Genomic DNA, 230,686 nt, shown 5'->3' on the forward strand with positions numbered 1-230,686 from the left:
GTTTACATCCGCTCGCTGGCCGCTGGCGGGGCGCACGGGCTGGCATTGGAGCTGGTGCGCGAGGTGCGTGAACTCCCACTGGCAGTGCTGGAGGCGGCCCATGAGACCGACTTTCCGCTGATCGTCTTTGGGCAGGAGGTCAACTTTGCGGAACTGACCCGCGCCGCCCACGCCCGGATTCTCAGGCCGCCCGCCGCTGTCAGCCCGCCCTCGCTGGCCCCCCTGACCGACGCCCTGAACGAGACGGGCCGCGCCGCCGATTTCGTGGCCTCGCATCTGGGCGCAGTGCTGGCATTGCCACCGCGCCCGCGCCTGACCCTGCTGGACACCCTGACCGCACTCCTGGCCTGCAATTTCAATGTGGCCGAATCCGCCCGCAGCTTGGGCGTGCGCCGTCAGACGGTCTATTACCGCCTGGAACAGTTGCGGGCCATGCTGGGCGATCTGGATGACCCCCGGCGGCAACTGGGGCTGCTGCTGGCGCTGGAACTATCCAGAGGTTCCTGAGAACGCCGTCTTTTGGACACCCTGTCTCTTGAGTCGGGTACGGCGAAAGGAGGACAATAGCCCCAGCATCCCGCTCCACAACTCTTGCCCGGAGGTTCGTCCATGACCAGTACCGAAGAGCGCCCATCCGTCTCTGAACCCGTCGCCTCTGCCCACGACATCGCCCAGGAAATAGCCCAGCAAAACCGTGACTACACCATGTTCTCGTGGTCCGTGCAGGGCGGGCCGCTGCCCCCCGTGATGACCGGGGGCAAAGGCAGTCACTTTTTTGACGGCGATGGCAACAACTGGCTAGATTTTTCCAGCCAGTTGATCAACCTGAACATCGGCCACCAGCACCCGCGTATGCTGGAAGCCATCAAAAAGCAGGTGGATACCATGTGCTTCGCTGGGCCGTCCTTCGCCACCGAGCCGCGCGGCAAGCTAGGGCAAAAGCTGGCCGAGGTCACCGGGCTGGCCAAGACCTTCTTCACCCTGGGCGGCAGCGAGGCCAACGAGAACGCCATCAAGATCGCCCGGCTGGTGACAGGTCGCGATAAGATCATCACCCGTTACCGCAGTTACCACGGCGCGACGATGGGCAGCATGACCGCTTCCGGCGATCCGCGTCGCTGGCCGGTGGAGCCGGGAGTGCCAGGCGTAGTGCGCGCCTTTGACCCGTACTGCTACCGCTGTCCTTTCGGAAAGACGCCGGATTCGTGTGGCCGCGAATGCGTGTCGCACATCGACGAGATCATTCAGATGGAAGGGCCGGACAGCATCGCCGCGATTCTGGTCGAGGGCATCACGGGCAGCAACGGCCTGCTGGTGCCGCCCGACGACTACTATCTCAAACTGCGCGCCCTGTGCGACAAGTACGGCATCCTGCTGATCACCGACGAAGTGATGAGCGGCTTCGGGCGCACCGGCAAATGGCTGGCGACGCAGCACTACGGCATCAAGCCCGACATCGTGACCTGCGCCAAGGGCCTGACGAGCGGATATATGCCGCTGGGCGCGTGCATCGTGAGTCAGCCCATCGCCGACTACTTCGACACGCACATGCTGTGGGGCGGCCTGACCTACAGCGGACACCCGGTCTGCTGCGCCGCCGCCGTGGAGAATCTGGCGATCTATGAGGACGAGGGCCTGTTTGAAAACGCGCTGGAATTGGGCGCGTACCTGGGACAGCGCCTGGAGGCCATGAAGGCCAGATACGCCTGCGTGGGCGACGTGCGCTACAAGGGCCTGTTCAGCGTTCTGGAGCTGGTCAAGGACAAGGCGATGAAGGAGCCGCTGGCCCCGTTTGGCGGCACTTCGGCGGAAATGGGCCAACTGGCCGCGCACCTGCGGAGCAAGCACGTCTATGCTTACAGCCGCTTCAATTTCCTTTGGGTCTGCCCGCCGCTGGTGGTCACGAAAGAAGAGCTGGACGCCGGACTGGACGTGTATGAGGAGGCGCTGGCGTTGGTGGATGCGACGTTGGCTGGGGCTGTGGCGGCGGATTAAATAAGTTCGCTCCGCTCACCACCCCCCAGCCGCTATACGGCGGCCCCCCATAAAGAGGGGCTAGAAAAGAAAAAAGCTCCCGATCTTCTTGCTCCCTCCCTCTTTATGGGGGACTGGCACAGCTACGAAGTAGAGGGTTGGGGAGGGGGTCAATCGCAGACGCCCGCTCAGCGTTGCCTGAATGACACGGAGGTACATCCATGACCGCTACAACTGAAAAAACCACCACCCTCACTCACTGGATCAACAACGCGCCCGCTGAAGGCAAATCGGGCCGCACTTCCCCCGTTTACAACCCGGCCACCGGACAGATTCAGGCGCAGCTTCCCCTCGCCAGCGCCGCCGAGATTGACGCCGTGGTGCAGATCGCCACCGCCGCCGCCCTGAAGTGGCGGACCAGTTCCCTCAGCGTGCGCTCCAGCGTGATGTTCAAGTTCCGCGAGCTGCTCTCGGCGCGGCGGGATGACCTCGCCCGCATCATCACCCGCGAACACGGCAAGGTGCATTCCGACGCGCTGGGCGAGATCGCGCGTGGGCTGGAGAACGTGGAATACGCCTGTGGCATTCCCACCCTGCTGCGCGGCGGCTATTCCGAACAGGTCAGCACGGGTGTGGACGTGTACAGCATCCAGCAACCGCTGGGCGTGGTGGCGGGCATCACGCCGTTTAACTTTCCGGCAATGGTGCCGCTGTGGATGCTGGGAAACGCGCTGGCCTGCGGCAATGCCTTTATCCTCAAACCCAGCGAGAAAGACCCCTCCAGCGCCAACTTCATGGCCGAACTGCTGAAGGAGGCCGGATTGCCCGACGGCGTGCTGAGCGTCGTCCACGGCGACAAGGAGGCGGTGGACGCTATTCTGGAACACCCCGGAATTGCCGCCGTGAGCTTCGTGGGCAGCACGCCGATTGCCAAATACATTTACGAGAAGGGAACCGCCGCTGGCAAACGCGTGCAGGCGCTGGGCGGCGCGAAAAACCACATGCTGGTGCTGCCCGATGCCGATATCGGTATGGCCGCCGACGCCGCCGTATCTGCCGCTTATGGCTCGGCGGGCGAGCGCTGCATGGCGATCAGCGTGGTGGTGGCAGTAGGCGACTCGGGCGACAAACTGATCAGCGCCATTCAGGAGCGCCTCCCCGCCCTCAAGATCGGCCCCGGCGACGTGGAAGGCAACGAGATGGGGCCGCTGATTACCCGCGAACACCGGGACCGGGTGGCCGGATACATCGGCTCTGCACAGGAACAGGGCGCGAAAGTCGTGGTAGATGGGCGCGAGATGGAGTTCGATGGGGATGGCTTCTTCCTGGGTGTTTCCCTGCTGGACGACGTAAAACCCGGCATGGACGCCTACGACGATGAAATCTTCGGCCCGGTGCTGTGCGTGGTGCGGGCAGACAGTTACGCGGAAGGCTTGAAGCTGATCAATGACAACGAGTACGGCAACGGCACCGCCATTTTCACCCGCGACGGTGGCGCGGCCCGTCAATTCCAGTTTGATGTCGAAGTGGGGATGGTGGGCGTGAATGTACCGGTGCCTGTTCCCGTCGCGTATTACAGCTTCGGCGGCTGGAAGGCCAGCCTGTTCGGCGACACGCACATGTATGGCCCCGAAGGCATCAAATTCTTCACCCGGAGCAAGGTGATCACCTCGCGCTGGCCCGATCCGGCGGGAAGCAAGGTGGATCTGGGGTTCCCTCAAACCCGCTAGGAGACGGTATTTTTCGCCAGCAGCCGCGCCTCCACTAGTGCCGACAGCGCCCGCACTGGGGCCTGTGGATCGGTGGCGAAGTAGCGGGGGCTGGGGTGGGGGCAATTTACGGTGGGCAGGGGACGGCTCAGTTTGGACGACACGAACTGCCAGCCGCCCTGCGCCTTGCCGCCCACCAAGACCACCACCCGAAGCGCGGGCAGCAGCGTCAGCAATTCCAGCGTGGCGGGCGTCGCGGCTTTGACCTGCGCCGCTGTCGGCGTCACCACCCCTCCCGCGCTGAGTTGCCACGGCAGGATATTCCACAGCAGACAGCGTCCACGGCCAATTCCGGCCAGCTTCAGCAGGCAGCTCAGGTTCTCGGCAGTGCGGTCCGGGTTGTCGGGGGAGGCGAAACCGGTCTGGGCGACTTTCGGCCCCGGCGATTCCAGCAACAACAGGATGTCGGTGTGGATGCCGCCGCTCTCGGGGTCAAAATCGGGCAGGTCCAGCCGCCCACCCAACGCCTTGCTTTCCCTGAGCCGTGCCGCAAAGGCCGTCAGGGGCGCAATGTGAGGCTCTTGCAGCCGGGCGCGGCGAGCGGCGAGAACGCTCGGATCGGCCAGGGATTGCGTATGCACCGGCCAAGTTTAGCTTTGGCGCGGTGCATCGGCACTCCAAATCCCTTCAGCCTGAGCAGAGAGATGTGGAGGGGCAGTTTATTCAGTCTGCCGCGCTGGCCTCACTTGCCCCCGCCGCGTGCAGTGTGATCGGCGTCCCGTTGACCGCTGCATTCCCGGTCAATGCGTCTACCCGGCGGGAGTCGGTCAGGTCATTCAGGCTGACGCCTGCGTGTTCGGTGGCCACGCCCAGGCGCACCCCCGCCCGCGAGTGGCCGAAGCCGTGTGGCAGGGAGGCCACGCCGGGCATCAGCGTATCGGTTAGTTCCAGCGGGACCGTGACCGCACCCACGCGGGAGCGAACCTCCACGTCCTGCCCGTCCACGAATCCGGCGGCATCTAAGGGGTTGAGTTGCAGGGTGCAGCGCCCCGGCCCGCGCATCAGGCGCGGCGTGTTGTGCATCCACGAATTGTTGCTGCGAAGCTGCCGCCGCCCAATCAGCACCAGCGGGGGAGGCGTGATTTCCAGCGCCGCTTCCAGCCGGGGCAAATCCGCCAGCATTGGCGCAGGGGCGAGGTTGACGCGGCCAGAGGCGGTCAGCAGCCGTTCGGGGAAGCAGGGTTGCAGTGGGCCGTAATCCACGCCATGTGGGTTGGCCTTCAGCTCCTCCAGACTGGTGTTGTAAGGGCCATGACGCAGGCCCAGATTCAACTTCTCTTCCGGCGTGCTGCCTGCCTTGCCGGTCAAACGCTCTGTCAGGCCCATGAAGATCTGGTAGTCGAAACGCTGGTCCCCCGCAATCGGGAAGACGGGCAGCGAGTACCGCGCCGTGTTCTGCACCGCCAGCAGGTGAAAGGTGATGTCGTAATGGGCCACTTCAAGACCGAAGGCGGGCGGCAGGATGATGTGGGCGTGCCGGGTGGTTTCATTCAAATAGGGGTCAATGCTGACCATGAACTCCAGCCCCGAGAGTGCTTTGTCCAGCGCCGCGCCGTCTGCGGTGGACAGCACCGGATTGCCCGCCACCGTCACCAGCGCACGAATCTGGCCATCGCCAGGGGTGGTCATTTCTTCGGCCATCGTCACGTTGGGCAGTTCACCATCGAATTCGGGCAGACCCCGCACGCGCGACGTGAAGCGCCCATGGTAGACCGCACCCTTCTTCGCCCGCTGAAGCAGATCGTAGGCGGGTTTGGTGAACATCGCGCCGCCCTCCGAATCCAGATGCCCGGTCACGGCGTTCAGGACGTTGACCAGCCACTGAGACAGCCCGCCGAATTCCTGAATGCTCAGGCCGATGCGTCCGTAGGCCACGGCGCGCTCGGCGCTGGCAAAATCGCGGGCCAGCGTGCGGATGGTGTCGGCGGAAACGCCAGTCAGCCCTTCCACACGTTCGGGCGTGAAGGACTGGGCCGCGTCCCGCACATCGTTCAACCCGTCGGAGAAATCGGCCAGATGTCCCAATTTCTTTAAGCCTTCAGCAAAAATCACGTTTAGCAGCGCCAGCAGCAGATAGGCGTCGGTGCCGGGGCGGATGAAATGGAATTCGGTGGCGTGGTCCGCGCTCTCGGTGCGGCGGGGGTCCAGCAGCACCACGCGCCCGCCACGCTCGCGGATGGCCTTCAACCGTCCGCGCACGTCCGGCGCGGTCATGATGCTGCCGTTGCTGGCCAGGGGATTTGCGCCCATCATCAGCATGAAATCGGTGCGGTCGATGTCGGGAATGGGCATTAAAAAGGGGTGGCCGAACATCTCCGCGCCCGCGAAATGGTGGGGCAATTGATCGATGCTGGTGGCCGTGAAGCGGTTGCGGCTGCCGATGGCCCGCACCAGCCCACCCGCCGAGAGCAGGGTGCCGCTATTGTGGACGCTGGGATTGCCCTGAAAGGTGGCCACCGCGTCCGCGCCGTGCTTCTCGCGCACCGCTTGAAGCTGGGCCGCCACGTAATCCAGCGCCTCCTCCCAACCCATCTCGTGCCAGGTGTCGCCGTCGCGCCGCATGGGGCGCTTGAGGCGGTCCGGGTCCGCGTGCAAATCGGGCAACGCTGTTCCCTTGGGGCAGATGTGGCCCTTGCTCAGCGGATCGTTGACGTCACCGCGCAGATCGGTCACTTTGCCGCCCTGTACGGTGATTTGCAGGCCGCAGATGGCCTCGCACAGGTTGCAGGCGCGGAAATAGACGCCGTCGGCGGGCAGGGGAGCAACGGCAGGAGCGGTGTGCTGAGTCATGGGACGAACCTCCAGAAAGGGTTTTGAGTTGGGGCAGTCTGGCACATGGGCCGCGTCTGGACGGTGGATTGCCCTGCCTCTCCGACGGTTTTTGCAACCAAAAGGAAGCGGTGGGCCAGACATTCAGCTCCGGTCCCACCGCCCTGCCTGCCTTTACGTTCAGCCCTCGGTCAGCCAGATGTAGCGCGCCAGCAGCGCCGCCGCGACTGCGTACAGAATTGGGCTGACTTCCCTGGCCTTGCCGCTCAGCAGCTTGATGGCGCAGTAGCTGATGACGCCCAGGCTGACGCCGTTGGCGATGGAAAAGGTCAGCGGCATGACGATGATGGTCAGGAAGGCCGGCAGGCTGTCGGCGATGTCGTCCCAGTCGATGTGCCTCACGCCGTCCATCATCAGTGCGCCCACCAGGATCAGTGCAGGGGCGGTGGCTGCGCCAGGAATGGCGGAGGCCAGTGGCCACAGAAACATGCTCAGCAGGAACAGCACGGCCACCGTGACGGCGGTCAGGCCAGTGCGTCCGCCTTCACCGATCCCGGCGGCGGATTCCACATAGGCGGTGGTGGTGGAGGTGCCCATGAACGCGCCGAACATGGCGGCGATGCCGTCCATCGAGAACAGGCGGCGGGCGCGCGGCATGTTGCCCTGGGCGTCAATGTACCCGGCGCGTTGCGACAGTCCGGTCAGCGTGCCGGTGGCGTCAAAGAAATCCACGAAGAAGAAAGTGAAGACCACGCTCAGCAGGCCCAGGCCCAGCGCCCCCGCGATGTCCATCTGGCCCACCAGTCCGCTGGGCCAGATCGGCGTGCCGAAAATGCCCAGGAAGCTGCCGTCAAAGCCGGGAAAGGAACGCAACGCGCCTTCCGGTCCACCCGCGTACACGGCGGCCCCGGTCACGATTCCCAGCACAGTGGTGGCCAGGATGCCGTACAGAATCGCGCCTGTGATCTTGCGGGCCATCAGTGCGGCGGTCAGGATCACGCCGATGGAGGCCAGCCAGACCGTGGGCGAGGCCAGCGAACCCATGCCCACCAGCGTGGCCGGGTTGGCGATCACGATGCCTGCGTTCTTGAGACCCAGGAAGGCCAGAAATGCCCCGATGCCCCCGGTAATGGCGTATTTCAGCGAGTTGGGAATGGCCTGTACGATGGCCTGCCGCGCCCCCAGCACGCTGAGCAGTACGAACAGCACCCCGCTGATGAACACCGCGCCCAGTGCCGTCTGCCACGCCACGCCCATGCCCTGCACCACCGTGAATGCGAAGAATGCGTTCAGGCCCATCCCTGGTGCCTGCGCGAAGGGGTACTTGGCGATCAGGCCCATGACCGCCGAGCCGAAAGCCGCCGCAATCGCCGTGGTCATCAGCAGTTGCACGAAGGCGTTGGGAATGTTGATGGCCGTGGACAGCACCTGCGGGTTGACGAACAGGATGTAACTCATGGTCAGGAAGGTGGTCAGGCCCGCGCGCATTTCCTGCGTGACACTTGAATTCTGGGCGGTGATGCCAAAGTAACGGTCCAGACCCGACAGCGGGACGAGCGGTGCGGGGCGTGAAGCGGCGGGATCAGACATAGGGTCTCCTTCGCTCTTTTCGCTGATCGAAAAGAGCCGTGCGGTGGGATGCGTTGTGGTTTGGATCAGTGGATTACGACACCAGTTCTGGTGGTTGTTGTTGTGCGAACCTGGAATTCTTCAACCCTGTGCGGGCAAAAATCTCATCACCGCCCACCCAGACATGGGCCACGTCCGCCTGGGTACCGTTGGCGAACAGTGCGGCCAGCGTCTCGGACGGGCTGCTGGTGTGGTTCAGGATGGCGTCTAACGTGCTGCCTTCCGGCGGGCGCAGCCACACCGCGTCGAACGCCTTGCCCACGCCGAAATCCCCGATCTGATCTTGCATGTCCAGCGCCTGCGCCCCAGCCCGCGTGGACAGGTACAGCAGGTGCGCGGGGGTCAGCGGCACGCCGTCCTCTCCCAGAAGTTGTTGCATGAAATACGCCTGTAAGCCCTCCTTGAGCATCGAGAAGCCGGTGCCGCCGCCCACATCCGTTCCCAGCGAGACGTGAACCCCGGCATTCAGGTGCCGCTTCAGGGGAAACAACCCGCTGCCCAGCGCCGAGTTGCTGCATGGGCAATGTGCGGCAGTGCAGTGGTGCGCGGCCATCTGGCCCAGCTCGCGGTCCATGGTATGGACGCTGTGCGCCAGCACGCTGCGGCGACCCAGCAGCCCGGCGCGGTCATAGGTGTCCAGATAATCCAGGCTGCCGGGGAACAGCTCCTTAACTGTCTGGACCTCGCGCACGTTCTCATTGATGTGGGAGGTGAAATGCACGTCTGGAAACTCGTTCATCAGCGCGGCACAGGCCTCCAGAATACCCTCGCTGGCCGACAGGCTGAAACGCGGCGTCACGGCATAGCGGGCGCGGCCCACGCCATGCCAGCGCTCGATCAGCGCCTTGCCCTCGCTGTAGGCCAGTTCGGGCGTGGTGTGCAGTTCGTCGCGCAACATGCGGTCACTGACCACCAGTCCGGCCACGGTTCGCAGCCCTGTCCCCGCCGCTTCCTCAAAGAACAGGTCCATCGCGCTCTTGTAATGCGAGCCGAACACCAGCGCGGTGGTGGTGCCGTTGCAGCGCAGACCGTGCAGAAAATCCTTTGCTACGGCGCGGGCGTAGGTGTCGCTGCTCAGCCGTGCCTCTTCCGGCAGTGTCACATGGTCCAGCCAGTCCAGCAGCGGCATTCCCAGCCCGCCGATGATGCGAACCTGCGGGTAGTGGACGTGCGTATCGATGAAACCCGGCAGCAACACGCCGCCGCGCAGGTCCGTGATGGTGGCCTCTGGATATTCGGCGCGCAGCGTGGCAAAGTCGCCGCTGGCCGTGATCTGGCCGCCGTCCACCAGCAGGCCACCGTCTTCCTGAACGTGCAGGGCGTCGGCGTCCATGAACGGGTTGGAGGGCGTGTGCATGAAGGCGGCCCGGTAAAGGGTGGGGGACAGGATGGGCGTCATGTGGGCCTCAGGGTGGGGGAGAGGGCAGGGGGTTGCGCGTGTGCGGCACGCTGGCTTTCGAGCAGCATGACGAGCTGTGCGGCCACGCTGATGGCGATCACGGTGGGCATCTTGTCGGAAATCCCCGGCAGGCCGATGGGGGTGGTGATGCGGGCGAGGTCCGCGTCGCTGTGGCCCTCGCGCCGCAGTTGCTCCTGAAAGCGGATCCACTTGACCGCCGAGCCGATCAGCCCGATGGAAGCCAGGTCTGCCCGCCGCAGCGCCGCGTCGCACAGGGCGGCGTCCTCAGCGTGGTCATGGGTCAGGATCAGGATGTGCGCGCCGGGCGGCAGTTCGTGCAACGTCATTTCAGGAATGGGGGAGTGATGAACCTCCACCCGCGCCTCGCCGCCCATCAGTGGGGCAAGCCGCTCTGGGGTCAGTTGCGCCGCCCGCGAATCCACCAGATGCAGATTCAGTGGCAGCCGCGAGAGGATCAAACCCAGCTCCAGACCCACATGTCCGATGCCGAAAATGGCAATGTGGGGACGCACGGTTGCCAGCGGTTCCAGCAGCAGCGTGACCTCGCCACCGCAGCACTGGCGCCCATACTCGTTGGTGGCCTTATCGGTTAGTCGCAGCGTGAGCAGTTCCGGCGTGTTTGCCGACACTTTCAGCATCGCCCGCGCCCGTTCCACAGCGGTGGCTTCCAGATTGCCGCCGCCCACGCTGTCCCAGCTTTCCTGCACGCTGACCACCATCTTGGCTCCCGCCTCGCGCGGCGCGTGGCCCCGCACAGCGGCGACGGTGACCAGCACGCCGGGAATGGCCTGCTCTTGCAGGTGTTGGAGGGCGGAAAGCCAGTTCATGAAACCAGTTGCGGGCAGAAGAGGGGAGAAGCCCTGACGACTGCGGCCAGATCAATCATCCGCCGCCACCACGTCCCCTGGCTGGACTGCGCCCTGCACCTGCCGCGCTTCCTCCAGCGCCCAGAACACCGCTTCCGGGGTGGCGGGACTGCTCAGGAACTGTTCGCGTCCGCCGGGGCCGAAAGCCGCAGCCGCCTGACGCAATGCCTCGCGGGCGCTGATGCCCAGCATCAGGGGCGGTTCGCCCACAGCCTTGGAGCCGTAGACTACGCCGTCTTCGGTGGCCCGTTCCATCAGCGCGACATTAAAGACCTCGGGCATCTCGCTGAAGCTGGGGAGCTTGTAAGTGCTGGCGGCCTGGGTGCTGAGGCGGCCCCGGTTCGGGCCATCCGACTCGTCCCAGCGCAATTCTTCCAGGGTCAGCCAGCCTGCGCCCTGCACGTAGCCGCCCTCCACCTGCCCGATGTCGATCAGTGGTGAGAGGCTGTCGCCCACATCCTGCAAGATGTCCACGCGGCAGGTGCGGTACAGGCCCGAGAAGCCGTCCACCTCGACCTCGGTGATGGCCGCGCCATAAGAGAAGTACTTGAAGGGTTCGCCGTGCATCGCCACGCGGTCCCAGTGCAGGCCGGGGGTGCGGTAGAAGCCTGCCGCCCACAACTGAGTTCGCAGATGGTAGGCGTCGTGGACCAGCGTCTTGAAGTCGATGCCCTTGTCGGGGTGGCCCAGCGGAAAGACCAGACCCCCCTCGAAGCGCACGTCCTTGGGATGCACGCCCAGCGCGCCAGCGGCGACATCTGATAGCCGCTCCTTGATCTGCTCGCAGGCGTTCTTGATCGCGCCGCCGTTCAGGTCTGCCCCACTGCTGGCGGCGGTGGCGCTGGTGTTCGGGACCTTGTCGGTACGGGTGGGGGCCAGCCGCACCCAGTTCACCGGCACGCCCAGCGCCGTGGCAGCCACCTGAATCATCTTGGTGTGCAGGCCCTGACCCATCTCGGTGCCGCCGTGGTTGATCAGCACGCTGCCGTCCTTGTACACATGAACCAGCGCGCCTGCCTGGTTGTAGGCGGTGAAGTTGAAGGAGATGCCAAATTTGACCGGGGTGATCGCCAGACCGCGTTTGGTGTGCGGGTGCGCGTCGTTAAAGGCGCTGACCTCCTGATGACGGGCCTCAAAGTCGCCGCTGACCATCAGTTGCGCCCACAGGTCTTCCAGACGCTCGGCGTGGCGCACCGGCTGACCGTAGGGGGTGGCCTCGCCGGGCCGGTAGAAGTTGAGTCGGCGCAGCTCGTGCGCCTCAAGGCCCAGCAGCGGCGCGCAGCGGCCCAGGATGTCCTCGATGACCAGCATGCCCTGCGGCCCGCCGAAGCCCCGGAAGGCGGTCTGGGAAGTCTTGTTCGTCCTGGCAATCCGCCCGTGAACCTCCACATGCGGGATGTAATACGCGTTGTCGATGTGGCACAGCGCCCGCGCCATCACAGGTTCGGACAGGTCCAGGCTCCAGCCGCCGTCGCTGGTTAAAGTGGCCGAAAGGGCGCGCAATGTGCCACCCTCGTCGAAAGCCACCTTCCATCTGGCGTGGAAGGGGTGGCGCTTGCCAGTCATGGTGAGGTCCTGCGTACGGTTCAGGCGCAACCGAACCGGGCGGCCCGTCAGGACGCTGCCCAGCGCGGCAATGGCGGCGAAGCCGTGCGGCTGCATCTCCTTGCCGCCGAAGCCGCCGCCCATCCGCAGGCACTGCACGGTCACCTGAGAGGCTTCCAGGCCCAGCACGTGTGCCGTGATCTCCTGCGTTTCGCTGGGGTGCTGGGTGCTGGACTGGATGAAGATCTGCCCGGCCTCGTCCACGTAGGCCAGCGCTGCGTTGGTTTCCAGATAGAAGTGTTCCTGGCCGCCGAACTCGAACTCGCCCTCGAAGGTGTGGGCCGCGCCCTCAAAGCCGATGTGGGTGTCGCCGCGCCGCAGGGTGGACTGCGCGCCCTGGAAGGACTCGGCGGCAATGGCGTCGTGGATGCTGATCAGCGAGGGAAGCGGTTCGTACTCTACCTCTACCGCCAGTGCGCCCAGCCGCGCCGAGTCAATGCTGTCGCCCAGCACCCAGGCCACCGCGTGACCGTGGAACATCACCTCAGTGGGGAACAGGGCTTCGTCGCCCTTGACCCCAGCGTCGTTGGCACCGGGAACGTCGGCGGCGGTCAGCACGCGCACCACACCGCCCACGTTCAGGGCCTGCGACACGTCCATGCGCGTTACCCTGGCGTGGGCATGTGGGGCCTGCACGGGCCATGCGTGCAGCAGATTAGATAGGCGCACGCCCAGATCATCGGTGTACAGCGCGTGTCCGGTAACGTGCAACGAGGCACTCTCGTGCGGAACGGCGTCGCCGACTGCGCCGCCAAGCGGGCGTTCATGCAGGCTGGTCATGGGTTTACCTCCGGTGACGTGGCGTTCTGTGCTGCGGGGAGACGGAGCAACCGACTAGCCACGGACCACTTCCGACTTCTCGTGGAAGAACTTCAGCAGCGCCTGCTCCAGCATGGCGGCGCGGTATTTGGCGCTGGCACGGTGATCGGACAGCGGCGTTCCTTCCTGGCCCATCAGTCGGGCGGCCTCGCGGACGTTGCCTTCGGTCCAGGGCTTGCCCGTCAGGGCTGCCTCTGCCTTCAGGGCGCGGATAGGGGTGGCCGCTACGCCGCCCAGGCCGATGCGGATGCGCCCTACCGTGTTGCCGTCCAGTTCCATCGCAATGCCCACCGCCACGCTGGAGATATCGTCGAAGCGGCGCTTGGCGTACTTGTAAAAGCCGGTGATGGGCGCGAGTGGCAGCGGAATCTTCACCGCGCGGATCAGCTCGCCGTCCTTCAACTTGGTCTGGCGGTAGCCCTCGAAGAACTCAGCCAGCGGAACCTCACGCTCGCCTTCACGCGAGGCCAGCACGAGCGAGGCGTCCAGCGCCAGCAGCGTGGGCGGGCTGTCACCGATAGGCGAGGCGGTGCCGATGTTGCCGCCCAGTGTGGCGCTGTTGCGAATCAGGCGGCTGGCGAACTGCGGGAACCACTCGGCCATCAGCGGGATACGCCCGTCCAGGCGGCGCTCGATCTCCGTCAGATTCAGGCCCGCGCCGATGCGGACATGATCGTCGTGCCACTCCAATTCACGCAGCTCGGCCAGCCCGTCCACTGCGATGGTGACGCCTGCCCGCGCGTGGCGGATGTTGACCTCCACGCCCCAGTCGGTGCCGCCTGCCAACAGTGTGGCTCCCGGATATTTGGCCAGCAGTTCCAGCGCCCCCGGCAGATCAGCGGGACGGTGAAAGTCGCCGTCGGGGCCGGAGAGGTGCAGGGGCTGGGGAGCCGGGGCTGGGCGGGTTCGTAAGGTGCCCAGCGTGTCGTCTGCGGGCGGCGTGCCCAGCGCGTGGGCGGCGTCCTGAATGGGGCGGTAGCCGGTGCAGCGGCACAGGTTCCCGCTCAGTGCGTGGATATCGAAACCGTTGGGCGCGTGGAGTTCGCCGTCCTTACGCTCTGGACGGTAATACTCGGCGGCCATGCTGACCACGAAACCGGGGGTGCAGTACCCGCACTGCGAGCCGCCGCGAACGGCCATCTCGTGCTGGACAGGATGCAGGTGACCCGGCGAGCCGATGCCCTCGGCGGTGATGACCTCCTGACCGTTCATGGCCGGGAGCATGACCAGACAGGCGTTGACACTTTCCAGTCGTGTGCCGCCGCGTCCGTCCGGGCGGGAAACCAGCACCGCGCAGGCCCCGCATTCGCCCTCGGCGCAGCCTTCCTTGCAACCGGTCAGGCCGCCGTCGCGCAGCCAGTTCAGCAGCGTCGTATGGGGCCGCGCGCCCTGCACCTCGCGGGGTTGACCGTTGACCGTGAGCGTAAAACTGTCCATGCTTTCTCCTTCCGCCGTCAAAAACGACAAGCCCGGCGTTCCACTGCACCCAGATTCCCACATGGGAATTCGGATGCATGGTTCACGCCGGTGACGAAAAGGGCGGGTCGCTGGTTATCCATGCAGAACAGCAACCTGATTTGATGTCATTTGATTCTACGCCTAAGTATCTGGTTTGCCTAGCCCCTTTTCGGGTGGATTGGACTGGGTCCAAAATGAAAGCCAGCGGGCGGTCACATCGGTTTCATAGGCTTCATCGGTTCCATCTTTGCCATCGGTTCCATTTCGCTCTGAACCGCGTCGTCGGTCACGATTTCAAGGCCAAGATGCTGGGCGTCTTCCACATCCGGCGCTTCGTGCAGGGAGTGAAGCTGGCCATCCTCGATCTGAAAATAGACCGATCCGTCCCCAGTATGAATCTCCACCACCGCGCCGCTTTCGGTCTGGAAGAGGGTGGGGGCAATGGTCCACTCGCCCGTCGTGACGCCGCTGCTCTGGCGCTGGCCGTCGCTGCCGACGCGAATGATGGTCTGATCGCCCTGATTTTCCAGCATGATGGTCTGCCCGCCCTTCAATTTCGCCTGATATGCCATGCCCGACATTAGCGGGCGGCGCAAGCTGCCTGGGTCAAAGTTGCATTCAGAGCCGTTAAGCCTGTACCTGTGCGGCGCGGCTTTCATACGGCACAATGGCCCAACCAACAATCGCCCATCAACACTCGGAGGAATTTTCATGACAACCCATGACACCGACATCATCGTGATCGGCGCGGGGCTGGCCGGACTGGTGGCCGCCGCCGAGGCTGCCGACGCCGGAAAGCGCGTGCTGCTGCTGGATCAGGAAGGCGAGCAGAATCTGGGCGGGCAGGCGTTCTGGTCCTTTGGTGGGCTTTTTTTAATTGATACGCCAGAGCAGCGCCGCCTGAAAATCCGTGACAGCCACGAACTGGCGTGGCGCGACTGGCGGAATACGGCGGGATTTGACCGCCCCGAGGACCACTGGCCCCGCAAATGGGCCGAGGCTTACGTGGACTTTGCCGCTGGGGAAAAGTACGGCTGGCTAGCTTCGCAGGGCATGAAGTTCTTTCCCGGCGTGGGCTGGGCCGAGCGCGGCGGGCAGGGCGCAAGTGGCCCCGGCAACAGCGTGCCGCGCTTCCACATCACCTGGGGCACCGGGCCGGGGGTGGTAGAACCGTTTGAACGCCGGGTGCGCGAGCATGTTGCCACTGGCAGGATTGCCTTCAAATTCCGTCATCGTGTGCGCGGCCTGAACATCACGGACGGTGTGGTGCATGGGGTTCACGGCGACATTCTGGAACCCTCCGACGTATTGCGTGGAGAGGACAGTTCACGCGTGGTGGTGGACGATTTTGACCTGAATGCTGGGGCCGTCATCCTTACGTCTGGCGGCATCGGGGGCAATCAGGAACTGGTGCGGAAGAACTGGCCTACAGAGCGCCTCGGCCCCGCGCCCGAGTTCATGATTTCCGGCGTGCCGAAGCATGTGGACGGCGCAGCGCAGGGGATGGCCGAGGCGGCTGGCGCGCACCTGATCAACCGGGACCGCATGTGGCACTACACCGAGGGCATCCGCAATTGGAATCCCATCTGGCCCATGCACGGCATTCGCATCCTGCCCGGTCCCAGCAGCCTGTGGCTCGCGCCAGACGGCACCCGGCTGCCGTACCCCAATTACCCCGGTTTTGACACCCTCGGCACGCTGCAACACATCACCACGCATGGCTACCCCTATACGTGGTTTGTACTGAACCGCGCCATCATCAAGAAGGAATTCACCCTTTCAGGCAGCGAACAGAATCTCGATCTGACGGACCGCGATCTCCGTAAGGTGGCCGGGCGGCTGGGCAAGAATGTCGCGCCCTCCGTGCAGGCGTTCATGGACAGCGGCGCGGATTTCGTGGTGCGCGACAGCCTGCCCGAACTGGTACGCGGCATGAATGAATCCATCGGCAACAGCGCCGTGGATTACGAGACGGTGGCGCGCGAGGTGGCGGACCGGGACCTCCAGATCGCCAATCCTTTCGGCAAGGACCCGCAACTGGCAGTGGTACGCGGCGCGCGGGCCTTCATCAACGAACGCCTGATTCGTATCGTCAAACCTGCGCCGCTGCTGGACCCGGCCTCGGGGCCGCTGATCGCCGTCAAGCTCAACATTCTGACCCGCAAAACGCTGGGTGGTCTGGAAACAGATTTGCAGGCGCGGTTGCTGCGGCCTGATGGTCAGCCGATGCCAGGGCTGTACGCTGCCGGGGAAGTCGCGGGCTTTGGCGGCGGCGGGATGCACGGCTACCGCTCGCTGGAGGGCACCTTCCTGGGGGGTTGCCTCTTCAGCGGGCGGGTGGCGGGGCGCTGCGCGGCGGGAGCGGTGGGGTAGATGGCCCTATCACACTGCCAGTAAGGGCAACCATATAAACTGGTCACCTGACCAGATGGAGGTCAAGCATGACGACGCAGCGCCGCAAGCCCCCCCGTAGCCCGCATCAGGCCGAATGGCGGCTGGAGGAAGCCAAGGCCAGGTTCTCCCAGGTGGTTCAGCAGGCCGAGGCAGGCACACCTCAACTGATCACCCGCCGGGGCAAAGACGCCGTGGTGGTGGTCAGCGTGGAGAAGTGGGCCGCGCTGACTGGGGAAGCGCCCAAGGCGATTGAGCTGTTCAGGAACGCACCCCGATTCGAGGATTTTGAGCTGGACCTGGATCGGGGGGAAGAAGTTTTCCCAGATCGGGAGCTGGACCTTGGGTGATACAGCGTTCCTCTTCGACACAAACGTCATCAGTGACGCCACCAAACCCAGGCCCGCTCCGGGTCTGAACAGATTTCTGGAGCAGGTTGAACTGCTCAACATTTTCGTCAGCGTAGTAAGTCTGGGGGAGATCCGGCGCGGCATCGAGGTTGCCGATGACCCAGCCAAGCGGGCGGCCCTGATGGTCTGGCTGCAACAGGATGTTCTGAACAGGCATGCGGGGCGCATTCTTCCCATTTCCGGGGGCGTGATGGAAACCTGGGCTTTGATGATCGCGGCCACTGGACGCAAGCCAGGGCAATTGCCCGTGTTTGATGGCCTGATCGCCGCCACCGCCCTGCACCATCGCCTGACTGTGGTGACCCGCAACACTGCCGACTTTGCCGCTTTCGGTGTGCCGCTGTTCAATCCTTTCAGCGAGGAGTTGCGTTAGGCCGTCCAGTCTTCCCGGCCTGTAAAGCCCTGCCCAAGCGCCGCCCATCTGCCACGCCTGCCGCCCCGCTACCCTGACGCCCATGACCCCCTACCGCGCAATCATTCTTGATCTGGACGGCACGCTGGTGGACAGCAACGACGCCCGCGCCTGGGTGCATGCTTTCACAGGTGAGGGTTTTTCCGTGTCTTTCGCACAGGTTCGCCCCCTGATCGGCATGGGCGGCGATCAACTGGTGCCGCGCCTGACCGGAGTGCAGCCGGAAAGCGAGCACTATGAGCGACTTTCAGAGGCCTGGAAGGACCACTTTCAGCGCGGCGAGTTGCCCACCGTCCGGGCGCAACTGGGGGCGCGCAAGCTGGTGGAGGAACTACGGCGGCGCGGTCTGGACCTGATCATCGGCACCTCGGGCGACGAGACGGTGGTGGAAGCCCTGTTGATGCGCGCGGATGTGGCCGATCTGGTGCCCCAGCGCACCACCGCCTCGGACGTGGAGGACTCCAAGCCTGCCCCGGACATCGTGAAGGTGGCGCTGAACAAGCTGGGGCGGCAGCCGGGCGAGGTGCTGATGCTGGGCGATACGCCCTACGACATAGAAAGTGCGGGCAGGAGCGGCGTGGACACCGTGGCCCTGCGCTGCGGCGGGGATGAGCGACTGGACGGAGCGGTCAGGATCTACAACGATCCGCTGGATTTGCTGGCCCATCTGGACGAGTTGCCGCTGGGCTGAGCTGGAACGGGGCGACTGCACGCTACCCCGGTCCTGCTGACCGGTTTCATCCTGCGTGTTGTATGAGAGGATTACACTCCGCCCCATGAGTGCGCCTGCCGTCCTGCCCACCTTGCAGCCCGCCTCACCCCTGGCCGCGCCGATCACCACCCTGACCTACGTGACCCTGGGGATTGGCCTGGCGGTCTTCGCACTGGTCACCGGTCTGACGTTCTATTTTATCTGGCGCTACAAACACCGGGGCGCGGACGGCGAACCCCCACAGATCTTTGGCAACGCCCGCGACGAGATCATCTGGATGGGGATGGCGGCGGGCATTCTGGTCTTTCTGTTCGTCCTGACTTGGATCACCATGAACCGTATCGATCCGCAGGCCGGGCAGGACGGCACCCCGGATCTGATCGTGACCGGCCACCAGTGGTTCTGGGAGGCCGACTATCCGCGCGCTACCAATCCGGCGGGCATGGGCGTGGTCAGTACCGCCAGCGAGATTCACATTCCCACCGGCAGAAAACTGCTGCTGGAGGTGGGCAGCGCCGACGTGATCCACGACTTCTGGGTGCCGCAACTGGCCCGCAAGATGGACGCCATTCCGGGCCAGGGCAACCGGCTGTGGATTCAGGCCGACAAACCCGGCACCTACCTAGGAGCCTGCTCTGAATTCTGCGGGGCGCAGCACGCCTGGATGCGTTTCAAGGTGATCGCTCAAACGCCGCAGGACTTTCAGGCGTGGCTGGCAAGGCAGGCCCAGCAGGCGGCCCCACCGCCCCCCAACCAGACCGATATAGAGGACGGCGCGGGGCTGTTCGTGCGTCAGGGCTGCGGCGAGTGCCATACGCTGCGCGGCATCGGCGCACGCGGCCATGCCAGTCAGGGGAGTGTCGGCCCCGATCTGACCCACTTCGCCTCGCGCGGCATCATCGCCGGGGGCGTGCTGGACAACACACCGGAGAACTTGCGGCGCTGGTTGAAGAACCCGCAGGCTGTCAAGCCCGGCGTCCGCATGCCCAATTACCGCCTGAACGACGCCCAATTGCGGCAATTGACCGCCTACCTGGAGACGTTGCAATGACCACCGCACCTGTACCTGTTGAGACCGCGTCTGCCCCGTTGAGCCGCCCACGCAACCTCACCCGCTGGCTGTCCACCACCGATCACAAGGACATCGGGATGATGTATCTGGCGCTGGGGGCGCTGTTTTTCCTGATCGGCGGGGTGGAGGTGCTGATCATGCGCCTGCAACTCGCGCGGCCCGGCAACACGCTGCTGGAGGCCACCACCTACAACGAGTTCTTTACCCTGCACGGCACCACCATGATCTTTCTGGCGGTGATGCCGATGCTGCTGGGCTTCTCCAACTACCTGCTGCCGCTGCAAATCGGCGCGAAGGACATGGCCTTTCCGCGCCTGAACGCCTTCGGCTTCTGGCTGACCGCGTTTGGCGGCATCGTCCTGTACCTGAGCCTGCTGGAAGGCCCGCCCGACGCGGGTTGGTTCGCCTACGCGCCGCTGTCCGAGCGCCCCTTCAGCTCCAGCCTGGGCACCGACTTCTGGGCCGCCGCGCTGCTGATGATGGGCATGGGAACTACGTTGACGGCGCTGAACATCATCATTACCACCGCGCGTTACCGCGCCGTGGGCATGGGCCTGTGGAAGATGCCGCTGTTCTCGTGGATGGTCTTCGTCAACAGCTTCATCATTGCCTTTGCCCTGCCCTCGCTGAGTGCGGCTTTAATCATGCTGGAGGTAGACAGAGCTTTAGGCGGACGCTTCTTTCAGGGTGGCGGAAGTCCGGTGCTGTGGCAACACTATTTCTGGCTGTTCGGCCACCCAGAGGTCTACATCATGGTGCTTCCGGCCTGGGGCATCATCAGCGAGGTCATCCCGGTCTTCTCGCGCAAGCCGATCTTCGGCTACGAATTCGTGGCCGGGTCCACGGTGGCGATTGCCGTGCTGAGTTTTGCGGTGTACGCCCACCACATGTTCGCGGTGGGCTTCGCACGTCCAGTGAATCTGGCCTTCGCCGCCAGCACCATGCTGATTGCCATTCCCACCGGAATTAAAGTGACCAACTGGGTGGCGACGCTGTGGAAGGGCAGCATCCGCATGACCGTACCGATGATGTACGCCATCGCCTTTATCGTGCAGTTCACCTTCGGCGGCATCACCGGGGTCAGCTTCGCGGTGCTGCCCATTGACTGGCAACTGACCGACAGTTACTACGTGGTGGCGCATTTTCATTACGTGTTGATGGGCGGCACACTGTTCGCGCTGCTGTCGGGCCTGCACTTCTACTTTCCCAAGATGACCGGACGGATGCTCAGCGAGGGCTTCGGCAAGCCTGCTTTCTGGATGATCACGCTGGGCTTCAACGGCGTCTTTCTGGTGCAGCACGCGCTGGGCATGATGGGGATGCCCCGCCGCGTCTACACCTACCCCGACTTGCCTGGCTGGGGAGCGCTGAACATGTTCTCCACGGTCAGCGCCTTCGTGCTGGGGCTGGGACTGGTGCTGACCCTGATCAACATCGTGATCAGTTGGCGGATAGGCCGCGTGGCGGGCGACAACCCCTGGCAAGCCTGGACGCTGGAATGGGCCACCACCAGCCCGCCGCCCAAGGGGAATTTCGTGCGCCTGCCGCCAATCAAATCCAGCCGCCCGCTGTGGGATCTGGCGCACCCGGAAGACCCGGATCACCAGCGCCCGACGCGCCATGACCAGCAGGGCAAGGGCCACATTCGCCTGGAGGAGAAGGACCATGAGCAGTAAGCCGTCCTCCATCCCACTGATTCCCAGCGTGTCGCAATCCCTGGATGTGTCGGCCCTGCCGCTGCCGCCCGAACATATGGACGCCAGTCCCCGCAGCAACGGCTTCTGGGGCATGGCGGTGTTTCTGGTGACGGACACGGTCATTTTCCTGCTGCTGCTGGTGGCGAACATCTACCTGCGGCGCTACTCGCAGGGGCCAGCACAGGGCGCGTTGGACCCCGGCACGACGATCTGGTTCAGCCTGGGGTTGTGGGCTTCTAGCGGCGCGCTGGTGCTGGCCGACTCCTTCAGGAAGCAGGCGAAAGTCTCTGGCCTTCTGTATCTGCTCACCGCCGCGCTGGGCTTCGTCTTTTTGTACGGTCAGGCGCAGGAATACCTCAAATTGAACGCGCAGGGCGCGACGGTGGACGCCGATCTGTTCTTCACGGGCTTCTACACCCTGACCGGGTTGCACGGTTTGCATGTTGCCTTCGGTGCGCTGGCCCTGCTGGTGACGGGCGTGCTGCGCTTCCGGGGTCTGCTGGATGGGCGGCGCGAGGGCTTCACGGCGGCGTTGGGCCTGTACTGGCATTTTGTGGACGCGGTGTGGGTGGTGCTGTTTTTGCTGCTGTACGTGTGGGGGGGGCCATGAGGCGGGTATGTCTGATCGGCGCGTTGGTTGCCGTCCTCAGCGCCGCGCTGTTCTACGCCTCCGGCATGGGCATGCGCCCTGGCAGTTTCAGCCTGCATATGGGCGCACATCTGCTTCTCTCGCTGGGGGCCGCGCCTCTGCTGATTCTGGCGTTTCCGATGTGGCGTCCGCACATCAGCGGACCACTGGCGTTTCTGGCCCTCAACGTCGTGACGTATGGCGTCCATCTTCCCGCCGTCTACACACGGCTGATGACCCCTGGCGGAATGCTGATTGAAAGCCTGCTGTTTCTGGGCGCGGGCCTGCTGTTCTGGGCGCGGGTGGCGCGGGGCGGGTTGGGCGCGGCATTGCTGCTGCTGGCCCAGATGGCCGCCTGTGCGCTGCTGGGCGCGGCCATTACCTTCAGCCGCGACGCCTACGCCATGACCCTTCCCGACGACACCGCGCTGGGCGGCGTGCTGATGTGGGTGGTGGGCGGCTTTGTGGTGATGGCGGCGGCGTTCTACCACTTCATGCTGGTGTTGAAAACTGCGGAGACGAGAAATGAACAGACTGTCTAAGTTGCTGGCCCCGCTGCTGCGCGTGCTGGGCTTTCCGATGTACTGGCTGCTGCGCCGACTGGGCTACCTGCCACTTGAACCGGAACCCGCATTCATCCCCGCTCCAGACCGCCAACCGCTGCCTGACGATGTGCTGCTGCCTCCCGGCTGGACGCGCCCGCGTGAAATGGCCGAGGCCAACCCAACGCTCGCGCCCGTGCTGCTGGCTTTTGGGCTGGCGGGGACGGCGCTGGGGCTGCTGGTTTCCGCATGGGGAATTATTGGGCTGGGCGTGGTGGTGGCTTTTCTGGGCGGCGGAATGTGGGCCTGGGACAGCTTTCAGGCCACGGTTCAGCCCGCTGGCCCGCAGGAGGAAACATGAGCGACACGCACGCCAGTTCTGACACGGCAGGTCAGGACGACACGCAGGAACCCTCCCGCCGCAAGCTGCTCATTGGCCTCAGCCTGGGATCTGGGGTGCTGGCCGCCGCCGCAGCGGGCTATCCGATAGCGAAGGCTGTGCTTGATCCCGCTTTTCAGAAGGGGGGCCGGGGCGACTGGCAGACGGTGGGCCAATTGACCGACTTTCCCCTTTGGAAAACGGTGCTGGTCACATTCATCCGGCCCGGCGCGCGCAGTTTCGGCGGCGATATTAAGAAAGACACCGCTTACCTGACCCGGCGGCCCGGCGACTGGCTGGCGCTGCACAACGTCTGTATGCATCTGGGTTGCCCAGTGCGCCATCAGGAGGGGTCCGGGCTGTACTTCTGCCCCTGTCACGGCGGGGTTTACAACGCGGAGGGCATCAACGTGGCCGGGCCGCCGCGCATTCCGCTGCAGCGGATAGGGGTGCGCGTGGAAGGTCAGGACGTGCAACTCCAGAGCGCCGCCATGCCGTTGCCCACGCTGACGTGGCCGGGCGGTGACTCGTGAGCAACCCGGCGCAGTCTCAGCAAAAGAAGGGAGACGAGGCGAACGACACGCCGCCCGCCGTCACTGAGAAGAAGTACGGTTTATTTCTCGGTTGGATTGAAGACCGCACCGGACTGATCAGCCGCCTGAACACCGTGGCGGGCCACCGGGTGCCGAAGCGCAGCAAATGGGCTTTCGTGTTCGGCAGCGCCACCCTGTTCGCTTTCATCCTGCAAGTGGTCACGGGCATCACGCTGGCGATGTTCTTTGAGCCGTCCAGCGCCACGGCGTACCAGAGTCTCCAGCGCATCTCCACCCCAGGCACCGCCGAGGCGATGGTGCGCGGGCTGCACTATTTCGGCGCGTCATTGATGGTGGTGATGATGGGCATTCACCTGATCCGCGTGTACCTCTCGGCGGCCTATAAATACCCGCGCGAGATGCAGTGGATCAGCGGCGTGGTGCTGCTGCTGCTGGTGCTGGCGATGGCCTTTACCGGCCAGACGCTGCGCTGGGACCAGACCGCTGTCTGGAGCGTGGTGGTGGGCGCGGAGCAGGCGTCACGCGCCCCGATTGTCGGCCCGATCCTGGCCCGCTTCCTGATGGCGGGTGACACGCTGAATGCAGGCACACTGTCGCGGCTGTACGCCTTGCACACCTACTGGTTTCCGGCGCTGCTGTTCGGCCTGATCGGGCTGCACGTGTTTCTGGTGCTGCGAAACGGCATCAGCGAGCCACCCGTACCGGGGCGCAGGGTTGATCCGCGCACCTACAAGCAGGAATATCAGGCCCGCGTCAAAAAGGATGGCGTGCCGTTCTGGCCGGACGCCGCGTGGCGCGACACCGTGTTCGGCAGTGCCCTGATCATTCTGGTGTCGTTCCTGGCCTGGAGGTTCGGCGCACCCGCCCTGACCACGCCGCCAGACCCCAGCATCGTCAACGCCGATCCCAAGCCCGACTGGTACCTGATCTGGTATTTCTCGATCCTGGCACTGTGGCCCTACGGCATCACCAATCTGATGATCATTCTCGCGCCGCTGCTGGCAATTGTCGGGCTGATCGCGCTGCCGCTGGTCAGTAACAAGGGGGAACGCGCGCCCAGCCGCCGCCCCTGGGCCATCGGCATCGTGGTTGTGGCGGTGGGGATGATCTTCAGCCTGACGCTGCTGGGTTACCGCGAGCCGTGGCTGCCACGTTTCGGGACGCCGCCGCTGACCGCGCAGCAGGTGAACAGCACCGATCCCAGTGTGGTGCGAGGCGCGGCACTGTTCCATGACCAGTCGTGCATCCTGTGCCACAAGATCTCCGGGCAGGGCGGGATTCGCGGCCCCAACCTCAGCCAGATCGGGGAGCGGCTGACCAAAGACCAGATCACCTGGCGTATCCAGAACGGCGCGGCCAGCATGCCCTCGTATGCTGGGGTGCTAACCACAGACCAGTTGCGTGATCTGGTGAATTTTCTGGCGTCGCGTCAGTGACTGGACGGCCCTGAGCAGACCTTGCCGACGGCCAGCCCACTGCCGCGTCACTTCACATGGGCGTCATCTGGCGGACGCACCATCGCCCCATGAGTGGCATTTCGGTGACGGGGGTTCCGGCTGAAGTCCAGATGGACGCTGTGACGCTGCAGAGGGTTAAAACAGCCCGCCTGACCGCCCTGGACGCCTGGCGCGGCCTGACCGTGCTGCTGATGCTGCTGGTCAACAACGTCGCGCTGGGTGGGCGCACGCCGTACCAACTGGTCCACGCGCCCTTCGGCGGGCTGACCCTGACCGATCTGGTCTTCCCGTGGTTCCTGCTGTGCGCCGGGGCGGCCTTGCCGTTCTCGCTGTCGGCCATGACCCGCAGTGGCGTCGTCGGCTGGCTGCGGGTGCGCCGCTTGTTGACCCGCGCGGTGCTGCTTTATCTGGCCGGTGCCTTCCTGACCAGCGTGACCATCCGCGCCCCCACGCTGGGGCTGGGCGTGCTGCAACTGATCGCCCTGGCAACGCTGTGCGCGGCGCTGCTGGGCGGTCTGCGCGGATGGTGGCAGGCTGGGATTGCCGCCGCGCTGCTGCTGGGCTACGCCGCCTTTCTGACCCTGACCCCGCACGCGGCGGGCGTGGGTCTCATTTCTGAGACACAGAACCCGGTGCAGACGGTCAACGATGTGGTGCTGACTCCTCTGGGGTTGCGCGGCCTGATCTCGGTGATTCCCACCACGGCGCTGGTGCTGCTGGGCGCGCTGGCGGCCCGGCCCCTGCAACAACGTGACAGCCGCGCGCCGCTCAAGCTGCTGGGGCTGGGGGTGGCCCTCAGCGTCATCGGTTTTGGCTGGGCGGCCAGCGGGCACATCCCTTTCAGCAAGGCACTGTGGACACCGCCGTACATCCTGTATAGCGCGGGGCTGGGCATTCTGGGGATGCTGGCCTTCTGGCTGATCGCCGATTCGGGGCGTGTGCGCTTTGGGCGCAGGCTCCTGGCCCCGCTGACCATTCCGGGGCGCAACGCGCTGGCCGGGTACATGCTGCCCATCCTGATCAAGTTCTGGATCTTGCTGGAGTGGCAGGTGAACTGGACGGGGAAAAGCCAGAGCATCATCGCTTCGCTGCTGGAGCTGAGCCGCACGCATCTGGGCGGGTTTGCGGGCGGGCTGGTCTACACGCTGGGCTATGTGCTGGCCGTGTGGCTGGGGCTGGCCTGGATGGCGCGGCGGGGGCTGATCTGGAAGCTGTGAACGCTGACCCGCCTGATCTTTCTAGCCTGCCCACGCGTCTCCCCACCGCTCAAAGGACCCAATATGATGCGCCAACGACACATGACCCTGCTGCTGTGCAGCCTGCTCGGATCGGCGCTGGCCGCCCCGGAAAACCACACCCCGGCAAACCTGACTTACGGCGGCACAAATTTCAATACCCTGGCCGCCGACTCGTACAAACTCGCGGGCCTCAACGGCAAATTCACCGACTGGCTGGACGAGGCGTACCTGAAAGCGGGCCTGCCGCTGAAGGCTGGAGCGGCAAAAGACCAGACGCTGGGGGCCGCGCTGGACATCCGCAAGGCTGAGCTGAAGGCCGCGAGGGGCGACGCCCGCGACAGACTGGCGCGTGAAACCGCCGTCTGGGCACACGCCTTGATCAAGAAGGTGGTGCCGAGGTTCAGTCTGGAACGCGGCTTCGAGTTTGCCAGCCTCGCTACGAACGGCGAGCGCCAGTGCCTGCTCCAGAGCGTGGTGATTGCCGGACTTCTGGAGCGTGCCGGGCTGGACGCCGGGCTGGTGATGGTCTGGAAGAGTCAGGAGGGCCAGGAGAGCAACCTGGGCCATGTGACCAGCGTGCTGCGGCTGCCGGGCGGCGCGGGAGATCTGGAGGTGGATGCCAGCGAACCCACACCCACCGCACGTCACGGCGGCGTGCTGGCCTGGGCCGCTGGAGACTACCGCTTCCTAAACGCCCGCTTTGGCCCCGGAGACGTGATCACGTCCTCTACCCGTGCGGACGGCAAGGGAATGATCAAGCCCACCGATCTGTCCTTCCTGAGCCTGAATTACGTGCGTTCCCAGTTCGACTACTACCGGGGTGAGCGGGCCATCGGCGGCCTGCTGGGCACCGGCACGGGCAAGGCCACTGCCGACGGCTTGAAGCTGAGCGAGAAGTGGCTGAAGGCCGCGCTGGCCGAGGAGCCGAACAATGCGCTGGCCGCAGGCGTGCTGGGGAACGTCTGGCGCAAGGAGAGCCGCAACCCAGAAGCGCGGGCGCAGTACCTGAAAGCGGCCAAACTGTACGCTGCGCAGGGCCACACCCCTGCCGGAATGGCCGCCAACCTGAAATGGGCTTCGACTCAGGCCAGTGTGGGCCATTCCGCGCAGGTCTTCACCCCTGCCCTTCGACTCTTCGCGCTCCTGAGCGCCGCCTACAGGTGATTCCTTGACCCGCATCCTGCCCCGACGAATCGTTCTCGGTCTGCTGCTGGCCGGGACCGTTCACCAGGCCGCCGCTTTCGCCGCCGCCCCTTCCGTCCATCCTTCGACGCTGGTCCGAAAAGCAGCCCAGATGCCCGGCCAGATTCAGCCTGTTGCGCCCGGCACCCGCCCCGCGCCGCCGCTGCCCACGCTGACGCTGACGCCACCCATCGCGCAGGTCTACCGCGTCGAGTACCTGAGCAATGGCTTTATCGAGGCCGCGCACGCCATCGTGACGGTGACCCCTGCTGAGCGCGGCGCGCTTCGCCCGATGGCTGCCGAGGTGGTGCGCCGCGTGCTGGCCGCCCGTCCCAGCCTGAGCGAGGTGGACCTGAGCATGTACGACCGGGGCAGTTACGCGGGTTTTGGCGGCCCCCTGCCTGTGCTGACGGCCAGCGTGCCCCGGAACAGGCTCGACGACTTTCTGGCCTGGACGGCGCAGGAGCAGGCGGGGAGCGTGGCCAGTTACGAGCGGGTCTGGGTCAACCCCGGCAACCTGCCCGCCTACCGTGAGCCGGATCAGGTGCTGGAAACCACGCCGAAGCTTCAGACGGATCAAGCGGCACCTGCCCGTCAGGCGCGGCAGAACGTGCGGGATATCCGGCGAACCACCGCGCAGATCGTGGGCGGTCTGCATGACGGGCTGCTGTACCGGGGCAGGCGTGGTGGCGGGCGCATCGCCGCCCTGACCTTCGACGACGCGCCTCACCCGATGTTCGAGCCGTTGCTGCTGGACCTGCTGCGCCGCAGCGGCGATCACGCCACTTTCTTCGTGATCGGGCGCAACGCCCGCGCCTACCCGTATTTTGTCCGCGATATGGCCGCAGCGGGCCACGAGGTAGGCAACCACACCTACCACCACGTTCGCCTGCCGCCCCTGCCGCTCGCCGAGGCGTCCCAGGAAATGCAGTGGGACAACGACGTGATCAGGGAATTGACAGGCAAGCCTGCCCGCTATTTCCGTCCCCCCGGCGGCGACTACACCCCGCAGACGCTGGAAGCCGCACGCAGTCTGGGCCTGACCACCGTGTTCTGGACCGATGATCCTGGCGACTTCGCCAACCCCGGCGACGCGCGGCTGGAGGCCAGATTAAAACGCAACCTGCGACCCGGCGGCATCGTGCTGCTGCACGACAACGCCCCGCAAATGCTGGACGTGCTGCGCGAATTTCTGCGGGTGGCCCGCCAGGAACGGGTGCATCTGACGACGGTGGGCCGCCTGCCCAAGTAGGGCGGCGCGGAGTCCCAGCCCCCACCCTGCTGGACCAGCCCCCATGCCATTAGAAAGATCAAGAACCTTGCACCGAGCCGCAATCTTTTTTAAATGTTTCATCTGAGTGCGAAAAAGTTGGGGGTACGCTCCTGGTGTTGACCTGGCATGGACCGGACACGGGTATCAGGCACGGACCTCGCTGCTCGTGAAAACGCAGATCATGACAACGCAGCGCGGTCCGAAAACACAGCGGATCAGCATACGAGACATGGAGGAATGATCATGGCGAACGTCAGCGATTTTGTGGACCGACAAAACCCGCTGGACACCGCCCGCCACTTCTGGACGATGGCCGGGGCCGTTCGGAATCTGGGCTGGCCGGGTGTGGCTGCGGGCGCGATTTCGGCGGTGGATATTGCTTTGCACGATCTGAAGGCGCGGCTTCTGGACGTGTCTCTTGTTCAGATGCTCGGCGGCGTACGCGAGAACGTGCTGGCCTACGGCAGCGGCGGCTTCACCAGTTACAGCGTGCAGGAGCTGGAAAAGCAGCTCAGCGGCTGGGCGCAGCAGGGCTTGAAGGCCGTCAAGATGAAATCGGCAGCCGCCCCGAAGACGATCTGAACCGCGTGAAAGCCGCCCACGCCGCCATCGGGAACGACGTGGCCCTGTTCGTGGATGCCAACGGCGCGTACAGCCGCAAGCAGGCGCTGGGATTCGCCGGGAAATTTGCCGATCTGAACGTGTCGTGGTTTGAAGAACCCGTCTCCAGCGACGATTTAGCGGGTCTGAGGCTTTTGCGGGACCGTGGCCCCGGCGGCATGCAGATCGCGGCGGGCGAGTACGGCTACACGCCCACCTACTTTCACCACATGCTGGCGGCGGGGGCGGTGGACACCCTCCAGGCCGATGGCACGCGCTGCGGCGGTGCATCCGGCTTTGGTTTAGCGGCGGCCCAGGCGCAGGGCGCAAATATTCCACTCAGCGCCCACACTGCCCCAGCCTTGCACGCCTCCCTGGCCTCCGCGCTGCCGAATGTGGTCAACGTGGAGTATTTCTTTGACCACATTCGCATTGAGGACATGTTTTTTGACGGCGTTCCCAAACTCAGGGATGGCTACCTCTACCCAGACCGCAGCCAGCCGGGTCTTGGCCTGACATTCAAGACGGCGGACGCCCAACCCTATTTACAGACCGAATGGAGGTCATCATGACCAGAAGTAAGAAACCGAGAATCGTCGTCGTCACGGGCGCAAGTGCTGGAGCGGGCCGCGCCGTGGCTGTTGCCTTCGGCAAGCGCGGCGACACCGTGGCTTTAATCGCACGCGGCAGGGCTGGACTGGAAGGCGCGAAGATAGAAGTGGAATCGGCAGGCGGCAAGGCCCTCGTCGTGCCGTGTGACGTCGCCAACGCCGACGCGGTGGAGGCCGCAGCCGAGCGCATTGAAACCGAACTCGGCCCGATAGACGTGTGGGTGAATGTCGCCATGACTGGAGTGTTCAGCTATGTCAAGGATATGAAGCCGGAAGAGTACAGGCGCGTCACGGACGTGAATTACCTGGGTTTCGTGTACGGCACGCTGTCGGCCCTCAAGCGGATGCTGCCGCGCGATTCGGGGCGCATTATTCAGTTCGGCTCGGCGCTGGCGTACCGGGGCATTCCCCTCCAGAGCGCCTACTGCGGCAGCAAGCACGCCATCCAGGGCTTCTGCGATTCGCTGCGGGCCGAACTCCTGAGCGAGAACAGCAAGGTCACCGTCAGCATGGTGCAGATGCCCGCCATCAATACGCCGCAGTTTGACTGGCTCAGAACCCGGATGCCCCGCAAGGCGCAGCCCGTCCCACCGATCTACCAGCCGGAGATTCCCGCCGCCGCCATCCTGTATGCCGCCGACACCGGACGTCGCGAGTTGCTGGTGGGCTTTCCCACCTGGGTGGCCGTGTGGGGCAACAATTTCCTGCCCGCCGTGGGCGACTGGTATCTGGCGAAAACCTGCATCAACGGCCAGATGACCGATCAGGTCCAGCCGAAGGACGCCCCCGACAATATGTTTCACCCGCTGGACGACGAGAAGGACTGGGGTATGCACGGGCGTTTTGATGACCGCGCCAGAACCATGAGTTGGGAGTTGCCGCTGGACGAACACCGAACTCTGTTCGCGGGGGCGCTGGCCGTGGTTGCTGCGGGCATCTGGGGGATGAGCCATGCGCTCCGCCGATAAGCTGGCCACCGTTTCTACCCTGGCGGCGCTGGCCTCGCTGGCGGTCATCAGCGCCCGGCAGTTTGATCTGATTCATCACTTGCCGGAGCTGCCGGGCAAGGTGTTTCAATCCAACAGGCTGACCACCTCCGAGGACAGCAAGGTGCTGGGTCTGCCGGACGGGCCGCTGGGCATTGGCAGCTACGCGCTGACGCTGCTTCTGGTCTCGCGCGGCAGTTCGCTGGCGAAATACAAGGTGGGCCTTGACCTGCTGTACGCCGTCTCGCGTTCGGGTGGCACGTACCTGAAGCAAAAGGAACTGTGCGGCTGGTGTCTGGTGGCCGTGGGCGCAAGCGCGGTGAGTACGGCGGCGCTATGGGGGTCCAATGAATAGGCTGGAGAAACGCGCCCAAAACGACGTGAAGGTCATCCTGCGCGATGTGAACCACGGACGCTTTGAAAAGAGCATGTCCGGCGTCACCGCTGCCAGCGCCCTGCTGGTCTGCGCGGAGGTCTATTACGAGCATTACAAGGGCAGTTTCGGCAACCGCGTGATGTGGTCTCCGATCATCGTCACGCCGCCGCTGGTGATTGCCGGAATCGCGGGGATTTTCAGTGTGAAGGCGGCCAAAACGGCTCTGCCCGCTGCCTCGCTGCTGTACATGCTGACCGGGGCGGTGGGCCTGGTGATGCACATTCGCGGGGTGTCCCGCAAGCCGGGCGGCTGGAAATTCGCGGCTTACAACGTGGTCATGGGGCCGCCCGTGATCGCCCCCGGCCTGTTTGCGATGGTGGGCGGCATGGGCCTGCTGGCCTCTCTGGTGCGGCGTGAGGGTGCGGATGACGACTAAATCGCGCCCCCAGACTTCTGCCACACAGACCAACCCATTTCGCTCGGCAGATCACCTGCCCAAGCAGCGCGGTGGACAGGCCCCAGATCCCAATTATCTGCCGCGCCAGCAGGCCGGAATCACACCGCAGATGCATGGGCGCTACCCCGATTTGACACCCTCTCGCAGGAGAACGCCTGGGACGAGGTGACGCGCAAGGTGGTGCTGGAACGGCTGGAACCTTACGGTGATCCGAAGTTCTTTACGCCGCAGGAATGGCGCACCCTGTCCGCCTTCTCGGACGTGTTGCTGGCCCAGCACACCGCGCCGAAAGTGGACGTGCTGGCGCATGTGGACGCCAAATTGCACGCGGCGAACGGTGGCGGCGTCAACGGCTATCAATTTGATGACCTTCCCAGCGAGCAGGACACCTTGCGGCGGGCGGCGGCGGGACTGGACGAGACGGCGCGGGAACGCGGGGCAGCGGAGTATGCCGAAGCCCCGCCAGAGCTGAAAGCCGCCATCCTCAGCGATTTTATGGACGGCAAACTTTCGGGCGGCGCGTGGCACGGAATGAATGTCAAACGGGCATTCCAGGTCATCACGGGCGACTTGCTGGAGGGCTATTACAGTCACCCGTGGGCCTGGAACGAGGTGGGCTTCGGTGGCCCGGCCTATCCGCGCGGCTACATGCGTCTGGGCATGGCGCTGGACGAGGACGGCGATCAGCGCGAACCCTGGGAGAAGCCAGAAACGCGCGATATCAACGCGGAGTTGCTGCGCGATAACGAGCAACATCTGGGCAGCAAGGTCAAGGCGGACAAGCCGATAGATCTTGACTGGCTCAAAACGGAGGCGGCACGCGCCGCTGCCATTTCCGCCGAACTCGCCGCCAATCCGCGCCAGTTCCGGGCCAACAGCTATAAGCGGCTGCTCAAAGGGGCCATCCAACCCAAGGAAAACGATAGTTTCCGCCTGCTGCACGTTCACAAACGGGCCGTGCCGCAGGAGAAGATGCGGCGCTACACCGATGACGATGAGGTTGACCTGCTGATCGTCGGCGCGGGCGCGGGCGGTGGGGTGCTGGCGCAGCGGATGGCCCGCGTGGGCTGGCGGGTGGTGGTGCTGGAGGGCGGCCCCTTCTGGGACCCGGATGCTGACTGGGTCAGCGACGAGGCCGCCTCTCACCACATCTACTGGAATGGCAAACGCATCATCGGCGGCGCTGATCCGGTGGCGATGGGCAAGAACAACAGTGGTCACGGCGTCGGCGGCAGCATGGTGCATTACGCGGGCTATGTACCGCGTTTTCACCCGTCCGACTTCATGACGCAGTCGCTGGACGGGGTTGGGGCCGACTGGCCGATCAGTTACTGGGACGTGGCCCGCCATTACGAGGCGTGCGAGGTGGAGCTGCCCGCCGCCGGACAGGACTGGCCCTGGGGCCACGTTCACCGCTACACCCATAGCCCACACCCGGTCAGCGGCGCGGCGGAGCGGCTGATCGTTGGGGCGGATAAATTCGGGATGAACCTGAAAATCGGCCCGGTGGGGATTGCCAATGGCACCTTCGGCAACCGCCCGCACTGCATTTACCGGGGCTTTTGCCTCCAGGGCTGCAAGGTGAACGCCAAGGGCAGCCCGCTGGTGACGCACATTCCCGACGCGATTAACCACGGCGCGGAAATCCGGGCCAACAGCACGGTGCTGAGGGTGCTGATGGACGGGGCGCGGGCGACGGGCGTGGAATACGTCAGGGACGGCCAGATTCGCCGTCAGCGGGCAAAGAAAGTCGCGGTGGCGGGCTACGCGATTGAGTCGCCGCGCCTGCTCCTCAACAGCGCCCAGAAGGATTGGGATGACGGCGTGGGCAACCGTCACGATCAGGTGGGCCGTTACGTGATGGTGCAGGGTGCGCCCGTGGTGATGGGCCGTTTTCCCGAAATGCTGCGGACGTACAAGGCCCCGCCGCCCGAAATCAGCACCGAGCAGTTTTACGAGACTGACGACCAGCGCGGTTTCAAGCGGGGGTTTTCGATCCAGACCACCGGGCCGCTGCCCATCGGCTTCGCGCACAACATTCTGGGCGAGGGCCACTGGGGCGACGCGCTGCGCGAGTACGGGCGCGACTACAACCACTGGGCCAGCCTGGGCGGCCTGTGCGAACTGCTGCCGAACGCCGACAACCGCGTGACGCTGGCGGACGTGACGGATCACAACGGCCTGCCCGTCGCCCGCTTTGACCACTCCTTGCACGACAACGATAAGAAGAACATCGCCTATGCCATGCGCTTCATCAAGGGGCTACTCCAGCAATCCGGGGCGCAGGACATCATCGCCGTGGAGCGCTTTGCCCACCTGATCGGCGGCAACCGCATGGGCTTCTCGCCGGAGGACAGCGTGGTCAGCAGCGATCACAAGGTCTGGGGAACGGAGAACCTGTTCGTGACGGACGGCAGCGCCTGTCCGACGCAGGGCAGCGCCAATCCCGCGCTGACCATCATGGCCCTGAGTTCACGGCTGGGCGAACGTTTCAGCCGGGGTCAGGTGCCGGACGGGCAGCCGCAGCGAGTCAAGCAGCGGGCGGAGTTGTTCGGGCCGGTGAAGTAACAACGCCTCTTTAGTGGCCTCCTCACTCCTGCTGCTCTCATCACGTTCCTGCCTCACAAAGATGGAGGAGCGAGAAGCCGTGTTTTCAACTCTCTCAAAGGAGCTATTCCCATGTCCCATTCCTCCACTTCCGATATCGGCAAACTTGTCTGGGCCATCCCGGAAGGCTGGATTCCCGGCTGGAGCAACGGCCCCGAACCGGAACTGCTATCGCATGAGGCGGCATGCATCCTGAACCCGAATGACCGCGATGCACACATTGAAATCACCATCTACTTCGAGGACCGCGATCCCGTCGGGCCGTACAAGTTGACGGTGGGAGCGCGGCGCACGCTGCACCAGCGCTTCAACACGCTGACAGACCCGGAGCCGATTCCGCTCAGCGTGGCCTACGCATCGGTGATCCGCTCGGATACGCCAATCATCGTGCAGCACACCCGGCTGGATTCGCGGCAGGCCGAGAACGCGCTGCTCAGCACCATCGCCTACACGGAGTAACGCATGACCCCCAGCTCTCCACCTCTCAGCCCGATCCACCCTGATCCCTACGCCCCTGAGGCCCCTGGAAGTCCCGGCCTGAAACCCAAATGGACCAGCAGCGCCAAGGACGCCGTGACCGGGGCGCTGGGCGGCGGACGGGTGCGGGCTGCCGTCGGCTACGGCGTGGTCAACGAGGTCTACTGGCCCTCAAGCGGTGAGCCGCAGGTGCGTGACCTGACCTTTATCGTCAAAACCGCAGGCGGCTGGGTGGACGTGAAGCGCGACTGCACCTATACCCTGACGCCCTGTAAGACTGGCCCGCTGATCGGGGTCATGCATGTCCACGCGGATGATCCGGCGTTCAAACTTCGTCTGGAAATCATGCCGTCCATTGAGAACGACTCTCTGCTGATCAACTACTCGCTGGAAGGTGGCGGCACTTTGTACGCGCTGCTGGCCCCGCATCTGGCCGATTCTGGCGCGGACAATACGGCCTGGGTGCAAGGCGGCATGCTGTATGCCACGCGAGGGGACGCGGCGCTGGCGATGTCGTGCAGCGGCGGCTACGGTGGCATGAGCGCGGGCTTCGTGGGGGTCAGCGACGGCTGGCAGGACTTCGCGCAGCACGGCCAGATGACCTGGCAGTACGCGCGGGCCGAGGGCGGCAATGTGGCCCTGATGGGCGAGTTGAAGTCGGCAAGTGGCACGCTGGCGCTGGCCTTCGCACGGCATGCGGCAGGGGCGGCCATCCATGCGCGCGGCAGTCTTCAGCGTCCCTATGCTCAGCAACGCGCCGAGTTTCTGGAAAACTGGAGGCACTGGACGGGCCGCCTTCAGCTTCCGGCAGGCAGCGACGAGGAACGTGACCGCGCCCGCCTGAGCGCCCAGGTGATCCGTGTCCACGAGGGCAGCGATTTTTCCGGGGCCATCATCGCCAGCCTGAGCGTGCCGTTCGGGCAGGCGCACAGCGATCTGGGCGGCTACCACCTGGTCTGGCCGCGCGACATGGTGGAGGCGGCCACCGGACTGCTGGCGGTGGGGCAGCCGAACGACACCCTCCGCAGCCTGAATTACCTGCTGGCGGCGCAGTCCCCAGACGGCCACTGGCCGCAGAACCTGTATCCCAACGGTGAGCCGTTTTGGTCTGGCGATCAACTGGATGAAACCGCCTTCGTGCTGTTGCTGATGGGCAAGCTGCGCGAGGAGGGGCTGGATTCGGCCTTCCGGCAGGAGGCGCTGGAATGGGCGGCACGGCGGGCCGCAGGCTACATCGCCCGTCACGGCCCGCTCAGTCAGGAAGACCGCTGGGAGGAAAACAGCGGCGTCACGGCCTACACCCTGGGGATCATGATCGCCGCGCTGGTGGCTGCCGTGCCGTGGCTGGAGCCAGAGCAGGCCGATTACGCGCTGGCCCTGGCCGACGACTGGAACGCCCGTTTAGAAGGGTGGTGCTACGTGACGGGTGACGACGCCCCGCTGGCCGAGAAATATGGCGTGCCGGGCTATTACATCCGAATCGCGCCGCAGGCCGGACAGAATCCGGGGCGGCAGACCGTGGAAATCGGCAACACGGGCGGCCTGACGGTGCAGGCGGGCGGGCTGGTCAGTCTCGATTTTGGCTATCTGGTGCGCGTGGGCCTGCGCCGCGCCGACGATCCGCGTATCCGTGACACCCTGAAAGTGGTGGACGGCGAACTGCGCTACGACTCGCCCGTCGGCCCGCTGTATTACCGCTATCAGCACGACGGCTACGGCAATACGGCGGACGGCGGCCCGTATCTGGGCCAGGGCATTGGGCGTCCTTGGCCGCTACTGGCCGGGGAGCGGGCGCATCTGGCGCTGCTGGCGGGCGAGTCGCCAGACGCGTACATCGGGGCCATGCTGCATTCCAGCGGTCCCGGCGGCCTTTTTCCCGAACAGGTCTGGGATGCGCCGCCCATCCGTGCGTTTCAGCCGGGCAAACCGGCAGGCAGCGCCATGCCCCTCGTTTGGGCGCACGCCGAGTACCTGAAGCTGCTGTGGGCGCGCGAACACGGTCAGGCTTACGAGGCACTGGCGGCGGTGAAGGAGCGCTATCTGGAAGGTGGACCGCCTCCGAAAATCCGTTTCTGGCGCACCGACTCACTGTCATTCGAGCTGCCTGCCGGGTTGTCCCTGTGGATCGAGGACACCCGCCCATTTACCTTGAGCTTTGGCTTCGGCGCGGCGGCGGTCTGGGAGGGAGTGCAGGAGTGTGAGGCGCAGGCAGGCGTTTTCGGGTTGTGGCGTGTGGAGTTCCTGGCGCAGGAACTGTCAGGTCACTCGGCGCTGAATTTCACCCGGCGCTACGGCGATGATTGGGAAGGTAAAGATCACCGTGTAAAGCTGGGAGACTGACCTTGACGGGTCACTTCAGGGTTTTTGTCGGGTCAGAAAAAGCAACGCAGCGTTGGAGCTTCTGCTCTAACGCTGCGTTCCAGAATGTCGTCTTTAGCCCTTCATCCCGGTCAGAACGATGCCCTCGATGATCTGCTTCTGGAAGATGGCGAACACGATCAGCACCGGAATCACCGCCAGACTGCTGGCCGCCATGATCAGCCCCCACTGCGTTCCCGCCTCCCCGTTAAACAGCGCGGTGCCCACTGGCAGCGTGCGGAACTCCGGTCTCTGGATCACGATCAGCGGCCACAGGAACGCGTTCCAGTTGCCCAGAAAGGTGAAGATGGCCAGACTGGCCAGCGCCGGGCGAACCAGCGGCAAAGCGATCCGCCAGAAGATTCCGAACTCGCTCATGCCGTCGATGCGCGCCGCTTCCAGCAGGTCATCGGGCAGCGTCTCAAAGAACTGCCGCATCAGAAAGACCCCGAACGCACTCATCAGGCCGGGGAACATGATCGCAAAGTAGGCTCCCGGCACACTCCCGGTCAGGTGGATGTCGCTGACCCCCACGAACCACGGGATAACCAGCATCTCGGTGGGGATCATCAGCGTGGACAGGATCAGGATGAAGATGAGGTTCTTGCCGGGAAAGTCGAACTTGGCCAGGGTGTAGCCCACCATCGAGTCGAAGAACAGCACGGTGGCGGTGGTGACCCCGGCCACCAGCAGGCTGTTGCCGAACCACTGGATGAACTTGGTTTCCAGCAGGACCTGGCGGTAGTTGTCCAGGGTGGGCGATTCGGGCAGAAAGCTCAGGTTGAACAGTTCCTGAAAGCTCTTGAGGCTGGTCAGGAGCATCCACATGAAGGGAAACAGCGTGACCACGATGCCCACGGTCAGCACGAGGTAGGCCAGCAGCATCGGCGTGTTGAGGCGGCGCTGCGGGCGAGGATCGCCCGCCGTTTCACGGGTGTCAGGTTTGTCCAGTGTCGTGGTCATACAAACTCCGATTGGAAGGTGTTGGAAACACCTGAAAATCTGAGCGAAGCGAGTAGGAGACAAACGGGTTCCGGGCGTGGAGTTAACGAACCGGAGCTGTCCCGGTTTGTTAACGAAACAGACGGAATCCGTATCATAGGTCATACCGCCGGGTCAGGAAGCGCAGTTGGAACAGGGTGATGGCCAGGATGATCAGGAACAGCACCACCGTGATGGCCGAGGCATACCCCATCTGGAAGCGTCCGAACGCGATCTGATAGATGTACAGCGCCACCGTCATGGTGCTGCCCAGCGGTCCCCCCTGATCGGTGAAGTTCAGGTTGACCACCTGCGTGAACAGTTGCAGGTAAGAAATGGTCCCGGTCACCACGCTGAACACGATGGTGGGATTGAGCAGCGGCCAGGTGATCTTCCAGAACGCCTGGGTGCCGTTCGCACCGTCGATCTCGGCAGCCTCGTAATAACTGCGGGGAATGGCCGACAACCCGGCCAGGAACAGCACGATCTGAAAGCCCAGGTTCTGCCACACCACCAGCGCCGCCGTGGTGGCCAGCGCCTGATCCGGGGAGTTGAGAAAGTTCTGCGGGGTGATGTGCAGCCAGATCAAAAAGGTGTTGACCGGACCGAATTGCGGGCTGAACAGCCACTGCCAGACCCACGCGGCGGCCACGATGGGGGTGACGTAGGGGGCGAAGTACAGCGCCCGGAACAGCCCGCGCAACGCGATGATCTTGTTCAGGAGCAGGGCCACGATCAGTCCCAGCGCGATTTGCGCTGGGACGCCGATGACGGTGTACAGCGCGGTGTTCCGCAGCGCTTGACCGAACTTCTCGTCGGCGAACAACCGCTGATAGTTCTCGGTGCCGACGAAGGGCTGGGTGTCTTTGAGGATGTTCCAGTCGAACAGGCTCAGCCGCAGGGCAGAGAGGGTGGGCAGGAAGCGCACGATCAGGTAGAAGATCAGGGGGACCAGCAGGAAGGTGTAGGCCGTGCGGGTCTGGTGCCGCCGCATCGAACCGCCCCGCCGGGGTGGGGGCGGCCTGCCCACGCCGCCCATCAGGCGTGGAGACGCCTTCATCTGTGCTGACAGTGGCCCGTGACTGGCCCGCTTGACATCATCAAAATACAAAACATATGTGCCCCCTCAGGACCAGATGCGTTCAGGACTGTCTTGGCACGAGATTGTACGGCGTCACGGAAGGCTTTTTGCGCTGTGCAGGACCGGGATGTGGTCCCGGCAGAGCTGATACAGACTCTGATTAAAGGGTGTCGAAAACACCCGTAATCTGAGCGGAGCGAGTAGGAGAAAAACGGATGCCGGACGTGGGATGTAGGAATCGGCACTGTCCCGATTTCTTCACGAAACAAACGGAATCCGTATGAGGCGTCCCCTTCTGGACTGCTTACGCGAAACGGTCAATCACCTGAACTCCAAGGGCGTTAAACGAGTCCATCCCCGTCAGTGCATCGATAGATTCTTCGAGCGTCAGCCGCGCGCCGATCAGGCGGTCCGGGCGTAGCAGGCCGCTTTCGATCATGCCCAGCATCTCGGGATAGGCGTGGGCGGCCATGCCGTGGCTGCCATAGATTTCCAGCTCTTTTGAGATGATGGCGTCCATCGGCAGCGGCGGGCGGCTGTGTTCGGCTACCAGCAGGCCCACCTGCACATGCCGTCCCTGGGTGCGCAGACACAGGATGGAATCGGTGCAGGTCTGCGCGTGTCCCAGCGCGTCCAGCGACAGGTGTGCGCCGCCGCCCGTGACCTCGCGGATGGCTGTCACCACGTCCACTTCCCGGCTGTTGAGGGTCACTTTCGCCCCCAGTTCCGCCGCCCGATCCAGCTTGTCTGCGCCGATGTCCACCGCGATTACCCGTGCGCCCAGTGCGCGGGCAATCATGATGGCGGACAGGCCCACGCCGCCGCAGCCGTGAACCGCCACCCACTCACCACCGCGCACCCGCCCCTGCTGCACCACCGCGCGAAAGGAGGTGGCGAAGCGGCACCCTAGACTGGCTGCCGTCACGAAGTCCAGACCGTCGGGGAGGCGCACCAGATTCTGCTCGGCGTAGCGCAGGGCCACGTACTCGGCAAACGATCCCCAGGCCGTGAAGCCCGGCTGAAACTGGTCGCGGCAGACCTGCTGCTGCCCGCTTTGACATTCCGGGCAACGCCCACAGCCCGAGACGAAGGGCAGCGTCACCCGGTCCCCCTCACGCCAGCGGGTGATGCCCGCCCCCACCGCCACCACGGTTCCGGCGATCTCGTGGCCAGGAACGTGGGGCAGCGCGATATCGGGGTCATGGCCCATCCAGCCGTGCCAGTCGCTGCGGCACACGCCCGACGCCTCCACGCGCAGCACCACGCCGTCCGCTTCCGGCATGGGGTCCGGGACAGTCTGGAGTTCGGGACGAGTGCCAAATTGCTCGTAGACGACGGCTTTCACGCCCTGAACTCTTTCATGATGCAGACTCTTGCATAATTATGGGCCGCCCATCACCACTTCAGCGCTCCTTTCCAGCCCCGCGTCCGCACCCGCTTTGCCGCGCGGACGGTGGCCTCGCGATAGGCGGCATTCAACTGTGCCGGGTCACGCTCCAGCAGTTTGGCGTCCAGTCGGGCGTCTGCTACGCCTTCCAGCCCTGTCGGGGTGCGCGGGTCCGCCTTCCCCTCGCCGCTGAAGGTGCGGGCCAGCCCCTCGGCCAGCCATCGGGGGATTCCGGCAGGCTGGGCCGTGTGGAACGCCTCGTGCCGGATGGTGGTGGGCAGCAGACCACGCGCCGCCAGCGCCGAGAGCCGTTGCGTGCGGATGACCGCGCCCTGGGTGGAGGCCGCAATATTGACTGGTTCCCCGGTGAGGGCCTGGAAGTCTGCCGCATTGCCTGCTGCCTCAATCCGTACCTTTGCAGGAGGTGAAAGACCCAGCGCCTTCAAGTCTCGCGCCGCCGCATCCCAGGCTTTGAAGACGGCCCCGAGGTGCTGACGGTCACGCGGATCCACGTAGGTGACGGTCAGCGGGCCGTGCTGGGCCTGAAAGGCGTGGGCGGCAGGGGAGAAGAGGGTCAGGCAGAGAAGGGCCACGCCAACTTGCAGACGGCCTGCTGCACCCTTCACCCCTCTGCTTTGCAGCGCCCTGTTTTCAATGACAGGAGGCAATCGGAAGATTCCAGCTCTTCTGTCACTGCCCCCGGTCCCGCACCGTGAACGTCGTCGCCGGGGCGTAGCCTTCCACGTCCGGGTCATACATCAGGAAGGCGTGGGTGGGCAACGCCGTGAAGGTGCCGGGGGTCTGGGCGCGCAGCAGGTAGGTCATCTTCTGCGCGCCCTTCAGGTAGTCGGCGTACAGATCCACGCGGTCATCCAGCAGGTCACGGCCCGCGTACCAGTAGTTCCAGTTGCCCCAGTCGTACTCGTCGGGGTCTTGCAAGCCCGCAATCGCCAGACTGCGTTCATCCAGCGCCTTCATGCCTGCCGGGATGGGATCGCTGACCACCATGTATCGGGCGGCCTGACCCACCGGCTGCACGCTGAGGGTCACCAGAATCAGATCGCCCACCGTGACGGGCTGCATCTGCCCGCCTTTCAGCAGCGTGACGCGGCGGTAAGTATATTTGTTATTTTTGGCATCCCAGACGGGTTCCAGGCGCTGATACTGGCGGCTCAGGCGGAAGCCCTTGCTGGCGTCGCCCTTCAGTTCGGCGGGTTCGCGGCTGTAGTTCAGTTGGGTGCTGAAGGTCAACCCGGCGGGTGCGCCCGTCAGCGTGACCGTGTGCGCCCCGGCTTTCAGGGTGCTGGCATCAATTTTAAGAGTAGCTGCCTCCTGCCCGCTGAGGGTGGCCTGCCCGGCAGCTTTGCCGTCCAGCAGGGCACTCACGTCGCCGCTCATGGCTTTCGGGGGCTTGAGGGCCAGCGCGGCGACGATCACGCTGGTGGTGTCCTGGGTGGACAGCCATTTCGGGCCGCGCCGATTGGACAGCAACCACTGTGAGACGCCGGGAATCAGGGCGCTGTTCGGCTCCAGCGTGGCGACGGCCTCCAGCGCGGTGGCCGTGACCTGCACGCTGTTGTCGTCCCAGTAGTCGTACCAGAAATCGCCGCCGTTCCGTTTCGGCGTTTCCCAGTGCAGCAGTGCGCCTTCATTGGTGCCGATCCGTCTGGCCTTGAGGCGGTCCAGCACATCGTGGGCGGCCTGGGTCTGGCCCGTTTTATTCAATGCCAGCGCGGTTTCCGCCAGCGCATAGGGCTCCAGATCCTTGCGGCGGGCGAAGGCCGCCAGTTGCGTCTTGTCCACCTTCCCGGCGTCGGCCAGGGCACGGTAAGCGCTGGCACGTTCGGCCTGTCGTCCCTTCGGATTGGGAACATTTTTGGCAAGGTACTGCAACCCGTTGTACAGCATGTCGTTGTTGACCTTTGCGCCCAGTTTCTTGGCCCGCAGCAGGCCCTCCACCACATAGGCGCTCATTTCCAGGGTGCTGTCGTCGTACTGCCAGAAGTTCCAGCCGCCGTCCTCGTGCTGGAACAGTTCCAGCCGGGCCAGCCCCGCGCTCACGATGTCGGGCAGATTCTCCGACACGCTCTGCGGCAGAGCGGCGCTGCCCAGATTTTCCTTCGCCAGCAGCGCGGGCAGGAAACGGCTCATGGTCTGCTCGGTGCAGCCGTAGGGGTAGCCCACCAGATACTCCAGCGCGGGCGACACGGCGGACAGCAGCGACGGTGTGAGACTCAGGCTCAGGTCCAACGTTTTCAGGTTGGCATCTGCCGGAATATTGAGTTTGATGCTGGGCTGGCTGGCACTGCCCACCGCCGTCTGCGTGACCTCGTACCCTCTGGCTTTCACAGGCAGGGGGAGTTTGAGGGCGTCATTGCCGGAAGCTGTGCGGGCGGTGAAGGTCACGTCTGACGTGCCCACGTTGCCTGCCCGCACCTGCATATCCGTGCGGACGCGCCCATTGGCGGCCACGTTCAGCGGCGTGCCGCCCGGTTTCAGAACCGCGCCACCCAGCGGGGTCAGGCCATTCAAGACTGCGCTGGCCGTGCCCGTCACTGCTTTATTCAGCGTGTTGTTCACGATGCCGGACAGCGTGACCGTGTCGCCGCGCACCAGGAATGTCGGCAGGCTCAGGCGGGCGATCACGTCCTTGGTGGTCATGGTGGTGGCGACTGCTTGCCCGAAGCGCGGGGTCTTCGTCTGGGCGCGGGCCGTGGCCACCCAGGTGGTCAGGTTATCGGGGAATTTGACCGTCACCTCGGCGTGGCCCTGCGCGTCGGTCAGGAGGTTGGGCACCCACAGAATGGTGTCCTTGAAATCCTGGCGCGGCGTGACTGGATCGGCGCTGGCCGAGTCGGCAGTCTTGCTCTGCTTGTCCTGCGCGAAGGAGGGGGCGGATTCTATCTGTCTGGGCGCGGAGGCCACCGTGCCCACCTGCGAGAAGTAGAAGTTGAGGCTGGAATTGGTCCCCACCGCGTTGCTGCGCGGCGCGTCAAAGACCTGGGCAATCGGCGTGCTGTTGTCGCGCTGCACCAGATAGATGGCCCCATCCACTATGCCCAGCGCCACCTCTCCTGCCACACCCTTGCCGTCCGCTGTCTGCACGTCCACGCTGAATTTTCCCGTGTCGCCGGGAGCGTAGCGGGCTTTTGCCGGCGTGACCTTGACTGTCAGGGCCGCGCCCACACGGGGAACTTTCACGCGGGCGTCGTTGCTGTAAAACTGGCCGTCCGACAGGGTAGACGCTGCCACGTAAATGTTGGGGGCCATGTCCGCCGTGACCGGAAAACGATAGGTCAGCACCGCGCCCGTGCCGCGCAGGACGGTAGAACTACGTAACCTGTCGCCCTCAAGCGTCACCAGCACCGGAGCGCCGGGTTTGGGGTTGCCCACCAGCACGGTGGCGGTGTCGCCGGGAGCATAGTTCTTGCGGTCCAGTTGCACGGTCAGATCGCGGTAGTTCCAGCCGTAGTCCTCGCCGGGCTTCAGCACCCAGACAAAGTTTTCAAAGGTACTCGCGCGGCCCTGCGCGTCTTTCACGGTGGCCCGCACCAGATACCCGCCGCCGCGCGCGGTAGACAGCGTGGTGCTGGCTGTGCCCGCCGCGTTCGTCTGCACCTGGGAGCGGGCCAGGCGCGTCTCGCTCAGCACCCAGGTCTTCTTCTTCCTGTCGTAGTCGTAGCTCTGGCGAATCAGGTCCAGGGTCACGGGTGCGGCGCGGCCCACATCCTTCAGATCACGGGTGTCCAGCGACACGCGGATGGGCTTACCCGCGTCATAGACGTAGCCGTCGGTGCTGGCCTCCACGTTCAGGCTGGCGGGAAAGGCGATCACCTGCGTCTGGGCGCTGACCGTGCGGCGCGACTCGTCCTCCACCTCAGCCTCAATGCGGTAGCTGATCGGCTGGCCGTCCGGGTCACGCGCCAGCGGCAGCGTCAAGTCAAGGTCTCCGTTGGCGTTCAGGCGCGTCTCCTCCTGAATCACCAGATCGGAGCCGTAGTCCTGGCCCTCGTCACCGGGTGGCAGATAATCGCTGTCGAAGCCGGGCGGATAGTACGGCGCGCGGGTGACGTTGTAATTGACCCTGGCCCCGCTCACGTTGCCCCCGAACAGGTAACGGGCCGAAATGCGGACGCTGACCTTCTCGCCCTGCACGGCGCGTTTGCGGTCCGGCGCAAGGGTAACGGCGTATTCGGGCTTCTGGTAAGCCTCCACCTGAAAGCTGCCGCCGATGTCGCTCTGGCTGTCGCCATCGGCCTTGTCGGGTTTCAGCGAGAAATAGTATTCGCCCAGTTTGGCCCCCACGGGCAGATCCAGCCCGGCGTTCAGCGATCCCAGCGCGTTGGTGGTCAGCGTCTTGCGGTACACCTCGTCGTTGTCGGGGGACTGGATGGTTACCCGCACCGACGTATTCGCCAGCGGTGTCAGTTTGTCGGCCTGCCGCAGCACCGCCTTGAAATCCACATGCTGGCCGGGGCGGTAGATCGGGCGGTCCGTATAGACGTACCCACGCACCAGCGGGGCCGCGTAGCTGTTCCATTCCGCCCCGCTGATGGCCCAGTCGTTGCCGTAGCGGGCCAGAAAGGTTTCCCCGTCGGCACTGGCCTTTTTCGCAAAGCGGGCCACGCCGTCGGGATTCGCTAAAACTGGAGCAGCCCCGCCCAGCGCCCACACCCGCGCCGCCCGCGTCTGGCCGCTTTCACGGTCCGCCGTGTAGGTCAGCGCCTGCCCCGCGTCGCGTTTGACCACCAGACCCAGGTTGCTGACCAGCACCACCGCGCCCAGACTGCCTGTTCCCACCACGTAAACGCCGCTGGGCAGCTTGCCAAAGTCCAGGCTCTGGTCCCGTTTCTTCAGCTTGACGGTGCGGATCGGCGCGCTCCGGCCCACGGCACCCAGTTTGGGTTCGTGTGGATCGGGCGAGGCGGCGAACAGGGCCGCCGGGTCCAGCACCTTGCTGAGGGTGAACACGGTCCCGGCAGGCGCATACACTTCCACGCTGACCGGCTGGCTGCCCCGGAACACGCCGCCGTAAATGGAAACCTCGCGCTGGGCGGGGGCCAGCCCCACCAGCAGCAGGCCGGATAACAATGCGCCGCGCGTCCACCGTCGTTTCATGTCTGCCCCTTTCGCAAGCCCTGCTTGCCGTTCCTGCGTCTGACCGAGAGTGCTGGGCTTCAAATCCTGCCTGATCAGATTGTGTCACTTCTTGCCTTGCCCGTGCGGATTTCGCCTACGGTAGCTGCTCCCGGAGTGCCCGGCATCATCCGAAAGGCTGGGCAGGGGAGAATGCCTCAGCCCCCGGCGTCCCCCAGCTCCAGCACGGCCCGCGCCGTCATTTCGTCCACGATCAGGCGGCGCATCAATGTTCCGGCCAGGGCGGCGTGCAGCGCGGCGGCCTTGCCCAGTCCGCTGACCACGCACAGCGACTCGTTCGCCCCCCGGATCATGGTCAGGGGCGGGCCGCTGGCACGGGCGTTCAGGGACAGGTCCGCGTCGCTGCCGTCGGCGCGGTAGAAGACGGTGGCGATGTCTCCCACTGCGCCCTCCTGCTCAAGCGCGGCCAGATCGCCAGCGTCCAGATAGCCCGCGCTGTACACGTGGCTGGGGGTGGAGGCGTCCACGCTGCCCACCGAGTAGATCAGCAACTCCGCCCGCCCCTGCAACTCCAGCACGTGCCGGACGCTGCGTTCGCGCCACATGGCCCGCTTGGTGGCCGGATCGTCAAAAAAGGTGGGAACCGGGAACAGTTGCGCCCCCGCCGAGAAGTTGCGTGCAAAGCGCAGGATCGTATCGGTCACGAAGCCGCTCATGAAGTCGGCGGCGCTGGCCGAGCCATTCAGTTGCACGAAGGTCAGCCCCGGCACCGGATGCGGAATCAGCGCGTGGCCCACGGCATTCATGGTGTTGCCCCAGGCCAGCCCCACCGTCATGCCGGGGCGCAGCAACTCGCCCAGCGCGGCGGCGGCGGCGGCGGCCACGCGCTCCAGCCACAGCGTTTCCGGGCTGCCCTGCGGCACGCCCACCACCTGCGCGTGCAAGAAGGGATAACGCGCGTGCAGACGGGCTTCCAGCGTCTGTGCCTGCCCTTCGGGGTCATGGATGCGGATTTCCACCAGACCGCTGCGCCGCGCGTGAGACAGCAGACGCGACACCTTGGGCCGCGACAGCCCCAACTCACCAGCAATCGCGTCGGTGGTCAGGCCCTGCACGTAATACAGCCGCGCCACCAGGACGGCCTGCACGTCCTGACTGGCGGCGGGTGGCCTGACGTTGGGTGGCCGGGGGGAAAGGGGAGGACGTGCCATGCGTGAAGATCAGCATACGGCGGGAACAGGGAACGGGCGGGTTGGCCTCCTCTAAACTGCCATATCAGTTCATCTTCCTGACCTGTCCAGCTTTTCAGCTTGCCGAACCAATGAACATGTGTTCAAATAGGATGAACAAACGTGCGGAGCGATTCCCATTCCTCTTCTCCGCCCAAAAGGAAGTGCTATGACGCGTGACGACAATATTGCGGCGGCCACCCGGCCACACACCTGGGACATGCTGGTGATCGGCGGCGGCGCATCCGGCCTGGGCGCGGCGGTAGAGGCGGCCACGCGCGGCTACAGCGTGCTGCTGCTGGAATCCCACGACTACGCCAAGGGAACGTCCAGCCGCAGCACCAAGCTGGTCCACGGCGGCGTGCGCTATCTGGCCCAGGGCAATGTGTCGCTGGTGCGCGAGGCCCTGCACGAGCGCGGCCTGCTCAAGCGCAACGCCCCGCATCTGGTGCGTGATCTGGGCTTCGTGATCGCCGCCTACAAATGGTGGTCCGCACCGTTCTACGGCATCGGCCTCAAGATGTACGACCTGCTGGCGGGCAAGCTGAACTTGCAAAATAGCCGCTATATCGGCAAGGCCGAGGCGCTGAAACGTGCGCCCACCCTGAAGAAAGACGGTCTGGGCGGTGGCATCCTGTACTTCGACGGACAGTTCGACGATTCCCGGCTGGCGATCACGCTGTTGCGGACGCTGGAGGACCACGGCGGCGTGGCGGTCAACCACGCGCCCGTGACGGGTCTGCTGATGGACGGCGGCAAAGTCGTGGGCGCACGCTGGCGCGACGACGAGACCGGTCAGACCCATGAGGCCCGTGCCAGAGTCGTCGTGAACGCCACCGGTGTCTTTGTGGACGATCTGCGCCGCATGGAAGACCCGGCGGTGAAGTCGATGCTCTCGCCCAGCCAGGGGGTGCATGTGGTGGTGGACCGCTGCTTTCTGCCCGGCGACAGCGCCCTGATGGTCCCGCGCACCGACGATGGCCGCGTGCTGTTCGCCGTGCCGTGGCATGACCATGTGGTGATCGGGACCACCGATACCCCCGTGCCCGATGTGTCCTGGGAGCCGCGCGCCCTGCCCGAGGAAGTGGATTTCATCCTCAAGACGGCGGCGCAGTACCTGGACCCCGCGCCCACCCGTGCCGACGTGCGCAGCGTCTACGCTGGGCTGCGCCCGCTGGTCAAGGCCGCCGAGGGCACCGATACCAAGGCCCTGTCGCGCGATCACGTCATCCGCATCTCGGCAGGGGGGATGCTCACCCTGACCGGGGGCAAGTGGACCACTTACCGTCGCATGGGCGCGGACGCCGTGACCCGCGCTGCCCAACTGGTGGGTCTGCCGGAGCGCATGAGCCTGACCGAGGGCCTCAGCCTGCACGGGGCCACCCACGACGATCTGCCTGAACCCTGGAAGGTCTACGGCACCGATGCCGAGCGGATCAAGGCATTGCCCGGCGCAGACGTGAAGCTGCACCCCGAACTGCCTTACATGGAGGCAGAAGTGCGCTGGGCCACGCAGCGGGAGCAGGCCCGCACCGTGGAAGACGTTCTCTCCCGCCGCACCCGCGCCCTGCTCCTGAATGCCCGCGCCAGTGCCGACGCCGCGCCGCGCGTGGCCGCGATCATGGCCGAGGAACTGGGCCAGGATGCGGCTTGGCAGGCTGTACAGGTGGCGGCTTACCGGGAGCTGGCGGCGGGCTACATGCTGCCCGGTGGCGTCGTGTCTGCGGATGCGGCGGGCCGGGGAAAGATGGAAACCCGCCCGGCCTGAGCGCAGATTCAGATGGAACAGGAAGGTGGAGCCGCACGGAATTTGGAGTTCGGGCGGCTTCTTCGGTGTTGATATGAGAGTTTATCGGGTGATTGGGGTGGTGTGGACAGGACGTTCCATTTCATCTACAGCAAATGACGGAATAGTTGCGTCGAGAAGTCAAATTCGGCCCACTCTCAGAGTGGCATCAGACTGACGGAATCTTTTTGGGAGCGCGCTTCTTTTCTGTCAAATGCTCTAAATCATGCTGCTGGGGGGGTGAAGCCCCACTGGCGCAGACAGGGCGAAGGCATGCCAGAATGCCCCGGTGTCTATTCTGGCCATCATTTTAATCGCCCTGGTTGCTCTGGAACACTTCTACATCCTGATGCTGGAAATGTTTCTGTGGCAAAGGGAGCAAACCCGGCGCATCTTTGGTGTCAGCGCCGCGCTTGCCGATCAGACCGTCGCGATGGCGGCCAATCAGGGGCTTTATAACGGCTTTCTGGCGGCAGGGCTGACCTGGGGACTGCTTACCCAGCGCACAGATGTGATGGTCTTTTTTCTCGCCTGCGTGGTGGTTGCTGGACTGTATGGGGCAATGACCGTCAGTCCACGCATTGCGCTGGTGCAGGCTTTTCCGGCGGGTCTCGGTCTGCTGGCCCTCTGGCTGTCGTGATTGGGCCTCCACTCGCCGGACCAGCAAACTTTGTGTGAAGTCAATCCTCGAACTTCCGGTTTCCTCTTTCTGGCCTTACGGGAGAGGAGGTAGGAACGTAGCAACGGAAGAGTGAGTGGTCCACCGGCAGGCGGTGACCTGAATTAAGAATCCATCTCAACGCCCCATCAAGCTATCCGCCCGCTAAACTGACCTCCACCCCAGGAGGTTTTCCCTTGTTCCAGCCCCAATTTGAAGCCCTGCCCCTGCCCGAACTGCGCGCCCTGCAACTGGGCCGCCTTCAGGACATTGTGGCCCGGCAGTACGAACACGTCCCTGCCTACCGCGAAAAGTTTGACGCGGCAGGCGTGAAGCCCGGTGATCTGAGAACGCTGGAAGACCTGATCCGCTTTCCGTTTACCCGCAAGGTGGACCTGCGTGACAACTACCCGCTGGGCCTGTGCGCCGTGCCCCGTGACACCCTGCGCCGCCTGCACGCCAGCAGCGGCACCGGGGGCAAGCCGACGGTGGTGGGCTACGACGCCCACGATCTGGACATCTTCGCCGAGGTGGTGGCCCGCAGCCTGTACGCGGCGGGGGCGCGGCCCGGCATGGTGTTCCACAACGCCTACGGCTATGGCCTGTTCACGGGCGGACTGGGGCTGGACGGCGGCGCGCGGCGGCTGGGCCTGTGTACCGTGCCCGTCTCTGGCGGCGGCACCGAGCGGCAGGTGGGGCTGATTCAGGACCTTGCGCCCGAAGTGATCGCCTGCACCCCCAGTTACGCCCTGGTGCTGGCCGAGGCGCTGGAACGCCAGGGCATTGCGCCAGAAGACAATTCCCTGAAATACGCCGTGCTGGGCGCGGAACCCTGGGCCGAGAAGACCCGCGCCGAGGTCCAGAAACGACTGGGCGTGACCGCCACCAATATCTACGGCCTCTCCGAGATCATCGGCCCAGGGGTGAGCAACGAGGACGCCGCCGAGCAGAGCGGCAGTTACATCTGGGAGGACCACTTTTACCCCGAAATCGTGGACCCTGACACCGGGGAAGCGCTGCCGGACGGTGAATGGGGTGTGCTGGTCCTGAGCAGCATCAGCCGCAGCGCGCTGCCGATCCTGCGCTACTGGACCGGGGACATCACGCGCCTGCTGCCCGGCGAGAACACCACAGGCCGAACCATGCGGCGCATGGACATTATCCGGGGGCGCAGCGACGATCTGATCATCCTGCGTGGCGTCAACGTCTACCCCACGCAACTGGAGGCCGTGCTGGTCAGTCTGGGGCAGGTCAGCCCGCATTATCACGTCACCCTGACCCGCACTGGCCCGATGGACGAACTGACCTTACAGGTGGAGGCCGAGAGCGAGGCCGTCACCCTGCGTGACGAGATCGTGCGCCTGATCAAGACCCAGGTGGGCGTCAGCGTGCGCTGCGAACTGTGCGTGCCGGGCAGCCTGGCCCGCAGCGAGGGCGGCAAACTGCGCCGCGTGACGGACCTGCGCGGCGAGCGCTAGGACTGTTCTGAGCCGTCCATTGATCCGCCCCGTGCGGCCCACCGACGAGGCGCGGCTGGGAGAAATCGCGTACCAGACAGGTTTTTTTGGAGCCAGCGCCGAAATATACTTCCCGGACCCGCAGCTTTTCGCAGACCTATGGGTGCGGGTCTATTTCCGGCTGCCGGATTCAGTGGGGTACGTGGCCCAGGTGGGCGGAGATGTGATCGGCTACATTGTCGGCTCATTGAACGAGGCCGCGTACCGAAGGGCGCTGGGGCGCGTAGTGGCGCACACGGTGTTGCCCGGCGTTCTGACCCGGCGCTATACCCGCCCTCTTGCCGCCCTGCCGTATCTGGTCCGCACGTTGCGTTACCCGTCGCCGCACGCCTCTGAAACTGACTTTCCAGCGCATCTGCATCTGAATCTGCTGTCTGAGTCGCGCGGGCTGGGGCTGGGGCGCGGACTGCTTCAGCGCTATCTGGAGCGGTTGCGGGAACTGGGCGTGCCCGGCGTGCAACTGTCCACTACCGACGAGAACGAGGCGGCGCTGGGCCTGTATAGAACAGCGGGCTTCACCGTCGCCGCATCGGAGCAGACCGAATTGTGGACGCCGTGGCTGGGCCATCCGGCGCGGCAGATGAGCCTGACCTGTGATCTGAGAATCCAGCCTGGAAGCGAAAGCAACGGCAAAGGCTAGAACACCGCGCCGGATGCGGAGGACGTGAACTGTCAGCCTCCCAGATCAGGGCGTGATCGCCTGCGCCGACAGTTGTGCCATACGGCCAGCGCTGTCAGGGTCCGGTGATGGCATCCGCGCTAGAGGCTGCCAAGAACCCTATGCAAAAAGCGGCTTGAGATTGTGACAAATCTGCGAGTCAAGTTGAATGAATCGATGGGGCGTCGTCAATATGCGCAACAGACGCCAGCAATGGCCATCGGGATCACGGACAGGGTATGGAGCGTGTTGCGTCTGCTCGGCACCGTGGTCCTGCCGAACCCATGTCGGTCATATTCCAGCTTTCTACCAATTGGATGATTGGGAGCAGTGTCCAGAGAACGACGGTTCCAACTTCGACGGGGACGAGGGCGGTGAGGACGATCAGGACACGAGGATCAAAGCTAAAATAAGGGCGGATGAGGTCAAACAGGTCATCCTGTGGACGTCAGCTCTGGGTGGGTTTCATTGCAGAAAACACTGTACCGGAGCCAGTTTTTTCTGTCTACCTGCGGCTTTTGTACCTTAGAGAACAAGTTCGGCTGACCACTTGACATTCTCACCGTAAAGTGCACAATGGAAAATGTAACCGCTTACAAAACCAGAATGACTTCAGGCTGCTCGCTCTTTACTGCTGGTTGTGAGACACGAATCTTTTTCATTGGCCACTTTGTAACCGGTTACAGTACATGTCGATTCTTCCCCCATCGCCCATTTCTCGCTTCCACTGCGCAAAGGAGCCAAGCTGACGGTATGCTTCCATCCCGGCCCACCATCGACGACATCGCCCGCGAATCTGGTGTCAGCACCGGGACGGTCAGCCGGGTGCTGAACGGGCATGCCACGGTTGCCAGTCGCACCCGTGAGCGTGTACAGGAGGTGATTGCCCGCCTCGGTTACACCCCCGATCCCGCCGCCCGTCATCTGAGTTGGCGCACTGGGCAGACGCTGGGCATCTCCTTTGATCACGATGATCCGGTGCTGCATCCCTACAGCGTGCTGTTTCGCCGCGCGCTGGAAAGTCTGACGGCCTATCAGGGGGTGCAGCTTCTCGATCTGCGCGCAGACCTGACCCGGTTGGCGCGGCTGCCCAGCGCCGTACTGGTCATGCACGCCATTGACGGCGATCCGCGTCTGGGCTTTCTGCGGGATGCTGGAGTGCCCGCCGTGCTGATCGGCCACCAGCCTGGGTCTTTCTGGGTGGCCCCAGATGATGTGGGCGGCGCAGAGTTAGCCACCCGGCAACTGACCGGGGCCGGACACCGCCAGTTGGCCTTTTTGGGCCAGGGGCCAAGCCAGGTGGCCCAGGACCGCGAGCGCGGCTTTCTGCGGGCGGCGGCGGCGGTGGGCGCACAGACCGTCAGCCTGCCCAGTGATTTCACGGTGCTGGGCGGCTACCGCGCCATGCGCCGGGCCTGGGAGGGCGGCGTGCGGTTTACTGGCCTGTTCGCCCAGAGCGACGAGAGCGCCGCCGCCGCCGTGGCCGCGTTGGAAGATCTGGGCGTAGACGTGCCGGGGCAGGTCAGCGTGGTGGGATTTGACGGCCTACCCGAACTACCGCTCCCCATCCGCCTGACCACAGTGGCGCAGAACATCCCCAAGATCGCGTCCACCGCGCTGACGCTGGTGCAGGAGGCCATCTCGGGCCTGCCCCCGCGCGGTGAATTTATTGAAGTCGAACTGATTCGCGGCGCAACCGTTGCGCCTTTCCCTGGAGGGAAGCCATGAAAAAAACACTGTTTGTCAGCCTCGCCGTCCTCGTTGCCGCCGCCGGTGCGGCCTCAGCGCAGACCACCATCAAGATCAACGGCTACGGCGGGCAGGACCCGGCCATCGTGGGCGATCTGATCAACCGCTTCGTGAAGCCTGCGCTCGCCAAAGACAAGATCACGGTGGTCTACCAGCCGCTTCAGGGCGACTACAACCAGCAACTGACCACGCTGCTGGCGGCGAACAACGCGGGCGACGTGTTCTATGTGCCGGGCGAGACGCTGGACGGTTACGTCGCCACCGGCAAGCTGCTGCCGCTGAACGGCGTCGTCAACACCACGCCGTTTATCAAGAGTCTGAATGACGCCTTTACCCGTAACGGCAAGACCTACGCCGTCGCCAAGGATTTCAATACCCTGACGCTGGTGTACAATAAGGACATCTTCGACGAGGCCAAGGTGGCCTACCCCAACGACAACGAAACCTGGACGAGCTTTCAGAACAAGCTGGCGGCGGTGAAAAAAGCGCTGGGCAACGACTACTACGGCGCGTGCCTGACCCCTGATTACGCCCGCATGGGGCAGTATGCCTTCGCGGCAGGCTGGCAGCCCTTTGACGCCAAGGGCAAGACCAACCTGCTGGATCCGGCCTTCGTGTCCGCCTTCAACTACTTCACCGGACTGGGCAAGAACAAGGTGGGCGTGCAGCCTTCGGAGCTGTCGCAGGACTGGTCTGGTGGGTGCCTGGCGTCGGGCAAGGTGGCCGTGGCCATCGAAGGCAACTGGATCGTGGGCTTCTTGAAGGACAACGCGCCCAACCTGAAATACGGCTCGGCGCTGATCCCCAAGAACGACAAGACCGGCAAGCGCGGCAACTTCGTGTTCACCGTGGGCTGGGCCATTAACTCGGGCACCAAGAACAAGGCGGCGGCGGCCAAGGTGCTGAACATCCTGACCAGTCCGAACGTGCAGCAGTACGTGCTGGAGCAGGGCCTGGCGATTCCCAGCCGCACGTCGCTGCAAAGCAATGCCTTCTTTAAGAAAGCCACTGCTGGCGCGGAAAACAGCAAGGCCGTCTTTCAGGGTGCGTCTTCGGGCACCGTGCGGCCCTACTACTTCGGGACCCAGGGGCCGGACTGGATCAAACCGATCAACACTGCGCTGGCCGCCGTGCTGAGCGGACAGAAGTCCAGTGCGGACGCCCTGAAGCAGGCGCAGCAGGACATGAATACCCTGCAAAACCGCTGAGCAGTTGAACTGAGCAGAAGTTGATTTAGGGGTTTCGGAGGTGGGCGGCGCTGTCATTTGGCCGCCCACGGCCCCCATCGTTTTCCCGCCGGAGGGCCGCCATGCTCAAGAAGGGACAGACCTCAGCCGCCTACCTGTTTCTCGCGCCGTTTCTGATCACCATCGGGATTTTCTTCTTCTACGCCTTCGCGCGGGCCATCTATTACTCGCTGACCGATTTCAACCTGTTCAACACGCCCAAACTGATCGGTATCAAGCCGTACACCGACGTGCTGGCCGATCCCCTGTTCCAGCGCGCACTCGCCAACAGTCTGGTCTTTGCGGTCATCACCACCACCCTCCAGACCGTCGGCGCGCTGCTGATGGCGGTGGCGCTGAACAACAAAATTCGTGGGATGGCCTTCTTCCGTTCGGCGTGGTACATGCCCAGCATCACGTCCAGCGTGGTCATCACCCTGATTTTCCTGTGGCTGTTCCAGCGCCGGGGCGTCGCCAACTACGCGATTACCCAGTGGCAGGCCTTCTTGCCCTACACCCTGACATTGATCGGCGTGCTGATCGCCGCGCAGGTGGTGCAGGTGCTGTGGGAACGCTCGCGCGGGTTGCCCGCCGGGTGGTTTGATCCGGCGCTGGCCGTCATCAGTTTGCTGATCGCCGTGGCCGTGACGGCCATCCTGAGCTGGACGGGCGTGCTGTCGGTGCGGGACGTGGCCCCCTACGATTTCCAGTACTTCTCGGACCGCTGGATTAGCCTTGGCGGGGTGCAGATTCTGAGCATTCCCATGCTGGTGATCATCATCCAGAACACCTTCACCACCATCCCCACCCTGATGCTGTTCTTTCTGGCAGGGTTGCAGAACATTCCTGGCACGCTGTACGAGGCCGCCGACATCGACGGCGCGACGCCCGCGCAGAAGCTGCTGAACGTGACGGTGCCGATGCTGCGGCCCGTGACCTTTTACGTGATCACCGTGGGCCTGATCGGCACCATGAAGATGTTCGATCAGGTGGCCGTGATCGGCAGCGCCGCGCCGCAAAGCACCCTGATCACGCTGGCGTATTACGTGTATACCAACACCTTTAAGGCCGGGGCCGCGCCGGTCAACATGGCCGCCGCCGCCGCCATCGTGCTGGCCGCCATCATTCTGGTGATGGTGTTCCTGCAACGCCGCTTCATCAGCTCGGATGCGGTATGAGATGGCCCGCGGCTGTTTCGTCGCCAAACGGTTCAATCGGAGGTGAGTTGAGATGACAGCAACCCTCTCTGAAGTCCGCAAGAACGCCGCTGATCTGGACCGCTGGCTGGCCCGTCGGCGCTGGGCGCGTGCGGGGTGGCTGTACGCCTTCATGCTGGTCATGAGTATCTTTTTCCTGGGGCCGTTTCTCATGGGCCTGCTCAGCAGCATGAAGGACAACCCCAACGAGTACCCGCCCCGTCTGGTCATTCCGCAACTGACGGCGCAGTACATCGGGCGCGCTTACAACCTGGGCGTGCAGGGCGCGGGCAGCGGCTGGAACGGCGGCCTGGAGCCGGGCCGCACCGTGACCTTTGACGTCAGTGTGCGCTCCCCGGCAGACGCGCCTCAGGGGCCGCCCACGACGGCGCTCTTTCCGTATCAACCCACCAGCCTGGTGGCGATTGCGCGGCAGGCGCAGGCCACCGAGTACGCCACCGTCAAGACCGTGGAAACCGGCCAGGTGGGCGAGGTTCGCAGCTACCGCATCACCGTGGATTACCCCGCGTTGACGGCGCAGCAGGGCGAGGTGGTTCAGGCCAAGCTGGCGACGCCCGACGCCAACCTGAACGCCAAGCTGCCAAGTGGCCAGACCGTGCCCGTCACGCTGGACACGCCCGCCGCGCAGGACAAGCAGTATTCGCTGAATGCCACGCAGGCTGTTGAGCTGGTCAAGGCGGGGGATAAGTATTACCTGCGCGGCCCGGTCTTCGAGCGCACGCCGCTGCAAATCGACGTACAGCGCGGCCAGACCATCACCTCCAGCACGCTGCCACCCAGCGACAGGCAGAACTTCGGGCGCTCGTTTGCCTACCGCAACATCACCCCCGGCGTGCTGGGCTACACCTTCAACAACTACCGCCGCGCCTTTACCGAGACCACCAGCCCGCAAACCGGGCGCAGCCTGTTCTTCTCTTGGGTGTTAAACACTTTCCTGTACGCCTTCCTGCGCGTCAGCGCCGCCACCGTCTTCTGCTCGCTGGCCGGGTACGCCCTGGCCCGCATGGATTTTCCAGGCAAGAACCTGATCTTTATCGTCGGCGTGTTGTTTGTGCAGATGGTGCCCGATCAGGTCAATCTGGTCAGCAACTATGTGCTGCTGCAAGACCTGGGCCTGCTGAACATCTGGGGCCTGTGGTTTAACGGCCTGGTGGCGGCAGGCGGCGTCTTTCTGATGAAGCAATTCTTCGAAGGCATGCCCAAGGAGCTGGAGGAATCGGCGGCTATTGACGGCGCGGGGCCACTGACTACCTTTTTTCGTGTGATGCTGCCGCAAGCCGGGCCAGCGCTGATCGCCCTCGCCATCACGCAGTTTCAGGGGGCGTGGAACGACTTTTTCTGGCCACTGGTGATTCTGCGCCAGAACACCGATTACCTGCTGACCGTGGGTCTGGTCAATTTCCGTCAGCTCTATGGAGGACAGGGCGACTACGGCCTGATCCTGGCCGGAGCGGTCCTGAGCGCCATCCCCGTGATTGTCATCTTTGTGATCTTCCAGCGCTATTTCGTGGACACTGGAGCCGACAGCGCAGTCAAGGGGTAGCGCAGTCGAGGAGTGAGGGAGCAGTGCCACGTCTAAAGGTCTGAACGCTGAAGGCTCCGTTGCCCCCAACCATGATCTGCGCCATTCTCTCAGGTCTCAGTGAGATGCAGGAGCGCAGTGACGGATGGGGGAAGGGGCCATCAAGCAGCCCCGTAGCGGTTCTGTTCAAGCCAGCATCACCGCCCAACCATCAATACGCTGGACCTCCCATGCCAACCATCATCTTCTGGGGTTATACAGGTTTCGTTTGTAACGCGGTAGAGATCGGGGAAGCTCCAATCTCTACACTCCACGCCCGGAACCTGTCTTTCTCTCTCGCTCTGCTTCGCAGCTTTGCAAATCCGTTCGGATTACAGGTATTTTTAACACCTTTTCGTCGGAGTCCGTAGTAGACCTTTAGACGGTTTAAATGTTTGACCTCCTCTCACCCGCAAGGAGCTGCCATGCTGCTTACCCGCACCGTCCTCAAAGAAAATGACTTGTATCTCGTTGGAGACGCGCACTACGCCGTGGCTGAAGGCGAGAGCGGGCTGTACCGCCGCGACACGCGTTTCCTGTCGCGCTACCAGTGGCAACTGGATGGTCAGACCCCACAGACGCTGATGCAGCACGAGCGTTTTCCCTTTTGGTTGCATTCGCAGAGCGCCAATGCCAACGTGGGTTACACCATGCGCGTGGGCCTGAGCCGCGATCTGCTGGTCACAGCCACCGAGCTGCGCGATACCCTGCGCGTCACGCGCTATGCCGGAGCCGAGCCGCACACGTTGACGCTGGAGCTGTCTGCCGATTTTCTGGACATGTTCGAGGTCCGTGGCTGGCCGTATCCCTCTGCTGAGCGGGACATTCGCACGGAAGTCACCGGGGACGGCGTGACCTTCGCCTACACCGCGCAGGACGGCCTGGAACACCGCGCTGTGGTGCAGACCTCGCCCGCCGCTACGTGGAACGGTCAGCGCCTGAGTTGGACACTGATGGAGGAGGAAACCGAGATCGTGGTCAGCGTTTTCCCGCTGCTGGCCGATGAACAGCCGATGCCGGGCCAACCGGAGGAGCTGGCCGCCGAGTACGGCGCGATCCAGGCAGGCATCGGGCGAGATGTGCAGTTGTCCGATCCAAGGGACGCCCGCGTGCTGGCCCAGAGCATCAAAGACCTCCGCAGCCTGAGCTTCCAGACCGAGCAGGGCGCGTTTCCAGCGGCGGGGTTGCCGTGGTTCGTGGCTCCCTTTGGCCGCGACAGCATGATCATTGCGCTGATGGTCAAGGATCATCTGCCCCAACTGGCGCTGACGGTGGCGCGCTATCTGGCCGCGCATCAGGGCGTCAACTACAACTCAGTGACGCTGGAGCAGCCCGGCAAAATCCTGCACGAATTGCGCGTGGGCGAGCTGACGCGCACGGGCCGCACGCCGCACCGCCCGTATTACGCCACTGCCGACGCGACGCCGCTGTTCGTGTGGCTGGTGGGCGAACTGAGCGCCGCGCACCCCGATCTGGCCCGCGAACTGCGCCCGCATTGGGAAGCGGCCCTGAAGTGGTGCCTGACCGACGGCGATCCCGATCAGGACGGCTTCATTGAGTACACCCCCGATTCCGAACCCGGCGGTATTACCAACGCCGTGTGGAAGGACAGCGGCGACAGTACGTTTACTGGGGGTGATGTGGATGTCAGTGGGCATGTGGCCGTGGTGGAGGTTCAGGGCTACGCTTACGCGGCATATCTGGCGGCGGCGCGGATGTACCGCCTGCTGGGTGAAGATGCCCTGGGCTCCGAATGGGAGGCACGCGCTTTGAATCTGCGCGAGCGCTTCCAGACCGCCTTCTGGTGGCCCGAACGCGGCTATTACGTTCACGGCCTGAATGGTGACAAGCAGCCGCTGCGTGTGCTGGTCAGCAACCCGGCGCATACGCTGTGGACGGGGATCATTCCGCCGGAATTCGCGGCGCAGGTGGCAAAGACAGCGCTGAGTGAGGAACTGTGGAGTGGCTGGGGCATTCGCACGCTGGGCACAGGGGAAATCCGGTATAACCCGGTCAGCTACCACAATGGGAGTGTCTGGCCGCATGACACCGCCGCCGCCGCGCTGGGGATGCACCGTTATGGTCTGAACGCCGAAGCGACGCAGGTGGCCCGCGCTCTGTTTGATGCTGCTCGTGCCGCCCCCGATGCCCGATTGAGCGAGCTGTTCGCCGGATTCGTGCGCCAGGACGGCACGCCCCCGGTCCCGTATCCTGCCGCCTGCCACCCACAAGGCTGGGACGCCGCCATTCCACTGGCCCTGGGCCACCTGCTGACGGTGGATATTCCCAGCTCCGAGAGTACGCTGACTTGAGGTTGGCCCTGGAATGACCGGAATCGGCAATACACTTTTACCCCGCTTAGGGCTTGCGCTGACATAGATTTCTCCGCACCCAGACGGTAAAATAAAAATTGAGACTATATAGCTCGATTTCGTCTCCACCACAGTTGAGGCCGTCGCCGCAATATTCGCACTCTCCACCGCTGGACCAAAAAGCACTTCAGCGATCAAAAGAAGTGTTGCCACCAGAAAGTCACTAATGCCATGCTCATCGCGCTGCTGCTGGCACGCTTGATCTACAAACAGGCGCATCCATCGGTCTGGTGGAGTGACCTCAAGGCAGACCGCCCCAGTCTGCCGTCCTACACACAAGCAGTCATGCGGGCCAACAGTCTGCTGGCCGTCTTGGAGAAGGTTTGTAGACCGTCCAGACCGTGTGCTGAGGTGGTGATCGACTCGATGCCATTGCCCATTTGCCTTCCCAATCGGACGTGCCGCTGCTACTTTCCAAGAGCGAGATGGGGCTATGGCACACAAGGAAAGTTCTTTGGGTATAAGCTCCACGCGTGGGTTCTGGAAGATGGTGAGGTCGCGCAATATCTGATCAGACCAGCCCATTTGCACGACACCACCGTGAGCTACGAACTGAATCGGCGCCATCCCCGACTTTGACGGACCAAAAATCGTGGGGGACAAGGGGTACTGCTGCGTAGGCTACATCTACCCGCCCAAGAGCAACTCCCGGTATGACACGGGATGGCGGCCAGACCGCCATCCAACACTCTGCAAACGTATTGAAACGGTGTTTTCACAGTGGGTTGCGGAGGGCATCCGGTCTGTTCAGACCAAAACGCTGGCTTCATTGCGGCTGCGCGTCGTCCTGGCCGTCATCGCCCACAATCTGACTAAGCCCTAAACGGGGTTTTTCGTCGAAAGTGTCTGGAACAATAGTTCAGACAAGATTTCTGAAAGATTTGCATTAAAGTGGATGGCTCATATCCAGCAGTTTCGGAGAGTCGAACTGAGGTTTGGGGCATCAGGTCTGTGGGGTCTGGAGGCTAGGGAACATGACCTGCCGCGTTTTCTGCCGAACACTGTGTGCTGAGCAGCCACCCCTACAGGTTGCACAGGACTGCTGGAGAACGTGTCTGGAACGTGCCCTCAGCACACCTGGACCACCCGCAGCCCCTTCAATGCCCCCAGCTTCTTGATCCGGTCCGCCATGTGCCCCACGCCCACGGCGCAGTGATGCGCTGGCCCCTGGGCATTCCAAGCTTCCACGAAACCCCGCGCGCCCAGGGGAAAACGGTAGCGGCTGTTGGTGTTGCCAATTTCAAGAATTGGGCCGGGCACCGACTCGCCCTCGGCCACCAGCAGTTTCAGGCTGCCGCCGTCCTCTACCACTGAGAGCAGGGTCACGGGGCCGTGCTGCACGGACATTTCTACGCTCAGGCCGCTGCCCACTTTGCCGTGGTAGACCGCCAGCGGGCGCACCTTCGTTTTGCCCTGCGCGATCCCGACATGGCCGGGGCCGTCATGTCCCATCAGCACCACGTCCTCCGCGAAGTCCAGCGCGTAGAACTCGGTGAAGGAACCGCCCGCGCCGAAGGCGTCCATGATCTTCATGGCCTGCGCGTTCTTGACCTCGTATTCCCCGGCCACTGGAATGCCGCGCGCGGTCAGCAGCGAGCAGCCCAGAATCACCGAACCCATCACGTCCTCGTTGTCGCTGCCAGGGGTTCCCTCGGCGTAGTAGGCCAGCGAGGTCAGGCCATGCTTTTCGACAAACTGGTCCAGAGCCACGCTGGTGCGGGCGGCGCGGGCCAGTTCTTCGGGGGCGCAGTCAGGTTGAACTTCAAATTCCCGCTGAAAATCCTGAACGCGCTCTGCTGTCTCCACCTCTCCAACCTCTTTACGGAGAGCCGCCAGCTCGTCCAGCTCCACGATCTGAATATGGGTGCCGAAGGCGATGGCCTGCAAGGTCAGATCGCTGTAGATGTCGAGCATGCCGTTGTAATAGCGGCCCATCACGCCAAGGCGGCCATGTTCCATGACGTGTGCCACACGCGCTGCTTCCAGCCAGCCATCCACTTCCTGCCAGACATGCGGATCACCGTCCAGCACGCCCGTCACCTGATGGAACGGGATGCCCGCGCGGGCAAAGACGTTGGCGATTTCTGGCACCGGGCAGGCGGCGCAATAGGCCAGCCATTCGCCGGTCATTTTCGTTCTGTCGCCCAGCGCGTTGAAACTCGCGTAGTCGATGGCTGCCGTGGGTTGCAAATTCAGGATGACCACGGGAACCCCGGCGCGTTGTACTGCGGGCAACACCGTGGACGACAGCGCGTAGGTGGTGGCGTACAGAAAAATGATGTCCACATCGGCCTGCCGGAGCTGATGCCCAGCCTCTCTAGCCCTAACTGGCGAGTCGATCAGGCCCAGGTTGACGACTTCCACGCCGGGGCGCTCCAGCCGCGCGGCCACCTGTGCCACGTAGCCTCTCAGGCGGTCCTCCAGTCCCGGAAACTGTGGCCAGTAGGTGTCCAGCCCGATGCCGAACAGGCCGATTTTGAATGAATGGTGGGGCATAAAACCTCGCTGGTGTTGATGGAAAGGCCGCCCAGTCCAGTGGTGGACGTGGGCGGCGCAGGCAGATCTTCAGATCAGAAATCGAACTTGTCGATGTTCGCCTTGTCGAAGGTGTAGGGCGGCCCCAGCACAACCTCGCCGTCCTTGCCCACGGTGTACTTGCCCAGCTTGCCTGCCATGAACGTTTCGCCCGGCTTGCCGGTGATCATGCCGCTGGCGAGCGAAGCCGCCGCGTAGGTGGCGAGGTACCCCACGTCGCCGGGATTCCACAGTTGGAAGGCCGTCACTGTGCCGTCCTTGACGAAGGCGCGCATCTGGTTGGGCGTGCCCAGGCCGGTCAGGGCCACCTTGCCCTTATTGGGGCTGGTGGACAGATAACGCGCCCCCGCCGAGATGCCCACGGTGGTGGGCGAGATCACGCCTTTCAGGTTGGGATACGCCTGGATCAGCCCCTGCATTTCGGTGAAGGACTTCTGATCATCGTCGTTGCCATAGGCGATCTTGACCAGCTTCATGTCCTTGTATTTGGGCAGTTTCAGCTCTTCTTGCATCCACTTGATCCAGGTGTTCTGGTTGGTGGCGTTGGGCGTGGCGCTCAGGATGGCAATGTCGCCCTTGTAGCCGATGAGCTTGCCCACCAGTTGCACCTGCGCGCGGCCAATGCCCTCGGAGTTGGCCTGGTTGATGAAGAGGGTACGCCCTGAGACGGCGGTGTCCGAGTCCATCGTGACGATCTTGACCCCGGCCTGCTTGGCGCGGTTCAGGTACGGCAGGAGCGCATTGGCGTCGTTGGCTGCCAGCACCAGCGCGTCCTGCCGCTGCGCGATGGCGGTGTTGATGTAGCTGACCTGGCTGCTGGCCCCGGCGTCGGATGGCCCCACCACCTTGGCCGTGGCCCCGATTTCCTTGGCCGCGTCCAGGCCGCCCTGCGTCTCGATGACGTTGTAGGGGTTGTTGATGTTCTTGGGCAGAAGCGTAATCTTCAGGCCCTTCTTGATCGTGGTGGGAGCCTGGGCGAACGACAGGGTGGACAGGCCGAGGGCCAGGGCGGACAACAGCAGAATGCTCTTTTTCATAACGAACCTCCGAGGGGAGAGAGAAGGGGGCGGGTGAAGGGGTTTCTGGACGGAAGGCCCTACTGGATCACGGAGTCGCCCTTGATTCGGCGGCGTTGTTGGTAGGTGCGGAAATGGGTCAGAAGGTTGGGCACCAGCACCGAGCCGATCAGCAGCAGCCCAGTCACGATGGTCAGGATTTCGTTGGACACGTCCAAGATGGTCAGCGCGCCATTGATGATACCGATAAGAAACACGGCGGCCACCGTTCCCACCACGCTGCCGCGCCCGCCGAAGATGCTGACCCCGCCCAGCAACACGGCGGCGATCACGCTCAGCTCGAAGCCGCTGGCATTGTCGGCGCGGGCGCTGGAAAAACGGAAGGTGTAGACCGCCGAGGCCAGAGCGGCCATCAATCCCGACAGCACGAACAGCGAGAGCTTGACCCGCTCCACCTGAAGTCCCGAAAACCGCGCGGCGATCTGGTTGGCCCCAATCGCATACAGCGAGCGGCCAAACGGCGTGGCGTGCAACACGACAATGGTCAGGATCGCCAGCACCGCGAACAGTGCCATCGGTAGTGGAATCAGCGTGCCGGGGACGTTGCCGAAGCCCAGGTTGGTGTAGAAAGCCGGGAAGTCCGCAATCGCCTTATCGCCCAGCAGCACGTAGGCCAGCCCCCGGTACAGCGCCAGCGTGCCAATCGTGACCGCCAGCGACGGCAGCCCCAGCCGCGTGACCAGCAGGCCGTTGAACAGCCCGGCCAGTCCCCCAGTAATAAACGCCGCCAGAATTGCCAGCGGCATCGGCACCCCGGCAGCGAAGAGCACGCCGATCACCGCGCTGCACAGACCCAGGATCGACGCCACTGACAGATCGATCTCGCCCACGATGATCAGCAGGGTCATGGCCAGCGACATCAGCGCCACCTCGCTGAAATTGGCGGTCAAGAAGGAGAGGTTGGAACCAGTGAGGAAATCGGGCGACAGCAGGCCGCCGATCAGCAGCGCTGCGCCGACGAGGATGATTAAGGAGAACTCCCAGCCCAGCAAACCTCTGAAGCGGTTCACGATTTGCGCTCCTCTTGCAGGCGTTTAGCGGCGCGGCGCGACACCAGCATGTCGATGCTGATGGCGGCCAGCAGCAGTGCACCCTGAATGGCCTGTTGATAAAACCCAGGAGCGCGCAGCGTAACCAGGGCGCTGCCCATCACGCCCAGCAGTAGTGCGCCCAGGCCCGCGCCCAGCAGCGTGCCCACTCCGCCGTTGATGCTGACGCCGCCCACCACCGCCGCAGCGATAACCTGCAACTCCAGCCCCGTTCCGGCGGTGGCGTCCACCGTGCCGAAGCGCGCCAGATATAGCACGCCCGCCAGCCCGGCAATCGCCCCACTGAGGACAAACCCGGTCATGGTGCGCCGCGTGACGTTGATCCCGGCCAGCACGGCGGCCTCACTGTTGGAGCCAACGGCGTAGTATTCGCGCCCGCCCCGGTAAGAGCGCAGGTAGAACGCGAAGCCGATCAGCACCGCCGCCGCCAGCAGCACCAGATTGGGAATGCCCAGCACGCTGCCGGTGCCGAAGCCCAGGAAGCCCGGCGGCAGGTTGGAAGCATTGATCTGCCCGCCGTGAACCACCGCGTAGGTAATGCCCCGAAACACATACAGCGTCCCCAGCGTGGCGACGAGCGCCGGAACCTTGCCGTAGGCGACGAGCAGGCCGTTGATGCAGCCCAGCACTGCGCCCAGCCCCAGCCCAAACAGCAGGGCCAGCGCCACGGGCATTCCCGGATTGGCAACGAATAGCGAGCCGGTCAGGAAGGCGCTGAGGCCCACGGTGCTGCTCACGCTCAAGTCCACATGCTTCATCAGCAGCACCAGGGTCTGTCCCACCACCAGCAGGGCGATGATAGAGACGTTCAGCAGCAAGTCGCGCACGCTGCCGAAGCTGAGGAACAGCGGATTGATGGCGGCGGTTCCCAGCGTAACCACCAGCAACAGCCCCACCAGACTGACCTCGCGGGCCATTAAAAGCCGACTTAGCCAACTGGGAGAGCTTGAGCTGGGGGCGGGCGCGGAACGTTCGGTCATGCCGCGTCCCCTCGACTGCTCCCGGACCGCTGTCCTGTCGCCAGGTACATCACGGCCTCTTCATTGGCCTGTGCGCGGCTCAGTTCGCCCACCAGAGCGCCCTCGCGCATGACCAGGATGCGGTCTGCCATGCCCAGCACTTCGGGGAGGTCACTGGAAATCATCAGCACGGCCAGACCCGACGCCGCCAGCTCGGCCAGTGTCTTATGCACCTCGGCCTTCGCGCCCACGTCCACGCCGCGCGTCGGTTCATCCACGATCAGCACGCTGGGATTGGTGGACAGCCACTTTGCCAGCACCACTTTCTGCTGGTTGCCGCCCGACAGGCTGCTGACCGGATCGCTCAGGCGGTGTGCCTTGAGCTGGAGTTTGCTCGTCCAGTTCTGCGCGTTCTCGGCCTCGGCCTTGCGGTTCATCAGCAGGCCGCCTGTGAGGCGGTTGAGAATGGCGAGGTTGGCATTGCGCTCGATGCTCAGGTCCATCACCAGGCCCTGCTGGCGGCGGTCTTCGGGCACCAGACCCAGCCCGGCGCGCATGGCGGCGAGGGTGCTGTTGGGCACAATAATCGCGTCTCCGATGCGAACCTCTCCCCCACTGCGCGGATCAATGCCGAAGATGGCGCGGGCCACCTCGGAGCGCCCGGCCCCCACCAGCCCGGCCAGCGCGACGATCTCACCCCGCCGCACCTCGAAGGAAATGTCGGAGAACATCTTCGGCTGGCTCAGGTTGCGGACGGACAGCGCCACCTCGCCCAGAGTCATCTCACCGCGCGGGTACAGGTCACCCAGTTCACGTCCCACCATCTGCTTGACCACCAGATCGGTGTCGTAGTCGCTGATCGGCCCGGTGCTGACCCAGGTTCCGTCGCGCATGACGGTCACGCGCTGGCACTCGCTAAACACTTCTTCCAGCCGGTGCGTGATGAACAGCACCGCCGCGCCGCGTCCCCGCAGAGCGCGTACCACCCGGAACAGACGATCCGTCTCCGAAAGTGTGAGCGCCGCCGTCGGCTCATCCATGATCAGTACGTTGGCGTTCAGAGACAGCGCCTTGGCAATCTCGACGAGTTGCTGATCGGCGATGCTCAGACCGCGCACAGGCCGCGAGGGATCAAGGGCCACGCCCAGTTCTCTCAGCAGCTCCCTGACACGGGTATTCATGGCGCGGGTATCGATGCAGCCCAGTCCAGCGCGTGGCTGCCGTCCCATTAGCACATTCTCGGCCACCGACAGGTCTGGGAACAGGGTGGGTTCCTGATAAATGATGGCAATTCCAGCCGCCGTCGCCTCGCCGGGCGAGTGGAAATCGGCACTTTTGCCCGCCACGGTCAGGCTGCCACCTTCGCGGCGGTGGACCCCGGCCAGAATCTTGACGAAAGTGCTTTTGCCCGCGCCGTTCTCGCCCAGCAGCGCGTGCGCCTCGCCGGGGTACAGCTCGATGCTCACGTCGGAGAGCGCCTGAACTGGCCCGAAGGATTTGCTGGCGTGGCTGAGGGTGAGCAGCGGCTGTGTGGTTTGAGGTTCAGGCAAGGTGAAACACCTCTTCCAGTTGCAGGAAGCCCTCGTCCGGGTTGCCGTTCAGCGCCACGAAAAACGGGGCCATCTCGCTTTGCCAGCGGGCGTTTATTTCGCGCTGGGCCATGCTTTCGCGGGCGGCGTTCAGATCGGGCGTCTCGAAATAGCCCACCAGCAGGCCGTCGTCTTTCAGGAACAGCGAGTAGTTGTGCCAGCCCGTTTCGCTCAGGGCCGCGAGCATCTCCGGCCACACCGCGCGGTGGCGTTCCCGGTACTCCGCGAGGCGCTCCGGGCGCACCTGGAGCAGAAAACAGACCCGTTGTGGTTGGGCAGGATGAGACATCAAGGACTCCTGAGAAAGTGAAGGGCCGCCGTGGCCTGGCTGGGTTGAGGTACGAAAAGTATCTAAGCACAAGCGCACACAACATTGCAAGACCTTGTTGCATTTTGTGACTTTGATGTTAGGATACCGCCATGCATTCAGAGATCATGGCTCCCCTGCCGGGGCGTCAGCAGGACATTCTGCGCCGTGCCCTGAGCGATAAGGTGGTGCGGATCAAGGATCTGGCCGCCGACTTCGGCGTTCACGAAATGACCGTGCGGCGCGACATTGACGCCCTGTGCGAGCAGGGCAAACTGCTGCGCGTCCACGGCGGCGCGCAGTTGCTCGAGCGCACCGCCGAGGAACTGTCGCAGTCCATGCGCGCCGCGCAGAACGTGGACGCCAAGGAACGCATCGCCCGCGCGGCTTTAAATCTGATTCAGGATGGCGATACGGTGGCGCTGGACGCCAGCACGACGAGTCTGGCGCTGGCCCGCCTGCTGCCCGCCCGTCAGGTTCAGGCCATCACCTGTAGCCTGGACGCCGCCAACGTGCTGGCCGCCGGGGGCGTGCCTTTTTTGATGGCGGGTGGCAACTTTCACGCCCCGGCCCGCTCGTTCGTGGGGGCATTCTTCACCGACACCATCGAGCGGCTGCACCCCGATCTGGTCTTTTTTTCCGCCAAGGGCTATACCCCGGACGCCGGATTCACCGATCCCCATCTGCCTGAAGTCGGGGCTAAACGGGCGCTGGTTCGCAGTGGCAGCAGCGTGGTGGCTCTGGTGGATAGCAGCAAGTTTGGCCGCACCGCGCTGGCAACGATTGCCGATCACGCCGACATCAACACCTTGATTACCGACGCCGAACCCGACGCCGAACTGAAATCCCGCCTGGACAACGACGACATTCAACTGATCGTAGCCCCGTGATGCCCAGCACTGTAATGCCCGCTTTCTGGAGGAACTTATGAACGCCGATCTCCTGTCTGCCCTGCAAGCCCAGCGCATCGAAACGCCGTCGTGGGGCTACGGCAATTCCGGCACGCGTTTCAAGACCTTTGCCGCCCCTGGCGCGGCCCGCGACATCTGGGAAAAGCTGGATGACGCCGCCGAGGTTCAGCGCCTGACGGGCATCGCTCCCGGCGTGGCCCTGCACATTCCCTGGGATGAGGTGGAGGATTACGCGGCGTTGAAAAAGTACGCCGCCGAGCGCGATTTACATATTGGCGCGATCAACCCGAACGTGTTTCAGGACGAGGAATACAAGCTGGGAAGCGTCACCAACCCGGACGAGGCCGTGCGCGAACAGGCCACGGCGCACCTGCTGGACTGCGTGGAGGTCATGAAACAGACCGGCAGCCGTGACCTCTCGCTGTGGTTTGCCGACGGCACCAACTACGCCGGGCAGGACGACTTACGGGCGCGAAAACGGCGGATGCGTGCGGGGTTGAAGACGGTTCACGACGCGCTGCCCGACAACGCGCGAATGCTGGTGGAATACAAACTGTTCGAGCCAGCCTTCTACGCCACAGACCTTTTCGACTGGGGTGCGGCGTACTCACATTGCCTCGCCATCGGGGAAAAGGCACAGGTCCTCGTCGATCTGGGCCACCACGCGCAGGGCGTGAACATCGAGCAGATCGTGGCCTTTCTGCTGGACGAGGGGCGGCTGGGCGGCTTCCACTTCAACGCCCGCCGCTATGCCGACGACGATCTGATCGTGGGCACCACCAACCCCTTTGAGCTGTTCTGCATCTATGCCGAACTGGTGGGCGGCACGAACTCGGCGGACGACGTGACCCGCCGCACCGCGCAGAACGTGGCCTACATGATCGATCAGAGCCACAACATCGAGCCGAAGGTGGAGGCCATGCTGCAATCGGTGCTGAATTGCCAGGAAGCCTATGCCGCCGCGCTGCTGATTGACCGCGATCTGCTGCGCGAGGCCCAGGAGAAGGGCGACGTGCTGGCCGCCCACCGGGTTCTGACCGACGCCTTCAAATCGGATGTGCGCCCGCTGTTGCGGGAGCTACGTGACGAACTGGGGCTGCCGTTTGACCCGATCAAGGCGCACCGGGACGGCGGCTATCAGGCCAGAGTCGCGGGTGAGCGCGGCACCCAGACGGGCGGCGGCGGTTATCCCGTCAGGGAGAAGGTCAGAAGCTAACCCGTCCTCGCCCTCTTCAGAAGCCAACGAATGCGCCCACAAGGAGCTTTATGACCGACACCCAGACCCGGCCCACCCTCCCCCAGAACCGCTGGAACGACGCCGATGCGCCCAGATCTGACGGCCTCGCCAGCCTGACCTACCGCTCCAACCTGCTGGGTGCAGACCGCACGCTGGTCAACATCTATGGGGGCAACACCAGCACCAAGAGCGTCGAAATTGATCATCTGGGCCGCGATGTGACGGTGCTGTGGGTCAAGGGTTCGGGTTCGGACATCGCCAGCATCACCGAGAAAGGATTTGCCGGACTGAAGTTGGACGAGGTTTTGCCCCTCTTTGACCGCCCCAGCATGAGCGACGAGGAGATGACGGCGTATCTGGACCGGACGGCGTTTGAAGTGGGCCGTCCGCGCCAGAGCATCGAGACGCTGCTGCACGCCTTCGTGCCTGCCAAGCATGTGGATCACACGCACCCGGACGCGATTATCGCCATCGCCTGCACCCCGAACGGCCCCGACATCATGCGCGAGATTTACGGCGAGCGGGCGGCGTGGGTGGACTACATCCGCCCCGGCTTCACGCTGAGCCAGCAGATCGGCGCGGCGGTGCGAGACAATCCGGGGCTGGAGGCCGTCGTGATGGGCAAACACGGGCTGGTGACCTGGGGCGACACGTCGAAAGAGAGCTACGAATCCACTCTCAAAATCATTGGCGAGGCGCAGGCGTATCTGGATGCCCACGCCGAGGCCCAGCCGTTTGGCGGCGCGAAAGTCCAGAGCGTGTCAGACGAGGAACGCGACGCCCTTTTATTCAGCGTTCTGCCCATTCTGCGCGGCGCGATGAAGGGAGCGCGTCCAGTGATTCTGGAAGTGGACACTTCTCCGAACATCATGGAATTCGTCAACTCCAACGCCGCCGCCGAACTGTCGCAGGTGGGCGCGGCCTGCCCGGATCATCTGGTGCATACCAAGCGCGTGCCGCTGTATCTGGACTGGACCCCGGAGCAGGGACTGGACGCCCTGAAAGCCGCCGCACAGGACGGTGTGACGCGGTTCAAAGATGAATACGCCGCCTACTTCGACGAGAACAAAGGCGAGGGTGACAGCATGTTCACGCCCGCGCCGCGCGTGGTGCTGATTCCGGGCCTGGGCATGGTCAACAGCGGCCCGGACGCGCAGGGGGCCGACGTATCGCGCCAGCTCTACACCCGCGCCATTCAGGTGATGAAATCGGCCAGCAGCCTGGGCGGCTTTGTGTCGCTGAGCGCCGCCGAGAGTTACGCGATTGAATACTGGCCGCTGGAACTGTACAAACTGAGCCTCAAGCCCGCGCCGAAAGCACTGGAAGGGCATGTGGCACTGGTGACGGGGGCGGCCAGCGGCATCGGGCGGGCGATTGCCCACCGGCTCGCGGCGGACGGCGCGCACATCGTTATCGCCGATCTGAACGCAGACGGTGGGAAGACGGTGGCGGATGAGGTCATCAAAGGGCGCGGTCACCGCCGGGCCACCGCCGTTTCCATGAACGTGACCGAGGAGGGGCAGGTCACCCATGCGTACCAGCACGCCGTCCTGACCTACGGCGGCGTGGACATCGCCGTCAACAACGCCGGAATCGCCTCCAGTGCCCCCATTGAGGACACCAGCCTGGAAATGTGGAACCGCAACCAGAGCATCCTTTCCACCGGCTACTTTCTGGTGGCCCGTGAGGCATTCAAGCTGATGCGGGCGCAGGCAACGGGCGGCAGTCTTGTATTTATCGGCAGCAAGAACAGCGTGGCGGCGGGCAAGAACGCGGCGGCCTACAGCGCGGCCAAGGCGGCAGAACTGCATCTGGCCCGCTGTCTGGCCGAAGAAGGCGGCGCGGCGGGTATCCGCGTCAACTCGGTGCTGCCCGACGGCATCCTGGCCGGAAGCAGCATCTGGGATGGCAAGTGGCGGGCCGAACGCGCGGCGACATATGGCCTCCAGCCCGATCAGCTCGAAGAGTTCTACCGCAACCGCACCACCCTCAAGGTCAATGTGTTTCCCGAAGATATTGCCGAGGCGACGTACTGGCTGATCTCGCCCGCCGCCGCGAAGACGACGGGCGGCGTGATCACGGTGGACGGGGGCGTGCCGACAGCGTATGTGCGCTGAGGCGAGTTCGCTACGCTCACCACCCCCTCTGCTCCGCAGCTTTGCAAGTCTGTCGCTACGCGACATCTCCCCCATGAAAAGGGAGAAGAAAAACAAGGACTGTGTTGTTAGCTCCCTCCCTCTTTATGGGGGAGGGTTGGGGAGGGGGTAGGCGAGCATGGCGTCCCAAAACCAATCCAACCAAAACAGCCACGAGACCCACGCCACACGCCGCTTCATTGCCATTGACCTGGGTGCTTCCAGTGGACGCGTCGCCCTCGGCACGCTGGACGGCGGCCAGCTCCACGTCGAGATCCTCCACCGCTTTCCCAACGGCGGCGTTCCGGTGCGCGGCCAGCTCTACTGGGACATCCTGGGTCTGTGGCGCGAGGTCCTGTACGGCCTGAAACTGGCGTCGCGGCACGGTGAGATTGCCAGTGTGGGCGTCAATTCCTGGGCAGTGGATTATGGCCTGCTGGACGAGCGCGGCGACTTGCTGGGACAGGTTCACCACTACCGCAGCCCGCGCCTGAGCGGCGTGATGGAGCGCGTGCGTGCGCAACTGTCCGATGAGCGGATTTACGACGCCACTGGCATTCAATTTCTGCCCTTCAACACCTTGTATCAACTGGCCGCCGAAGCGCCCGAACATCTGGTCCGCGCGCAGACGATGGTGATGGTGCCTGACCTCCTCCATTTCTGGCTATGCGGCGTGGCCGTCACGGAACGCACAAATGCCAGCAGCACGCAGTTTCTCAATCCCAGGACTGGAGCGTGGGCGACAGAGCTGCTGGAGGCGCTGGAGCTTCCAACAGCGCTGCTGCCGCGCATCGTCGAAGCCGGCACGGTGCTGGGCGAACTCTCGCCGGAGGTGGCCCGCGAAACCGGACTACAGGGTATTCAGGTCACCCTTCCTGCCACGCACGACACCGCTTCCGCCGTTGCTGCCGTGCCTGCGGAGGGGCAAGGCTGGGCCTACGTGTCCAGCGGCACCTGGAGTCTGGTGGGCATCGAGACGCCCCAGCCGATCATCACGCCGCGCACACGGGCGGAAAACCTGACCAATGAGGCAGGCGTGGGCGGGACCACCCGACTTCTGAAAAACGTGATGGGCCTGTGGATCGTTCAGCAGTGCAACCAGGGGTGGGGATTGGAATACGGCGAACTCTACGCGCAGGCGCAGGCTGTCGAGGGTGGCCCGCTCATAGACCCGGACGATGCCCGATTTTCACCACCGGGCGCGGATATGCCCGTGCGCGTCCAGAACTTTTGCCGCGAGACGGGTCAGGCGGTGCCCCAGACGCCCACCGAGATCACCCGCTGCGTGCTGGACAGCCTGGCCCACAGAACGGCGCAGATTCTGGACGTGCTGGAAGACGTGAGTGGGCAGCCCGTCAGCACCGTTCATATCGTAGGCGGCGGCTCGCAGATCGGCGTTCTGAATCAACTTATTGCCGATGCCAGCGGCAAAACGGTGATCGCTGGCCCGGTGGAGGCGACTTTAATGGGCAACCTGCTGATTCAGGCGGGCGCATCCCTATCCGAAGTGCGTCAGATCGTGCGAGATTCGTGCGACTTGCGGACGTTTCTCCCTCGCCAGAGCGCGCCGCACGCTGTAGAGTCGAGGTAGACCTTCGCATGCAAATAGACCTGTTTATTACCTGCATCAACGACGCCATGTTCCCACGCACCGGGCAGGCCACCGTGCGCCTGCTGGAGCGGCTGGGCCAGACCGTGCGCTTCAACGCCAACCAGACCTGCTGCGGCCAGATGCACCTGAACACTGGCTACAGGGACGACGCTCTGAAACTGATCCGCAAATTCGTGGATGACTACCGCGACGCCGAAGTGGTGGTCATGCCCAGCGGCTCCTGTGCGGCGATGGTGCGCGAACTGTACCCAGAGGCGGCGCGCTGGGGCGGCGATCATGACTTGCTGCGCGAGGTGGAGGAACTGGCTCCGCGTGTTTACGAACTCAGCGAATTTCTGGTGAATACACTGGGTGTAGACGACGTGGGCGCGTACTATCCGCACCGCGTCACCTACCACCCCACCTGCCACGCCATGCGGGTGCTACGGGTGGGTGACGCCCCCCTCAAACTGCTGCGAAACGTGCGCGGCATGACCCTGCTGGAACTGGAAGGCAGCGAGGAATGCTGCGGCTTCGGCGGCACCTTCAGCGTCAAGAATCCCGATGTGAGCGCTGCCATGCTGGCCGACAAGACCCGCCACATCCTGGATACCGGCGCGGAGGTCTGCACCGCCGGGGACAACTCCTGCCTGCTGCACATCGGCGGCGGGCTGCACCGCCTGAGAAGCGGTGTGGGCACGGTACATCTGGCCGAGATTCTGGCGAGTACTGAACAGGAGGTCTTCGCGTGAGTGGCCTGCACCCCTCAAAACCTTTCCCCGAAGCCGCCCGCGACAAAGTGAATCAGCCGCAACTGCGCGCCAACCTCCGCAAGGTCACGCACACCATCCGCGAGAAACGGCTGCGGGCGGTGGGCGAGCTGCCGCACTGGGAAGAATTGCGCCTGCTGGGCGAAGCCACCAAAGATGCGTCGCTGGCGAACCTGAGTGACCGTCTGTTGCAACTGGAGGCCAGTGTGAAAGCGCGTGGTGGGCAGGTCCACTGGGCGCGTGATGCGGCGGAGGCCCGCGAGATCGTGGTCCGCATCGCCCAGGCGCATCAGGTAGACGAGCTGATCAAGGTTAAGAGCATCACCAGCGACGAGATCGAGCTGAACGCGACCTTGCAAGAGCGCGGCATCCACGCTATCGAGACCGATCTGGCCGAGCTGATCGTGCAACTGTCGCACGATACGCCCAGCCATATTCTGGTGCCCGCCATCCACCGCAACCGCGCCGAGATTCAGGCACTGTTCAACAGGGAATTGCCCGGAGAGGGCGGGCTGAGCGACTCGCCTGCCGAACTTGCCGGGGCGGCCCGGCGTTACCTGCGCCACAAGTTCCTGACCACGAAAATGGCCGTCTCAGGCGTCAATTTCGCGGTGGCCGAGACCGGAACGGTCTGTGTGGTGGAATCCGAGGGCAACGGGCGCATGTGCCTCACGCTGCCCGAAGTGCTGGTCAGCATCATGGGCATCGAGAAGGTGCTGGAGCGTTGGGAAGACCTGAGCGTGTTTATGGAACTGCTGCCGCGTTCCAGTACTGCCGAGCGCATGAACCCGTATACCTCGTTCTGGAGCGGCGTGACGCCGGGGGACGGGCCGCAGGAATTTCACCTGATCCTGCTGGACAACGGGCGCACGGAGGTGCTTGCCGACGCCACCGGGCGGCAAACGTTGCGCTGCATCCGCTGTTCGGCGTGCCTGAACGTCTGCCCGGTCTACGAGCGCACGGGCGGCCACGCCTACGGCAGCGTGTACCCCGGTCCCATCGGCGCGATTCTGACCCCGCAACTGCTGGGGATGCAGGACAAGAACGCCAACACCCTGCCCGGCGCCTCCAGCCTGTGCGGCGCGTGTTTCGACGCCTGCCCGGTGCGAATCAACATTCCCCAGGTGCTGATCTACCTGCGCGGCGAGGTAACCGCTGAAAAAGGCGTAACTGCCGAGGCGCTGGCGATGAAAACGGTGGGCTACGCCATGAGTTCGGGCTGGCGTTTCGAGGGCGCGCTGAAGCTGGCGCGTGTGGGCCAGGGGCCACTGGTCAAAGGTGGCGAGATCACCTCCTTACCCGGCCTGCTGGGCGGCTGGACCCAGAGCCGTGACCTGAAGACATTGCCGCCGCAGAGTTTCCGCGAATGGTGGAAGGAAAGGGAGCGGGACAGTGAGTAACGCCGAGGCCAGATTGGAGATGCTGACCCGCATCAACCGCGCGGTTGCAGGCGTGCAGGCTCCAGCCTTGCCCACCTACCCACAGGGCGAGCGGCTGGAGCGTGGAGCCCTGCTGCATCAGTTTCAGGACCGTATTGAGGACTACCGCGCCTCCTTTATGCGCGTGCCTGTGGCCGATGTTGCTGGGGCGGTGGCTTCTGCGCTGGCTGGCGCAAAACGCGTGCTGATTCCCACTGGGCTGAATCCCGACTTTCTGCCCGCTGGGCTGGAGCTACTGCGTGACGATCCGCCTCTGAGTCACGCCGGGCTGGACGGCGCAGAAGCCGTGGTTACAGGCTGCGCGGTGGCCATCAGCGAGACGGGCACCATCATCCTGGATCACGCCCCGGATCAGGGCCGCCGGGCGCTCACACTGATTCCAGACCTGCACATCTGCATTATTCGCGCCGAACAGGTCGTGCAAAGTGTGCTGGAGGGCGTGCAACTGGTAGAAGCCAGTGTGCAGGCGGGCCAGCCCCTGACCTGGATCAGCGGCGGCAGTGCCACCAGCGATATCGAACTGGTGCGGGTGGAAGGGGTGCATGGGCCGCGCCGACTGTGCGTGGTGGTGGTGGAACAGATTCCCGCCCATTGACGATCCCCACCGCCCTGACGCTCTGTCTGACGGGGGCATCGGGATGCGGTCCCCCACAGGCAAAACCGCACCTCATTCTCCCCGGTCACCCCTGTCCTGCGCTCAGCGCGTTTTCGTCACCTTGCTCAGCAGCGGTGGCGCGTCGGGGTTCAGGCCGCGCCCCAGTGCCAGATGCGCGGCGAACAGGTAGAACGCCAGGGCGCTGGGCACCGTATCGGTCAGTGCATGCCCCGTCGTGGGGGTCTGCAAGGTGCTGCCCGCTGCTGGCCCCAGCGTCCGCAGGTCTGCTCCGCCTGCACGCAGATCGGCGTAGGCGGCTTCCGTGGCAGGCCACGCAGCGTCGGCAGAGGTGAAGCCCAGCAGGGGCAGCCCCTCGGCCAGCAATCGCTTGGGGCCGTGGCTGAACTCGGCGGCGCTGTACGCCTCGGCGTGGATGCCACTGGTTTCCTTGAGCTTCAGGGCCGCCTCCTGCGCCACGCCGTAATGCAGCCCGCGCGCCAGAATCAGCAGGTTTTGCGCGAAGCTGTAGCGCGCCGCCAGGGCGTTGGCCGCGTCTTCCAGCTCCAGCGTGCGCCGCAGGGCGTCCGGCAGGCTGTTCAGCGCCTCTTTCAGCCTGCCGTCTGGACCCAGCTCCGCGATCACGGGCAGGAAGGCGGTCAGGCTGGCCAGATAGCTCTTGGTGGCCGCAACCGCCCGCTCCTCGCCGCAGCGCAGCGGCAACACGAACTCGGCGGCCTGCGCCAGATCGCTGTCCTCCACGTTGACCAGGGCCACCGTCAGCGCCCCGCTCTCGCGCGCCATACGGACATTTTCCACCACGTCCGGGCTGGCCCCGCTCTGCGACACGGCGATCACCAGGGCGCCGCGCAAGTCCAGCCGCGCGCCGTACAGCGTATGCACGCTCGGCCCCAGCGAGGCCACCGGCAGCGACAGCTCGGTTTCCAGTGCGTATTTCAGGACCGTGCAGGCGTGATCGCTGCTGCCGCGCGCGATGGTCACGGCGTAGGGTGGGCGGCGTTCGCGCAGCACCCTTGCCAGTGCCCCGGCGGCGTCTGCGTTCTCGCGGAGCTGCCGGGCGATCACGTCAGGCGTCTGGCGGGCTTCCTGAAGCATCAGCGGATCGGGGTTGGAGGAAGAGGTCATACCGGGTGCTGTCATGCTGGGTACTCTAGTCAATTTCTCTCCGGTCTGTCGTGCATGAGAAATCCCGACTGGCAGCGCAATCAAGCCAGTCGGGATTGCGGCCTGTTCTCGCTCAGTTCAGCGTCTTGAGGTCCGCGCGGGTCACGGCGATGACCAGCAGTCCGCCCAGCGGATGGAAGATCGCCTCGCGGCCCGCATAGCGCAGGGTCACGGCCTGCAATTCGTCACCCAGCAGGTGCTGACCGATGACGCTGGCGGTGGCCACGAAATGCCGGGCGTACATCGGCAGGCGCTGTGCCGCGCCGGGCGCACCCGCGTCGCCGGAGGGCAGCACGATCTGACCCTGAGCGTCTACCACGATCAGGTCTTCCACGTCGCCCCGGCGGCGGTATTCGGCCACCAGCCGTTCCAGCTCGCTGGGTGCATGGTGGGCTGCGGGTTGGGTGGGTTGGGGCTGAACAGGTTCTGGCTGGACAGGTTCGGGCGTGGGGGCCTCGACGGGTGCGGCAGCGGCCTCGGCGGCGCGCAGCAGGCCCTCCACCATCGGGATCAATTCATCGGGGCTGAAGGGCTTGCGCAACACGCCGTTTGCGCCGACCTCACGGGCCTGCCGCCGGATATTGTCATCGACGTTGCCACTCATCAGCACGATGGGCCGTCCATCGAAGCGGGCGTCGCGGCGCAGTTCGGAACACAGGTCCAGACCGCTCATGCCCGGCATGATCACGTCGGCCATCATCAGGTCGAAGTGCGGGTCGCCTGCCAGGGTTTCCAGGGCCTGTTCGGCGCTGATGGCGGAAAACGAATCCAGCGAGTGCCGCTTGAAGGTGATCTCCAGCGCCTTGCGGACGCTGATGCTGTCGTCAACGATAAAAATCTGGGGCATGGGGTTCCTTTGTGGGCCAGGGGGCGGGCAGGGGAGAGGAGGGAGGCTCAGCGCCGAGAGAAAATAGTGCTCACAGAAACCAGTGCCTAGAAAAACCAGTGTTGAAAGCGTTCTCAGTGCAGTCGGGGTGCGGTCTCGTCGAGATCCACGGCGAGTTCCATCAGCAGACGGTTGGTGGGGCCGGTCAGGTCAGCCTGAAGGCCCGGCGGCAGCGACAAGCAGTTGTAGAACCTGAACTGGCCGCCGCCCTGCTCGCTGTGGCGCAGCAGTTCCAGCACGGCGCCCCGGCCTGCGCGGCCAGAGCATTCGGCGTAGGTCAGGCGGCCCGCGCTCATGGTCAGGTGACCGCTGCGCGATGCCTGTCCGGCGGCCCCCACCGTGATCAGCCAGTGGCCGCTGCATTCCAGTTCCGCCGCCCAGTTCAGGAATTCGCTCAGGCTGAACGGTTCGAGCTGGCCCGAGAGCTGGGGCCGGGCATTGGCCCGCAGCGGCAGCGGGTACGCCGCGTCGTCCACGCCCAGTGCCTCCAGCGCCTCGGCCAGCACCTGCGGCCCCGCCGAGTTGGTGGGCAGGTCCGGCGGGTCGTGTTCGCCGTCGCCGATCAGATACAGGGGCAGCCTGCCGGTGTGGATGTCGTCTCTCAGGATGCTGCGAAATTCCAGGCCACTCATGTCGGACATCACGGAGTCGCAGATGATCGCGTCCACCGGGGTCCGCTCCAGTTGGGTCAGGGCATGCAGCGCGCCGTCTGCGTGGATCACGGTGACCCCGGCCAGTTCGGCCAGATGCCCGTACATGGCGGCGCGCGAGGGGTCGTTGAGAACCGTCAGGACCGAGCGCCCGGTCTGGAAGGCGGTCATGCGCCCACTCCGGCGGTTGTGCCCTCAGCCTGGGCCAGTACGCTGCCGATGCGCCGCAGCAGCAGCGCCTCGCCCACCGGTTTGGTGAAGTAGTCGTTTGCGCCCAGCTGCAGGGCCAGCCGTTGATGCTTTTCCCCGGCGCGGGTGGTCATGATCATCAGCGGCAGCGCGGCGGTGGCGGGGCGGGCGCGTACGGCGGACAGCAGCTCGTAGCCGTTCATGCGCGGCATTTCCAGATCGCTGACCACCGCGCCGAAGTCGGGATCGAGTTGCAGCAGGTCCAGCGCTTCCTGGCCGTCGTTGGCAGTGGTCACTGCGTAGCCGCCGCTTTCCAGCATGCGGCCCACCAGACGGCGCACGCTCAGCGAGTCGTCCACCAGCAGGATGCGGGTGCGTATTGCCGCCACGCCGCCGCTGCCCGTGGCTTGCAGGAAGTCCTGCGGGCGGCGGGCCAGACGGCCCAGCCCCGAGGGATCAAGGACTGGAAAGGCGTTGCCAGAGGCCGACAGCGCCGTGCCCGACAGGTATTCCAGCCCGCTGAGCAATCCGCCCAGCGGCGTCACGCTGACTTCCTCGATCTGGCCGAAGTCGTCCACCCGAGCGGCCAGTTCCCCGGTGGGGGTGGCCAGCACCACCAGCCGGAAGGTGTCCTCCTGCGCGCCGCCCTGTGGCTGGCCCCAGATCGCGCGCAGGTCGATGATCGGTGCAGAGCGGCCCTCGAAGGCCAGTTCCGGCCCGGTCTCGCCGTGCTGGACCTCGCCCGCACGGATTTCACGCAGGGCACGCACCGCGCCCACGGCAAAGCCCAGTTCGTGCCCGGCCACCTGCACCGGCAGCACGTCGATGACGCGGCGGGTGACCGGCAGGCGTAGCGTGAAGGTGGTGCCCTCGCCGCGCCGGGTCTTGATCAGCAGTTCGCCGCCCAGTTGCCGCGCGGCGGTGGCCACCACGTCCATGCCCACGCCGCGTCCGGCCACCGTGCTGACGGTTGAAGCGGTAGACAGGCCCGGCAGCAGGATCAGCCGCGCGCGGTCCTCATCCGACATGCGGTCCAGCTCCTGAACCGAGCGCAGCCCTTTTTCCAGCGCGCGGTTGCTGATGGTTTCCAGGTCCAGGCCCTGTCCGTCGTCCTGCACGCTGACTTCCAGGAAGTTCTGATGCTCGGCGGCGCGCAGCCAGACCCGTCCGCGCGCGGGCTTTCCTGCCTCTGCCCGCGACTCGGCAGTGCCGACACCGTGGTGCAGCGCGTTGGTCATCAGGTGCATCAGCGGCTCGCTCAGGCGTTGCAGCACGGCGCTGTCCACCCGCACGTCCTCGCCCTCGCTGATGAACTCGAATCGGGCCTCGTGGTCGCGCGCCCAGCGCCGCAGCCGGAAGGCGGCCTGCGAGAAGGCCACCCGGCTGGTCTGGGTCAGGTCTAGGCGCAGGTGACGCAGCAGCTTGCCCAGCAGCTCGTTGTCGCCCTGGAGGTCTCCCACGTTGTCCGACAGGCGGCGGCGCACCTCCGCGAAGTCGGCGCTCAGCTCGGTGATGCTTCTGGCCAGGATGTTCAGGTCGTTGTAGGTGTCGAATTCCAGCTCGTCGAACTGCTGGGCCGGGTTGGCGGCGAACGGGTTGGCGCTGCCCACGCCGTCCTCGCCCGTGGGAGCGGCACGGTCCGGTGTGGCGCGGACCATGTCGGGGTTCAGGTGACGTTCCTCGAAATCGCGCACGGTGCGCTGGAAGCGGGCCTGCGAGTCCTGCATGGCGCTCTGGAGGTTGTCCAGCCGTCCCAGCGTCTGTCCCAGCCGCGAGCGCACGGTGACCAGTTCGCCCATCTGTTCCAGCAGCGATTCGATCTGCCGGGCCGGAATGCGGATCGAGGCCGTTTCCTGGTTGAGGGCTGGAGCCACGTCCTGGGCAGGTGCGCTGGCCTGATGTGGGGGGGCCTGGGCCGTGGAGGTCGCCGCAACCACAGCAGCGGGCGTGTGTCCACCGGCCAGCGCGGCCATACGGGCGCTGAGGCCCGCCAGATGTGCGTCCAGTCCGCCCGCGCCGCCGCCACCCTCGGCCACGTCCAGAATGCGGTCCATGCCGTTCAGCGCGGCTTCCAGCACCTCGCGCGCGCCGCTGTCCAGCCGGAGCACACCGTCACGCACACCGCCCAGCAGGTCTTCCATGCCGTGGGCGAAGTCGCCCAGACCGGGCAGGCCCACCATGTATGAGCTGCCCTTGACGGTGTGGGCGGCGCGGAACATCACGTCCAGATCGGGGCCGTGTTCCGCCGACGCACCTTCCAGCTCGGCGCGCAGACCGCCCAGGTGTTCGCGCACTTCGGGGGCGAAGTAGGACCAGATCTCGGCGTTCTCGCGCCAGAACTGCCGCAGATCCTGCTCCAGGTTCGAGCCGGTGTCCCCGTCCGCCGGGGTCGCGTCTGATGCAATGAACCCATCGTCATTGACCATCCGGCGCGGGTCGTCGATGGGCCGGGGCTTGAAGGCTTCCGGGTGGCTGCCCAGCAGCGCCAGCAACTGCGCGGCGCCGCCGCCGCGCGCGAAGACCAGTCCCAGGTCGATTTCGCGCTCGCCGCCCACGACGCGCTCCAGGCCCTGACGCAGCAGGGTCTGGGCGTGTGTCAGCAGCGCCAGATAAGCAGTGCGGGCTTCCCCGCTCAGCAGGGGACGGGCTTCCAGCATGCGCTCGGTCAGCCCCGCCATCTTGGACAGTTGCATAAAGCCGTACAGTCCCGCACTGCCGCGCAGTCGGTGGGCCAGCACGCCCAGCTCACCCAGATGTGCGGTGTCGTCCGGTCCCGCCAGGCCCGCTTCTAGCTCGGCCAGCCCAGCGTCCATGCGGCCCAGCACTTCCCCCGCCTCTTGCAAAAAGCTGCTGAGCAGATCGCTGTTCTCGCCCCGCTGTTCGCTGGTGTCCATCTCGCTCTCCTCCGGCATTCTCAACCCCCCCTTCATTTTCAGATCTCCCTGTCTTGCCAGACCACGCTGCGTTGCCCGACCACTCAGGACGGCAGCCGGAAGCGGGTCAGGCTGGCGCTGAGGTTCTGCGCCAGGGTCTGAAGCTGCTCGGCGGCGGCGCGGCCCTGGGTCACCGAGTCCTGCGAGTCGCGGGCGACGGCGGCGATCTGCTCCACCGCGCTGCCCATGTCTTCCACACCCTGCACCTGCGCCCGCTGCGACGCGGCGATGGTCTCGGCCAGCTCGGCGGACTGTTGGGTCAGCGCGCCGATTTCACGCAGACGTTCCCCGGCGGTCCCGGCGACGCGGTAGCCCTGCTCCACTTCGCGGGTGCCGTCTTCCACACTCACGATCACGTCCTGAATCTCGGCCTGCACGTTTTTAATCAGCGTGGCGATGCGCGCCGTGGCCTGCCCGGAGGTGTCGGCCAGCTTGCGCACCTCGTCTGCCACGATGCTGAAGCGTCCGCCCGCTTCCCCTGCGCCCGCCGCCTCAATGCTGGCGTTCAGGGCCAGCAGGTTGGTCTGCCGGGCGATCTGCGAGATGGTGTCCACGATTTCCTGAATTTCCAGCGAGCGGTCGCCCAGACCCTTGATGCGCTTGGCGACGCCCTGCACCTCGCGGCGGATGTTCTGCATGCCGTCCAGCGTGCCGGTCACGGCTTCCTGGCCCTGCTGCGAGGCCAGCAGCGCGGCGCGGGCCGTTTCGGCAGAGTTCTGCGCCTGCTGCGCTACCTCGCGGATGGCCGCCGTCATGTTCTGCACCTGCACGGCCACGCGGGCGGCTTCGGCGGCGGTCAGTTGCGTGCCCTGTCCGATCTGATCGGTGGACAGCAGCAGCGCCTGTGAGCCGCCGGTCACCGAGGTCGACGCCCGCTGCACGTCGCCCAGCACGTCGGCCAGCTCGGCGGTCATCAGGTTGATCGAGTCCACCACGTTGCCCAGCACGTCCTCGGTCACGGTGCCGCGCCGGGTCAGGTCACCCTCGGCAATGTCCATGGTCACGTCCAGGAACTCGGAGATGTGGCCCTGCAACTTGATGGACTCCAGCCGCTCATTCTCGCCGCGCTCGGCGTTGGCGCGCATCTCGCTGGCGGCCAGGTTGAAGGTGGTGCCCAGTTTGCCCAGCTCGTCGCGGGTGTTGACCGCCACCTGCACGTCCAGGTCGCCCTTGGACAGCCGGTTGGCCGCTTCGGTCAGGCGGGCCAGCGGACGGGTGATCGACAGCGCGATCACGAACAGCAGCGTGAACATCAGCAGAGCGCCCATGACCAGCAGTGCGATCAGGTTGCCAACCTCGCCGGTGCGCTGGGCTTCCTTGGCGGTCAGGATGGTTCCCAGGCTCTCGATGCTGTCATTCAGGCCGCCGAACAGGCCGGTGGCGAACGCCGGGACCAGCGCCGTGAGCTGGTCGGGTGTCATGCCGACGCGCTGCGGAAACAGCAGGTTGCTGTTGACGGCCCCGAAAATCCGGTCCGAACTTTCCTTGAGCCGGGCCTGCGCCGCTTGGAGCCTGTCGGTCATCGCGCTGTCCATGTTCTCAGCGCTCTGCGCACTCAGCGCGCGGTCATATCCGGCCAGGATGTTGTCGTTGGCGGTCTTGGCGATGTCGTACCGGAGCTGCGCCTCGGTTCGGATGGTGGGGTTGATCTCAGTGCCGGGTTTTCCAGCCTGCTTGAGCAGCGGAATGGTTCCCGAGGCGATGGCCCCGGAGGTCGGCATGTTCTGGGGCATGATGCTGGTCACCAGATCGACCAGGGCAGCCTCAGCGCGGTTGTCGGTCTGCTTCATGCCGCTCTGGTTGGCGATGTCGGCGAAATACGGGGTAATCACGTTGTTCAGGAGCTTGCTGTATTCCTGCTGCACGCCCACGGCGTCGGCGCTGCCCGCATCCACCTGCCGGTTCAGCGCGCCGAGCGTTTCGCGCATCTGGGTGATCTCGCCCACCAGTTCCACGTAATCGGCCTTGTTCATCATGCTTTCCAGGCTGTCCAGCGCCGCCGTCATGGCTGTGCGCTGGTTGGCGTTGGCGGCCTTTGCTCCCGCCGCACCGTTAAGCACGTTGACCGAGGACAGTCGCAGCAACTGGGTGTTTTGCAGGATGGCGGTCAGCGGGATCAGCATTTCCTGTCCGGCCTGCTGCTGGCGTGCCTGGACGGCCCCGGCATTGACCTGTTTGATCTGGATGCCCAGTACCACCGCAAAGGGCAGGCCCAGCAGCAGACCGGCGGTGGCCAGTTTCAGGCCCACTGGCATGCGGCCCAGCAGCCCGGACTTTACTTTATTGGTCTGGCGGGCGGGGCGCTCAGCCCTGGCAGCGCTGCTGCGGGGGGCGGGGGCAATCAGGCTGGGATCGAGTCGGGCGTTCTGTGACATGTGGGGTCTCCTGGTGGTCTGGCGCAGATATGCGGGGCTGGAAGGCGGTGGTCAGGGCCGGGAAGGCCGGGAAGGAAACGCGGAGGTGGAGGCTGGAAATCAGCCCGGCAGGCGGAAGCGGGTCAGGCTGCCGCTGAGGCGCTGGGCGAGTTCCTGGAGCTGCTCGGCCACCTCACGGCCTGTCTCGGCAGAGCGCTGCGAGGCCCTTGCCACGTCGGCGATCTGGGTGACCGCGCTGCTCATGCCCTGCACGTCCCGCAATTGATCGCGCGCGGCGTCCGAGATGTTGCTGGCGAAGTGCGCCGTGACCCCGGCCAGGTCAGCCATCTCGCGCAGGGCCTCACCGGCCTGTCCGGCCACCGTGTACCCCTGCTCGACCTGCTCACTGTTGACCTGCATGTTCTGGGCCACGCCGCGCACATCGCTCTGCACCTCGGCGATCAGGCTGGCCATGCGGGCGGCAGCCACGGTGGACAGGTCGGCCAGTTCACGGATTTCCTCGGCCACCACTGCGAAGCGTTTTCCGCCCTCGCCTGCGCCCGCCGCCTCGATGCTGGCGTGCAGGGACAGCAGGTTGACCTGCGAGGCGATGTGGCCAATTGAGTCCACGATTTCCTCGATCTGCTTAGAACGCTGGCTCAGCGACTGCACCCGCACGGACACGTCCTGCGAGGATTCACGGATGGCCTCCATGCCCTGCAAGGTACTGATGACGGCCTGCTGACCGGTCTGCGAGGCGCTCAGGGCGCGCTGCGCCGAATCTGCGGACGCCTGCGCGATGGCCGACATCTGCCGGATGGCTACGGTCATATCGTTGGCCTGCTGGGTCACACGCCCGGTTTCCTCGGTGGTGATCAGCGTGCCTGCCCGGATCTGCTCGGTGGAGTCCAGCATGGCCTGCGAGCCGCCGGTGACCGAGGTAGAGGCGCGCTGCACGTCACCCAGCACGGACGCCAGTTCCTCGGTCATCAGGTTGATCGAGTCCACCACGTTGCCCAGCACGTCTTCGCTGACACGTCCGCGCTGCGTCAGGTCGCCGTCGGCGATCTTCATGGTCACGTCCAGAAACTCCGCGACGTTCGCCTGGAGGCGCTGGGCATCCTGACGTTCGGTTTCGGTCTTCTCCTGGTTGACGCGCAGTTTGGCCGTTGCGGCGTTGAACGCCTGGCCCACCACGCCCAGCTCGTCGCGGGTGTTCACGGGCACGGAGACGCCCAGATCGCCCCCCTCCAGCGCGCGGGCCGAATCGGCCAGGCGGCGCAGGGGGCCGGTGATGGCGCGGGCCACGGCCAGCAGCAGCAGCCCGGCCAGCAGCGTGATCAGGCCCACGGCCAGCAGCTCCTGAATCAGGGCGCGGCGCTCCAGCGATGCGCGGTTGGCCAGCAACCGCGTGACTTCCTGATTGCCGCTCTTGACGGCTTTGGCCACCTGGGCGACTGCCGAGTCCAGTGCCGTCAGGTTGGCGCGGCCCTCCACCGCGTTACTCAGGTCCACACTTGCGGCGGTGGAGATAATCTGCCGCATGTTTTCAAGGTTGCGGGTGGCGTCCCCCAGCGTCAGGACCAGACTGGCGTTCAGGGCCTCGGCACGCCTGACCGCAACGAACGCGTCGTCGAGCGCCACACCTGCGCGGTTGGCCTCATTGCGGTACAGCGGTGCCAGCACATCCACCAGCGCCGGCTGATTCTTGACGAGTTCCAGCGACTGGGCCAGGGCCGCCAGACTGCTCAGCCGCGCCAGCACCCTGGGCAGGGTGATCAGGGCGGTCTGGGTGGCATAGTTTGAAACTTCGCTGGGATCGAGGGCCAGCGTGGATTCTTCCAGCACGGCGTCCAGGGTGGGCAGCATCTGCTCCAGATTGAACTGCTGGTAGGTAATGGTTCGGAAGAGGCCCCCCTGATCGGAACGGCTCTGTTGCAAGACCTTCCACTCCCTGGTCAGCCGTTCGGTCGCCGCCTGGCTGGCGCTCAGGCCCTGGGCGGCCATGGCGTTTTGCAAGGCCAGCAGGGTCTGGTCGACCTTCTCGGCTGCTACCTTTGCCGTCGAGCCGTATCCCCGCGTCTGGGCACGTACATACTCTGACATCGAGTTTTGAACCTGGACGTAGGGATCAATCAGGCTGGTTCCGGCCAGCTTGCGTTCGATGGAGCGGATGTCCTGCTGGTGGCCACTGACAGTCAGATACAGCAGGACCGTGATCGGTAGCGCGAACAGACCTGCGGTGATGGCCAGCTTCTGACCCACCCCGATGCGGCCCAGCAGCGTGCTGCTGGCAGCCTTGGGGGCGGTCTCCATCATGGCGGGCATGCGGCGTGCCTTGGTGATCAGGCTGGGGTCCAGGCGGGCGTTTTGCGACATCGGGTGACTCCTTGAAAGGGGCGGGTCCAGCGGAGCTGTGGAAAATGAGACGGGGCCAGAATCGGTCTGCGCTTCAGAGCGCCGGTCTCAGGCGGTCTGGAGGCGTCCGGCGATGGCCACGGTCAATGCGTTCAGGCTCAGCAGCGCGGCGAGGTGGTCTCCCAGTTGGGCGCTTTGCAGCAGGGTCTGTGGAGCGGACGACTGGGCAGCAGACGACTGGGCGGCGGGCAGCTCGGCGCTTACGTTTCCGATGACCTCGTCGATGGGCAGCAGCAGGCTCTCGCCTGCGTGTTCGCACAGCAGGCCCAGGCGGGTGCCGTCCGGCTGCAGGGCTGCCTCGTCCATGCCGCCCAGCAGGTGGCCCAGTAGCGTGGGCAGATTGACCACCGGCACGGCCCGTCCCTGTGCGCCCATCAGACCCAGCAGGCTGCCGCCACTGGCCGGAAGCGGCGAGAGCTGGCCCAGCGGAATGACCTGCCGCGTCTGCCGGGTGGGCAGCGCCAGCAGGCGTGCGCCACTGCGGAACAGCAGGTAGGTTTCAGACGCTGGGTATGAACTTGCGGCGCTGGAAGCTACTGGACTGGGGTTCACTGGACTGGGAGTCATGGCGCTCAGACGTGCCGGGCGATCAGGCTCAGGAGCTGCTCGGGGGTGTACGGCTTGATCAGGTAATCGACGGCGCCCTGCCGCATGCCCCACTTGACGTCTGTCTCTGCACCCTTGCTGCTTACGAAGACCACTTTCATGCCCTCGGCGGCGGGCAGTTTCTTCAGGGCGCGCAGGGTTTCGTAGCCGTTGCGTTCGGGCATCACCACGTCCAGCAGCGCCAGTTGTGGGCGCTCGGATTCCACGGCGGCCTCGACCCCCTTGGAGTCGGTCAGGGTGACGCAGTCGTGCGCGGTGCCCTTGAGGGCCTCGGTCATGAAGCGGATATCGGAGGGGGAGTCGTCGACGATCAGGATTTTTGCCATGTGGTGACCTTCCTTTGTGGGCCGCAGTGCGGCGCTGCTGGGTGCGTTTGCCCGTGAACGGGTCTGGGGTGGGTGGTCTGAACGCTGAGGAACGTATGCGGTTCCAGCCTTAGATTTCGCCCATTGCCCGAAACGATATGCACGCCGCCTACACAGAACTCTTACAGAGGTCTCATCTGAAAAAGACCGCTGAAATCGGTATGAACTACCTCACATTCACTAAAATGGTTTGTGATGATTTATTCTTTATCAACAGTTATGCACGTTGTCTGCATACCGAGACCCATAATGTCCGCGCGCGTCCAGAATTGACGCGCACGTAAATTCTGGCCTATGCTGGGGGTGTCCGCTGTCCCATGCAATCTGTCCTGATCCCCCCATTCCCGGAGGTAGAAAGTGGCCCTGAAAACGTTGTTCGACCTGAGTGGCAAGACCGCCCTGATCACCGGAGGCTCGCGCGGACTGGGCCTGCAAATTGCCGAGGCGCTGGGCGAGTACGGCGCAACCGTGGTCCTGACCGCCCGCAAACAGAATGAGCTGGACGAGGCCAAAACCCACCTGGAAGGCATGGGCATCACGGCGCACGTCTACGCCAACGATCTGGGCAATTTCGAGAGCATTGATTCCACTGTGGAGAAGATCGTTTCCGAAGTCGGGAGCATCGATATTCTGATCAACAATGCCGGGGCCACCTGGGGCGCGCCCACCGCCGAACACCCGCTGGACGCGTGGCTCAAGGTCATGAACGTCAATGTCAACGGCACTTTTCTGATCACCCAGAGCGTGCTGAACCGCTGCATGCTGCCGGCGGGCGCCGGGCGCATCGTGAATGTCGCCAGCGTCGCGGGCCTTCAAGGCAACGATCCGCGCATGGCCGCCACCCTGGCCTACAACACGTCCAAGGGCGCACTGGTCAACTTTACCCGCGCGCTGGCCGCCGAGATGGCCGACAAGGGCATCACCGTCAACAGCATCTGCCCCGGCTACTTTCCCACCAAGATGACCAAGGGGACACTGGCCTACGGTGAGCAAGCCATTCTGGAATCCACTCCGATGCACCGTCTGGGCGGCGCGGAGGACCTCAAGGGGCTGGCCCTATTGCTGTCCAGCGACGCCAGCGGCTTCATGACCGGACAGAACATCGCCGTGGACGGCGGAGCCACCGTCGTATGAAGCCCGGCGAGCTGGCCTCACATGTCGGAAAGGAAGTGGCCCTATCGGAATGGATTTTGGTGGATCAGGCGCGTATCGACGCCTTTGCCGACGCCACCGGGGACCATCAGTTCATCCATGTAGACCCGGAAAAAGCTGCCGCCGGGCCCTTCGGCACCACCATCGCCCACGGCTTCCTGACCCTCTCGCTGCTGGCTGGGGAGTTCATGAACCACGGCGGCTCGGTGCAGATCGAGGGCGCGCAGATGACTGTCAATTACGGCCTGAACCGCGTGCGCTTCGTCTCGCCCGTCAAGGTGAACAGCCGTCTGCGCAACCACGCCGTGCTGCAAAGTGCAGATCAGGGCGCAGGTTATATGCAGATCACGGTGCTGAACACCATTGAAATTGAGGGCGAGGAGAGGCCAGCGGCGACGGCGGAAAGTGTGTTCCGGGTTTATCTGTGAATTTGAAATATGTCGTTGGAGACGCTACAAAGCCGGAGGGCGCGGGTCCGCGGATTCTGGTTCACGTCTGCAACGACATAGGGGTCTGGGGACGGGGATTTGTCCTGGCCCTGTCAAAAAGATACAAGCAGCCGGAAGCGGCCTTTAAGGACTGGGCAGCGGGCAAAAGTGATCAACCCTACGAACTGGGGCGCGTGCAGTTTGTGGATGTGGGCGGTGATCTGCACGTCGCTAATCTGATCGGCCAGCATGATATCGCCCGCAAGAATCGCCTCACAGACTTGCCGCCTGTGCGCTATGAGGCGATTCGGGAAGGTCTGGCCCGCGTTAAGCAGAATGCCCAAAGCTTGGGCGCGAGCGTTCATATGCCCCGTATCGGCGCAGGTGTGGCGGGCGGCGATTGGTCAGTTATTGAATCAATTGTCCGCGAAGAATTGACCGCTCATGGCATCTCAGCAACAGTTTATGACCTGACTGAATCGACTTCTCACCAGGAGGAACCCCTATGACCGTATTCGACGTAACTGACCGCTCCCGTGACCTGCGCCAGCGCTTGCTGGCCTTCATGGACGAACACATCTACCCCAACGATGCCGAGGCCGCCCGTCAGGTCAATGAGGGCAACCGCTGGGAACACCTGCCGCTGATCGACGAGTTGAAGCCCAAGGCGCGCGAGGCCGGACTGTGGAACCTGTTCCTGCCGACGGCCAGTGACCCGGACGGCACCTTTGGCCCCGGCCTGAGCAATCTGGAATACGCCCCGCTGTGTGAGGTCATGGGCCGCGTGTGGTGGGCACCGGAGGTCTTCAACTGCGCCGCGCCCGACACCGGCAACATGGAAGTGCTGGCCCGCTACGGCACCCCCGAGCAGCAGGAGCAGTGGCTGATCCCCCTGCTGAACGGCGAGATTCGCAGCGCCTTTTCCATGACCGAGCCGGATGTGGCGAGCAGCGACGCCACCAACATCGAATCCAGCATCACGCGCGATGGCGAAGACTATGTGATCAACGGCGAGAAGTGGTGGACGAGTGGCGCGGGCGATCCCCGTTGCGCCGTCAGCATCTTCATGGGCAAGACGGACCCCAATGCCGAGCGTCACCTCCAGCAGAGCATGATCCTGGTGCCGATGGACGCGCCCGGCGTGACCAAAGAGCGCATGCTGACCGTGTTTGGCTACGACGACGCGCCGCACGGTCACGCGCAGATGACCTTCAAGGACGTGCGCGTGCCTGTGTCCGCCATGCTGCTGGGCGAGGGCCGGGGCTTTGAAATCGCGCAGGGCCGCCTGGGGCCGGGCCGCATTCACCACTGCATGCGCCTGATCGGGCAGGCCGAGCGCGCGCTGGAACTGATGGTGGCGCGGGCGTCCAGCCGCGTGGCCTTCGGCAAACCGCTCTCGGCGCACCAGCATGTGCGGGAGCTGATCGCGCTAAGTCGCATGGAAATCGATCAGGCCCGCCTGCTGACCATGAACGCCGCGCACATGATGGACACCGTGGGCAACAAGGAAGCGCGCGGGCAGATCGCGGCCATCAAGGTGGTTGCGCCCAACATGGCGTTGGCCGTGATCGACCGCGCCATTCAGGTCTTCGGCGGCGCGGGCGTCAGCCAGGACACCCCGCTGGCGATGATGTACGCCCAGGCCCGCACCCTGCGCCTGGCCGACGGCCCCGACATCGTCCACATTGGCACCGTGGCGAAGGAGGAAATGCGCCGTCAGGGTGAGGCGGCACGCGGACGCGAGAGCGTGTTCTCGGCGTCCAAGTAGGATGAACTGAGAATGACTGACGACAGGCCGCCCGAACGTGTTTTTTCTGGCACCATGTCCACCCGTGGCCGTGTGACTGTGCCAAAAGCGCTGCGGGAAGAAATGCGGCTCAGGCCGGGCTGTCGGCTTGTCTTCGTGACCCGTGACGGGGAAGTTAAAATCCGACTTGAGGACGGGGAGCAGCGGAGCGAATGAGCGAAGTTCTACCCCAGTTTCCCTACTACGCAGACCCGGTTGGTGATGGGCGGATTGTGCAGCAGGACATCGTTTGTGATGTTTGCGAGAAGCCGAGGAATTGGGCGTACGTCGGCAGTCTTTATGTACCCGGTGGAAAGCCCGAATTTCTTTGCCCCTGGTGCGTGGCGGATGGTTCGGCAGCAGCCAAATTTCAAGGCGGTTTTCAGGACGCCGACTTTTCCGAGAATGCCAGCGCCGAAAGCGTGGCAGCAGTCATGCGGCAGACTCCGCGTGTCGTGATCTGGAACCCCATTTTCTGGCCTGATCACTGTGACGAATGTTGTACGTATTTTGGCGAATTTATTCCATCCGAGCAGCCTGAACTAGCTCTGAGAACTGATGTGCTGGCCGAAGCGCAGGCCATTGCTCGCGGAATCTCCGAAAAATGGGGAGCCGAGGACGTGTTGGACTGTGGTGAGCGTGGCTCAATCACTCTGCATCTTTTTCAATGTCGTCAGTGCGGAACCCACAAACTCTCACCAGATGGAACCTGAATCAAGGAGTAATCCCACATGGAACTTAAAAACAAGATCGTCGTCATCACCGGCTCCGCCTCGGGCATCGGCCTCGCCCTTGCCACCCGCTTTGTTCAGGAAGGCGCAACCGTGATCGCCTCTGACCGGAATGCGGAAATAGGCGCACAGAAAGCGCAGGAGATCGGCGCGCGTTTCGTGGCCGCCGATGTGGGGCAGGAAGCGGACATCAAAGCGTTGATCGACGACGTGCTGGGCAAGGAAGGCCAGATTGACCTGTTCTGCTCCAACGCCGGAATTGCGGTGGGTGAGGGGCCGGAGACGCCCGACAAGGTGTGGGACCTGATCCACCGCGTCAACGTGATGTCCCACGTCTGGGCCGCCCGCCACCTGCTGCCGCACATGCTGGAGCGCGGCGAGGGCTACCTGCTGAACACCGCGTCGGCGGCGGGCCTGCTCACCGAACTGCACTCCGCGCCCTACGCCGTGACCAAGCACGCCGCGCTGGCCTTTGCCGAGTGGCTGGCCATCACCTACGGGGACCGGGGCATCAAGGTGGCCTGCCTGTGCCCCGAGGGCGTCTGGACGCCCATGATCCAGAACGCGCCGATCCTGCAACAGACCGCCGTGACCACCGACGTGCTGGTGGAAGCCACCCTGAAAGTCTTGCAGGCCGACGGCTTTCTCATCACCACGCATGAAACCACCCTCAAGTCCTTCCAGAACAAGGCGGGCAATTACGGCGAGTGGCTCAGCAAGATGCGCCACCTGCGCAAGAAGGCGATGGCGCTGCTCTCAGGTGAACCGGCATTTAAGGAGGGCGACGCCCCGCGCACCGAGGGTCATCCTTGACCCGTCCCGAAACATCATCGGTCAGGCCGGGTGAGGAGCTGCCGCTGGATACGCTACGCAATGTCTTGCGCGGCAAGGTCAGGGGCGATCTGGGCGCGCTGGAAGTCACGCAATTCCCTGGCGGCTTTTCCAATCTGACCTATCTGCTGAAGCTGGGAGAGGTGGAATACGTCCTGCGCCGCGCGCCGCTGGGGCCAGTGGCAAAGGGCGCACACGACATGGCCCGCGAGTTTTACCTGCTCGAAAAAATCCATCCCGCTTTCGCCGTCGCCCCCGAACCGCTCTTTCTGGTCGAGGATGTGGAGGTCATGGGTTCGCCCTTTTATCTGATGGAACGGCGGCGCGGGCTGGTGGTGCGGACGAAAATGCCGCCCGAATATGCCGGAATGCCCGACGCTCCCCGGCAGATGTCGGAGGCGGTGGCCGACACGCTGGCCCGCCTGCATGCGGTGGATATCGATGTGGCGGGCCTGCGTTCCATCGGCAAGCCGGAAGGTTTCAATGCCCGGCAGGTGGGCGGCTGGGCCGGACGCTGGCGACGGGCGCGGGAGTTGCTGAAAGATTCGGGAGACCTGCCACCACCCGCTGAACTGCGCGACGAATTGGTGATCGCGTGGCTGGAAGCGCACACGCCTGAAGAGTCTGCGCACACGCTGGTCCACAACGATTTCAAGCTGGACAACCTGATGCTGGACCCAGCGGACCCCTCACGCGTGGTGGCGCTGCTGGACTGGGAAATGACCACCGTGGGCGATCCGCTGGTGGACTTGGGGTTAACGCTGACGTACTGGACCATGCCCGAACAGCCGGGCCGCGACATCAACGAGATCGGGGCTAATTTTCCCGGCTTCCTGAGCCGCGAGGAATTCATCGCTCGCTACGCCCAGCAATCTGCCCGTCATGTGACGAGCAACGTGATTCGCTGGTACGAGGTGCTGGGACATTTCAAGCTGGCGGTGATCGTCATCCAGATTTTCGCCCGATACCGCCTTGGGCAGACTACGGACCCGCGTTTTGCTCCCCTGGCTGAACAGGCACAGTGGCTGATTGGGGAGGCATGGCGCAGAATCTCGGTGGATTCGGTGGGAGATGGGGGAGAGGTTTCCCTGTATTCAGAAGTGACTGGCCATGAGTGAACTGATCCTGATTCGCCATGGGCAGGCGACGCCGTTCGAGAAGGAGACGGACCGCCTTTCCGAACTGGGCGAGCAGCAGGCCCGTGCGGTGGGGCTGGCGCTGACCCGGGAGGAAGTGACGCCGACGCACGTTGTTCACGGCCCGCTGGTCAGGCAGCGGCGGACAGCGGAGATTGCTGCCGGGGCCGCCCACTTTTCTGACCCTGATTCACCCCGGTCCTGGCCCAATGCGGCAGAAGATCCCCGTCTGGCCGAGTACGATGGTGACGGTCTGATCCATCATCTCGCGCCGCTGCTGGCCGCGCAGGATGAGGGGTTTGCCACCTCCGTTCAGCGCTTCCAGGAACGCCGGGACGCCCCGGACCGCAACCGCGCCTTTCAACCCATGCTCGAAGAACTGGCGGAGGCGTGGCAGGAAAGAAGGGTCACGCACGCCGATGTCGAGGATTGGGCGGCCTTCCGTTCACGGGTTCACGCTGTACTGGCAGACCTGACGCGCCTCCCCTCCGGTTCCACTGTGCTGGCCTTCACCAGCGGCGGGGTGATCGGCCTGATGGTGGCTTTGAGCCTGGACGCCCCGGACGCGGCAGCCCTGAAGCTGAACTGGCGCGTCCGCAACGGCAGCTTCACCCGCTTCACGTTCGGCAACGGACGCCTGAGCCTGGATTCCTTCAACGAGGTGGCGCATCTGCCGCCGGACCTCAGAAGCTGGCGGTAGGGCGGTTAATCCAGCAGACGCATGAACGCTGTGAATGTCCCCAGCGCGTGTGGGTGGGCCTGGAACAGCACCTCCGGGTGCCACTGCACGCCGATCACGCCGTCACCTTCCACCGCCTCGATGATGCCGTCGGGGGCCAGAGCGGCGACGGTCAGCGTGGGCGCAACCGTATCAATCGCCTGATGGTGCGAGGAATTGAGTGCTGCCCGCTCCCCATGTGTCTGCGCCAGCCGACTGCCCGGCGTAAATGTCACTTCGTGGCCCAGCGTATCGGCATGCACGCGCTGGGCATGATCGGCCCAGGCTCCCGGCACGTCGGGCAGATGCTGATGCAGCGTCCCGCCTTCCAGCACGTTGATCATCTGAATGCCCCGGCAGATGCCCAGCACGGGTTTGCCCAGGCTGCGGGCCGCGCGGTACAGCGCCGTTTCAAAGGCGTCACGCATTTCGTCCACCTCGCCCAGACCGCGCCGGGGCTGCTGTCCGAAGTGCCGGGGATGCACGTCCACACCGCCGCTGAGCAGCACGGCGTCCATCTGCGCGGCATAATCTGCGGCCAGTTCAGGCAGGTTCGGCAGCAGGACGGGGAGGCCGCCCACCGCCTCTACCGCTGCGGCATATTGCCGGGCCAGACCGCTGTGGCTGCGTGGTGCGGCGTCCGAAATGTGCGAGGTGGTCAGGCCGATCAGGGGACGTGCAGGCATATCCAGAGCATAGGGGTTGGGCGGCAGTGCTGGTGAGACGAGGCCTGGTTTTCTGGTTTGCCTGCTGAAGTTATTCCGAAGCGAATACCCACCGGTCCACAATGGGCTGGAGTTCGCTTTCGCTGTGTTGTTCCAGCGTATAGTCTGAATTCTCAAGCATTCCTCACATCCCTCCACCTATACGAAGAGCGTCTTCCGAACTGGCGCTCAAGGAGATCAAAATGAAAAAACTGCTCATGCTGGCCCTCGGCCTCTCGCTCGCCTCGGCCTCCGCTGCTCCGGTCACGCTGACCTACTGGCAATACGACTATGCCAGCAAGGTCAGCACCATGAACGATCTGATCAAGAAATTTGAGGCCGCCAACCCCGACATCAAGATCAAGCAGGAAACCTTCCCTTACGACGCCTACAGCCAGAAGGTCGCCTCCAGCGTTCCCGCCGGGCAGGGACCGGACGTGGTCAACCTGTATTACGGCTGGCTGCCCCAGTATGTGGACGCGGGCTACCTCCAGCCACTTCCCACCAAGGACTTTCCCATCGCCAAGATCGAGAGCGATTTCGTGCCGATGGTGCAGACCAGCAAGATCGGGGGCAAGTACTACACCCTGCCGACCTCAGTGCGGACGCTGGCAGTGTTTTACAACAAAGACCTCTTTAAGGCGGCCCGCATCACGCCGCCCCGGACCTGGGAGGACTTTATTGCCGCCGGGGAAAAGATCGCCAAGGGCGCGCCGCCGCGCTTTACCACGCTGGGCTTCGGCATCCAGCCCGACGGGCAGGATTACCACATGGTCCGTGAAGTGCTGGTGCGTCAGTTCGGCGGCCAGCCCTACAGCAAGGACGGCAAGACCGCCACCTATGACAATGCGGCGGGTGCCAAGGCCATGACCTTCTACACGGAACTGGCCACCAAATACAAACTGGGCGTGCCCAACTTCTTCCCCGGCAACAACAGCTACCGCGACGCCTTCATTGCGGGCAAGGTGGGCATGATCATCGACGGCTCGTTCGCCGTCGGTACCATCAAGAGCGGAGCCAAGTTCGACTGGGGCGTCATCCCGATGCCCGTGTTCAAGGCCAACCCGGAGGTTCGGAGCAATTTCGGTTCGTACTGGGTCAACGGCATCACCAAGAACGCCAAGGGTGACAAGCTCGACGCATCGGTGAAGTTCCTGAAATTCCTGACCAGCGAGCAGACCCAGCGCACCTGGCTGGAAAATGTGGGGGAAATTCCGGCCAGCCGCAAGCTCTCAGGTGATCCGGCCCTGCGCAAGGACCCGGTGTTCGGGGCTTTCGTGGGATCGTTGCCCTTTGCGCATTCCACCCTGTTCGTGGATGAGGCCGGACAGCGCAAAGCCTGGGTGGACGCCATCAACATGGTGCTGCTGAAGGGAGCCAAGCCCGCCGACGCCATCAAGCAGGCTGCTACCGACGAGCAGAAGATCCTGAACGGCTACTACAAGTAAACCCCAATTTTGAGTCGTGCCGCCCCTGTCAATGCTGGGGCGGCGCTTTACTTGCTCCGCTTCAGTTCGGTCAGGGTGGTGGCGTGCCGCAGCGCCCGCTCATAGGCCTGTGGGTTACTGAACCCGGAGCCGGGCGGGGCCTGTGGAAAGTCACGGAGTGAGGCAAGCCGCAGCTCACGCGGCCCGATGGTGGGGGTGAGGTTGGCTGCCTGACATACCTTCCACAATTGCAGTCTCACATCGTCGGCATTCTTGAAGGAGAAGACACGTTGAGCCTTTTGCGGGGCATGGAGAGGTCCGCCTGCGCGGGAGAGCAGGGGCTTAAGGGCAGCGAGGCTTTCAGCACGCAGCGCCGTGATGGTACGGGCGCGCATCAGCTCGGCGCGGCTGAAATCCAGAGCGCTCCAGCGCAGGGCCAGCAACTCGGTCAACTGGAAAGCCTGCTGGTAGATCAGTGTCAGGGCCGCGAACAGTTCCTCGTCTGTGCCTCCGGCCTCGGCCAACAGGCGCTGAATATCGGCGGTGCTGGGCAGCGGTGCCTGGCTGTGTTCCGGTGGGGGCAGGGGGCAGCCATGCGCCGGATTGTTGTCCATGACTCCCAGATCGATCAGGGCATCGTAGAGCTGTTTTAAGGTGGCGTAGCGGGCGCGGATGGTGTTGGCCCGCGCCTCGCCGCCCGTCTGGATCTGCCGCAGAGGCGTCTGAAGCCAGTCGTGAAAGTCTGCGGGTGGTAACAGCAGGTTCATTTCCTGCGTCTGTGCCGCCTCGAAGATGGGACGCAGATTGGCCCTCAACTGAGGAATAGGACGGTGTAATTCCTCCCGCAACATTCCGATGATCTGTTCCAGATTGAAGGTGTGAAATGCCTGTTCAAGTTTCGTGGCACGTTCGTCGGCTGGGTCAACCATTCATTTCCTCCCCTTGGTTATCGGATGATATATGTAAAGGTTCTCTATTGCAAGGACTTGAATTGCCGTGCTTCGGCGTCTGCACCCGCATTTATGTGTGTTTCAGAATCTGAATTTCGAATCTAATGGTGTCTTTCTACGCTTGAGCAGTTGCCTGCGCTTGGCTACGGCATAAATCGAGCGACGCTTTGATAGGGTTTCACTAATTCTTCCCCTTAGTTTGGATTTAGTTGGAAGGTGCCATTAGATCGTATACTGTCCGATAAAAATCTTATCTCTGTTCAGGTCTTGTCATCAGACTGGCATTAGACCTCAACGTGGGTTAATTTAACTTGACGTTCCGTCAATTTTGACTTACGCTCCGATCATGTCCGTCACTGCGAGCGTGCTGCAAACCTTTGTTCAGCAACGGCGCAAAGAAGCTGGACTGGGACCCACTGAACTGGCGCGGCGGGCCGAGATCACGCGTCAGGCGCTACACAATATTGAAGCAGGAACCTCGGCTCCCAGTGCCGTGGTCGCCTTCCGGCTGGCGCAGGCGCTGTCCTGCCGGGTCGACGACTTGTTTTGCCTGCCTCCCAGGACAATTCAGGCACGCCTGATCGGCACTGCGCCCTTAGGGAGCCGGGTGCAACTGGCACGGGTGGGGGAGAGCCTGCTGGCCTTCCCGCTGCAAGGTTCTGCCGGGCTGACCCACCGGGCCGATGGCATGTTCGCCGAACGCGAAGTGGAACAGGTCCAGGTGGAGCTGAGCGGCAATCTGGACCTGCCTGCGCGCTCTGCTGTTCTGATGGGCTGCGATCCGTCACTCGACCTGCTGGCCGCGCATACCGAACAGACTGCGCCAGACCTGCGGGTGATCACGCGCCCAGCCTCCAGTGGGGCGGCACTGACCGAGTTGGCCGCTGGAAACGCCCATCTGGCAGGCATCCACCTGTGGGATGCCAAGAGCGGAGAATCCAACCTGCCCTTCGTGCGACGATTGATATTCGGTGGTCCGGTCCATGTCATCGCGCTGTGGACCTGGGAACAGGGTTTGCTGACGGCGGCAGGCAATCCCAGAGGGATTCAGGGGGTGGAAGACCTGCGCGGCGGGAACCTGCGCCTGATCAACCGCGATCCCGGCGCAGGCAGCCGACTGATGCTGGACGGCTGGCTGGACGCAGCGAATTTCAGTGTGTCCGGGCGTCAGGCGTTGCCTGGTTATCAGGACGAGGTGGATTCTCCAATGGAGGCTGCCCGGCGGGTTCAGGCGGGGGCAGCGGACGTGGCCCCCGGCCCCCGCGTGGCCGCGCAGGCGCTGGGACTGCATTTCGTACCGCTGCAACACGAACACTTCGATCTAATCGTCCCCGAAGAACATCTGAGCCATCCGGCCATCAGGGCGCTCCTGCACACCGCCCGCAGCCCCGCCTTCCTGCTCGAACTGGCCGCACTGGGCGGTTATGACGCGGCGCAGGTGGGCCAAACGCGCGGCATCATCGCATGACTTTCACTCCATTCATTCCAGTTCACCTGAGGTTCACGATGAAAACGAGACTCCTGATCTCCACCCTCCTCCTGAGCCTGGGCAGCGCCAGCGCGGCCAGCCTGACCGTCTTCGCCGCCGCCTCTCTGACCGACGCCTTCGCCGAGATCGGTAAAGCCTTCGACGCGAAAACCGGGAATACCACCACCTTCCAGTTCGCCGGATCACAGGCGTTGAGGACGCAACTGGACAACGGCGCACGGGCCGACGTGTACGCCAGCGCCAACAACGCGCAGTTCGACCCGCTGGTCAAATCCGGTCTGGTCACGGGCGGTCAGCCGTTCCTGAGCAACCGGCTGGCCGTGATCGCGCCGAAGAACAATGCAAAAGTGCAGACGCTGTTGGACCTGAGCAAACCGGGCATCAAACTGGTCATTGCCGATAAGGCCGTTCCCGTCGGCGATTACACCCGCCGCATGATCAGCGCCATCGACAAGTCAGGCGCATACGGCAAGGACTTCTCGGGGCTGTTTCTGAAAAACGTGGTCAGCGAGGAACCCAACGTGCGTCAGGTGGCTCTGAAGGTGCAACTGGGCGAGGCAGACGCCGCCGTGGTCTACAGCTCGGACGTGACGCCCGCCCTGCGCCCCAGCGTGCGGGTGATCACGCTGCCCACCCGCTTTAACCAGAGCGCCAGTTACCCCATCGGTACGCTTAAAAATTCCGCCAGCCCCGAGGCCGCCCAGGCATTCGTGAAGTTCGTGCTGTCGGGCGAGGGGCAGACCATCCTGAAGAAGTGGGGCTTTCTCAAGCCTCAGCAGTAGCCGTTGCCCCGCATTTCTCAGTTTCAAATCTACCCACGGAGACCCATGCGATTCAGCACACGCCAGACCTTCAGACATCATGACCACAGTGGAAGGGCGGACTTGCCTGTCTGCACCACAGGGAATGTGCGCTGACCAGTCGGCCCACCATTCCTGAACGCAGGCCCGTTCGTCCGCGCACCCGGTCCGGTCTGCGCGGCGTCCCCGCCCTTCCACTGGCGCTGAGCGCGCTGCTGGTGCTGTTTCTGGTGCTGCCGGTGCTGGCGCTGCTGCTGCGCGGCCTGAACGCCCAGTTCTTTCCCACGCTGCTGGGGCCAGTGGTGCTGGACGCCCTGCGGATCAGCCTGCTGACCACCGCCTGCACGATGGTCCTGACCGTGCTGCTGGGCACTCCGGTGGCGTGGCTGCTGGCCCGCTACGATTTTCCTGGCAAGACCGCGCTGGACACGTTGCTGGACCTGCCCATCGTGCTGCCGCCGGTGGTGGCGGGGGTGGGCCTGCTGCTGGCCTTCGGGCGCAACGGCCTGCTGGGTGCGCCGCTGGAACTGGCGGGCATCAGCGTGGCCTTCTCGTTCGCGGCGGTGGTCATGGCGCAACTGTTCGTGGCTGCCCCCTTTTACCTGCGGACCGCCAAGGCCGGCTTCATGGCGGTGGACCGCGACGTGGAAGACGCCGCCCGCACCGATGGCGCAGACCGCTGGACGGTCTTCCAGTACATCACCTGGCCGCTGGCCTCCGCGTTCCTGCTGGAAGGACTGGTGCTGACCTGGGCGCGGGCGCTGGGCGAATTCGGGGCCACCATCCTGTTTGCTGGGTCACTCCAGGGCAAGACGCGGACCATTACCCTGGCCATCTATTCCGCGCTGGAATCCGATCTCGCCCCGGCGCTGGTGCTGTCGGCGGTGATGGTGCTGCTGGCCTTCACGGTGCTGGCGGTGGTGCGGAGGCTGGGCAGCGCCCATACCCCGCGCTAAAAAACGCCAGAAAACCAAAAAACACCAGAAAAGATGGTGAATTTCCCGTGAACCCCGCCCACTAACTGGCACGGTGCTTGCCCTCCTGTCCCAGCGGCGTGTGAGACAATGCCCGGACCACCGCCAGATTCCCCATTTCTCCTTTACACCGAGGTTTTTGATGATCGATGAATTTGCTGTCCATGAACTGCTGACCCCCGACGAACGACTGGTGCGCGAGAGCGTGCGCGCCTACTGCGACGCCGAACTGCTGCCCCACATTGCCGCATGGTGGGACGACGGCGACCTGCCCGTGAAAGACGTGATGCGCGGCTTTGGCCAGATGGGCCTGCTGGGGCCGACCACACCCGAGGAGTACGGCGGCGCGGGCCTGAGCTACAGCGGCTACGGCGCGATGATGTACGAGTTGGAGCGGGTCGACAGCGGCCTGCGCAGCGCGGCCAGCGTGCAGGGCAGCTTGGTCATGTACCCGATCCTGACCTTCGGCAGCGACGAGCAAAAGCAGAAATGGCTACCGGGGCTGGCCTCGGGCGAGCTGATCGGCTGCTTTGGGCTGACCGAACCCGACGGCGGCTCGGACCCCGGCGCGATGCGGACGCGGGCACGCCTGGACGGGGGCGAGTACGTCCTGAACGGCAACAAGATGTGGATCACCAACAGCCCAGAGGCCGACGTGGCCGTGGTGTGGGCCAAGGACGACGAGGGCGTGATTCGGGGCTTTATCGTTCCCACCGACAGCCCTGGCTTTCACGCCCCGACCATCAAGCGCAAGATGAGTCTGCGCGCCAGCGTGACGGGCGAGATCGTGCTGGAGGACTGCCGTATTCCGGCGGGGAACCTTTTGCCCGGCAGCAAGGGCCTCAAGAGCCCGCTGTCCTGCCTGACCAGCGCCCGCTTCGGCATTGCCTGGGGCGCGATGGGCGCGCTGGAAGCGGTGTTACAGACCGCACTGGATTACACGTCGGACCGCACCACCTTCGGCAAACCCATTGCTTCAAGACAACTGGTGCAGGACAAACTGGTCCGCATGGCCACCGACCACAGCACCGGAATGCTGCTGGCGTGGCGGCTGGGGACCCTCAAGGACGCCGGGCGGATGAACTTCGCGCAGGTCAGCTACGCCAAGCGCAACAACGTGCGGGTGGCGCTCCAGGGTGCGCGGCTGGCCCGCGAGATGCTGGGCGGCAACGGCATCACCACTGAGTACCCAGTGATCCGCCACATGCTCAATCTGGAAACCGTCGACACCTACGAGGGCACGCACGACATCCACACCCTGATCGTGGGGCGGCACCTGACCGGACAGGGCGCGCTGGAATAACCAACTGAATACAGACCGCCTGATCGCAGAGCCGGAAACTGCAATCAGGCGGTCTGATCCTTTGCAGGAACCTTATTTTCCAGGGTGACCCAGAAATTCCAGACTTGCGTTCACGCTGTTCATGCCGTCGGCCTGATCCTGCTCGTAGAACACCGTCGCGCCTGGCGGCACAGCTTCCAGGATGGCCGCCAGCGGCACCTCGCCCGCGCCCAGTTCCACCGTCAGCCAACCGTCACCGTCGCGGCGCAGGTCCTTGAGATGCACCAGTGGCGTGCGGTCCGCGTACCGCTTCAGGTACTCAACGGGATCTTTGCCGCCCGCGTAGACCCAGGCGGTATCCAGCTCCAGCCCCAGGCTGGGAGCGCGCTCCAGCAGCAGATCAAGAACGGGTTGCCCGTCCAGCGTCTCGCTCAGCTCATGGTCATGGTTGTGGTAGCTCAGGCTGATGCCCTCGGCGGCCAGCTTCTGAGACAAGTCCTCGAGCTGCTCAGCCAGCTTCACCCACTCCTGGCCCTCGCCCTTGAACCAGGGATAGACCGCGCGTGTCACGCCGACGCCATGCATGAAGTCGATCTGCCCGGCGGTGTCCTGCTCCCAGGCCTGGCCGCCGATATGGGCGGCGGTGGCGGTCAAACCACGCTCGGTCAGGGCCGCACGCAGGCCAGGACCGTCCAGACCACCGTATTCCCCGGCCAGCTCGACTTCGGTGATGCCGCTGGCGGCCACAGCGTCCAGGGTGCCAAAAAAATCCTGGGCCAGTTGCTCGCGCAGGGTATAGAGTTGCAGGCCAACGGAAACGCGCTGGGTCATGGGAACCTCATGGAAGTGAATGGGGGTGGGCATTGTCGCTAGAATCGGGCGGCAGAGCGGCAGCACTGAAGAGCAGGAGGATCGGGGCAGTTCGGCTGTCCCTTACCCCCACTGTACGGCTCTCTCGCCAGACTACGCCCCATTCACCCCTGCCCACCCCACAAGCCCAGCGCACAAGAGGTTCCCAGCATGACCCATAGCATCGGCATTATCGGCACCGGCAACATCAGCAGCGCCTACCTGAAGATCGCCCGCGAACTGGGCCTGTTCCGGGTGGCCGCCATCACCGATCTGGACCCGGCGCGCGCACAGGCACAGGCCCGCGCCCACGGCAGCCGCGCGGTCACGCTGGACGAACTGCTGGCAGACCCGGAGATCGTGGCGGTTGTCAATCTGACGCCGCCCGCCACACACGCCGCGATGTCATTAGCGGTCCTGAACGCGGGCAAACACGTTTACAGCGAGAAGCCGCTGGCCATCACGCGGGAGGACGGGCAGGCCATTTTGCGTGAGGCACAGACGCGGGGCTTGCGGGTCGGCTGCGCCCCTGACACCTTTCTGGGCGCGGGGCTACAAACGGCGCGCGAGGTGCTGGACGCGGGCCGGATTGGCCACCCGGTGGCCGCCACCGCCTTCATGCTGGGGGCCGGGCCGGAGGGATGGCACCCCGATCCCGAGTTCTTTTATCAGCCCGGCGCAGGGCCGCTGTTCGACATGGGACCGTACTATCTGACGGCGCTGGTCAACCTGCTGGGCGGCGTGACCCGCGTGGGCGGCAGCGCGGTCCGGGCGCACGCGGAGCGCGTGATCGGCAGCGGAGCCAGACAGGGCCAGAAAGTCGCCGTTCAGACCCCGACCCACGTCACCGCCCAACTGACTTTCGGTGGGGAAGAGATGGAATCTGGACCCGTCGCCACCTTCATCGCCAGTTTCGACGTGCAGGCCAGCGAGGTGCCGCGTATCGAGATCTACGGCACGGCGGGCACCCTCAGCCTGCCCGATCCCAACACCTTCGGCGGCCCATTGCGGGTACGTGCGGCAGGCAGTGACGGCTGGGAGACCATCGAGCTGACCCGCCCCTTTCAGGACAATGCGCGCGGTATCGGGCTGGCCGACATGCTAGAGGCCATCGACAGCGGCGCGCCCCACCGGGCCAGCGGCGAACTGGCCTACCATGTGCTGGACGTGATGCAGACCACCCTGGACGCCGCCGAGGCTGGCCTCACCCTGGATGTACAAAGCCGCACCGAACGGCCTGCTGCCCTGAGCGCCCATCCGGCGTGGCTGCCTGCCGGGATGGAATGACAGAGGCTTACCCCAGCGCATAGGTATGCAGGTAAGCCCAGCCGTTGCCCAGCCTATCCACCCGCCGTAATCTCGCCGCACCTGCCCAAGCGTCCACGGTACAGGCCCGCACGTATTCCGGGCCAAAGAACTCCTCGCCCACGATGATCCGTCCACCGGGGCGCAGCACGCGCACGCATTCGCGCAGGGCGGCGATAGGAGCGGGTAATTCGGTCAGCACGGAGATCAGGATCACGGCGTCCAGACTCCCCGCTTCACAGGGAAGCGCAGACAGATCACCGTGCAGAAGCGTCACGTTCGGCAGTCCGGCGATTTTGGCCGCCGTCTGGGCCAGGTAACGGGCCTCAATGTCCAGCGCGGTCAGGTGGCCGCAGCGCCCCGCCAACGCGGGAGTGAACAGACCCGAACCGCAGCCCACCTCCAGCACGTGATCGGTGGGACGCAAAGCGCAAGCGTCGGCCAACGGGACAGGATCGCGGTAGCGCCGTCGCCACGGGTTTTCCAGCAGCCACGCCCAGCCGTAGGGGATGGGCCGGGGGCTGCCCCGCACCCACAGCCGCAGGCCCAGTTGCACGAGGGTGAAACCTGCCAGAGTGCCCAGCGCGAGGTTGACGCCCGTATGGCGTCTGGAAATTCGCCGCGCCGCAACTGCTTCAACCATCAGACCGCCTCCTGAACTGGGAAAAGTCATGGACACAACTTGCGCGGGCGGGGACGAAAAAACCGCCCTTTCAGGCGGCGATGAAAAGAATATAGCGCGGTATTCAGGGGAAGTCAAGCTTATTCAGCGGCTCTGGGTATCTGCCGCGTCCCGCAGGGCGTCGCCCATAAAATTGAAGGCCAGCACCGACAGCACAATCATCACGCCGGGCAGCAGCAGCCAGGGGTACAGGTTCAGCGTCTCGAAGTTCTGCGCGTCCTTCAGAAGCAGGCCCCAACTGGTCATCGGCTCCTTAATGCCCAGCCCCAGGAAGCTCAGCGCGCTCTCGCCCAGGATATAACCAGGCAGCGCCAGCGTGGCGGTCACGATCAGAAACGAACTCAGGTTGGGCATGATGTGGCGCAGAATGACCCGCAGGTCACTGCTGCCGATGGCCCGCGCCGCCTGCACGTAATCCACGTTGCGGGCGCTGATGACCTGCCCACGCACCACCCGCGCCAGCCCCGCCCAGCCGATCAGCGACAGCACCGCAATGATGCCCAGATACACCCAGGTACTCGGCCAACTGGCGGGGATGATGGTGGACAGGGCCAGCAGGATGGGCAGCCGAGGGAAGGAGAGCAGCACCTCCACCACCCGCTGGATCAGGTTGTCCACCCAGCCGCCGAAATAGCCGCTGACCCCGCCCAGCACGATGCCGATGGTGAAGCTGATGACGATGCCGATCAGACCTACCGTCAGGCTGACCTGCGAGCCGACCAGCATCCGCGAGAACAGGTCACGCCCGAACTTGTCGGTGCCGAGGGGAAAATAGAAGCCGTCTTGCACGCCAAACAAGTGCCACTGACTTTTAAAGACACCCAGGAAGTTGTATTGCGATTCCAGCGGATCCTCGCCGCGCACGAAAAACAGGATGGGCTTAGGAGACGACGTGTCCGGCGCGAAGGTGGAGCGGAAGGTCACCGGATCGCGCGTCTTCTTGACGCCGTAAACAAAGGGGCGCATCAATTTGCCCTCGTGGACGAGGTGGACGGTCTGTGGACGCTGAAAGGGGAAATCGGCGTGCTGCGCGGTAATCGAGTACGGAGAGAGAAACCCAGCCAGCAGCGCGATCAGGTACAGCGCGGCCAACAGCCACGCACTCCACACGCCCACCCGGTTGCGCCGGAAGCGGCGCAGGGCCAGCGCCAGCGGGGTTTGACGTTCCGGCCCCTTCACCACAGTATTTGCAGGAAGCGCCGTCATTCGAACCTGATCCGGGGATCGGCCCAGGCCAGCGCGAGGTCCGAGAGCAGGTTGCCGATCAGCAGCAACAGCGCGCTAAAGAGCAGCAAGGTCATGGCCACGTATTGGTCCTTATTGAGCAGGCTGTCATAGAGGTAAGGCCCGATGGTGGGCAGGTTCAGCACGATGGACGCGATGATGGTGCCGCTGATCAGGGTAGGCAGGCTCAGGCCAGCGAGGCTGATCAGCGGGTTGATGGCGTTGCGAACCGCGTGCCGCCACAGCACCGCGCGCCCGGCCAGCCCCTTGGCCCGTGCCGTCCGCACGTAATCCTGGTTGATCACGTCCAGCATCGAGGCGCGCATCTGGCGCATCAGGCCCGCAACCCCCTCCAAGCCGATGGCGATCATGGGAATCCACAGGTGGTTCAGGAGGTCCAGCACCTTGGGCCAGCTCCACGGCTCACCGATGTACTGCGGACTGAACAACCCGCCCACATTGGTGCCGCCCGCGCTCAGCACCAGCGCGATGAGCAGGAGCGCCACCAGAAAATCGGGAATGGCGAGGCTGATGTAGCCCAAGAAATTGGTGATCGTCGCGCCGATGCCGTAGCGGTTCAGGGCCGTGTAAATGCCCAGCGGAATGGCGATCAGCCACGACACGATCAGCGTCAGGACCGCCAGAAACACCGTCCAGCCCAGCCGCTCCCAGATCAATTCGGCCACCGGACGCCCGTTGGCAAACGAGTAGCCAAAATCGCCGTGCAGCACGATGCCCTTGATCCAGGTCAGGTACTGCACCCACAGCGGCTGATCCAGCCCAAGCTGCCGGGTGATGGTGGCGACGGTTTCCTTGGTCACGCGCGGGTCTTCCAGGTACTGGTCCAGAAAACTGCCGGGCTGAAGTTGAATGACGACAAAGCACACCACACTGATCAGCAGCAACGTGGGAATCATGCCCAGAATGCGGCGCAGGGCGTAGCTCAGCATGGTGGGTGGGCCGCAGGGGCAGGCCAGTGATTAGGGCAGCGGTCAGGAACGCAAAGTAGCAGCAACTTGGGACACTCCATTCTCTTGAAGCGGCGGGGCGAGCGGAGCGGAGGCCGAAAGCGCGCGGGGCCTCTGGCACGTCCGCCGTCCATTCACTTCAGGTAAACCAACGTGTTGGTGTTGTAGGTGGGAATCGGGCCGAGGTTGTAGATGAAGTTGCCCACCTTGTTGTTCACGGCAGCCAGGTTGTCGGCCTTGGCGACCATGATCACCGGCAGGTTCTTGGAGAACAGGGCCTGCCACTCGCCGTACAGCGCGCGCCGCTTGATCGGGTCGACGACGGTGGCCCCCTGATCGAAGATGTCCCAGATCCGTTTCTCCCAGGGCTGCATGTTGGCGAAGACCGGTTTACCGTCCTCACCACGCGCCGACATGTGCCAGTAGTTCAGGGCCTGTCCAGGCTGCCAGATTTCCCGCCGAAGCTGCGGATCCGGCTGATCGCCGAACGCGTACAGCATCGCCTCGTAGTTGCCCGCCTGCCCCGTTGCCAGCATGTTCGCCACCAGCAGGCCCTTGAGGTTGACCTTCACGCCGATGCTTTTCAGATCGTTCTGGAAGATGGTGGCAATGGGCGGATACACCGTGCTATCGGTGGCGTAGGTCAGGTCGAATTCCAGATTCTTGCCACCCGGCAGGTTGCGAATGCCGTCGCGGTCGGTGTCCTTGAGGCCCAGCAGATCGAGCTTCTGCCCCGCCGCTTTCAGATCGAACTTGCCCAGCGCCCCTTTGGTGTTCACGTAAAACTCGCTGATGGGCGCCACGCCGTGACCCGGCAGCGTGGCCACCGTGTTGAACACGTCGTCGATGATCCGCTGCCGGTTGACCGCGAACTGCATGGCCTGCCGGAAGCGCAGGTCACGGAACACCCTGGCCAGCGCCGGGTCCTTGGCATCGAAATTAAAGGCGATGTGCGGAGGGCTGCCGAACAGGGCCTTGCTGCGGACCACCTTGAACGGAGCGCCGGCCACCTCTTTTTGCTTCAGGTCCGGGAACTGCGCCCCAGTGATGTTCACCTGGTCCAGATTGCCGGCCAGGAACTGTGCCACCTGCGCCTGTGGGTCGCGGATGATCAGGTATTCCAGCCGGTTCAAGTACGGCAGCTTGGTACCTTTGGCGTCCACCTTCCAATAGTCCGGGTTCCTCACCAGGCTGATCTTCTGCCCGGCCACATAGCCTGCGAACTTGAAGGGGCCGGTGCCGATCACCTCGGTGGACTTGTCCGTGCCCCACATCTTCATGTAGTCGGCAGGGTTTTTCAGGGGATCGATCTTCTCAAAGACGTGCTTGGGCAGGATGAAGGTTCGGAGCGGCTGGGTAAAGGCCCCCGCCGCCTGTTTGAGGGTCATGCGGACGGTGGAGGCGTCCACCTTCTCCACCTTGACGGGTTCCCCGCCGAAACTCAGGTTCGGAATCTGGTTGGCGCGCACGCCGGGGTTCAGGATGATGCTGTTGTAGGAAAACACCACGTCGTCCGCGCTGAAGGGCACGCCGTCGTGCCATTTCACACCCTTGCGGATCTTGAAGGTCCACACCTTGCCGTCCTTGCTGGTCGTCCATGACTCTGCCAGCCCCGGCTCCAACTTGTATGTCGCCAGGTTGTACTCCACCAGACTTTCCAGGACATTGTTCAGCACGGTGTACGTGTTGTTGTCGATCGCGCCGTAGTAGTTGAAGGTCTGGGGGCTGTCGCTCAGCGGCAGGGTGTACGTTCCGCCAACTTTGCCGGGCACAACGCCCAGACTGCCCAGGTCATTGCCCATAGTTTTGGCGGCCAGGGCGGGGCCGGACAGCAGGGCGAGGCTGAGGGCCAGCAGAGCAGTACGTGATGTCATGAATCCTCCGGGGAAGGTGGGTCAAATGGAATCCGTATCAAATGGCGTCAGGAAGAGACGGGCAGAGGGTGTGGGAATGGCAGGGGCGCTGGCCACTGTGCGCCGCGCCTCTGCCTGAGTGCTGCTTTACTTCTGGAAAATCAGCGGGACGGGGTTGTAGCCGGGGATCACGCCCAGGTTGTAGATGTAGTTGCCGTACTTGTTGCTGACCGCGCCGATGTTCTCGGGCTTGGCAATCGGGGTGACTGGCAGGTTCTGAGCAAACAGCAGTTGCCAGCGGGTGTACAGGGCCTTGCGCTGGCTGGCGACGGTGGTGGTGGCCGCGTCGTTGAAGATGGCGTAGATCTCCTTTTCCCAGGGGGCCATCTTCGCCAGGTTGGGCGTAGCGCCGTCGGTGGCCGGCTGGGTGCTGCGGTGCCAGAAGTACAGCGAGCCGCCCGGCTGCCAGATCGGCTTGCGCAGTTCAGGATCAGGCTGATCGCCGAAGGCCGCCAGAATCGCCTCGTAATCGCCCGACAGGCCGGTGGACAGCAGTTTGCTGCTTAGCACGCCCTTGAGGTTGACCTTGACGCCCAGTTTCTTGAAATCGCTTTGCAGGATGGTGGCCATCGCGGGATATACCGAGCTGTCGGTGCCATAGGTCAGGTCGAATTCCAGATCCTTGCCGCCGGGCACGTTACGAACGCCGTTGCCGTCGGTATCTTTGACATTCAGGGCGTCCAGCGCCTTGCCCGCCGCCGCCAGATCGAACTTGCCCAGTTGCGCTTTGGTGTTCACGTACCACTGCTTGTCGATGGGCGCGATGCCGTGGCCGGGCAGGGTGGCGAGACCGTTGTACACGGTGTCGATGATCCGCTCACGGTCCACCGCACTCTGCATGGCGCGGCGGAACCGGGCGTCTCCGAACAACTTGGACAGCGCCGGCGTCTTGGCGTCGAAGTTATAGGCCAGGAAAGGCGGGCTGCCGAACAGCGCCGTGCTGCGAATCACCTTGAAGGGGGCGCCCGCCACTTCCTTGGACTTCAGGTCCGGGAACTGCGCGCCGCTGATGTTGAGCTGGTCCAGATTCCCGGCCAGGAACTGCGCCACCTGCGCCTGCGGATCGCGGATGATCAGGAAATCCAGCGCGTTCAGGTAGGGCAGTGGTGTGCCGCTGGCGTCCACCTTCCAGTAGTTGGGATTCCTGACCAGGCTGACCTTCTGGCCCGCTGTGTAGCTGGCGAGCTTGAAGGGGCCGGTGCCCACGACTTCGGCGGGGGCGATATTGGTGGGCCACGCATTGTTGATGTCGGCGGCCTTGGCCCCGCCGTCCTGCGAGAACTTGACCAGCTTGTGCTGCGGCATGATGAAGTAACGCTGCTGCAAGAGGAACGCCGGGGCGGCGCGCGGCAGGTTGAACTGCACGGTGTTGGCGTCCACCTTTTTAATGGTGATGTCCTTGCCGTCCAGCTTGAAGTTCCCGGCGTCGCCCGCGCGGGCTTCGGGGTTCATGATCATGTTCTTGTAGGTAAAGATCACGTCGTCGGCGTTGAAGGTCTGGCCGTCGCTCCACTTGACGCCCTGCCGCAGTTTGAAGGTGTAGACCTTCCCGCCGTCGCTGATGGTCCAGCTCTCGGCCAGCGCGGGTTCGATCTTGTAGGTGGAGTAATTGAATTCCACCAGACCGTCGAACAGTTGCTGCGAGATCAGTCCCAGGTTGTTGTCGATCACGCCGTAGTAGAACAGGCTCTGTGGGGCGTCGCCCAGTGCCAGGGTCATGCTGCCGCCCGCCTTGCCTTTAACGACGCCCAGCGAACTGTAGCCGTCCACCTTCTTGGGCGCGGCCAGTGCGCCGCCGATCAGGGCGAGGGAAATCAGGGCCAGGGCAGAACGGGAACGGGAATAGGTGGACATGGGAGACCTCCAGAAGTGAATGGGGCTGGGATGTAGGACGGCTGGGACACAGTGTGGATGGGATGCAGTGCGGATAACCCCGTCTGGGGCGGAAGGGTGAATTGTGGGACGCACCCGAATGGTACAGCGGCAGCCTCTGCCCCGAACGGGGCCAGAAACCTTGCACTTCAGACTGCGGTTCTCAGGCCCCAGCTTAGTACCACTTTGGGGCCAATGGCAAGCCCCTTGCCCGGTGGTGTGGGAGTGGTATGTTCTGGACACATGTCGCCGTCCTCACCTCCCTGGGCCATTCCGCTGGATTCGGCCAGCGCCCTGCCCGTGTACATGCAAGTTGCGCAGGGCCTGGAACAGCGCATCCACAGCGGCGATCTGCGCCGGGGCAGCGCCCTGCCCGCCGAGCGTGAGCTGGCCTCGCACCTTCAGGTTTCGCGCGTCACCGTGCGTCAGGCGCTGGCGTTGCTGGCGCAGCAGGGCCTGCTGACCCGCAAGCATGGCAGCGGCACCTTCATCACGCCGCCCACCCCCGAGGAACGGCCCAGCCGCACATTGGGTCTGCTGAGTTCCTTCTCGGATGACGTGCGTTCACGCGGGCAAACGCCAGGGGCGCGGGTGCTGGGCTTTGAATTGACGCGCCCCAGCCCGCAGGAAGCCATGAGTCTGGCCCTTTCCACAGGTGAAAAGGTCTACCGGATTCGGCGCTTGCGGACCTCTGACGGCGAGGCGCTGGCCGTCGAAGACAGCACCCTGCCCGCCGCGCTGGTAGGCAAACTGCGCGAGGAAGACGTGAGTGACGCCAGCCTGTACGCCCTGCTGGGCATCAGAAAGCTCCAGCCGGTGCGGGCCATCCGGCATCTGCGGGCCGTCAGCGCGGACCTTCAGTTGTCGGAACTGCTGGGCATCGCCCCCGGCGCGGCGCTGCTGGCCACCGAGCGGGTGTCGTGGACGGGGGGAGGGCGGCCCGTGGAATACGCCCGCGCGCATTACCGGGGAGACCGGTACGACTTCGTGATGGAACTGCATGGGAACGGCGAATGACCACTGATTCCCCTGTCCCGGACGCCCGCCGCACCGAGGGCGTCCACCCGGACCACGCCGATCTGGATCGCCTGGACATCTCAGAACTGGTGCGCGTGCTGGCTGAGGATCAGACCGGTGCAGTAGAGGCGGTGCGTGCCGCAGCCCCGGCCATCGCGCGGGCGGTGGGAGCGGCCCTGCCCCGGTTGGAACGCGGCGGGCGGCTGGTTTACGCAGGCGCGGGCACCAGCGGACGCCTGGGCGTGCTGGACGCCACCGAACTGACGCCCACCTTCTCCTGGCCGGTGGCGCGGGCCGTCCCGCTGATCGCCGGGGGAAATCGGGCCATCCGCGAGGCGGTGGAAGGCGCGGAGGATAACCGGGAGTCGGGCGCGGCGGACGTACAGGCCGTCACCGTCGGCCCAACTGATGTCCTGATCGCCATTGCGGCCAGCGGCACCACCCCCTACGTGCTGGGCGCAGTGGACGCGGCGCGGCAGGTGGGGGCGCTGACCATCGGGTTATCGAACAACCCCGGCACGCCGCTGCTGTCAGCGGTGGAGTGCCCCGTGCTGCTGGACACCGGCCCGGAAGTCATCAGCGGCAGCACCCGCCTGAAGGCCGGGACGGCGCAGAAAATCGCCCTGAACACCTTTTCCAGCGCCGTGATGGTCCGGCTGGGCAAGGTCTACGGCAACCTGATGGTGGATGTGCGGGCCACCAATGCCAAACTGGAGGGCCGCGCCGTGCGACTGGTGCGCCACGCCACGGGGGCAGGTGAGGCGGCGGCGCATGAAGCGCTGAAGGAGTGCGGTGGCAGCGTCAAAATCGCCATCGTGAAACTGCTGCTGGGCGTCAGTGCCGCCGAGGCCACGGCCCGTCTGGAGGCGCACAACGGGCATGCCCGCGCAGCGTTGGAGCAGCAATGATTCCTGAGCGAACGCGCGCGATTCTGGAAACGGCTGTGAACTCAGGTGGGTTGCCAGGAGCGGCGCTGGGCGTCGTCGATGGGGCAGGGAAGAAAGAAACCCTGATCCTGGGCCACGCCCAGCTTCAGCCAGAGGAAGTCGCGCTGGAAAAGAATTCTGTCTTCGATCTCGCCAGCCTGACCAAACCGCTGTTCACCGCCCGCAACGTCATCCGGGCCGCCGAGCAGGGCCGACTCGATTTAGACGACGAGGTTCGGTCGCACCTCCCCAAACTGGGCTGGATGCAGGACACGCCGCTGAAAACGCGCACCCTGCGCCAGTTGCTGACCCACACGGCAGGGCTGCCCGCCTGGGTGCCGCTGTACACCTGGGGCACTGCCGAAACCATCCGCGCCCGCTTCATGCAGGAGCCGTGGCCGATGGTACCGGCGGGTGAAGTCGTGTATTCCGATCTGGGGTACATTCTGCTGGGGCGCGTGCTGGAGCGGCTCTATGACAGACCATTGCGCGACTTCGTGCTGGATGACGGCCTGACCTTTTCGCCGTCGCCCCAAGACAGTGTCGCCACCGAACACTGCCTGTGGCGCGGGCGAATGCTGCGCGGTGAGACACATGACGAGAATGCGGCGGCGCAGGGCGGGATGGCCGGACACGCGGGGCTGTTCGGCACGCTGGATGGTGTGCTGAATCAGGCCGAACTGCTGCTGCGCGGCGGCTGGCTGTCCGCTGCGGCGCAGACACAGGCAACGCGTATTCAGACGCCAGGGCGTACGCTGGCCTTCGTGGCCGCACAGCCCGGCTGGAGCGGCGGCAGCATGGGCAGCCTGGCGGCCTTCGGGCACACTGGCTTCACAGGAACGGGGCTGTGGGTGGATCCGGCACGCAACCTGGCCTGGACGCTGCTGACCAACCGCGTTCACCCCACCCGGCACAGCACCTTTGATATTCAGGGACTTCGGCGGGCCGTGGGAAACACCCTGCTGGCCGGGCTGGGTTGATTCCTGCTGGGGTTGCTCGTCACATGACGAGTAAAGTTCCGCACACCCTCACGGTCATCCGAACAGCCATCTGCTAGCATTTCGGCGTCCACAACTCGCGTTCCATCCCTTCTCTGGAGGTTTCACCATGAAAACCCGCATCCTATTGACTGCCCTGCTCGCCTGTACCTCTCTTGCCGCCGCCGAAATCCGCGTGGGCGTGATCGTCTCGGGCACCGGCCCGGGCGCCAGCCTGGGCATCCCGGAGCGCAACACCGTGGCCCTGCTGCCGCAGACCATTGCCGGGCAGAAGATCGTCTACACCATCCTGGACGACGCCAGCGACACCACCGCCGCCGTGACCAGCGCCCGCAAGCTGATTCAGGACAACAAGGTGGACCTGATCATCGGGACCACCACCACCCCCGCCTCGCTGGCGATGATCGACGTGGTGGCTGAGGCCAAGGTGCCCATGATCAGTCTGGCCGCTTCCGAGGCCATCATCAAGCCGGTGGACGACAAGCGCAAATGGGTCTTCAAGACCCCGCAGACCGACGCGATCATGGCGGCGGCGATTGCCCAGCACATGCAGCAGAACAAGATAAAGACCGTGGGCTACATCGGCTTCAACGACGCCTACGGCGAAGGCTGGCTGGCCGAGCTGAAGAAGAACGCCGCCGCGCGCGGCATCAAGGTGGTGGCCGAGGAGCGCTACGGGCGCAGCGACACCAGCGTGACCGGACAGGTGCTGAAGGTACTGGCCGCCAAGCCCGACGCCGTGCTGATCGGCGCGTCCGGGGTTCCCGCCGTGCTGCCGGAAAAAACCCTCAAGGACCGGGGCTACACGGGCAAGGTGTACCAGACGCACGGTGTGGCCAACGCGGATTTCCTGCGCGTGGGCGGCAAGGACGTGGAGGGCGCGATCCTTCCGGCGGGGCCAGTGCTGGTGGCCGATCAGTTGCCCGACACCAACCCCAACAAGAAAGTGGGCCTGAACTACGTCAACCTGTACGAGGCCAAATACGGCAAGGACAGCGTGTCGACCTTCGGCGCGCACATGTGGGACGCCGGACTGCTGATGCAAAAGGCCATCCCCACCGCACTGAAAAAGGCCCAGCCCGGCACTGCCGAGTTCCGCAGCGCCCTGCGTGACGCCCTGGAAGGCTCGCGCAACATCATCGGCGCGCACGGCATCTTTAACCTGTCGGCCACCGATCATCTGGGCCTGGACGCCCGCAGCCGCGTGATGGTGCAGGTCGTGGACGGCAAGTGGAAACTGCTTAAGTAAGCGTTCTGGTTGTTCAGGCGGCGCGTGGAGATCGGTCTCCACGCGCCGCCTTTTGCGCTGGCCGGTAGCCCAGCGTCAGCGAGGAAGGGTAAAGCTGAACGTCGCGCCCTGGCCTTCCTCAGTCTGTGCGGCCACCGTTCCGCCGTGCCGGGTCACGATGCGCCGGACATTGGCTAGGCCCACCCCGGTGCCCTCGAACTCGCGCTCGTGGTGCAGACGCTGGAAGACTCCGAACAGCCGGTTTGTGTAGCGGGGATCGAAGCCCACGCCGTTGTCGCGGACCAGCACCGTCCAGGCGCCGGGACGCTCCTCGGCCCGGATCTCGATGACGGCCTGGTCACGGGTGCGGGTGTATTTGACCGCGTTGGACAGCAGGTTGACCATGACCTGTCGCAGCAGATGCCGGTCCGCGCTCAGCAGGGGCAGTGGCCCCACCCGCCATTCCAGGGACCGCGCGCCCTGCTCGGCGGTCAGTTCCACCTGCACCGAGGTCACTAGTTCGGCTAGATCGACGTCTTCTACCCGCAGCGGGTGGCGGGTGGTGCGCGACAGGTCCAGCATGGCGTCGATCAGGGTATTCATGCGGCTGGCGGCGTCGTCGATCACGCCCAGATAGTGGCTGGCCTTGAGGTCCGTGGAGTCCATGATCCGGGCGCGCAGCAGGGCGTTGAAGCCCTTGATGTGCCGCACCGGGGTCCGTAGATCGTGCGACACGCTGTAGGCGAAGGCTTCGAGTTCATCCACCGCCACCTGCAATTCGGCGTTGCTGCGGGCCAGGCAGCGCACGTCCTCGGCGCGCTCCAGGGCCAGCCCCAGGCTGCGGCCCACCGCCCGGAACACCGCACGCTCGCGCTCGGGCCAGCGCCCCTGGCGGCGCGAGGCCATGATCAGCATGCCGGTCATGGTCTCGCCCTGAAAGAACGGCTGAAAGGCCAGGGCGCGGTACAGGGCGACGCCCGGACGCCCATCGGGCCGCCCACCTATATCTTCTATAAAGACGCTCTGGCGGGTGCGCTGGGCCTGCCCGAATCCCGGATCGTTGGGGCGGTAGCCCGCCTGCGTCTCGGCCAGCAGGTCTGCTGGAAATCCCGGCGGCCAGACCCGGATCTTGAACAGCTCGCCCTCGCGCTCGGAGTAGGTCACGTCCACGTCGTGGGCCTCGGCCAGCACCGCCGCCGCCTGACGGATCAGCGACAGCACGTCGGTCTCGCCGCCCACCGACTCGGTCAGGGCCATGAAGGCGGCGAGTGCGGCGCGTTCCTCCTGCAACTGGCGGGTCTGCTCAGCCCGGTCCAGCGCCAGCCCCAGGCTGCGGGCCATGGTTTCGAGCAGCGTGCGCTCGGTGGCGGTCCAGGGCTTGGCTTCATCCAGCCCCACCGCCAGCACACCGCAGACCCGGCCCGCCACCATAATCGGCAGGGCGGCGGTGGCCCCCACACTGTCCGCCAGCTCGCCGAGCTGATCGGTGCCTGGGTCGTAGTGGTCCTGATAATACGGCTGCCCGCTCTCGTAGGGGCGGCGCAGGTTGAGGGTCGTGTGGTAGGGCAGGCCCGCGTCCACCACCTGCTGGAGGGCGTCGTTGCCAAAGGAACCGGCCTGCGCTTTCAGGCGGAACAGTTCTCCCTCGGGTTCGTAGTACAGGGCAAAGCCCGGCGGCATCAGCGACAGCGCGATGTCCTGGGCACGCCGCACCAGCAGGTAAGGATCGGCGTCCAGACTCAGCTCGCGCGACAGGGCCTCAAAGGCTTCCAGGGTGCGGGTGCGGGCCTGGAGTTCAGCGTTCTGGCGGGCCTGCCACCGCACGCTCTGGGCACGCTCCAGCGCCAGCGTCAGGCTGCGCCCCAGCGCCCGCATCAGGCCCCGGTCACGGCCCCGCCACGTCTCGCCCACCCGCAGGCCCACAGCAAAGATGCCGCGCACCTGCGTGCCCACCACCAGCGGGTAGATACAGGCCAGGCCAAAGTCTGCGGTGTTGTCGATCTGCTCGCTCGCCGGGTCCCAGCCGTCGATGAAGACCGGTTGCCGGGTTTCCATCGCCCGCGCAAAGGAGGGCGCGTCCAGCGGCAATCCGGCACGGATCATGGCGATCTGCTCGGGGGACAGCCCACCGGTCCAGGTCAGCGCCTTCCACTGCCCGTCCTGAATCTCGTAATACACGCTGCCGTAATCGCTGAAATGCGCGTCCAGGACTGCGTAAGCCTCGCGGCTCAGGGCCAGCACGTCGGTTTCGGCGGCGGCGCGCTCGGTGAAGGCGGCAAAAATGTCCAGCGCCGCCTCGTCGTCTCCCTGTCGGCCCGCAGTGCGGCGGCGGTCCTGCGCGGCGTCCCGCCCCAGGGCCAGGACCAGAGCGCCCCCGACGGCGCGGAACACGGCACGGTCCTCCGCGGTCCAGCCGCGCCCGGCAGGCAGCGCCACATGCAGCAGGCCGCAGGGCTGGCCTTCCCACGAGAAGGGATACAGCGCACGCTCCCCGGAAAAGACGGGTTCGGGCACGTCAGAACTCCCGGTGAGGGGCGGCAGGTCCGCCGCAAGGCTGGCCGCCGCCGAAAACTCCTGACCGTCCCAGGTCACCGGCTGCCAGTGGTCTGCTCCAGGCGTGAAATATGTGATGGTCACGTTTCCCAGAATCTGGCGCAGCACGTCGGCAGTCAGGCGAAGCTGCCCCGGCAGATCGGCAGCCCGGCCCAGACCCTCGCTGAAGTGGGCCAGGCGTTCCAGCGGCGTCCGTGGGTCCGGCCAGCGGTCAGCATCGGACGCGGGTGTCATGGCTGCAACATAGCGTCTGGGCGGGGAAAGCGCCGCAGGGCCGTTGTCATTCTACCGATCAGCGGGAATGACCGCAGCTTTTCATGACATTTATCGGGCCGCAGCCTGGGCGCTTTGCAGAAGACTTCAGAAGGTGACGGCCTCGCGCGGCCTTGCCGGAACCGGGCCGTCCACAGCCGTCCCCCGCTCATTCAGGGGCAGCCGCACCGTGAACCGTGCGCCTCCCAGCGGTCCCTGGCCCGCGCACGCCGCGCCGCCGTGGGCCTGCGCCAGTTGCTGGACAATGGCCAGACCCATGCCACTGCCCCCGGTGCCGCGCGTGCGGCTGCTGTCCAGGCGGGTAAAGCGCGTGAACACCGCCTCACGGCTCTCCTCGGGCACGCCAGGACCGTCATCATCCACATGTAGCCACGCTGAATTTCCCCGCGCTTCCACGCTGATCTGCACGCGCCCACTGGCATAGTGCAGCGCGTTTTCCAGCAGATTCACCGCGATCTGGCGCACCCGCCCGGCGTCCGCGTAGAGCGGGATGGCCGCAGGCGCATTCAGGTGCAGCGTGACGCCCCGCGCCCCGGCCCGGTCCTCCAGGTCACGCACCACCCCGGCGCTCAGTCCGGCCAGATCCAGCGTGTCCAGATGCAGGCTCAGGCGGCCCGCCTCGGCCAGGGTCAGGGTCCGCAGGTCGTCCACCAGCCGGGTCAGTTGCTGGGTCTGCTGGCTGAGCAGGGCCACCTGATCCGCGTTCAGGCTGTACACGCCGTCTTCGAGGGCGTCCAGCCGCGCCTGCATGATCGCCAGCGGCGTCCTGAGTTCGTGGGCGATGTCGGCCACCGCCTGCCGCCGCTCGGTTTCCAGCGCCTGAAGGGTATCGGCCATCTCATTGAAGTTGCTCGCCAGTTCGGCCAGTTCACGCTCGCCGCTGGGCACCGGGGCGCGGATGCTCAGGTCTCCCTTGGCCATGCCCGCCGCCGCCGCCGACACGGCCAGGATCGGATGGGCCAGCCGCCGCGACAGCAAAAAAGCCAGCAACGCCGAGGCCACCGCCGCCAGCAGGCCGACCTGAAGCAGACTCTGCTGGATGTCCCGCAGAAAATCCTGATTGCGGGTGCCGAACCTGCGCGGCAGACTGGTCCCATCATTGCGCCGCAGGGCCACCGCCCCGCCTGTCCTGGCGCCGCCCGCACCGAACAGGTCAGATGTGGGCGGCCACTGCGGGCCGAGCTGTGGAGCGGGCCGCGACGTGGAGCTGGGCTGGGAAGCCAGCGGGGGGGTGACCGTCTCACCCCGGCGCTGCGCCTCTTTCTGGGCGCGCAGGTAGCTCTGCATCTCGGGCGGCAGGCGGCGAAATTCATTCTGCACGGCCAGATTGGAAAACACGAAGGTGCTGCCCACCGACAGGCCCACCACCGCCAGCATCGCCAGCAGCAGCGTCACGCCCAGCGAGAGGCCGCGCCGCCTGCGGGCCAGCGGCGGTTTGACCGGTAAAGCCCTGCTCAACTGACCGCCTCCAGACGGTAGCCCACGCCGCGCACCGTTCGCAGCAGTCCCGGCGCGCCCGCCAGGTCCAGTTTGCGGCGCACTCCGGCCAGATGCGCGTCCACCACGCGCTCCAGTGCGTCACTGTCGGGCAGGGCCGCCGCGAGCAGCTCTTCACGGGAAAAAGCGCGGCCCGGCGACTCGGCCAGATGAAACAGCAGGCGAAATTCGGCGGGGGTCAGGGTCAGCGCCTGTCCGTTGACGCGGGCGATCACGGCGCGGCGGTCCACCTCCAGCGGCCCGACACGCAGGGGTTTTTCCGCGTCGTCCAGGGCAGCACTGGCGCGGCGCAGCACCGCCTTGACGCGGGCCATCACCTCGCGTGGGCGAAAGGGCTTGACCACGTAATCGTCCGCGCCCAGTTCCAGACCCACGATCTGATCGGTTTCCTCGGCGCGGGCGGTGACCAGGATCACCGGGGTGCCGCCGTCTGCCCGCACCGTTTTCAGCACCTCTAGACCACTCTTGCCGGGCAACATGATGTCCAGCAGGATCATGTCCGGGCTGGCCACGCGGTAGGCACTCAGGGCAGCGAAGCCGTCCCCGGCGCGCTCGGTGCGGTAGCCCTCCTGGCGGGCGTAGGCTTCGAGGATCTCGGCCAGTTGCGGCTCGTCCTCGACGATCAGGATCAGGGCGCTCACAGGGACCATGTGGCAGCAGACAGGTGATTTTTAAGCCCTTCTGACGCTGCAAAAGAAGGACAGAGACGCCACGAGGGCGACGGGCATGGAGGGGCCACCGGGCTGGCCCAGGCACCGGGCAGGCGGCCCTGGCCGTTCAACGTTCTACCAGTCCCATTCATACCCCACACTGTAGTCCCGCTGCGTGAAGACTGGGCGAAGGCCCGGCGTGCGATTTCAGGGATTGAATCCGGCCTTTACGCTTGCCCAGCGCAACAAAAACCGTCTTCACCAAATCTTCGAAAAGCCTGCGCGGAGTGTTCGCAGAGCGGGGGCAGACTGCGCCCTATGACCGCCCACCGATTTTCAAGGCCGCCTCCCTGGCGGCTGATCTCTTTGACGCTGGCGCTGTGTGGGCTGGCCCCCGTACAGACTGGAGGGGCACAGACCACCGTGGCGCAGCCCGCTCCTTCTCTGACGCTGGAGGCCACGCTGGCGCAGCTCGAAGCCGCCCCCAGCGTCACGGCCGCGCGGCTGAGCGTGCAGACGGCGCAGACGGGGCTGAATGCGGCGCGCACGGCGCTGGGCCTGACCATCTCGGTCAACGGTAACGCGGCGTACAGCGGTCCCGTAACTGCCGCCGACGGCACCGCCACTCCGGGCAGCACGGGCGGGGCGGCGGGGGTGAACATCAGCCTGGGCCTGCTGCCGTGGGCCAGCAACCAGAGCGGCCTGAAGACGGCTGAGCGCGGTCTGGCGCTGGCCCAGGCCAGACTGACGGACGCGCAGAACTCGGCGCGGCTGAACGTGGCGCAGCAGTATTTTGCCGCCGTGCTGGCAACCCAGGACGTGGACATCGCGGCCCGCACCCTGGCCCTGCGCCAGCGGCAATTCGCCGTGGCCCAGACGCAGCAGGCCACAGGCAACGCCACTGCCGGGAACGTCCTGAGCGCGCAGGCGGGAGTACAGAGCGCTCAGGGAACAGGGTTACAGGCTGCCGCCAGTCTGGAGGCGGCGCAGCGGGGGCTGGAGGCAGCCCTGGGAAGCGCGGTGGGCCGTGTGACCTTCAGTACTCAGCCGCCCGACACCGTGGCGTTGCCGGACGTGTCGGCGCTGGTGGCGCAGGCCAGGGCCACCCGCAGCGAGGTCATCCAGGCCCAGAACACGCTGGGGGCCGCACAGGACGATCTGACCACCCAGCAGCGCCAGACGACACTGCCCGATCTGACCGCCAGCGTGCGCTACGGCCCCGGCGGCAGCGGCGGCCTGACCACGGCACTGAATTTGCAGCAGGGCACGGTCAGCGCGGGATACAGCCTGCCGCTGGGCAGCGGCGCGGGCACCGGCTCCAATCGCCTGAGCGCCAGCGTCACGGGCAGCTACGTGGTGTATTCGCCCGCCCAGAAAGCGCAACTGTCTGCCGCCGGGGCCAACGTCACGCAGGCGCAACTGTCTCTAAACGTGGCCCAGCAGAACGTGGAACTGGACGTGCGGACCCGCTACAGCACCTTGCAGACGGGGTTGATCGCCGTGCAGACCCGCGAAACGGGCGTGCAGGTGGCGGGGCTGGCGCTGCAAACTGCCCAGACCCGCCTTCAGGCAGGAACGGGGACGGCGGACGATGTGAGCGCCGCCGAACTGGATCTGGCGCAGGCAGAACGTGATCTGCTGGCCGCCCGCATCACTGCCCAGACCACTCTGCTTCAACTTCAAAACGCCGCCGGAGGCCCCCAGTGAACCGTAAAAGCATTCTTTTGACCGCCGCCCTTGTTCTTGGGGTGGCCGCCGCCCAGACTTCCCCCAACGTCACGGCCACTGCCGCTGTCACCGCCGCCCTTGCCAACAACGCCGACGTGAAGACGGCGCAGGCTAACCTGGACAAGGCGCAGGCCGCCAACCGCGCCGCGCAGGCCGATCCCAGCGCGTTGGTGGCCGCCAAACTCGGCGCGTCCGGGGGCGAATCCCAGGCGCAGGCCGCGCTGCGCGGCGCACGCATGAACACCCTGCAAAGCACCGTCACGGCCTACACGGCGCTGCTGGAGGCGCAGGAAAACGTGGCCCTGCAAACGCTGCAAGTCGCGGTGGACAGCAAGGCGGTGCAGGTGGCCCAGGTCAAGCAGGGCATCGGCAACGCCACCGCGCTGGACGTGACCAACGCCCAGAACACGCTGTCGGGCAACCAGCAGAATCTGGCGGACGCAAAGGCCCAGGTCAGCCTCGCCAGCGCGCGCCTCTCTACACTGACCGGACTGGCGAGCGGCGTGCGGGCAGCAGGAGCGGCCAGCGCCCCGAAGCTCAGCACCACCCTGAGCAAGTTGCAGGCGGGCCTGAATACACTGACCGCGCAGGTCTCGGCGAACAACGATCTGGCCGCCGCGCAACTGAACGTGAAGCTGGCCGACAACGACTTCACCCCGGCCCGCACCTTGCAGGACGCCCGCACCACGCTGGCGAACGCGCAGCGGGGCGTGGACAGTGCTGGAAAGAGTGCCACGCAGTCGCTGGCCAGCGCGTATCAGACCGCACAGAACAGTTACGAGCTGCTGAGCGTGGCTGGCGCGCGTGAGGCGGCGGCCCTCAAGACCTACAACCAGGACGCCGCCCGCCTGAAAAGCGGCACGATCAGCCCGGTGGACTTGCAGACCTCGCAACTGGCGCTGAAGAAGTCCCAGTATTCACGGCTCCAGGCGCAGGACAATGTGCTGGAGGCCCTGGCCGCCCTCTCCGTGGCCAGCGGGCAGAACCTGACCGGGATCGGGGGAACGCTGTGACCAACACGGGGCCAGCGAAGTCGGTGCGGGCGGCCCGGCCCCGCCCCCGCTGGCCACTGTTTGTGTTGGGCGCACTGCTGATCGGATCCGTGGGCGGCGGTATTTATCTGGCCCGCACGGGGGCCGAGACTGTCGTGGCCGCGCCTGTCGTCAGCACCCAGGCGGTACAGCGCGGCGTGGTGCGCGTCAGCGTCAGCGGTCCCGGCATGCTGGAGGCCGCCGCTACCCGCACGGTGGGGGCCGATCAGTCGGGAACTGTGGGCACCGTGCCGCCTGTGGGCGAACGCGTGAACAAGGGCCAACTGCTGACCCGGCTGAGCAGCGACGCGGTGGAGCAAAACGTGCAGACCGCCGAGCTGAACCTGCAAAAAGCCCGTGCCAGCCTAGACGCCACCCGCGCCGCCCAGGCCGGAAGCGCGGCCCAGCGCTCCAGCGGCGTGACCAGCGCCCAAGGCAGCGTGACAGGGGCGCTGCAGACGCTTTCCGAGGCGCAGATCACCCTGGATGGGCAGCGGCAACTGCACGCTATCGGCGCGCTTTCCACGGCGGACCTGAAGAGCGCGCAGGCGAACGTGACCAGGGCGCAGCTCACGCTGGACAGCGCGCGCGCGGCCCTGAACGCCTCTCAGACGCAGAACAGCACGGGCGCAGGCAGCGACGCCGAGAACCTGCGCGGGGCCATGATCGCCGTTCAGCAGGCGCAGGCCGCGCTGGAGACCGCCCAGCAGTCTCGCGCCAGCCTCAAGCTCTACGCGCCGATCACGGGTGTTGTCAGCACCGTCAGTGCCGACGCCGGGACCGTGGTCAGCAGCGGGGCCACCATCCTGACCATTCTGGACGATACCAGTCTGAACCTGCCTGTGCAGATCGACGAGACCGAGATCGCGGGCGTGCAGGCCGGGCAGAATGCCTCCGTCACGCTGGATGCCTACGACGGCCAGACCTTCAACGGCAAAGTGGTCCGGGTCTCGCCGGGTGCCACACAGTCCAGCGGCATCAGCGTCTTTACCGCCACCGTCACGCTGCCCAACCCGAACGGCCAGCTTCGCAGCGGCATGACCGCCGAGGCCGAGATCATCCAGAGTGAGGAACGCGGGCTGCTGGTGCCGAACAAGGCTATCCAGACGGTCAGAAACCGCAGCTATGTGGAAGTGCCAGGGGCTACGCCGGACGCCGGGCCGGAGCGTGTGCGCATTACGGCGGGGGCCAGCGACGGCACCAACACCGTGGTGACCGAGGGGCTGGAGGCGGGGCAGGACGTGATCGTGCCGGGCAGCACACGCTCTGGCTCAAGCCAGAATTCTTCGGGCGGTAGCACCAACCGGAGCGGCTTCGGCGGCGGGGTTCCCGGTGGATTTGGCGGTGGACGGTGACGGCTTCCAGGGTGACTGGGGTGAACGCTCCGTCCGTCTCGGTTTCGCCGCCCGTCGTGGACCTGCGCGGCGTCCGCAAGGTCTACGAGCAAGGCGAGATGGTCTTTGAAGCGCTGAAAGGCATAGACGTGCAGATCGCGCAGGGCGAGATGGTGGCGCTGATGGGACCTTCGGGGAGCGGCAAGACCACCCTGATGCAGATCATCGGGCTGCTGGACCGGCCCAGCGCGGGCAGCTACGTGCTGGCCGGGCGCGACGTGACCACCCTGTCCGAAAACGAACGCGCCGAGGCCCGCAACACCGACATCGGCTTCGTGTTCCAAGCGTTTCACCTGCTGCCGCGCCTGAACCTGCTGGAAAACGTGGAGGTCCCGCTGACCTACGCCGGGGTGCCCGCCGCCGAACGCCGCGAACGCGCCCTGGACGTGCTGCGCCGCGTGGGCCTGGAAGACAAGGCCCGCAACCTGCCCAGCCAGATCAGCGGCGGGCAAAAACAGCGGGTGGCGGTGGCCCGCGCCCTGGCTGGCAGTCCCCGCCTGTTGCTGGCCGACGAACCGACGGGCAACCTGGACACCCGCACCGGCGAGGAAGTCATGGCGCTGTTCGGGGAACTCCATGCCGAGGGCACCACCGTGATCCTGGTCACGCACGAGCCGGAGATCGGCGCGTATGCCGAGCGCATTATCCGCGTGCGAGACGGCGTGGTGGAATCTGACACGCGGCAGACGCCAAAACGGGCGGCGCTGTGACCACCACTTCAGACCTGAAGCGCGAAGCGGCGGCGGCACCGACGCCCGCCTCCCCTCCCACGCGGCGCGGCATCGGCCTGGGTGGAGCCTTCACGATTGCGTGGCGAGCAATCATTGGCACACCCATGCGCTCGATCCTGACGGCGCTGGGCGTGATTATCGGTGTGGCGGCAGTGGTGGCATTAACTGCCATCGGACAGGGCAGCACGGCGGGCGTGACAGACCGGCTGGAATCGCTGGGCACCAACCTGCTGACCGTTCAGAGTGCGCGGGGCGGTGGGGGCGGCAGTCTGGTCCGGGGCGGCCCGCGGCAGACCATCACCGTCAAGGACGCGGAGGCACTCTCCACCGCCTTCGGAGACCGTGTTTCAGGGGTGGCCCCCAGTGTCAACAGCAATGTGCAGGCCAAGCTGGGCAGCCTGAATACGGGAGTCAGCGTGCTGGGAACGTGGCCCGCCTACGCCACGGTTCGCAACAGCCCCGTCGAGGCAGGCGATTATTTCACGCAGGCCGACGTGGACGGGCGCAAGCGCGTGGCCGTGATCGGTCATCAGGTGCTGGTGGACCTGTGGGGCGACGGCGCGGCGGATACCGACGCCCTGAACCAGAACATCCGACTGGGCAGCGTCACCTTTACGGTGGTGGGCGTGCTGCCCGACAAGGGCAACAGCGGCTTCGGCAACGCCAATTCGCAGGTCCTGATTCCCCTCAGCACCTATCTCCAGCGCTTCTCCCGGACGAACAGCGCGGGTGGGCAACCCACCGTGAGTAACGTGTATCTCTCGGCCACCAATGCCAAAGATTTAACTGCACTTCAGGCCGACGTGACTGACCTGCTCAGCACGCGCCATGACCAGACGGACCCCGAGAACCTGGACTTCCAGGTGCAGAACCAAGCCGATTCCCTGGCCAGCCTGAACGCCATCACCTCCACCCTGACCATTCTGGTGGGCGCAATCGCGGGAATCAGCCTGCTGGTGGGCGGCATCGGGATTATGAACATCATGCTGGTATCGGTCACGGAACGCACCCGCGAGATCGGCGCCCGCAAGGCGCTGGGGGCCAAGCCGCGCGACATCCTCACGCAGTTTCTGGTGGAGGCTTCCCTGCTGTCCATTGGCGGCGGAATCATCGGGCTGGGGCTGGGCATCGCGGCGGCCTATGCGGGCAAATTCTTCGGCATTGCCCCCGTATTCAGCGCCACACCAATCATCGTCGCCTTTATTTTCAGCGCGCTGGTGGGCATCTTCTTCGGCTATTACCCGGCAGCGCGGGCCGCCCGCCTGGACCCGGTGGACAGCCTGCGTTACGAGTAAATCTAAAAATCTTAGTCCTGAACTTCAAAACCTCTTCCCCAAGGAGCAACTCCATGAAAAATATCTCTCTGAACTCCGCACTGCTGACCGCTGTTCTCGCCCTGAGTGCCCTGGCCTCGGCGCAGCAAAACAACCAGAACCGTCAACTGACGCCGGAAATGCGCGCCCGTTTCGCGCAGATGCAGTCCATCAGCGATCTGGCGCAGGACATCCGCCTGCTGCCAGAGCTGGAGAAGAACAAGGCCACCGCCATGAGCAAGGCCCAGGCCAAGAGTCTTCTGAGCATCTTCACCACGTTGCAGAAAGCCACGAGTCTTCAGCCCAACGACGCCAAGAAATACCTCTCGCAGATTGAGGACAAGATCCTGAGCGACAAGCAACAGACCGCACTGGACGATCTGGCCCTTAAGGCCGAGCAGCAACGGACTGCCCAGCGCGCCCAGCGACAGGCGGGCACAGGTGGACAGGGCGCGGGCGTGCGGATTCCCGGCCTTCCCGGCGGTTTTGGAGGAGGTCAGCGTCCCGGCGGACAGGGCGGCAACGCTGCAAATGCAGGCGGCCAGAATGGGCAGGGCGGTCAGTTTGACCCCAGCAAGTTCAACCCCTTCAAGACCGGACGCGGGGCCGACGCCCTGAAAGCGTACATCGCCGTGTTGCAGAAGAAATGACCCCGCTTTCCGGCCAGCCCACATGCATCAGAGCTGCGCCGGACCTGCACCGGATTTTCACCTTGCCTCTCCAGAGTGTGGGTGTGCTTCGTTCCCTCACCTCGTTGATCCGTCCTGCCTACCGCCTGCACAACGTCTACGAGCGGCTGCTAGGAACGGAAGTCGAGCTTCAGGTGGTGGCCCGGACCCGCCAGCAGGCCGAGGCTGCCGAATGTGCGGCGCTGGACGAGCTAGATCGGCTGAGCGCCGTCTTCAACCGCTTCGATCCGGGTAGCGAACTATCGCGCTGGCTGACGCGCCCCGGTGAACGGGTGCCGCTCAGCCCCGAATTGCGGACGGTGCTGGCCCTGGCGGACGGATGGCGTGATGTGACGGGCGGGGCCTTCCATCCCGGCGCGGACGCCCTGGGCCAGCTCTGGCAGCAGGCGGCCTCAAGGGATCAACAGCCGGACGCCACCGAACTGAGCGCGCTGCTCAGGCAACTCCAGACCGATCCGTGGACCCTGCATGCAGACGGCACCGCCACCCTGCACGTCACTTATCCACTGGGTCTGAACGCGCTGGCGAAAGGCTGGATCGTAGACCGGATGGCTGAGCTGGTTTGGAATTCACCAGGGGTTCAGGCCGTGCTGATTAACGCAGGCGGGGACCTGCGAACAATGGGCGGACGCGAGCTGAAGGTCACGGTGGCTGGTCCGTTCACCGCCCGCGACGACGCTGCGCCGCTGACCCACGTTCACGTTCAGAACGGCGCACTGGCCAGCAGTGGCAGCGCGCACCGGGGCGTGCAGGTGGGCGGTCAGTGGCGTTCGCATCTGCTTGATCCCCGGAGCGGCCAGCCTGTGCGCGATGTTCCCGGCGTGACGGTCACCGCCCCCAACTGCGCCACTGCCGACGCCCTCGCCACCGCCCTGAGCGTGCTGGGTGCCGTGGAGGGACTGGCCCTAGTCAATAGCACGCTGGACTGCGCGGCCCTGATCGTCACGCGGGACGGACAAACCCATCCCAGCGCCCTGTGGCCTCCAGACGGTCCAGCACGCTGAATCTTTAACCCCTGTCCAACCTCGCCCCTCTACCATCACCCTCAGGAGAACCCACCATGACCGACACCCGCCGCACCTTCCTGCGTAAACTGGCCGCCGCTGGCGCAGCCCTCACCCTTTCACACGTGTTGCCCGGCAATCTCGCCAGCGCCGCCGCAGGCAAGCTCTGGGCCGCTGGCATGGGTCTGGACGTCAATTTCACGGTGGCCACGCAGGCCAGCGGACGGGTCAAGCGTCCCTTCGTGGCCATCTGGATCGAGGACGGAGCAGGCGAGACCGTTCGCAACCTGACGGTCTGGACCCTCCAGAACCGCCTGAATCCACGCTGGCTGGCCGAACTACGCCGCTGGACCCGCCAGAATGCGGAACTGGTCAGCACCATCAGCAGCGCCACCCGCAACCCTGGCAACTACGCGGTCAAATGGGACGGCAAGACCGACAAAGGAGCGCTGGCCGAGCAGGGCGACTACTACGTGTGCATCGAGACCGCACGCGAGCATGGCCCCTACAGTCTGGTCCGCGAGAAAGTCACGCTGGGAGCCAGTGCGTTCAAGAAAACGCTGGGAACAGACCATGACATCGAGGCCGCCAGTGTCGCTTACGGCAAAGCCTGAAGCCCAGACGCCGGAAGGGGTGCGGACACCGCGTCCGGTCTCGCGTCCCCGCACCCTCAAGGCGCGCAGTCACGTCTGGCTGCGCTGGCTGCACACCTACACGTCCATGATCAGCCTGCTGGTGGTGCTGTTCTTTGCCCTGACCGGCATCACCCTCAACCATCCCGACTGGGCATTTGGGAACTCGGAAATTAAGCGTGAGGTGACTGGCACGCTGCCCGCAGGCTGGATCACGGCGGGCAAGGTGGACTGGCTGAACGTGGCCGAGGACCTGCGCGCCCAGCAGGGATTACACGGACGGGCCGAGGAGCCGCGCGTGGACGGTACCGAGGCCAGCATCTCCTTTCTGGGACCGGGCTACAGCGCCGATACCGTGATCGACACGCAGACGGGCAAATACAGCACCAACATTCTGGCGCAGGGCGGGGTGGCGGTGCTGAACGATCTGCACCGGGGCCGCGATACGGGCGGGGCCTGGAACTGGCTGATCGACGTGAGCGGCGGCGTGCTGACCCTGGTGGCCGTGACCGGCATCGGCATCCTGCTGTACCTGAGAAAGACGCGCACCCAGGCTCTGGCCGTGATGGGCGTTGCCTCACTGATCGTGTTGCTGCTGGGCTGGCGGGCGCTGGGCTAAAACTGAAGTGGAATGCGAAAAAGGGGCAACGCTGCCGTGATGCGTTCGCCCCTTTCCGTTGCTTCAGGCGGTGAGAGAGGCCCCCGGCCCCTAGCCCGAACTGCTCTTCAAGGCTGGACAGCTTGGCTTTTATACGGACTCCGATTAGAGGGTGTTGAAAACACCCGTAATCCGAGCGGAGCGAGCAGGAGAAAAACGGGTTCCGGGCGTGGAGTGGAGGGATCGGCGCTGTTCCGATTCCTGCACGAAACAAACGGAATCCGTATTACAGCGTCCTGAACGGGATTTTGATCGTCGTCACGGGGAAGATCAATGTCCTCATGGGCGTCTGTTTACGGGATTTTCTGGAAACACAGATTCCGGGCGTGCAGTACGTGAGGCAAGACAGCCGGAACCCGAATTCAAGTGGCACTGTCTGGCGGGGGCGACGTCGTCCAGTCCAGCAAAAAGCGGAGGCGGAGTGTTCCAGCAATGGACACTCCGCCTCCGCTTTTTGCTGTTAAAAAGTGGTTTAGAGCGTGCCCTTGAGGGTGCTGGCGACCTTGAAGGCCACCTTCTTGCCCGCAGGAATCTGGATCTTCTCGCTGGTGCCGGGACGCACGCCGGTGCGGGCGGCAGTGTCCTTGACGCTCAGGGTGCCCAGGCCGGGCAGGCCGACGCTCTGGCCGCCCTTGATCGAGCTGACCACGGCGTCCAGCATGGCGCTGACGGCTTCCTCGCTCTGCTTCTTGGTCAGGCCGGTCTTGTCGGCAACCATTTCCACGAGCTGGGTCTTGGCGACCTTGTTGCTGGCGGCGGGGGCGGCCTTGGCAGCGGCGGGCGCGGCTTTGGCGGCAGTCTTCTTGGCGGCGGGCTTGGCGGTCTTTTTCGTCATGGTGAGCAGCATGACATATGCAAACGCGCTTGGGAAGGGGGTCCGGGAGGTTAGAGTCGCGCCAGCACGCTCTTAGCACCGTTTCATCCAGAGTTTTTGTGTCTGACACGGCTTTTTTCTCATACGCTGTTAAAGGCCGTGGTACACGCCAAAAGCCCATTCATTAAGATCGCCGGGGGTGTGGTGTACGGGGTTTGCGGGGTTTGCGGCCTCAGGCGCTACACTCTGGGCATCAAAAATTCACTGTTTTGCTGCGCCATCACGGGGCGCGGCGACCCCAGGAGACCTTCACCATGACCCATCCAACCTCGTCCACAGATTCGTCCACAGATCACGCGGCCCCAGCCTCGCCCCAGCCCGCCAGCCAGGGCCGTTACTGGCCGCCCTTCAAACCCCGCACGCTGACGCTGCCGCAGACCGGCGTCATGCACAATCTGCGCGTCAGTGCCGAGCGCTACCCCGACAAGGTGGCGCTGTGGCACTACGGGCACGCGGTGACCTACGGTGAACTGCACGCCCAGGCCACGCATCTGGCCGGGCATCTGGCCGCGCAGGGCGTGGGCAAGGGGGACCGGGTGGCGGTCTGGATGCAGAACAGCCCCGCCTGGGTGATCAGCGCCTTTGCCTCGTGGCATCTGGGCGCGGTGGTGGTGCCGCTGGCCCCCATGCTCCAGGCGCGTGAGTTCGGCTTCTTCTTGCAGGACGCCGGAATCAAGGTGGGCGTGGTGGGCGCGGAACTGTACGAGAAAGCGAAACAGGCTGGGCTACAACACGCGGTGGTGGCCAACATCATGCGCGGCACCGACGCCGGGGCTGCTGGAATTCCCTTGCCCGATGGCCTGGACGTGGAAGCCACCCTGCAAGACGGCGATATCACGCTGGAGGACGCCCTGAAGGCGGATCCCGCCCCCGCCGCACAGGTGGGCGCGGACGACCTGTGTGTCATGCCCTACACCAGCGGCACCACCGGGCTGCCCAAGGGCTGCATGCACACCCACCGCAGCGTGCAGGCCAACGTGTTCGGCGCGGGCGTGTGGGTGGAGGGCACCGTTGAGGACATCTTCCTGGCGGCCCTGCCGTACTTTCACGTCACTGGGTTTATCAACAGCCTGCTGACCGGGCTGACCAACGGTGGCCAGATCGTGATTATGTCGCGCTGGGACCGCGACGCCGCCCGCACGCTGATCCGCGAGCATGGCGTGACCATCTGGACCAACACGCCCACCATGGTGATCGATATGATGGCCTCGCCCAGTTTTGATCCGGCGGATTTGCGGACCCTGCGCAGCGTGACCGGGGGCGGGGCCAGCCTGCCCGCCGCCGTGGGGCAGAAACTGCTGGACCTGACCGGCATCATGTTCCTGGAGGGCTACGGCCTGTCCGAGACGATGGCGCAGTCGCACAGCAACCCCAAGGGCCGCCAGAAACTGCAATGTCTGGGCGTCCCACTCTTCAACGTCGATTCGCGCATCATCGATCTGGACACCCATCAGGAATTGCCCGCAGGCCAGATCGGCGAGATCGTCATCCGTGGCCAGCAGGTCATGCAGGGCTACTGGAACCGCCCGGAGGCCACCGCCGAGGCGTTCATGGAGATCGACGGTCAGCAGTTCTTCCGCAGTGGCGACCTGGGTTACATGGACGAGGAGGGCTATTTCTTCTTCACAGACCGTCTCAAACGCATGGTGAACGTGTCGGGCATGAAGGTGTGGCCCGCCGAGGTAGAGAACAAGCTGCACGCCCACCCCGCTGTGCAGGAAGCCTGCGTGATCAGCGTACCCGACGAGCGCAGCGGCGAACACGCCCGCGCCCTGATCGTGCTGAAACCCGGAATGGCGGCCACTGGCGCGGACATCGAGAAATGGGCACGTGAGCAGATGGCCAGCTACAAGGTGCCGCGCGACTATCAGTTCGTGGAGAGCCTGCCGCGCGGCCCCACCGGCAAGGTGGCCTGGCGTCCATTACAGGAAGCGGCGCGGGCGGCGATGGTGGCTGGAAGCTGAGCGGACAAGTCTGAAGAATGGGACGTGTGGGCGAATTCGCCTCCACGTCCCATTCTTCTGTCTGGAGGACACAGCGCAGTCCATCCCACAGCGCAGCAGCTCCACATCACCCAGACTGCCCGCTATGGACCGTCAAGCCGAATTGCCTGCCGCCGCCTTTCGCCGCACCGACGAGACACCGGACGAACAGTTTTACCGCCAGCCGCGTTTTGTTACGCACATCGACGAGGGGGCCATCGCGGCTGTGACCGGGCTGTACCACGAGTATTTCCCGGCAGGCGGCAGAATCCTCGATCTGATGTCCAGTTGGATCAGCCACCTGCCGCCCGAAGTGGAATACGGCGAGGTGACAGGTCTGGGCCTCAACCGCGCCGAACTGGAACGCAATCCGCGCCTGACCTCGCTGGAAGTGCAGAACCTGAACGCCACGCCCCGGCTGCCCTTCGCGGACCACAGTTACGACGCGGCGGGAATCACCGTTTCTATCGATTACCTGACTGATCCGGTGGCCGTGCTGCGCGATCTGGGGCGCGTGCTGGTGCCGGGCGGCCCAGTGGTGATCAGCTTTTCCAACCGCTGCTTTCCCACCAAGGCCGTGGCCGTGTGGCACACGCTGGACGACGTGGGCCACCTGCAACTGGTGCAGCATTATCTGGAGGCGGCGGGCAACTGGACCGACATCGTCGCCCTGGACCGCAGCCCCCGTTCTGCGCGAGGCGGGTTGACAGGCGATCCGTTGTACGCCGTGGTGGGCCGGGCAAACGGTTGAAGATCGGAAAATCCCCAGGCTCAGGCGTCGTGCAGGCGGTACTCGATCTTGCCTTTCAGCGCCCGGCTGAACGCGCAGATGCCCTGGCCCTGGTCCACCAGATATTGCGCCCGTTCACGCTCCAGTTCAGGCAGGGTGATGTCCAGCGTGGCCGTCAGATCGTGCGCGTCGCCGTTTCCAGCCAGACGCACGGTGGCGATCACCTGCATCACACCGAATTCAGGGTAGTTCTCTGCGCGGGCCACCGTGCCCATAGCGCTCTGGAAACTGGCGGCCAGAGCGGCAGCAAACAGTTGCTCGGGCGTGCTGCCCACGCCGCCGGCGCCGCCCAATTGTTGCGGCACCGCCATACGGACATTCAGTTGCCCGTCCTCGCTGTCCACATGTCCGGCGCGGCCACCGTGGGCCGAGGCGGTGGTGGTGTAAAGGGCCTCACGTTTACTGTTGTTCTGGGTCATGTCCGGCAATCTGAACAATGCCCTGCCCACCTTCGGTATGCCCCCTTACTGTCTGGGAGAAGTCTTCAGGAATGGCACACACAGGCTGTTCAGACGCTCTGGCATTCGCTATGGTCCCGCACACACGCCGCCCATCTCACCCTGACTAACCTGCGGGCATCATGCGGAAGTGAACCGTTCTCCCGTCCGCTGCGTACCCTGCAAAGCCACCGTCCCACCTGCGCCGCATTTCCCCGTCCCCACTTCCTGAGGTTTCTCTGATTGCGCCGTCCACCCCCCATCCCGACGATCCTGTCGAGCTGAATTTTGCGCCGGAAGGCCGCACCGCCCGTCTCAAATTCGGCCTGATGGGCCGCACGATGATCTGGAGTGCCCTGCATCAGGCCGGACGTGTTCCGCCGGACCTCAGCGTCCAGCAGCGCTTTCAGGTTCAGCGGCGCTTCAGCCGCCGGGTGCTGGGCCACCTGGGGGTGGGGTTGGAACTGCGTGGACTGGATAACATGGGGGACGGTCCCTACCTGATCGCCCCGCTGCACGAGGGCATCGCCGACGTGCTGTGCCTGCTGCGGCTGCCACTGCCGATGCGCTTCGTGGCCCGGCGCGAGATCTTCGACTGGCCAGAGGTGGGGCCAGCGATTACCCGGCTGGGGCACCTGTCGATCAACCCGGAGCATCCGCTGGGCGGCTTCCGTGACCTGTGGCGAGGGGCCGAGTCCATTCTGGGCGGCGGTGAGAGCCTGGTAGTCTTCCCGCAGGGCACGGTGCTGGGCCTCCAGACCGACTTCCAGCGCGGCGTCTTCGAGGTGGCGCGGCGGGTGGGGGTGCCCATTTTGCCCGTTGCCCTCAGCGGCACACACCGCATCTGGGAGCATCCCTTCGCACCCACCCTGCGCTACGGCCAGCGTGTGGCACTGACGGTGCTGCCGCCTGTTTCTGCCGAGGAGTTGCAAACTGGGAATCTGGAGACCATCCGCGTCCGCACCCGCCGGGCCACCAAGGCCGCGGCCCTGGCCCCCGGCGCTCCCCCTGCCCGTTTCTTCGAGCCGGACCGCGACGGCTACTGGGACGGCTTCCGGTTGGTCATCGATCCCGACTACCCCGAACTGGCACGCCGAATGGACGCCCACCGTGCTGCTCTGGTCACAGAGACGGCGTGAAACCTCCCCCTTGATCCTGCCTGCATTTCTGATTGTCATGTTAGCCAGCCTCCAAAGTTGGACTGGCACGGACTCCGGTTAAAAGATGTTGAAAACTCCTGGAAAGCAGAACGAAGGAATACGGATTCCGTCCATTTGCTGCCGAGGTTCTTATCATAGGTAACCCGCCCAAGATCACCTTGAAGCCATCCAGGCCAAATGCGGAAATCCAGATGCGGAGATGCCGTCCTCACAGGATCGCCAGGAAGGGGCCTCCAGACTTTTCTGAAGGGTAAACCACCTCCATCACCAGCCCGTCAGATCATCTTTCAGGTCATCCGCTGCAAGTTGCGCGTAGCCCTTGCGGGTGGTGTCCACCGAGGCATGCCCCAGATGCGCGGCCACCCGCCCAAAGTCCTTGATCTGCCGCAGCAGGCGCGTCCCGGCGTACTTGCGCCCTGGATGGAAGCCCCGAAAAGGTACACCTGCCTTCTTGAAGGCCTTTTCAAGGTGATACCGCGCGGTCATGACACTGCCGTAGCGGAAGACCCGTTCGGCGGGCGTGGTGCGCTTGCCGTCCATATGTTCAGGGCCTCCGGGGGCGTACAGCGCGCGGTACTGGCGGCAGGCGCGGCCCAGGCTACTGCTGATGGCCACAATGCGCCCCTTGCGACCCTTGCCGGAACGCACGCTGATCCGGCGGGCCGCCTCGTCCAGATCCGCCCAGTCCAGCGCCAGCGCCTCACTGATCCGCAGGCCCGCGTGGGCCGTCAGGAACAGGAGAAACCGGGCCTGCACGTCGGCGCAGTCGATCACATCGGCCAGCTCATCCTCGGAATAGGGCGGGCGTTTGACGATGCCGGGGGTGGGGTCCCTGGGCACCCGTACGTCTTTAAAGGGATCGGCCTCGCAGGCCCCGGCCCAGCGCAGCGCACGGTACAGGCAACTGGCGGCGGCCACCTTCAGGCCCACCCCGGCGGGTTGGCGGCCCGCCGCCAGCATGGCGTTCACGTAGCCCTGCGCTTCGTGCCGCCCCGGACGCAGGACGCCCACCGCTTGATCAGCAGCGTATTCAGTGTACTGGCGCACGCCCAGCGCATAGGCCTCGACGGTGCGCGGACTGGTCAGCACGCCGCTGCCGCCGCCGTGGGCCAGATACGCGACGGTCAGCGACACCAGTTGCGGGGCGTCTTTTTCAGCGGCAGCACGCACGGCGCGGCGGCGCAACTCGTCGTCGTGCAGCCCGGTCCATTCGCGACTCCGGGCAAGGAGATCGCCCCGGTAAACCTCGAGCGTCATGCGGGAAGGTCCAGGCAGCGGATTTTTAGGGTGGAATCTGGCTGAAGTAGAACCACCCAGCCATTCTAATCCTTTCTCTTACCTAAGAAGCATTAGGTAAGAGAACTTGGAATCGTATCGTCTGAACACTTGAGAGCATTCGCCACATTGGAGGGTCTACCTCGGGCTAGAGACAGACCCAGTCTCTAGCCCGAGGTGGAGGTTTTAGAGTTTTTGTTTCAGCGCCCCCGTTTGACCTCGTACATGCGGCCGTCGGCCATCGCCAGCAAAGCTTGGCCGGAACCCTCGTTGCTGCGGACCGTGCCGACGCTGGCTCCCTTTAAGGGGGCCACCTGTCGCACAGCCAGCACCGCCGCATTCACCGCCGAGCGAATTTGCGTCTCCGGGGCGCGGCCCAGCACGACGAACTCATCGCCGCCCACTCGGAAAACCTGCGCGCTGGTGTCCAGCGTGGTTTTTAGGCTGCCCGCGAACATCTGAAGGACGCGGTCACCCAGGCCGTGCCCGTGCTGATCATTGATGGTTTTCAAGCCGTCCAGATCGATTCCAGCCAGCGTGAACGGCTGGGCCAGCGCTTCCAGCCGCGCCAGATCCTCGTCCAGCGCGCGGCGGTTCAGTGCGCCGGTCAGGGGATCACGGCGCGCTTCCTGCCGGGCTAACGTGACCGTCTGGCGGCGTTCCAGGGCGCTGCGGACACTGCGGCCCGCCGCCTCCAGCAGCGCGCGGTCACTGCTGCGCCAGCGCGTGGCCTCGCTGCCCTCCAGGCGCACCGCCATCAGCAGCGGGGTGGTGGGGCCGTGCGTACCCAGCGGAATCCAGGCGATCTGCCGGACCCCGGCGGCCACCAGAACCTTGAGCGCGCGGGGATGGGCCGGATAATTGTCCAGGTACAGCGGCTGCTCAAGGTCGCGCAGGGCGTGGGTCAGTGACAGGGGCCAGTCGGGCAACTGGCCGGGCAGATCGCGCGTCGTCTGTGGCACGCGGGGATGCTGGTGCGCGGCCCGGACCCGCACTCCCCCATCCTCGAAGACGATCAGACTGGTGTAATCGGCGTCCAGCGCCTTCCCTAGCAACGACGAGGCCGCCACGGTGGTTTCCTCGGGGGTCAGGTCCAGGTCCATCAGTTGGGTGATGCCTTCCAGCACCTGGGCCTGATCCAACCCGCGTTGCAGGTCGACGTTGCGCAGGGTCTGCGCCTGCAATTCACGGTCCAGGTAGACTGTGCGGGCGCGCAGTTCCAGTTCGCTGACCACCAGATCCGCCAGATCCTGCAAGGATTTGAGGTCGCCTGCCGACAGCGGATGTGGCTGGTCGTCGGTGACGCACAGCGTACCGATGCGGTGGCCCGATGGCGTGGTCAGCGGCGCGCCCGCGTACATGTGAATGTGCGGCGTGCCCGTGACCATCGGATTGTGGGCAAAGCGCGGGTCGGCGTGGGCATTCTCGATGACCATCGGCCCCTCTTCCAGAATGGTCCAGGCACACACGGAATCTTGCCGCGCTGCGGTGGTGTTCCCCGGACCATAGGCAGATTTGTTCCACTGGCGGAACTGGTCCACGAAATTGATAAAAGCCACCGGAGTGCCCAGCAGGTGCGCCGCCAGCCGCGTGATCCGGTCAAAAACCTCTTCCTGGGGGGTGTCTAGAATCTCGTACTGGGCCAGCGCCAGCAGCCGCGCATATTCATCAGGTGGAAGAGGTGCGCCGATCATGACGCCCAGTGTAGTTCAGCGCCCACCACGTTTTTATGACAGGAAAGTGGGCTGGGTGCGGATTTTCTAATTTTTCAGCCGTTTCCGTGTTGAATATTGCGCATCGGGTCTGACCTGCGGGGCCGTTCAGGCGGACCCATAGCCGTTACAGATCGTTGACGGCGGGAAGGGTCAGGAAAAAGGTGCTGCCCACGCCCGGCGTGCTGTCCAGCCAGACATCGCCGCCGTGTCGCTCGGCGATCTTGCGGGTGATCGACAGACCGATGCCATTGCCCTCGTATTCCTCGCGGCCATGCAGGCGCTGAAAGATGGTGAAGATGCGCCCGAAGAATTCCGACTCGATCCCGATGCCGTTGTCCCTGACCGAGAAGCAGACGTGTGCGCCGTCCGGCACAGCCTCGACTTGAATGACCGAGGGACGCTGCAGCGAGCGGAACTTCAGGGCGTTGCCGATCAGGTTCTGAAAGACCTGCCGCAGTTGTGAAGCGTCGCCGCGCACGCGGGGCAGCGCGGCAATACTGACATTTGCCCCCGTCCGCTCAATCTGCGCGTGCAGGTCCTGCACCACCTGGGCCAGCACGGTGTTCATGTCCACCTCTACCAGCGCCCCCGCCCCACTGGTCACCCGCGCGAAGGCCAGCAGGTCCTGCAACAACTGGGCCATGCGCCCGGTGCCCTCGCTGATCTGGCGGACATAGACCTCGGCGCGGGGGTCGAGTTGACCGCTGTAACGGGTGATCAGGAGCTGCGAGAAACTGGTGATGGTCCGCAGCGGCTCTTGCAGGTCGTGGGACGCGACATACGCGAACTGTTCGAGTTCCTCGTTGCTGCGCCGCAGTTCCGCGTTGGCGCGTTCGATGCGGCGCTGCGTTTCCAGGCGTTCGGTCACGTCCAGCGACACGCCCACCACCTCGGTGACCGCCCCGGAAGAATCCTTGACCGGGATAAACCAGCTTTCCAGTGACACGCCGCTGCTTTCAAAGTGCGTCAGGTCATGGGCCACCTGACCCGCCAGCGCCTGCGCCAGCCGCCGCCCCTCGCGCAGGTCCGGCTCGCGGGCAAACAGCGCCGTGGCCGACTGGCCCACCGCCTGACCGGGCCGCAGCCCGAGTTGCTCCAGGAGACGGCCTTCCGAGAGGGTAAAGACCCCCTGCGCGTCGGTGGCAAACAGCAGGATCGGGGCGTTCTCGGCGGCCACCTTCAGGTAGTGCTGGGTCCGGTCCAGAGCACGCATGGCCGCCGAACGCTCCAGCGTCAGCGCCAGCCCGCGCGTCACCGCCCGCACGATGGCCCGCTCACGCTCGCTCCAAGTGTGGGCCTGCGTGGTGCCCACCGCCAGCAGGCTGTGCAGCTTGTCCCCGGTTAACAGCGGCACCAGCGCCACCGCGCCGTACTGTGCGGTGCTGGGCAGACTGTTCGCCTCAGCGTTCCAGCCGTCGGCAAAGACAGCGGCGCGCGTGCGGGCAGCCTCGGCAAAATCGGGGGCGTCCAGCGGCACTCCGGCGCGAATCTGTTGCGTCACCTCATCCGGCAGGTCCCCGGACCAGGCCTGAGCCTTCCACAGTTGGCCGTCGAGTTCGTAGTAAGCGGCGCTGACGTGCGGCAGGCTGGCGCGCAGCACCTCTATGGCCTGCCATGCCAGCGCCTGCACGTCACGTTCGTCCCCCACCGCTTCCTGATAGGCCACGAAGGCGTCCAGGGCCGTGCGTTCTTCCTGAAGCGAGCGGGACTGCGCCTCCAATTCGGCGGTACGCGCGGCCACACGCGCCTCCAGTTCCTCACCCAGCCGCATCCGCCCCAGCGCGACGGCGCACAGCGCGGCCAGCGTTCGCAGAAAGCCCTTCTCCTCCGGCGCGAAGGAACGCGGTTCCTGGAAGTCCACCATCAGGGTGCCGATTGCGCGCCCCTCCAGCACCAGCGGCAGCGCGGCGCAGGCCCCAGGTACAGTTCCAGAGGGCGCAGTCAGGTTCATCCGCGACGCCAGTTCCGGATAAGTCTGGAACAGCTCGGCATGACGCCCGAAGTACAGCGCCTCCCGCCGAAGCAGGGCGTCCCCGGCAGGATCAGCGTGGTTTAGAGGTCCGCCTGTCCACACGGATTGGCGGCCTGCCTCCTCTCCCCTGACGTGTCCGACTTCCAGATGCTCCCCGGATGGGCCGAGCAGCAGAAGGGTCCCGCTCGCGTCGGCCAGCGTCTCCCGCAACGACACCAGAATGCTGAGCAGCACTTCCCCAGTGGTAGACGCTGCGGCGAGCTGCTCTGTCACAACCTGCAAATTTTCGATCAGAACAAGGGACGACGTGCTGGACGCCGTGACCGGATGAGCCATACCTTAAGATAGCTTAAAGGAAAGGCAAGATACTGAGACAGAAAGTGCTTTCAGACGCGTTTTGAGAACAGCGCGGCAAACTGTCCTCTTCTCATCGAGGCAGCAGGTGTTGACTGCTGGCGCTGAACAGATGGATGCGATTGACACCTTCCCGCTGCGCTCCTACGATGTCCCATGATCCCATTCCGCATCACTTCACCCCCGCCGTCCCCACGTCTGGCTGGGGTCAGCCTGTGAACTCGCCCACACTTCCGACAGGTGAACCCTTTCCTACGCTGCGCATCCAGCACCTGTGTTTCCCGGTGCAGGCGCTGGACGGTACGACGTTACAGATCGGCGCACGCCTTCAACTCCCCGTGCTGGATGGGCCGGGGCCTGCGGTGGTGATCGCCCACGGTTCCAATGGCATCGACTCACGCGGGCAGGCGCACGCGCTGGACCTGAACCGCGCCGGCATTGCCACGCTGGAAATCGATATGTGGGGCGCGCGGGGTCTGGCGGGCGGCTCGGAAGGCAGGCCGAAAGCGGCGTGGGAAACCCTGCCGGACGTGTTCGGCGCGTTTGCCGTGCTGGCCGCGCATCCAGGGGTGGACGCCCGCCGGATCGGCATCGTCGGCTTTTCGTGGGGCGGCGTCGTAAGCCTGCTCAGTGCCACCCGCAACTCCCATGACCTTTACCTGAATGCAGGGCGGCAGTTCGCCGCACACGCCGCCTTCTATCCGGCCTGCTGGATATACAACACCGTTCACGGCTATGAATTCCGGGATCTGACCGGGGCCAGCATCTTGATTCTGGTGGGCGAGCAGGACCGTTATGATGATCCCGGAGAATTGGGGCCGGAGCTGATCGCCCATCTGGACCCGGCGGACCGTCCCCACATCCAGACCGTCATTTATCCCGGCGCGGAACACGGCTTCAACATGTTCGAGGCCCCGTATACCTACCGTGACCCGATGTTGCACCGGGGCCAGGGCGGCGAGGGGCGGTCTGCTCCCCACCCGGAAGCGCGGGAGGCCGCCCGCCAGACACTCGTGCAGTTCTTTGCAAGGGTGCTGATCGTGGAAATGGACTCGCCGTGAAAGAGATCCAATGTCTGTGAAGTTTGATTGGCCGGATCAAAATCTAGAGGTTGCCCAAGTTTTCCCTGCCAGAACCCGTTATGGGCGCTGAGGCCCGCCTCCGGGAACTCGGACTGGTGCTGCCGCCAGCAGTGCGGCTGCCTGCCGGAGTGGTCCTGCCCTTTGCGATGGTGCGGGTGGTGGGCACGCGCGCCGTCATTTCCGGCCACGGTCCGCAGGCCCCGGACGGCACGCTGGCCGGGCCGCTGGGCAAGGTGGGCGGCGAAGTTTCGCCCGGTGCAGCGCATGGCAGCGCGAGGCTGGTGGCCCTCTCGGTGCTGGGCAGCCTGCGCCGCGAGCTGGGCGATCTGGACCGGATCAGGGCCTGGGTGCGGGTTCACGGCATGGTCAACGCCGCGCCCGGCTTTACCGGAATGCCAGAGGTGATCAACGGCTTTTCTGCCCTGATCCTGGATGTGTTCGGCCCAGAGATCGGTCAGCACGGCCGCTCGGCAGTGGGACTGGCCGAACTGCCCTGGAACATTCCGGTGGAAGTGGAGGCTGAGGTGCTGCTCCGGGACTGACGCCTTCAATCCGCGATTTTCCAGCGGTACACGCCCAGAAAGCTGGGGTTGCTGCTCGCCGGGTGAAAGGCGCGCTCGGCGTAGCGCAGCAGGCTCTGAACGGTGAGCAGCCGGACCTCGCCGCCTTCTGCGGGGCTGGCTCCGGTGTGGTACACCACCTTGCCGTCTCCCAGGTACACCATGCTGTGATACGAGCGCAGCCCTGGACGGATGAAGATCAGCAGATCGCCGCGTTTGGCTTTGTCCATATCGCGCGACACCCGCACCATCGAATAGGTAGAGAGGTACTGAACCCCAGTGCGTCCCACCAGCTTTCCGGCCCCGATATCGCCCGACTGGTACACCCCGCCCGCCACCCGGAACACCGAGCGGCTGATGACGGGCAGCGGATAACTGAACGCTTGCACCGGGCCAAGTTTCGGGCGCGGCAGATACCTGAACTTGGCAAACCACGCCGCGTCATGCGGCATCAATGCGTTGATCAGGGCGTAGCGCAGCAGGCCGCCGCAATCGCGGTCCTCGGGCTTCCAGTCGGCGTTCATGCCGTAGTACTGGCTCTCAGCGACGGCGGCAAACCAGTCGGCGAAATTAGCACGGTCCTGCCCCACCAGTTCGGCAGCGTCGGGGTAGCCGTCGCGGTCCCGGTCTGCGGCACCGGGCGGGCCAGGTGCGGCAACCGTCTGCGTGGAGCCACCGCCCAGCGCGATACAGGCCAGCAGGCAGAGGCCAGACATGAGATGGCGCCGCGTCATGCCCCGAGTATCTTCCGGGAGTCGGCGCGGCGGGTGAGGGACGGGGTTTCGACGCCAATGGGAAGCTGGTGGAAACGCCTGGACATCCAGATGGGCGTCCAGGCCTCCTCTGTTCAAGTTGTCCCAGCTATGGCCGCTCTTCAGGACCAGACCATGGGCAGGAAAAACAGATTCAGTATCAGCCGCCTTCACCCGCTGGCCGCGACAGCTTTCCAGCGATCACGGCATGCCGCGCCCCCGTCGTGTGCGGCAGCGTGTTGCGCCAGCCCTGATACGCGTAATACCCCAGGATGGCAAAGGCTGCCGCCTCCCGCGCGCTGGAATTCCAGCCGCGTTCCTCGAAGGTCAGGACGGGGATCGGTGCCAGCGCCGCCTTGAGCTGCGCCATGAAAGTGGGATTGTACGCGCCGCCGCCCGCAACGACGATCTCGTCCAGACCGTGCGGCAGCACAAACCGTTGATAGGCGTCCACCACCGTCTGCGCGCTGAAGGCGGTCACGGTGGCGGCAATGTCGCGCGCATTCAACTCGAAAACACCCGGCAGGCGTTGCAGGTTCCAGCGTTCGCGCCCGGTGGATTTGGGTGGTGGTGCAGCCAGATAAGCGTCTCGCCGCCACGTCTGCACCAGACTGTCGGCGACCATTCCGCTTGCGCCCATGCGCCCGCCATCGTCGAAACGCCCCCCGAACAACTCGGCAGCCTCGTCAATCAGGGCATTGGCGGGGCCAGTGTCAAAAGCGATCACACCAGCCTCATCCAGTCCCGGCAGATAGGTCAGGTTGCTGATGCCGCCCAGGTTGTGAATGGCGCGGCGCACGCCAGCCTCGGCGTACATCAACCGGTCTGCAAAGGGCACCAGCGGCGCACCCTGACCCCCGGCCACCATGTCGGGCGGGCGAAAATCGGACACCACGGGCTTCTCGGTGCGCTCCACGATGATGGACGCCTCACCGATCTGGAGGGTGGAGCGGGTGTGCCAGCCGCGCGTTTCATCGGGGGCGGGGATGTGGTGAACCGTCTGCCCGTGGCTGGCGATCAGGTCTGCATCTGCTGAAAGTTCGGCGGCGGCATCGGCCAGCGCCTCGCCCAGCCAGAAATTCAACTGGGTAATTTCGCTGGTTTTGGCCTCATCACGGCTGGCAGCCAACAAGGCGGCGCGCAGGTCATCGGCAAACGGGATGTAACGGTGTTCCAGCACCCGTGCGCGCGGTGTGGGGCCAGTCAATTCGGGAGGGCGTCCGCCCACACCCAGAGCAGGCCAGCCCGGAAGCTCGATCAGCACAGCGTCGATGCCGTCCATGCTGGTGCCCGTCATCAGGCCCAGGATGCGGGGCGCGCGGGTCACGGGTGACCACCTGCCCGTGAAAATCTCCGTTCCAGTTGAAGTTCGGGGCGTTCTGACTGAATCATTGCGCCCACACCGTACCATCCTCCCTCCAGCCAGGCCACGGTCCGTTCAGTTTGAATTGCCGGGAAACAGCCTCTGCGCCGTGTACCACACAGACAGGGCCGCAAAAATCATCTATAATTACGGTATGAGCGAAACGACTCCCCGCCAATCCGCCACCCGCCAATCGGGAAGCCGCCGCAAGGACACGCCCGCCCCAGCGCCCAGTGACGCGGTGCCCAGCGACGCCACCGGTTTTCAGCGGCTGCTGACCACCGCACAGATCGACGCCGACGTGACCAGTATTGTGGCGGACCCGGCCACAGCCGACGCCCAGCTCACGGCCCTGCTGCGTGTGGCGCTGGACCGCTGGGGCTACAGCCTGCATCATCTGGAACATCGCGCGGCGCTGACCGACACGGGCGAGATTCAACTGTTCGCAGGCAAGACACTGGTGGGCCGCACCGGAGAGGATGCCGAACATCTGGCCCGCAGCTACGCCAGCTTGGGCGCTCCCAACGCCGACGGCCTGAGCGACTGGAGTGTGCTGGGTGAAGGCTGGCGCACGACCATCAAGAGTGCGGCGCAACTGCGCGTACTGATCGAGGACGCCCGTGATTTCGAGACGATGTGGACCCCGGAGCGCGGCCTGTTTCTGCGCATCTGGCGGCGCACCGAGGGCGGCCAGGAGGTCACGGCCACCGAGTACGCCCAGCCCGTAAATGCCACCCAGTTGCTGGGCGACGCCGCCTGGGACGCCATCCAGGGCATCAAGGACCGCGCCCTGCAACGCGAACTGATGGAGCGCAGCGCCAAGGGTGGTCTGCTGCAAGCCTTCCTGAGTGCGCGCCACAAGGACGCCGAACGCAACCTCGGCAGCCTGCCAGAAACACACTTCACCGTTCAAAGCAGCGTGACGCGCCTGACCGGGGAAGATGCCCGTGACTTCGCGGCAGTCCGCGCCGCCCAGAAAACCACCGCCGATGAGCTGAGGGCCATGCAGGAACGCGCGGTCAAGGGCATGGTCGAGCTGCTGCGGAGTGATCTGCGCTGACCACAGCCCGTTCTCTTGGCCGTTCTTGCTGAAAACTCAGCGGTGCGGCTGGGACTTCGGACAGGAAGAGAGTGGGGTAGGGACGTGAAGCCTTAGCCCTGCCCGGTCAGAAAGCCCCGCACCTCGCCCAATCCCCCGGTGTTCAGCAGCACCTTTCCGCTGGCCCGGTGGATCAGCGCTGGGGTGCTGCGAACGCCGCTACGCTCCGTCAGGGCGAAGAAAGCCTCGGCGTGCTGCTGGCGGTGGACCACCTCGATCTGGGATTCAAACTGCCCCTTAAGCGGCTTTGCCAGCATCAGCTTCAGGCGCTCGCAGCTGGGGCAGTCGTCCTGGGTCAGCATCACAAACGGCGCAGGATGAACCTCAGAATCAGTCATGGCTGACCCGCACAGTGGGCTGAAGATCAGGAAAATGGCCACACCACAGCGCGTCAATGTCCGCGTCAGTGATGGCCTCGGTGGTCATTTTGCTGTAACTGCTGCCCTTGGCGCTGAAGAAATCGTGGGTGGTGCCGCGCGACTGGATGCCGTTCTGGACCACGGGGTTGATCTCCTCGTCGGGGAAGGTGCGTTCCAGATCCAGATTGTCGGCCAGTACGTTGAAGTTGAAGCGGATAAAGCGTTTGACGTCTCCGGCCAGTCCCACGTCCGCGTACAGGACTTCGGTGTAAGCAAGCTCATTTTTGTAGAGTGTTTGCAGCGTCTCGGCGTACCACGCTTTCGCATATGCCTGCTCGGCGGCGTTCAGCAGGTTGAATTTCTCCTGGGCCAGCAGCGCCACGTACACGCCATGCAGCGCCTCGTCCAAGATAATCAGATTAAAAATCTCGCCTGCCGAAACCATCCGGCCCTGCCCGGCCAGATACAGCGGATAGAAAAATCCACTGTAGAACAGCGACGTTTCCAGCATGCACGACACCACCATCTTCTTCCACAGGCCCAGCGCGGACACATCTGGACCGTGAAAAATGTCCTGGATGAAGGCAATCTTGAATTGCAGGTGGGGCTGCGACCGCACCCACTCAAAGACCTCGCGTTCCTCGGTGGTGGACAGGAAGGTCTTGTTCATCATGCTGTAGCTGCGGGCGTGGATGTCCTCCATCATGCCCTGAAATTGCAGCGTCGCTTTGCGGATGTGACCGTCTACCAAGCCGCGCAGGGCGGGCATTCCCACCTCGCCCTGCAAAGTGTCCAGCGCGTTCAGGCCCGCCGAGGCGTGGATGTAGGTCCAGCGTTCAGCATCACTGAGGGTCTTCCAGACCAGCGCGTCGTTGTTCAGGGGGATTTCCTCGGGAAACCACAACTGGGAGGTGTACTTCTCGTAGAAGGTGGCGGAGAAGCTGTCCTCGGGGTCAGACCAGTTGGTGGCGGAGAAGGGTTGGGATGACATAGAGACTCCTTGAAAAAAATTGCGGTGAGTCGGAGCCGAACCCGAGCAGACTTGCAAAGCTGCGCAGCAGAGCGAGTGGCAAGCAAGACCTTCCGGCTCTGATTCCAACCTACCCGGTAACAACACCGGACAGGCTTCCATCGCCGCCAGAAGGTTTCAGACCACGCAGCTCAGGCACTCTTGCAGGTTGGACTTGCGCAGGCGCGTGTAGTACAGGGTTTTGATACCCAGGCGATAGGCGTACAGATAATAGGCTTGCAGGGTGCGGGTGGTGGCGCTGGCGGGGATGAACAGCGTGCAGGAAATGCCCTGATCTACATGGCGTTGCGCGGCGGCCACGGTGTCTAGCACGCGGCGCTGGTCCATGTCGTAGGCTTCCTCGTAGTACCACTCGGTCTCGGCACTCAGGTGCGGCATGGGATAGATGGTCCGCGCCTTGTTGCTGGTGCGCGTTTCCACCTTTTCCGTGATCGGCATGATGCTGGCGCTGGCGTGAGACACGTAGCTGATGCTCCCAGTGGGGGCAACGGCCATCACGAACGAATGCGCCAGACCGTGCTGCTTGATATCGGCCACAAGCTGCTCCCAGTCGGCGCGGGTGGGCAGGGCGTGACCGTCAAACAGGGCCGCGACTTCGGGCATTTTTGGCGCAAAGTCCCGGTCCAGATACTGGGCGAAGTGTTCGCCGGACTGGTACCGGCTGCCCTGGAAGCCCCCGAAGACAAAGCCCGTGTCCCGCGCGATTTCCATACTCGCTTTGCGGGCGTGGTAATGCACGGCGGCGAAGAATACGTCCACAAATTCCAAAGCCTCGGGAGAGCCATAGATCAGTTCCTTGCCCGCCAGGAAGGACTGCAGGCCCATCGCGCCCAGGCCAATGGAGCGCATTTCCTCGTTGGCGCGGCGCACAGCGGGAACCTCGGTGATGTGGGTGGACTGCGCGACGTTGTCCAGCATCCGCACGGCAGCGCCCACCACGCGGCCAAGATCGCGGCTGCCCATCGTCTGCTCAATCACCAGCGAGGCCAGATTGCACGACACGTCCAGCCCGATGCGGTCCTTGCTTTCCTGCCCGTAAGCGTGAAAATAACTGGGCGTGGTGGGTTGCAGAATCTCGGAACACAGGTTGCTCATCTTGATGGTACCGACGTTGGGAATCGGGTTGGCGCGGTTGGCGTGGCCCTCAAACAGCAGGTAGGGGTAGCCGCTCTCCCCCTGCGTCACGGCGATTTCTTCCAGAATCCGGCGAGCCGCGACGCGCTTCTTGCGGATGCGAGGGTTGTCGGCCAGCGCGTCGTATTCCGTCGTCCAGTTGATGTCGGTGAATTCGCGCCCGGTTTCCTGCCACAGCGAATGGGGGAAGAACTGGTAAATGTCCTCACCCGCACGCACCTTCTCAATGAAGACGTCAGGAATGGTGGCGCCCACACTGAGGGTCTTGAGCCGGGCGTCCTCATCGGTGGCGATCTTCTTGGCCCCCAGGGTGTCCAGAAAGTCGGCGTGCATCACGCTCAGATAGATGGCCCCCGCGCCGGGGCGCTGTCCGGCCTGATCGGCGTACCGGAGCATGTTGTCCAGCATCTTGGCGACGCCCATCACACCCTTGGTGACGTTCTGGATGCCGCGCAGACTTTCACCGCGTGCGCGCAGGTTGCTGACCTCCACGCCGATGCCGCCGCCGCCCTTGCTCAGTTCGGCCACGAAGGACAGGGTTTTGGTGATGGAATCCAGATTGTCGGTGCAGTCTTGCAAGAGAAAGCAACTGACCAGGCGGCCCGTGTTGGCCTTGCCGGAGTTCATCAGCGTGGGCGTGGCGGGGGTGAAGGTCTGGTTGACCAGATGATGCACCAGTTCCAGCGCCCCTTCCACGGTGTCCGAGCGGCTCAGGGCAGTGATACTCAGGCGGTCCTCGTAACGCTCCAGCCAGCGCGTGCGGTCCGGGGTCATGGTGGCGTACTCGTTGTAAAACTTGTACGCGCCCATGAAGGACTGAAAACGGAATTTGTAGCTGTAGGCGCGTTCAAAGACGGCCTGCACCTCGTCCGGCGTGTAGCGTTCAAACACCCCCACATCCCACACGCCCTGCTCGGTCAGGTAACGAATCTTCTCCTTGAGGTTGTGGAAGAAGACCGTGTTGGGGTTGACCTTTTCCTGGAAGTAGACCTGCAAGGCTTCCAGATCGTGTTGCGGCTGCACCAGCGTTCCGGCCAGTACTTTGTTGTTCAGTTCAATCCAACGTTCCATAGTTCTCCCTTAAATTAAGCACTGCGCTCCCTGAGCCACGTCAGCACGCGCACGCGGTCTGCGGCGGTGCCGCCCTTGTTGATCTTGGCGACGATGGGGACGCCGTACCGCGCCGCGATCACGTCCGCCGCCCGCGCAAAATTCTGACCCCAGTGGTACGAGCCGCTGGAGACCACGCCGCGCAGCAGATGCCCGTGCTGGTCCAGAAAAGTGTGGGTGGTGTCCGGCACCTGCCCCGTGCCGAAGGTGTAGGTCAGCAGCAGGTATTCAGTGTTGGGAACATGCGACCGTACGTCCACCGCTTCCGCGCCCAGTTGCCCGGCCAGTTCCCGCGCCAGCCGCCGCACGTTTCCCGTCAGAGAGTCGTAGGCCAGCAGCATCAGCCTTCCAGCCGGGGAACGGGGGTGGGCTGCCCATCATCGTCAATCGCCACCAGCACGAAGGTTCCGGTGCAGCCCAGTTCGCGGTGCTCGCTGTACATCTGCTCAATGAACAGTTCCACCAGCACGGTCATGCTGCTGCGCCCAGTCTTGACCACGCGGGCGACGAGTTCCACCAGACTGCCTTGCGGAATGGCACGTGAGAATTCCATCGCGTCCAGATGCCGCGTGACCACCTTGCGGCGGCAGTAGCGCGTGGCAGCGATAAAGGCGGCGCTGTCCATGAATGACAGGGCCTCGCCGCCGAACAGCGTGCCGTGGTGGTTGGTGTCGCCGGGAAAGACCACATGCGTGACGCGCGTCTCGGCAGTGTGAGGACGGGGAGGAAGGTTTGCGGGGTCCAGCGTGGGAGAGTAGGTCATGAAACCTCGGCAAAAAGACAGGACAGGGCCACCCGTGCGGCGGTACTCAGCGCGGGTTAATCAATAAAAACAAAAAAAGACGTATTCGCGCGGCCTGGCTTCAGGCGGCAAATACGGCAGTAAAACAGTTAATTCGGCACGGCGATTATCCTTGGCCCCTGACGCGGGAGCAGACACGAGAAGCAAACTCCGCGAGGCGAGCGTTCGGACTGGGGACCGTAGCGCGACTGTGCCGGACTGAACCCCCTTTTTAGGAGGCATGACCGGACTTCCCTCGGTTCCTGCGGAGGCTGCTCGTGGGGAGCAGCGCCGTCACTGTACTCCATCTGGTACTGGCGTGGAGCCGCGACGCTGTATCTGGACGGGACCGATCCGGCTTTTGTCTCAACCAGGGCCAATATCCAAGCGGTTCAGCACAGCCAGTGGGTGATGACGCAGGTCTCCGGCCAGGACTGCTCCGATTTTCAACACTTCAGTGTCGCCGCCAGATATCTTGGTCTGCCCTCGCCTCCTGGGCCATACGGATTCCATCACCAACGTGGCAGAGGTCGGGACAGCACCCATGTCTGGCACAGCTCAAAGAGAGGATGCCTGGACGCCCGTTCGGATGTCTTTGATGTTTCCACCCCGTTTAGGGCTTGAGCGAGCGAGCCTCCAGGCTGTCTGGGAGAGCGTTTTGCGTACATTGGGAGGCGACACTGCCATTTTGCTGAACCTATAGGGTTCAGTGGCCAGAAGCTGTTTTTTCGATGAGCTGCACCTCGAGGGCGGGTAATCATTCAACGCTGAGCAGAAAACATGGCTTGTTCAGGTTGAGGAGCGAATGGATTCGTCTTGTTGCCGTCCCACAACCACTTTCCAGGATCGGCGTCAAGCCCTAAACGGGGTGTTTCCGACGCCTCTCAATCGGGATTCGTTTCAGTCCGCCGCAGCGTCACGCCCCAGCGAGGCCATATTGATCACGAAGCGGTATTTCACGTCGTTGCGGATCATCCGGTCATAGGCAGTATTGATGTCCTGCATGTCGATCAGTTCGATATCGGCCACGATGCCGTGTTCGGCGCAGAAATCGAGCATCTCCTGGGTTTCGGCGAGTCCACCGATGTTGCTGCCCGAGACGCTGCGGCGGTGTGTGATCAGCAAGCCGCCGTGGACACCTACCGGATCGATTGCCCCGACGATGACCAGTTGTCCGTCAAGCTTGAGGGTTCTGAGATATGGCGCGAGATCATGGCTGGTCGGCACCGTGCTCAGGATGAAGTCGAAGCTGGCACGCGCCGCCTTCATGGCCTCAGGGTCACTGCTGATGATCACGTTGTGGGCACCCAGACGTAAGGCGTCGTCGGCCTTGCTCTGGGAGGTCGTGAAGAGGGTAACCTCGGCCCCCAGCGCGGCGGCCAGCTTGATGCCCATGTGTCCCAGCCCGCCCAGCCCCACGATGGCGACGCGGTGGCCCGGGCCAATCTTCCAGTGCATCAGCGGCGAATACATGGTGATGCCTGCGCACAGCAGCGGGGCCACCGCCTTGAGGTCCAGCGACTCCGGGACACGGAGTACGAATTCCTCGCGCACCACGATAGAACTCGAATAGCCGCCGAAGGTCAGGTTGCCACTGCCCCGCTCACGGGAGTTGTAGGTGGTGGTGTGCCCGTTCTCGCAGTACTGCTCCAGACCCTCGGCGCAACTCGGACACTCCTGGCAACTGTCGATCATGACCCCTACCCCAGCCAGATCGCCTGGTTTAAAGCCCTGGACCTGTTCGCCCACCGCCGTAACGCGGCCCACAATCTCATGACCGGGCACCATCGGGTATAGCCCCGGCCCCCACTCGCTGCGGGCCTGATGAATGTCCGAGTGACAGACTCCACTGAACAGGATCTCGATCTGAACGTCGCCCGGGCGCAGGTCACGCCGCTCGATCTGAAAGGGGGCGAGGGGGGTGGTGGCGTTCTGGGCGGCGTAAGCATTGACAGTGGGCATGGGAATCACTCCTGGTAAAACGGATGGGCGCAGACGGTGACGTGTGCAGACGGCATGGGCACAGGGTGGGCTGAAAGACCGGACACACACCATACTGTGGGTTTGCACCACCGTTCTGAGGCGAATGGCAAGGCGAGCTGCGTATGTACTTCAGTCTCTAGGTTCATTCTCCGGGCGCTTTGAGACCCCCCAGACCTGAAGACCAGAGAGTCCTCCTGAACATCAAACAGTTCCGGGCCATCCGGCGCATGACACCTGGAAGTGCGTGTCCCCACGGGTCAGTGTCGGACGGCCGAGTATGGGAGTGCTGATGCACTAAAGCCCTCTGTCCGGGTCAGCCACGGCCTCCAGCGATCTGGGCGGCCTCGGGCAAACGGGCAAGTCGGCGCATGGCCACAGCCCCAAGGAGCGGCCCTACCGCAAGTACCATGAAGGCGAGTGCCCAGCCACTGCTGCGGACCAGCAGAGGGACCAGCGCGATGCTCCCAGCAGTCAGGGTAAAGCCCAGCGCCAGTTGCATGGTCAATGCCGTGCCCACATAGGCGGGGTCGGCAATTTCGCTCACGATGGTTGAAAACTGGGCAGAGTCGGCAATGATCCAGAACCCCCACAGCAGACTCAGCGTCATCACCACAGGAGGGGCTGCGTTCATCAGGACGGCGAGGGCCAGCGCCAGGGCACAGCCGCCAGACAGGAACATGGCCAGCGCCGTGAGGCGTGTCCGGCCCCAGCGGTCTCCCAGCACCCCACCGACATAGCAGCCGAGCGCCCCCACCCCCACCACGGCAAAGGTGGCATAGGCAGCCCCCTGGCCCGGGTCAGGGAGGTTGCGCTCCGAGAGCAGCCGGGTAAAGAACACAGCGAACCAGGCCCACATGGCGTACAGCTCCCACATGTGTCCCAGATACCCCAGGGTGGTGAGGCCCATGGCGCGCCCGGTCAGGATGCGCCATGCCTGAGCGGGACGTAACACAGCAGGCGGATACTGATGAGGACCGTTCCTGACCTGCATGGCCATCAGACCGCCCAGCGCGGCCAGCAGACTGGTGACGGCAATCACCGCCTGCCAGTTCGCTCCGCCCAGGCCGTTGACCAGATGCGGCAGGGCAGCAGCGAGAGTCAGGGCACCAACCATGATGCCCAGCGCCACGCCACGCCCTGTGCGGAACCAGGTGGCCATGGCCTTGAGCGCAGGGGGATACACCAGTGCCAGGGCCGCTCCCGTTAAGGCGCGCAAAAAAATGGCCTGGGCTGGACCATCCGCCAGCAGCATGCCCAGATTGGCTCCTGCCGCCAGAAGTGCCCCGGTCAGAATCAGGTGCCGGGGCGAGACCCGGTCGGGAAGGTTGAGAACCGCGCTGAGGACCGCCCCTAGGACGAAGCCCAACTGGACGGCCAGCGTCAGCCACGCGGCGTCGGTGTCGCTGAGCGTCCAGACGACGCGCAGTTGGGGAAGCACGGCTGCTGCCGAAAACCACGGGGCCATGGCGAACACCACCGCGCCTGCCAGCCACGTGAGGGCGGTCCAGGGGCCAGGTGAGGCGTTTGGGGCGGCGGCATCTGGCATGCCGCGCATCATAGAGAACCCGCCATGCTGGAGAGGTCTGCCACCCAGGCCCGTCGTTCCTTCGCACTGTTTCCGGCTTATCCGTTACGTCCCCTCCTCTCCGTCACCGTTTTTCCTTTCCCTTCCAGTCGGGTTTCCCAGTTCTTTCATCACTGTTCAACTGGAACCATGGATGAGGGATTTTCTATTTCAGAAGTTCCAGGGCCAGCGCCAGCAAATCTTCTGGCGCGTCAAAGTGGTGGCGGCCCAGTAACAACCGCACCCCACTGTTCACACCCGGCCAGGCATCAGCGAGTTGCCGGGATTGCCATACGAACGAATCCGATTCGTCCGCACCCACGGCAACCAGAAAGGGGGCAGCGCTCGTTGGATGCAGAAAAGCCGGGCTGAGAGCGTGGGCCTCCTCTTCAGAGAGTCGTAAATCAGGCTGTAACTCGGTGCGGCGCAGCGGCCCCAGATCGTACAGGCCGCTGATGCCGATGCCGCCGGTCAATTTCACGTCCGGGAAGCCTTCGGCGGCCCAGTCGGTGGCATGGATCATGGCGGCCAGATGCCCCCCGGCGGAGTGCCCGGCCACGACCAACGGCCCCGGAAACTGGCTGGCGAGAAAGGCTGTGGCCTGCCGTGCCTGGGCCACGATCTGCGCCAGCGTCACGGCGGGCGTCAGGTCATAACTCATGACCGCCACGCGAATTCCAGCCTCCAGCAGCGGTGGGGCCAGATACGAAAAGGTGTCCTTGTAAAACGCCTGCCAGTACCCCCCGTGAATAAACATCAGGGTGGCCCGCGTCTTCTCTTCAGGTTCAAAGACATCCAGCCGCTCGTGTTCGCCCGTGCCGTAGGCCAGTTCCACGGGCGGAAATATTTCCCGTACGGTGGCGCTCTTCCGCACCCAGGCCGCGACGATGGCGTCGGCGTCTGGCACCCGGCGGCTGGGCATGTACTCGTCATTGGTGGCCGTGTCGAACAGGTTCTGGGGCTGCGTCATGCGGTGGGGTCTCCTGGGCGCAAAGCGGTCTGGATTCGGGAATGGACAACGGAAACTTGGAAAGTCTCGGGCCGGATACTCTAGAGTCGCAAGGACAGGCCGCAGAAGGGTGCGGCGCGCTGGAGGTCAGCTTATGGACGAATCACAGGACATGCAAACGCTCTTGGAGCTGACGGACAACTGGCAGGGCGGCGACGTGGGCCGCACCGAACTGGTCTCGGCCCTGCGCCGGGTCAGTGACGATTCCGGCGAGCTGATCCGCACGCTGATCACGCAGCTTTCTCAGGGGGCCGTGCAGGCGGGCCAGACCTCAGAACACACCGAGAACACCGACGCGTGGCGGCAGGAACTGATGGCTTGCCGCGCCCGCTCGTGGCCTTACCCGCACGGCGCAGGGCTGCTGGTAGGGCCGCATGTGTTGATCCTCACGGACGGCGAACAGGGCGTGCTGCTGCGCGCGGGTCGCCTGCGGGTGCTGACCTCCAGCGTCAGCGCGTCGCTGCTGCTGCTGTGCCAGACCATCGTGATGGCCCAGCATTCCCTGGACGGCAAGGTGGTGGGTCAGGCGCGCACCCAGCGCATCGAGTCGGCATCCACCTCATTGTCGGAAATCGACCCGATCAAGTAGGGCAGAGGTTGGAGGATGGCGGGGCAGACCATTGCGCCCCGCTGCCCTTTTGTTGCGCTGGGATGGAAGGCGGAAAAGAAACTCCTCTTCTGCGGGCCGTGCCAGCCAGTCTGCTTTGCAGCCAGCTCCCCTCAGAAGGGAGCCAGGAAAGCGCAACTGGAACGGCAGTTTCGCAACTCTCGCCTCCCTTCTAAGTGGAGCTGGGCGCCCGACTCGCAGAGCCGCGAAACAGAGGGGTCAAACCGTGTCAGCCACCCCAAAAACAGACGTCATAGGGGTTTCTTCGTCTGGTTCCAAACCCATGCCCTAAACTTTCCAGGCCAGCTCCACTTCCCAGGTTCCCACGCTGCCCCTTCCAAGGAGTCCCCATGACCAGTTCCCAGCGCCCGCAGTACATCCTGGCCCTCGACGGCGGCACCACGTCCAGCCGCGCCATCGTTTTCGATCACGGGGGCAACGTGGTGGCGCGGGCGCAGAAGGAATTTCCCCAGATTTTCCCGCGTCCGGGGCTGGTAGAACACGACGCGCAGGACATCTGGAGTACCCAACTGGGCGTGGCGCAGGAGGCCATCGCCTCGGCGCGGCTGCGGGCCAGCGATATCGCCGCCATCGGCATCACCAACCAGCGCGAAACCGTGGTGGTCTGGGACCGTGTTAGCGGGCAGCCAATCCACAACGCGGTTGTCTGGCAGGACCGCCGCACCGCTGGCCTGTGCGACACGCTAAGGGCCAAGGGCAAGGAGCCTGTGTTTCAACAGAAGACCGGGCTGATTCTGGACGCCTATTTCTCGGGAACCAAGGTGGCCTGGATTCTGGACCATGTGGACGGCGCACGCGGGCGGGCCGAGCGCGGCGAACTGGCCTTCGGCACGGTGGATTCCTGGCTGGTTTACAACCTGACTGGGGGCGAGCTGCACATCACCGACGCCAGCAATGCCAGCCGCACGCTGCTGTACAACATCCACACGGGTGAGTGGGATGACGAACTGCTCGGGATTCTGAACGTGCCGCGTGCCGTGCTGCCCGAGGTGCGCTCCTCCAGCGAGGTTTACGGCGAGACTGCGCCGGGGCTGCTGGGCGCGCAGATTCCGATTGCGGGCATCGCGGGCGACCAGATGGCGGCCACTTTCGGGCAGGTCTGCCTGGAACGCGGCATGGCCAAGAACACCTACGGCACGGGCTGTTTCATGCTGATGAACACCGAACAGGAGGCAGTGCCCAGCAACAACCGCCTGCTGACGACGGTGGCATGGCAACTGGACGGAAAGCGCACCTACGCGCTGGAAGGCTCGGTGTTCGTGGCGGGCGCGGTGGTGCAGTGGCTGCGCGACGGTTTGGGCATCATCCGCAGCAGCGAGGAAGTGGAGACGCTGGCAACACAGGTGCCCGACAGCGGCGGCGTGTATCTGGTTCCGGCCTTCGTGGGCCTAGGCGCGCCGTACTGGGACCCCTACGCGCGCGGCACCATCGTGGGCATGACGCGCGGCACCACTGCCGCCCACATCGCCCGCGCCGCGCTGGAAGCGGTGGCCTTTCAGAGCGCCGAACTGCTGGAGGCCATGCAAAAGGACAGCGGCGTGACTTTAAAGGAACTGAGGGTGGACGGCGGGGCCAGCACCAACGACCTGATGATGCAGTTTCAGGCCGACGTGCTGGGCGTTCCGGTGGTGCGCCCACGCATTACGGAGACCACGGCTCTGGGCGCAGCGTATCTGGCTGGGCTGGCGGTGGGCTTCTGGCAGGATCAGGCAGAACTGAAGGCCATGTGGCAGGAAGACCGCCGCTTTGAGCCGCAGATGGAACCAGGTGAGCGCGCGGCCAGGATGCGCCGCTGGAAAAAGGCCGTGGAGCGCTCCCGCGACTGGGAGGATGCGGAGGGCTGAGAGAGTCTGCGGCCAGACATCTTGAAGCGGTCCAGGTTTCTTCATCTGCCCCGCAGCAGGCAGCGTCCGGGCCACTGATCTCCAAATTCAAGTGCCCTTGGGTCTTCTGGGAGGTGGGGTTGAGAGCTTCACCCTCCCAGAAACCCGTCTGCTGAACCCCCAGCACTTCTGGTCAAAACGGTCCAGACCATTCATCATGGATCATGTCTGCCGACGCCCCCACCTTTGCCGAGGTCTACCCCGGCCACCCCGAGCCACAGTTTGAGCGGCTTGAATTCAGCCGCCTGTCGCCGCAAGAGACGCTGGCCCGCGCCGAGGCTTTTTACCAAGAGATGAAGCAGAGGCGCACCACCCGCCAGTTCAGCCGCGACGCCGTTCCGCAGGCCGTGATCGAGTGGGCCGTGCGGACAGCGGGCACGGCCCCCAGCGGCGCACACCGTCAGCCCTGGCGCTTCGTGGCCGTTCAGGACCCGGCCCTGAAAGCGCGGCTGCGCGGGGCGGTGGAGGCCGAGGAATACAAGACCTACACCGGGCGCATGCCCGAGGAATGGCGTGCGGCCCTGGCCCCGCTGGGCACCGATTATGTCAAGGCCCACCTGACCGACGCGCCGTGGGTGGTCGTGGTCTTTCGCGAGAAATACGGTCTGGACACGGACGGCACGCGCACCAAGCATTACTACACTGTGGAAAGCGCCTCGATTGCCGTGGGCCTGCTGATTGCCGCGCTGCACCACGCCGGGCTGGTCACGTTGACCCACACGCCCAATCCGATGGGGTTTCTGGCTGAATTGCTGGGCCGTCCCCGAAATGAGGAGGCGCTGATGGTGCTGCCCGTGGGCTACCCGGCCCCGGACGCTACCGTGCCGAAGCTGACGCGCAAGCCGCTGGAGCAGATTTTTCAGGTGGACTTGGGCGGCAATGGTCTGGACGACACTGATCTGGGCAGTACGGGGAGGTCAGTAGATTGAATCCTGAGCGTTCCAGCCGCGTACCCGCTGCTAGCACCCCCTTTGACCTTCGCCTACGGACGCGGTGGACGGACCAGGGGCTGGAGGCCGCATGACCGTTCAACCCGAACCATCCTTTCCCGCACCGGACCCGCAGCGCCACGGCTGGGCCATTCCGCCCGACACCGGGAACTCGCCCCTGAAGGCCGACGTGGCCGTGATCGGCGCGGGAGCGGCGGGTCTGACCGCAGCACTCCTGGCCGCCCAGAACGGGCAGCGCGTCATCCTGATCGAGCGCGAGCGGACGGGCGGCGAATGCACCTTCACCGGCTGTATTCCTTCCAAGGCGCTGCTGGCGATGGCAAAAAAGGTCCATGCGGCACGTCAGAGTACAGCGCTGGGAATGAACGTCAGTGGCGAGCCGGACTGGACCACCATCCGCGCCAGACTGCATGCGGTGATCGACCTGTTCGAGGATGTGGACTCCCCCGAATCTATCGAGCGGCGCGGCGTGCAGGTCATCGGGGGTCAGGCCGTTTTCGTCTCTCCACATGTGCTGGAGGTCACCCGTGACGGTCAGACCCGCACGGTGATGGCCGGGAAATTCGTGCTGGCGACGGGTTCGGAGGCGAAAGTGCCAGCCATCGACGGTCTGAGCGAGATTCCGTACCTGACCCACGAAACCATCTTCGACGTGCCGGAGCGGCCCGCGCATCTGCTGGTGCTGGGCGGCGGCCCCATCGGCTGCGAGCTGTCCCAGGCGTTCGTGCGGCTGGGCAGCCGGGTCACCACCATGCAACGCGGCGAGCGCTTGATCGACAGGGACGAGCCGGAAGCCTCGGCAGCACTCCTCCAGGTCTTGCAAGAAGACGGCGTGACCGTCCACCTGAACGCCGAAACGGTGCGGGCGGAGCGGACCGGGCAGGGCGTGCGGCTGCACCTGCGGGACGGTCAGACGGTGGAGGGTACGCATCTGCTGGTGGCGGTGGGCAAGACGCCGCGCGTGCAGGGGCTGGGCCTGGAGACCATCGGGGCCGACTTCGACGCTGGGGGGCTGAAGGTCCGGTCCGACATGCAGTCCAGCTCCTGCGCGTACCTGTGGGGCGCGGGCGACGTGGTGGGCGGATCCATGTTCACGCACGGCGCAACCGAGCGCGGCACGCTGGCCGGGCTGGGCGCGCTGGCGTGGTGGGGCAAGGGTGTGGCCGCCCTGCGCGCCCCCGCCGCCCGCGTGGAGGACATTCCCTGGGTGACCTACACCGAACCCGAGATCGCCCACTGGGGCCTGACGGAGGCGCAGGCGGTGAAGCGATACGGCGGGCGCGTGGTGGTGGTGGACTACGATTTCTCGCATCTGGACCGCGCCCGAACGGAACGCGAAGCGGGATTCGTCAAGCTCGTCGCCCTGAAGGGCGTGTTCGGCTCGCCCGTGGGCCTGCGGGTGGTGGGCGCGCAGGTGGTGGGCAGCCGCGCGGGAGAGCTGATCCAGACCCTCAGCCTGCCCTCCCGCCTGCACGTTCACCCGGCCAGACTGGCGCTGCTGCCGGTGCCATATCCCACTTACGGCGAGGCGGTACGGCACGTCTACCTGGGCCTGCTGGCGGACAATCCGGCCTTCGGCAAACGCCGTCCTGGGCCAACAGAGGGCCAGCAGACGCAGCCGAAAGCGCCGGACATGGGCCAGACCGCGCCCGGCTGATATGGACACCATCTGTCACACACTCAGATCGGGATAGCCCGAAGAGAGGACGCCGTTCCTGCGGGGAGCAACCCTGAGAGTCCTGTTCAGATTCCCAGGCGTACGAGAATATTCCAATCGCAGCCGGTAGCAGTGGCGGTGCCTCCTCCCCTACCCGCAACACACTGTCTCACCTCTTCCATTCTGCCTCTGGGTGTTATAGTGTCCTAGTACACATCAACGGGTGTTCTTGCCCAACACTGGAGGTCTTCCCTATGAACGTGAAGAGAATGTCTCGTATTGCTTTATCGCTTGCCGCCGCACTCACCGTGGGCCAGGCGTTCGCCGCCACCCGTGGAGGCCAGATGACCTTCGGGCGTTACGCCGACTCGCTGTTTCTGGACCCGGTGCTGAACGACGCCAACCTGGACATCTGGATTCTGACCAACCTGTACGACACCCTGCTGCAACCCACTGCCGACGGCAAGGGCGTGCAGCCGGGACTGGCCAGCGCCTACAGCCTGTCCAAGGACGGCAAGACCGTCTCGCTGACGCTGCGCTCCGGCATCAAGTTCGCCGACGGCAGCCCGATCACTGCCGCCGACGTGAAATGGAGTCTGGACCGCGCCCGCAACCCCGACAACGGCGCGTGGGTGGGCCTGGTCGGCTCGATTGCCAGTGTGGCAGCCAGCGGCAATAAGGTCACCGTGACCCTCAAGAAGCCGGACCCCTCGATCATTCCGGCGCTGGCAACCTTCAACACCGGCATCATGCCGCAGAAGCTGTTCAACGCCGCACCCGGCAAGAACGACGCCGAGAAGGCCAAGGCCTTTGCCGAGAAGCCCATCGGCTCCGGCCCCTTCGTGCTGAGCGAATGGAAACGCGGCTCGTACATGGTACTCAAGCGCAACCCCTACTACTGGAAGATGGGCGATGACAAGAAGGCCCTGCCGTACCTGGACACCCTTCGCTTCGAGATCATCCCCGACGACAACACCCGCATCCTGAAATTGCAGGCCGGGGAGTTGCAGGGCGCGGAGTTCATTCCGCTGAGCCGGGTGGCCGAACTCAAGAAAGATCCCAAGATCAACATGGTGCTGTTCCCCTCCACCAAGGTCAACGACATCATCATGAACAACCGCCCCAAGCTCAAGGACGGCAGCGCCAATCCCCTGAGCGACGTGCGGGTGCGCCAGGCGCTGAACTACGCGGTCAACCGCGACGCCCTGATCCAGCTCGTGACCTTCGGGACGGGCAAGCCGATGAAGTCGTTCATGTCTTCGGGCACGCCACTCTTCGATCCGGCGCAGAAAGGCTTCAACTATGACCCTGAAAAGGCCAAGGCGCTGCTGAAGGCGGCGGGCTATGCCAACGGCATCGAAGTGACCAGCATGGCGACTTCGGGCAGCGCGGACGATCAGGCGCTCCTGACCGCCTTGCAGCAGATGTGGGGTGCGGTGGGCATCAAGCTCAAGATTGAGCAGCTCGACGCCGCCACCAAGACGGCCCGCTACCGCGCCAACGACTTCCAGATGCGCACGGGCGCGTGGACCGACGATATCGCTGACCCCAGCGAGATCACCGGCTACTACGCGGTCAACGGCGACACCGAAGCCGCGCACACCGGCTTCACCGATCCGGCCATCGAGAAGCTGTTCATCCAGAGCCAGCAGGAGACCGACAAGACCAAACGCGCCGCGCAGTACAGGCAGATTCAGACCCTCTACGCAGCGGCTTCGCCCACCATCTTCCTGTTCGAGACGCCCTACGCGGTGGCGCTGCTGAACAACGTCAAGGGCTTTAACCAGATTCCGCTGGGCAACAACATCTTCGAGGCCACCTGGCTGGCGAAGTAAGCGGCAGGAGCCTGACCCAGACGCGCGCCACGCCATTTCTGTTCAAGCGTGGCGCGCGTCTATTGATGCTTTGAGGAGGTGAGATGCACACCAGTTACGTTCTGAGGCGGCTCCTCCAGATCATTCCGCTGTTTCTGGCGGTGATGGTGCTGGTCTTTACACTCGTTCATCTGATTCCCGGCGATCCGGTCAGCACGCTGCTGGGGGACCGGGCCACGCCGGACATCGTGGCGCGGGCCAATAAGGAGCTGGGCCTGGACAAGCCCCTGCTGGTGCAGTTTGGCCTGTTCGTCAACCAACTGCTGCACGGCAATCTGGGCGAGAGCATCAACCTGAAAATCCCGGTGCTGCGCCTGATCGGCGAGCGGCTGCCCGTGACCCTGTTCCTGACGGTCTACGCCGCCGTGCTGGGCGTGCTGATGGCCGTACCGCTGGCGGTGCTGGCCGCCGTGCGCCGCAACACCTGGGTGGACGCGCTGATTCGCGCCGTGTTCCAGGTGGGTCTGTCTTTGCCGGTGTTCTACGTGGCCCTGCAACTTCTGACGCTGCTGGGCGCGCGGCTGGGCTGGTTTCCCATCGGCGGTTACGGCGAGAATTTTGGCGAACATCTGTTTCACCTGTTTCTGCCCGCACTGACGCTGGGGCTGAATCTGGCCGCGATCCTGGTCCGCACGCTGAGAAACAGCATCATCGAGGTGCTGACCGCCGAATACGTGGACTTTGCCCGGGCCAAGGGACTGAGGAGCCGCGTGATCATGACCCGTCATGTGCTGCGAAACGCCCTGATCGCCACCGTCACGCTGCTGGGCCTGAACATCGGCGCGCTGATCGGCGGGGCCGTGATCACTGAAACCGTCTTTGCCATTCCCGGCGTCGGACGGTTGATGGTAGACGCCATCTTCGGACGCGATTACCCGGTGATCCAGGGCCTGACGCTGATGTTCGCCCTGATCGTGTCGCTGGTGTTTCTGGCAACCGATCTGATCCATGCCCGACTTGACCCCCGCGCGGAGCTGTCGTGAGGAGCTGCCCATGACCACCATGCATTCCCCCGCGCTGGAGGTGGCCCCCCGCCCGCGCCGCCGCTGGCCCAAGCCCACGCTGCTGATCGGCCTGGCGCTGCTGCTGGTCCTGATCATCGCGGCCCTGTTTCCGCAGGCGCTGGCCCGCTACAGCCCCACCGACTTCGATTATCAGGCCATCCTCAAGGGGCCGAGCGCCGCACATCCCTTCGGCACCGATAACTTCGGGCGCGACATTCTGAGCCGGGTGATTCACGGCACCCGGATTGACATGCAGATTGCCATTTTTACCACTCTCTTTCCCTTCATTTTTGGCACGTTGCTGGGCGCATTGACCGGCTATCTGGGCCGCTGGAGCGACGCCGTGGTGGGCCGGATTGCCGATCTGGTGGTGGTCTTTCCCTTTCTGGTGCTGGTCATCGCCATCGTGGCCGTGCTGGGGCCAGGGCTGATGAACATGTATATCGCGGTTAGTGCCGTGGGCTGGGTCAGTTACTGGCGGCTGACGCGCGGTGAGGTTATGGCGCAGAAGAAGGCCGAGTACGCACAGGCCGGACGGGTGCTGGGTTACAGCCCCAGCCGCATTCTCTTGCGCCACCTGCTGCCCAACGCGGTCACGCCCGCCATCGTGTATCTGATGACCGACATGAGCCTGGGCATCCTGCTGGGCGCGTCTCTGGGCTATCTGGGCCTGGGCGCGCAACCGCCAACGCCGGAATGGGGCGTGATGGTGGCCGATGGCAAGAACTTCATGGCCACCGCGTGGTGGATCAGCACCTTTCCCGGTCTGGCCCTGACGCTGGCGGGCGTGACCTTCAGCCTGATCGGGGATGGACTGGCCGACGCCCTGAGGCCCCGCGCATGACCGCGCCACTTCTTAAGGTGCGTGACCTGAATGTCCGCATTCCCACACCGGGCGGCGTCCTGCATGCCGTGCGCGGCGTCAACTTTGACCTGATGCCCGGCGAGGTACTGGGCCTGGTGGGCGAATCGGGCAGCGGGAAAAGTGTCACCCTGCGCTCGTTGATCCGCCTTCACCGCCCGCCGATTCAGATGTCGGGAACAGTGGAGTACGGCGGGCAAAATTTGCTGGATGCCTCCGAATCCAAACTGCGGGACGTACGTGGCGGGCGGATCAGCATGATCTTTCAGGAACCGATGTCGGCGCTGAATCCGGTGCTGACGGTGGGCGAGCAGATCGGGGAAAACTTACGCGAACACAAAGGGCTGCGGGGCAAGGCGGCACAGGACAGGGCTGCCGAGCTGCTGGATCTGACGGGCATTCCCAGCCCCCGCGCCCGCCTGTCCGATTACCCCCATCAGTTCTCCGGCGGGATGCGCCAGCGGGCCATGATCGCCATTGCGCTGGCCTCCGAGCCACAACTGCTTCTGGCCGACGAGCCGACGACAGCGCTGGACGTGACCATTCAGGATCAGATTCTGCGCCTGCTACTTCGGCTGCGCGAGGAACTGCATATGAGCGTCATTCTGGTCACGCACGATCTGGGCGTGGTGGCGCAGACGTGTGACCGGGTGGCCGTGATGTACGGAGGACGACTCGTGGAGACGGCAGGAGTAAACGATCTGTTCCACGCACCCAAACACGCCTATACGCTGGGCCTGATGCGGAGCTTGCCGGGAGCCGGGGAACACCGCCGCCCCTTGCAGCCGATTCCCGGCGGGCCGCCCGATCTGCGTTCCCTGCCGCCCGGTTGCCCCTTCGCGCCGCGCTGCGAGTATGTGACCGACGATTGCCGTGGAACAGAGCCGCCACTGCTGGAAATTGCCCCCGAACGCTTCAGCGCTTGCGTCCATTACAGCGAGCTACCCGCCCTTAAATCCACACCTGAGGAGGTGGGCGTATGACTGCTCCTCTCTCCGCTACCACTCGTCCGCTGATGGCCCCTCCTTTAATGGAGATTCACGGCCTGACCAAGACCTTTCCGGTGGCCCAGAGCCTGCTTTCACGCTGGCGCGGACAGCCACAACGCGCGGTGGCCGCCCTGACCGACGTGGAATTGACCGTGCGGCGCGGCGAAACGCTGGGCATCGTGGGCGAGAGCGGCTGCGGCAAATCCACGCTGGCGCGCACGCTGGTGCGGCTCTACGACGCAGACCGGGGCAGCGTCCGTTACGACGATCTGGACGTGCTGGCGCTGCGCGGCGCGGACCTGCGGCAGTACAACCGCCGGGTGCAGATGATCTTTCAGGACCCGTATTCCAGTCTCAACCCGCGCATGACCGTGGAAGCCGTGCTGCGCGAGGCGTTGAGCGTCCACAAGATGCGCCCACCTGCCGAGCAACCCGCCCGCGTGCGCGAATTGCTGAAGCTGGTAGGCCTGCCCCCCGAAGCCGCCGGACGCCTGCCACACGAGTTTTCTGGCGGCCAGCGCCAGCGTATCGGCATCGCGCGGGCGCTGGCGCTGGAGCCGGAATGTCTGATCGCCGATGAGTTGGTGTCTGCGCTGGACGTGTCGGTGCAGGCGCAGGTGGTCAATCTGCTGCTGGAGCTTCAGGAACGCCTGGACCTGACCGTGCTGTTCGTGGCCCACGACTTGCGCTTGGTGCGCCACATCTCGCACCGGGTGGCGGTGATGTATCTGGGCCGGGTGGTGGAGGTATCGGACACGCAAACGATCTTCACCACGCCGCGCCATCCCTACACGCAGGCCCTGCTGGCCGCCGCGCCCACCCTCGATCCCAGCAGGCGCACGGCGGCTCCGGCCATCACGGGCGAGTTGCCCAGTCCGCTGAACGTGCCGAGTGGCTGCGCCTTCAGAACGCGCTGCCCGCATGCTTTTGACCGCTGTGCGGTGGAGCGGCCCACGCTCCTCAAGCTTGCGGACGGGCCGGAGGTGGCCTGCCATCTGTACGATCCGGCTCAAGCTGGCCCCGCCAGGGTTGGGGCATGAAACCTGCCGCGCTGGGCACCTCCCTTGAAGCCGCCGAGCCGTTTACCTGGCCGCTGGGCATTGACCGCACGCTGGCCGTTCCGGTGGGCGCTCAACTGCGCGGGCAACTGGAATACGGCATCGCCTGCGGGGATATTCCACGCGGCGCGCGGCTGCCCAGTGTGCGCGAGCTGTCCCAGGAAGTGGGCGTGGCACATATGACGGTGGCGGGCGTCTACAAGGAGTTGCTGGGGCTGGGACTGATCGTGACCTCGCGTGGGCGCGGAACGTTCGTGGCCGACGCGCCGCAGCCTCCGCCTGGCCCCGATCCGGCGCGGCTGACCCGGCTGCTGTCAGACACGCTGGCACAGGCCGAGGGCGAAGGCTACAGCCTGCGCCAGATCGGGGAAGCCATGAACGCCCTGATCGCGCGCGGCGCACGTCCGCCGCAGATTGGCGTCAGCGTGCTGCTGGTGGGCCTGTTTGCAGACGCTACCCGCAGTTACGCGGCAGATGTGCAGGCAGCGCTGCCTGCCGGGGACCGGGTGCAGGCGGTCACGCTGGACGACCTGCGCTCCGGGCGGGCGCTGGAGAGCGCACAGAACGCCGACGTGGTGCTGGCGCTGGCCCACCGCCTGTCCGAGACGCGGGCGCTGCTGCCAGGGCGGGAGATCATTCCGGTGGGCTTTCTGCCCTCGCAGCGCACCCGCGCGGCGCTGGCCGCCCTCAATCCCATGATCCGTCTGGCGATTGTGGCGACCTTCGAGGAATTTCTGCCCACCTTTCTGGGCGGCGTCAAACGTTTTGCGCCGCATGTCTCGGCGATTCAGGCCACCCATCTGCACGCTGCCAATTTGCAGGGCATGCTGGATTCATGTGACGTGGCGGTCTACGCCACCGGCTCCGAAACCGTGAGAGCGCTGATGCCCAACAAACCCTCCCTGGAATACCGTCACATCGTCGATCCGCGCGATGTGGAGGCGCTGGTGCTGCCCGCCGTAGCCGCCCAGAGAATGACGCAGACGAGCACACAGACAAGCACACAGGCACCGCCTCAACCCATGCCCAAAAAGGAGTTGTCATGACCGCGATTGAACAGATGAACTGGATGCAAGTGGAGGAATACCTCAAGACCGACGACCGCTGCATCCTACCGCTGGGCAGCACCGAGCAGCACGCGCACCTGAGCCTGTGCGTGGACAATATCCTGCCCTTCAAGCTGGCGCAGGACGCCGTGGGCGATTCTGGCGTGCCCGTCTTTCCCGTCCTGCCCTACGGCATCACGCCGTACTTCCGGGCCTATCCGGGCAGCATCAATATCCGGGTACAGACGTATCTGGCCATCGTGCGCGACATTCTGGACGACCTGCACGAACAGGGCTTCCGGCGAATCCTGATCGTCAACGGCCACGGCGGCAACACCCCGGCAGGGGGCTTTTGTGCCGAGTGGATGGCCGATCACCCCGGCACACAGGTCAAATTTCACAACTGGTGGAACGCGCCGGGAGTCTGGGCCAAGGTGCAGGCCACCGACAGCAACGCCAGCCACGCCTCCTGGATGGAAAATTTCCCCTGGACGCGACTGGAGGGCGTGGAGATGCCGGACACCGAGAAAACCGGCATCGACTTTGACCACATGCGGTTGCTTGGTCCCGAAGCCCTGCGCGAATATCTGGGCGAGGGCAATTTCGGCGGCAAATTTCAGCGCCCCGACGCCGATATGCAGGCCATCTGGGACGTGGCCGTGGCGGAAACCCGCGCCCTGCTGGAAGGCGGGTGGGCCGGGTGAACGAGGAGGACCCGCAATCCCTGCTGGTCTGGGGAGCCGGAGCCATCGGTGGCACGATTGGCGCGTATCTGGTTCGGGATGGCTATGACGTGACCTTCGTGGATGTGGCCGCCGATCACGTCCAGGCCATCAACGAGCATGGACTGAGCATCAACGGGCCGTTTGGGGATTTCAAGGTGACAGCGTCCGCTTTCACCCCGGACGCCTTGCAGGGCCAGTGGGACACCATTTTGCTGTGTACCAAGGCGCAACACACGGCGGCGGCGGCGAAAGCCCTCGCACCGCATCTCAGCCCAGATGGCGTGGTTCTGTCTATTCAGAATGGCCTCAATCCGCTGATCATCAATAATCACATCTCGCCCCAGCGCGTGCTGGGTAGCTTCGTCAACTTCGGTGCGGATTATCTGGAACCCGGAGTGGTGCATTACGGCGGGCGCGGCGTGGTGGTCATCGGCGAGCAGGATGGAGAGATCACCAAACGTGCTGAGCAGCTCCACCGCCTTCTCCAGCACTTTGAACCGGACGCCATTCTCAGTCCCAATGTGTTCGGCTACCTGTGGAGCAAGCTGGCTTACGGGGCGCTGCTGTTTGCCACCGCCATCACCAACGACAGCATCGCCGACGCACTTGAGCGCCGCGAAGACCGCGCCCTGTACACCGAACTGGGCCGAGAAGTCATGCGTGTGGCCCTGGCGCACGGCGTCACTCCCGAAGCCTTCAACGGCTTTGACCCGGCGGCCTTTTTACCGGACGCAGGCGACACAGCAGCCGCACAGAGTCTGGACGAGATGGTGGCCTTTAACCGCCGCAGCGCCAAGACCCACAGCGGCATCTGGCGTGATCTGGCCGTTCGCAAACGCACCACGGAGGTGGACGCACAACTGGGCTGGGTGGTCCATTTTGGGGAGCAGCACAGCGTTCCCACACCGCTGAACGCCCACCTGATCCAGCAGATTCACGAGATTGAGGCGGGCACCCGCGAACTGAGCCGTGACAACCTGGCCGAATTGCGCGGCCTCCTCGTGCAGGAGGAGGCGTGAACATGGAGCGTTTTGCGGGCCAGACCGTGATCGTCACTGGCGCGGCGCACGGCTTCGGGCGCACGATTGCACACGCCTTCGCCTGGGAAGGGGCCAACGTCTGGGCCTGCGACGTGAACACCGAGGGTCTGGGTGAAACGGCCCGGCTGGCCCACCACGACGGCCTGACCATCCAGACCAGGGTGGTGAATGTGGGCGACAGCGCGGCGGTCTCGGCATTCGTGGCAGAAGCTATGGTGGAAACAGGCCGGGTAGATGTTCTGGTCAACAATGCGGGAGGCGTGCGTGGACAGGTGGGCCGTCCGATAGAGGAAATTACCCCCTCCGACTGGCAGGCCATCTTCGCCGTCAACGTGGACGGGGCTTTTTTCTTCGCGCAGTCGGTGGCCCCGCACATGAAAGCCCGCAAATCGGGCCGGATCGTCAACATCTCCAGCGGCGCGGGCCTGGGCATCAGCCTGACCGGGATTCAGGCGTATGCGTCCGCCAAGGCCGCCCAGATCGGTCTGACCCGCCAACTGGCGCACGAACTGGGCGCGTGGGGCATCACGGTGAACAACGTGGCTCCTGGCTTCGTCCGCAGCAACCCCACCACGGAGCGTCAGTGGGACAGCTACGGCGAGGAAGGTCAGCGCAAGTTGATAGACGGCATCGCCCTGAAACGGCTGGGAACGTCCGAAGACATCGCCAACGCCGTGCTGTTCTTCGCTTCAGAGCAGGCGGGCTGGATCACCGGGCAAGTCCTGAGCGTGGACGGTGGCAAATGAGCGGCCTGAATGATGTGCTGGTGCGGCTGAACGAACGCGCCAAAGATTCGCTTTCCGAGTTGATCGAGTTCGCCAGTATTCCCAGTGTCAGCGCCCAGCCCGCCCACAAATCCGACATGGATCGGGCGGCACTGTGGCTCTCGGAGCGCCTGAAACGTGCCGGACTCCGACTTGTAGAACGGTGGCCCACGGCTGGGCACACCGCCGTCTACGCCGAATATCTGGACGCGGGCGAGGACGCCCCCACGCTGCTCGTCTACGGCCACTACGACGTTCAGCCGCCTGACCCGCTGGAGAAGTGGCACACGCCGCCGTTCACACCCACGGTCAGGGGCGAGCGCATCTACGGGCGCGGCGTCAGCGACGACAAGGGGCCGCTGCTGCTGACCGTCCAGGTGGTGGATGCCTACCTGTCCACGCTGGGCAGCTTGCCCCTCAACCTCAAATTTCTGTTTGAAGGCGAGGAAGAAGTCGGCAGCGCCCACCTGAACGAACTCGTCACGCAGAACGCACAGCGGTTGAAAGCAGATTTCGTCCTGAGTGCCGACGGCGGCATGTGGAGCGCGGATATCCCCTCACTGACGGTGAGTGCGAGGGGGCTGGCGGCGCTGGAACTCACCGTTCGCGGCCCCGCCAAGGATTTGCACTCCGGGCGGCACGGCGGCAGCGTCCACAATCCTCTGCACGCGCTGGCGACATTGATCGCCGGACTGCATGACGAATCGGGCCGCGTGACCGTACCGGGCTTTTACGACGGTATTTCCGAGCTGACGCCTCAGCAACGCGGGGGCATCCAGCAACTGCCGTTCACCGACGAAGCGTACCTGACCCAGACTGGAGCGCCCGCCGTCTACGGCGAATCCGGGTATTCCACGCTGGAACGCCAGTGGCATCGGCCCACGCTGGAAGTGAACGGGATGTGGGGCGGCTACACGGGTGACGGCACGAAAACTGTGCTGCCCAGCGAGGCGCACGCCAAGATCACCTGCCGACTGGTGCCGGGGCAGGAGCCGGAGCGCATCGCCGCGCTGCTCCAGCAGCATCTGGAGGACAGGCTGCCGCCTGGCGTCACCCTGGAGATTCACGGCAGTGACCACGGCGCACGCGCGTACCGCCTGCCCGACGATCACCCTGGCGCGGTGGTGGCGCGGGAAGTGCTGGCCAGGCTCTACGGCAAGCCCCCGCTGGACGTGGGCATGGGCGGCAGCATTCCCGTGCTGGAAACCTTCCAGAGCGCCCTCGGCCTGGACACCGTGTTCTTCAGCTTTGCGGTGGGCGACGAGGACATCCACGCCCCCAACGAATTCTTCCGTGTGCCGAGGCTGTACGAGGGCCAGCAAGCCTGGGCGCAGTTCTGGTGGACACTGGCCCAGAAGAAATTGGGACAGAAGAAATTGGAACAGGAGAGCAAGCCATGAATGACTTCAAGCGCCGCTCGGCGGAAATCAATGACCTGTTGTGCGTCCTGAACGTCCTCAACTGGGACGCCCGCACGCAGATGCCCGCAGGCGGCAGTTCGCCCCGCGCCCAGCAACTCGCCACCGTCAGTGCGCTGGCACAGGAAAAGTTGCTTGATCCGGCCTACGCGGCGGCGGCCCAGGCAGTCAGCGGTGATGACGTGGAGAACCGCGCCGCTCAGCAGGCGCTGGACGCCATCTCGGCCCTGAAGCGTATTCCTGCCGAACTGACCCGCGAACTGGCCCTGCTGAAATCCGAGGCGCAGGACGTGTGGGCGCGCGCCAAAGCTGCCAACGACTTCGGCCTGTTCGCTCCGGCCCTGACGCGCATGGTGGAATTGAATCAGCAACTGGCGGAGGCACTGGGTTACGAGGGCCACCCCTACGACGCGCTGCTCAACATGTACGAGCCGGGCCTGACGGTGGGCACCCTGCTGCCACTGTTCGAGCAACTGCGTGCCCATCATGTGCCGCTGTTGCGGGCCATTCAGGAGCGCCCCCAACCCCGCAGCGAATTCCTGAACCGCTCGTATCCGGCAGCAGCGCAAAAGAGCATCTCGCTGGCACTGGCCCAGAAGTTCGGCTACGACACGGAGCGCGGGCGACTGGACGAATCGGCGCACCCCTTTGAGATCAGTTTCACGCGTCAGGACGTGCGGATCACCACCCGCATCCAGGAGAACTTCCTGTCGGGCGCACTGTTCGGCACGCTGCACGAGACTGGACACGCCATGTACGAGCAGGGCGTCCGCCCGGAGCTGAGCCGCACGGTGCTGGCCAGCGATTTGCTGGGCCTGTACGCGGTGGGCGGGGCCAGCTACGGCACGCACGAGAGCCAGTCGCGGCTGTGGGAAAACCGCATCGGGCGATCAAAGGCCTACTGGGATCTGCACTTCCCGCAGCTTCAGGCCGCGTTTCCTGAAGCGCTCACAGACGTGGACACCGCCACCTTCCACCGCGCCGTCAACACGGTGCGTCCCAGCCTGATCCGGGTGGAGGCCGACGAACTGACCTATGACTTGCACATCATGCTGCGGGTAGAGCTGGAACGCGCCCTGATCGGCGGGGAGCTGGCGGTCAAAGACCTGCCCGAAGCCTGGAACGCCCGCATCAAGGCTGACCTGGGATTGGACGTGCCGGACGACGCCAGGGGCGTGTTGCAGGACATCCACTGGTCAGCGGGAATGTTCGGCTCGTTTCCCACCTACACCATCGGCAACGTGATGGCCTCGCAGTTCTATGCGGCGGCCACAGAGCAGATGCCGGAACTGGAAGACAAGCTGCTGCGCGGCGAATACGCCATTCTTCTCGGCTGGCTGACCGACAACATCTACCAGCATGGGCGCACCTACACGCCCCACGAGTTGCTGGAACGCGTGACCGGGCGTGGTCTTGACCCACAACCGTATCTGGATTACCTCAGCGGCAAATACGGCGAACTCTACGGCTTGGCCGAGACAAATGAAACGGCGCAAAAGGAGCAGATACTATGACCCAGCAAAACGGAAAACTCGCAGGAAAAGTGGCCCTCGTGACCGGCGCAAGCAGCGGCATTGGCGAGGCGACGGCAATTGCGCTGGCCGAACACGGCGCGGCAGTAGCATTGGTGGCCCGGCGCAAGGACCGTCTGGACGAGTTGGCGGGCAGGATTGAGGGCATGGGCGGCAAGGTGGCCGTGATCGTCTCCGATCTGGCGCAGGCCGGGCAGGGGGCAGAGGTGGTGGCGCAGGCGATAGCGGCCCTGGGCCGTCTGGACATCGTGGTGAACAACGCGGGCGTGATGCTGCTCGGCCCGCTGGCAGGCGGCGATCCCAGCGATTTGCAACGCATGATGGACCTGAACGTCACCGCGCTGATGCACCTCTCGCAAGCCGCGCTGGAAACCATGAAGCCGCAGAAGAGCGGTCATATCGTCAACATTTCCTCGGTGTCGGGGCGCGGAGCCAGCCCGCTGAGTGCCGGATACAGCGCCAGCAAATGGGCGGTGGGGGGCTTTAGCGAGGGCCTACGGCAGGAAGCCAAACAGGACCGCATTCGCGTGACCGTCATCGAACCCGGCGTCGTCGCCACCGAGCTGACCGATCACATCACCCACACCCAGACCAAGGATATGTACGAGGGCCGGATCAAGGACATGGAGATGCTGCAATCCGAAGACATCGCCGCCGCCGTCATCTACGCCGTGACCCAGCCGGAGCGCGTGAACGTCAACGAGTTGCTCATCCGTCCGCTCGATCAGGGTTGAACACGGCTGTTTTCCCTCTGCTGGCTAGAACACCCACATCCACCCTCGGGCGCGACTTTCCGGAAATCTAGACAAAGGTGAGCGCCTGTGTGCTGAGGCCTTAAGCTGAGGCTATCCCAAATTGGTCCAACCACTGGACCTTCAAGTCGGAAACTAGGAGGCGAGATGACAGCGCAGCCGATCAAACAGCAGAAACTGGCTGCCAGTGCGGCAGAAGAACTTCTGGCCCTGATCCTGCGCGGAGACTTTGTGGCCGGTCAGCGGTTGCCCCCCGAACGGCTGCTGGCCGAACAGATGAACATTTCCCGCACCAGCCTGCGGGACGGGATTGCCCGCCTGGAGGTTCTTGGACACCTGGAAGCGCGGCAGGGCAATGGGGTTTTCGTCCGCGAACCTTCCGCCGCGCACCTGACCCAGCCCTTCCAGGGCATGCTGATCCGCTCGCCACAAAAGCTGGAACATCTGCTCGAATTCCGCCAGATGATCGAGCCGGAAGTGGCGGCACAGGCCGCTGGCCGCGCCACGCCCACTCAGATTGCCCAGCTCCATCTGTGTCTTGGGCGTCAGGAAGTTGCGTGTAAACGTCACATCAAGCTCAGTGATGAGGACATGATCTTCCACAGCCTGATCGCCCAGATTGCAGGTAATGAGGTGGTCATGCTGGTGCTGGAAACCCTGCGCTCTCTGCTGACCCAGTTGCGAAATCAGGTGGTGGGAGACAGACCGGAATTGACGATTTCGGAACACCGCGCGCTGGTAGACGCCATTGCCAGCGCCTCACCCCAGGCCGCCCGTCAGGCCATGCTCGCTCACATGGCATCCGTCCGTCGCCACGCCGCCCCCCTCACCAACCAAGGAGAAGACAATGCGTAAATCCCAGTTTCTGATGGCCTTCCTGAGCGCCGCCTGCCTGAGCGCCGCTTCCGCCTCAGCCCAGACCCTGACCGTGGGCCTGGACGCCGACCCACCCAAACTGGACCCGGCGCTGTCCACGGCTCTGGTGGACCGTCAGGTGATGAACCAGATTTTCGACAAGCTGGTGGATCTGGACGTGAACCTCAAGGTGGTGCCAGCACTGGCGACGTCCTGGAAGGTCACCAACGGCGGCCTGACCTATACCTTCAAGCTCAAGAGCGGCGTGAAATTCACCGACGGTACGGTGCTGGACGCCGCCGCCGTCAAATACGGCCTGGACCGCAACCGCACGCTGGAAGGCAGCGCCCGCAAGAACGAGATGAGCAGCATCAAGGAAGTCAAGGTTATTGACGCCCAGACCATTCAGCTCAATCTGTCGCAGTCGTATGGCCCGCTGCTGGCGGTGCTGACGGACCGCGCGGGCATGATCGTCTCGCCCACGGCGGCCAAGAAGGCCGGGGCCGATTTCCAGAACAACCCGGTGGGCAGCGGGCCCTTTACCTTCGTCAGTCGCGTGCGCCAGGACAACATCACCCTGAATGCCAACAAGAGCTACTGGGGCGGCGCGCCCAAGATCGACAAACTGATTTACCGCCCCTTCACTGACGGTGACGTGCGCTACGCCAACCTGCTGTCGGGCGCGGTGCAGGCCATCACGCCGATTGACCCCAAGGACATCAGCAAGCTGGAGCAGAACGCCAAATTCAGCGTGCTGAACTACCCCGGCATCGGCTTCCAGGGCGTGTGGTTCAACGTGACCCGCGCGCCGTTCAACAACAAGAACTTCCGGCAGGCGGTGGCGGCCACCATCGACCGCGAGGCGATTGCCAAGAGCATCTTCTACGGCACGGTCACGCCTGCTGCCGGTCCCTTCCCACCCGGCACCCCTGCCGCGTCCTCGGCCATCACGGTGCAGAAGCCCAACATCGCCCTGGCCAAACAGAAACTGGGCGGCAAGCCGCTGACATTCACGTTGCTGACCACGCCTGGCAGCGTGACCACGCAGTTGGCGCAGGTCTATCAGGCCATGTTCGCGCAGGCCGGCATCACCGCCAAGATCGAGCAGGTGGAGTTCGGCACCCTGCTGGACCGCGCCGACAAGCAGGATTACGACGCCCTGATGCTGGGCTGGAGCGGACGCCCCGATCCCGATGGCAACATCTACGATTTCTTCGTGACCGGCGGCACCAACAACCAGGCTGGATACAGCAACAAGGCGGTGGATAGCCTGCTTGCCAAGGCCCGCGCCCAGACTGCCATGACCGCCCGCGCGGCCACCTACAACGTCGCGCTGAGCACCATCATCAGCGACACGCCCTATACCTGGGTCTACTTCCAGCGCAATCTGGTGGCGAGCGTCAAGGGACTGACTGGCCTCAAGCCCATCCCAGACGGCATCATCCGCTTTAAAGACGTGGACCTGAAGTAACGGACATTCTCTCGAAGGGGCGGGCAGTCGGTCTTGCTCGCCCCTTTCGCACTTTTCAGATCAGGAGGTCCAGTGGCTGTTTTCGCGTTACGCCGTTTGCTGTCGTCCATTCCTACTTTGCTGATCGTCACGGTGATCATCTTCGTGATGGTCAAGCTGCTGCCCGGCGACCCGGCCCGGCTGATCCTGGGTCAGGAAGCCACGCCGCAGGCCCTGGCTGAACTGCGCCGTTCGCTGGGCCTGGACCGCTCGCTGTTGCAGCAATATCTGAGCTGGCTGGCGGGGGCCGTGCGGCTGGATTTTGGCACCAGCCTGACCGACAACAGCAGCGTGAGCAAACTGATCGCCCAGAAACTGCCGGTGACCCTGGAACTCTCGCTGTTCGCCATGCTGATCTCGCTGCTGATTTCCCTGCCTGCCGGGATTCTCAGCGCGATGCGGCGCAACACCTGGGTGGACCGGGTGCTGACGCTGCTGGCGCTGTCGGGCATCAGCCTGCCCAACTTCTTTCTGGGCATCCTGCTGATCTACCTGTTCAGTATCCAGTTGGCCTGGATTCCGGCGAGCGGTTACACCAGTCTGCTGGAGAATCCGGGGCGCAACCTGCTGCTGCTGCTGCTGCCTGCCGTCACGCTGGGCGTCGGCTCAGGGGCGGTGCTGACGCGTTATCTGCGCTCCAGCCTCAGCGAGACGCTGACGCAGGATTACGTGCGAACCGCCCACGCCAAAGGCCTCACGGCGCGGCAGGTCACTTCCAAACACGCCCTCAGGAATGCGCTGATTCCCTTTCTGACCGCTTTCGGCCTGCAACTGGGCGGCCTGCTGGGCGGAGCGGTGATCACCGAGCAGATTTTTAGCATTCCCGGCTTCGGGCGGCTGCTGGTAGACGCCGTCTTCACCCGTGACCTGCCCGTGATTCAGGGCGTGGTGCTGGTCTCAGCAGTGGCGGTCTTCCTGGTCAGCTTCCTGGTGGATCTGGGCTACGCGGCGGTAGACCCACGCATCCGGTACAACTGATGAACAGCCCACTGAAGGGAGCGAGAACATGACGACAACAGTTTCCAAGACTCCACGCCCGGAGAAGCGGCGGTTGCCTGCGCCATTGCGGCGTTTTCTGGGCAACAAACTGGCCGTCATCGGCCTGTTCGTGCTGTTGATCTTCGCGGTCTCAGCGCTGCTGGCCCCCTGGGTGGCTCCCTTTGACCCCGCGCAGATCTTCTTCTCCGATTTGCGGGCCGCTCCCGGCACGGCACACCTGTTCGGGGCCGATGAGCTGGGGCGCGACATTCTCTCGCGGGTGGTGTACGGGGCGCGGGTGTCCCTGAGCGCCGGGCTGATCTCGGTGACGCTGGCCCTGGTGTTTGGCGGCGGTATCGGCCTCGTCGCCGGCTACATCGGCGGCTGGGTGGACGACGTGCTGATGCGTGTGGTGGACGCGCTGCTGGCACTGCCGTTTCTGGTGCTGGCGATTGCACTGGCAGCCATCCTCGGCCCCAGCTTGCAGAACACCATGATCGCCATCGCCATCGTGACTGCGCCTGCCTTTGCCCGTATCACGCGCGGCGAGGTGCTGTCGCAGCGCGAGCGCGATTACGTTCAGGCCGCACAGGCACTGGGCGCGGGCGACGGACGCCTGATTACCCGCCACCTGCTGCCCAACATCAGTGGGGCGCTGATCGTGCAGACCTCGCTGGCCATCGCCAACGCGATCCTGGCCGAGGCCAGCCTGTCGTTTCTGGGCCTGGGCATTCAACCGCCCGCGCCCAGTTGGGGGTCCATGCTCAATGCAGCGCGCGGTTACCTGACCGACGCGCCGTGGATGGCCCTGTTTCCTGGCCTTGCCATTTTCCTGGCGGTGCTGGCCTTCAACCTGATCGGTGACGGGTTGCGGGAAGCGCTCGATCCGCGCGGGCGGGTGGGGTAATACGGACTCCGATGGAAAGGTGTTGTAAAGACCTAAAAATTTAACCGGAGTGAGCAGGAGGAAAACGGGTTCCGGGCGTGGAGTGAACGAATCGGCCCGGTCACGATTTCTGCCGCGTCACAACCGGAATCCGTATCAGCACTGCCAGACGCGTTGCGCCAGAAGTGCGGAAGAGCCTCTCACCCCTGACAAGACCACAGTGCGCCTACCGCGCCGTCCAACCCAGATCCAGGTCCAGCACGGCCCCGGTCATGCCCCAGGCGGCGGGGCTGGCCACATAGCTGGCAAGAGCAGCGATGTCCTCGGGATTCAGCAGTTGCTTGATGGCCGCGCTTTCCAGCATCACCTTCTGCTCCACTTCCTCAATGCTGATGCCGCGCGTGCGCGCCTGATCGGCCATCTGACCCGTGACCAGCGGCGTTCGCACGTAGCCAGGGCAGATGGCGTTGACCGTCAGCCCCTGATCCCCCGCTTCCAGCGCCGCCGTGCGCGTCAGGCCGATCAGCCCGTGCTTGGCACTGACGTACGCGCTCTTGAAGGGGCTGGCAACGTGGCCGTGAATGCTGGAGATATTGATAATCCGGCCCTGACCACCCCGCGTCAGGTGCGGCCAGGCATATCTGGACAGCAAAAAGGGCGCGGTCAGCATCACGCGCAGCATGGCGTCCCAGGTGTCCTCGGGGAAATCGGCCACCGGGGCGATGTGCTGAAAGCCCGCGTTGTTGACCAGCACGTCCAGTCCGCCCAGCGCGGCCACCATCTCGTCAACGGCGCGGCGGCAGTCCTCGCGTTTCCCCAGGTCCGCCCCGATGAACGTCAGATCGTGTTCGGCGGCGATCTCCCGTCCTTCGGTTTGGTCCAGATCAAGGACGGCCACCCGTAACCCGTCGGCCTGCAATCGGCGTGCGATGGCGAGGCCGATGCCACCGGTCCCGCCCGTGACCAGCGCGGTTCTCTGTTCCGTGGATGTTGTCATGCCCCGGAGTGTAGGACGGGGGCGTTACCGGGGCGTTCGGACCGGAGTTTTCCCACTATCCCCGCCCAGCGCCCGTGTGTGTGGCAGCGGCTCCAAGCCCAGTTCATCCAGAGCGTTGCGGAGTTGATCGTAAACGCGGCGGGCGGCGGCGGCGTTGCTGCGTGCGTGCCAGGTGCGCATCAGGGCGTGGGCGGCCCCCTCGTGGGCGGGGTCCAGGGCCAGCGCACGTTCGGCGGCACGGGCGGCCAGTTCGGTGTTGCCACCATCCAGGGCATGCTCGGCCTCGGCAGCCAGCGCGTCGGGCAGGCGGGCAGCGTAACGCTGGGCCTCATGCTGCACGTCGCCCAAGTCAGAGTCGGCCACCCGCTCCGGCAGGGCCAGCAGACCTTTCAGGCGTCCGGCGTCTCCAGTCTGCGCGTCCAGCAGCGCGCGGGCGGCGTGCAGATCAATCCACAGATCGGGGCCGGACCGGAGGCGAATCCAGTCGCCGCGTTCCAGGAACATGCCGCTGGTCACCCCCTCTTCCAGCACCTGCCCCAGCGCGTGCAACGTCACGCGAAAATTGCGCTCGCCCACGCCGGGATCAGCCCCTGGAAACAGCGCTTCCTGCGCGGCCTCGCGGGGCAGGCCCTCACCGTGGACCGAGAGCAGCGCCAGCAGATCACGCGCCTTGGCCCGCCCCCAGTCGCGCGCCCTCGTCTCATGGCTGCGGGTGACCGAGACTCGCCCCAGCACAGAAATCTGGACGCTGAAGCCGGGCGTCTGATCGGGCTGGGGCAACTGCACATAGCCCAGTTCGCGGGCAATGGGAAGCAGGGCCGCCTGAAGTTCGGGCTGTGCGTGTGCCAGTTGCGCCAGCAGCCGCGCCCGCCTGGGTGAACTGGCGGCGGGCGACAGCAGGCCGCGCCGGGCCAGGAGAAACGGATAGTGCGCCGCTGCGTGGGCCGCCTCCAGCTCCCCGCTACCATCCGCCGCGAAACGGGCCAGCGCCACGCAGGCCAGCCCGAACGTGTCGCCGCAAGTCTGGAAGGCGGTGAAAGCTGCGTCCAGCCCAGCCTCATCCACGCCGCCCGACTCCTGCACACCCAGCGCCGCCGCCAGATGCAGCAGCCCGGCCATGTAACCGTCGCCTCCAGCCTGGGTCAGCGCCTCCATTTTCAGCACTCCGGCCCGCTGGGCGTCGCCCGCCCGCCCGGCCAGCGCAGCCAGCCCCATCAGCGGTTCCACACGCAGGCGGCCCGAAATGTGCTGGGCCAGCGTCAGGGCGTGTTCGTAGGAGGCCCGCGCACCCTCCAGATCGCTCGCCGTCATCCCGGCATGGCCCAATCGTGCCAGCGCCAGCGAACGCACGAAAGGGCTTTCCAGGCGCTCGCCCTCGGCCAGTCCGGCGCGGGCGTTCTCGGCGGCCAGCGCCGACTCGCCACGCAGGGCATAGACGAAAGAAGCCAGCAGTAGCCCCTCCCGGTGGTTCTGGGCGGCCCGCGCGCCCCCCGCCTCGCCCCGTGCCGCCGCCAGCGCCAGTTCCAGCGCCCGATCCAGATCGCCGGAACGCAGGGCGGCTCTTGCCCCGTTCCGCAGACCGGGTTCCAGCGCCAGTGCCTCCGGCAGCCGCCCGGCGTTCAATAGATTCTCGGCCCGCATGCGCCGGAGTATGGGAGAGTCGGGAGCCAGGGTGGCCGCCACATCCAGCGCTTCCCAGGCCGCGTCCGGCTGCACGGTGTCCAACGCCACCTGCACCTGCCCCAGCGCCCGCAGCAGTGGCGTGGCCTGTTCGTACTCGGCCAGCGCCTCGCCGTACCGCGACGACAGGCGCAGGGCGTCTCCCGCCAGGGCGTGCAATTCGGGCGTCCAGACCACGCGGGGCAGGCGGCCCAGGCTGCGCTCAATCAGCCCGGCCCTGCCCTGGTCCAGCCATCCCGCCCCGTACACCGAGAGAAGCGCCGCCGACCGCCCCGTATCGCCCGACAAAAGATGTGCAGCCAGCGCCCGGCGGGGCCGCCCAGTGCTCTCAAAGTATGCTGCTCCACGCGACGCCAACTCCTGAATCTCGCTGCCCGACAGCCCGGCCCGCAGGTGGGCGCGCAGCAGGGGGTGGGCGCGGTAGACGGCCCCTTCCGAACCCGCCAGATGATCCGAGCGCGTCAGGAAGGTGCCGCCGCTGGCCAGCGCTTCCAGCAGCGCCGCCCCGTCCGGCTCAGCCAGCACTTCGCGGGCCAGTTCGGGCGTCAGTTCCTCAAACAGGCTGCCGCGTGTCAGCACGCCGCGCAGGGCCGGGTCCAGCGGTCCCAGCACCTCGGAGGCCAGGTAGGCAAACAGCGTTCCCAGTTGCGCCTCACCCCCGTCCAGATCAGCGAGCGCGTCCAGTTGAACGCGGCCCTGCGCTACCGCCTGGGCCAGAAAACGCACCGCGATGGGCCAGCCCTCGGTGACGGTGTGGGCCAGCCGCACCTCCGCATCGGTGGGAGTCAGGCCGCCAGCACGCAACAGCCCGCCCACCTCCTGCCGGGTGAAGGCCAGATCCGCAGTGCCCAGCCGTGTGACCTCGCCTGCTGCGTCCAGCCGGGCCAGTTCGGGCAGGGCCAGCGGCACGCGCGACAGTAATGCCAGCCGCCCAGCCGTGGTGCCGGGGCCGCCGCCACCCAGCAACTCGCGCAGCAGGTCGCCCACGGCCCCACCGCCCCCACACTCACCACTCAGGTACTGCGCCTCGTCCAGCACCAAGAGGCCACCGCAGGCATCCAGCAGATCGGCCACGCGAGCCGCCACACGGCGGGGAGAGGCTCCGGCGTCCAGCAACTCAGCCGCCACCGCGCCGCCGGGCAGGCCCTCGGCGGCCAGGGCCAGTCCGGCGGCCAGCACCTGTGGATCGGCGTCGTCGGCGTCCAGGGTCAGCCAGGCGTGTGCCCCACTCGCCATGCTTCCGGCCAGCGCAGTGGTCTTGCCGTAGCCTGCTGGGGCCACCAGCACCAGCACCCGCGCCGTGTCCATCACGGCCTGAAGGCGGGGCCGGGCCAGCGCGCCACGCACCGCAGGCATCCGCGCCCGCCGCCGCGAAGTCAGGTCACGCCAGTTGAGAGTCATGGGGTGATGCTAGCAAGGCCGTGCTGCCGGGGTCTGACCGCCAGATGATTTGAACATTCGGGGCAATCGGCATGTTCTGGGAGCGGGTGTGGACGCTGGATTGATCAGACTTCCGCTCACAGCGCCAGATACGCTTCCCGCACCCCCGGATCGGCCAGCAGCGCCGCGCCTGTGCCCTCCTTGACCACCTCGCCGTTTTCCAGCACGTAGGCCCGCTGCGCCAGCTTGAGGCTCAGACCTACATTCTGTTCTACCAGCAGAACGCTGACGCCCTCGGCATGGACGGCTTTCAGCGCTCCGAACACGGTCTGGGTCATCAGGGGCGAGAGGCCCAGGCTGGGTTCATCCACCACCAGCACACTGGGACGGCCCATCAGGGCGCGGCCCACGGCCACCATCTGCTGCTCACCGCCCGACAGCGTTCCGGCCAGTTGCCCGGCGCGTTCGGCCAGACGGGGAAACAGCGAGTAGACATGTTCCAGCGTCTGCGCCTGTTTCGCGCGTGCCTCGGGCCGCATGGCCGCGCCCAGTTCCAGGTTCTCGCGCACGGTCATCAGGCCGAACAGTTCGCGTCCTTCCGGAACGTGGCCCAGGCCCAGGCTCACAATCTGCGTCGGCGTGGCGCGGGTGATGTCGTGCCCGCCCAGGCGGATGCTGCCGCCGCTGGGCCGTACCACTCCACTGACCGCCCGCAGCGTGGTGGTCTTGCCCGCGCCATTTGCCCCGATCATGGCGACGAACTCGCCTGGACCGACGCGCACGCTGACGTCCCACAGCACCTGAATCTTGCCGTAGCCAGCAGCAAGGTTTTCAATCACCAGTTCCTGGCCCTGAAAGGCGGTCATGGGGTCACCCCCGCAGCGTCCATCCACTCCAAATCACGATTCACCCTCATGCTCCCAGCCCCTCTTCCGTGCCCAGGTACGCGGCCACCACCTGCGGGTGCGCCGTGACCTCACGGTAGGTGCCGTGGGCAATGACCTGACCCTGATCCATGACCACCACGCGGTCTGCCAGATCGCGTACCACCGGCATGATGTGTTCAATAAACAGCACGCTGACACCATCGGCGCGCACGCTTCGTATCAATTCCACGGCTTCGGCGGCCTCGCCGGGGCGCAGACCGGCCATCACCTCGTCCAGCAGCAGCACGCGGGGACCCGTCGCCAGGGCGCGGGCGATCTCCATGCGCTTGTCCTGCAACAGCGTCAGCTCATGAGCGGCTCGGGCGGCCTGATCGGCCAGTCCAGTGCGTTCCAGCAGGTCATAGGCACGTTCGCGGGCCTGCGGCAACTTTGTACCGGGCTGCCCGAACAGTGCGCCCACCGTCACGTTTTCGTGAACGGTCATCTCCGGGAAAGGGCGCACCACCTGAAAGGCGCGGCCCAGCCCGGCGTGGCAGCGGTGTTCCATCGGCGCGTGCGTGACGTCTTGCCCCAGCAGTTCCAGCCGCCCGGAACTGGGCCGGTAGACCCCCGACAGCAGGTTGAGAAGGGTGGTCTTGCCCGCCCCGTTCGGTCCGATGACTGCCAGGATCTCGCCGTCGTAGTGGTCAAAGGTCACGTTCTGGACGGCCTGCAAACCGCCGAAGCGTTTGCTCAGGCTATCGGCCCGCAGAACAACCTGACCCGTCATACGTCGCCCCCGTGCCGTCCGCGCCGGAACAGGCCCATCAATCCTCGCGGCAGCCACAGGATGCTCAGCATCAGTACAAGTCCGTAGACCACCAGATAACCGTTCTTGACGACGTTGTGCAGCGCTTCCTCGGCCACGCGCAGCACGGTGGCACCCAGGATCGGCCCCAGCGTGGTGTACAGGCCGCCGAAAATGCTGGTGGTCAGCGGCGCGATGGAATTGGCGAGGCTGAAAGTGTCCAGCGGGCTGATAAAGAAAGTCTTGCCCGCATACAGCACGCCCGCCAGCGCCGCCAGAAAGCTGGAGATGAAGAAGGCCGCCAGCTTGTAGCGCACGGTGGATACGCCCAGCACGCGCGCCGTTTCCTCGCCCTGCCGGATAGCGGCAAAAGCGTGGTGCAGGCGCCCTGTGCGCACCGCCAGACTCACCCCTGCCGTCAGCGCCAGCAGCAGCAGGGCCAGCAGGTACTGCCCGCGCGAATCGCCGCCCAGCAGCGCTGGAACCAGCAGCCCGTTTGCGCCGCCCGCCACGCTTTCCGGCAGGTTCTGGACGATCGTCCGCACCACCTCCGTAAAGGCCAGGGTGGCGATGGCGAAGTACATGCCGCTCAGGCGCATGGTCACCGCGCCCAGCACGAGGCTGATCACGCCCGCACCCAGCGCCGCCAGGGGCATTGCCAGCGGCCAGGCCAGACCCGTTTTCAGCAGCAGCGCATAACCGTAAGCGCCCAGCCCGTAGAACGCCGCGTGCGCCAAGCTGACCTGCCCACTGCGGGCCAGAATGTCCCACGACAGCGCCATGATCCCGGCCACTAGCGTGAAGAAGCCGATTTGCAGTAGGAAGGCCCCCCTGTCGCCCAGTGGCAGGAAGGGAAAGGCCAGGGCCAGGGCGAAGAAAATTGCCAGCGGCACCAGCGCCACGCCGGTGATGTCCGGTTTGCGAGCGGCCTGCCGTTTGGAGGCGGGCGTCAGGCGGTCAGCCCTCATGCGGCCTTCCTGAACGAGCGGATCACCAGCGTGCCGAAAATCATCAGGAAGAACACGGCGTCGCTCCAGCCGCCGCCCCCTGGCACGTAGGTCTGCACCAGCGCTTCCGACAGGCCCAGAATGACGGAGGCCCACAGCACGCCGGTCAGGTTGCCCAGCCCCGCCATGACGATGATGGCAAAGGCTTTCAGCGCGAAGACCAGTCCCACGGTGGGCGAGGCGAACAGCAGCACGCTGACCAGCACCCCGGCCACCGCCGCCAGCCCGCACGACACGCCGAAGGCAATGAGATAGACGCGGTCTACTGGAATCCCGATCAGTTGCGCGCCCCGGCGGTTCTGTGCCACGGCCCGCATCTGACGGCCCAGCACCGTGCGGTACAGCATGAAGTACAGCGCGCCCAGCAGCACCACCGCCAGCCCGAAGGCAATCGCCTTGGGGCCGCCGATGCTCAGCTCGCCGATGTTGAGGCTGCTGGCCTGATACGGCGTGGTGACGGTGCGGGTGTTACCGCCCAGCAGCATCAGCGCCAGATTTTGCAGCAGGATGCCCAGCCCGAAGGTCAGCAGCATCTGGTTGAGTTCCGGGGCCAGCAGCACATGCCGGATGCTGACGCGGTAGGTCAGTGCGCCCACGCCGAACACCGCCACTGCCACGATGGGCAGTGACAGCAGCGGATCGATGCCCAGAAAGGCGCTGGCCGCCCAGGCCATGAACGCGCCGATCATCAGAAACTCGCCGTGAGCGAAGTTGACGATGCCCACCACGCCCACCGCCAGTGCCAGCCCGGAGGCCACCAGTGCGTAAATCCCGCTCTGCAACATGCCGTTGAGCAGGGTTTGTAAAAAGAGATCCATTCAGGCTCCGTAAGAATGAGGACGGTTGATGGTGGAGAGCTGAAAAGCCTGTCCGACTTGTTTGTGGTGGAGTTGCTGGGTGGCCCCCTCACCCCCGCCGCTACGCGGCTCCACCCTCTCCCACAGGTGGAGAGGGGATTAAAAACTTATCCCTTCAGATGCTCCAGCAAAGCTGCTCTGAATTCGTCCGGCGCTTCAATAAAGGGTGAGTGGCCCACGCCGGGCAGCACCAGCTCGCGCCACTGTCCGCCGTTGGCCTTGCCGCGTTCAAGCATGGTTCGCATCTGCATCAGCATGGGCTGGGGCGGGCAAACGTCCGCGCCGGGCCAGCCGGGAACCGCGCCCAGTGCGCCCAGTTGGGCCAGATCGAACAGGCTGGTGTCTCCCACGATGGCGTCGGCGTCCCCGCGCACCCACAGCACAGGCGGCGGTGGGGTCAGATCAGCGAAGGCCGAGAGGTTCATGTATTTGGAGCTGAAGGCGTTGGCCACCCCAGCGGTCCCTGGCGCGACATTCGGCCAGTTTTCGCTGGGGGTCATGTCGCCGGGATAAAAGCCGTCCCCGGTACGGGTTTTGAGCATGGACGTGACCCACGCCTCCTCCTTCTGTGGGTCCGGCTGAAACTGTGCGGCGTTGAAATAGAACTTCCGCATCACATCGCGTGGGCTGCCCGCCGTATCTGAGCGGTCCCCAGAAGCGATCAATGGAACGAAGGCCGCATTGACCGTGCCGCCGCCCGAACCCGCGAAATCCAGGGTGTTGGGCGTGCCGTCTGCGCCGTGCGTGCCGCCGAAGCCGTAGGGACTGACCGGGGCCACCAGCGTCAGAGACTGCACCCGCGCCGGGGCGTCCAGCGCCACGTTCATGACCACGCCGCCGCCCATGCTCCAGCCCAGCAGATGCGCCTCCTTCCATTCCAGCGCGTCCAGAAGGGCCAGCAGATCATCGGACCAGTCCTTCAGGCCGCGCGTGGCGTCGATAGGTCTGGCCTCGCTGTCGCCGTAGCCGCGCAGATCGGGAGCAACGGCGTGAATATCGTCGGGCAGGCCTTCCATCAGGTCACGGAAGAATTCCCCGTCGGACACGTTGCCGTGAACCAGCAACAGTCTGCGCCTGGCTTCACCCTTCGCGGGGCGTTCCAGCACGGCAGTGTTCAGGCGAGCGGTCTGGATGGTGCGTGAAGTGGGTTTCATCTGGCCCCTTTAGGCTGTGGGTGAACAGAGGACCACGGCCTGATCCTTCAGTCTGCTTCCCCTGGGGGAAGGGAGGGATCAGGCCGTGGCGGCTATCACGCCTTATCCGGCGTCGTGGTGGTTCCTCAGACCTCTACTTGCCCCACACCACCGTCTTTTTCGCGAACTTGACCGGGTAGACCGGCACACGGGTGTTGTCCAGGAACTGGAAGTGTAGCCAGTTGCCCGCCTTGAAGCCCTGATACTGGGTCTTGAGGCTCTTGCTGAAGGTCAGCGTGCCGAACGGCGTGGGCAGCTTGGTCTTGGCGAGTTCGGCGGCCACCGCGTCCTTGTCCACGCTACCCGCCTTGTTGATGGCGGCGGCCAGCGACTTGAGATTCACGTAGGCCAGCGGCGCGAAGTATTCCTCGGTCACGTTGCCGAACTTCTTCTTGTAGGCGTCCACGAACACGCGGCTTTCGCGGTTGGGGCTGGTGGGCAGCCACAGGCTCAGGCCCGCGATGTCGTTGGAAAGCGGGTTTTTCTCGAAGCCCACGGGCCAGCTCGGCGGGGTGCCGTAGATCAGGCCCAGCTTGAGGTTCTGCTGCTTGATCTCGGTGGCCAGGGGCAGCGCGTCGGTGTCGTAACCCACCCAGTACATGATGTCGGGCTTGGCGGCCTTGGCCTTGCTGACCAATGGGCCGAAGTTGCCGCTGCCGGTCTTGAATTTCTCGGTCAGAACCACATTGAATCCGGCCTTCTCGAAGGCTGCCACGGTGGCATCGATGCCCGCGCTGCCGAAGGGGCCGTCCTCGTAGGCAATGGCGATGTTCTTGGCACCCTGCTTGGTCTTGAGGGTCTTGAAGAAGCCCAGGATGGCCTCAAAGTTGTAGTAGGACCACGGGTGGTAGTGGAAGAAATACTTGTGGTCTGCAAACGCATCCTCGACGGGCGTGGCGGCGGCGCCGATCCAGGCCATAAAGGTGTTGTACTGCTTGGCTGGTCCCGACAGGGCCACGCTGACTGCGCTGCTCACGCCGCCCGCCATGAAGTCCACCTTGTCCACCGTGACCAGCTTGACGAATTCCGGCACCGCCTTGGCTGGGGCACTGGCGTCGTCACCGTAGACCACTTCCAGCGGTTTACCCAGCACGCCCCCGGCCTTATTGATCTCGTCCAGCGCCAGCTCATAGCCGTTCTTGGCCGCCTGACCCGAAACGCTGCCCCCGCCCGAAAGAGGAATCAACACGCCCACCTTTACCGCACCAGCGCCCGAAACCGCGAGCAGCATGCCCGTCAGAAGTAGAGTTTTCATAACGTGGGCAGTGTAAGGGAGGGGCGTCACGGGGGCGTTACAGCAGGAGAGAATGAAAACCCGCCCCACAACTGTGACTGCCGTGTAACGCTCTGCGCCTACGCTCAGTCTTAATGAGCGAGACGTTGCGGGGGGCAAGGCTGGAGTCGGGCGAGGGGCCGGGCGAGTGGATCTTCTCGGCGCAGGCGACGTTTTCGGGTGTGGAAGTGCCGCTGCGACTGGGCGCGCAGTCCTGGGGGACACTGAACGCGGCGCGTGACAATGCCGTACTGGTCTGTCATTACTACACCGGCACCATGCGCGCGGCAGGACTGAACCCGGACGGAACGCCCGGTTGGTGGGCGGCGCTGATCGGGCCGGGACTGGCGCTGAACACGGACCGCTTCTTCGTGATCTGTATGAACACGCCGTCCAACGTGCAGGCCCATGATCCTGGCATCGTGACCACCGGGCCAGACACCCCTCACCCAGATGGGAAGGTGTGGAGCGGGCGGTTTCCGGCCTGGGATTTTGGCGACCTGCATGCCATTCAACTGGAATTGATGCGGGCGCTGGGGGTGGAGCGGTGGCACGCTGTGGCTGGCCCCAGTCTGGGCGGGTTGCAGGCCCTCCAGTGGGCGGCGCGGACCCCCAGACTTGCGCCGCGCGTGGTGGCGGTGGCCGCCAGCCCACACATCGGCACCGTGCTGCGTGACGCCTTCACTCCCTTTTTGCATCAGGTGGCGCGGGCAGGCGGCCTGGACAGTGCGCTGCGGCTGATCACTTTCTTCGGTCTGGGCGCTGATGGGCTGGAATCGATGTTCCGGGACGCAGATTTCGGCACTTATCTCTCCTCCCGCTCGGGGACCGCCAGCCTGCCGCACATTCTGGACATTGCGCGGCTGATAGAGACGCACGATCTGGCGGCAGTGGCCCCGCCCCCCGAGTTGTTTGCTCACTGGACTGAGGCTGGACTGCGGCTGCTCACCGTGAACATCGCTGTGGACCAGTTCTTCCCCGCCTCCGAGATGCGGACCTTCGCGCAGGCGTCGGCGGCAGCGGGGGTCAGTCACGCCCATCTGGAATTTGCCTCCGCGCAGGGGCATCTGGGCTGTGTGAATGACACGCTGGCCTTTGCCACGCAGATGCGGGACCTGCTGGACACTCCCGCAGCGCCGCTTCTACCTGTTGCCAACGCCGAACGCTTTCCGCAGGTCTGATTCTGGTGGATTTCGTGCCACACGCCGTACAGCACGGGCAGTGCCATCAGGCCAGACCACAGGAGCGCACGAACGTTCACGGCGATCAATCTACAAATGAATGACCTCTATGCCAGCCGTATGAAACGGCATCATGTCGATGACTGCGGGCAGCGCCTGACACCCATGCCACCAACCAAAGCCGCTCCCGCCAGCCCGTTGGTCATCACCGTAGACGAGTTCGGGCTGCGGGCCAGCCATCTCAGGACTTGCCCCTGCACAGCCTGTTCTGCCGATTGAACCTTTCAATCTGATCTGCGGTCACGAGCAGGTGACGGGTCATGCGGCGTACGGGGGCGGCGTTACCAGTCTCTGACATCTTCACGCTACTGTTGTCAGCCGTCTATTGTCTCGGCATGCGAACAACACCCGGTCTCCCCTGCTGACCACAAGCCGTCCTGCACAGCCCTGCCAGGTTGAGTATGCTCATTTGGTCAATTCATATCCAATGCACGCGAGCGGCACTCTGCCACCAGCACGCGCCCAGGGAGGATCACTTGGATTTCATGCTCGACTCGGAAGAACGCCAACTCCAGCAGCTCGCCCGCACCTTTACGCAGCGGGAGATCATCCCGCAGGCGGCGGAACTGGACCGCAGCAAGGCATTTCCACAGGCCATCTACGATCAGGCGCTGGCCCTCGGCCTCCTGAATCTGACGGTACCGGAGGAATACGGCGGCGCTGGGCTGGGCTGTCTGGCCCTGACCCTGGTCACCGAGGAACTGTGCCGGGGCTGCGTGGGCGTCGGTGCCACCCTGAGCATCAACTCGCTGGCGGCAGACGCCATCATCCACCACGGCAGCGAGGAGCAAAAGCGGTGGGTGCTGCCCCGGCTGGTGGCCGGTGAACTGGCGTCCTACGCCGCCACTGAGCCGGGCGCAGGCAGCGACGTGGCCGGCTTGCAGACCCGCGCAGCGCGAGACGGCGACGACTACGTGCTGTCGGGTAGCAAAACGTGGATCAGCAACGCCAACCACGCCTCGTTCTTCGTGGTGTTCGCCCGCACCGGGGACGGCGGCAGCCGGGGCCTGAGCGTCTTTATCGTCGAGCGCGGCACGCCGGGACTGCGGATCGGTGAGCCGCTGGACAAGCTGGGCCAGCGTTGTGCGCCCACCTGCGAGGTCTTCTTCGACGGCTGCCGCATTCCTGCCTCCCAGCGTGTTGGCGAGGAAGGGCAGGGCTTCCGCATCGCCATGGACGCCTTCGATCACTCGCGTCCGATGGTGGCGGCCTTCGGGGTGGGCGTCCACGCCCGCTGCCTGGAGGAAAGTCTGGCTTACGCGCAAACCCGGGTGACGATGGGGCAGCCGATCATCCGCCATCAACTGGTGGCCGCCAAGCTGGCCGAGATGTCCACCTCGCTGGAGGCCGCCCGGCTGCTGGCCTACCGCGCCGCGTGGCTGATCGACCACGGTCAGCGCAACACCCTGGCCGCCTCGCAGGCCAAGCTGTTCGCTGCCGAGAGCGTGATGGTGGCGGCCACCGAGGCCGTGCAGATCTTCGGCGGCATGGGCTACTCGACGGAATACCCCGTAGAAAAGCTGTTCCGGGACGCCAAGGTCCTGCAAATCTATGAGGGCACCAGCGAGATCCAGAAACTGGTGATCGCCCGCGAGCTGCAGCGGTAATTCAGGACACCACGAACAGGGAGAAAGAACATGAATCTCAAAGACAAGACGGTGCTGATCACGGGGGCGGCCTCCGGGCTGGGGGCAGGTACGGCCCGAATGGTGGCCGGGGCGGGCGGATTTCCGCTGATGCTGGACCTGAATGCGGAGGCGGGTGAGGCGCTGGCCGGGGAACTCGGCGGCCTGTTCGTGCGGGCGGACGTGGCCAGCGAGTCGGACGTGCAGGCCGCCCTCGATGCCGGACGCGAGCGCTTCGGCGCCTTGCACGGCGCGGTGAGCTGCGCCGGGATCGCCCCGGCGGCCACCACGGCGGGTAAGCGCGGCCCGCACCCGCTGGAGGTTTTCGAGCGCACGGTGCGGGTCAACCTGATCGGCACCTTCAACGTGATCCGCCTGTCGGCCCAGGCCATGCTGGACCACGAACCCGGCGAGGGGGGCGAGCGCGGGGTAATCGTCAACACCGCCTCGGTGGCCGCCTATGACGGGCAGATCGGACAGGCAGCCTACGCGGCCAGCAAGGGGGGTGTGGTGGGCATGACCCTGCCCATCGCCCGTGACCTGGCCCGCAGCGGCATACGCGTGGTCACCGTGGCTCCCGGCATCTTCGAGACGCCGATGCTTCAAGGGCTGCCGCAGGAGGCCCAGGATTCGCTGGGCCAGCAGGTGCCGTTTCCCAGCCGCCTGGGCCGCGCCGACGAATACGCCGCGCTGGTGCGGCACATCTTCGAGAATGGGATGCTCAACGGCGAGACCATCCGGCTGGACGGCGCAATCCGAATGGCCCCCAGGTGAGTGCCCACACTGCCCTGCTTGACCGGGCACGGCAAGACACCCTGGCCGACGCGCTGCACCGTTCGGTGCGCCGCCAGCCGGATGAACTGGCCCTGACCTTTGCCGGGCGGCAGTGGACCTACGCCGCGCTGGAACAGGGGGCCAACCGGGTGGCGCACGCGCTGCTGGGGGCGGGCCTCGTGAAGGGAGACCGGGTGCTGGCCTTCGGGCAGAACAGCGACGCCTACGTCCTGCTGTGGCTGGCCTGCACCCGCGCCGGACTGGTCCACGTGCCCGTGAATTACGCCCTGCGCCGCACCGAACTGGGCTATCTGGCCGGGCAGTGCAGCCCGTCGGCGGCTTTTACTGATCCCGCCCTGGTGCCGCATCTGCAAGAGGCGCTTGACGGCCCCCTGAACCTGCGGGGCACTTTCCACGGCGGCCAGGACAGCGACGTCCTCACCTGGGCACAGGACGGGCGCCTGGACTCCTCGCCGCCCGACATTGAACTGAGTGGCGATGACCTCGCCCAGTTGCTCTACACCTCCGGCACCACGGCGCTGCCCAAGGGGGCGATGATGACGCACGCCGCGCTGCATGCCCATTACCTGAGCTGCCTGCACGACCTCGACCTGTCGCGGGATGACGTGGCGCTGGCTGCCCTGCCGCTGTACCACTCGGCGCAGATGCACGTCTTCTTGATGCCGGGCCTGCTGGCGGGGGCCACCTGCCACCTGGTCACCTCGCCCGCGCCGGAAACGGTGCTGCCGCTGCTGGAAGGTCAGGGGATCACGTCCTTTTTCGCCCCGCCAACAGTGTGGCTGGGCCTGCTGCGGCACCCCGAATTCCGCCGCCGTGACCTGGGGCGCCTGAACAAGCTGTACTACGGCGCGTCCATTATGCCCACCCCTGTCCTGCAAGAAATCATGGCGGCCCTACCCCACGCGGGCTTTTACAACTGCTACGGCCAGAGCGAACTCGGCCCCCTGGCCACGGTGCTGAGGCCGGAGGAACATCGGAAGCGTCCCGCCTCTGCCGGGCGGCCCGTACTGAATGTGCAGAGCCGCGTGATCACGCCTGAGATGCAGGACACTGCCCCCGGCGAGTTGGGCGAGATCGTCCACCGCTCCCCGCAACTGCTGACCGGCTACTGGGACAAACCGGAGGAGACGCGGGATGCCTTTGAAGGTGGGTGGTTTCACTCGGGCGATCTGGGGTATCTGGACGACGCTGGCTATCTGTACGTGGTGGACCGCGTCAAGGACGTGATCAACACGGGCGGCGTGCTGGTGGCGGGCCGCGAGGTGGAAGAGGCGCTGTTTACCCACCCCGCCGTCTCGGAAGTTGCCGTGATCGCACTGCCCGACGACGCCTGGATCGAGGCCGTGACCGCCGTTGTGGTGCTGCGGGCCGGGGCCGCCGCCAGCGCCGAGGAGTTGCGCGCCCACGCCCGCGCGACCCTGGCCCCCTTCAAGGTGCCCAAACAAATCCATTTTGTGGAAGAGTTGCCCCGCAACACGGCGGGCAAGATTCTGAAGCGCGACCTGCGCGAACGGTTCGCACCGCGCCCCGACACGGCTCAGGCACACGAGGAGAACCCATGAGAGAAGCGGTCATTCTGGAAGCCGTGCGCACGCCCTACGGCAAGCGGGGCGGAGCTTACCGCGAGGTGCGGCCCGACGCCCTGCTCGCCTTCACGCTGAAGGGACTGCTAGAGCGCGCGGGCCTGGAGGCGGGCAAAATCGAGGACGTGATCACCGGCACCGTCACACAAATGGGTGAGCAGGGCGCGAACATCGGGCGGCTGGCGGTGCTGCTGGCCGGGTTTCCCGCCGAGGTGCCGGCCCTGAGCCTGAACCGCATGTGCGGCAGCGGACAGCAGGCGGTGCATTTTGCGTCGCAGGGGGTGGACGCCGGGGACCTGGGCTACGCCATCGGCTGCGGCGTCGAGAGCATGACCCGCGTGCCGATGTTCAGCGACATCGGCGGCGGCTTCGAGCGCCTCAACCCCGAGCTGCTGACTGCTGTGGACCTCATCCACCAGGGGGAAAGCGCTGAGCGCATCGCCGAGAAGTGGGGCCTGACCCGCGAGATGCTCGACGCCTTTGCTGCCGAAAGCCACCGCCGGGCCGCCGCGTCGCGCGGGCTGCACGCCGAACTGCTGCCTGCACCTGGGCTGGACGCCGACGGAAACGCCATCACCGTTCAACACGACGAGGGCGTGCGCGGCGACATTGACCCGGTCAAGATGGCCGCCCTCAAGACACCGTTCCGGGAAGCCGGGGTGGTCACCGCCGGTAACGCCAGCCAGATCAGCGACGGGGCCGCCGCCGTGCTGGTGGGGGACCGGGAGGCGGCTGTCGCTGACGGCCTGCGCCCACGCGCCCGCTTCCGTGCCCGCGTGGTGGTGGGAGACGATCCCACCATGCAGCTCACGGGCGTTATTCCGGCCACCCGCAAGGCGCTGAAAAAGGCCGGGATGACCCTGGCCGACATCGACTGGATCGAGATCAACGAGGCCTTCGCCAGCGTGGCCCTGGCGTGGACGCACGAGCTGAAAGCCGATCCAGCCCGGGTCAATCCCTGGGGTGGGGCCGTGGCCCACGGCCATCCGCTGGGGGCCAGCGGGGCAGGATTGATGGCGAAGATGCTCACTGGTCTGGAAGCCACAGGCGGCACGTTCGGATTGCAGACCATGTGCATCGGCCACGGCATGGCCACCGCCACCATCATTGAACGCCTGTGAAGTTCTGGGCCGTCAACCGCTTTGGCAAGGAAGGAACAAATGAACGAAACTCCTGACCGCAATGATGCACCAGAAGAGAAAAAAGACGCCCAGCACGCTGCTCGGAAGCCTTGTGATGAGGTGAGTGTCACCCGGCACAGCCTGAATGTAAACGGCAGGACCCTGAACTACACGGCCACGGCTGGAACGATGGTGCTGCTTGAGGAAAAGCACGCCAAGAACGGCGAATTTGAAGGCAACAAGGGGCGGGCCAGCGTCTTCTTCGTGGCCTACGCCCTGGACGATCAGGAGGCCACGACGCGCCCGGTGACTTTCGCCTACAACGGTGGGCCGGGCAGCCCATCCCTGTGGCTACATCTGGGTCTCCTGGGACCGCGCCGGGTGGTGATGGGAGACGCCGGTGGGCTGACCGGGCCACCCTATCGGCTCACGGACAACGAGTTCACGCTCCTGACGGACACGGACCTCGTGTTCATCGATCCAGTGAGTACAGGCTATTCCCGCGTGACCGAGGGAGAGAATCCGGGCGATTTCCACGGCTTCCAGAAAGACATCGAATCCGTGGGCGATTTTATCCGCCTGTGGACGACGCGGGCGGGCCGCTGGCTCAGCCCTAAATTCCTGCTGGGCGAGAGTTACGGCACGCTGCGTTCCGCTGGTCTGAGCGGTTACCTACAAGAGCGTCACGGCATGTTCCTGAATGGACTGATGCTGATCAGCGCCATCCTGGATTACGCCACGGTGGACACCACGCCGGGTCACGACCTGGCGTACGTCACCCATTTCCCAACACAGGCGGCCACCGCCTGGTACCACGGGAAGCTCGGCGAGCGCCTTCCCCTGGAGACGGTGCTGCGGGAAGCAGAGGCTTTTGCGGACAACGAGTATGCCAGCGCCCTGCACCTGGGGGCCCGCCTGTCGCCAGACGTCCGTCTCGAGATTGCCCAGCAGTATGCCCGGCTCACTGGCCTGAGCGAGCAGTTCGTCCTGAACCACGATCTGCGTGTTCCACTGTCGCGCTTCTGCAAGGAACTGCTGCGGGATCAGGGCCTGACCGTCGGGCGTCTCGACAGCCGTTTTACGGGCATGGACCGCGAGCGGGGTGGCAGCAGCACGGATTACGATCCAAGCTACGCGGCCATCGTGGGGCCTTACACAGCGACTCTGAACCATTACGTCCGTCAGGAACTGGGCTTCCAGTCTGATCTGGCGTATGAAGTCCTGTCGGGGCGGACCCGTCCGTGGAGCAACAAGGACTTCGAGAACCGGCACGTGCGGGTGTCGGACACCCTGAGAAGCGCCATGCACCAGAACCCCCATCTGAAAGTCCTGGTGGCTGCCGGTTATTACGACTTCGCCACACCGTACTGGGCCATGCGCCATACGTTCGATCACTTACAGCTTGATCCGGGCCTGCGAAAGAACATCCGAGAGGCCTACTACGAAGCGGGCCACATGATGTACGTGCATCTGCCCAGTCTGGAGCAGCAGTATCAGGACTTGAGCACCTTTATCAAGTGGGCGAAAACCTGAGATTGCCTCATTCAGGGCCTGGTAAGGTGGTGGGCACTGACGGCCAGGACGACGCGCAACCGCGATGAGACCACCGTTTCAATGCGTTTGGGATGGTGGGCTGGCCGCCAACCGGTGGCATACCAGGAACTGCTCCCGGGCGGATAGATTTAGCCCAAACAGCAGTCCTGTTTGTCATTCACGGTGTTCGGCCCGGTACAGTCAGGCCAGCGCCCTCTGAGTTCGTAGCTCACGGTGGTGTCGCGCAAATTGGCTGGCCTGATCAGATACTGCGCGATCTCGCCATCTTCCAGAAACCACGCGTAGAGCTTGTCCCCGAAAAACCCACTTTGCGTGCCGTAGCCCCATCGGGTTCCAAGAAAGTGGCAATGCCGCGCTCGTTTGGGATGGCAAATGGGGGTCCATCACCACCTCAGTACATGATCTGGATGGCACACAAGCTTGTTTCAGGGTGTCCAGCAGCCGATTGACCCGGTTGAAGGCTTGCGTGGATACGGGCAGACCGAGGGATACGTCTGTTTGTCGATCAAGCGGGCCAGGAGGAAAGCAACGAGCATGTTGCAGATGACTCTCCGGTGACGACACTTCTTCTCATCGCTGAAGTGCGTTTTGGTCCAGCGGTAAAGGGGGCGAATGCTGCGCCGATGGCCTCAATTGTGCTGGAGAGCATATCGAGCCATATCATCTCCCTTTTTATCGTCTGGACCCGGAGAAATCTACGCCAGCTCAAGTCCTGAACGGGGTACTCCCTTCATACAGATTCCGTCTATAACGCGGCAGAAATCGGGACAGCGCCGATGTCTGCACTTCACGCCCGGAACCCGTTGTTCTCCTGGGCACTGTCTTGTCCAGAGCAGCGCCCAGGACTGGGACAGCTCGCAGAGAGGACGCTTGGACGCCCGTTCGGAGTTCCAGATCTTTCCAGCACCTTTCCATCGGAGTCCGTATCAGACATCCTGCGCTCACGTTGAGGCATGGTGCGACCACTGGCCGCAGAGTTGCGAGGCGCGTCCTGTCAGCCGAAGTTTCTAGACTATGGTTGTCGCCGCCAAAACGCGGAGATTACTGGAAGCAACGCAGCAACCGAAATCGATTTCGATTCTCCGAAATGACGTGCTATGGTGGGCTTACTCAAAATCAATCACCTCCTCTCGTTCGCTTGTTGTCGTGCCTCACCTCTTCCTCTCTGGAGAACCCTGTGTCGATCTGGAGCCACGCCGATTCTGTTTGCGTTCCTGTCCAGTCCCGTAACGTGGGGCACGCGTGACAACCACGCCTGCCGTACAGTTCCGGGGGATCACAAAATCATTTGGTCCGGTAGAAGTCCTGCACGGCGTCAGTTTCGAAATTAGGGACGCCGAGATTCACGCTTTAATCGGCGAGAACGGCGCGGGCAAGAGTACGCTGATGAAGATTCTGGGCGGCTATCAGGCCCAGACCTCTGGCGAGATCGTACTGGAAGGACAGCCCGTGACCTTTCGCAGCAGCCGCGACGCCGAGGGCCGGGGCGTGGTGCTGATCCATCAGGAATTCAATCTGGCCGATGACCTGAGCGTGGCGCAGAACATTTTTCTGGGGCGGGAACTGGGCGGCGCGCTGCTGAACGATGCCGAGATGAACCGGCAGGGCAAGGCGGCACTGACTCGCCTGGATGTGCAGCTTGATCCCAGAGTCAAGGTCAAAGACCTGAGCGTGCCGCAAAAACAACTCGTCGAGATTGCCAAAGCGCTGGCTAGAGATACCCGCGTGCTGGTCATGGACGAGCCAACGGCCACCCTGACCAACCGCGAAACCGACGTGCTGTTCGCGTTGATCCGCCGTCTACGCGATGACGGCGTGACCATCCTCTACATCAGCCACAAACTGAATGAGGTGCAGGAACTGGCCGACTCGGTGACCGTCTTGCGCGACGGCGCGGTGGTGTTCAGCGGCCCGGCGGCGGGCAAAACCCCGCACGATCTGGCGAATTTGATGGTGGGCCGGGAACTGGAGGAAATGTTCCCGGACAAGGGGCAGCCCGCCGAGAAAGAGGCGCTGCATGTTGAGGGCCTGGAGGTTCCCGGCTGGGCGCACGACATCAATTTCACGCTGCGCGTGGGCGAGGTGCTGGGCTTCGCGGGACTGGTGGGTTCGGGCCGGACGGAGTTGTTCGAGGGGTTGCTGGGGCTGCGCCGCCACACGGTTCGTCAGGTGCGCGTGGCGGGCCGTCCCACCCGTATCGACAGCCCTGGCAGGGCGGCAAATGCGGGTGTCGTGTATCTCAGCGAGGACCGCAAGGGCAAGGGGCTTTTGGTGGACTTTCAACTGCGGCCTAACCTCACCTTGATGACGCTGGAGGAGTACGCGCGGCCCCTGCTGGACATCGGCGCGGAGACGCGGGCGCTGGAGGGGGCGGTCAAAACTTACGGCATCCGCACGGGGCGGCTGGACGTGCCCGCCAGCGCACTGTCCGGCGGCAATCAGCAGAGGCTGGCGCTGGCCCGCATTCTGGAAGTCGATCCCGACGTGATCGTGCTGGACGAGCCGACGCGCGGCGTGGATGTGGGGGCCAAGCGCGAGATCTACCTGCTGATTCAGGCGCTGGCGGCGGCGGGCAAGGGCATCATCGTCATTTCCAGCGAGCTGACCGAGTTGCTGGGCTTGTGCCAGCGCCTGCTGGTGGTGCGCGAGGGCCGCGTCGTCGGCAACCTGACAGGGGGCGAATTGACCGAGCAAGAAGTGATTCAGTACGCCACCGGATTAAAAGCCAATTCCCCTGCCCTGGAGGCTGCCCCCAGATGATACGAATTCCGTCTGTTTCGTGCAGAAATCGGGACAGCGCCGATTCCCGCACTCCACGCCCGGAACCCGTTTTTCTCCTTCTCACTCCGTTCGGATTTCAAGGTGTTTCCAACACCTTTCAATCGGAGGCCGTATGACCGAACATTCCGCCGAAACATCCAAGCCCGCCCGCCCGCCGCTGCTGTCCCGGCTGGGCAGCCTGGGGCCGCTGCTGGGGCTGATCGCCCTGATGATCGTGGCGACGGCACTCAACAGCGACTTCCTGACCGTCTCGAACCTGTCCAACGTGGCGACGCGCGCCTCATTTATCGGCATCATCGCGGTGGGGGCGACGTTCGTGATCATCTCCGGTGGGATTGATCTGTCGGTGGGTTCGATGGCCGCCCTGATCGCCGGTTCGATGATCCTGATCATGAACGCGCTGGGAGCTGGTGGCGGCGGGGCTGGCGTGATTGCCATCGGGATGCTGTGTGCGCTGCTCATCGGGGCTGGGGCGGGGCTGCTGCAAGGCACTTTTATCGCGCGCGGGCGTATCGAGCCGTTTATTGTGACGCTGGGAACGCTGGGTATCTACCGAGCCGTCCTGACCTACCTGTCAGAGGGTGGCAGCATCTCGCTCAACAACATCCTCAGCGACGCCTACAGCCCGGTGTATTACGGCAAGATTCTGGGCGTGCCGTTTCCGATCATCGTGTTCGCGGTGGTGGCACTGCTCGGCGGGCTGATCCTGAACCGCACCCGTTATGGCCGCTACGTGCAGGCCATCGGCAGCAATGAGCAGGTGGCGCGCTACGCCGCTGTGGATGTGAACCGCGTCAAGGTCATCACCTACATGATCCAGGGCATTTGCGTGGCGCTGGCCACCCTGCTGTACGTGCCCCGTCTGGGCAGCGCCAGCCCCAGCACCGGCATCCTCTGGGAACTGGAGGCGATTGCCGCCGTCATCATCGGCGGCACAGCCCTCAAAGGCGGCTCCGGGCGCATCTGGGGAACGGTGGTGGGCGCGATCTTGCTGCTGAGCATCGAGAACGTGTTGAACCTGACCTCGATCATCAGCGTGTACCTGAACGCCGCCGTGCAGGGCGTCGTGATCATTGTGGTGGCCTTCTTGCAACGGGGAAAACGGTCATAAAGGCCGTGGAACCGGTCTGTGTTTCTCGGTTGCCTCCCTAGCAGATGCCTGTGTGGTCACGTGAGCCTCACCCGAAAAAAAGATATTAAGCGCCGCGTTCTTCCGCCCACCTCCGCATAGAAAACAAGGAGCCAACCATGTCTCAAACCCTAAAAAAACTCGCCGTCCTGTCCATCTCGCTGCTGGCCTCTGCCGCGCTGGCGCAAACGAAGCAGGTCATCGGTGTCTCCATCCCATCAGCGGACCACGGCTGGACGGGCGGCGTGGTGTACTGGGCCAACCAGACCAAAACAGAGCTGGAAAAGATGTATCCGGGCCTGACGGTGATCGTCAAGACGGCCAAGGACGCCAACGAGCAGGCCAACCAGATTCAGGACATGTACACGGTCAACAAGATCAATGCGCTGGTGATCCTGCCGCAGGAGAGTGCGCCGCTGACCCGGCCCGTCGCCAACCTCAAGAACAAGGGCGTGTTCACGGTGGTGGTGGACCGCGCGCTGACCGATCCCAAGGCGCAGGACGCCTACGTGGCCGGGGACAATCCGGGCCTGGGCCGCGTGAGTGGCGAATACGTGGGCAAAACGTTGGGCGGCAAGGGCAACGTGGTGGTGCTGCGCGGCATTGCCACCGTGATCGACAACCAGCGCGTGGACGCCTTCGACAAGGTGATGAAGGAGAAGTACCCGAACGTCAAGATTCTGGACCGGCAGTACGCCAACTGGAACCGCGACGACGGCTTCAAGGTCATGCAGGACTACCTGACCCGGTTTCCCAAGATCGACGCCGTATGGGCGCAGGACGACGATATTGCCGTGGGCGTGCTGAAGGCCATTGAGCAGGCCGGGCGCAAGGACATCAAATTCGTGCTGGGCGGCGCGGGCATGAAGGAAATGATCAAGAAGGTGCAGGACGGCGATCCCCTGATCACTGCCGACGTGACCTACCCGCCCAACATGATCCGCGAGGCCATGCTGCTGACCGCCAAATCGCGCATGACCAAAACCGCCATGCCCAAGACCACGATCATTCCCAGCCAACTGGTGACCAAGGACAATGCCGCCAAGTTCTACTTCCCGAATTCTCCGTTCTGAGGAGAGGATTGTCTCTTGGTGTGGCGGGGTAGCTGCCACGGTTTGGCCCCTCTGCTTCGCAGCTTTGCCAGTCCGTCCCTGGGGGACACCCCCCCCCAAGGGGAGGCAAATCGATTTCTCCGTGGCTAGATTGGCGGCGACTCCCGGCTTCCCTTGAAAAGAGCTGGCAGCGCAGCCAACTGGCTGGTACAACTCCGCAGGAGAGGGGTTAATCGTGGGAGCCACCCCATCACACCAGCGTCCAACTTGACCCCACCCCTGCCCTGGAGGCACCTTAGACCCATGCCAAGACCTGTCACTTTATTTACCGGCCAGTGGGCCGATCTTCCGCTGGCCCAACTCGCACCGCTGGCCAGACAGATGGGCTTCGACGGCCTGGAATTGGCCTGCTGGGGCGATCATTTCGACGTGCAGCGTGCGCTGAAAGAAGACGGCTACGTAGAAGGCGTGCGCGAGTTGCTCGCCAAACACGGTCTGCAAGTTCACGCCATCGGCAACCATCTGGTGGGGCAGGCGGTGTGTGATCCCATCGACGAGCGGCACAAATCCATCGTTCCCGCGCACGTCTGGGGCGACGGCGATCCCGAGGGTGTGCGCGTGCGGGCGGCCCAGGAAATCATCGACACCGGCAAGGCGGCGCGCAAGCTGGGTGTAAATGTGGTGACCGGCTTTACCGGATCGAGCATCTGGCACAGCCTCTACGCCTTTCCGCCCACCGATCAGGCGTACTGGGAACGCGGGTTTGCGGACTTCGCCCAGCGCTTCACACCCATCCTAGACGCGTTTGCGGAAGTGGACGTGAACTTCGCACTGGAGGTTCACCCCACCGAAATCGCTTTCGATACGGCCAGCGCCGCCCGTGCCCTGGACGCCGTGGGCAACCACCCGCGCTTCGGTTTCAACTACGATCCCAGCCATCTGGCGTATCAGGGCGTGGATTACGTGGGCTTCATTCGACGCTTCCCCCAGCGCATCTACCACGTTCACATCAAAGACGTGTGGTGGGGCCACGGCAGCGGCGAGGTGGGCGTCTTCGGCGGCCACACCACCTTCGGTGACAGACGGCGCTTCTGGGACTTTCGCTCGGTGGGACGCGGCGACGTGAAATTCGAGGACATCATCGTGGCGCTGCACGACATCGGGTATGAAGGTCCCCTGAGCATCGAGTGGGAGGACGCCCGCATGGACCGGGTGGCCGGCGCAACCGAGAGTGCGGCCTACACGCGCCGCCTGGATTTCCCGCCGTCGGACGTGGTCTTCGACGCGGCCTTCGCCAAGGAAGAGGCGTGAGCGACTATCAGCGCCCCCTTCGGCTGGCAATGGTGGGCGGTGGGCAGGACGCCTTTATCGGCGCAGTCCATCGGCACGCGGCGGCGCTGGACGGGCGCTACGTGCTGGTGGCCGGGGCGCTGTCCAGCACGCCGGAAAGGTCCAGAGAATCCGGCGCGGCGCTGGGCCTGCCGCCGGAGCGCAGTTACGGCACCTGGCAGGACCTTTTAGACGGCGAGAAAAACAGGGAGGACGGCGCAGAGGTCATCAGCATCGTCACGCCCAATCATCTGCACTTCCCGGTGGCGCTGGCAGCGGTTCAGGCCGGGTTTCACGTCATCTGCGATAAGCCCCTGGTGCCCACTCTCAAGGAAGCACAGGAGTTGGAGGCAGCCGTCCGACAGGCTGGAACCGCCTTCGCCGTGACCTACAACTATAGCGGCTACCCGATGATCCGTCAGGCCCGCGAGATGGTCCGCAAGGGCGAGCTGGGGAGCGTCCGCAAGGTGATCGTGGAATACCACCAGGGCTGGCTGGCCACCGAGCAGACGGGCAAACAGGCCGAGTGGCGCACCGATCCGGCCCGCAGCGGTCCTGCCGGGGCGCTGGGCGACATAGGCACCCACGCCGAGCAACTGACGACGTTTGTCAGTGGATTATCGCTGGCAGAGGTGGCCGCCGAGCTGACCGCCTTCGTACCGGGCCGCCCGCTGGACGACGACGCCAGCATGTTGCTGCGTTTTGAAGGGGGCGCAAGGGGCGTACTGACCGTCTCCCAGATCGAGATTGGCCGCGAGAATGACTTGCGCCTGTCCGTCTTCGGCACAAAGGGCAGCTTGAGCTGGCGGCAGGAAGACCCCAATCACCTCCTTTTTGACCAACTGGACAGGCCCCGGCAGATTCTGACGCGTGGCGGGCCGGGCACAGGCGGCGCGGCCAATGCCATGACCCGTCTTCCCGCAGGCCATCCCGAAGCGTTTATCGAGGCGTTCGCCAACATCTACCGCGCCGTGGCCGACGATCTGGCGGCGCGGGAACGGGGCGAGGGCGTCAACCCCGACTACCCCACAGTCAGCGACGGCGTGCAGGGCGTGGAGTTTATGACGTTCGTGCTGGAAAGTGCAGCAGCGAATGGAAACTGGGTTAGCCTGAAAGGCAGTGGCTAAGTCGAGCAAGCCCGAAACCGGGCGCGTCAGCATCCGCGAGGTGGCCGCCGCGTCGGGCGTCAGCACGGCCACGGTCTCCAAGGTGCTGTCGGGCCGCGCGGAGTATCCAGTGCGTGCCGAGACCGCCGAGCGGGTCAGGCGGGTGGCGCTGGAGCTGGGCTATGTGCCGGACGTGGCCGCCCGCAACCTGCGGACCCGGCAGACCGGGCAACTGGGCGTGGTGCTGGAAGCCGTGGGCGCGTCGGAACCCGACAGTCTGCTGGGGGCCATGACCACCAGCAACGCGGTGCGCCGGACCTTTGACGGCGCGATCATGGCGGGCCTCAGCGACGCGGCACGTAGCCTGAACGTGCCCGCACTGGTGGTCTATCCGGGCAGCAGCGGCCTGCACCACACCTATCTGGACGGGCGGGTGGACGGGCTGCTGGTCAGTTGCGATCCGTTGCGTGGCCACCAGTTGCTCCAGGATCTGGCACAGTTGCCGCTGCCCGTGGTGGCGCTGTGGACCCAGCGGGTGCCGCCGGGCATCAGCAGCGTGGACGTGGACCATACGGCGGGCGCGCGGCAGGCCGTCGAGCATCTGCTGGAGCTGGGGCACACCCGCATCGCCTTTTACGGCGGTGGTGAGGCCAGCGGCGTCGAACACTTCCAGCGCCGGGAAAAGGGCTACCGGGAAGCGATGACCGCCGCCGGACACTCCCCTCTGACCGCCGTGCATGACGGTGATCTGCTGGTGCAGACCGTCAGACGGGGCGAGGTGAGCGCGGTCTTCGCCGAAACCGATCTGGGCGCGGCGGCGGTGGTACAGGCCCTCGCCGGGGCCGGGCTGAGCGTTCCCGCCGACCTCTCGCTGGTGGGCTTCGACGACATCCTGGGCGCGGAATACATCGCGGGCGGCCTGACGACGGTGTATCAGCCCGCAGCAGAGATGGCGGCGGAAGGTGTGCGGGTGCTGCTGGCCCGGCTGAAGGGGAAGCCCGTGTCGCAGACGCTGCTGTCCCCGCATCTGCTGGTGCGCCGCAGCACCGCGCCGTTGACTGCTACCCAGATCCAGAGTCACGGCAACTGATTGAGTTGGCGTCAGGTGCGCCCCGGATATATGACCTCTTGACCTTTTGGAAGAACGGCGTATACTTCACTCACCGAAATCGTTTTCCTTAACCCAAACCGCTGGGACTTCCCTTCAAAGTCTATCTTTCTGTTCCGATTCGATTCTACCAAGGTGTCGGATTTCCCCCGTCTATTTACCGGCCTATAAGGCCAAATCAAGGAGTTCTATGAAACGAATGGGTATCTTGACCGCAGTTCTCGGCCTGAGCCTTCTCGCCTCGCCCGCCCTGGCTCAGAAACAGGTGGTGGTGGGCGTCAGTTGGTCCAACTTTCAGGAGGAGCGCTGGAAGACAGACGAAGCGGCGATCAAGGCGCAACTGGACAAGATGGGGGCCAAGTACATCAGCGCCGATGCCCAGAGTTCCAACGAGAAGCAGCTCTCGGACATCGAGAGTCTGGTGACGCGCGGCGCAACCGTGTTGCTGGTGCTGGCCCAGGACACCGAGGCCGTGCTGCCCGCCATCGCCAAGGCCAAGGCCGACGGCATTCCCGTGGTGTCCTATGACCGCCTGATCGAGGACCCCTGGGCGTTCTACATCTCCTTCGACAACAAGGAAGTTGGTCGGTTGCAGGCCAAGATGATTCTGGACGCCAAACCCAAGGGCAATTACGCCTTTATCAAGGGCAGCCCCAGCGATCCCAACGCGGCGCTGCTGTACGCCGGGCAACTGGAAGTGCTGGACAAGGCGATCAAGTCCGGCGCGATCAAGAACGTGGGCAGCCAGTTCACCGAAGGCTGGCAGCCCGAGATCGCCCAGCGCAACATGGAGCAGATGTTGACCGCCAACCAGAACAAGATTGACGCGGTGGTGGCCTCCAACGACGGCACGGCAGGGGGCGCGGTCTCGGCACTGGCGGGCGTGGGGCTGGCGGGCAAGATTCCCATCTCGGGCCAGGACGCCGACAAGGCCGCCCTGAACCGGATTGCCAGAGGACTGCAAACCGGGACCGTCTGGAAGGACTCGCGCACGCTGGGAACGGAAGCAGCCAAGATCGCCGTACAACTGGCGGGCGGCGCCAAGGTCAACGCCATCAAGGGCAGCAGCACCTTCAACGGCGGCCCCAAGAAGGTGGCAGTGTCCAGCATCCTCCTCAAGCCTGTCGTGATCACCAAGGCCAACCTGGGCACGCTGATCACCGCCAAGTGGGCCACCAAGGCTGAGATCTGCAACGGCGTGACGGGCGCTGCGGCCCCGGCAGCCTGCCGCTAAGCCCCTAGACCTTTCCAGGGGGAATGAACGCGGGCCTTATTGTCGCCCCGTCATTTCCCCCTTTTTGTGCCACGCCCGGCTGGGGCTGGAGGAATATGCAGAGTGTCAAGACCGTTTCAACCACGCCGCCTAAGCGATTACTGGCGCAACTGGGGATTGATGGCCGATTGCTGTTCATGGTGCTGGCGATTGCCGGCATCTGGATCGCTTTTAACCTGCTGACCGGCGGGGTCTTCATCACTTCCCGCAACCTGTGGAACCTGTCGGTGCAGACCGCGTCGGTGGGCGTGATGGTCAGCGGCATGGTCCTGATCATCGTCATGCGGAACATCGATCTGTCTATCGGCTCGATCCTAGGGTTCACGGGCATGGCGATGGCGGTCCTGAACATCCGCGTGTTCACGCAGGATACGTGGTGGGGCGCGCTGCTCACGCTGGCGCTGGGGCTGCTGCTGGGGCTGGGCATCGGCATGTTGCAGGGAACGTGGGTGGCGCTGCTGGGCGTGCCGTCCTTTATCGTCACCCTGGGCGGTTTGCTGATCTTCCGGGGCGGCGCGTGGCTGCTGACCAGCGGCCAGACGGTTGCGCCCCTGACCGAGACCTTCCAGATTCTGGGCGGTGGCCTGAACGGCTCGATAGGCGGCCCGGCAAGCTGGGGCGTGGGCGCGCTGATCGCGGCGGCCATCGTTCTGACGGACCTGCGGAATTACCAGCAGCGGGCCAGACGCGGGCTGCCCAACCGCACCGCCATCCTGCAATTCGCCTTCACCGGCGTCACGCTGGCGCTGGTGCTGGCCTTCGTGCTGGTAATGAACAGTTACCCTGATCCCCGCAGCGGCCTGCCACGCGGGATGCCGGTGCCGGTGCTGATCATGCTGGCGGTCACGGCGATCATGATGTGGGTGGTGCGCGCCACCCGCTTCGGGCGTTATGTATTCGCCTACGGCGGCAACCCGGAAGCCGCGCGGCTGGCCGGGATCAACACCACCCGCCTGACCATCCTGGTGTTCGGCATCATGGGCATGCTGGCCGCCCTCGCCGGGGCGATTCAAACGGCCCGCCTGAACGCCGGGACCAACTCCACCGGCACCCTGGCCGAACTGAGCGTGATCGCGGCTGCCGTCATCGGGGGAACCTCGCTGGCAGGTGGTACGGGCAGCATTCCCGGCGCATTCCTGGGCGCAATCCTGATGGCGAGCCTGATCAACGGCATGCTCCTGCTCGATCTCCCTAGCGCGTGGCAGAACGTGGTGCAGGGCTTGGTGTTGATGTTGGCGGTCACGCTGGACGGCATCTTCCAGCGTAGGCGGGCCAAATGAGCGCCACCACGGTCAACAGGACGGGTACGCCATTGGTGGAGGCGCGCGGCATCTCCAAGAGTTTTGGCGGCATCCACGCGCTGGAGGACGTGAATATCAGTCTGGCCCCCGGCGAGGTGCTGGGGCTGCTGGGTCACAACGGTGCCGGCAAATCCACGCTGATCAAGATGCTTTCCGGCGCGTACACCGCCGACGCTGGGCAGATCCTGATCAACGGGCAGGAAGTGAAGCTGACCAGTCCACGTACCGCGCAGAAGCTGGGCATCGAGACGATCTACCAGAATCTGGCACTGGCCGACAATCTGGACGTGGCGGCCAACATCTTCCTGGGGCGCGAGTTGCTGCGTGGCGGCGCTCTGGACGAGGACACGATGGAGTTGGAGGCCCGCAAGGTGCTGGACCGCCTGAAGGTTAACCTGCCGGACCTCAAAAAGCCTGTTTTTAACCTGTCGGGCGGGCAGCGCCAGTGTATCGCCATCAGCCGGGCCATTTATTTCAAGGCCAGGGTGCTGATCATGGACGAACCCACCGCCGCACTGGGGCCGCAGGAAACGCATCAGGTCAACGAGCTGATCAAGTCGCTGAAGACCGAGGGCGTGGGCATCTTCCTGATCAGCCACGACATGCACGACGTGTTTGACCTAGCGGACCGTGTAACCGTGATGAAAAACGGCAAGGTGGTGGGCAGCGCCCTGACCTCACGGATCACGCAGGACGAGGTGCTGGAGATGATCATCGCGGGCAAGTTGCCGGGGCGGGATGTGCTGACGGTCTAGACGTTCTGCCCGTTGCCACTTCGCTCAAATCAAACCGAAATCGTTTTCGTTATACCCTGGGAGAACCATGACCAACTTGACCCCCACCGCCGCAGACCGTTTCACCTTTGGCCTCTGGACCGTCGGCAACGTCGGACGCGATCCGTTTGGCGAACCCACCCGGCAGCCACTGAGCGCGCCGTACATCGTGCGGAAGCTGGCCGAGCTGGGCGCGTCGGGCATTAACTTGCACGACAACGATCTGGTGCCGATTGACGCCACGGCTGCCGAGCGCGACAGGATCGTCTCGGACCTGAAAGCCGCGCTGGCTGAAACCGGGTTGAAGGTGCCGATGGCGACTACCAATCTGTTCGGCGATCCGGCGTTCAAGGACGGCGCGTTCACCAGTGCGGACCGCCGCGTGCGGGCCTACGCGCTGCAAAAGACCATGCGCTCTATGGACCTGGGGGCCGAGCTGGGCGCAAAAACCTACGTGTTCTGGGGGGGCCGCGAGGGAACCGAGGTGGACGCGGGCGGCAAGCTGCTGGACGCGCTGGCGTGGTTCCGCGAGAGCCTGAACTTCCTGGCCGAATACAGCGAATCGCAGGGCTACGGCTACCGCTTCGCGTTGGAACCCAAGCCCAACGAGCCGCGCGCCGACATCTTCCTGCCCACGGTGGGCAGTGCTCTGGGCTTCATTCCCACGCTGGATAAGCCCGAACTGTTCGGCGTCAACCCCGAATTTGCCCATGAGACGATGGCGGGCCTCAGCTTTCCGCACGCCATCGCGCAGGCACTGGACGCAGGCAAGCTGTTCCACATCGATCTGAACGATCAGAAGATGGGCCGCTTCGATCAGGATCTGCGCTTTGGCGCGGAGAACATCAAGGGCGCATTCTTCACCGTGATGCTGCTGGAGGACACGGGTTACAGCGGCTCCCTTCACTTTGACGCCCACGCCCTGCGGACCGAGGACGAGGCGGGCGTGTGGGCCTTCGCGCGCGGCTGCATGCGGACCTACCTGATCCTGAAGGACAAGGTGGCGCAGTTCCACGCCGATCCCGAGATCACGGCGGCGCTGGAGGCCTACCGCGTGGAGGACACGGAGCTGGCCGCCCTGAGCAAGTTCTCGCCCGAGAATGCTGAGGCGCTCAAGAACCGTGAATTTGACCGTGAGGCGCTGGGCGTGCGTGGACCGGGCCTGGAAGCCCTGGACCAGATGACCATCGAACTGCTGATGGGCGTGCGCGGGTGAGCCAACCCGTCACTCTGGGCATCGACATCGGCACCAGCGGCGTCAAGGCGGTGGCGCTGGACGCGGGCGGGAAGGTGGTGGCCAGCACCACGCGAACCTACCCGCTGCTGACGCCTCAGCCCGGCTGGACCGAGCAGCGCCCGCAGGACTGGGCATCGGCCACTCTGGACGCGCTCAAAGAACTGGCCGCAACTCTCAAAGCAGGCGGCTGGACACCCCTGGCCCTGGGCCTCAGCGGGCAGATGCACGGTGCGGTCTTTCTGGACAAAGACGGCGAGGTGATTCGTCCTGCGCCCCTCTGGAACGATCAGCGAACTGGGGCGGCGGTGGACGAGATCGAGGCGAAACTCCCGCGCGAGGAGCTGATCGCCCGTACCGGCAACCGTGCGGTAACTGGGTTTCAGTTGCCCAAGGTGCTGTGGCTGCGGCAGGCCGAGCCAGAGAACTTTGCCCGCCTGCATAAAGTGCTGCTGCCCAAAGATTACCTGGGATATGTCCTGACCGGGAACTTCCTCACCGAGCCGTCTGACGCATCGGGGATCGGCGCGCTGAATCTGGCGGCCAAGACCTGGGATATGGACGTGCTGAACGCCCTGTCGCTAAGTGTGGACCTCCTTCCCGAAGTGGTGGATTCCTGGGCGGTGGTGGGCCAGATTCTGCCGGAGATGGCCGTGCAGACTGGCCTGCCCGCTGACCTCAAGATCGTGGCGGGCGGCGGCGACAACGCGGCGGCGGGCATCGGCCTGGGCCTGGGCGCACACCGCCCCGGCGTGGGCAGCGTCAGCCTGGGCACCAGCGGCGTGCTGTTCGCCCCGCTGGACACGCCCACCCCTGATCCGCAGGGCCGCGTCCACCTGTTCGCTCACGCGGACGGTGGCTATAACCTGCTGGGCGTCACCCTGGCCTGCGCCGGGGCCTTGCAATGGTTCCACGACGCGCTGGCCCCCGAAACGGATTTTCCCGCCCTGTTGGAAGAAGCGGCCACCGTTCCAGACGGCGCGGAGGGCGTGACCTTCCTCCCCTATCTGGCCGGGGAGCGCAGCCCGCTGATGAACCCGGACTTGCGCGGTTCGTGGTCCGGCCTGAGTCTGGCGCACCGCCGCCCGCATCTGGTTCGCGCACTGCTGGAAGGCACGGTCTGCGCGCTGTCGGACACCTATAAGGTCATGCAGCCGATTTCCAGCCTGACCACATTGCTGTCTACGGGCGGCGGCGCGCGTAGTGACCTGTGGCTGAGTCTGGTCAGCGGCGCGCTGGACTTGCCTGTCCAGCACATCGAACATGCGCCCGGCGCTGCGGAGGGGGCGGCGTTGCTCGCCATGCCTGCCGCTGGACTGTTCCCCGACATCAAAGCGGTGATGGACACGCTCAGACCCCAGGGTGAGGCGGTTGTGGCGCAGCCGATGACGCGGGCGCTGAAGCAGCATGCGGCGGCGCTGGAAACATTGCCGGAGTTGTAACCGAAAGACAGCGACGTGGACACGGGCGAAACGGCTCCTGTCCACGTCGCTGTGTTACAGTCGCGTCCTCACTTCCCACAGCTCGGGGAACAGCACCACGCCCAGCACGCCGCGCAGGTAGCCCGCGCCGCTAGTGCCGCCGGAACCCGCTTTAAAGCCAATCGTGCGCTCCACGGTGGTCAGGTGGTTAAAGCGCCAGCGCCGGAAGTTGTCCTCCACGTCCAGCAACTTCTCGGCCAGCTCGTACAGGTCCCAGTACGTCTGTGGATCGCGGTAGACGGTCAGCCAGGAGTCCAGCACGGTCTCATTCAACACGGGTGGCAGGGTGAGGTCACGGTTCAGCACCTCGTCCGGCACGGGCAGCCCGCGTTCGGCCAGCAGCCGCAGGGCCAGATCGTAGACGCTGGGGGCGTTTAGCACAGCTTCGAGCGGGCCGTGCAGGTCCGGACGGTGTTCGTGCGGGCGCAGCAGCACGGCGCGGCGGTTGCCCAGCAGGAATTCCACCGTCCGGTAGCTGGCCGACTGGAAGCCCGACGCCTGCCCGAAGGCATGCCGGAATTGCAGATAATCGGCGGGTGTCATGGTCTTCAGGACTTCCCAGGCGTTGGTCAGTTGCTCCTGGGCGCGCACCACGCGGGTCAGCATCTTCAGCGGCGCGTCAGTGATACCACCCTCCAGTAGCGTCATGGCCGCCCGCAGTTCGCGCACGATCAGTTCCAGCCACACTTCCGAGACGTGGTGAACGGTGATGAACAGGTGCTCGTCGTGTGCCTCGGTGATCGGCTGGTGGGCCGCTTTAAGCGTGTCCAGACGGAGGTAATCACCGTAGCTCAGGCTCTGGGTAAAGTCGGTATAGGCCCGTTCAGGAGCGTTCTGGTCAGTCATGCGCCTCCTTCTAAGACCTGTTTAATGCCCTGCACGGCCCGCCACACGTCCGCGTGCGAGTGGTACAGCGGCGTGAAGCCGAAGCGCAGGATGTCCGGCGTGCGGTAGTCGCCCAAGATGCCGCTCTTGATCAGCTTTTGCATCACTTCCCGCGCCTGCGGATGCCTGTAGGAGACCTGACTGCCGCGCTCGTCGTGGTTTCGCGGCGTGACCAGCTTCAGCGGATACTGCGCAGTCAGCGGTTCCATCAACTCGATAAACGTGTCGGTCAGTGACAGTGATTTGGCCCGCAACACGTTCATGTCTACATCCGCGAACACGTCCAGCGCGGCGTCCAGCGCGCTCAGGCTGAGGACCGTGGGTGTGCCCACCACGTAGCGCCGTGCGCCGGGGGCAGGGGTGAAGTCGCGGGCCATCTCGAAGGGGTCAGCGTGGCCCATCCAGCCGCTCAGGAAGGCGCGGGCCGAGTCCTGATGCCGCTCAGCGACAAACAGAAAACTGGGTGCGCCGGGGCCACCGTTGAGAAATTTGTAGCCGCAGCCTACCGCGAAGTCCGCGCCCGCACCATTCAGATCCACGGGAAACGCCCCGGCGGAATGCGCCAGATCCCACACCGTCAGGATGCCGTGCTGGTGCGCTTTGGTCGTCAGGCCCGCCATGTCCAGCCGGTGGCCCGTGCGGTAATCCACCTCGGTCAGCAGGGTCAGGGCGACGTCTTCGCTCAGGTTGGCTTCCAGTTCTGCACTTGGCACGGGCCGCAACTCGTACTTCTCGCCCAGCAGCGCGTTCAAACCCTGCGCCATGTACAGGTCCGTGGGGAAATTATCAGCGTCGGTCAGGATCACGCGGCGTTCGGGCGAGGCCATATGTAGCGCGGCGGCCAGCAGTTTGAAGATGTTGACGCTGGTGCTGTCACCTACCGCGACTTCGTGGGACTGCGCGCCGATCAGGGGGGCGATCTTGGCGGCCACGCGGTCCGGCAGGTTCATCCAATCCTGGGCCGCCTCCGCGTTGGCGGTCCACGAGCGGATAAGCTGACCACCCCATTCCTCCTCGGCCACGCGGGCGAGGCGGGCGGGAACGGTCAGCGGCAGCGCGCCTAAACTGTTGCCGTCCAGGTAGACCACGCCCTCCGGCAACTTGAATTCGGCGCGTTTGTGAGCCAGCGGGTCGCGGGCGTCCTTTTGCTGCAACTGGCTCAGGGTGGAATCGGCGAACAGGCGGTCAAATACGGTCATGGGTATACCTCTGGTGAAGAGACGAGAATCTGGCCCCGATGTGGGGCGTGAAAAGGCACGCCTCAATCCCGCAGCGGGCGGCCTAGCCGGGCGCACCACCACGCCCGCAGCGCGTGGCGATGGCGTTCGCCCCGGCGCGGGTTTCGTGATGTGGGCCATCGGTTGACATGATCTGGAGTATAGAGCGGCGGCTCAGTCGCGCCCGGCCCACAGTCCTGCGCCGATCAGCCCGGCGTCCGCGCCCAGTTCCGCGTGAACGACTTCGGGCTGGTAGCGTGGCGGAAATTGCCCCAGACTTCCGCGTACCCGGTCCAGATACCCGGCCCGCAGGCCCACGCTGCCGCCCAGCGCCACACGCGTGACGCCCAGCAATGCAGCGATGTCAGCAATTTTCCAGGCGATCAGGGCGGCGGAGCGGCGGTAAATCAAGTCTGCCTGGGTGTCCCCAGCCTCAGCGGCGTCGGCCAGTGCGCGGGCGTCGGTCAGTCCCAGAGCCAGCGCCTGATCGCCCAGGGCCGTCCCGCTCGTCTCGAATTCCAACGGTCCCAGTTCCCCCAGCGGCGACACTTCCACCCCCTGTTTCCACACCGCAGGCACGCTGACGAAGCCCAGTTCAGCGTCCAGTCCATTGCCCGCCAAATGCAGCCGCCCGCCCAGCACCAGTCCCGCGCCTACGCCCGTGCTGACAGTGATGAACATGAATTCGCCCGTGCCCCGGCCAGCCCCCACCTCATACTCACCCCACGCGGCGGCGCGGGCGTCGTTCAGGGCGGCGCAGGGCAGATTCAGCCCAGCCCCGATCAGCCCCTCAAGTGGAATGTCGGCCCAGCCGGGGAAGGTATGCACGGCAGTCGCGGTCACGCGCCCGGCAGCCACCGCGCCCGCGCAGGCCACGCCGATGGCGGCAGCTTCCGGGGCAAGCGGGGCGGCCAGTTCCAGCGCCGCTGCGATCACAGCGTCTGGCGTGCTGGGCTTGGGCGTGCGCACCTCGGCGCGGCGGGTGATCTGCCCGGCTTCTATCAGCGCGGCCCGCATGGAGGTGCCGCCGATATCGAGGGCCAGCAGGGGTGCGGGAGTGGACATATATGAATTACAGCACGGCGAGGCGCAGACCTTTCGATGTGGACCTCAGCGGCCCAGAGTTCGGCGGGCCAGAGTTCAGAGAGTCAGGGCCAGACTGGGCACGCGCGGCGGGGCGCAACTGCCGCGCACGATCAGGCGGCCCGGAAAGACCGCGTGCTGGGGCGTGGTTGTGCTGCTCGCGTCAAATCCGCCCTCCAGGGCACGCAACACCGCGCGGGCTGCGGCCTCGGCCATCGCCTCGACGGGCTGCTCGATCACGGTGATGGGCGGGTCCACCAGCGCAGTCCAGGGGTAGTTATCGAAGGTCAGCAGCGACAGGTCACCCGGCAGGCTCAGGCCGCGCTCACGGATGGCCCGGAATGCGCCGATGGCCTGGGTGCCAGTCAGGGCGATCAGGGCGGTCGGCGGCGTGGGCAGCGCCAGCAGCTCGTGGGTCAGGTCGTAGGCGGTGTCCTCGGTCAGCAGGACCACACGCCCGTATTCGGGCGGCACATTCAGGCCCCGGTCCCGCATGGCCTGCGGAAAGGTGCGCGAGCGGTCTTCCGGGTGAACCTCGGGATCATAGGTGCCCAGCGCGGCAATCCGGGTGTGGCCCAGCCCGTGCAGGTAGGCCACCGCCTCCCGCATGCAGCCAGCGTGGTCCAGCACCACGCTGGGAAAGTCCGAGCCATCCGGCGCGTAATCGAATTCCAGGATGAACAGCCCCCGGCCACGCAGGCGCTCCAGGTACTCGCGGCTTTCCTCGCCGTAGCCGGGGCGCAGCATGATGGCCGCCACCCGCTGACCGTACAGCCGGCGCAGTTCAGGCAGTTCCAGGTGGGCGCTGTACTCGTTCTCGCTGACGATCAGGGTGTAATCGGCGGCCTTGAGGTGACGGGCGGCGGCGCGGGCAAACTGCGCGAAGAACGGCTCGACGATGCTGGCCACCACCAGCCCCACCGTGCGGCTCTGGCCGCCGCGCAGGCTGCCCGCGCGCACGTCGGGTTCGTAGTGCAGTTCCTCAATGGCTGCCTGCACCCGCGCCAGCGTTTCGGCGGTGAGCTTGTCGGGGTCGCGTAGGGCACGTTTGGCCGTTGTGGGCGACACTCCGGCCAGCCGCGCGACATCCTGAATCGTTGACACGCCCGATATTGTAAGCGGTCCAGGCCCAGGACATGTCCCTTTACGACTGCCTGCCGTATCACGGGGTGGTCTCCTGTCCACCGCTGTACAAGCCGATTGCTCTCCTGTCATCTGCCTCTAAAGGTTACAGTCTGGAGCGAGTCCAGAATTGAGGCATTTGACGTATGGAAAAATCTGTGGTTAAGTAATGGACACGAGACCATTCATCATCTGACCGGGGACCGCTCCGGCCTGCCCCGAACGCGCCGTCATGGACCGCTATGATCTGCCGTTCACTTGTTCGCCGCAACAGTTTTTGCGGTGATGTGGAGGAATACCCATGAAACGACTGTTGATGCTCAGCCTCGCCCTGACCGCCACCGCGCAAGCCGCCACCACCATTACTATCGCCACCGTGAACAACCCGGACATGGTCACCATGCAGAAGCTGTCGGGCGAGTTCACCAAGAAGTACCCCGATATCACCACCAAATGGGTGGTTCTGCCCGAGAACGAACTGCGCCAGAAGGTCACCCTGGATGTGGCGAGCGGTGCGGGCAGCTTCGACGTCGCCACGGTGGGGGCCTACGAAGTGCCGATCTGGGCCAAGAACGGCTGGCTCGATCCCCTGACCCCTATGTTTGCCAAGAACGCCGACATCGCCAAGAACTATAACCTCGACGACGTGATTCCAGGGGTCCGCGCAGCCCTCACGGTCAACAAGAACCTGTACGCGGTTCCGTTCTACGCCGAGAGCAGCATGACGTACTACAACAAAGACCTGTTCAAGGCCGCCGGACTCACAATGCCGCAGAACCCCACCTGGAGTCAGATTCAGGGCTTCGCCGCCAAGGTTCACAATCCCAGCAAGGGCGTCTACGGCATCTGCCTGCGCGGGCTGCCGGGCTGGGGCGAGAACATGGCCGTGTTCAGCACCGTCATGAACACCTTCGGCGGACGCTGGTACGACAACGACTGGAAGGCGCAACTTGACTCCCCAGCCTGGAAGAACGCCATGACGTTCTACGTCGACACCATCAAGAAGTACGGTCCTCCCGGCGCAACCGGCAACGGCTTCACCGAGAACCTGACCCTGATGAGCCAGGGCAAGTGCGGCATGTGGGTGGACGCCACCGTGGCCGCCGGACTGCTGAGCGATCCCAGCGCTTCCAAGGTCACCAAGTCGATTGGCTTTGCCAACGCGCCCACCGGTCCCGGCACCCCCAAGGGCAACCACTGGTACTGGAGCTGGAACCTGGCCATCCCCAAGAGCACCAAGAAGGAAGACGCCGCCTTCAAGTTCATCACCTGGGCCACCAGCCAGGAGTACATCGCCCTGGTCGCCAAGGAGAAGGGCACCTGGGCCGCCGTGCCCCCCGGCACCCGCACCAGCACCTACAGCAACCCCAACTACAAGAAGGCCGCTGGAGCCTTCAGCGGACTGGTTCAGAGCGCCATCAACAGCGCCGATGTCAACAACGCCACCAAGGACCCCGTTCCCTATGCGGGCATCCAGTACGTCGCGATCCCGCAGTTCCAGGCGCTGGGCACCCAGGTCGGTCAGTTCCTGGCCGGGGCGATCAGCGGCCAGACCACCGTGGATCAGGCGCTGAAGCAGGCGCAGGACGCCGCCAACAAGGTTGCCAAGGAAGGCGGCTACCAGAAATAAATCCCGGCGCTTCTGATTCAGGTTGAGGAGGAGGCTGGGCCATGTTGCCCGGCTCCTCCTTAGCTTTTGCGAGAACGACCCACCCGACGCGTTCTGTCTGTTGCCACTGTTCTGTCTGTTGCCACAAGGGGGACCCCATGACCACCGCCGTCCGTCCAACCACCACCACGGCCAGTCCGCCTGCCCCCAAACGCGGCTTCAAGCTGACCCCCGCCGCGCTGATCTGGCCCGCCATGCTGTACCTGATCCTGACCACCCAGGTGCCGTTTTTCATGACGATTTACTACTCGTTTTTCAACTACAACCTGGTCATTCCCGACAACCGGCCCTTTATCGGCTTCGGCAACTACGCCACGCTGCTGACCAACCCGCAGAACCTGCAAGTCGTGCTGAACACCGTCATTCTGGCGGGCGGTACGTTGATCCTGACCCTGTTCATCGGCGGCGCGATGGCCATGCTCCTCAACCGCAACTTTCCGGGGCGCGGGCTGCTGCGCACGCTGATGATCAGCTCGTTTCTGGTCATGCCCATCGTCACGGCGGTGGTCTGGAAGAACATGCTGCTCAACCCGGTGTTCGGCTTCTTCTCGTGGGTGGTGGCCTCGCTGGGCGGACAGCCGGTGGACTGGCTGGCGCAGTTTCCGATGGCCAGCGTGATCGCCATGATCACCTGGGAATGGACCCCCTTTGCCATGCTGATCCTGCTGACCGGCCTGCAAAGCCTGCCCGACGATCAGCTGGAAGCTGCCCGCCTGGACGGGGCCAGCCCTTTGCAGGAATTCCAGCACATCGTGATGCCGCACTGGACCCAGGCCATTCAGGTGGTGGTGCTGATGGAGACCATCGCGCTGCTCCAGGTCTACGGCGAGATTTACGGCTCGACTTCCGGGGGGCCGGGACTGGCCACCACAAATTTGCCGTACTTCATCTATCAGAAAGCCTTTGCCGAGTACAACATCGGTCTGGCCAGCGCGGCAGGCGTGATCACCGTGATCCTCACCAACATCCTGGCGGTCTACCTGCTGCGGATGATCAACCGCACCAACCAGACCAACAAGGGAGGATGAGATGACGACCATACCCAGCAACTCCATGCCAGTCAAACGCGACAAGAACCGGATCAAGGTCCGCAACACCGTGCTGACCGTTATCACTTACCTGATTGCCATCGCCTTCCTGTTTCCGCTGGTGTGGATGTTCCTGGCCGCCTTCAAGACCGAGGCGGAGGCCTTTGCCAGCCCGCCCGTCTTTGCCTTCACCCCGATCCTGGAGAACTTCAAGGCGGCGCTGCCCAGTTACTTTCCGGCGCTGAAGAACAGCCTGATCGCGGCCATCGGCAGCACGCTGCTGGCCTTTGTGCTGGGGCTGCCCGCCGCCTTTGCGCTGGCGGTGTATCCCACCACCCGCGCGCAGGGCACACTGACCTGGATGCTGTCCACCAAGATGATGCCCGCCGTGGGCGTGATCGTGCCCCTGTTCCTGCTGTTCCGCAACCTGCACCTGCTGGACACCCTGCCGGGATTGATCCTGATGTACACCACCATGAACCTGCCGCTGGTGGTCTGGATGATGCACAGCTACATGACCGAGATTCCGTTCGCCATCTACGAGGCTGCCAAGGTGGACGGCGCGTCGGTGGCACAGGAATTCTTCGGGATCGCGCTGCCGCTGTCCACGCCAGGGATGGCCGCTACTGCGCTGCTGGCGGTGATCTTCGCGTGGAACGAGGTCTTCTTTGCGGTGAACCTGACCAGTTCGGACGCCGCGCCGCTGAGCGTATTCATCAGTTCATTCAAGACCAGTATGGGCCTGTTCTGGGCGCAGATGAGCGCCGCCGCCGCGCTGACCGTGCTGCCGGTACTGATCTTCGGCTGGGTGGCCCAGCGCCAACTGGTGCGCGGCCTGAGCTTCGGTGCAGTGAAGTAAGCCTGCCACACGCCCCTTCCCCGATGGAGAATTGAGATGATGCCCCCACGTCCCAATCCACAACTGGCCCTACCCGAAACCGCTCAGACCTCCCTGCAAGATTTGACAGCGCGGGTACGGGCCATGATCGTTCCCGGCGAGCGGCGCATTCTGGGCATCGTGGGCGCACCGGGGGCGGGCAAATCCACCCTCTGCACGGCGCTGGCTGAAGCTTTGGGAGATGCGGCGGCGCTGGTGGGCATGGACGGCTTTCATCTGGCGAATGCAGAACTGGAGCGGCTGGGCCGACGGGACCGCAAGGGCGCACCCGACACCTTCGACGCAGGCGGCTACGCGGCGCTGCTTGAACGGCTGCGCGCCGAGAAAGACCAGACGGTGTATGCCCCCACCTTTGACCGCCACCTCGAAGAATCCATCGGCAGCGCTGTTGCTGTTCCTGCAGGCACGCCCCTGATTCTGACCGAGGGCAACTACCTGTTGCTTGAAGGTGGGCAGTGGGGCCGGGTCAGACCTGCGCTGGATGCAGTCTGGTTTCTGGACCTGCCCGAAACCGTGCGCCTCTCGCGTCTGGTTGCGCGTCACGTCGCTTTCGGCAAAGCTTCTGACGAGGCAGCAAGGTGGGTGGATTCGGTAGACGGGCCGAACGCCGCCCTCATTCACTCCACCCGTGACCGCGCCGATCTGATCGTGCAACTCGTCGAATGAAATCAATTCTCTTCCCCGGTCTCGAACCCCTCTTGGAGCGTCATCCATGACCCAGCTCAACCTGAACAATCTCGATCAGCTCGACCCCAGCGTGGCTGTTCCTGAGTACGATCCGCGCACCCTCCGCACTGGCATCGTGCATTTCGGCGTCGGCGGCTTCCACCGCTCGCACGAGGCGATGTATCTGGACCGGGTTTTGAATGCAGGGGATCATGCCGACTGGGGCATCTGCGGCGTGGGTGTGCTGCCCGGAGACACGAAGATGCGCGAGGTGCTGGAGGCGCAAGATCACCTGTACACCCTGGTGACCAAATCACCAGCAGGCGACGTGGACACGCGGGTGATTGGCTCGGTCCATGACTTTTTGTTTGCCCCCGACGATCCCGAAAAGGTGATCGAGAAACTGGCCGATCCCGCCACCCGCATCGTCTCGCTGACTGTCACTGAGGGCGGTTACAGCCTGAACAACGCGACGGGCGAGTTCGATCCCACGGGTGCGGACATCGCCCATGATCTGCAAGCAGGCGCAGTGCCCAGAACGGTGTTCGGTCTGATCACCGAGGGCCTGCGCCGCCGCCACGAACGCGGAATCCCGCCCTTCACCGTGATGTCCTGCGACAACATCCAGGGCAACGGCCACGTGACCCAGAAGGTCCTGAGTGCCTTCGCGCGCCTCAAGAACCCCGATCTGGGCGATTGGATTGCCCGCGAAGTTGCCTTTCCCAATTCGATGGTGGACCGCATCACCCCCATGACCACGGACCGGGACCGCAAGGAACTGTCCGCACAGTCGGGCATCGAGGACGGCTGGCCGGTGGTGGGAGAGAGCTTTACCCAGTGGGTTCTGGAAGACCATTTCACGCTGGGACGACCCCCGCTGGAAACGGTGGGCGTGCAGGTGGTTCGTGACGTGGAACCCTATGAGCTGATGAAACTGCGGCTGCTGAACGCCGCGCATCAGGCGATGGGCTATCTGGGCCTGCTGGCCGGATACACCTACGCCCACGAGGTTTGCCGCCAGCCCGCTTTTGTAGAGTTCCTGCTGGGCTACATGGCCCGCGAGGGTGCGCCGACACTCAAGCCCGTGCCCGGCATGGACCTGAATGCCTACCAGCATCAGTTGATCGAGCGTTTTGCCAGCACGGCCATTCAGGACACGCTGGCCCGCCTGATCTTCGACGGCTCCGAGCGCATTCCCAAATTCCTGCTGCCAGTGGTGCGCGATCAACTGGCGGGGGAGGCAAAGATCAGCCACGCTGCGCTGGTGGTGGCGTCGTGGGCGGCGTATCTGGAGGCGGTGGACGCGGACGGTCCCGTGCCGCCACTCCAGGATCAGCGCGGGCCAGCGCTGCTTGAGGCCGTGCGCCGCGAGGCCACGCAGCCCGGCGCGTTCCTGCAACTCAGGGAACTGTTCGGCGATCTGGGAGATGATGCGCGCTTCAAAGCGGCCTATCTGGCAGCCCGCAAAAGTCTGCGCCAGCTTGGCCCTGTCGGCGCAATTGAGGCGCTACTGCAAGCGTCCCGCCCGGACGATACGTCGCCGTCCCCTGCTGGACACCGTTCTTGACCGGCACGCTTTCCGCTCCCCTCTCCTCTATCCAATCCAAACCGAGGCACATCTATGACTTCCATTGACCATCCCCCCATCAGTCCCGAAACGCAGACTTCCCGCACCAGCGTGCTGCACGGCATCCGCGATCTGAAATGGGAAACGCGCGAGGTGCCCGCCCCCGGCCCGCGCGAGGTGCGCGTGCGCGTGAGGCGCATCGGCGTGTGCGGCAGCGACGTGCATTACTACACACACGGGCGTATCGGCCCCTTCGTGGTGGAGGCCCCGCTGGTGCTGGGCCACGAGGTCATGGGCGTAGTAGAGGCGCTGGGCGAGGACGTGACGGGTTTACGGGTGGGGGACCGGGTGGCGCTGGAGCCGGGCTACCCGTGCCGCCGCTGCGCGTACTGCAAGCGCGGCGAGTACAACCTTTGCCCGCATATGACTTTCATGGCCACGCCCCCGGTCAATGGCGCGCTGGGCGAGTATGTGACCTGGCCCGACGACTTCGCCTTCAAGCTGCCCGACAGCATCAGTGACGACGCGGGTGCGCTTCTGGAACCGCTGGCGGTGGGCATCTGGGCCGCCCGCAAAGGCAGCGTGGGGCCAGGGGACAGCGTGGCGGTGTTCGGTGCGGGTCCGATTGGCTGCACCACCATTCAGGCGGCCAAAGCGGCGGGAGCCACCACCATCATTGCCGTCGATCTGGAGGACTTCCGGCTTGGTCTGGCGCGCAAGGTGGGGGCCACGCACACCATCAACGCCCGCAATGAGGACGTGCTGGCCGTGATCCGCGAGCTGACGAAAGGCGATTTACCCCTGTCTCATGCGGGGGTGGACGTGTCCTTCGAGACGGCGGGCAGCCTGCCCACCACGCGCATGACACTGGCCGCGCCGCGCCCCGGTGGCCGGGCGGTGCTGGTGGGTCTGCCGCCGGACCCCGAGGTCAGCCTGGATATCGTCTCGGCGGCCAGCCGCGAGGTCACGCTGCGTGGAGTGTTCCGCTACGCCAACTGCTACCCGGCGGCCATCGCGCTGGTGGCCAGCGGCGCAATCGATCTGGACGCACTGGTCACGCACCGGTACACCTTCGATCAGACGCCTGAAGCCTTCGAGTTCGCAGACCACGAGAAAAAGGCCAGCATGAAAGTAATGATTGACGTGAGCTGAGCGTCCGTTTCCGTGGGGGAGGTGGGGCCGTTCAGCGTGGCCGCGCCTCCCCTCAATATTTCATGAACAAAATTTTCTAACCATGAAAATATGCTGTGCTGGACGTTCATTTCTGGAATAAAATAGAGGCCGACTAAAGACAATCCGAGCGGGAGGAAGAGTGTCCTCTCTGCGGGCTGTACCAGTCATGGGCACTGTCGCGGTATCTGATTAGCGCCGAACGGCCATCAGCACGGCTACGGGATCTTCGTTCCGCAGGCGGGCCGTTTCTACCAAGCTCTTGATGCGGGTATAGGTGATAGCCCCCAAGCAGATTTTTGCTTCACTGAGAGACTTTCCTCGCCATCATTACGCTCCGCAGGGCACGCTCTGCGGCGTTGTCGGTGGGTGGAATGTCAGGGTCAATCAGGAAATACAACAGACGACCTCGACGGTGCTGCTCTAGCAGGCCCAGTCGCAATCGCTCATTGATCTTGGTTTTTAGCGGGGAACGGTCAAGCAGATGATCCAGGCGCAGAGTAAGTCTCTCACCTCAGTAGCTGACAACTTCAGTTTGCGGCTGTCCCAGTGTGGGAAAAGGGCGTATCAAGACGCGGAGAATCTCGCCGATTCTTTCGGGAATCCACCGCAGCACGTGGCGTAGTTCTTCCGAGCCGTAGCGCACCAGGCTCATGGCCTTGCGGCCATGGGCCAGCACCCGGATCGGTTTCGCCTCATGCCGCCAGACCCCCACCCGCAGGCAGGCCAACCACGCCAGGGTCACCAGACTGAACAGTCGCTCCAACCGTGTGGGGTCCGTGACTCCGGTCCGCTCCAAATCGAAGCCACGCGACTTTTGCGAGCCAAACGTGGACTCAATGGTCCAGCGAAGCTTGTACAGTTGCCACGTTTCCCATACGTGAAAGTCCGTCGCGATGATCACCAGGTCACCCACGGGTGACCTGGTGGCCATCACCCGCATGGGTTCCCCAAAAACTTCAGTCCGCTCGGCAATCATCCGAAACTGACCGGGTTGCAGCTCCCGGAACCACTCGTCCGCTGATAATTCGTCCAGCACGCTGTCCTTCCGAATCCGAATGGCCCGGCGAATCCCTTTCCGGCGGAGAAAGCGGAACCACTCGGCCCCGATGAACTCCCGGTCCGCCACCAGGCCCTTCCAGCGTCGCGCTGGAAGGGCCTCCAGCAGTCGTAACACCAGCCACATGCGTGCCCGGGTGTCGCTGTTGCCTGTGTGCTCCAGGGCCACCCACACGAGCGGAATGGTAAAGCCGTGGACCACCGCACCCAGGACCAACAGGTTGAGCGGCGAATCCCCGTGTTCCCAGGTCGTGCGGTCCACGCTCATCAGGATCTTGCCCGGGGGAAGGTGGACCAAGAGCAGGGCCAGGAAGACCTGAGCCGTGAGTTGCTCATCGTGGACGGCGCGTTCCACGCGCCGCTTCTTGGCTTCAGGAGAACTGGTGCCGGGCAAATGAGGAGCCAGATCGCGGTGGTTGACGCTCTGGGCCATGATCATGGCCAGGACAACGTCGACGGCACGCTGATGCGTGTCGATGCGCAGCGAAGGCACGCAGGCTTTGAAATGGGCGGTGAGTTCGGTAGCCTGGGAGGCGGCGGGTTTTGGTGGCTTCACACCTCAAAACACCGCCATTTCTCGTTGCTGTCCAGGGACAGACCGGAAGGTGAACTTCCCGCCGTCTGGGACGACTAAAAAATGAAGTTGTCAGCTACCGAGGTCTCTCACCCTGCCGGGCGTACTCCTGCAGATTGACCAGACCCGCGTAGTAAGTGGAGTGAACCCATAACTCAGGACCAGTGGTCAAGCACTTCTAGGCAGAATGATAGCGGGCGGCGAACTCGATAGGCGGGACGTAGCCCAGACTCGAATGCAGACGTTCTTGGTTGTACAGCACTCCGATGAATCGGTCCAGATGTTGCCGCGCATCGTCTAGATCAACGTAGTCCTGCAGATTAACCTCCTCCATCTTCAAGGTTTTGTAGAAGCTCTCCATTCGGGCGTTGTCATAGGGATTGCCCTTCCTGGACATGCTCGGAATCATCCTCATGGATCGCAAGCGGTCCACATACATCCGACTCGCGTATTGGACACCCTGGTCCGAATGGTGGACCAGCCCCACTGCTGGACGACGCGCTTTCAGCGCGTTATCAAGAGCCGCTAAAGGCAAGGCGGCGTCCATGAACCTCGACAAAGACCATCCCACCATTTCACGGGTAAAGCTGTCCAGCACGCACGCCAGATACACGAAGCCCTGCTTCACGCGAATGTACGTGAGATCGGCCTGCCAGACCTGATCAGGTCTGGTCGGAATGACGTGTGGCAGCAGATTGGCAAACCTTGACTGATTGTGGGTGGAATCTGTCGTGGCCTGATAGCGCCGCTTGGTCCTGCACAGCAGCCGGCGTTCCCGCATGACCCGCAAGACGCGTTTGTGATTTGCTGGACGCCCCCTTCGAGCGAGTTTATGGGTCACCCGGCGGTAGCCATACCCCGTCCACTTCAGCACCACCGCCTCAATGTCTTCGGCCAACTGTCGATCAGGATCGACAGCCTCTCGGCCCAGTTGATGAACGAACCAGGATCGACTGACCCGGTGCAGTTCACACAGGCGACGCACCGACACCGTGGGATGCGAGACACGCGCATCCGTAATCATCTGGTGCCGCTTTTCGAGCGGTACGTCGCCAAGGACTTTTTCAAGATCGTATTTTCCAGGGAGAGTTGACCGCAGTAACGTTCCAGTTCGGCAATCCGCAGTTCTGCACTGCGGTCCGTTGTCGCTGGGTCGGTGAACGCAGCTTCGCCGCGTGCTTCGATTTCCTTACGCCAACGGTGGATCAGGCTGGGGGCCAGTGAATGTTCCCGGCACAGTTGAGCGGTGGTGGATAGGCCAGCATTGATCTGGCCCACCACCTCAAGTTTGAAATCGCAACTGTGGTTGCGTCCTGGCGTCTGGGCTCCTTCGCGGTGCGATCAGCGTAGCCGCTGACCGGGGCGAAGTGACTTGGCCTGTGGTCCTGTCCAAGGGGTTCATTCCAAAGCCGAATGCAAGCGAATCCCATTCCCGAAGAGCTGGGCCAGTCGCTACGGATAGCGTTCCCCGTGTCCTGGCTGCGCGTGTTGTTCCTCAGCCACCCCATCGGCGTTAGCCGCTTAACCTCAACTACGCAATAGCGGGGCAGCCCCACTATGGCTTGTATTCAGTACGGAGCAGGTCAACCAACGGAACGCCCACCGCTCCAGCCAGAGCATCCATTACATCCAACCCGACATTCCGGCCCCCACGCTCAATCTGGGAGATGTAGGACCAATCCATTTTAATCGCGTAAGCGACATCGAAAGTTGACAGCCCCTTGGCCTTGCGTGTGGCCCGCAAATTCTCTCCGAACACTTTACGCAGCGGACTGGCTGAACGGTTGGTCTTTGGCACACGCCAGCCTGAAGACCATTAGGGAGTCTTGTACAGTTGAACAAGTCAATGGTCATCTTATACCAGCCTGAGTTCAAATGTTTGAGAACGAAAGATTCGCACACGCTTTGATTGGGAATCATGCCTATTTGTCGCCCTGTAGACGCTGGTTCATCGCTGAGCCATCATCCTCGCCCCTTGGAGGCCTTCATGAAATCCGTTCACCTCTTCTATCCCCGTGCTGGTACTGATACTGAGGTTCCCCCCTCCGTCGGTCCAGTCCAATTGCACTTGAATCGTACCTCAGCCCGCCTGATACAGGCGGGCGAACGTCTGAGGTGAGAGATTGTCCAGGGAGCTGTGCGGACGAACCTGGTTGTAGTCCTGATGCCAGGCCGACACGATTAGGCGAGCCTGGGGCAGCGTCTGAAACCAGTGGAGATTCAGGCACTCGTCCCGGACACGGCCGTTGAAACTCTCGATGTAGGCGTTCTCCACGGGCTTCCCTGGATGGTTGAAGTGCTGGATGATTCCGTGCTCATGGCTCCACTGATCCAGCGCTTTACTGATGAATTCCGGGCCATTGTCCGTCACGATCATGGCTGGTTGAGCGCGCTCAACCAGCACTGCGGAGAGGAGTCGGGCCACATCCGCGCCCGTGATCGAGGTCCCGACATGCATGATCAAACATTCCCGCGTGAAGTCATCAACCACGTTCAGCACGCGAAACCGTTGACCTGAGGCCAGTTGGTCCGACATGAAATCCATGCTCCAGCGTTGATTCGGCGCGGACACTGGCGGTTTGTTGCCCCGTTCTCCTGCCACCAATTTCTTGCGCGTCTTGCGCCGAACGGCCAGTCCTTCCGCACGGTAAATCCGGTACACCCGTTTGTGATTGACCTTCAATCCTTCGCGTTTTAGCAAGACGTGGAGCCGCCGATATCCAAAACGAGGCCGTTCCAGCGCCAGGAAACGCAACCGAGCTTTCAAGACCTGGTCTTTTTCCTCTCCAGGGCTGTTGTGTCGTTGTGTCGACCGCCAGAAGCCCAACTGGCGACACGCCCGCCGTTCGGTGACCCCGAAGCGCAGCCGTACAAATCCCACCATTTCCCGCTTCAACGGCGTCTGGGACTGTGGCGTCGCGCCCGGGTCTACCACTTTTTTGCCACCACCTCTTTCAGCACTTGGTTGTCCAGCGACAGATCTGCCACCAGTTTCTTGAGGCGGCGATTTTCTTCCTCCAGCAGACGAAACCGTCTGGTTTCGTTCTTCGTCATCCCGCCATACTTTGCCTTCCAGCGGTGGATGGTGCTGACCGCGATGCCGTGAAGTCGCGTCATCTCGGCTAGGGACTGGCCTGCGTCGACCTGTTCGAGAATGCTCAGAATCTGCTGCTCGGTGTACCGTTTTCCTTTCATCGCGCCTCCGGGTTGCCCATCTTGTCGCAATCGGAGTGGACCGAGAAACAGGGGTCACGTCAACTGCATGTCGATCTCTCGGCTGACGATCCTCGCGTCTCAACCTTCAATCCATGGTTCAAAGGACCCAGTGACTTGATTCAGCCATAAGGAGAAGACCCATGACGAAAGACACCACCTGGACGAACACCATCACCGCCATCACGCTCTTCGCCGAAAGTCTCGAGGAGACGAAGGCGTTCTACAGCCGGGTGTTTGAACTTCCGATCTTTTTTGAAGGCGATACGTCTGTCGTCTTCAAATTCGGTTCCACCATGAACACGGGACGGGCTATTCCAGCCTGGGGCAATTGCGCTCACTCCCCGTGGACGTTCTCAAGATCGACCGGGTCTTTATCCAGAACAGTCAGACGGACGGGGCCTTTGTCGAGGCGATGGTGGCTCTGGGGCATAGCCTGGATCTGACAGTGGTGGCCGAGGGGATTGAGGACGCGTGTACGGTGGCCCGGCTCCGTCAGCTGGGCTGTGATCTGGGGCAGGGCTTCTACTTTGCGCGGCCCCAGCCCGCAGATGAGGCGGTGGCGGCCATGGTTCAGGCTCAGGGGAGCCTGCTGTTCGCACAGCAAGATGGTTTGAAGTGACACTGAAGGGGGACAGCGCGGGGGTCTCCGTGATTCGGAAGATCCCTGGCCCAACTGGGATCAGCAATTCAGTCCAAATCATCTGTCTTTGCCTTGCTGATCAGTGGCTTTACCCCAAGGGCCTGCCCCAGGGACAACTCTCGTTATTTCTGGGGCCTGACTCCCGGTAAACGAGGTGACTAAGAAGGTGTTGAACTGGGCTGGCGGCAGACTTTTGCCCTGCTCGCCTTCCTGTCCCTCCCTCTGGCGGGTCTACCTAAAACTGACGACGGAGGGGTGAAAAGTAGAACACCGCGTCCACCTTTATTCCTGGGCAGGTAGCCCGGGTTGTTTCGCTGGCGATTGAAGACCAGACAACAAAGCCATACCCACGCCCATGACCAGCATGGTGAGTACCCCGTAAGGTGGATAAATATGGCTGCTCAGAAAAGAGATGGCGCTGAGCGTCAAGAGCACTGCGCCAGGCCACAGACGCAGACCATGTCGGACCATCAGCAGGCCGCAGGTCAGCAGGCTGGCCCCCAGAAAAGCCCACACCCCCACGGCCGCCAGCGCGTTGCCCTCCGCAAAGAGCAGCCGAATGGCCGAAGCGTCCTGACCCTGCAACGTCAGGCGGCCCGTCCCCACGCCTGCCAGCACGTCCAGCGCCCCGTAATACACGATGTACACGAAAGCCAGCACACGGGCCACCCAGGCCAGCACACCGGACAGGGTGTGCCCAGAGTCGCCCGACAGCAACCACCACAGGTTGACGCCAAGCAAGGGAAACACGGGCATCAGTGACAGGTGCATGGCCGTCCAGTGCGTGGCCGTGTCTGCGCGAAGGTGGTGTGGATGCATCAGCCCCAGACCAGCCAGAACCAGTGGGGCCAACAGCAGCCCAGCCACCGTCCATCTGCGCTGGGGCGTGAAAAGGGGGAACGAAGTCGGCATGGAGCAAGGGTCCCCGTAAACTGAGGTGAGATGCAACGGACTGCCTCACCTGCCGAAGTCGTGACCCTCTCTGACGTTCGCGCCGCCCAGGTGCTGTTGGACCGGGAGGCCCGCACCTGGTTCAGACCCTTCTTTGGACGCCCGTCTACCGTGGCAGATGCTGCCCGCGCTCTGGGGAGGCCCGCCAACTCGGTGTTGTACCGGGTACGGGCGTGGCAACGTCTGGGTTTACTGACTGTGGCGCATGAAGACCGCCGACGTGGGCGAGTCATCCGTCACTACCGTTCGGCTGCGGATCACTTCTTCATTCCACAGGTCCTGACGCCCGCCCGTGACCTGACCGAGTTGCTGCGAATGATCAACGCGCCGTATCTGGAACTGTCGTATGCCAGCCAGGTTGCTGTTGCCCAGCGGCTTTCCCCGGAGTGGGGCGTGCAATTTGCCCACTGGGGTGAAGTGGTGGGAGCCACCGGGCCAGGCCAGATCTGGCAGGCAGATGCGGCGTCCCAACAAGTGCTGCTGGATCACTTCTGCTTTCCCCAACTTGACCACAAGGACGCGCTGCGTTTTCAGACCGAGTTGCTGACCCTCTTGGGCCGTTACGGTCAGGGCACGGGCAACACCACGTACATCTGTCATCTGTCGCTGGTGGCCCTGACGAAATGAATGGGGTCAGTGATGCAGGCTGTCCCATTCACTTTCGGTCAGTGGGATTACCGGAGAGCGCTATCGAGAGAGGCGGCACTCTCCTGCATGCCTCTGGTTTTGGACGCTGTTGTTCTCCGGCCCAAAGCTAAGGTCTGTCCTTTGCCGCTGTGGCGCTGCATTTTCAGCCGGGTGGCCTCGGCTACCGCCTTGAAGTCGATCAGCCCCGCTTCGATGTTCTCCACGGTCAACTCAGGCTGCTCCATTTCGGCAGCACCTTGAGGTAATGCAGGAACCTCTGGAATCGCGGTAGGACGTAGCATTTCTCATTGTACCCCGTTTAGGGCTTGATGCCAATCCCGGAAAGTGGTTCTGGGACGGCAACAAGACGAATCCATTTGCTCCTCAATCTGAACAAGCCATGTTTTCTGCTCGGCGTTGAATGATTTTCCGCCCTCAAGGTGCAGCACATCGAAAAAACAGCTTCTGGCCACTGAACCCTATAGGTTCAGCAAAATGGCAGTGTTGCCTCCCAATGCACGCAAAACGCTCTCCCAGACAGCCTGGAGGCTCGCTCGCTCAAGCCCTAGACGGCGTATTGTGCGCTCCATGCTGGGAATTCGCCAGCAGAATCCGGGCGTTTTCGCACGATTCCGAATTTTGGCATCAGAAGTCTCTCACGCGATTTGGACAAAATTTCGGCCTTCGCTACGTTAAACCCTACAAGGTGTAACTCCTGAGGAATATTCTCGCTCACTCCGAAATTCTGAGACGCACTCTTTCGATTTTCGGTTATCAGAACTTGACATTGGCGTGGCTTGGGTCTACCCTCCACATACCGCTCCCAGTTTCCCAGTTTTCAGATTTCGGTGGTGAATGCCATCTATAACAGCTACAATCTCCACGCGATCAATCGACGAAAGCGTTTTCGCCTGTCATATTTAAGCATGTCTTAGACAGAATTCAGCCGCCAGCCAAGAGGTGACACATGAAAGCCGCGTCTAATAACGAAAGCGTTTTCGTGTTTCGACGGGTGCCTCTCTCACGCAGTCGCCCGTCACCACCAGGAGCTGTCCATTGACCAACTCACCCATGCGTCCATCCATCAAAGATGTGGCCCGCCTGTCTGGCGTCAGCATCGGCACCGTCTCAAAGTGTCTGAGCAACGCCACGGACGTGTCTCAGGCGACCCGTGAACGGGTGATGAAGGTTGCTGATCATATTCAGTACCGTCCGATGGCGCTGGCGCGCGGGCTGGCGCGGGGACGCAGCGGCAACATTGCGGTTACTCTGTCGGCCATTCATACTCCAGTGTTTCTCGATCCTTTCTACGCTGAGGTGCTGGGGGGCATCGAGACTGAGCTGGAGGCACGTGGGCTGCATCTGCTGCTGACCAGCCTGAAATCGGGGCAAGATCTGTTGCAACTGGCATCGGAGCGGCGGGCCGATGGACTGATCATGATTGGCTTTGAGGTGACCGACAGTGTGCTCCAGAAGATCGCGCAGATGCAGCCACTGGTGCTAGTGGATCGCCACGTTGCAGGCATTTCCTCGGTGATGTCAGACAACCGTGAAGGGACTCGGCAGGGCACCCGGCGGCTGATTGAACTGGGAAGGCGGCGGCTGCTGTTCATCTCGGAGCGGGCCAACGTCGACAACATGCAGGCGCGGCTCTCTGGCTTCAGGCAAGCACTGGCCGAGGCGCAGCTTGATCCGCAGGCCATCATCGTCTGTGACGAGGACAACGCGCTGCCGCTGGAATCTGTGCTGAGCAGTATCAAGCAAAAGAGCATTGACGCGGTGGTTTGCGGCAACGACCATGTGGCCTACAAGCTACTGGCCGCCCTGAACCGTGCGGGCATGCGGGTGCCGGAGCAGGTGGCCGTGCTGGGCTACGACGGACTGCGTTACCCGCTGGAGGGCCTGCGCCGCCTGAGCAGCGTGCGGGTGGACAAGGGCGCGATGGGGGCCGCAGGGGCGCGGCTGCTGCTGGACAAAATCGCGCAGCCGGGCAGCCCGGTGAGACAAGAAATCATTTCCACTACCTTCCAGCAGGGTTCTACTACCCCGGAGCCAATTCGATGAAAGCCAGTCAGGCGGGGGCCAGTCAGATGAGAATCGGCCCAATGTCCGGCTCCGCGAACGCACCTCCGGGTGCCGAATCGGAGGACGCCATGTCGCCCTGAGTACCGCGTTCCCTTTTCCTGTCCTCATTCCCCTGCGCCTTCATTCGCCGCTCTAAAGGAAAACACATGTCACAGTCCCTGAAAAAGAATGCCCTCTGGTTGACGGCTGGCCTGCTCGCCACGCTGTCCGTGTCGGCCCAGGCCCAGAATCTGCCCCGCGCCCAGACTCTGATCGTCTCTGGCTGGCAGTACGACACCCCCACCAGTTTCAACCCCGTCTCTCCGGCCCAGTCGGCGTGGCCGGTGGGCAACACCAACTCGGGCACCAACGTCTATGAGCTGGTCTACGAGACCCTGATGACCTTCAACAGCGCCACCGGCAAGCTGGAGCCGCTGCTGGCCACCGGGTACACCCAGAAAGGCAACGTCATCACGGTCAAGATGCAGCCCGCCGCCAAATGGCAGGACAGCAAGGCGCTGACCGCCGCCGACGTGGTGTACTCCTTTGAGCTGGGCAAGCGCGAGGCCCTCAGCTACTCCAACCTGTGGGATTACGTCAGTAGCGTCAAGGCCCCCGACGCCAGGACAGTCGTGATTACCCTGAACCCCAAGAAACTCAATCCGGGACTGGTCATCAACTACCTGGGCCAGATCGTGATCGTGCCGCAACATATCTTCGCTGCCGTGGAAAAGGAAAAAACGCCGCTGGCCCAGTTTACCAACCTGAAGCCCGTCGGCTCCGGTCCCTACAAGGTCAGCACCTATAACGCCGAGCGCGTGGTGGCCATCCGGGACGACAACTACTGGGGCAAGTCGGTCTGGGGCCTGCCCGCGCCCAAGTACATCCTGCACCCGATCTTCAAGGGCAACGATAGCGCCAACTTGGCCCTATCGCAGGGCAATGTCGATGTCTCGCAGAGCTTCATTCCCGAAATCTGGAAACTCAAGGACAAGGGCGTCGGCACCTGGCTGAGCAGCGAGCCGTACTACCTGCCCGGCAGCATTCCCCTGCTGGTCGTCAACACGACCAAGAAAGGGCTGGACAACCCGCTGGTGCGCCGCGCCATCGCCATGTCGATCAACTACCCCCTGATTGCCAAGACGGCCATGTCCAACTACTCGGTGCCGGCCAACGCCAGCCTGCTGCTCCCCAGCGGCAACGAGAAGAACATCTTCAACGCCGCAGAGGTCAAGAAGAACGGCTGGAGCTACAACCCGCAGGGGGCCGTGGACATCATGGAAAAGCAGCTCAAGGCCAAGAAGGGCGGCGACGGCATCTACGTGCTGCCCGACGGCACCCGCCTGGGGCCGTGGAAGCTGGCTGCACCCAACGGCTGGACCGACTGGAATCAGGCCCTGTCCGTGGTGGCGTCCAGCGGCAAGGCGGTGGGCATCGACTTGCGAACCGATTTCCCGCAGCAGTCGGTGTGGCAGACCAACCTGAACACCGGCGATTTCGATCTGGCCCTCAATGGCAGCGTCGGCGTCAGCGCCGCCGGGCCGTGGCCGCGCTTTCAGGCCGCGATGGACAACCGCGACACCCCGAAAATCGGTGAGAATGCCTTTTCCAACTACGGGCGCTACAGCAACTCGCAGGTCGCCCCGCTGCTCGACAAGGCGGCTGCCGCCACCAGCGCCGCCGATCAGAAGAACCTGTACGGCCAGCTCGACGCCATCTTCCAGAAAGACGTTCCGGCCATTCCGCTGATGTACCGCCCCTACGAGTTCTACGAATTCAACACGGCCCACTGGACCGGCTTCCCCACCAGCGCGGACCCCTATGCTGCGCCCCAGAATGCCCAGGCCGGGGTGCGGATGCTCTACAAGATCAAGCCCCGCTGAGGCCCGCCCTTCCGCTCTTAGTCAGAACCGGCAGACCGTCATTCCGGTTCTGACCTGAACAGCAGTTCCTTGCCGTTGCCCGGTCGCCTCGACAGCCGTTCCCTCGGCGCTGTGCTGGCCACACCGGGCAGCGACCTTTATTGATTCAGATTAATCCATACGGATCCCGTCGGTTTCGTGCATCAATCGGGGCTTTGCCGGTTCATTCCTTTCATGCCGTGAACCCGATGTTTTCCCTCTCGCTCTATCCGGATTTCCAGGAGTTCTCAACACGTTTTAGAGCATTTGGCGGAATAGTTGTTGGACTGGATGAGCTTGAGGCATTCCAAAGAGCGTCCCCAGGCAATCCAGCTTCACTCAGGATAGTGCATCTTTTCTATCAAATCCTCTAGAGCAGGTTTCTGAATTATGTCACCAGAAAAAGGGACTTCCGGCGACTCCATTCGCCAACCTGCTCG

The 230,686-nt window shown here is 64.4% G+C and carries 197 protein-coding genes and 3 pseudogenes (1 of these 200 running past the window's edge); 125 read left to right on the forward strand and 75 right to left on the reverse strand.

The window, feature by feature from the left end:
• The 3 genes from DAAJ005_RS00670 to DAAJ005_RS00680 form a co-directional block, all read left to right on the forward strand.
• Positions 1–507, forward strand: the 3' portion of a protein-coding gene (locus DAAJ005_RS00670) for a PucR family transcriptional regulator (RefSeq protein WP_151845416.1). The gene continues 192 nt to the left of window position 1, outside the view; only the last 507 of its 699 coding nucleotides appear in the window; the start codon falls outside the window, past its left edge; it ends in the stop codon at positions 505–507.
• 198 nt (positions 508–705) lie between these two features.
• Positions 706–1,995: an aminotransferase class III-fold pyridoxal phosphate-dependent enzyme gene (locus DAAJ005_RS00675; RefSeq protein ID WP_255447946.1), complete on the forward strand. Its 1,290-nt coding sequence runs from the start codon at positions 706–708 to the stop codon at positions 1,993–1,995.
• 200 nt (positions 1,996–2,195) lie between these two features.
• A complete protein-coding gene (locus tag DAAJ005_RS00680) occupies positions 2,196–3,704 on the forward strand; it encodes a CoA-acylating methylmalonate-semialdehyde dehydrogenase (protein ID WP_151845418.1) in 1,509 nt (502 codons plus the stop codon).
• On the opposite strand, the gene DAAJ005_RS00685 is transcribed toward DAAJ005_RS00680, so the two are convergent.
• From DAAJ005_RS00685 to DAAJ005_RS00720, 8 genes are all read right to left on the reverse strand, one after another.
• Positions 3,701–4,324 carry a uracil-DNA glycosylase gene (locus DAAJ005_RS00685; RefSeq protein WP_151845419.1) on the reverse strand — a complete coding sequence of 208 codons (624 nt, stop codon included), beginning with the start codon at positions 4,322–4,324 and terminating at the stop codon, positions 3,701–3,703. The two genes, DAAJ005_RS00680 and DAAJ005_RS00685, sit on opposite strands and share 4 nt — an antisense overlap.
• Before the next feature lie 82 nt (positions 4,325–4,406).
• On the reverse strand, positions 4,407–6,533 hold the full coding sequence (locus DAAJ005_RS00690; RefSeq protein WP_151845420.1) for a molybdopterin-dependent oxidoreductase: 2,127 nt from the start codon (positions 6,531–6,533) through the stop codon (positions 4,407–4,409).
• Positions 6,534–6,692: 159 nt separating this feature from the next.
• Positions 6,693–8,102 (reverse strand): NCS2 family permease, encoded by a 1,410-nt coding sequence (locus DAAJ005_RS00695; RefSeq protein ID WP_151845421.1) that lies wholly within the window; start codon positions 8,100–8,102, stop codon positions 6,693–6,695.
• A 73-nt stretch (positions 8,103–8,175) separates the two neighbouring features.
• Positions 8,176–9,540, reverse strand: coding sequence for a guanine deaminase (gene guaD / locus DAAJ005_RS00700; RefSeq protein WP_151845422.1), 1,365 nt, complete (start codon positions 9,538–9,540; stop codon positions 8,176–8,178).
• The gene (xdhC, locus tag DAAJ005_RS00705) at positions 9,537–10,388 is read right to left on the reverse strand and encodes a xanthine dehydrogenase accessory protein XdhC (RefSeq protein ID WP_151845423.1); all 852 of its coding nucleotides are present in this window, start codon (positions 10,386–10,388) and stop codon (positions 9,537–9,539) included. The genes guaD and xdhC overlap by 4 nt, the downstream gene beginning before the upstream one ends.
• A 51-nt stretch (positions 10,389–10,439) precedes the next feature.
• Positions 10,440–12,812, reverse strand: a complete 2,373-nt coding sequence (gene xdhB, locus DAAJ005_RS00710) for a xanthine dehydrogenase molybdopterin binding subunit (RefSeq protein WP_151845424.1) — start codon at positions 12,810–12,812, stop codon at positions 10,440–10,442.
• Positions 12,813–12,866: 54 nt separating this feature from the next.
• Entirely contained in the window at positions 12,867–14,288 is a 1,422-nt protein-coding gene (locus DAAJ005_RS00715) for a xanthine dehydrogenase small subunit (RefSeq protein ID WP_151845425.1), read from the reverse strand.
• A 233-nt stretch (positions 14,289–14,521) separates the two neighbouring features.
• The gene (locus DAAJ005_RS00720; RefSeq protein WP_151845426.1) at positions 14,522–14,881 is read right to left on the reverse strand and encodes a hypothetical protein; all 360 of its coding nucleotides are present in this window, start codon (positions 14,879–14,881) and stop codon (positions 14,522–14,524) included.
• 139 nt (positions 14,882–15,020) lie between these two features.
• Between DAAJ005_RS00720 and DAAJ005_RS00725 the strand changes: the two genes are divergently transcribed.
• The 23 genes and pseudogenes from DAAJ005_RS00725 to DAAJ005_RS00825 all read left to right on the forward strand — a co-directional run bounded on the left by DAAJ005_RS00725 (position 15,021) and on the right by DAAJ005_RS00825 (position 36,710).
• Positions 15,021–16,682 carry an FAD-binding dehydrogenase gene (locus tag DAAJ005_RS00725; RefSeq protein WP_151845427.1) on the forward strand — a complete coding sequence of 554 codons (1,662 nt, stop codon included), beginning with the start codon at positions 15,021–15,023 and terminating at the stop codon, positions 16,680–16,682.
• Between the two features lie 68 nt (positions 16,683–16,750).
• Positions 16,751–17,050, forward strand: coding sequence for a type II toxin-antitoxin system Phd/YefM family antitoxin (locus DAAJ005_RS00730; protein WP_151845428.1), 300 nt, complete (start codon positions 16,751–16,753; stop codon positions 17,048–17,050).
• A complete protein-coding gene (locus DAAJ005_RS00735) occupies positions 17,043–17,483 on the forward strand; it encodes a type II toxin-antitoxin system VapC family toxin (RefSeq protein WP_192930711.1) in 441 nt (146 codons plus the stop codon). Before DAAJ005_RS00730 ends, DAAJ005_RS00735 begins: the two co-directional genes overlap by 8 nt.
• A gap of 82 nt (positions 17,484–17,565) precedes the next feature.
• Positions 17,566–18,213, forward strand: a complete 648-nt coding sequence (locus tag DAAJ005_RS00740; protein ID WP_151845430.1) for an HAD family hydrolase — start codon at positions 17,566–17,568, stop codon at positions 18,211–18,213.
• Positions 18,214–18,298: 85 nt separating this feature from the next.
• Positions 18,299–19,285: a cytochrome c oxidase subunit II gene (gene coxB, locus DAAJ005_RS00745; RefSeq protein WP_151845431.1), complete on the forward strand. Its 987-nt coding sequence runs from the start codon at positions 18,299–18,301 to the stop codon at positions 19,283–19,285.
• The gene (gene ctaD / locus DAAJ005_RS00750; protein WP_151845432.1) at positions 19,282–20,982 is read left to right on the forward strand and encodes a cytochrome c oxidase subunit I; all 1,701 of its coding nucleotides are present in this window, start codon (positions 19,282–19,284) and stop codon (positions 20,980–20,982) included. Before coxB ends, ctaD begins: the two co-directional genes overlap by 4 nt.
• Positions 20,972–21,613 carry a heme-copper oxidase subunit III gene (locus tag DAAJ005_RS00755; RefSeq protein ID WP_226342350.1) on the forward strand — a complete coding sequence of 214 codons (642 nt, stop codon included), beginning with the start codon at positions 20,972–20,974 and terminating at the stop codon, positions 21,611–21,613. Before ctaD ends, DAAJ005_RS00755 begins: the two co-directional genes overlap by 11 nt.
• Complete coding sequence (locus tag DAAJ005_RS00760) at positions 21,610–22,173, forward strand: cytochrome c oxidase assembly protein (protein WP_151845433.1); 564 nt, start codon at positions 21,610–21,612, stop codon at positions 22,171–22,173. The genes DAAJ005_RS00755 and DAAJ005_RS00760 overlap by 4 nt, the downstream gene beginning before the upstream one ends.
• On the forward strand, positions 22,157–22,534 hold the full coding sequence (locus DAAJ005_RS00765) for a hypothetical protein (protein WP_226342351.1): 378 nt from the start codon (positions 22,157–22,159) through the stop codon (positions 22,532–22,534). Before DAAJ005_RS00760 ends, DAAJ005_RS00765 begins: the two co-directional genes overlap by 17 nt.
• A complete protein-coding gene (locus DAAJ005_RS00770; RefSeq protein ID WP_151845434.1) occupies positions 22,531–23,085 on the forward strand; it encodes a ubiquinol-cytochrome c reductase iron-sulfur subunit in 555 nt (184 codons plus the stop codon). The genes DAAJ005_RS00765 and DAAJ005_RS00770 overlap by 4 nt, the downstream gene beginning before the upstream one ends.
• Complete coding sequence (locus DAAJ005_RS00775) at positions 23,082–24,542, forward strand: cytochrome b N-terminal domain-containing protein (RefSeq protein WP_151845435.1); 1,461 nt, start codon at positions 23,082–23,084, stop codon at positions 24,540–24,542. The genes DAAJ005_RS00770 and DAAJ005_RS00775 overlap by 4 nt, the downstream gene beginning before the upstream one ends.
• An 89-nt stretch (positions 24,543–24,631) precedes the next feature.
• Positions 24,632–25,780, forward strand: coding sequence for a heparan-alpha-glucosaminide N-acetyltransferase domain-containing protein (locus DAAJ005_RS00780; RefSeq protein ID WP_151845436.1), 1,149 nt, complete (start codon positions 24,632–24,634; stop codon positions 25,778–25,780).
• A 63-nt stretch (positions 25,781–25,843) separates the two neighbouring features.
• Positions 25,844–26,965 carry a hypothetical protein gene (locus tag DAAJ005_RS00785; protein WP_226342352.1) on the forward strand — a complete coding sequence of 374 codons (1,122 nt, stop codon included), beginning with the start codon at positions 25,844–25,846 and terminating at the stop codon, positions 26,963–26,965.
• A 4-nt stretch (positions 26,966–26,969) separates the two neighbouring features.
• Positions 26,970–28,235, forward strand: coding sequence for a polysaccharide deacetylase family protein (locus DAAJ005_RS00790; protein ID WP_226342353.1), 1,266 nt, complete (start codon positions 26,970–26,972; stop codon positions 28,233–28,235).
• 264 nt (positions 28,236–28,499) lie between these two features.
• Positions 28,500–28,838 carry a hypothetical protein gene (locus tag DAAJ005_RS19385; protein WP_370519691.1) on the forward strand — a complete coding sequence of 113 codons (339 nt, stop codon included), beginning with the start codon at positions 28,500–28,502 and terminating at the stop codon, positions 28,836–28,838.
• A gap of 5 nt (positions 28,839–28,843) precedes the next feature.
• Positions 28,844–29,428 carry an enolase C-terminal domain-like protein gene (locus tag DAAJ005_RS00795; protein ID WP_370519692.1) on the forward strand — a complete coding sequence of 195 codons (585 nt, stop codon included), beginning with the start codon at positions 28,844–28,846 and terminating at the stop codon, positions 29,426–29,428.
• Entirely contained in the window at positions 29,425–30,435 is a 1,011-nt protein-coding gene (locus DAAJ005_RS00800) for an SDR family oxidoreductase (RefSeq protein ID WP_151845437.1), read from the forward strand. Before DAAJ005_RS00795 ends, DAAJ005_RS00800 begins: the two co-directional genes overlap by 4 nt.
• Positions 30,419–30,808 carry a hypothetical protein gene (locus DAAJ005_RS19035; protein WP_151845438.1) on the forward strand — a complete coding sequence of 130 codons (390 nt, stop codon included), beginning with the start codon at positions 30,419–30,421 and terminating at the stop codon, positions 30,806–30,808. The genes DAAJ005_RS00800 and DAAJ005_RS19035 overlap by 17 nt, the downstream gene beginning before the upstream one ends.
• On the forward strand, positions 30,801–31,265 hold the full coding sequence (locus DAAJ005_RS00810) for a hypothetical protein (protein ID WP_151845439.1): 465 nt from the start codon (positions 30,801–30,803) through the stop codon (positions 31,263–31,265). The genes DAAJ005_RS19035 and DAAJ005_RS00810 overlap by 8 nt, the downstream gene beginning before the upstream one ends.
• Positions 31,255–31,988, forward strand: a pseudogene (locus tag DAAJ005_RS19390) (gluconate 2-dehydrogenase subunit 3 family protein); the annotation flags it as partial. The gene DAAJ005_RS00810 and the pseudogene DAAJ005_RS19390, both read left to right, overlap by 11 nt.
• A gap of 270 nt (positions 31,989–32,258) precedes the next feature.
• Positions 32,259–33,854, forward strand: coding sequence for a GMC family oxidoreductase (locus DAAJ005_RS00815; RefSeq protein ID WP_226342361.1), 1,596 nt, complete (start codon positions 32,259–32,261; stop codon positions 33,852–33,854).
• 111 nt (positions 33,855–33,965) lie between these two features.
• The gene (locus DAAJ005_RS00820) at positions 33,966–34,352 is read left to right on the forward strand and encodes a sensory rhodopsin transducer (protein ID WP_151845440.1); all 387 of its coding nucleotides are present in this window, start codon (positions 33,966–33,968) and stop codon (positions 34,350–34,352) included.
• Between the two features lie 3 nt (positions 34,353–34,355).
• Positions 34,356–36,710, forward strand: a complete 2,355-nt coding sequence (locus DAAJ005_RS00825; RefSeq protein WP_151845441.1) for a glycoside hydrolase family 15 protein — start codon at positions 34,356–34,358, stop codon at positions 36,708–36,710.
• Between the two features lie 93 nt (positions 36,711–36,803).
• On the opposite strand, the gene DAAJ005_RS00830 is transcribed toward DAAJ005_RS00825, so the two are convergent.
• The 6 genes from DAAJ005_RS00830 to DAAJ005_RS00855 all read right to left on the reverse strand — a co-directional run bounded on the left by DAAJ005_RS00830 (position 36,804) and on the right by DAAJ005_RS00855 (position 46,485).
• On the reverse strand, positions 36,804–37,613 hold the full coding sequence (locus tag DAAJ005_RS00830) for a carbohydrate ABC transporter permease (protein WP_192930718.1): 810 nt from the start codon (positions 37,611–37,613) through the stop codon (positions 36,804–36,806).
• A 211-nt stretch (positions 37,614–37,824) separates the two neighbouring features.
• A complete protein-coding gene (locus DAAJ005_RS00835) occupies positions 37,825–38,769 on the reverse strand; it encodes a carbohydrate ABC transporter permease (protein ID WP_370519693.1) in 945 nt (314 codons plus the stop codon).
• A gap of 325 nt (positions 38,770–39,094) precedes the next feature.
• The gene (locus tag DAAJ005_RS00840; RefSeq protein ID WP_192930712.1) at positions 39,095–40,135 is read right to left on the reverse strand and encodes a zinc-dependent alcohol dehydrogenase family protein; all 1,041 of its coding nucleotides are present in this window, start codon (positions 40,133–40,135) and stop codon (positions 39,095–39,097) included.
• A gap of 50 nt (positions 40,136–40,185) precedes the next feature.
• The gene (locus DAAJ005_RS00845) at positions 40,186–40,770 is read right to left on the reverse strand and encodes a hypothetical protein (protein WP_151845443.1); all 585 of its coding nucleotides are present in this window, start codon (positions 40,768–40,770) and stop codon (positions 40,186–40,188) included.
• A 97-nt stretch (positions 40,771–40,867) separates the two neighbouring features.
• Entirely contained in the window at positions 40,868–45,295 is a 4,428-nt protein-coding gene (locus tag DAAJ005_RS00850) for an alpha-2-macroglobulin (protein ID WP_151845444.1), read from the reverse strand.
• Between the two features lie 176 nt (positions 45,296–45,471).
• Positions 45,472–46,485: a sugar-binding transcriptional regulator gene (locus DAAJ005_RS00855; RefSeq protein ID WP_151845445.1), complete on the reverse strand. Its 1,014-nt coding sequence runs from the start codon at positions 46,483–46,485 to the stop codon at positions 45,472–45,474.
• A 187-nt stretch (positions 46,486–46,672) separates the two neighbouring features.
• On the opposite strand from DAAJ005_RS00855, the gene DAAJ005_RS00860 reads away from it, so the two are divergent.
• The 10 genes and pseudogenes from DAAJ005_RS00860 to DAAJ005_RS00905 all read left to right on the forward strand — a co-directional run bounded on the left by DAAJ005_RS00860 (position 46,673) and on the right by DAAJ005_RS00905 (position 60,070).
• The gene (locus DAAJ005_RS00860; RefSeq protein ID WP_151845446.1) at positions 46,673–48,271 is read left to right on the forward strand and encodes a glycerol-3-phosphate dehydrogenase/oxidase; all 1,599 of its coding nucleotides are present in this window, start codon (positions 46,673–46,675) and stop codon (positions 48,269–48,271) included.
• Positions 48,272–48,578: 307 nt separating this feature from the next.
• Positions 48,579–48,929 carry a DUF1304 domain-containing protein gene (locus DAAJ005_RS00865; RefSeq protein ID WP_151845447.1) on the forward strand — a complete coding sequence of 117 codons (351 nt, stop codon included), beginning with the start codon at positions 48,579–48,581 and terminating at the stop codon, positions 48,927–48,929.
• A gap of 215 nt (positions 48,930–49,144) precedes the next feature.
• Positions 49,145–50,425, forward strand: a complete 1,281-nt coding sequence (gene paaK, locus DAAJ005_RS00870) for a phenylacetate--CoA ligase PaaK (protein WP_151845448.1) — start codon at positions 49,145–49,147, stop codon at positions 50,423–50,425.
• 19 nt (positions 50,426–50,444) lie between these two features.
• The gene (locus DAAJ005_RS00875; protein ID WP_192930713.1) at positions 50,445–51,104 is read left to right on the forward strand and encodes a GNAT family N-acetyltransferase; all 660 of its coding nucleotides are present in this window, start codon (positions 50,445–50,447) and stop codon (positions 51,102–51,104) included.
• 771 nt (positions 51,105–51,875) lie between these two features.
• The gene (locus DAAJ005_RS00880; RefSeq protein ID WP_151845450.1) at positions 51,876–52,850 is read left to right on the forward strand and encodes a LacI family DNA-binding transcriptional regulator; all 975 of its coding nucleotides are present in this window, start codon (positions 51,876–51,878) and stop codon (positions 52,848–52,850) included.
• Complete coding sequence (locus DAAJ005_RS00885; protein ID WP_151845451.1) at positions 52,847–54,079, forward strand: extracellular solute-binding protein; 1,233 nt, start codon at positions 52,847–52,849, stop codon at positions 54,077–54,079. The genes DAAJ005_RS00880 and DAAJ005_RS00885 overlap by 4 nt, the downstream gene beginning before the upstream one ends.
• Before the next feature lie 101 nt (positions 54,080–54,180).
• Positions 54,181–55,275 carry a carbohydrate ABC transporter permease gene (locus DAAJ005_RS00890; RefSeq protein ID WP_151845452.1) on the forward strand — a complete coding sequence of 365 codons (1,095 nt, stop codon included), beginning with the start codon at positions 54,181–54,183 and terminating at the stop codon, positions 55,273–55,275.
• A 52-nt stretch (positions 55,276–55,327) separates the two neighbouring features.
• Positions 55,328–56,857 (forward strand): carbohydrate ABC transporter permease, encoded by a 1,530-nt coding sequence (locus tag DAAJ005_RS00895; RefSeq protein WP_151845453.1) that lies wholly within the window; start codon positions 55,328–55,330, stop codon positions 56,855–56,857.
• A gap of 443 nt (positions 56,858–57,300) precedes the next feature.
• Complete coding sequence (locus DAAJ005_RS00900) at positions 57,301–59,187, forward strand: glycogen debranching N-terminal domain-containing protein (protein ID WP_151845454.1); 1,887 nt, start codon at positions 57,301–57,303, stop codon at positions 59,185–59,187.
• 153 nt (positions 59,188–59,340) lie between these two features.
• Positions 59,341–60,070 (forward strand): annotated as a pseudogene (locus tag DAAJ005_RS00905) (transposase).
• Between the two features lie 245 nt (positions 60,071–60,315).
• Here the strand turns inward: DAAJ005_RS00905 and DAAJ005_RS00910 are convergent.
• From DAAJ005_RS00910 to DAAJ005_RS00935, 6 genes are all read right to left on the reverse strand, one after another.
• Complete coding sequence (locus DAAJ005_RS00910; protein WP_151845455.1) at positions 60,316–61,743, reverse strand: arabinose isomerase; 1,428 nt, start codon at positions 61,741–61,743, stop codon at positions 60,316–60,318.
• Positions 61,744–61,817: 74 nt separating this feature from the next.
• Positions 61,818–62,819, reverse strand: coding sequence for a rhamnose ABC transporter substrate-binding protein (gene rhaS / locus DAAJ005_RS00915; RefSeq protein WP_151845456.1), 1,002 nt, complete (start codon positions 62,817–62,819; stop codon positions 61,818–61,820).
• Between the two features lie 59 nt (positions 62,820–62,878).
• Positions 62,879–63,868, reverse strand: a complete 990-nt coding sequence (locus DAAJ005_RS00920) for an ABC transporter permease (protein WP_226342354.1) — start codon at positions 63,866–63,868, stop codon at positions 62,879–62,881.
• Entirely contained in the window at positions 63,865–64,887 is a 1,023-nt protein-coding gene (locus tag DAAJ005_RS00925) for an ABC transporter permease (RefSeq protein ID WP_151845458.1), read from the reverse strand. The genes DAAJ005_RS00920 and DAAJ005_RS00925 overlap by 4 nt, the downstream gene beginning before the upstream one ends.
• A complete protein-coding gene (locus tag DAAJ005_RS00930; protein ID WP_226342355.1) occupies positions 64,884–66,416 on the reverse strand; it encodes a sugar ABC transporter ATP-binding protein in 1,533 nt (510 codons plus the stop codon). Before DAAJ005_RS00930 ends, DAAJ005_RS00925 begins: the two co-directional genes overlap by 4 nt.
• The gene (locus tag DAAJ005_RS00935) at positions 66,409–66,744 is read right to left on the reverse strand and encodes an L-rhamnose mutarotase (protein ID WP_151845459.1); all 336 of its coding nucleotides are present in this window, start codon (positions 66,742–66,744) and stop codon (positions 66,409–66,411) included. Before DAAJ005_RS00935 ends, DAAJ005_RS00930 begins: the two co-directional genes overlap by 8 nt.
• A 131-nt stretch (positions 66,745–66,875) precedes the next feature.
• Here DAAJ005_RS00935 and DAAJ005_RS00940 point away from each other — a divergent pair, with 131 nt between their 5' ends.
• The 7 genes from DAAJ005_RS00940 to DAAJ005_RS00970 all read left to right on the forward strand — a co-directional run bounded on the left by DAAJ005_RS00940 (position 66,876) and on the right by DAAJ005_RS00970 (position 75,440).
• Positions 66,876–67,652: a DeoR/GlpR family DNA-binding transcription regulator gene (locus DAAJ005_RS00940; protein ID WP_151845460.1), complete on the forward strand. Its 777-nt coding sequence runs from the start codon at positions 66,876–66,878 to the stop codon at positions 67,650–67,652.
• Positions 67,653–67,689: 37 nt separating this feature from the next.
• Positions 67,690–68,889 carry an L-rhamnose isomerase gene (gene rhaI / locus DAAJ005_RS00945; RefSeq protein WP_151845461.1) on the forward strand — a complete coding sequence of 400 codons (1,200 nt, stop codon included), beginning with the start codon at positions 67,690–67,692 and terminating at the stop codon, positions 68,887–68,889.
• 50 nt (positions 68,890–68,939) lie between these two features.
• Positions 68,940–71,027, forward strand: coding sequence for a bifunctional aldolase/short-chain dehydrogenase (locus DAAJ005_RS00950; protein ID WP_151845462.1), 2,088 nt, complete (start codon positions 68,940–68,942; stop codon positions 71,025–71,027).
• Positions 71,028–71,184: 157 nt separating this feature from the next.
• Positions 71,185–72,636 carry a rhamnulokinase family protein gene (locus DAAJ005_RS00955; protein ID WP_151845463.1) on the forward strand — a complete coding sequence of 484 codons (1,452 nt, stop codon included), beginning with the start codon at positions 71,185–71,187 and terminating at the stop codon, positions 72,634–72,636.
• A gap of 8 nt (positions 72,637–72,644) precedes the next feature.
• The gene (locus tag DAAJ005_RS00960; protein ID WP_151845464.1) at positions 72,645–73,388 is read left to right on the forward strand and encodes a (Fe-S)-binding protein; all 744 of its coding nucleotides are present in this window, start codon (positions 72,645–72,647) and stop codon (positions 73,386–73,388) included.
• Positions 73,385–74,806 (forward strand): lactate utilization protein B, encoded by a 1,422-nt coding sequence (locus tag DAAJ005_RS00965; protein ID WP_151845465.1) that lies wholly within the window; start codon positions 73,385–73,387, stop codon positions 74,804–74,806. The genes DAAJ005_RS00960 and DAAJ005_RS00965 overlap by 4 nt, the downstream gene beginning before the upstream one ends.
• Positions 74,799–75,440 (forward strand): lactate utilization protein C, encoded by a 642-nt coding sequence (locus DAAJ005_RS00970; protein WP_226342356.1) that lies wholly within the window; start codon positions 74,799–74,801, stop codon positions 75,438–75,440. The genes DAAJ005_RS00965 and DAAJ005_RS00970 overlap by 8 nt, the downstream gene beginning before the upstream one ends.
• Positions 75,441–75,542: 102 nt before the next feature.
• Here the strand turns inward: DAAJ005_RS00970 and DAAJ005_RS00975 are convergent, their stop codons facing one another.
• The 8 genes from DAAJ005_RS00975 to DAAJ005_RS01010 all read right to left on the reverse strand — a co-directional run bounded on the left by DAAJ005_RS00975 (position 75,543) and on the right by DAAJ005_RS01010 (position 86,984).
• Complete coding sequence (locus DAAJ005_RS00975) at positions 75,543–76,598, reverse strand: SIS domain-containing protein (RefSeq protein ID WP_370519695.1); 1,056 nt, start codon at positions 76,596–76,598, stop codon at positions 75,543–75,545.
• Positions 76,599–76,695: 97 nt separating this feature from the next.
• Positions 76,696–77,469 (reverse strand): response regulator, encoded by a 774-nt coding sequence (locus tag DAAJ005_RS00980; protein WP_151845466.1) that lies wholly within the window; start codon positions 77,467–77,469, stop codon positions 76,696–76,698.
• A 113-nt stretch (positions 77,470–77,582) separates the two neighbouring features.
• Positions 77,583–78,329, reverse strand: a complete 747-nt coding sequence (locus DAAJ005_RS00985) for a DUF4388 domain-containing protein (protein WP_151845467.1) — start codon at positions 78,327–78,329, stop codon at positions 77,583–77,585.
• Positions 78,326–81,241, reverse strand: coding sequence for an Hpt domain-containing protein (locus DAAJ005_RS00990; protein WP_192930714.1), 2,916 nt, complete (start codon positions 81,239–81,241; stop codon positions 78,326–78,328). Before DAAJ005_RS00990 ends, DAAJ005_RS00985 begins: the two co-directional genes overlap by 4 nt.
• 83 nt (positions 81,242–81,324) lie before the next feature.
• A complete protein-coding gene (locus DAAJ005_RS00995; RefSeq protein ID WP_226342357.1) occupies positions 81,325–83,655 on the reverse strand; it encodes a methyl-accepting chemotaxis protein in 2,331 nt (776 codons plus the stop codon).
• A 99-nt stretch (positions 83,656–83,754) separates the two neighbouring features.
• Positions 83,755–86,013 (reverse strand): methyl-accepting chemotaxis protein, encoded by a 2,259-nt coding sequence (locus tag DAAJ005_RS01000; RefSeq protein WP_151845469.1) that lies wholly within the window; start codon positions 86,011–86,013, stop codon positions 83,755–83,757.
• Positions 86,014–86,100: 87 nt separating this feature from the next.
• Positions 86,101–86,619 (reverse strand): chemotaxis protein CheW, encoded by a 519-nt coding sequence (locus tag DAAJ005_RS01005; RefSeq protein ID WP_151845470.1) that lies wholly within the window; start codon positions 86,617–86,619, stop codon positions 86,101–86,103.
• Between the two features lie 5 nt (positions 86,620–86,624).
• Entirely contained in the window at positions 86,625–86,984 is a 360-nt protein-coding gene (locus tag DAAJ005_RS01010) for a response regulator (protein ID WP_075833311.1), read from the reverse strand.
• A gap of 396 nt (positions 86,985–87,380) precedes the next feature.
• Between DAAJ005_RS01010 and DAAJ005_RS01015 the strand changes: the two genes are divergently transcribed.
• The 9 genes from DAAJ005_RS01015 (at position 87,381) to DAAJ005_RS01055 (ending at position 93,787) form a co-directional block, all read left to right on the forward strand.
• On the forward strand, positions 87,381–88,157 hold the full coding sequence (locus DAAJ005_RS01015) for an SDR family oxidoreductase (protein WP_151845471.1): 777 nt from the start codon (positions 87,381–87,383) through the stop codon (positions 88,155–88,157).
• Entirely contained in the window at positions 88,154–88,603 is a 450-nt protein-coding gene (locus DAAJ005_RS01020; RefSeq protein ID WP_151845472.1) for a MaoC family dehydratase, read from the forward strand. Before DAAJ005_RS01015 ends, DAAJ005_RS01020 begins: the two co-directional genes overlap by 4 nt.
• Positions 88,600–89,112, forward strand: a complete 513-nt coding sequence (locus DAAJ005_RS01025) for an Appr-1-p processing protein (RefSeq protein WP_151845473.1) — start codon at positions 88,600–88,602, stop codon at positions 89,110–89,112. The genes DAAJ005_RS01020 and DAAJ005_RS01025 overlap by 4 nt, the downstream gene beginning before the upstream one ends.
• A complete protein-coding gene (locus tag DAAJ005_RS01030; RefSeq protein WP_151845474.1) occupies positions 89,109–90,371 on the forward strand; it encodes an acyl-CoA dehydrogenase family protein in 1,263 nt (420 codons plus the stop codon). Before DAAJ005_RS01025 ends, DAAJ005_RS01030 begins: the two co-directional genes overlap by 4 nt.
• Positions 90,372–90,473: 102 nt before the next feature.
• Complete coding sequence (locus DAAJ005_RS19395; protein WP_370519698.1) at positions 90,474–90,566, forward strand: hypothetical protein; 93 nt, start codon at positions 90,474–90,476, stop codon at positions 90,564–90,566.
• Entirely contained in the window at positions 90,563–91,102 is a 540-nt protein-coding gene (locus tag DAAJ005_RS01040) for a CbrC family protein (protein ID WP_151845476.1), read from the forward strand. The genes DAAJ005_RS19395 and DAAJ005_RS01040 overlap by 4 nt, the downstream gene beginning before the upstream one ends.
• Positions 91,103–91,120: 18 nt before the next feature.
• Positions 91,121–91,933, forward strand: a complete 813-nt coding sequence (locus DAAJ005_RS01045) for an SDR family oxidoreductase (protein ID WP_151845477.1) — start codon at positions 91,121–91,123, stop codon at positions 91,931–91,933.
• Complete coding sequence (locus DAAJ005_RS01050; RefSeq protein ID WP_151845478.1) at positions 91,930–93,069, forward strand: phosphotransferase family protein; 1,140 nt, start codon at positions 91,930–91,932, stop codon at positions 93,067–93,069. The genes DAAJ005_RS01045 and DAAJ005_RS01050 overlap by 4 nt, the downstream gene beginning before the upstream one ends.
• On the forward strand, positions 93,062–93,787 hold the full coding sequence (locus tag DAAJ005_RS01055) for a histidine phosphatase family protein (RefSeq protein ID WP_151845479.1): 726 nt from the start codon (positions 93,062–93,064) through the stop codon (positions 93,785–93,787). The genes DAAJ005_RS01050 and DAAJ005_RS01055 overlap by 8 nt, the downstream gene beginning before the upstream one ends.
• Positions 93,788–93,792: 5 nt before the next feature.
• Here DAAJ005_RS01055 and DAAJ005_RS01060 read toward each other — a convergent pair whose 3' ends face one another.
• On the reverse strand, positions 93,793–94,491 hold the full coding sequence (locus tag DAAJ005_RS01060) for a gamma-glutamyl-gamma-aminobutyrate hydrolase family protein (protein WP_151845480.1): 699 nt from the start codon (positions 94,489–94,491) through the stop codon (positions 93,793–93,795).
• 221 nt (positions 94,492–94,712) lie between these two features.
• On the opposite strand from DAAJ005_RS01060, the gene DAAJ005_RS01065 reads away from it, so the two are divergent.
• Entirely contained in the window at positions 94,713–95,957 is a 1,245-nt protein-coding gene (locus tag DAAJ005_RS01065; RefSeq protein ID WP_151845481.1) for an extracellular solute-binding protein, read from the forward strand.
• A gap of 47 nt (positions 95,958–96,004) precedes the next feature.
• Here the strand turns inward: DAAJ005_RS01065 and DAAJ005_RS01070 are convergent, their stop codons facing one another.
• Positions 96,005–96,865, reverse strand: a complete 861-nt coding sequence (locus tag DAAJ005_RS01070) for a hypothetical protein (RefSeq protein WP_151845482.1) — start codon at positions 96,863–96,865, stop codon at positions 96,005–96,007.
• Between the two features lie 367 nt (positions 96,866–97,232).
• On the opposite strand from DAAJ005_RS01070, the gene DAAJ005_RS01075 reads away from it, so the two are divergent.
• From DAAJ005_RS01075 to DAAJ005_RS01090, 4 genes are all read left to right on the forward strand, one after another.
• Positions 97,233–98,354 carry a substrate-binding domain-containing protein gene (locus DAAJ005_RS01075; RefSeq protein WP_151845483.1) on the forward strand — a complete coding sequence of 374 codons (1,122 nt, stop codon included), beginning with the start codon at positions 97,233–97,235 and terminating at the stop codon, positions 98,352–98,354.
• A gap of 38 nt (positions 98,355–98,392) precedes the next feature.
• A complete protein-coding gene (gene modA, locus DAAJ005_RS01080) occupies positions 98,393–99,157 on the forward strand; it encodes a molybdate ABC transporter substrate-binding protein (protein WP_151845484.1) in 765 nt (254 codons plus the stop codon).
• 233 nt (positions 99,158–99,390) lie between these two features.
• Positions 99,391–100,131, forward strand: a complete 741-nt coding sequence (locus DAAJ005_RS01085; protein WP_151845485.1) for an ABC transporter permease — start codon at positions 99,391–99,393, stop codon at positions 100,129–100,131.
• Between the two features lie 160 nt (positions 100,132–100,291).
• Complete coding sequence (locus DAAJ005_RS01090) at positions 100,292–101,452, forward strand: acyl-CoA dehydrogenase family protein (protein WP_151845486.1); 1,161 nt, start codon at positions 100,292–100,294, stop codon at positions 101,450–101,452.
• Between the two features lie 72 nt (positions 101,453–101,524).
• Here DAAJ005_RS01090 and DAAJ005_RS01095 read toward each other — a convergent pair whose 3' ends face one another.
• The gene (locus DAAJ005_RS01095; protein ID WP_192930715.1) at positions 101,525–102,262 is read right to left on the reverse strand and encodes a sugar phosphate isomerase/epimerase; all 738 of its coding nucleotides are present in this window, start codon (positions 102,260–102,262) and stop codon (positions 101,525–101,527) included.
• A gap of 189 nt (positions 102,263–102,451) precedes the next feature.
• Here DAAJ005_RS01095 and DAAJ005_RS01100 point away from each other — a divergent pair, with 189 nt between their 5' ends.
• Positions 102,452–103,567, forward strand: coding sequence for a Gfo/Idh/MocA family protein (locus DAAJ005_RS01100; RefSeq protein ID WP_151845488.1), 1,116 nt, complete (start codon positions 102,452–102,454; stop codon positions 103,565–103,567).
• Positions 103,568–103,574: 7 nt separating this feature from the next.
• Here the strand turns inward: DAAJ005_RS01100 and DAAJ005_RS01105 are convergent, their stop codons facing one another.
• The 5 genes from DAAJ005_RS01105 to DAAJ005_RS01125 all read right to left on the reverse strand — a co-directional run bounded on the left by DAAJ005_RS01105 (position 103,575) and on the right by DAAJ005_RS01125 (position 110,226).
• Positions 103,575–104,228 (reverse strand): class I SAM-dependent methyltransferase, encoded by a 654-nt coding sequence (locus DAAJ005_RS01105; protein ID WP_192930716.1) that lies wholly within the window; start codon positions 104,226–104,228, stop codon positions 103,575–103,577.
• Between the two features lie 123 nt (positions 104,229–104,351).
• Positions 104,352–105,473, reverse strand: a complete 1,122-nt coding sequence (locus DAAJ005_RS01110; protein WP_151845490.1) for an ABC transporter permease — start codon at positions 105,471–105,473, stop codon at positions 104,352–104,354.
• A complete protein-coding gene (locus DAAJ005_RS01115) occupies positions 105,470–106,441 on the reverse strand; it encodes an ABC transporter permease (protein WP_151845491.1) in 972 nt (323 codons plus the stop codon). Before DAAJ005_RS01115 ends, DAAJ005_RS01110 begins: the two co-directional genes overlap by 4 nt.
• 152 nt (positions 106,442–106,593) lie before the next feature.
• Positions 106,594–108,333 (reverse strand): ABC transporter substrate-binding protein, encoded by a 1,740-nt coding sequence (locus tag DAAJ005_RS01120; protein WP_151845492.1) that lies wholly within the window; start codon positions 108,331–108,333, stop codon positions 106,594–106,596.
• A 126-nt stretch (positions 108,334–108,459) separates the two neighbouring features.
• Entirely contained in the window at positions 108,460–110,226 is a 1,767-nt protein-coding gene (locus tag DAAJ005_RS01125; RefSeq protein ID WP_151845493.1) for an ABC transporter substrate-binding protein, read from the reverse strand.
• 261 nt (positions 110,227–110,487) lie between these two features.
• Between DAAJ005_RS01125 and DAAJ005_RS01130 the strand changes: the two genes are divergently transcribed.
• The 4 genes from DAAJ005_RS01130 to DAAJ005_RS01145 all read left to right on the forward strand — a co-directional run bounded on the left by DAAJ005_RS01130 (position 110,488) and on the right by DAAJ005_RS01145 (position 114,434).
• Entirely contained in the window at positions 110,488–111,261 is a 774-nt protein-coding gene (locus DAAJ005_RS01130) for a GntR family transcriptional regulator (protein WP_151845494.1), read from the forward strand.
• Positions 111,258–112,169 carry an N-acetylmuramic acid 6-phosphate etherase gene (gene murQ / locus DAAJ005_RS01135; protein ID WP_151845495.1) on the forward strand — a complete coding sequence of 304 codons (912 nt, stop codon included), beginning with the start codon at positions 111,258–111,260 and terminating at the stop codon, positions 112,167–112,169. Before DAAJ005_RS01130 ends, murQ begins: the two co-directional genes overlap by 4 nt.
• Entirely contained in the window at positions 112,166–113,167 is a 1,002-nt protein-coding gene (locus tag DAAJ005_RS01140; protein ID WP_151845496.1) for a serine hydrolase, read from the forward strand. Before murQ ends, DAAJ005_RS01140 begins: the two co-directional genes overlap by 4 nt.
• A gap of 127 nt (positions 113,168–113,294) precedes the next feature.
• Positions 113,295–114,434 (forward strand): ABC transporter substrate-binding protein, encoded by a 1,140-nt coding sequence (locus DAAJ005_RS01145; protein ID WP_151845497.1) that lies wholly within the window; start codon positions 113,295–113,297, stop codon positions 114,432–114,434.
• A 75-nt stretch (positions 114,435–114,509) separates the two neighbouring features.
• On the opposite strand, the gene DAAJ005_RS01150 is transcribed toward DAAJ005_RS01145, so the two are convergent.
• The 3 genes from DAAJ005_RS01150 to DAAJ005_RS01160 form a co-directional block, all read right to left on the reverse strand.
• Complete coding sequence (locus tag DAAJ005_RS01150) at positions 114,510–117,200, reverse strand: GAF domain-containing protein (RefSeq protein ID WP_151845498.1); 2,691 nt, start codon at positions 117,198–117,200, stop codon at positions 114,510–114,512.
• Positions 117,201–117,326: 126 nt separating this feature from the next.
• On the reverse strand, positions 117,327–118,697 hold the full coding sequence (locus tag DAAJ005_RS19340) for a cell wall metabolism sensor histidine kinase WalK (protein ID WP_304523482.1): 1,371 nt from the start codon (positions 118,695–118,697) through the stop codon (positions 117,327–117,329).
• A complete protein-coding gene (locus tag DAAJ005_RS01160) occupies positions 118,694–119,377 on the reverse strand; it encodes a response regulator (protein WP_151845662.1) in 684 nt (227 codons plus the stop codon). Before DAAJ005_RS01160 ends, DAAJ005_RS19340 begins: the two co-directional genes overlap by 4 nt.
• A 327-nt stretch (positions 119,378–119,704) precedes the next feature.
• Here DAAJ005_RS01160 and DAAJ005_RS01165 point away from each other — a divergent pair, with 327 nt between their 5' ends.
• The 9 genes from DAAJ005_RS01165 to DAAJ005_RS01205 all read left to right on the forward strand — a co-directional run bounded on the left by DAAJ005_RS01165 (position 119,705) and on the right by DAAJ005_RS01205 (position 128,527).
• The gene (locus DAAJ005_RS01165; RefSeq protein ID WP_151845499.1) at positions 119,705–121,093 is read left to right on the forward strand and encodes a TolC family protein; all 1,389 of its coding nucleotides are present in this window, start codon (positions 119,705–119,707) and stop codon (positions 121,091–121,093) included.
• Positions 121,090–122,127, forward strand: a complete 1,038-nt coding sequence (locus DAAJ005_RS01170) for a TolC family protein (protein ID WP_151845500.1) — start codon at positions 121,090–121,092, stop codon at positions 122,125–122,127. The genes DAAJ005_RS01165 and DAAJ005_RS01170 overlap by 4 nt, the downstream gene beginning before the upstream one ends.
• Positions 122,124–123,500, forward strand: coding sequence for an efflux RND transporter periplasmic adaptor subunit (locus DAAJ005_RS01175; RefSeq protein WP_151845501.1), 1,377 nt, complete (start codon positions 122,124–122,126; stop codon positions 123,498–123,500). The genes DAAJ005_RS01170 and DAAJ005_RS01175 overlap by 4 nt, the downstream gene beginning before the upstream one ends.
• Positions 123,501–123,598: 98 nt before the next feature.
• Positions 123,599–124,249 (forward strand): ABC transporter ATP-binding protein, encoded by a 651-nt coding sequence (locus DAAJ005_RS01180; RefSeq protein WP_151845663.1) that lies wholly within the window; start codon positions 123,599–123,601, stop codon positions 124,247–124,249.
• Positions 124,246–125,565, forward strand: coding sequence for an ABC transporter permease (locus DAAJ005_RS01185; protein ID WP_370519696.1), 1,320 nt, complete (start codon positions 124,246–124,248; stop codon positions 125,563–125,565). The genes DAAJ005_RS01180 and DAAJ005_RS01185 overlap by 4 nt, the downstream gene beginning before the upstream one ends.
• A 53-nt stretch (positions 125,566–125,618) precedes the next feature.
• Positions 125,619–126,233, forward strand: a complete 615-nt coding sequence (locus DAAJ005_RS01190) for a hypothetical protein (RefSeq protein ID WP_151845502.1) — start codon at positions 125,619–125,621, stop codon at positions 126,231–126,233.
• An 83-nt stretch (positions 126,234–126,316) separates the two neighbouring features.
• Complete coding sequence (locus DAAJ005_RS01195) at positions 126,317–127,276, forward strand: FAD:protein FMN transferase (RefSeq protein WP_226342358.1); 960 nt, start codon at positions 126,317–126,319, stop codon at positions 127,274–127,276.
• 56 nt (positions 127,277–127,332) lie between these two features.
• Positions 127,333–127,890 carry a DUF2271 domain-containing protein gene (locus tag DAAJ005_RS01200; RefSeq protein ID WP_151845504.1) on the forward strand — a complete coding sequence of 186 codons (558 nt, stop codon included), beginning with the start codon at positions 127,333–127,335 and terminating at the stop codon, positions 127,888–127,890.
• Positions 127,868–128,527, forward strand: coding sequence for a PepSY-associated TM helix domain-containing protein (locus DAAJ005_RS01205; protein ID WP_226342359.1), 660 nt, complete (start codon positions 127,868–127,870; stop codon positions 128,525–128,527). The genes DAAJ005_RS01200 and DAAJ005_RS01205 overlap by 23 nt, the downstream gene beginning before the upstream one ends.
• Before the next feature lie 511 nt (positions 128,528–129,038).
• Here the strand turns inward: DAAJ005_RS01205 and DAAJ005_RS01210 are convergent.
• Positions 129,039–129,413: an HU family DNA-binding protein gene (locus tag DAAJ005_RS01210; protein ID WP_029483066.1), complete on the reverse strand. Its 375-nt coding sequence runs from the start codon at positions 129,411–129,413 to the stop codon at positions 129,039–129,041.
• A gap of 281 nt (positions 129,414–129,694) precedes the next feature.
• Between DAAJ005_RS01210 and DAAJ005_RS01215 the strand changes: the two genes are divergently transcribed.
• Positions 129,695–131,404: a long-chain-fatty-acid--CoA ligase gene (locus DAAJ005_RS01215; protein WP_151845506.1), complete on the forward strand. Its 1,710-nt coding sequence runs from the start codon at positions 129,695–129,697 to the stop codon at positions 131,402–131,404.
• Positions 131,405–131,528: 124 nt separating this feature from the next.
• Positions 131,529–132,173 (forward strand): class I SAM-dependent methyltransferase, encoded by a 645-nt coding sequence (locus DAAJ005_RS01220; protein ID WP_151845507.1) that lies wholly within the window; start codon positions 131,529–131,531, stop codon positions 132,171–132,173.
• A 20-nt stretch (positions 132,174–132,193) separates the two neighbouring features.
• Here DAAJ005_RS01220 and DAAJ005_RS01225 read toward each other — a convergent pair whose 3' ends face one another.
• Positions 132,194–132,631, reverse strand: coding sequence for an Ohr family peroxiredoxin (locus tag DAAJ005_RS01225; protein WP_151845508.1), 438 nt, complete (start codon positions 132,629–132,631; stop codon positions 132,194–132,196).
• A gap of 347 nt (positions 132,632–132,978) precedes the next feature.
• Here DAAJ005_RS01225 and DAAJ005_RS01230 point away from each other — a divergent pair, with 347 nt between their 5' ends.
• On the forward strand, positions 132,979–133,788 hold the full coding sequence (locus DAAJ005_RS01230; RefSeq protein WP_151845509.1) for a 1-acyl-sn-glycerol-3-phosphate acyltransferase: 810 nt from the start codon (positions 132,979–132,981) through the stop codon (positions 133,786–133,788).
• Positions 133,789–134,073: 285 nt separating this feature from the next.
• On the opposite strand, the gene DAAJ005_RS01235 is transcribed toward DAAJ005_RS01230, so the two are convergent.
• The 3 genes from DAAJ005_RS01235 to DAAJ005_RS01245 all read right to left on the reverse strand — a co-directional run bounded on the left by DAAJ005_RS01235 (position 134,074) and on the right by DAAJ005_RS01245 (position 139,107).
• Positions 134,074–135,066, reverse strand: a complete 993-nt coding sequence (locus tag DAAJ005_RS01235; RefSeq protein ID WP_151845510.1) for a site-specific integrase — start codon at positions 135,064–135,066, stop codon at positions 134,074–134,076.
• A gap of 218 nt (positions 135,067–135,284) precedes the next feature.
• Positions 135,285–136,778 carry a sensor domain-containing diguanylate cyclase gene (locus DAAJ005_RS01240; RefSeq protein ID WP_151845511.1) on the reverse strand — a complete coding sequence of 498 codons (1,494 nt, stop codon included), beginning with the start codon at positions 136,776–136,778 and terminating at the stop codon, positions 135,285–135,287.
• A gap of 145 nt (positions 136,779–136,923) precedes the next feature.
• A complete protein-coding gene (locus DAAJ005_RS01245) occupies positions 136,924–139,107 on the reverse strand; it encodes an ATP-binding protein (protein WP_151845512.1) in 2,184 nt (727 codons plus the stop codon).
• A 167-nt stretch (positions 139,108–139,274) separates the two neighbouring features.
• Between DAAJ005_RS01245 and DAAJ005_RS01250 the strand changes: the two genes are divergently transcribed.
• Both DAAJ005_RS01250 and DAAJ005_RS01255 read left to right on the forward strand, forming a co-directional pair.
• Positions 139,275–140,186, forward strand: coding sequence for a dienelactone hydrolase family protein (locus DAAJ005_RS01250; protein ID WP_192930691.1), 912 nt, complete (start codon positions 139,275–139,277; stop codon positions 140,184–140,186).
• 80 nt (positions 140,187–140,266) lie between these two features.
• Entirely contained in the window at positions 140,267–140,749 is a 483-nt protein-coding gene (locus DAAJ005_RS01255) for a RidA family protein (protein WP_151845665.1), read from the forward strand.
• Between the two features lie 5 nt (positions 140,750–140,754).
• Here the strand turns inward: DAAJ005_RS01255 and DAAJ005_RS01260 are convergent, their stop codons facing one another.
• Together DAAJ005_RS01260 and DAAJ005_RS01265 are read right to left on the reverse strand one after the other, a co-directional pair.
• A complete protein-coding gene (locus DAAJ005_RS01260) occupies positions 140,755–141,501 on the reverse strand; it encodes a DUF1175 family protein (RefSeq protein WP_151845514.1) in 747 nt (248 codons plus the stop codon).
• Positions 141,502–141,679: 178 nt separating this feature from the next.
• Positions 141,680–142,846, reverse strand: coding sequence for an anhydro-N-acetylmuramic acid kinase (locus DAAJ005_RS01265; protein WP_226342330.1), 1,167 nt, complete (start codon positions 142,844–142,846; stop codon positions 141,680–141,682).
• A gap of 190 nt (positions 142,847–143,036) precedes the next feature.
• Here DAAJ005_RS01265 and DAAJ005_RS01270 point away from each other — a divergent pair, with 190 nt between their 5' ends.
• A complete protein-coding gene (locus tag DAAJ005_RS01270; protein WP_151845515.1) occupies positions 143,037–143,942 on the forward strand; it encodes a DNA repair protein in 906 nt (301 codons plus the stop codon).
• Between the two features lie 92 nt (positions 143,943–144,034).
• On the opposite strand, the gene DAAJ005_RS01275 is transcribed toward DAAJ005_RS01270, so the two are convergent.
• The 8 genes from DAAJ005_RS01275 to DAAJ005_RS01310 form a co-directional block, all read right to left on the reverse strand.
• The gene (locus tag DAAJ005_RS01275) at positions 144,035–144,319 is read right to left on the reverse strand and encodes a thioredoxin (protein ID WP_151845516.1); all 285 of its coding nucleotides are present in this window, start codon (positions 144,317–144,319) and stop codon (positions 144,035–144,037) included.
• Positions 144,312–145,331: a ribonucleotide-diphosphate reductase subunit beta gene (locus DAAJ005_RS01280; RefSeq protein ID WP_151845517.1), complete on the reverse strand. Its 1,020-nt coding sequence runs from the start codon at positions 145,329–145,331 to the stop codon at positions 144,312–144,314. Before DAAJ005_RS01280 ends, DAAJ005_RS01275 begins: the two co-directional genes overlap by 8 nt.
• 156 nt (positions 145,332–145,487) lie before the next feature.
• Positions 145,488–147,575, reverse strand: a complete 2,088-nt coding sequence (nrdE, locus tag DAAJ005_RS01285) for a class 1b ribonucleoside-diphosphate reductase subunit alpha (RefSeq protein ID WP_151845518.1) — start codon at positions 147,573–147,575, stop codon at positions 145,488–145,490.
• A gap of 14 nt (positions 147,576–147,589) precedes the next feature.
• Positions 147,590–147,955 (reverse strand): class Ib ribonucleoside-diphosphate reductase assembly flavoprotein NrdI, encoded by a 366-nt coding sequence (gene nrdI / locus DAAJ005_RS01290; protein ID WP_192930692.1) that lies wholly within the window; start codon positions 147,953–147,955, stop codon positions 147,590–147,592.
• Positions 147,955–148,377, reverse strand: coding sequence for an acyl-CoA thioesterase (locus DAAJ005_RS01295; protein ID WP_151845520.1), 423 nt, complete (start codon positions 148,375–148,377; stop codon positions 147,955–147,957). Before DAAJ005_RS01295 ends, nrdI begins: the two co-directional genes overlap by 1 nt.
• 918 nt (positions 148,378–149,295) lie before the next feature.
• Positions 149,296–150,357 (reverse strand): NAD(P)-dependent alcohol dehydrogenase, encoded by a 1,062-nt coding sequence (locus DAAJ005_RS01300; RefSeq protein ID WP_151845521.1) that lies wholly within the window; start codon positions 150,355–150,357, stop codon positions 149,296–149,298.
• 334 nt (positions 150,358–150,691) lie between these two features.
• Positions 150,692–151,924 carry an MFS transporter gene (locus DAAJ005_RS01305; RefSeq protein ID WP_226342331.1) on the reverse strand — a complete coding sequence of 411 codons (1,233 nt, stop codon included), beginning with the start codon at positions 151,922–151,924 and terminating at the stop codon, positions 150,692–150,694.
• A gap of 184 nt (positions 151,925–152,108) precedes the next feature.
• On the reverse strand, positions 152,109–152,912 hold the full coding sequence (locus tag DAAJ005_RS01310; RefSeq protein WP_151845523.1) for an alpha/beta hydrolase: 804 nt from the start codon (positions 152,910–152,912) through the stop codon (positions 152,109–152,111).
• Positions 152,913–153,045: 133 nt separating this feature from the next.
• Between DAAJ005_RS01310 and DAAJ005_RS01315 the strand changes: the two genes are divergently transcribed.
• The 20 genes from DAAJ005_RS01315 to DAAJ005_RS01410 all read left to right on the forward strand — a co-directional run bounded on the left by DAAJ005_RS01315 (position 153,046) and on the right by DAAJ005_RS01410 (position 175,383).
• On the forward strand, positions 153,046–153,540 hold the full coding sequence (locus DAAJ005_RS01315) for a hypothetical protein (RefSeq protein ID WP_075833209.1): 495 nt from the start codon (positions 153,046–153,048) through the stop codon (positions 153,538–153,540).
• A 368-nt stretch (positions 153,541–153,908) separates the two neighbouring features.
• Entirely contained in the window at positions 153,909–155,423 is a 1,515-nt protein-coding gene (gene glpK, locus DAAJ005_RS01320; RefSeq protein ID WP_151845524.1) for a glycerol kinase GlpK, read from the forward strand.
• A gap of 203 nt (positions 155,424–155,626) precedes the next feature.
• A complete protein-coding gene (locus DAAJ005_RS01325; protein ID WP_151845525.1) occupies positions 155,627–156,391 on the forward strand; it encodes a nitroreductase family protein in 765 nt (254 codons plus the stop codon).
• Positions 156,392–156,482: 91 nt separating this feature from the next.
• Positions 156,483–158,069, forward strand: a complete 1,587-nt coding sequence (locus DAAJ005_RS01330) for an NAD(P)/FAD-dependent oxidoreductase (RefSeq protein WP_151845526.1) — start codon at positions 156,483–156,485, stop codon at positions 158,067–158,069.
• A 254-nt stretch (positions 158,070–158,323) separates the two neighbouring features.
• Positions 158,324–159,904, forward strand: a complete 1,581-nt coding sequence (locus DAAJ005_RS01335; protein ID WP_151845527.1) for an ABC transporter substrate-binding protein — start codon at positions 158,324–158,326, stop codon at positions 159,902–159,904.
• Between the two features lie 83 nt (positions 159,905–159,987).
• The gene (locus DAAJ005_RS01340) at positions 159,988–160,926 is read left to right on the forward strand and encodes an ABC transporter permease (protein WP_151845528.1); all 939 of its coding nucleotides are present in this window, start codon (positions 159,988–159,990) and stop codon (positions 160,924–160,926) included.
• 10 nt (positions 160,927–160,936) lie between these two features.
• Positions 160,937–161,791, forward strand: a complete 855-nt coding sequence (locus tag DAAJ005_RS01345; protein ID WP_370519684.1) for an ABC transporter permease — start codon at positions 160,937–160,939, stop codon at positions 161,789–161,791.
• A complete protein-coding gene (locus DAAJ005_RS01350; RefSeq protein WP_151845529.1) occupies positions 161,788–162,792 on the forward strand; it encodes an ABC transporter ATP-binding protein in 1,005 nt (334 codons plus the stop codon). The genes DAAJ005_RS01345 and DAAJ005_RS01350 overlap by 4 nt, the downstream gene beginning before the upstream one ends.
• Positions 162,789–163,838, forward strand: coding sequence for an ABC transporter ATP-binding protein (locus DAAJ005_RS01355; RefSeq protein ID WP_370519685.1), 1,050 nt, complete (start codon positions 162,789–162,791; stop codon positions 163,836–163,838). Before DAAJ005_RS01350 ends, DAAJ005_RS01355 begins: the two co-directional genes overlap by 4 nt.
• Positions 163,835–164,902: a GntR family transcriptional regulator gene (locus DAAJ005_RS01360; protein ID WP_226342332.1), complete on the forward strand. Its 1,068-nt coding sequence runs from the start codon at positions 163,835–163,837 to the stop codon at positions 164,900–164,902. The genes DAAJ005_RS01355 and DAAJ005_RS01360 overlap by 4 nt, the downstream gene beginning before the upstream one ends.
• Positions 164,899–165,606 carry a creatininase family protein gene (locus tag DAAJ005_RS01365; RefSeq protein ID WP_226342333.1) on the forward strand — a complete coding sequence of 236 codons (708 nt, stop codon included), beginning with the start codon at positions 164,899–164,901 and terminating at the stop codon, positions 165,604–165,606. Before DAAJ005_RS01360 ends, DAAJ005_RS01365 begins: the two co-directional genes overlap by 4 nt.
• Entirely contained in the window at positions 165,603–166,646 is a 1,044-nt protein-coding gene (locus DAAJ005_RS01370; RefSeq protein ID WP_192930693.1) for a ketopantoate reductase family protein, read from the forward strand. Before DAAJ005_RS01365 ends, DAAJ005_RS01370 begins: the two co-directional genes overlap by 4 nt.
• A 2-nt stretch (positions 166,647–166,648) precedes the next feature.
• A complete protein-coding gene (locus tag DAAJ005_RS01375) occupies positions 166,649–167,413 on the forward strand; it encodes an SDR family NAD(P)-dependent oxidoreductase (protein WP_192930694.1) in 765 nt (254 codons plus the stop codon).
• Positions 167,410–168,831, forward strand: coding sequence for a dipeptidase (locus DAAJ005_RS01380; RefSeq protein ID WP_151845531.1), 1,422 nt, complete (start codon positions 167,410–167,412; stop codon positions 168,829–168,831). Before DAAJ005_RS01375 ends, DAAJ005_RS01380 begins: the two co-directional genes overlap by 4 nt.
• On the forward strand, positions 168,828–170,363 hold the full coding sequence (locus DAAJ005_RS01385) for a carboxypeptidase M32 (protein WP_151845532.1): 1,536 nt from the start codon (positions 168,828–168,830) through the stop codon (positions 170,361–170,363). Before DAAJ005_RS01380 ends, DAAJ005_RS01385 begins: the two co-directional genes overlap by 4 nt.
• On the forward strand, positions 170,360–171,115 hold the full coding sequence (locus DAAJ005_RS01390) for an SDR family NAD(P)-dependent oxidoreductase (RefSeq protein ID WP_151845533.1): 756 nt from the start codon (positions 170,360–170,362) through the stop codon (positions 171,113–171,115). Before DAAJ005_RS01385 ends, DAAJ005_RS01390 begins: the two co-directional genes overlap by 4 nt.
• Positions 171,116–171,280: 165 nt before the next feature.
• The gene (locus tag DAAJ005_RS01395) at positions 171,281–171,988 is read left to right on the forward strand and encodes a FadR/GntR family transcriptional regulator (protein WP_151845534.1); all 708 of its coding nucleotides are present in this window, start codon (positions 171,281–171,283) and stop codon (positions 171,986–171,988) included.
• Positions 171,981–173,459, forward strand: a complete 1,479-nt coding sequence (locus DAAJ005_RS01400; protein ID WP_151845535.1) for an ABC transporter substrate-binding protein — start codon at positions 171,981–171,983, stop codon at positions 173,457–173,459. The genes DAAJ005_RS01395 and DAAJ005_RS01400 overlap by 8 nt, the downstream gene beginning before the upstream one ends.
• A gap of 72 nt (positions 173,460–173,531) precedes the next feature.
• Positions 173,532–174,476, forward strand: coding sequence for an ABC transporter permease (locus tag DAAJ005_RS01405; protein WP_075833181.1), 945 nt, complete (start codon positions 173,532–173,534; stop codon positions 174,474–174,476).
• A gap of 28 nt (positions 174,477–174,504) precedes the next feature.
• Positions 174,505–175,383: an ABC transporter permease gene (locus DAAJ005_RS01410; RefSeq protein ID WP_151845536.1), complete on the forward strand. Its 879-nt coding sequence runs from the start codon at positions 174,505–174,507 to the stop codon at positions 175,381–175,383.
• A 205-nt stretch (positions 175,384–175,588) separates the two neighbouring features.
• On the opposite strand, the gene DAAJ005_RS01415 is transcribed toward DAAJ005_RS01410, so the two are convergent.
• From DAAJ005_RS01415 to DAAJ005_RS01450, 8 genes are all read right to left on the reverse strand, one after another.
• Positions 175,589–176,359 (reverse strand): 3-hydroxybutyrate dehydrogenase, encoded by a 771-nt coding sequence (locus DAAJ005_RS01415; RefSeq protein WP_151845537.1) that lies wholly within the window; start codon positions 176,357–176,359, stop codon positions 175,589–175,591.
• A gap of 24 nt (positions 176,360–176,383) precedes the next feature.
• The gene (locus tag DAAJ005_RS01420; protein ID WP_151845538.1) at positions 176,384–179,440 is read right to left on the reverse strand and encodes a BTAD domain-containing putative transcriptional regulator; all 3,057 of its coding nucleotides are present in this window, start codon (positions 179,438–179,440) and stop codon (positions 176,384–176,386) included.
• A gap of 116 nt (positions 179,441–179,556) precedes the next feature.
• The gene (locus DAAJ005_RS01425) at positions 179,557–180,285 is read right to left on the reverse strand and encodes an ABC transporter ATP-binding protein (protein WP_151845539.1); all 729 of its coding nucleotides are present in this window, start codon (positions 180,283–180,285) and stop codon (positions 179,557–179,559) included.
• Positions 180,286–180,331: 46 nt separating this feature from the next.
• Positions 180,332–181,075: an ABC transporter ATP-binding protein gene (locus tag DAAJ005_RS01430; RefSeq protein ID WP_151845540.1), complete on the reverse strand. Its 744-nt coding sequence runs from the start codon at positions 181,073–181,075 to the stop codon at positions 180,332–180,334.
• The gene (locus DAAJ005_RS01435) at positions 181,072–182,061 is read right to left on the reverse strand and encodes a branched-chain amino acid ABC transporter permease (RefSeq protein ID WP_151845541.1); all 990 of its coding nucleotides are present in this window, start codon (positions 182,059–182,061) and stop codon (positions 181,072–181,074) included. The genes DAAJ005_RS01430 and DAAJ005_RS01435 overlap by 4 nt, the downstream gene beginning before the upstream one ends.
• Positions 182,058–182,918 (reverse strand): branched-chain amino acid ABC transporter permease, encoded by an 861-nt coding sequence (locus DAAJ005_RS01440; protein ID WP_124875140.1) that lies wholly within the window; start codon positions 182,916–182,918, stop codon positions 182,058–182,060. The genes DAAJ005_RS01435 and DAAJ005_RS01440 overlap by 4 nt, the downstream gene beginning before the upstream one ends.
• Before the next feature lie 146 nt (positions 182,919–183,064).
• Positions 183,065–184,111 (reverse strand): alpha/beta fold hydrolase, encoded by a 1,047-nt coding sequence (locus tag DAAJ005_RS01445; protein ID WP_151845542.1) that lies wholly within the window; start codon positions 184,109–184,111, stop codon positions 183,065–183,067.
• 133 nt (positions 184,112–184,244) lie between these two features.
• A complete protein-coding gene (locus DAAJ005_RS01450; RefSeq protein ID WP_151845543.1) occupies positions 184,245–185,405 on the reverse strand; it encodes an ABC transporter substrate-binding protein in 1,161 nt (386 codons plus the stop codon).
• Between the two features lie 113 nt (positions 185,406–185,518).
• Here DAAJ005_RS01450 and DAAJ005_RS01455 point away from each other — a divergent pair, with 113 nt between their 5' ends.
• The 6 genes from DAAJ005_RS01455 (at position 185,519) to DAAJ005_RS01480 (ending at position 193,321) form a co-directional block, all read left to right on the forward strand.
• A complete protein-coding gene (locus DAAJ005_RS01455) occupies positions 185,519–186,604 on the forward strand; it encodes an alpha/beta fold hydrolase (protein WP_151845544.1) in 1,086 nt (361 codons plus the stop codon).
• A 536-nt stretch (positions 186,605–187,140) separates the two neighbouring features.
• On the forward strand, positions 187,141–188,271 hold the full coding sequence (locus tag DAAJ005_RS01460) for an acyl-CoA dehydrogenase family protein (protein ID WP_151845545.1): 1,131 nt from the start codon (positions 187,141–187,143) through the stop codon (positions 188,269–188,271).
• 30 nt (positions 188,272–188,301) lie between these two features.
• On the forward strand, positions 188,302–189,063 hold the full coding sequence (locus DAAJ005_RS01465) for a 3-hydroxyacyl-CoA dehydrogenase (RefSeq protein WP_151845546.1): 762 nt from the start codon (positions 188,302–188,304) through the stop codon (positions 189,061–189,063).
• Positions 189,060–190,646, forward strand: coding sequence for a fatty acyl-CoA synthetase (locus DAAJ005_RS01470; RefSeq protein ID WP_151845547.1), 1,587 nt, complete (start codon positions 189,060–189,062; stop codon positions 190,644–190,646). Before DAAJ005_RS01465 ends, DAAJ005_RS01470 begins: the two co-directional genes overlap by 4 nt.
• Positions 190,643–191,788 (forward strand): thiolase family protein, encoded by a 1,146-nt coding sequence (locus DAAJ005_RS01475; RefSeq protein WP_151845548.1) that lies wholly within the window; start codon positions 190,643–190,645, stop codon positions 191,786–191,788. The genes DAAJ005_RS01470 and DAAJ005_RS01475 overlap by 4 nt, the downstream gene beginning before the upstream one ends.
• A 39-nt stretch (positions 191,789–191,827) precedes the next feature.
• Complete coding sequence (locus tag DAAJ005_RS01480) at positions 191,828–193,321, forward strand: S10 family peptidase (RefSeq protein ID WP_151845549.1); 1,494 nt, start codon at positions 191,828–191,830, stop codon at positions 193,319–193,321.
• 11 nt (positions 193,322–193,332) lie between these two features.
• On the opposite strand, the pseudogene DAAJ005_RS01485 reads toward DAAJ005_RS01480, so the two are convergent.
• Positions 193,333–193,956: pseudogene (locus tag DAAJ005_RS01485) on the reverse strand (IS982 family transposase).
• Between the two features lie 628 nt (positions 193,957–194,584).
• Here DAAJ005_RS01485 and DAAJ005_RS01490 point away from each other — a divergent pair.
• From DAAJ005_RS01490 to xylB, 11 genes are all read left to right on the forward strand, one after another.
• Positions 194,585–196,102, forward strand: coding sequence for a sugar ABC transporter ATP-binding protein (locus DAAJ005_RS01490; protein WP_151845550.1), 1,518 nt, complete (start codon positions 194,585–194,587; stop codon positions 196,100–196,102).
• A 133-nt stretch (positions 196,103–196,235) separates the two neighbouring features.
• The gene (locus DAAJ005_RS01495; protein WP_151845551.1) at positions 196,236–197,234 is read left to right on the forward strand and encodes an ABC transporter permease; all 999 of its coding nucleotides are present in this window, start codon (positions 196,236–196,238) and stop codon (positions 197,232–197,234) included.
• Between the two features lie 137 nt (positions 197,235–197,371).
• Positions 197,372–198,325 carry an ABC transporter substrate-binding protein gene (locus DAAJ005_RS01500; RefSeq protein ID WP_151845552.1) on the forward strand — a complete coding sequence of 318 codons (954 nt, stop codon included), beginning with the start codon at positions 197,372–197,374 and terminating at the stop codon, positions 198,323–198,325.
• A 282-nt stretch (positions 198,326–198,607) separates the two neighbouring features.
• A complete protein-coding gene (locus DAAJ005_RS01505; RefSeq protein WP_151845553.1) occupies positions 198,608–199,615 on the forward strand; it encodes a sugar phosphate isomerase/epimerase in 1,008 nt (335 codons plus the stop codon).
• Positions 199,612–200,760: a Gfo/Idh/MocA family protein gene (locus DAAJ005_RS01510; protein WP_151845554.1), complete on the forward strand. Its 1,149-nt coding sequence runs from the start codon at positions 199,612–199,614 to the stop codon at positions 200,758–200,760. Before DAAJ005_RS01505 ends, DAAJ005_RS01510 begins: the two co-directional genes overlap by 4 nt.
• Entirely contained in the window at positions 200,753–201,829 is a 1,077-nt protein-coding gene (locus DAAJ005_RS01515; RefSeq protein WP_151845555.1) for a LacI family DNA-binding transcriptional regulator, read from the forward strand. Before DAAJ005_RS01510 ends, DAAJ005_RS01515 begins: the two co-directional genes overlap by 8 nt.
• 208 nt (positions 201,830–202,037) lie before the next feature.
• Positions 202,038–203,081: a D-xylose ABC transporter substrate-binding protein gene (gene xylF, locus DAAJ005_RS01520; RefSeq protein ID WP_151845556.1), complete on the forward strand. Its 1,044-nt coding sequence runs from the start codon at positions 202,038–202,040 to the stop codon at positions 203,079–203,081.
• Positions 203,082–203,176: 95 nt separating this feature from the next.
• Positions 203,177–204,400 carry a sugar ABC transporter permease gene (locus DAAJ005_RS01525; RefSeq protein WP_151845557.1) on the forward strand — a complete coding sequence of 408 codons (1,224 nt, stop codon included), beginning with the start codon at positions 203,177–203,179 and terminating at the stop codon, positions 204,398–204,400.
• Positions 204,397–205,176 (forward strand): ATP-binding cassette domain-containing protein, encoded by a 780-nt coding sequence (locus tag DAAJ005_RS01530; protein ID WP_151845558.1) that lies wholly within the window; start codon positions 204,397–204,399, stop codon positions 205,174–205,176. The genes DAAJ005_RS01525 and DAAJ005_RS01530 overlap by 4 nt, the downstream gene beginning before the upstream one ends.
• A gap of 67 nt (positions 205,177–205,243) precedes the next feature.
• On the forward strand, positions 205,244–206,410 hold the full coding sequence (xylA, locus tag DAAJ005_RS01535) for a xylose isomerase (RefSeq protein ID WP_151845559.1): 1,167 nt from the start codon (positions 205,244–205,246) through the stop codon (positions 206,408–206,410).
• Positions 206,407–207,870 carry a xylulokinase gene (gene xylB, locus DAAJ005_RS01540; protein ID WP_151845560.1) on the forward strand — a complete coding sequence of 488 codons (1,464 nt, stop codon included), beginning with the start codon at positions 206,407–206,409 and terminating at the stop codon, positions 207,868–207,870. The genes xylA and xylB overlap by 4 nt, the downstream gene beginning before the upstream one ends.
• Positions 207,871–207,924: 54 nt before the next feature.
• Here the strand turns inward: xylB and DAAJ005_RS01545 are convergent, their stop codons facing one another.
• Positions 207,925–208,755: a tryptophan 2,3-dioxygenase gene (locus DAAJ005_RS01545; protein WP_151845561.1), complete on the reverse strand. Its 831-nt coding sequence runs from the start codon at positions 208,753–208,755 to the stop codon at positions 207,925–207,927.
• A complete protein-coding gene (kynU, locus tag DAAJ005_RS01550; protein ID WP_151845562.1) occupies positions 208,752–209,993 on the reverse strand; it encodes a kynureninase in 1,242 nt (413 codons plus the stop codon). The genes DAAJ005_RS01545 and kynU overlap by 4 nt, the downstream gene beginning before the upstream one ends.
• Before the next feature lie 13 nt (positions 209,994–210,006).
• On the opposite strand from kynU, the gene DAAJ005_RS18830 reads away from it, so the two are divergent.
• Positions 210,007–210,159, forward strand: a complete 153-nt coding sequence (locus DAAJ005_RS18830; RefSeq protein ID WP_192930695.1) for a hypothetical protein — start codon at positions 210,007–210,009, stop codon at positions 210,157–210,159.
• A gap of 26 nt (positions 210,160–210,185) precedes the next feature.
• Here DAAJ005_RS18830 and DAAJ005_RS01555 read toward each other — a convergent pair whose 3' ends face one another.
• Both DAAJ005_RS01555 and DAAJ005_RS01560 read right to left on the reverse strand, forming a co-directional pair.
• Positions 210,186–211,076 carry an ROK family protein gene (locus DAAJ005_RS01555; protein WP_151845563.1) on the reverse strand — a complete coding sequence of 297 codons (891 nt, stop codon included), beginning with the start codon at positions 211,074–211,076 and terminating at the stop codon, positions 210,186–210,188.
• Positions 211,077–211,151: 75 nt separating this feature from the next.
• Positions 211,152–212,198 (reverse strand): LacI family DNA-binding transcriptional regulator, encoded by a 1,047-nt coding sequence (locus tag DAAJ005_RS01560; protein ID WP_226342334.1) that lies wholly within the window; start codon positions 212,196–212,198, stop codon positions 211,152–211,154.
• A gap of 319 nt (positions 212,199–212,517) precedes the next feature.
• Between DAAJ005_RS01560 and DAAJ005_RS01565 the strand changes: the two genes are divergently transcribed.
• The 6 genes from DAAJ005_RS01565 (at position 212,518) to DAAJ005_RS01590 (ending at position 219,196) form a co-directional block, all read left to right on the forward strand.
• A complete protein-coding gene (locus DAAJ005_RS01565) occupies positions 212,518–213,846 on the forward strand; it encodes a sugar ABC transporter substrate-binding protein (protein WP_151845565.1) in 1,329 nt (442 codons plus the stop codon).
• A 137-nt stretch (positions 213,847–213,983) separates the two neighbouring features.
• Positions 213,984–214,913: a carbohydrate ABC transporter permease gene (locus DAAJ005_RS01570; RefSeq protein ID WP_151845566.1), complete on the forward strand. Its 930-nt coding sequence runs from the start codon at positions 213,984–213,986 to the stop codon at positions 214,911–214,913.
• Between the two features lies 1 nt (position 214,914).
• Positions 214,915–215,772, forward strand: a complete 858-nt coding sequence (locus DAAJ005_RS01575) for a carbohydrate ABC transporter permease (RefSeq protein WP_151845567.1) — start codon at positions 214,915–214,917, stop codon at positions 215,770–215,772.
• A 39-nt stretch (positions 215,773–215,811) separates the two neighbouring features.
• Positions 215,812–216,477, forward strand: a complete 666-nt coding sequence (locus DAAJ005_RS01580) for a nucleoside/nucleotide kinase family protein (protein WP_151845672.1) — start codon at positions 215,812–215,814, stop codon at positions 216,475–216,477.
• A gap of 46 nt (positions 216,478–216,523) precedes the next feature.
• Entirely contained in the window at positions 216,524–218,044 is a 1,521-nt protein-coding gene (locus tag DAAJ005_RS01585; protein ID WP_151845568.1) for a mannitol dehydrogenase family protein, read from the forward strand.
• A gap of 54 nt (positions 218,045–218,098) precedes the next feature.
• On the forward strand, positions 218,099–219,196 hold the full coding sequence (locus tag DAAJ005_RS01590) for an NAD(P)-dependent alcohol dehydrogenase (protein ID WP_151845569.1): 1,098 nt from the start codon (positions 218,099–218,101) through the stop codon (positions 219,194–219,196).
• A gap of 322 nt (positions 219,197–219,518) precedes the next feature.
• On the opposite strand, the gene DAAJ005_RS19055 is transcribed toward DAAJ005_RS01590, so the two are convergent.
• From DAAJ005_RS19055 to DAAJ005_RS01620, 6 genes are all read right to left on the reverse strand, one after another.
• Positions 219,519–219,656, reverse strand: a complete 138-nt coding sequence (locus tag DAAJ005_RS19055; protein ID WP_255447935.1) for a transposase — start codon at positions 219,654–219,656, stop codon at positions 219,519–219,521.
• Positions 219,657–219,728: 72 nt separating this feature from the next.
• Positions 219,729–220,712, reverse strand: a complete 984-nt coding sequence (locus tag DAAJ005_RS01600) for an IS4 family transposase (RefSeq protein ID WP_151845673.1) — start codon at positions 220,710–220,712, stop codon at positions 219,729–219,731.
• Between the two features lie 313 nt (positions 220,713–221,025).
• Positions 221,026–221,871: an IS3 family transposase gene (locus DAAJ005_RS01605; protein ID WP_151845570.1), complete on the reverse strand. Its 846-nt coding sequence runs from the start codon at positions 221,869–221,871 to the stop codon at positions 221,026–221,028.
• Positions 221,868–222,125, reverse strand: a complete 258-nt coding sequence (locus tag DAAJ005_RS01610) for a transposase (RefSeq protein WP_192930696.1) — start codon at positions 222,123–222,125, stop codon at positions 221,868–221,870. Before DAAJ005_RS01610 ends, DAAJ005_RS01605 begins: the two co-directional genes overlap by 4 nt.
• Positions 222,126–222,402: 277 nt before the next feature.
• The gene (locus tag DAAJ005_RS01615; protein WP_151845572.1) at positions 222,403–222,645 is read right to left on the reverse strand and encodes a helix-turn-helix domain-containing protein; all 243 of its coding nucleotides are present in this window, start codon (positions 222,643–222,645) and stop codon (positions 222,403–222,405) included.
• 282 nt (positions 222,646–222,927) lie between these two features.
• Positions 222,928–224,042 (reverse strand): IS3 family transposase gene (locus tag DAAJ005_RS01620; RefSeq protein WP_151845573.1). Its coding sequence is split into 2 segments (ribosomal slippage): positions 222,928–223,793 and positions 223,793–224,042, totalling 1,116 coding nucleotides; the frame shifts between segments, so codons are not numbered across the junction.
• Positions 224,043–224,391: 349 nt separating this feature from the next.
• Here DAAJ005_RS01620 and DAAJ005_RS01625 point away from each other — a divergent pair.
• Positions 224,392–224,682 (forward strand): EAL domain-containing protein, encoded by a 291-nt coding sequence (locus DAAJ005_RS01625; protein WP_255447936.1) that lies wholly within the window; start codon positions 224,392–224,394, stop codon positions 224,680–224,682.
• 303 nt (positions 224,683–224,985) lie between these two features.
• On the opposite strand, the gene DAAJ005_RS01630 is transcribed toward DAAJ005_RS01625, so the two are convergent.
• A complete protein-coding gene (locus tag DAAJ005_RS01630) occupies positions 224,986–225,615 on the reverse strand; it encodes a hypothetical protein (RefSeq protein ID WP_151845575.1) in 630 nt (209 codons plus the stop codon).
• A 30-nt stretch (positions 225,616–225,645) separates the two neighbouring features.
• Here DAAJ005_RS01630 and DAAJ005_RS01635 point away from each other — a divergent pair, with 30 nt between their 5' ends.
• Positions 225,646–226,281 carry a hypothetical protein gene (locus tag DAAJ005_RS01635; RefSeq protein ID WP_151845576.1) on the forward strand — a complete coding sequence of 212 codons (636 nt, stop codon included), beginning with the start codon at positions 225,646–225,648 and terminating at the stop codon, positions 226,279–226,281.
• Between the two features lie 47 nt (positions 226,282–226,328).
• Here the strand turns inward: DAAJ005_RS01635 and DAAJ005_RS01640 are convergent, their stop codons facing one another.
• A complete protein-coding gene (locus tag DAAJ005_RS01640; RefSeq protein ID WP_151845577.1) occupies positions 226,329–226,583 on the reverse strand; it encodes a hypothetical protein in 255 nt (84 codons plus the stop codon).
• A 754-nt stretch (positions 226,584–227,337) separates the two neighbouring features.
• On the opposite strand from DAAJ005_RS01640, the gene DAAJ005_RS01645 reads away from it, so the two are divergent.
• Together DAAJ005_RS01645 and DAAJ005_RS01650 are read left to right on the forward strand one after the other, a co-directional pair.
• Positions 227,338–228,345, forward strand: coding sequence for a LacI family DNA-binding transcriptional regulator (locus tag DAAJ005_RS01645; RefSeq protein WP_151845578.1), 1,008 nt, complete (start codon positions 227,338–227,340; stop codon positions 228,343–228,345).
• Positions 228,346–228,512: 167 nt separating this feature from the next.
• A complete protein-coding gene (locus DAAJ005_RS01650; protein ID WP_226342335.1) occupies positions 228,513–230,228 on the forward strand; it encodes an ABC transporter substrate-binding protein in 1,716 nt (571 codons plus the stop codon).
• Positions 230,229–230,686 lie beyond the last annotated feature (458 nt).

Source organism: Deinococcus sp. AJ005 (assembly GCF_009017495.1).
Classification (GTDB): domain Bacteria; phylum Deinococcota; class Deinococci; order Deinococcales; family Deinococcaceae; genus Deinococcus.

Excerpts from the sequence above, each read along its gene's own strand:
- DAAJ005_RS00675 (WP_255447946.1), top strand. The coding sequence starts at position 706 with ATGTTCTCGTGGTCCGTGCAGGGCGGGCCGCTGCCCCCCGTGATGACC.
- DAAJ005_RS00680 (WP_151845418.1), top strand. The coding sequence starts at position 2,196 with ATGACCGCTACAACTGAAAAAACCACCACCCTCACTCACTGGATCAAC.
- DAAJ005_RS00690 (WP_151845420.1), bottom strand. The coding sequence starts at position 6,533 with ATGACTCAGCACACCGCTCCTGCCGTTGCTCCCCTGCCCGCCGACGGC.
- DAAJ005_RS00695 (WP_151845421.1), bottom strand. The coding sequence starts at position 8,102 with ATGTCTGATCCCGCCGCTTCACGCCCCGCACCGCTCGTCCCGCTGTCG.
- guaD (WP_151845422.1), bottom strand. The coding sequence starts at position 9,540 with ATGACGCCCATCCTGTCCCCCACCCTTTACCGGGCCGCCTTCATGCAC.
- xdhC (WP_151845423.1), bottom strand. The coding sequence starts at position 10,388 with ATGAACTGGCTTTCCGCCCTCCAACACCTGCAAGAGCAGGCCATTCCC.
- xdhB (WP_151845424.1), bottom strand. The coding sequence starts at position 12,812 with ATGACCAGCCTGCATGAACGCCCGCTTGGCGGCGCAGTCGGCGACGCC.
- DAAJ005_RS00715 (WP_151845425.1), bottom strand. The coding sequence starts at position 14,288 with ATGGACAGTTTTACGCTCACGGTCAACGGTCAACCCCGCGAGGTGCAG.
- DAAJ005_RS00720 (WP_151845426.1), bottom strand. The coding sequence starts at position 14,881 with ATGGCATATCAGGCGAAATTGAAGGGCGGGCAGACCATCATGCTGGAA.
- DAAJ005_RS00725 (WP_151845427.1), top strand. The coding sequence starts at position 15,021 with ATGACAACCCATGACACCGACATCATCGTGATCGGCGCGGGGCTGGCC.
- DAAJ005_RS00730 (WP_151845428.1), top strand. The coding sequence starts at position 16,751 with ATGACGACGCAGCGCCGCAAGCCCCCCCGTAGCCCGCATCAGGCCGAA.
- DAAJ005_RS00740 (WP_151845430.1), top strand. The coding sequence starts at position 17,566 with ATGACCCCCTACCGCGCAATCATTCTTGATCTGGACGGCACGCTGGTG.
- coxB (WP_151845431.1), top strand. The coding sequence starts at position 18,299 with ATGAGTGCGCCTGCCGTCCTGCCCACCTTGCAGCCCGCCTCACCCCTG.
- ctaD (WP_151845432.1), top strand. The coding sequence starts at position 19,282 with ATGACCACCGCACCTGTACCTGTTGAGACCGCGTCTGCCCCGTTGAGC.
- DAAJ005_RS00755 (WP_226342350.1), top strand. The coding sequence starts at position 20,972 with ATGAGCAGTAAGCCGTCCTCCATCCCACTGATTCCCAGCGTGTCGCAA.
- DAAJ005_RS00760 (WP_151845433.1), top strand. The coding sequence starts at position 21,610 with ATGAGGCGGGTATGTCTGATCGGCGCGTTGGTTGCCGTCCTCAGCGCC.
- DAAJ005_RS00765 (WP_226342351.1), top strand. The coding sequence starts at position 22,157 with ATGAACAGACTGTCTAAGTTGCTGGCCCCGCTGCTGCGCGTGCTGGGC.
- DAAJ005_RS00770 (WP_151845434.1), top strand. The coding sequence starts at position 22,531 with ATGAGCGACACGCACGCCAGTTCTGACACGGCAGGTCAGGACGACACG.
- DAAJ005_RS00780 (WP_151845436.1), top strand. The coding sequence starts at position 24,632 with ATGAGTGGCATTTCGGTGACGGGGGTTCCGGCTGAAGTCCAGATGGAC.
- DAAJ005_RS00785 (WP_226342352.1), top strand. The coding sequence starts at position 25,844 with ATGATGCGCCAACGACACATGACCCTGCTGCTGTGCAGCCTGCTCGGA.
- DAAJ005_RS19385 (WP_370519691.1), top strand. The coding sequence starts at position 28,500 with ATGGCGAACGTCAGCGATTTTGTGGACCGACAAAACCCGCTGGACACC.
- DAAJ005_RS00800 (WP_151845437.1), top strand. The coding sequence starts at position 29,425 with ATGACCAGAAGTAAGAAACCGAGAATCGTCGTCGTCACGGGCGCAAGT.
- DAAJ005_RS19035 (WP_151845438.1), top strand. The coding sequence starts at position 30,419 with ATGCGCTCCGCCGATAAGCTGGCCACCGTTTCTACCCTGGCGGCGCTG.
- DAAJ005_RS00810 (WP_151845439.1), top strand. The coding sequence starts at position 30,801 with ATGAATAGGCTGGAGAAACGCGCCCAAAACGACGTGAAGGTCATCCTG.
- DAAJ005_RS00815 (WP_226342361.1), top strand. The coding sequence starts at position 32,259 with ATGCGGCGCTACACCGATGACGATGAGGTTGACCTGCTGATCGTCGGC.
- DAAJ005_RS00820 (WP_151845440.1), top strand. The coding sequence starts at position 33,966 with ATGTCCCATTCCTCCACTTCCGATATCGGCAAACTTGTCTGGGCCATC.
- DAAJ005_RS00825 (WP_151845441.1), top strand. The coding sequence starts at position 34,356 with ATGACCCCCAGCTCTCCACCTCTCAGCCCGATCCACCCTGATCCCTAC.
- DAAJ005_RS00830 (WP_192930718.1), bottom strand. The coding sequence starts at position 37,613 with ATGCTGCTGGCCTACCTCGTGCTGACCGTGGGCATCGTGGTCACGCTG.
- DAAJ005_RS00835 (WP_370519693.1), bottom strand. The coding sequence starts at position 38,769 with ATGAAGGCGTCTCCACGCCTGATGGGCGGCGTGGGCAGGCCGCCCCCA.
- DAAJ005_RS00850 (WP_151845444.1), bottom strand. The coding sequence starts at position 45,295 with ATGAAACGACGGTGGACGCGCGGCGCATTGTTATCCGGCCTGCTGCTG.
- DAAJ005_RS00855 (WP_151845445.1), bottom strand. The coding sequence starts at position 46,485 with ATGGCACGTCCTCCCCTTTCCCCCCGGCCACCCAACGTCAGGCCACCC.
- DAAJ005_RS00860 (WP_151845446.1), top strand. The coding sequence starts at position 46,673 with ATGACGCGTGACGACAATATTGCGGCGGCCACCCGGCCACACACCTGG.
- DAAJ005_RS00880 (WP_151845450.1), top strand. The coding sequence starts at position 51,876 with ATGCTTCCATCCCGGCCCACCATCGACGACATCGCCCGCGAATCTGGT.
- DAAJ005_RS00885 (WP_151845451.1), top strand. The coding sequence starts at position 52,847 with ATGAAAAAAACACTGTTTGTCAGCCTCGCCGTCCTCGTTGCCGCCGCC.
- DAAJ005_RS00890 (WP_151845452.1), top strand. The coding sequence starts at position 54,181 with ATGCTCAAGAAGGGACAGACCTCAGCCGCCTACCTGTTTCTCGCGCCG.
- DAAJ005_RS00895 (WP_151845453.1), top strand. The coding sequence starts at position 55,328 with ATGACAGCAACCCTCTCTGAAGTCCGCAAGAACGCCGCTGATCTGGAC.
- DAAJ005_RS00900 (WP_151845454.1), top strand. The coding sequence starts at position 57,301 with ATGCTGCTTACCCGCACCGTCCTCAAAGAAAATGACTTGTATCTCGTT.
- DAAJ005_RS00910 (WP_151845455.1), bottom strand. The coding sequence starts at position 61,743 with ATGCCCCACCATTCATTCAAAATCGGCCTGTTCGGCATCGGGCTGGAC.
- rhaS (WP_151845456.1), bottom strand. The coding sequence starts at position 62,819 with ATGAAAAAGAGCATTCTGCTGTTGTCCGCCCTGGCCCTCGGCCTGTCC.
- DAAJ005_RS00925 (WP_151845458.1), bottom strand. The coding sequence starts at position 64,887 with ATGACCGAACGTTCCGCGCCCGCCCCCAGCTCAAGCTCTCCCAGTTGG.
- DAAJ005_RS00935 (WP_151845459.1), bottom strand. The coding sequence starts at position 66,744 with ATGTCTCATCCTGCCCAACCACAACGGGTCTGTTTTCTGCTCCAGGTG.
- DAAJ005_RS00940 (WP_151845460.1), top strand. The coding sequence starts at position 66,876 with ATGCATTCAGAGATCATGGCTCCCCTGCCGGGGCGTCAGCAGGACATT.
- rhaI (WP_151845461.1), top strand. The coding sequence starts at position 67,690 with ATGAACGCCGATCTCCTGTCTGCCCTGCAAGCCCAGCGCATCGAAACG.
- DAAJ005_RS00950 (WP_151845462.1), top strand. The coding sequence starts at position 68,940 with ATGACCGACACCCAGACCCGGCCCACCCTCCCCCAGAACCGCTGGAAC.
- DAAJ005_RS00955 (WP_151845463.1), top strand. The coding sequence starts at position 71,185 with ATGGCGTCCCAAAACCAATCCAACCAAAACAGCCACGAGACCCACGCC.
- DAAJ005_RS00960 (WP_151845464.1), top strand. The coding sequence starts at position 72,645 with ATGCAAATAGACCTGTTTATTACCTGCATCAACGACGCCATGTTCCCA.
- DAAJ005_RS00975 (WP_370519695.1), bottom strand. The coding sequence starts at position 76,598 with ATGACAGCACCCGGTATGACCTCTTCCTCCAACCCCGATCCGCTGATG.
- DAAJ005_RS00980 (WP_151845466.1), bottom strand. The coding sequence starts at position 77,469 with ATGCCCCAGATTTTTATCGTTGACGACAGCATCAGCGTCCGCAAGGCG.
- DAAJ005_RS00985 (WP_151845467.1), bottom strand. The coding sequence starts at position 78,329 with ATGACCGCCTTCCAGACCGGGCGCTCGGTCCTGACGGTTCTCAACGAC.
- DAAJ005_RS00990 (WP_192930714.1), bottom strand. The coding sequence starts at position 81,241 with ATGGACACCAGCGAACAGCGGGGCGAGAACAGCGATCTGCTCAGCAGC.
- DAAJ005_RS00995 (WP_226342357.1), bottom strand. The coding sequence starts at position 83,655 with ATGTCACAGAACGCCCGACTCGATCCCAGCCTGATTGCCCCCGCCCCC.
- DAAJ005_RS01000 (WP_151845469.1), bottom strand. The coding sequence starts at position 86,013 with ATGTCGCAAAACGCCCGCCTGGACCCCAGCCTGATCACCAAGGCACGC.
- DAAJ005_RS01005 (WP_151845470.1), bottom strand. The coding sequence starts at position 86,619 with ATGACTCCCAGTCCAGTGAACCCCAGTCCAGTAGCTTCCAGCGCCGCA.
- DAAJ005_RS01010 (WP_075833311.1), bottom strand. The coding sequence starts at position 86,984 with ATGGCAAAAATCCTGATCGTCGACGACTCCCCCTCCGATATCCGCTTC.
- DAAJ005_RS01020 (WP_151845472.1), top strand. The coding sequence starts at position 88,154 with ATGAAGCCCGGCGAGCTGGCCTCACATGTCGGAAAGGAAGTGGCCCTA.
- DAAJ005_RS01030 (WP_151845474.1), top strand. The coding sequence starts at position 89,109 with ATGACCGTATTCGACGTAACTGACCGCTCCCGTGACCTGCGCCAGCGC.
- DAAJ005_RS19395 (WP_370519698.1), top strand. The coding sequence starts at position 90,474 with ATGCGGCTCAGGCCGGGCTGTCGGCTTGTCTTCGTGACCCGTGACGGG.
- DAAJ005_RS01040 (WP_151845476.1), top strand. The coding sequence starts at position 90,563 with ATGAGCGAAGTTCTACCCCAGTTTCCCTACTACGCAGACCCGGTTGGT.
- DAAJ005_RS01045 (WP_151845477.1), top strand. The coding sequence starts at position 91,121 with ATGGAACTTAAAAACAAGATCGTCGTCATCACCGGCTCCGCCTCGGGC.
- DAAJ005_RS01055 (WP_151845479.1), top strand. The coding sequence starts at position 93,062 with ATGAGTGAACTGATCCTGATTCGCCATGGGCAGGCGACGCCGTTCGAG.
- DAAJ005_RS01060 (WP_151845480.1), bottom strand. The coding sequence starts at position 94,491 with ATGCCTGCACGTCCCCTGATCGGCCTGACCACCTCGCACATTTCGGAC.
- DAAJ005_RS01065 (WP_151845481.1), top strand. The coding sequence starts at position 94,713 with ATGAAAAAACTGCTCATGCTGGCCCTCGGCCTCTCGCTCGCCTCGGCC.
- DAAJ005_RS01070 (WP_151845482.1), bottom strand. The coding sequence starts at position 96,865 with ATGGTTGACCCAGCCGACGAACGTGCCACGAAACTTGAACAGGCATTT.
- DAAJ005_RS01075 (WP_151845483.1), top strand. The coding sequence starts at position 97,233 with ATGTCCGTCACTGCGAGCGTGCTGCAAACCTTTGTTCAGCAACGGCGC.
- modA (WP_151845484.1), top strand. The coding sequence starts at position 98,393 with ATGAAAACGAGACTCCTGATCTCCACCCTCCTCCTGAGCCTGGGCAGC.
- DAAJ005_RS01090 (WP_151845486.1), top strand. The coding sequence starts at position 100,292 with ATGATCGATGAATTTGCTGTCCATGAACTGCTGACCCCCGACGAACGA.
- DAAJ005_RS01095 (WP_192930715.1), bottom strand. The coding sequence starts at position 102,262 with ATGACCCAGCGCGTTTCCGTTGGCCTGCAACTCTATACCCTGCGCGAG.
- DAAJ005_RS01100 (WP_151845488.1), top strand. The coding sequence starts at position 102,452 with ATGACCCATAGCATCGGCATTATCGGCACCGGCAACATCAGCAGCGCC.
- DAAJ005_RS01105 (WP_192930716.1), bottom strand. The coding sequence starts at position 104,228 with ATGGTTGAAGCAGTTGCGGCGCGGCGAATTTCCAGACGCCATACGGGC.
- DAAJ005_RS01110 (WP_151845490.1), bottom strand. The coding sequence starts at position 105,473 with ATGACGGCGCTTCCTGCAAATACTGTGGTGAAGGGGCCGGAACGTCAA.
- DAAJ005_RS01115 (WP_151845491.1), bottom strand. The coding sequence starts at position 106,441 with ATGCTGAGCTACGCCCTGCGCCGCATTCTGGGCATGATTCCCACGTTG.
- DAAJ005_RS01120 (WP_151845492.1), bottom strand. The coding sequence starts at position 108,333 with ATGACATCACGTACTGCTCTGCTGGCCCTCAGCCTCGCCCTGCTGTCC.
- DAAJ005_RS01125 (WP_151845493.1), bottom strand. The coding sequence starts at position 110,226 with ATGTCCACCTATTCCCGTTCCCGTTCTGCCCTGGCCCTGATTTCCCTC.
- DAAJ005_RS01130 (WP_151845494.1), top strand. The coding sequence starts at position 110,488 with ATGTCGCCGTCCTCACCTCCCTGGGCCATTCCGCTGGATTCGGCCAGC.
- murQ (WP_151845495.1), top strand. The coding sequence starts at position 111,258 with ATGACCACTGATTCCCCTGTCCCGGACGCCCGCCGCACCGAGGGCGTC.
- DAAJ005_RS01140 (WP_151845496.1), top strand. The coding sequence starts at position 112,166 with ATGATTCCTGAGCGAACGCGCGCGATTCTGGAAACGGCTGTGAACTCA.
- DAAJ005_RS01145 (WP_151845497.1), top strand. The coding sequence starts at position 113,295 with ATGAAAACCCGCATCCTATTGACTGCCCTGCTCGCCTGTACCTCTCTT.
- DAAJ005_RS01150 (WP_151845498.1), bottom strand. The coding sequence starts at position 117,200 with ATGACACCCGCGTCCGATGCTGACCGCTGGCCGGACCCACGGACGCCG.
- DAAJ005_RS01165 (WP_151845499.1), top strand. The coding sequence starts at position 119,705 with ATGACCGCCCACCGATTTTCAAGGCCGCCTCCCTGGCGGCTGATCTCT.
- DAAJ005_RS01180 (WP_151845663.1), top strand. The coding sequence starts at position 123,599 with ATGGTCTTTGAAGCGCTGAAAGGCATAGACGTGCAGATCGCGCAGGGC.
- DAAJ005_RS01190 (WP_151845502.1), top strand. The coding sequence starts at position 125,619 with ATGAAAAATATCTCTCTGAACTCCGCACTGCTGACCGCTGTTCTCGCC.
- DAAJ005_RS01200 (WP_151845504.1), top strand. The coding sequence starts at position 127,333 with ATGACCGACACCCGCCGCACCTTCCTGCGTAAACTGGCCGCCGCTGGC.
- DAAJ005_RS01210 (WP_029483066.1), bottom strand. The coding sequence starts at position 129,413 with ATGCTGCTCACCATGACGAAAAAGACCGCCAAGCCCGCCGCCAAGAAG.
- DAAJ005_RS01215 (WP_151845506.1), top strand. The coding sequence starts at position 129,695 with ATGACCCATCCAACCTCGTCCACAGATTCGTCCACAGATCACGCGGCC.
- DAAJ005_RS01220 (WP_151845507.1), top strand. The coding sequence starts at position 131,529 with ATGGACCGTCAAGCCGAATTGCCTGCCGCCGCCTTTCGCCGCACCGAC.
- DAAJ005_RS01225 (WP_151845508.1), bottom strand. The coding sequence starts at position 132,631 with ATGACCCAGAACAACAGTAAACGTGAGGCCCTTTACACCACCACCGCC.
- DAAJ005_RS01230 (WP_151845509.1), top strand. The coding sequence starts at position 132,979 with ATGGGCCGCACGATGATCTGGAGTGCCCTGCATCAGGCCGGACGTGTT.
- DAAJ005_RS01235 (WP_151845510.1), bottom strand. The coding sequence starts at position 135,066 with ATGACGCTCGAGGTTTACCGGGGCGATCTCCTTGCCCGGAGTCGCGAA.
- DAAJ005_RS01240 (WP_151845511.1), bottom strand. The coding sequence starts at position 136,778 with ATGATCGGCGCACCTCTTCCACCTGATGAATATGCGCGGCTGCTGGCG.
- DAAJ005_RS01245 (WP_151845512.1), bottom strand. The coding sequence starts at position 139,107 with ATGGCTCATCCGGTCACGGCGTCCAGCACGTCGTCCCTTGTTCTGATC.
- DAAJ005_RS01250 (WP_192930691.1), top strand. The coding sequence starts at position 139,275 with ATGTCCCATGATCCCATTCCGCATCACTTCACCCCCGCCGTCCCCACG.
- DAAJ005_RS01255 (WP_151845665.1), top strand. The coding sequence starts at position 140,267 with ATGGGCGCTGAGGCCCGCCTCCGGGAACTCGGACTGGTGCTGCCGCCA.
- DAAJ005_RS01260 (WP_151845514.1), bottom strand. The coding sequence starts at position 141,501 with ATGACGCGGCGCCATCTCATGTCTGGCCTCTGCCTGCTGGCCTGTATC.
- DAAJ005_RS01270 (WP_151845515.1), top strand. The coding sequence starts at position 143,037 with ATGAGCGAAACGACTCCCCGCCAATCCGCCACCCGCCAATCGGGAAGC.
- DAAJ005_RS01275 (WP_151845516.1), bottom strand. The coding sequence starts at position 144,319 with ATGACTGATTCTGAGGTTCATCCTGCGCCGTTTGTGATGCTGACCCAG.
- DAAJ005_RS01280 (WP_151845517.1), bottom strand. The coding sequence starts at position 145,331 with ATGTCATCCCAACCCTTCTCCGCCACCAACTGGTCTGACCCCGAGGAC.
- nrdE (WP_151845518.1), bottom strand. The coding sequence starts at position 147,575 with ATGGAACGTTGGATTGAACTGAACAACAAAGTACTGGCCGGAACGCTG.
- nrdI (WP_192930692.1), bottom strand. The coding sequence starts at position 147,955 with ATGCTGCTGGCCTACGACTCTCTGACGGGAAACGTGCGGCGGCTGGCG.
- DAAJ005_RS01295 (WP_151845520.1), bottom strand. The coding sequence starts at position 148,377 with ATGACCTACTCTCCCACGCTGGACCCCGCAAACCTTCCTCCCCGTCCT.
- DAAJ005_RS01300 (WP_151845521.1), bottom strand. The coding sequence starts at position 150,357 with ATGCCCACTGTCAATGCTTACGCCGCCCAGAACGCCACCACCCCCCTC.
- DAAJ005_RS01305 (WP_226342331.1), bottom strand. The coding sequence starts at position 151,924 with ATGCCAGATGCCGCCGCCCCAAACGCCTCACCTGGCCCCTGGACCGCC.
- DAAJ005_RS01310 (WP_151845523.1), bottom strand. The coding sequence starts at position 152,912 with ATGACGCAGCCCCAGAACCTGTTCGACACGGCCACCAATGACGAGTAC.
- DAAJ005_RS01315 (WP_075833209.1), top strand. The coding sequence starts at position 153,046 with ATGGACGAATCACAGGACATGCAAACGCTCTTGGAGCTGACGGACAAC.
- glpK (WP_151845524.1), top strand. The coding sequence starts at position 153,909 with ATGACCAGTTCCCAGCGCCCGCAGTACATCCTGGCCCTCGACGGCGGC.
- DAAJ005_RS01325 (WP_151845525.1), top strand. The coding sequence starts at position 155,627 with ATGTCTGCCGACGCCCCCACCTTTGCCGAGGTCTACCCCGGCCACCCC.
- DAAJ005_RS01330 (WP_151845526.1), top strand. The coding sequence starts at position 156,483 with ATGACCGTTCAACCCGAACCATCCTTTCCCGCACCGGACCCGCAGCGC.
- DAAJ005_RS01335 (WP_151845527.1), top strand. The coding sequence starts at position 158,324 with ATGAACGTGAAGAGAATGTCTCGTATTGCTTTATCGCTTGCCGCCGCA.
- DAAJ005_RS01340 (WP_151845528.1), top strand. The coding sequence starts at position 159,988 with ATGCACACCAGTTACGTTCTGAGGCGGCTCCTCCAGATCATTCCGCTG.
- DAAJ005_RS01345 (WP_370519684.1), top strand. The coding sequence starts at position 160,937 with ATGACCACCATGCATTCCCCCGCGCTGGAGGTGGCCCCCCGCCCGCGC.
- DAAJ005_RS01350 (WP_151845529.1), top strand. The coding sequence starts at position 161,788 with ATGACCGCGCCACTTCTTAAGGTGCGTGACCTGAATGTCCGCATTCCC.
- DAAJ005_RS01355 (WP_370519685.1), top strand. The coding sequence starts at position 162,789 with ATGACTGCTCCTCTCTCCGCTACCACTCGTCCGCTGATGGCCCCTCCT.
- DAAJ005_RS01360 (WP_226342332.1), top strand. The coding sequence starts at position 163,835 with ATGAAACCTGCCGCGCTGGGCACCTCCCTTGAAGCCGCCGAGCCGTTT.
- DAAJ005_RS01365 (WP_226342333.1), top strand. The coding sequence starts at position 164,899 with ATGACCGCGATTGAACAGATGAACTGGATGCAAGTGGAGGAATACCTC.
- DAAJ005_RS01375 (WP_192930694.1), top strand. The coding sequence starts at position 166,649 with ATGGAGCGTTTTGCGGGCCAGACCGTGATCGTCACTGGCGCGGCGCAC.
- DAAJ005_RS01380 (WP_151845531.1), top strand. The coding sequence starts at position 167,410 with ATGAGCGGCCTGAATGATGTGCTGGTGCGGCTGAACGAACGCGCCAAA.
- DAAJ005_RS01385 (WP_151845532.1), top strand. The coding sequence starts at position 168,828 with ATGAATGACTTCAAGCGCCGCTCGGCGGAAATCAATGACCTGTTGTGC.
- DAAJ005_RS01390 (WP_151845533.1), top strand. The coding sequence starts at position 170,360 with ATGACCCAGCAAAACGGAAAACTCGCAGGAAAAGTGGCCCTCGTGACC.
- DAAJ005_RS01395 (WP_151845534.1), top strand. The coding sequence starts at position 171,281 with ATGACAGCGCAGCCGATCAAACAGCAGAAACTGGCTGCCAGTGCGGCA.
- DAAJ005_RS01400 (WP_151845535.1), top strand. The coding sequence starts at position 171,981 with ATGCGTAAATCCCAGTTTCTGATGGCCTTCCTGAGCGCCGCCTGCCTG.
- DAAJ005_RS01410 (WP_151845536.1), top strand. The coding sequence starts at position 174,505 with ATGACGACAACAGTTTCCAAGACTCCACGCCCGGAGAAGCGGCGGTTG.
- DAAJ005_RS01415 (WP_151845537.1), bottom strand. The coding sequence starts at position 176,359 with ATGACAACATCCACGGAACAGAGAACCGCGCTGGTCACGGGCGGGACC.
- DAAJ005_RS01420 (WP_151845538.1), bottom strand. The coding sequence starts at position 179,440 with ATGACTCTCAACTGGCGTGACCTGACTTCGCGGCGGCGGGCGCGGATG.
- DAAJ005_RS01425 (WP_151845539.1), bottom strand. The coding sequence starts at position 180,285 with ATGACCGCCTTTCAGGGCCAGGAACTGGTGATTGAAAACCTTGCTGCT.
- DAAJ005_RS01430 (WP_151845540.1), bottom strand. The coding sequence starts at position 181,075 with ATGACGGGTCAGGTTGTTCTGCGGGCCGATAGCCTGAGCAAACGCTTC.
- DAAJ005_RS01435 (WP_151845541.1), bottom strand. The coding sequence starts at position 182,061 with ATGAGGGCTGACCGCCTGACGCCCGCCTCCAAACGGCAGGCCGCTCGC.
- DAAJ005_RS01440 (WP_124875140.1), bottom strand. The coding sequence starts at position 182,918 with ATGGATCTCTTTTTACAAACCCTGCTCAACGGCATGTTGCAGAGCGGG.
- DAAJ005_RS01445 (WP_151845542.1), bottom strand. The coding sequence starts at position 184,111 with ATGAAACCCACTTCACGCACCATCCAGACCGCTCGCCTGAACACTGCC.
- DAAJ005_RS01450 (WP_151845543.1), bottom strand. The coding sequence starts at position 185,405 with ATGAAAACTCTACTTCTGACGGGCATGCTGCTCGCGGTTTCGGGCGCT.
- DAAJ005_RS01455 (WP_151845544.1), top strand. The coding sequence starts at position 185,519 with ATGAGCGAGACGTTGCGGGGGGCAAGGCTGGAGTCGGGCGAGGGGCCG.
- DAAJ005_RS01465 (WP_151845546.1), top strand. The coding sequence starts at position 188,302 with ATGAATCTCAAAGACAAGACGGTGCTGATCACGGGGGCGGCCTCCGGG.
- DAAJ005_RS01475 (WP_151845548.1), top strand. The coding sequence starts at position 190,643 with ATGAGAGAAGCGGTCATTCTGGAAGCCGTGCGCACGCCCTACGGCAAG.
- DAAJ005_RS01480 (WP_151845549.1), top strand. The coding sequence starts at position 191,828 with ATGAACGAAACTCCTGACCGCAATGATGCACCAGAAGAGAAAAAAGAC.
- DAAJ005_RS01495 (WP_151845551.1), top strand. The coding sequence starts at position 196,236 with ATGACCGAACATTCCGCCGAAACATCCAAGCCCGCCCGCCCGCCGCTG.
- DAAJ005_RS01500 (WP_151845552.1), top strand. The coding sequence starts at position 197,372 with ATGTCTCAAACCCTAAAAAAACTCGCCGTCCTGTCCATCTCGCTGCTG.
- DAAJ005_RS01505 (WP_151845553.1), top strand. The coding sequence starts at position 198,608 with ATGCCAAGACCTGTCACTTTATTTACCGGCCAGTGGGCCGATCTTCCG.
- xylF (WP_151845556.1), top strand. The coding sequence starts at position 202,038 with ATGAAACGAATGGGTATCTTGACCGCAGTTCTCGGCCTGAGCCTTCTC.
- DAAJ005_RS01525 (WP_151845557.1), top strand. The coding sequence starts at position 203,177 with ATGCAGAGTGTCAAGACCGTTTCAACCACGCCGCCTAAGCGATTACTG.
- DAAJ005_RS01530 (WP_151845558.1), top strand. The coding sequence starts at position 204,397 with ATGAGCGCCACCACGGTCAACAGGACGGGTACGCCATTGGTGGAGGCG.
- xylA (WP_151845559.1), top strand. The coding sequence starts at position 205,244 with ATGACCAACTTGACCCCCACCGCCGCAGACCGTTTCACCTTTGGCCTC.
- DAAJ005_RS01545 (WP_151845561.1), bottom strand. The coding sequence starts at position 208,755 with ATGACTGACCAGAACGCTCCTGAACGGGCCTATACCGACTTTACCCAG.
- kynU (WP_151845562.1), bottom strand. The coding sequence starts at position 209,993 with ATGACCGTATTTGACCGCCTGTTCGCCGATTCCACCCTGAGCCAGTTG.
- DAAJ005_RS01555 (WP_151845563.1), bottom strand. The coding sequence starts at position 211,076 with ATGTCCACTCCCGCACCCCTGCTGGCCCTCGATATCGGCGGCACCTCC.
- DAAJ005_RS01565 (WP_151845565.1), top strand. The coding sequence starts at position 212,518 with ATGAAACGACTGTTGATGCTCAGCCTCGCCCTGACCGCCACCGCGCAA.
- DAAJ005_RS01570 (WP_151845566.1), top strand. The coding sequence starts at position 213,984 with ATGACCACCGCCGTCCGTCCAACCACCACCACGGCCAGTCCGCCTGCC.
- DAAJ005_RS01575 (WP_151845567.1), top strand. The coding sequence starts at position 214,915 with ATGACGACCATACCCAGCAACTCCATGCCAGTCAAACGCGACAAGAAC.
- DAAJ005_RS01580 (WP_151845672.1), top strand. The coding sequence starts at position 215,812 with ATGCCCCCACGTCCCAATCCACAACTGGCCCTACCCGAAACCGCTCAG.
- DAAJ005_RS01585 (WP_151845568.1), top strand. The coding sequence starts at position 216,524 with ATGACCCAGCTCAACCTGAACAATCTCGATCAGCTCGACCCCAGCGTG.
- DAAJ005_RS01590 (WP_151845569.1), top strand. The coding sequence starts at position 218,099 with ATGACTTCCATTGACCATCCCCCCATCAGTCCCGAAACGCAGACTTCC.
- DAAJ005_RS01600 (WP_151845673.1), bottom strand. The coding sequence starts at position 220,712 with ATGATCATGGCCCAGAGCGTCAACCACCGCGATCTGGCTCCTCATTTG.
- DAAJ005_RS01605 (WP_151845570.1), bottom strand. The coding sequence starts at position 221,871 with ATGATTACGGATGCGCGTGTCTCGCATCCCACGGTGTCGGTGCGTCGC.
- DAAJ005_RS01630 (WP_151845575.1), bottom strand. The coding sequence starts at position 225,615 with ATGCCGACTTCGTTCCCCCTTTTCACGCCCCAGCGCAGATGGACGGTG.
- DAAJ005_RS01635 (WP_151845576.1), top strand. The coding sequence starts at position 225,646 with ATGCAACGGACTGCCTCACCTGCCGAAGTCGTGACCCTCTCTGACGTT.
- DAAJ005_RS01640 (WP_151845577.1), bottom strand. The coding sequence starts at position 226,583 with ATGCTACGTCCTACCGCGATTCCAGAGGTTCCTGCATTACCTCAAGGT.
- DAAJ005_RS01650 (WP_226342335.1), top strand. The coding sequence starts at position 228,513 with ATGTCACAGTCCCTGAAAAAGAATGCCCTCTGGTTGACGGCTGGCCTG.